This window comes from Actinomadura rupiterrae (assembly GCF_024172125.1).
Taxonomy (GTDB): Bacteria; Actinomycetota; Actinomycetes; order Streptosporangiales; family Streptosporangiaceae; genus Spirillospora; species Spirillospora rupiterrae.
Genome location: NZ_JAMZEA010000003.1, coordinates 746,294 through 936,584 on the forward strand (window position 1 = coordinate 746,294; position 190,291 = coordinate 936,584).

Consider the following 190,291-nt stretch of genomic DNA (forward strand, 5'->3'; position numbering starts at 1 on the left):
TCGAGACCGAGATCGCCGAACCGGACAAGGAGGGCGGCGCCCTCCGTTACCGGGGCGTCGACATCGAGGAGCTCGTCGGTCGCGTCTCCTTCGGCGACGCCTGGGGCCTGCTGGTCGACGACTCCTTCGACCCGGGCCTCACCCCGGCGCCGCCGCTCGCGCTGCCGGTCGTCTCCGGCGACGTCCGGGTGGACGCCCAGGCCGGGCTGCCGGCGCTGGCCCCCCGCTACGGCCTCAAGCCGCTGCTGGACATCTCCGACGAGCAGGCCCGCGCCGACCTCGCGCTGGTCTCGGCGAACGCGCTGTCGTTCGTCGCCCAGTCCGCGCGCGGCATCGGGGTCCCGGTCGTCCCGCAGTCCCGGGTGGACGAGGCGCGGACGATCACCGAGCGGTTCATGATCCAGTGGCGCGGTGAGCCGGACCCCCGGCACGTGCAGGCCATCGACGCCTACTGGGTCTCCGCCGCCGAGCACGGCCTGAACGCCTCCACCTTCACCGCCCGCGTGATCGCCTCCACCGGCGCGGACGTGGCCGCGTCCATCTCGGGTGCGATCGGCGCGATGTCCGGTCCGCTGCACGGCGGCGCCCCGGCCCGCGTGCTGCCGATGATCGAGAAGGTCGAGCAGGTCGGCGACGCCCGCCGGGTCGTGACCGACATCCTCGACTCGGGCGAGCGGCTGATGGGCTTCGGCCACCGCGTCTACCGCGCCGAGGACCCGCGCGCCCGCGTGCTCCGCCGCACCGCGCGCGAGCTGAGCGCGCCGCGCTTCGAGGCGGCCAAGTCGCTGGAGGACGCCGCCCTGGCCGTCCTGCGCGAGCGCCGTCCGGACCGCGCGATCGAGACCAACGTCGAGTTCTGGGCCGCGGTCATCCTGGACTTCGCCGAGGTCCCGACCGCGATGATGCCCGCGATGTTCACCTGCGGTCGCACCGCGGGCTGGGCCGCGCACATCCTGGAGCAGAAGCGCACCGGCCGCCTGGTCCGCCCGTCGGCCCGCTACACCGGCCCCGGCACGCGCTCGATCAACGACGTCGCCGGCTCCGCCGACGCCCTGAAGCGCTACGCGGCCTGACCCCCGCGACGCCCCGGCGTCCGACGCATGAGGCCCCTGGATCTCCAGGGGCCTTGTTCGTTTCCGCCGCCTGCCTCTCCCCGCTCGTTTCTGCCGTTCGTTCCGGTTGTGGGCTTCTGCCTTTCGTTTCTGCTGCTCGTTCGGGCCTTGGTTTCGCCAACTGTTCGTGCGCGGCCGTCCCGGTGCCTACCCTCTGCGTCCATGGACGACGAACCCCTCGAAGGTGACATCGGCCCGTCCGCGCCCGTCCGGGAGGACGCGCCGGACCGCTCCGACGCGTCCGCGCCCGGGCCCGAGCCGGGCGGCCCGCCGCTTCCTCGCCCGGCTGACCCGGACGAGCGGCGCGCGGCGGTCGCGGCCGAGATACGGCGGCTGGAGGCCGAGCGCGAGCGCCGCCGGCGCCGGACGAACGCGCTCGCCGGACGCGCCGCGTTCTGGCTGCTCGCGCTGTTCCTGGCGTTCCTGGCCTACGACTCGGCGGTGACGGCGCACGAGGCGCGGCAGCGCGGCGCCGACTGGATCTACCCGCCCGCCGTGAACGCGGTCCTGTGCATCCTCGGCGTCCTGCTGCTGCTCGGCTTCGCGCTCTGGCGCCGCCGCGCCCGGAGCCGGTGAGCAGGCCCGCAGGCAGGACGGCGTCTCGGCATGTGGTCCGGACGGCGATCATGAAAGGGCGGTCGGTACCCTTCGTGGGGTGACCGAGAGCGCGAATCCTTCCCTTGCCATTCCCGCCGACCTGAAGCCCGCCGACGGCCGGTTCGGATGCGGGCCGTCGAAGGTCCGTCCCGAGCAGCTGGCCGCCCTCGCCGCGTCCGGCGACACCTACCTGGGCACCTCGCACCGGCAGAAGCCGGTCAAGTCGCTGGTCGGCCGCGTGCGCGCCGGGCTGAGCGAGCTGTTCTCGCTGCCCGAGGGCTACGAGGTGCTGCTCAGCAACGGCGGCACCACCTGCTTCTGGGACGCCGCCGCGTTCGGCCTCGTCCGGAACAGGTCGCAGCACCTCGCGTTCGGCGAGTTCTCCAGCAAGTTCGCCAAGGTCACCAAGGGCGCGCCGTGGCTGGACGACCCGTCGGTGATCTCCGCCGACCCGGGCAGCCACCCGGAGGCCCGCGCGGAGGAGGGCATCGACGTCTACGCCCTCACCCACAACGAGACCTCGACCGGCGTCGCGATGCCGATCGCGCGCCCCGCGGGCACCTCGGCGGACGGGTCGCTCGTGCTCGTGGACGCCACGTCCGGCGCGGGCGGCCTGCCCGTGGACGTCAGCGAGACCGACGTCTACTACTTCGCGCCGCAGAAGTGCTTCGCGGCGGACGGCGGCCTGTGGATCGGCCTCGCCTCCCCGGCGGCGCTGGCCCGGATCGAGGAGATCGCCGCGTCCGACCGGTACATCCCGGAGTTCTTCAACCTGAAGACGGTCGTGGACAACTCGGCCAAGGACCAGACCTACAACACGCCCGCCGTCGCCACCCTGCTGCTCCTCGCCGAGCAGATCGAGTGGATGAACGGCAACGGCGGCCTGGCCTGGACCACCGCGCGCACCGCCGACTCGTCCCAGCGGCTCTACACCTGGGCCGAGAAGACGTCCTACACCACGCCGTTCGTCACCGACCCGGCCCAGCGCTCCCAGGTCGTCGGCACGATCGACTTCACCGACGACGTGGACGCCGCGGCCGTGGCGAAGGTGCTGCGCGCCAACGGCATCGTCGACACCGAGCCCTACCGGAAGCTGGGCAAGAACCAGCTCCGCATCGGCATGTTCCCGGCGATCGACCCGTCCGACGTCGAGGCCCTCACCCAGTGCATCGACTACGTGGTCGAGAACCTCTAGGCAACTGAGCCAGAAGGGCGGGACGCTCCGGCATCCCGCCCTTTCAGCTTGTTCAAACGGAGCGTGCTCGGGTGGGGCTTGATCACGCGGAGCGTGCTTGCGCGCGTGGTCAGGCGACGGTGGCGGGTGTTCCGGCCGGGTCGTCCACGCCGAGCGGGGCGACGCGGTGGCGGAGGGACGAGCGGTCCCGGGCGGCGTCGGCGGGGGTGAAGCCCGTCCAGACGCGGTCGTCCAGGTCGAAGGCGCGGGCGGTGGGCGTGAACCCGGCGCCGGTGAGGATCTCGGGACGGGCGCCCGGCGCAGGCGGCCCCAGCCGCAGGTAGGTGCCCTCGCGGAGCATGACGACGGTCGCGAAGCGGACGCTGGTGTGCCGCTCGGCCAGCCGGAACCACTTGGGATTGGACGCCCAGTAGAAGTTCTGCTCGTCGTCCACCGCGACCGTGAGCGGGCTGACGGCGGCGCGGGCCAGGTGCACGACGTCCGGACGGGCGCGCTCGACCCAGGCGAGGGCGGCGCGTCCGACCAGGGCGGTGAGCGCTGCGGTGACGTCCGGCACGGACGCGCGGCCCGCGAGCACCTGGAAGATCGGCTCGGAGTCGGTGCCCCCGACGGGCGGGGGCGGTCCGTACCGGGCGCGCAGCGCGCCCGCCTCGATGTCGCCGTTGTGCGTGGCGACGATCCCGGCGGCGCGGGCGGCGAGCGGGCCCGCCGCGGCGGCTCCGCCGACCACCAGCGGGCTGGCGTTGTCGAGCGAGTGGGGCGTGCCCTGGGTGGCCCACCTCGTGTGGCCGAGCACGATCGGCGCGGCGTCCAGCTCGGGCAGCAGGTCGGGGCGCCAGACGGCGGAGAACGCGCCGCGCCCCTTCACCACCCGGCAGCCGTCATGGAGCAGGTCGCTGCTGCGCTCGTCGGCGACGCCCTCCAGCGGGGCCGCGTCCCGTCCGGCGGGACGGCCCGTCAGCAGGGCCAGCCCGGCCGAGTCGGTACCGCGTTCCTCGGCGAGGGTTCCCAGGGCGACGACGACGTCCGACGCGCGTTCCGGATGGACCGCGGCGGGCGAGCGCAGCAGCCCGAACAATCCGCACATGCTGGATGAGACGTATCTCATGAGGGACGGGTTCGAGGGCTCTCCGGGGCCGAATAAGCTCGGAACGTGAACCGCGCGCCCCGATGGCTGCTCCCTACCGTGCTGACCGCGCTCGTGCTCGCCGTGGTCATCGGCTCCGTGCTGCGTTGAGCCGGGTCGCCGCGTCGGCCCTGGCGCTCGCCGTCGCCTCCGCCGCGCTCTGGCCGCTTCCGGCCTCCGCCGGGCCCTCCTCCGCTCCGTCCGCCACGCCGTCCCCCACGCCGTCGCCGTCGGCGGGAACAGGCGGGGCGCGGGTCGCGTTCACGATCAACGATGAGCGGATCACCGAGTCGAGCGGGCTTGCGGCCAGCACCGCGCACCCCGGCGTCGTCTACACGCACAACGACTCGGGCGGCACGCCGCAGATCTTCGCGGTCGGGCCGGACGGCCGCGTGCAGGCCGTGCTGACCCTCGCGGGCGCGAGGAACCGCGACTGGGAGGCCATCGCGATGGGCCGCGACGACCGCGGCCGTCCGGCGATCTTCGTCGCGGACATCGGCGACAACCTCGGCGGCGCCTGGCCGTACGTGACCGTCTACCGGATCACCGAGCCGTCCGTGCTGCGCAGCGAGACCGTCGAGCCGGCCGCGTTCCGGTTCAAGTACGAGGACGGCCCGCGCAACGCCGAGGCCCTCATGATCGACCCGCGCACGAACCGGCTGTACGTCGCGAGCAAGCTGTTCTCCGGGGCGCTCTACGAGGCGCCCGGGAAGCTCTCCACCAGCGGGTTCAACAAGCTGCGCAAGATCGGCGACGCCCCGCCCATCGCGACCGACGGCGCGTTCGCGCCCGATGGCGACAGCTTCGTGATCCGCACCTACTTCGGCGCGCGGATCTACCGGATGGGCCCGGACGGCAAGCCCGGCGACTCCCACTCGATCCCGCTCCCGCAGCAGAAGCAGGGCGAGTCCGTCACCTACACGACGGACGGCTCGGCACTGCTCGTCGGCTCCGAAGGCGACGCCCAGCCGGTCTACCGGATCCCGCTGACCGGCGCCGACGCGGTCGCCGGGGCGACCCCGCCGCCCGATCCGAGCGGTCTGGCCACGCCGCCGCCCGGGAAGGACGATCATGACCGGGGCCGGCTGAAGCACACCGGGGGCCGCCGGGTCGCGCTCGTCCTGACGCTCGGGGTCGCCGCGCTCGTCGGTTACGGACTGGTCCGGCGGCGGCGCTGAACCGCCGCGAACCCCCTACTGACCGTCAGAACGGCCACCGGTTCAGAAAAGGAGGCGACGTGCCCGCCGGTTCCCGCGAGAGGATGCGGACTGTGGAACATGAGCTGGTCGGCCTGCACGGGTTCGGCGGCCGGTTTCGCCCGGTCGCGCCGGGGCCGTTCGTCCTGCTGGCGGTCGCCGCGGCGCTCGCGCCGGTGCGTCCCGGCTGGCTGTGGGCGGCGCTGATCCTCGCCGCCGCCACCGGGCCGTGGCTGGTCGGCGCGGTCGCGGCGCTGGTGCCGTGGGCGGCGCGGCGGCGCGGCCCGGCCTACTGGCGGCTGTCCGAACGCGGCCTCGAAAAGATCGGCCCGGACGGCTCGACCCTCGCCAGCTACGAGCGCGACCGCATCGAGGGCCTCGGCATCACCACCGGGGACGGCGTCCTGGTCGTCCAGCACAAGTTCGGCACCGCCTCGATCGGCCCGCTGCCGTCGCTCGGCCTGGAGCCCCTCGCGCTGTTCGTCACCGCGCGGCGGGTCGGCATCCCGGTGCGGCTGGTGCACGGCGAGGTCTCCGACCTGCTCGACCCCGCGCTGGACGACGCGGGCCGCCCGCCCGGCATGGACGACGACGCCGAGCTGGTCATCCCGCTCGGCCCGACCCGCGACCTGGCGGCCGAGCGCCGCCTGCTCGACCAGGAGGCGGCGCTGCTCGCCGCCGCGCACGAGGAGGCCGCCCCGGAACCGGCGGCCCCCGGCCCCGAGCGGGCCGTGCTGGCGTCCGCCGAGCCGGACCCGTCCCGGCGCCGCGTCCTGCTGCTCGGCGGGCTCTCGGGCGCGCTCGGCGTGGTCATGGTGCTGCGCCTGGCCGTGGACGGCCCGCCCGGCTTCGGCGTCCGCGTCGCGGCGGCGTGCTGGGTGCTGGCGTCGCTGGCCGCCGTCCTGGTGACCCGCCGCCGGTCCCTCGCGTCCGCCCGGACGGTCTGGACGATCGACCGCGACCTCATCCAGGTCTCCCGCCGCCCGCGCCGCTCCCGGGCCGCGTCCGGGGGCTGGGCGGCGCGCGGGGTCGTCCCGTCCCGCGGGGCCCTGACCGTCCCGGCGGCGGAGACCGCCGCGCTGGTCATCGGGCCCGGCCTGCGCGCCGACCCGCTGACCGGACGGCCCCGGCGCAGCGAGCTGTCGGTCCTGGCGTTCGACCACCGGCTGCGGCTGCTCGCCCGATTGCCCGCGCACGGCCTGGACGCCTTCCAGCTCGCGCACGCCCTCGCCGACCGCGGCTACCGCGTGGTCACCCCGGGCGCGCGGGCCCCCCGCACCCCCGAGTACGGCCTGGAGGGCCTGCCGGAGATCTTCGCGCGCGTCCCCGGCGGCCGGCTGGTCGTCGAGGACGGCGGCCTCGGCTGGGCCGACGCCGCGGGCGAGGTCGTCCTGCGCATGCCCGAGGACCGGCTCGGCGGCATCGAGCTGCTCACCATCGCCGGACACGCCTGGGTCCGGCTCTACGACTCCGACGGCGACGAGTTCTTCGCCGCGCCGCTGTCCGCGCTGCGCATCTCCCGCACCGACCTGCGCGAGGCCGCCCGCCGCGAGGGCCTGCCGGTGAACGACGCCGAGTACGACGCCTACCTGAGCGCGGCCTTCCACTCGGCGGTCTCCACGCTGACGCTCCCCGCGTCCGAGACCCCGGCGCTGGCCTCGGGCGCCGAGCCCGTCCCGCTCGAACTGACCGCGCCGCCCGCGCCGTCCCCGGCCCACGCGCCCGGCATCCTCCTCGACGCGACCCGCCGGTCCCGCTTCGGCACCTACGGCATGAGCCTGATCCTCGCCGAGATCGTCGCCGTCGTCGGCGCCGCCTGGCTCGGCCCGGACCTCGGCGGCTTCGTCACCACCGCGAGCTGGTCGGTGCCCGCCGGCCTGCTGGTCGGCCTCGGCGGCTACTGGCTGCACGACCGGGACCGCCCGCGCCTGCGCGTCTCCCCCGCCGGCCTCGCCGTCGTCACCCGCCGCGGCCGCGTCCGCTGGGAGCTGGCCCGCGACCGCGTCGCCGGCATCGGCATCGACGACGCCGCCGACCGCCTCCCCCGCCTCGTCGTCTGGAGCCCCACCGGCCGCGTCCTCCGCCAGGTCACCTTCCCCCCCGACCTCGCCGAACTCCGCCGAGCCTGCGAACGCTACGGCCTCCCCTGGGGCCCTCCCGACGCCGACCACCCCACCCCCCCACCCCCGGAGCTCTAACCCCCACACGAACAAGCCCCCCACAGCGGTCCGTGGGGCTTATTTGGGGGTTCGGAGGGGCCAGGAGGCGATGGGGTCGTAGAGGACCTTGGTGCGGCCGCCGGCGGGGAGGTGGCTGCGGACGAGGTGGACCCGGTCGGCCGTCCAGGGGGCGCCGGCGAAGGCGGACATGGGCTCCAGCAGCGGACGGACGTCCACGGGGTGGCGGCTGCGGGCGAGGGTGAGGTGGGGGCGGAAGGTGCGGTGGTTGTCCGGCGGGGTTCCGACGCGGCGTCCGGCGGCGGTGGTGGACGCGGCGAGGCGGGCGAGGCCGCGGCGGTCGCCGTAGAGGCCCGTCCAGAGGACGCGGGCGTGCGCGCCGCCGCCCGGGAAGGCGCCGCCGCCCGCCAGGGACAGGTTCAGGCGGTCGTGGCGGGCCGTGGCGCGTTCCAGGCGGGGCAGGAGGCGTTCGAGCGTCCGGTCGTCCACCTCGCCGAGGAAGGTGAGCGTGACGTGCAGCAGGTCGCGCTGCGTCCAGCGCAGGTCGGGGACGGTGTCCTGGAGCGGCGCGACGAAGCGCTCCAGCTCGTCCAGGACGTCCTGTGGCGGCAGCAGCGCGACGAACAGCCTCATGCGCGCATCCGGGCTCCCACGTCCGCCAGCCTCTCAGCCCGGACGGGTGCTTGTCACGCGCGGGACCGTTCCCACGTGCGGGATCAGCGTCCCGGGGCGGCGGCGAGGAGGCGGGCGAACAGCGGCCGGAGCTCCGCGCGCGGGACGGCCGCGACCGCGACGCCGAGCGTGGCGACGATGGCGACCGCGCCGCCCACGACGACGCTCGCCTGCGGCCCGAACGTCTCGGACATCCAACCGACCACGGGCGCGCCCAGCGGGTTCGTGCCGAGGAAGACCAGCATGTACAGGCCCATGACCCGCCCGCGCATCTCCGGCTCGACGCCCAGCTGCATGATCGCGTTCGCGGACGTGGTGAACGTCATCATCGCGATCCCCGCCGGCACCAGCGAGATCACGTAGGACCAGTACGTCGGCATCAGCCCGCCCGCGACGACCAGCGCCGCGAACACCAGCGCCGCGCCGATCAGCACCCGGAACCGGGGGTGCGCCGCCCGGCGCGCCGCCAGCAGCGCCCCGGTGAGCGCGCCGACCGCCATCATCGTGGACGCCAGCCCGAACGTGGACGCGCCGGAGTGGAACACCTGCCGCGAGATCAGCGCGACCGTGATCTGGAAGTTCATCGCGAACATCGAGACGAACCCGATGAGGACGAGCACCAGCATCAGGTCCCGCCGCCCCCGCACGTACCGCAGGCCCTCCCGGAGCTGGCCCTTCGCCCTGGCGACGGGCTCGACCGTCCGCAGCTCGCCGGGCCGCATGAGGTACAGCCCCAGCAGGACGGCCCCGAACGAGGCCGCGTTGACGAAGAACACCGGCCCGGTCCCGATCGCCGCGATCAGCAGCCCGGCGACCGCCGGACCGACCAGCCGGGCGCCGTTGAAGGTGGCGCTGTTCAGCGCGATCGCGTTGGGCAGGTCGTCCTTGCCGACCATCTCCACCACGAACGACTGCCGGGTCGGATTGTCGACCACGGTCGCGAGTCCGAGCAGGAACGCCAGCACGTACACGTGCCAGACCTGGGCCGTCCCGGTGACGGCGAGGACGCCGAGCACCAGCGCCAGCAGCCCCATCGCCGTCTGCGTGAGCATCAGCACGCGCCGCTTCGGGTACCGGTCGGCGATCACGCCGCCCCACAGCCCGAACAGCAGCAGCGGCAGGAACTGCAGCCCGGTCGTGATGCCGAGCGCGCTGCCGCCGTTCCCGTGCGCCAGGCCCAGCACCAGCCAGTCCTGCGCCACCCGCTGCATCCACGTCCCGGTGTTCGACACCACCTGCCCACCGGTGAACAGCCGGTAGTTCCTGTTCCTCAGCGACCGGAACATCCCGCCGCGAGCCTCGCGCTCCCCGGCGAACTCCGCAGCCCGCTCGGTCACCTCCGCCGTCCCGGTCCCGAGGGCCACCGCCACGCAGACACACCTCCGCCACTCGCAAAGTCCTTCTCTTTGCTAACGATATGCCCGCGTCCGACATTCCGCCATCCGAAACTTTCGCCCTAAGCTGCACCCCCATGCCCGGCCCCCACCGCTGGCCCGCCCACGAGCACCGCGCCGGCGGTGATCCCTGTCGGGCTCGATCATCTGCGGTTCGGCGCTGCGGCGATGCTGGTCGGGGCGTTCGGGGGGCGGCCGCTTTGCGAGGCTCCGGCCTGGTCGTCCTCGGATGCCATACGGAGGTTCAAGCGCGCGTGCGCGCATCCGGTGTTCGAGCACGAGATGGAGCCCGTCGCCGGGAACCTCGCCACGTTGATCGCCGACTCGGAGCGCAACCCCTGGATCTGGGACGACGTGCTCGGCGGGGTCAGGGTCGTCCCGGGGGTCGAGCCGCTCGACGCGCTTCACGACCTGCTCCAGCAGATGAGCGGGGCTTCCCCGGGGCCTTGGGACCTGTCGCTGGCTCAGCTGCCGATGAACGGCTGGGAGGTGCGGTTCCGGTTTCCGGAGCTGGGCGAATACGTGGCCGGGCCGGACGCGTTCCTCGCGGCGCGGGAGCCATACTGGCTGATGCTGCCGCCGGTGATCGGGGAGATCGGTGAGTTGCTGGCGCTGCTTCCCCGGGACGAGGACGTCGATCGCGCGATGGGACACCTCGGGGCGTCCGGCACCGGGTGGCGGGGACGGCTTGAGCGGCTGTCGGACGACCTGCACGTGCTGATCCGGCAGCGACGACGGGTGGTGGTCAGGTGGAGCGGCTGAGCTTGTCGAGGACGGGGGCGGCCTGGTGGAGGATCTCGCGCTCCTCCTCGGTGAGGTCGGCCAGGCGGCGGGCCAGCCACTGCTCCTTGCGGCGGCGCTCCTCGGCGAGCAGGGCCTTGCCCTCCTCGGTGGGGGCCAGGACGGCCTGGCGGCCGTCGGTGGGGTGCGGGGTGCGGGCCAGGAGGCCCTGGTCTTCGAGGAAGGCGATGACGCGGGTCATCGACGGCGGCTGGACCTTCTCGTGGTCGGCCAGCTCGCGCGGGGTCATGGAGCCGTGCCGGGCGAGGGCGGCGAGCGCGGCGAACTGGGTGAGGGTCAGCGGCGGGCGGGCGTCGTCCGGACGCGCCGGACGCAGGGTGCGCAGGCGGCGGGAGAGGCGCGCGACGGAGATGCGCAGCTCCTCGGCCAGGCTGTCGGTGCTGGTGTCCAACGGTCGGTTGCCCTCTCCCTGCGGTGCGCTGCCTCCATCGTCCCACGTCGGCGGCGGAATCGAACCGGGGGCGGGGGCCGAACCGGCCCGTCCGGCGCTTAGGCTGAGCGCATGAGCCGTCCGCGCCGCCCCGATCCGCCGCCGCTGGCGACCAACGACGTGCACCTCGCGATCGCCGGGACGGTCGCCTGGGCGATCGCGCTGGTCGTGCTGCTGCTCGTCGGGCTGCCGTCCGGGGAGCGCTGGTGGCTGTGGGTGTGCGTCGTCGGCATGGGCTGCGGCCTGTTCGGCGTCTGGTACATCCCGCGGTTGCAGGCGGCGCGCGAGCGGCTGGTCGCCGAGCGCGCGGCCCAACGCGCTGACGGTTCCGCGCGAGGTCGTTGAGGCGGGGGCCTAGGGCCTGTTTCGAAGTGGCCTCGGCCACGCGCGCGAACGCGTGACCAGCGCGGTGCCGCGACGCCGGAGGCGAGCGGCACCGCGCTGATCGCGAAGCGATGCCGCGTTCGCCCAGGCACGGTCACGGAGCGAGCCGCCAGCCGAGCGCAGTGGGCCGGGACTTTGAAACACAGCCTAGGGCTCCAGGTCGGCTTCGGCCAGCAGGGCGGGGACGTCCTCGGGCGCGCGCAGCACGGCCTCGGCCAGGTGCCGGTCGGGCCAGGCGCCGGTCGTCCAGGCCAGGGCGCGCGCCAGGCCGGAGGGCCCGACCGCGTGGATCTCGCCGTCGCCCACCCACCAGGGCACGTCCACGCCGTCCACGCTCAGGTCCTCGTGGGCGAGGTAGGTGCCGGGCGCGTCCGGCAGGACGGTCCTGATCACGTCCGGGACGGGCGCCGGCATGCCCGGCTCGGACGGTTCGCCCGTCACTTCCTCGCTCGCGCGCGGCAGGTCCAGCAGCTCGGCCAGCGCCCCGGCGCTGCCGGACGCGGCGATCACGAGCGGCTGGCCGGTCAGCAGCGGCAGCAGGTCGGGACGGTCCAGGACGAGCGCGTCGGCCGCGTCCACGACCTCGACGCGTCCGTCCACGATCGCGCGGACGGCCTCGGGCGGCTCGACGGCCTGCCCGGACGCGGCCAGCGCCGTCCACAGGACGCCGAGGTGCTCGCGGGAGATCTCGCGGGCGGGGTCGGCCATCCGGTCGAGCAGCTCGGCCGCGCCGCCCGGCTCGTCGAGCAGGTCGTCCAGGGTCGTGCGGACGCCGAGGGCGAGCAGCAGGCCCTCGTCCAGGCCCTCGGGAGCCGCGTCGTAGAGGCCGTGCAGGAGGTCGTCGCCGCCGGGGAGGCGGAACCGTCCGGGGAGACGGCCGTCCAGAACGGGGTGCCGCCGGAGCCACCACGCGGTGTAGGACGGCGCGGACACCCTTCGCCCGCCGTCTACGCTGACCAGGGCGGGTTCGACGACGGCGGCGCGCAGCGGCGGCCGGGACAACAGACCCAGCGCGGCGTGCCAGTCCTGCACGAGCTCCAGGTCGCGGACGGCGGTGAACTCGGGGACCAGCGGCGGGAGGTCCTGGTCGCCGACGCGGGCCAGGACGTCCTCGGCCCAGCCGTCCTCGCCGTCCAGGTGGAGGGTGTCGGCGGCGTCGGCGAGGCCGATCACGTTGACGTCCTCGGCGCGGACGGTCGCGAACCCGTCCAGGACCCCGGCCGCGGCGAGCACCTCGGAACCGAAACGGTCGACCAGTTCGGCGGATACGGTCGCGAAGGGCGCATCCTCCGCCATGATCGCGTGCAGCGGGCTGTCCGGCAGCAGCAGCTCCCCGGCCGCGGACGGCTCGCCGTCGTCGGCGGGCAGCGCCAGGTTCTCCAGCCACGGCTCGTCGCCCGGGTCGAGCCGCGCCTCCCGGACGAGCGTCAGCACCGCCTCGGCGAGGGCGTCCGCGTCCTCGGCGTCGAACGACTCCTCGACCGCCGCCCGGACGGCCGGGTCGGCGAGCACCTGCCGCGGCCCCGCCTCGATCGCGCCGAGCCTGGTCAGCAGCGGGTGCACCGCCTCCGGGTGGACGATCCGGAGCCCGAGCGGTTCGAGCGCCGCGACGTCCCCGGACGTGATCAGCGTCCCGCGCGGGCCGCGCGAGAGGCGCCCGTCGGCGAGCGGGACGGGCAGCGCGCCGAGGCCGTCGGCCGACGCCCCCGACAGGCTCTCGTAGAGCGACTTCCACCAGGTCGGAGGGCGTTCGAAGGAGACCAGCGCGTCCACGACGTCCGCGATCTCCATGCGGCGGACGCCGAGCGCGTCCAGCGGCTGGCTCCGCACCGGCCAGCCCGGCGGCAGCAGGCCGGGCATGGCCTCGGCCATCAGGTCGAGGAACGGCGGCGGCGCGTCCAGCGCCACGGCGTCCGGGCCGCGCATCGGGCCGGGCAGAAGCGGGGTTCCGGGCAGCCTGGCCAGGATCGCCCGGCGCAGCTTCGCGTCCAGCTCCCCGGCCCCGACCGGGCTCGGGACGAGATCGAGCACGGCGGGCTCACCGGCCGACCCGCGCATCAGCTCGACATAGGCGTCGGCGGCGCGCTCGACCAGGAAGTCGGTGAGCGGACCGGGCGCGACATGCCGCCGGTCCGGCGCCAGCGGGAACGACGCGATCAGCAGCGGCGCGAGGTCGATCCGCTCGTCCGAGGGCGTCGGCGCATGCAGGACGGCCGGAACCCCGACCTTCTCCGCACTAAGAACCCGCCCACCCCCGCCGCCCCCTAGACGGCCGTCCAGCCCAGCGTCCAGACCACCGGAAGCCTCGATGGGAAGCGCCCAGCGGACTTGCCAGCCGGTACGCAGGCGCTCCTCGGTCGGCCGGTCCGCGAGCAGCTCGGCGGGAATCTCCCCGTGCGCCTCGACCGTCCGCCACTCCCCGAGCCGCACCTCGCGGACGTCGCCGTCCACGTCGACCTCGACGGACTCCAACGCAGGCAACGCGAGCAGCAGCGCAGGCCCGACCTCGCCCAACTGCACCCGAACCCGCTCGACCGCCCCCGCATCCCGCAGGGGCAACCGAACAACCGTCGCAAACCCCTCCAACCCCCCGCCCCCACCAGCAGACGCGGCCCCTCCAGCGGACGCGGCCACCTCGCCAGGCGTCGGCCCTCCGGTGGACGCAGCCCCTTCGCCCCGCGCGGGTCCTTCGCCGCGCGCGGGTCCTTCGCCGCGCGCGGGTCCTTCGCCGCGCGCGGGTCCTTCGCCCCACGCGGGTCCTTCGCCCCACGCGGGTCCTTCGCCCCGCGCGAGTTCTGCGCCGCGCGTCGGCCCTTCGCCGCGCGTGAGTCCTTCGGCGGACGTCGGCCCTTCGGCGGGGGTGGGTTCTTCGGCGGGGGCGGGCTCGGGGAAGGGGAGGCGGAGGAGGGGGAGGTGGCCTGATCTTGCGGTGAGTTCGTCGGCGAGTTCCGGGATGTCGGCGACCAGGGCTCGGGCGCGGGCCAGCGACCATGACACACCGCCCGAAGCGGACGTGATGGACGGCTCGTCGGTGACCGAAACCACGGCGGCGAACCCGACGCCGAATCGCCCAACCGATCCGGCCTCGTCCCGCTTTGCGGAGGCGCGCAGCGTGGACAGGGCCTCCACGCCGTCGGGTGTCAGCGGCGCGCCGGTGTTCGCGGCGGTCAGCACGTCCCCGCGCAGCGCGAGCCGCAGCCGCCCGGGGACGCCCGCGCGCGAGGCCGCGTCGGCCGCGTTCTGCGCCAGCTCGACCACGACCCGGTCGCGGTACCCGCCGAGCGCGAAATCCTCTTCGGTGTTGGCGTCGGCGCGGAACCGCGCCGACGACTCCGCCCAAGCCCTCAGAACACGCGCGCGCAGCGCGTCCGTGCCGAACGCGTCGTCCACAGCCGCGTCACCCAATGCCGTTCGCTCGAAGTCCGGCCGGTCAGCCCTCGTCGCCGTTCTCAGCTGCTCCAGCGTCCGGCGCGTCGCCGGTCTCGGCGCGCTTCCGCGCACGTGTCCGGCCGGACGTCCCGGTGCCGCCTTCGGCCGCGGCCCGCGTCTTCCGCGTACGCCCGCCGGACCCGCCGGATTCCGCGGTGGCGCGGGCCTTCCGCGTCCGCGCGGGAGCCGCCTCGCCCGACTCGCCCTCGGCCGCACCGGCGTCGGACGCGCTGCGCTTCGCTGCGGAGGTTCGCCGGCGGGTCGCTCCGGCCTCGGGCTCGTCACCGTCCGCCGCAGCGGCCTTCGTCGCGGACGCGCGCCGGCGCGTCGTCCCGCCCTCGGGCGCGCCGTCCTCGGCCGGTGTGCTCTTTGCGGTGGATGCGCGTCGGGTGCGGGTGCGGGTCGCCTTGGCCTTTGTGCCGGTGCTCTCGGCCGCTTCCGCCTGGGCCTCGCCGCCGGTGGCGCCGTCTTCGACCGCGCCGTCCTTCGGCGTGTCGCCAGGAGCCTCGTCCTGGGACGATTCGGGCTTCGCGGCGGCTCGCTTGGACGTCGCGCGCGGCTTGCGGGCGGCGGTCTTGCGCGCGGGCACCTTCGCCTCGTCCGAAGCGGCCTCATCTGCGGTGGCCTTGGCGGTCTTGCGGGTGCGGCCCTTGGTCGTCTTCGCGGCAGGCGCTTCCGGCTCGTCCGACACTGTCTCGGACGGAGCCTCGGTCTTCGTTGTCGCGCGGCCCTTGCGGACGGCGGTCTTGGTCGCCTCGACCGCCGGCGCCTCGCCCTCGGCCTCAGCGACCTCGCCCTCGGACGGGGTGTCGGTGACGACCTCGAAGTCCAGCTCGTCCAGGACGGGCGGGCCGTGCTCGGAGGCGGCCGGGAGTGTCACGGCGTCGGAGTGCGCGCCGCAGCCGTGGTCGGCCGACACCACGCGGCCGTCGTCCGGGGCGTACTCGTTGGCGCAGACGCCGAACAGCTGGCGCAGGCCGCCCGCCAGCGTCACGTAGAAGCCGCAGGTGGCGCAGTGCGCGGGCGCGGACGTGGCGATCGGGGCGCGCGGCCCAGCGACGCCCTCGTACCAGCGTTCCGCGGCCTCGTCGCGGCCCTCGGCGGACAGCACGCGCGGGCGCCCGAGCCCCAGCTCCCACTGGACCTCCCGCACCTCGGGGTCGGCGGTCTCGGTGTAGCCGGGCGCGAGCCGCGCGTCGTCCGGCGCGGTGGGCATGAGGTCGCCGGGGCCGATGTCGCCGGGACGCAGCCGCTCCAGCCACGGCACCCAGGCCGGGGCGAGCAGCGCGTCGTCGCCGGGCAGCAGCACGCACTCGTCGACGGTCACGTTCCTGGCGCGGGAGGCGCGGGCGACGGTGACGGCCCAGCGCCAGCCGCGGTACCCCGGGTCCAGGCAGGCGAAGTAGTGGGTGACGACGCGCTCGGCCTCGGCGACCAGGCCGAGGTGCTCGCCGACCCCCAGGGGCGCGGCGGTCTGCGCGGCGGCGTCGCGGGCGAGCTCGACCGCCTCGGCGCATGCCTCGTCGACGGCGGGCGGGCGGCTGCGCCGCGTCCCGCCCGCGGCGGCGCCGGCGGTTGCGGCGCCGGACCGGGACCCGGTGGAACGCGCGGTGCTGGACTGACGGGTTGGGCTCACCCCTCAATTCTCGCCCATGGATGGACGTGGCCGGGCACGCGCCCGCCCCGGGGACGGCTGATCGGCGCTTCGAGGGGAACATACCCTCGTTACAGGCCCTCCGCCGTCCGCACGACACCGAGGAGCACGCCGGGACCAGATGTCCGAATCCGCAGGTCATCCCGCTGGGGACCGCCCGCACGGCGGCCCGGGCGCCGCGCGCGCCGGCGCGGGTCACACCTCGGCCACGAACGCGGCGGACTCCGGCGAAACCCGCGTTTTCGGCCGAATGCGCCGCGGCGGGCGGGCCTTCCGCGGCGGTTTCCGGCGGATCGGACGGATCACCCGGCGCGCCACGCACGCCCAGGGCGCCGGGCGCAGCGGCCTCGGCGCGCTGATCGAGGCGGCGGCGGTGAACTCGGCCGGGGACGCCATGGTCGCGGTCGCGCTCGCCGGAACGCTGTTCTTCAACCTGGACGTGAACCAGGCGCGCGGCCAGGTGGCGCTTTACCTGCTGGTGACGATGGCGCCGTTCGCGCTGGTCGCGCCGCTGATCGGCCCCGCGCTGGACCGGATGCGGCACGTCCGACGGTACGCGCTGGCCGGGACGATGGCGGGGCGCGGGGTGCTGTGCTGGGCGATGGCCGGGGCCGTCCTGCACGGCGACCAGGTGACCTTCCTGCCCGCCGCGTTCGGCGTGCTGGTGCTGTCGAAGGCGTTCGGGGTGCTGAAATCGGCGGTCACGCCGCGCGTCCTGCCCGAGGGGATCACCCTGGTCACGGCTAACGCGCGGGTGTCGTTCGCGGGCCTGCTGGCGGCGGCGGTCGCGGCCCCGGTCGGCGCGGGGCTGTCGCTACTGATCGGCGCGGACTGGCTGCTGCGGCTCGCGCCGGTCGTGTTCGGGCTCGGCGTCGTCCTGGTGCTGCGCCTGCCCGCCCACGTGGACGACCCGGACTCGGGCAAACCGCCGGTCGAGGGGCCCCTGGCGGGTGTGGAACGGGCGAAGACCGTCCGCGGACGCTGGCGGACGCTGCACAAGGTCGGCCCGGTCGTCGCGGAGGCGATGCAGGCGAACGCCGTGCTCCGCGCGTTCTCCGGCTTCCTGATCATCTACCTGGCGTTCGTGCTGCGGCAGGAGAAGTTCGAGCCGGTGCCGCACAACGTGGCGCTCGGGCTGCTCGCGGCGTGCGCGGGCGCGGGCGGCCTCGCCGGGACGGCCCTCGGCGCGTGGATGAAGGCGCGCGCCCCGCAGTTCATCGTGTACGCGACGCTCGGCTTCGTCACGGCCGTCGCGGCGGTCAGCGCCGCGCTGTTCGGGCTCTGGGCGGCGCTCGCGGTGGCGTTCGCGGGCGCGGTCGGGCAGACGCTCGGCAAGCTGTCCCTGGACGCGGTGGTGCAGCGGGAGATCGGCGAGGAGGTCCGCTCGTCCACGTTCGCGGTGTCGGAGACCCTGCACCAGCTCGTCTGGGTCGCGGGCGGGCTGCTCGGCCTGGCCATGTCCATGGTCGCGGACGGCCGGGTCGCGCTGATGCTGGTCGCCGCGGTGATGGCGGTCGCGCTCACGCTGCTGCTCGTCCGCCATTCGGGCGTCCGCCACCGCGGGACGCGCCGCTCCGGCACGCGCCGCGCGGGCAGGCGCCGCCGACCGCGGACCGGCTAGCGGAAAACGGCCGGATGCGGCCGCAACCCGTCCCGAAACCGGAACGGCCGCCCGGACGGGCCAGGCAGCCGCCAAACCCGGAAAACGGCCCCATCCAGCCGTCCGGAGCCGGAAAACGGCCGCCCAGGCGCGCTGGGCGGCCGCCGGAGGGGGTCGGGTCAGGGGGCGGCCAGGTCGTCCGCGACGGCGCGCAGCACGGTCGCGATCTTCTTGGCCTCCGCCGGGGACGGGTGCTTGCCGCGCCGGTAGGTGTTGGAGATGACGTCCAGCAGCTTGATGAGGTCCTCGGTGATGACGACCATCTCGTCCGGCTTCTTGCGCTTCTGCCGCTGCAGGGTCTTCTCCACCGAGGGCAGGGTGTCCAGCGTGCGCAACTGGTGGGCCTGCTGGCCGCGCCTGCCCTCGACCACGCCGAACTCGACGCGCTGGCCGGGCTTCAGTGCCTGGACTCCGTCGGGAAGCGCCGAGGAGTGCACGAAGACCTCACCGCCGTCGTCGCGGGTGAGAAAGCCGAATCCCTTGTCGGCGTCGTACCACTTGACCTTGCCAGTGGGCACGGGAACCTCGTCTAGCTCGTTCTGGGTTGGCCCTCAAGATTAGTGCCTCGCCGACTGCCGGAGAACACGCGTGCGACCCCGGAAACCCCTGCGCGGCAACGGACTGAAGCTACCGGCGCACATCCGGGACCGCATCTGAATAACCTTCGGGACGCCCTTCCGGATGACCGTTCGGGTAACGGCCCGCGTAACGGCGGGTCAGCCAATCCGGGAAAGCGCGCAGGTCGGGCAGGACGATGTCCGCGCCGTAGTCGGTAAGGGCCGCCGCGTCGAATCCGCCGGTCGCCACTCCGATCGAGGTGATCTCGGCGGCGCGGGCCGCGTCCACGTCACCGGGATGGTCGCCGACGTAGGCCACGGCGCGGTGTTCGCGCAGCGCGACGCCCTTGTCCATGCCGAACAGGCCGCCGACCACCGCGTCCACCGGGAAGTCCAGGTGCCGGACGGTCCGCTCGGTGTCGGCCTGGTTCTTGCCGGACACCACGACGACGCGTCCGCCCAGCTGCCGCACCGCGTCGAGCGCCTCGCGCGCGCCGTCCATCGCGACCGTGGCGGGGATCGCGATCTCCGGGTACACCGCGCGGTACCGGGCGACCATCTCCGGGACCCGCTCCGGCGGGTACCAGTAGCCGATCTCCTCCTCCAGCGGCGGCCCGATCCGGCGGACGACCGCGGCGGTGTCGATCGGCACGCCCGTCTCCTCGGACAGCGCGCGGTAGACGGCCGCGATGGCCGTCCTCGTGTCGGCGAGGGTCAGGTCGAGGTCGAAACCGATGGCGAAGGGCTCTAGGTAAGGCACGCCCCACAGGGTAAAGGGGTAGGTATGACGGTTCCGCCGGTGGCGGCCGCCCGCCGCCCGCCCCCACGGCCCTCGCACGCGCCCGCACGGCCCTTGCGCGCGCCCGCACGGCCCTCGTGCGCGCACGCGCAAGAACTCCCCCTGGACACGCGTACCCGCGCTCTCCCGGTAGTGGCGATGCGACGGGATCCGAGTAGGAGAGCGCGGGAGCTGTGTACGCGTCCGGTGCCGGACCGGTGCGGTGTTGTGGCGGTGCCTGCTGGACTTATCCCCGCCGCCCGGGGCGGCAACCCCGCCACCTGGGAAAACGCCGGTCCCGAATGCCCCATGCGCGTCCCAAGGAGGATGTGATGACACAGGAGCGCGACTCCGCGGCCCGCACCGATCCCGGCGGGACGGCCCGGACCCGGCGGATCGGCCCGCCCGGCGGCGGTGTCGCGGCGGCCCGGCGCCGCGCGGTCGGCTGGCTGGTGACGCTGATCTCGATCGTGACGACGGTCGTGGTGGTGATCCTGGCCGTCCACATCGTCTTCGTGGCGTTCGACGCCAACACCGGCAACGCGCTCGTGCACCGGATCGGCTCGTGGGCCGGCCACCTGGCCTGGCAGTTCAAGGACGTCTTCCAGCCGAAGAACCACAAGGCCGAGATCGCGGTGAACTACGGCCTCGCCGCCCTGGTGTACCTGGTGGTCGGCCGCATCCTGGTCGCCCTCGTCCGCCGCGTCCGCTAGCCGGGGAAGCCCGGTGGCCGCGGCAAACCCGCAGCCGCGGCAATCCGGGCGTCCGTAATCAAGCAGATCAGAAGAAGACAGGTCAGAACGGGTCGAGCGGGGCGGACTCGACGAGCTCGGGCGCGCCGCCGGCCGGGTCGAGCACGCGGACGGCCTCGAACGGCCACGACGCGTCCAGCCAGTGCCGGACGAAGTCGGCCAGCTCCTTGTCCAAGCCGGGGTGGTCGTTCCCCGAGCGGACCCAGAACGACAGGACTGCCTGCGCGCCGTCCGCCGCGTCCGGCTCGGCGGGGAACACGTGGATGCGGCCGAGCTGGCGCTCCTCGTCCGGTGTGGTCACCACGTAGGTGAACTGGCGGCGCAGCTGCCCTTCCTTCTGCATCCACGCGACGTCCACCAGCGCCTGCTCGACGGTCAGGTCGGGCCGCGGCCAGCCCCAGTCGGCGGCGAAGCGGTCCCGCAGCTCGGGCAGGCTGTCCATCACCGCGCCGTAGTCGCGCACCGCGTCGTGCACGGTGATCGGACGGATCCGGAAGCCCTGCCCGGCGACCAGGGTGGGCACCTCGAAGTCCTCGGGCAGGAAGGCCGTCCCGCAACCCGTCCCAGGCGGCAGCGCCATGCGTCGACCCTTTCCACGCTCCGGCCCCTCCCGGCGACGGGGGCGCGAAGCCAACGACTCTAGCCCCAGGCGGCGCGGCCGAGCCCGCCTAACCGGATTTCGGGCGAGCCCGCGGCGGGGTGAGGGCACGCCCGGTCCGGGATGATGCCTTAGCCTTTGAGCGGAGGGGTGCACATCAACATGACGACTTCTACGCGCGAGCGGATCGTGGCCGAGTCGCTCCGGCTGTTCGCGGACCGGGGCTACGCCGCGACATCGGTCGCCGAGATCGAGGCGGCGGCGGGCCTGTCGCCCGGCGCCGGCGGGCTGTACCGGCACTTCCGGTCCAAGGAGGAGGTGCTCGCCTCGGCCATCCGCGAGCACATCGAGCGGACCCGGCAGCAGGTCAGCGACGTGCTCGAAGAGGCGACGCAGTACGAGGACCGCCCGCTGGAGGTCCGGCTGCGGATGACCTGCCAGGCCGGGCTGGCCAAGATGCGCGAGGAGCAGGACCTCATCCGGGTGCTGTTCCGCGACCTCGACCAGTTCCCGAACCTGGTCGCGGAGATGCGCGAGGGCATCGTGAACCCGCTCTACGACGGCATCGCGACCTGGCTCTCGCAGCAGCCCGAGTTCGCCGGCTCCGACGAGGACTGGGCGGCGATCGCCTCGATCCTCGGCGGCGCGGTGGTGAACTACTGGCTCGCCAACGAGTCGATGTACGAGCCGCCGACCCGGATCGACGAGAAGCGGTTCGTCGCCAGCTGGGCCCGGCTGGGCCTCGGCCTGGTCAACCTGGACCGCGCGCCCGCCTCGTCCTGACGCCGCGTCCGGCCATGGTGGACAGCTTCGCGGACTGGTTGCGCGGACGCGACGACGCCGAGCTGCGCGCGCTCCTGGCGGCGCGGCCGGAGCTCGTCGCGCCCGTGCCCGCCGACCTGACCGCGCTGGCCGCCCGGGCCGCGACACCCGCCGCGGTGTCCCGCGCGCTGGACCGACTGGACGCGTTCGCGCTGGCCGTCCTCGCCGGGGTGCTGGTGCTGCCCGACCCGGTCCGCGTCGCCGACCTGGCCACCGCGCTGCCCGCGCCGCGCAAGGCGGTGTCGGCGGCGCTCACCGCGCTGCGCCGCGAGGCGCTCGTCTGGGGCACCCGGACGCACCGCGCCGCGCCCGGCGTCCGGCAGGCGCTCCCGCAGCCCGCCGGCCTCGGCCCGCCCGCCGCCGAGGCGTTCGCCTCCTACCCCGCCGAACGGCTCGCCGCGCTGGTCGCCGACCTCGACGGCGAGGAGCCGCGCGGGTTCACCGACGCGTCCCGGCTGATCGCGCGGATCGCCGAGCGGCTCGCCGACCCGTCCGACCTGATCGCGGACGCCGGGGACGACGCCCGCGCCGCGCTCGACCGCCTCGCCTGGGGCCCGCCGGTCGGACGCGTCGCCGACGCCCGCCGTCCCGTCCGTGTCGGCACCGCCGAGACGCCCGTCGAACGGCTCCTCGCGCGCGGCCTGCTCGCCGCCGAGGACGACCGGACCGTGACCGTCCCGCGCGAGGTCGCCCTCCACCTGCGCGGCGGCCGCCTATTCCGGGACCTCGCCGCCGAACCGCCGTCGCTCGGCGCCGACGCGCGCGCACGAGACGAGGACACCGTCGTGCGCGGCGCGGCGGGCGAGGCGTTCACGCTCGTCCGCGAGATCGAGGAGCTGCTGGAACGCTGGGGCCTGGAGCCGCCGCCGGTGCTGCGCAGCGGCGGGCTCGCCGTCCGCGACCTGCGCGCCGCCGCGGCGCTCCTGGACGTCCCCGAATGGCGCGCCGCGCTGCTCGCCGAGGTCGCGCAGGCCGCGGGCCTGCTGACACGCTCCGGCGACCTGGACGGCGAGTGGCTCCCGACCCCCGCCTACGACCTGTGGCTCCGCCGCGACATCGCCGGCCGCTGGTCCGAGCTCGCGCACGGCTGGCTGCGCACCGACCGCGTCCCCGGCCTCGTCGGCGAGCGCGACGACCGCGACCGGCTGGTCAACGCGCTGAGCGAGTACGCCCGGCACGGCAGCGCCCCCGCGACGCGGCTCGCGGTGCTGTCCGTCCTCGCGGACGCGCCGGACGGCGCGCCCGTCACCGCCGACGCCGTCCGCGAGCGCCTCGACTGGCTCCAGCCGCGCCGCGGCGGTCCGCTGCGCGACCGGCTCGTGGACTTCACGCTCCGCGAGGCCGCCGTTCTCGGCCTGACCGGTTTCGGGGTCCTCGCCCCCTTCGCCCGCGACCTGCTGGACGGCGCCGACCCCGAACCCGGCCTCGCCAAGCACCTCCCCGAACCCGTCGACAAGGTGCTGATCCAGGCCGACCTGACCGCCGTCGCGCCCGGCCCGCTCGTCACCGACCTCGCCCGCGAGCTGGCGCTCACCGCCGACGTCGAGTCCACGGGCGGCGCGACCGTCTACCGCTTCACCGCCGAGTCCGTCCGCCGCGCCCTGGACGCCGGACGATCCGCAGCCGACCTGCTCGACCTGCTCGCCCGGCACTCCGCCACACCCGTCCCGCAACCGCTCACCTACCTCGTCGAGGACGTCGCGCGGCGGCACGGCCAGCTCCGCGTCGGCTCCCTCGTCTCCTACGTCCGCGCCGACAACCCCGCCACGCTGGACGAGATCGTCGCCGACCGGCGCGCCGAGGCGCTGCGGCTGCACCGGCTCGCGCCGACCGTGCTGGCGTCCGGGCTCGGCCGCGCCGAACTGCTGTCCGGGCTGCGCGGGCTCGGCCTCGCCCCGGTCGCCGAGTCGCCCGGCGGCGGCGTGATCGTCACCCGGCCGGACGCGCGGCGCGCCGAACCGCCGCCGTCCACCGAGATCGTCCGGCTGCGTCCGGCCGACGCCGCCGAGGACTCGGTGATCACCGCGACCGTCCGGGCGCTGCGCGCGGGCGAGGAGGCGTCCCGGCTCGGCGCGGCCCGGCAGGCGGCCGCCCGCCCCGGCGCCCCGGACGGCGAGCCGCCGCGCTCCCCGGCCGTCGCGACCGTCGAGCTGCTGCGCGGCGCCGTCGACCGGGGTGCCCGCGTCTGGATCGGCTACCTCGACCAGCAGGGCCAGGCGTCCAGCCGCATCGTCGAGCCGATCCGCGTCGAGGGCGGCTTCCTGACCGGCTTCGACGCCACCCGCGCCGCCGTCCACCGCTTCGCCCTGCACCGCATCACCGGCGTCACCGAACTCGACCCCGAATAATTCGGTTGCCGGCCCCCGCCATTCCCGGGCAAGGTATTCCTCGTACGGCGACGACGGCCCGAGAGGAGGGCTCCGGAAATGCAGAGACCGAAGCCAGAGCCCTCGGGCTGCAGAATCGCCGTCCCCAGACGCGCGCCCGGTGCGTAGGCAGCGGTTACTTCCGCTGATAACGGGGTGACGCGGGTTCGAATCCCGCCCGTTCGACTCGGCGAACGGTAGCTCAGTGGCCTAGAGCGCCTATGTACCGCAGCCGCCCTTGATCTCGGGCGCGCCCCCTGTCCCCTCCCGATGCGCAGGTCGAAGCTACTTCGGCACGTATTCGGCCCGAACCGGCCGTTACGTAAGGCTCCGGCCGTCCTTGGCCTCGGGAGGGGCTTTTACTTTCCGCCTCCCAGGAGGTTCCACCATGTCCAAGTTCAACCGAGGCCGTATCACCGGCGCACTGAGCCCCGTGAAGAGCCGTTTCCAGCCGACCGGCCGTACCCATGAGGGCTCCCCCGGTTACGCGCGGGACGCCAAGAGCGAGCTTTTCCTTTTCGCGGTTTCCAACATGGTGGGCGAGCAGACCTTCTACGAGAAGGCGGACGACCGCGACGCGCGCTTCCGCGACCTGGTCCGCAAGGTCGCCGTGGACGACGTGGACTGGCTGACCCGCATGGTCGGCTGGCTGCGCGACTCCGCCGGCATGCGCTCGGCGAGCGTCGTGGCCGCCGCCGAAGGCGTCGCCGCCCGTCTCGCGGCGGACGCGTCCGGCGGGAACCGGGCGCTCGTCCGGGCGGCGCTGCGCCGCGCGGACGAGCCGGGCGAGCTGCTGGCGTACTGGCAGTCCCGCTTCGGGCGGGCGCTGCCGCAGCCGGTGAAGCGCGGCCTCGCCGACGGCGCCCGCGCCCTGTACACCGAGCGGTCCCTGATCAAGTACGACACCGGGACCGTCCGGTTCGCGGACGTGCTGGAGCTCACGCACCCGCGCGCGTCCGACGACCGGCAGGGCGACCTGTTCCGGCACGCGATCGACCGGCGGCACGGGCGCGGCGACGAGATCCCGGCGTCGCTGGCGATGCTGCGCGCGCGGGCTTCGCTCCTCGCTCTGCCGCACGGCGAGCGCCGCAAGCTCCTCGCCCGCGAGGACGCCACGGAGGTCCTGGCCGCCGCCGGGATGACCTGGGAGTCCCTCGCGGGGTGGCTGGGCGGCCCGCTCACCGCCGCGTTCTGGGAGCGGATCGTCCCGTCGATGGGCTACTTCGCGCTGCTCCGCAACCTGCGGAGCCTCGACAAGGCACGCGTCTCGGACGAGGTCGCCGCGCGGGTCGCGGCCCGCCTGGCGGACCCGGCGAACGTGGCGCGCTCGCGCGTCCTGCCGATGCGCTTCCTGTCCGCGCACCGCGCGGCGGGGTCGCTGCGGTGGGCGTGGCCGCTGGAGCAGGCGCTGAACGCGTCGCTGGCGAACGTCCCGTCCCTGCCCGGCCGGACGCTGATCCTCGTCGACCGCTCGGGCTCGATGTTCGGCCGGCTGTCCGAGCGCTCGGACCTGACCTCGGCGGACGCCGCCGCCGTCTTCGGGACCGCGCTCGCGCTCCGGGCGGAGCGGGCGGACCTGGTGCAGTTCGGCACGTCCCACGAGGCGGTCCGGTTCCAGCCGGGCGACTCCGTCCTGAAGATCGTCCAGGCGTTCAGGAACTGCGGCGGCACGGACACGGCGGCGGCCGTCCGGGCGCACTACCGGAACCACGACCGGGTCGTCATCGTCACCGACGAGCAGGCGTGGGGCACCGTCTGGGGCCGCGAGCCGACCCGGGCGGTGCCGGACCGGGTCCCGGTCTACACCTGGAACCTGGTCGGCTACCGGTACGGGCACGGGCCGTCCGGCGGGGCGAACCGGCACACGTTCGCGGGCCTGTCGGACGCGGCGTTCGCGATGATCCCGCTCATCGAGTCCGGCCGCACCGCCGACTGGCCGTTCTGACCAGACCGCGTGCCGGTCTCGCCGCCGCCCGGGCGGTCTGAGCGCGGCTCGGGCGGTCTGACCGGATCGCGTGACGGCCGGTGTTACGGCTCACCAGCCGTTCTGACCGGAGCAGGCCATGGGCCTCCGGCGGGGAACCGTCGGAGGCCCGTGGCGGTCAGAGTGGAACCCGAGGGCTGTTGTTCCAGGAAAGGGTGGCGATGGGCGGATATCCCGGCTGGAACTACGAGCCCGGTCCGTACGGTGGCTACGGGCCCGGCGGGTACGGGCCCTACGAGGAGCCCGCCAGCCAGGGCGCGGCGATCACCGGGCTGGTGCTGAACTCCGTCCTGGCGGTGCTCTGCTGCGGCGTCCTGGCGATCCCCGGGATCATCACCGGCGCCTTCGCGGTGTCGAACTGGCAGACCAACCCGCGGCTGTCCCGGACGCTCAACGCGTGGACGTGGGTGATCTTCGGGCTGAACGTCGCGATCATGCTCGTCCTCTTCCTGATCCTGCTGAGCCGGGCGGACTCGACGTCCTGAACCGCGTCCTGCGGGCGCTCCGGCCGGGGTCCGGCGGCGACCTGGGAAGAGAGAGCGCCCGGCGAGCGTTGGGAACTCGGGGTAGCGTGCGGGGGTCGCCGCCGTCCCGACCCTTCCACCGAGCTTGGGGGCACCGTTCCGTGACCGATGGGCCGTTGATCGTCCAGTCCGACAAGACGCTGCTGCTGGAGGTCGACCACGAGCTGGCCGACGCCTGCCGGCAGGAGATCGCGCCGTTCGCGGAGCTGGAGCGGGCGCCGGAGCACGTGCACACCTACCGCGTGACGCCGCTCGCCCTCTGGAACGCGCGCGCCGCCGGGCACGACGCCGAGCAGGTCGTGGACGCGCTGATCAAGTTCTCCCGCTACCCCGTCCCGCACGCGCTGCTGGTGGACGTCGCCGACACCATGGCCCGCTACGGCCGGCTCCGCCTGGAGAAGGACCCGGTGCACGGGCTGGTGCTGTCCTCGTCCGACCGCGCGGTGCTGGAGGAGGTGCTGCGCGCCAGGAAGGTCAAGGGCATGATCGGCGACCGGGTCGGGGACGACGCGGTGGCCGTCCACCCGAGCGAGCGCGGCGCGCTGAAGCAGGCCCTGCTCAAGCTCGGCTGGCCCGCCGAGGACCTGGCCGGCTACGTGGACGGCGAGGCGCACCCGATCAAGCTGTCCGAGGACGGCTGGGAGCTGCGCCCCTACCAGCGCGAGGCCGCCGACGCGTTCTGGCACGGCGGCTCGGGCGTCGTCGTCCTGCCCTGCGGCTCCGGCAAGACCACCGTCGGCGCGGCCGCCATGGCGAAGGCCGAGGCGACCACGCTGATCCTGGTCACCAACACCGTCTCCGCGCACCAGTGGAAGCAGGAGCTGCTGCGCCGCACCAGCCTCACCGAGGACGAGATCGGCGAGTACACCGGCGCGAAGAAGGAGGTCCGCCCGGTCACGATCGCGACGTACCAGATCATGACGACGCGGCGGAAGGGCGTGTACCCGCACCTGGAGCTGTTCGACGCGCGCGACTGGGGCCTGGTCGTCTACGACGAGGTGCACCTGCTGCCCGCGCCGATCTTCCGGATGACCGCCGACCTCCAGGCCCGGCGGCGGCTCGGCCTCACCGCCACGCTCGTCCGCGAGGACAACCGCGAGGGCGACGTGTTCTCCCTCATCGGCCCCAAGCGCTACGACGCGCCCTGGAAGGACATGGAGACGCAGGGCTGGATCGCGCCCGCCGACTGCGTCGAGGTCCGCGTCACCCTCACCGACTCCGAGCGGCTCGCCTACGCCACCGCCGAGCCGGACGAGCGGTACCGCTTCTGCGCCACCACCGACACCAAGACCCGCCTGGTCGAGGCCCTGGTCAAGCGGCACGCCGGCGAGCAGCTGCTGGTCATCGGCCAGTACATCGACCAGCTGGACGAGCTGGGCGAGCTGCTCGGCGCGCCGGTCATCAAGGGCGAGACGCGGGTGAAGGAGCGCGAGCGGCTGTTCGACGCGTTCCGGTCCGGCGAGCAGAACGTCCTGGTCGTGTCGAAGGTCGCGAACTTCTCCATCGACCTGCCCGAGGCGACCGTCGCCGTCCAGGTGTCCGGCGCCTACGGGTCGCGGCAGGAGGAGGCGCAGCGGCTCGGACGGCTGCTGCGGCCCAAGGCGTCCGGTGCCGGGGCCCGCTTCTACGCGGTCGTCGCCCGCGACACCCTCGACCAGGACTACGCGGCCCACCGGCAGCGGTTCCTCGCCGAGCAGGGCTACGCGTACCGGATCGTCGACGCGGACGCGGTTTTGTCAGGCGACGAGATCTGAGCCCTCGCCCGCCCCGTCCGTTTCCTCACATCACGATGAATCCTCCCGAACCTCTCGACACGGTTCGCCTTGATCGCAATCATTGGCGCGCCTTCGTCACCGTTCGGGAGGAGCGTCCATGCCGTCCCCCCTCACCCACGAACGCCGACCGATCCGCGGACGCGGCGTAGCGCACGCGGCGATCACAGCAGGTCTCGCAGCGACGGTCCTGGTCTCCGCAGAAGGACCCGCATCGGCTCTCGGCACCGCATCGCCCAATGGCGAGGCGCCGTCGCGTGGCGGAACGTCGGGCACCGATGCGTCATCACCTGCGAAGGTGGATGCGGACGCTGCAGGCACGCCCGTCGCGGCCGTGAACGAGGCGACCCGGTCGATCGAGTTCTACCCTGCGCCAACGCCGGGCCACCCGTGGAAGCCGACCAGCCGCTGGCGTCCGGTGTCGTCCTGGGCGGGCGGGGTGGACGTCAAGCTCCGCCCGGGCGGCCCGTACGGCGGACGCGTCCTCGCGATCGCCGACGGCGGCTCCGGGTACGTCGGGATCTACTCCTACCCCGGACGAGTGCGGAAGTGGTCGGCGTACGTCGGAAAGGCCCGCACGACCAACGTCCATGGCGTCGAGTTCCTACCGGACGGCAACGTCGCCATCGCCAACGCGGCCGGCCCCGACGGCGGCCGGATCAAGATCCTCGCCCGGAAGGGCGCGAAAGTGCTCGCTTGGCGGACGTTCCCTGGCGCGCACGAGGTGCTGTACGACCCGTCCCTGCATGCGTTGTGGGCGATCGGGAACGATCGTCTGACCAAGTTCCCCTACCGAGCCGGACGGCTGGGCACCGCGGTGAACTACAAGCTTCCGCGCTCGTCGGCCTACCCGCCGTCGAAGAACATCCCGTCCTACGGGCACGACGTCCAGCCTGTGTACGGCCACCGTGACCGCCTCTGGATCCTGACGAGCGGCGGCGTCACCCAGTTCTCCAAGACGGCCACGAAACCGTGCAAGGTCGTCGCTACGGCGGTGAAGTGGCCGCTGCCGGGCCTGGACGGGGTAGGCCGCCGCTACTGCAACGACTTCCCGGGTGCTGCCGGCATCAACGCGGGCAACCCTCGGCCGGACCGCACCGGCAGCTACCGCCGACTCCCGAAGTCCATCGGAAACGACCCGTCCACCGGACGCGTCCTGCTCACCTACCCGAATCCCGCGCCGGGCGCCCATGCCTGGACGACGCCGTACGCCACGCTCTACGGAGCGCCCGGTTGGCAGCCCACGCCCTTCAGCCCTAACCGGACGAAGACGGCGTACTACCGCGTCCGCTGGCTGGTATCCGCCTATCAATAGGACGGCCTGGCGCAGCACTTTCGTGCACAAAGAAGTGAGGCCCCGCCATTTCTGGTGGGGCCTCACCCAATATATGTCCGGCGGCGTCCTACTCTCCCACACAGTCTCCCATGCAGTACCATCGGCGCTGAGGGGCTTAACTACCGGGTTCGGGATGGGACCGGGTGTTTCCCCCTCGCCATAACCACCGAACGATCAACGCACACACCCCAAAAAGGTGCGGCAAGTCTCGTCCGAGCCAGGCTCGGTATTCACTTGATTGCGGAACCCAGGTTGTTTTCTGGGAACCACACAGGGACGCGAATCATCTCATTCAACGCAGCGATTGGTTTGAACGCTTAGTGTGTTCAAGCCACTCGGCCTATTAGTACCGGTCGACTCCACACGTTACCGCGCTTCCATCCCCGGCCTATCAACCCAATCGTCTCTTGGGGGCCTTACACACCCGAAGGTGTGGGAGAACTCATCTCGAGGAAGGCTTCCCGCTTAGATGCTTTCAGCGGTTATCCCGACCGAACGTAGCCAACCAGCCATGCCCCTGGCGGGACAACTGGCACACCAGAGGTTCGTCCGTCCCGGTCCTCTCGTACTAGGGACAGACCCTCATCAATTCTCCGACGCGCACAGCGGATAGGGACCGAACTGTCTCGCGACGTTCTAAACCCAGCTCGCGTGCCGCTTTAATGGGCGAACAGCCCAACCCTTGGGACCTACTCCAGCCCCAGGATGCGACGAGCCGACATCGAGGTGCCAAACCATCCCGTCGATATGGACTCTTGGGGAAGATCAGCCTGTTATCCCCGGGGTACCTTTTAGCCGTTGAGCGACACCGCTTCCACACGCCGGTGCCGGATCACTAGGCCCTGCTTTCGCACCTGCTCGACCTGTCGGTCTCACAGTCAAGCTCCCTTGTGCCCTTGCACTCACCACCTGATGACCAACCAGGCTGAGGGAACCTTTGGGCGCCTCCGTTACTCTTTAGGAGGCAACCGCCCCAGTTAAACTACCCACCAGGCACTGTCCCCCACCCGGATCCACGGGTGCGGGTTAGACGTCTAAGGCGACCAGAGTGGTATTTCACCAACGACTCCACGAACACTGGCGTGCCCGCTTCACAGTCTCCCACCTATCCTACACAAGACACATCAAACGCCAATGCCAAGCTATAGTGAAGGTCCCGGGGTCTTTCCGTCCTGCTGCGCGAAACGAGCATCTTTACTCGTACTGCAATTTCGCCGGGCCTGTGGTTGAGACAGCGGGGAAGTCGTTACGCCATTCGTGCAGGTCGGAACTTACCCGACAAGGAATTTCGCTACCTTAGGATGGTTATAGTTACCACCGCCGTTTACCGGCGCTTAGATTCTCAGCCTCGACAGGACGAACCCGTCTAACCGGTCCTCTTAACGTTCCGGCACCGGGCAGGCGTCAGTCCGTATACAGCGTCTTACGACTTCGCACGGACCTGTGTTTTTAGTAAACAGTCGCTTCCCCCTGGCCTCTGCGACCACCCCCAGCTCACGGTGCAAGACCGGTCACCAGACGTGGTCCCCCTTCTCCCAAAGTTACGGGGGCAATTTGCCGAGTTCCTTAACCACAGTTCACCCGATCGCCTTGGTATTCTCTACCTGACCACCTGAGTCGGTTTAGGGTACGGGCCGCCGGCACACTCACTAGAGGCTTTTCTCGGCAGCATGGGATCACTCACTTCACCAAAAACGGCTCGGCATCACCTCTCACCCTTGATGGACCGCGGATTTGCCTACGGTCCGGGCTACGGGCTTACCCCGGGACAACCATCGCCCGGGCTGAGCTACCCTCCTGCGTCACCCCATCGCTCACCTACTACCGTCTCGGGTCCCACGCTCCCCACACGAACAAGCCCGAAGGCTCGTAAGGTGGTTCGGGTGGTTAGCATCAACGGGCTCGGCGTTGGCGCGTACCAGCGGGTACGGGAATATCAACCCGTTGTCCATCGACTACGCCTGTCGGCCTCGCCTTAGGTCCCGACTTACCCTGGGCGGATTAGCCTGCCCCAGGAACCCTTGGTCATCCGGCGCACACGTTTCTCACGTGTGATTCGCTACTCATGCCTGCATTCTCACTCCCACACCCTCCACCGCACGATCACTCGACGGCTTCACCGGACGCAGGACGCTCCCCTACCCACCCCAACTTGCGTTGGAGTGCCACGGCTTCGGCGGTGTGCTTGAGCCCCGCTACATTGTCGGCGCGGAATCACTTGACCAGTGAGCTATTACGCACTCTTTCAAGGATGGCTGCTTCTAAGCCAACCTCCTGGTTGTCACGGCAACTCCACATCCTTTACCACTTAGCACACGCTTAGGGGCCTTAGCCGATGATCTGGGCTGTTTCCCTCTCGACTACGAAGCTTATCCCCCGCAGTCTCACTGCCACGCTCTCACTTACCGGCATTCGGAGTTTGGCTGACGTCAGTAACCTTGTCGGGCCCATCGGCCATCCAGTAGCTCTACCTCCGGCAAGAAACACGCAACGCTGCACCTAAATGCATTTCGGGGAGAACCAGCTATCACGGAGTTTGATTGGCCTTTCACCCCTAACCACAGGTCATCCCCCAGGTTTTCAACCCTGGTGGGTTCGGGCCTCCACACCGTCTTACCGGCGCTTCACCCTGCCCATGGCTAGATCACCCCGCTTCGGGTCTACAGCATGCGACTCAAACGCCCTCTTCAGACTCGCTTTCGCTACGGCTACCCACCACTGGTTAACCTCGCCACACACCATAACTCGCAGGCTCATTCTTCAAAAGGCACGCCATCACGAAACAAAAAGACAAGTCTCCCTGTAGGACGCTCTGACGGCTTGTAGGCACACGGTTTCAGGTACTATTTCACGACCCCTCACCGGGGCACTTTTCACCTTTCCCTCACGGTACTGGTCCGCTATCGGTCATCAGGAAGTATTCAGCCTTACCACGTGGTCGTGGCAGATTCACACGAGATTTCACGGGCCTCGTGCTACTCGGGAACACACCCAGAAGCCACTGGAATTTCGTCTACCGGACTCTCACCGTCTACGGTCGGCCATCCCAAGCCGTTCAACTATCCCAGCAGTTTGTAACTCCTTACCAGGCTGGCAGGCCTGATCGGATGGTCCCACAACCCCGCACACGCAACCCCTGCCAGGTATCACACGCGCACGGTTTAGGCTCCTCCGCTTTCGCTCACCACTACTCACGGAATCACTATTGTTTTCTCTTCCTGCGGGTACTGAGATGTTTCACTTCCCCGCGTTCCCACCAACCGGCCTATACATTCAACCGGCGGCGACACCCCATGACGAGTGCCAGGTTCCCCCATTCGGAAATCCCCGGATCAAAGTCTGGTTGCCGACTCCCCGAGGCATATCGCAGGCTCCCACGTCCTTCATCGGCTCCTGATGCCAAGGCATCCACCGTATGCCCTTAAAAACTTGAACACACAAAACGATCAAACAAATCGCAACAGAGAACAAAACCCAACCCCGAAAGATCGAGTCTCGTTCAGAGATGCTCGCGTCCACTGTGTAGTTCTCAAAAAACAACCGGGCCTACTAGCGCGGCCGAACGGATCCCGTTCGGCCGTCATCTAGTCCCGCAGTCCAGAGGTTCGGACCAACGTCCGTTTCCTCAGGACCCAACAGCGTGTCCAACCAGGTGGAACCCTCTCCACTGCGCTCCACGCGACCAGGTCGCAGTACTAGCAGTGAAGACAACCCCACCGGGTTGAGTAGCCAGTGCTCCACATCTATGAGCAGCCATCCAGCGGACGTGCGCCGCTGATGATGGCCACCGACCATGACCCCAGGTTGCCCTGAGCGTCCTGGCCAGTTGGTGCTCCTTAGAAAGGAGGTGATCCAGCCGCACCTTCCGGTACGGCTACCTTGTTACGACTTCGTCCCAATCGCCGGCCCCACCTTCGACCGCTCCCCCCACAAGTGGTTGGGCCACGGGCTTCGGGTGTTGCCGACTTTCGTGACGTGACGGGCGGTGTGTACAAGGCCCGGGAACGTATTCACCGCAGCGTTGCTGATCTGCGATTACTAGCGACTCCGACTTCATGGGGTCGAGTTGCAGACCCCAATCCGAACTGAGACCGGCTTTACGGGATTCGCTCCACCTCACGGTATCGCTGCCCTCTGTACCGGCCATTGTAGCATGTTTGCAGCCCAAGACATAAGGGGCATGATGACTTGACGTCATCCCCACCTTCCTCCGAGTTGACCCCGGCGGTCTCCCATGAGTCCCCACCACCCCCGAAGGAGCGTGCTGGCAACATGGAACGAGGGTTGCGCTCGTTGCGGGACTTAACCCAACATCTCACGACACGAGCTGACGACAGCCATGCACCACCTGTCACCCACCCACTAAAGGAACCCCCATCTCTGGGGGGACATGGGCGATGTCAAGCCTTGGTAAGGTTCTTCGCGTTGCGTCGAATTAAGCAACATGCTCCGCCGCTTGTGCGGGCCCCCGTCAATTCCTTTGAGTTTTAGCCTTGCGGCCGTACTCCCCAGGCGGGGCGCTTAATGCGTTAGCTACGGCGCGGAATCCGTGGAAGAACCCCACACCTAGCGCCCAACGTTTACGGCGTGGACTACCAGGGTATCTAATCCTGTTCGCTCCCCACGCTTTCGCTCCTCAGCGTCAGTACAGGCCCAGAGCACCGCCTTCGCCACCGGTGTTCCTCCCGATATCTGCGCATTTCACCGCTACACCGGGAATTCCATGCTCCCCTACCTGCCTCTAGCCTGCCCGTATCGAATGCAGACCCACGGTTAAGCCGTGGGCTTTCACACCCGACGCGACAAGCCGCCTACGAGCTCTTTACGCCCAATAATTCCGGACAACGCTTGCGCCCTACGTATTACCGCGGCTGCTGGCACGTAGTTAGCCGGCGCTTCTTCTGCACCTACCGTCACTTCCGCTTCGTCGGTGCTGAAAGGGGTTTACAACCCGAAGGCCGTCATCCCCCACGCGGCGTCGCTGCGTCAGGCTTCCGCCCATTGCGCAATATTCCCCACTGCTGCCTCCCGTAGGAGTCTGGGCCGTGTCTCAGTCCCAGTGTGACCGGTCGCCCTCTCAGGCCGGTTACCCGTCGTCGCCTTGGTAGGCCATCACCCCACCAACAAGCTGATAGGCCGCGAGCCCATCCCCAACCGAAAAACTTTCCACCACCACAAGATGCCTTGAGTGGTCACATCCGGTATTAGACCCAGTTTCCCAGGCTTATCCCAGAGTCAGGGGCAGGTTGCTCACGTGTTACTCACCCGTTCGCCGCTCGAGTACCCCCGAAGGGGCCTTTCCGCTCGACTTGCATGTGTTAAGCACGCCGCCAGCGTTCGTCCTGAGCCAGGATCAAACTCTCCATCAAGGTCCAACGACCACCCAGGGGGCGAACCCCAGGCAGCCAAACCTCATGAAGGATCCGAAGATCCCAGCAAAGCAATCCCGAAAGATCGCTTGCCTCAAAGAAATCCCCGACCCCAGCCGAAACTAGGGCCACGGGGCGATCAGGCACATGGCCTGATCGATAAAGGCACTGGCTTTTAACACGCTGTTGAGTTCTCAAGAAACGGACACCCACGCGCTCCCCCGCAGATCCCTCTGCGGCTTCGCTCCGTGGCGACTCGCTTACTTTATCAGTTCCGTCCGGCTTGTCAATTTCCGGGCGATTCCGATTCCGCGCTTCCCGTCCGCTTTCGCGGCCGTTCGGCGCGGCCCTGCTATTTCACCAGATCCGCTCCGATTCGCAAAATCGGCGCTTTTCCGGTGCACCATCGTCCGGCGGGCACGACGAAGCCGCTTCCGCTTGTTCGTTGGATGGTTTCCCCTTGGGCCGGCCGCCGTTCAGCGTCCCGCAACCCCTTGGGGCGAAGTGAACAGTATGCCCAGCGGGCGTCCACGTCAAACCGACCGGCGAAAATTCTTCCGGCGTGTTGCCGGGAGGCTCGCCCGCCGGGCGTACCGACGTCTTCTAGCTGGGCTTTTAGTGTCAGATGGGCGGACAACTCGGTCCGCCGGGGTGTTCAACGGCGCTCTGACCGGCGCTATTCCGCGACGTCCGATTCGTCCCAGAAGTGTGTCGCCCGCCACGCGGTTCGGGGCGGGCGGGGACGGTCAGGGCTTCGCGAGGTAGCCGCCGACGAACATGACCGCCTCGGCGAACACCCAGAACCCGACGGCGATGGTCAGGTTCCGGTCGAGCATGTCGGGCCGGCGCCGGACGCCCGGCAGGAGCCAGGACATCACGCTGATACCGGCGCCGACGAAGGCGGCCGGGGCGGACAGCCAGACGTACCGGAGCACCGCGTCGCCGCATTCGGCGTCGTGCGTGGGCGCCTGGCCGCAGAACGCGTCGTCGCTCCAGCCGCCGAACGCGGAGAACCCCCAGAGCGCCGCCAGGACGCAGTTGGCGACCGTCGGTATGGCCGGTGATATCCACTGGCCGTTCGACCGTCCTGGCATGACCTGCACAAGCGGAACGTACCGCGCGTTCGCCCCCATAGGGAACCCCGCTGTCACTGCCGTCCGGAACGGTCCGACGCCCTGCCGCCAGGGGGTTCCGGGCCGGTGGCGGCGACGCCGGAACCGGGTCAGACGAGTTCTTTGGACTCGTAGGCCATCATGTCCAGCACGATCGCCGTGACGACGACCAGGACGCGGAGGGTCTCCGAGACCTCCTCGGTGAACTCGACCGCGTAGCGGTCGGCGGTGGTGAACAGTTCGGCGCGCAATCCGGCCCACTTCTTGTCGATGCGGGCGAACCGGCGCCGGTCGTTGTCGGTGACGGGGAAGCTGCGCAGCCGGAGGTCGCCGACGGCCTGCGCCAGCTCGTTCTCGTCCGCGTCGAGCAGGACGTAGTGGCGGCGGGTCGAGTTGGCGCGGACGGTCCCGATGGCGTCGCCGCGCATCAGGTCCTCGCCCTCGTCCTCGCCGGGGACGGCGTGGTGGACGTGGGTGTGCCACGCGTCCACCTTGTCGATGACGTAGCGGGCGGCACCGTCGCCGTCGCGCAGGACGAGCGTGGCGTGGGCGCTGCGGACGGTCTGCGGGAGGGCCGCGCGGACCGCCTCTCGGCGGCTGCGGACCTGCTGGTCGGCGACGGAGGCGAGCAGGCCGCCCCGGTCGTCCACGACGTCGTAGCGCGTCTGGGTCTGGACGACCTTGCGCGGCTGCTCGACCCGCATGCTGGGGAGGTTGAAGAGATCGGTCACCCGGCGATCCTGTCAAGCCGGGCGCGGTCCCCGAAAGGGCACGCGGCGTCCACCCGCGGATGGGACCCGCCGGTAGGGCGACGTCCTCCCAGGTCAGCCCCGAATGCGACACCAAGGCCAGTAACAGCTACCCCGCGGACCGGACCGCCGGGTGGAGATCGTCCACGTAAGGAGACCGGCACGAACGCCAAAAGGGGCGGTCCCGGGATGGGACCGCCCCTTTCAGGTCTGGCAGAGCGAACTCACCGATCCTGGGATCAGAAGTCCATGCCGCCGTCGCCGCCCGGCATCGCCGGGGCCGGGGTCTTCTCCGGCTTCTCGGCGATGACGGCCTCGGTGGTCAGGAACAGCGCCGCGATGGACGCCGCGTTCTGCAGAGCGGAACGCGTCACCTTGGCCGGGTCGAGGATGCCGGCGTCGAACATGTTGACGTACTCGCCGGTCGCGGCGTTGAGGCCCTCACCCGGGGTCAGGTTGCGGACCTTCTCCACCACGACGCCGCCCTCGAGGCCGGCGTTGACGGCGATCTGCTTGAGCGGCTCCTCCAGCGCGCGGCGGACGATCGCCGCACCCGTGGCCTCGTCGCCCGGCAGCTCCAGCTTGTCGAACGCCTTGGTGCCGGCCTGCAGCAGCGCGACGCCACCACCGGGGACGATGCCCTCCTCGACGGCCGCCTTCGCGTTGCGAACGGCGTCCTCGATGCGGTGCTTGCGCTCCTTCAGCTCGACCTCGGTCGCCGCGCCGGCCTTGATGACGGCGACGCCGCCGGCCAGCTTGGCGAGGCGCTCCTGGAGCTTCTCGCGGTCGTAGTCGGAGTCGGTGCGGTCGATCTCGGTGCGGATCTCGTTGACCCGGCCCGCGATCTCGTTGGCGTCACCGGCGCCGTCCACGATCGTGGTCTCGTCCTTGGCCACCACGACCTTGCGGGCGCGGCCCAGCATGTCGAGGGTGGTGTTCTCCAGCTTGAGGCCCACGTCCTCGGAGATCACCTGGCCGCCGGTCAGGATGGCGATGTCGCCGAGCATCGCCTTGCGGCGGTCGCCGAAGCCCGGCGCCTTGACGGCGACGGACTTGAAGATGCCGCGGATCTTGTTGACGACCAGGGTCGCCAGCGCCTCGCCGTCGACGTCCTCGGCGATGATCAGCAGCGGCTTGCCGGACTGCATGACGCCCTCAAGGACGGGCAGCAGGTCCTTGTTCGCCGACGCCTTGCCCTGGACGATCAGGATGTACGGGTCGTCGAGGACCGCTTCCATCCGCTCGGGGTCGGTCACGAAGTACGGCGAGATGTAGCCCTTGTCGAAGCGCATGCCCTCGGTGAGCTCCAGCTCGAGCCCGAAGGTGTTGCTCTCCTCGACGGTGATGACGCCTTCCTTGCCGACCTTGTCCATCGCCTCGGCGATCATCTCGCCGATCTGGGCGTCGCCCGCGGAGATGGAGGCCGTGGAGGCGATCTGCTCCTTGGTCTCGACGTCCTTGGCCAGCTTGGACAGCTCCTCGCTGACCCGCTCCACGGCCGCCTCGATGCCCCGCTTCAGGGACATCGGGTTGGCGCCCGCGGCGACGTTGCGCAGACCCTCGCGCACCAGCGCCTGGGCCAGGACGGTGGCGGTGGTGGTGCCGTCACCCGCGACGTCGTCGGTCTTCTTGGCTACTTCCTTGACGAGCTCGGCGCCGATCTTCTCCCAAGGGTCCTCGAGCTCGATCTCCTTGGCGATCGACACACCGTCGTTGGTGATCGTGGGGGCGCCCCACTTCTTCTCCAGCACGACGTTGCGGCCCTTGGGACCAAGGGTCACCTTCACGGCATCAGCGAGCTGGTTCATGCCGCGCTCGAGGCCGCGCCGGGCCTCCTCGTCGAACGCGATCATCTTTGCAGCCATAGGCTCCAAGTCCTCCCGGAACAGGGTGGCCATATGAGGATCGAGCCGATGCCCGCGACGGACGACCCCCGCCGACGACTGCCATTCCGCCGCCGCCAAGAGGCCTCATCGCCCCGATCCCCGACTGTGGAGCTGTCACTCTCCACAGCAGAGTGCCAACGTTTGTTTAGCACTCTACCCCCCCGAGTGCAAGCGCCCGCCCCCGTCCCGAGGTTCGCCGCCCCCGACCTCGGGACGCGCACTCCCACCAGCAGAAGCACCGTTCCCGCTGGTCCGCGACGAGCGCGACCGTGCCCCACAGAGGCGGAAGGCTTCTCCTGTTGTTCCTGGACCTGGACGGCGAAACTCGAACCGGAGCAACAAGGTCACGCGCGGGACGAGGAGCGGAGGGCTGAGCCATGGAGGGCGCCGACCTCGCGGCAGGACTTGAGCGGGAGCAGCATGTGCGCGTGCGGAGAGGCCTGACCAACGCGGAACAGTTGCGGAACGGACTGCCCCCGGTTCGTGCGCAGTGAGGTCGTCCGTTCGCTGGCCGGGTTGGGGTTGGGGCTTTGAGCTGGATATATGATCACTTGATCATTTGTTGCAGGAAGGGCTGTCGTGTCGCTTGGGCTTGCTGAGCTGCTGGTGCTGCTTGTTGTTCTTGGGGGTGGGGTGGTGGGGGTGCTTGTGCTTCTGCTTGTGCTCGTCAAGGTGGGTAGGCGGCTCTGACCCGGGGTTAGGAGGGGCGTAGGAGTTCTGAACGCGGGGGCGGGGCGTTCGGTTTCGGGGTTTGGGTCGGTTAGGGGTTGGTTAGCGGGGGTTTTAAGGATCTTGATGGGGGTTTGCCGGTCACTAACCGGTGGTGTGTGAGGGTCTTCGGGCCATAGGCGGGATCGGGATCGCCTCTGTGGGAGCGAGGGCCATGAGCGACTACGCGCGGTTCGCCGCCGCGGACATGGAGGAGGCCCGGGGGCGGGCCGAGCGGCGCATGGAGAAGGTGATGGCCGTCCAGGCGCGGCTGCGGGACGTCGTGGGGCGCGCGCGGAGCGAGGACGGCACCATCGTGGCGGAGTGCACCGGCGGGCGGGGGCTCACGGGGCTGGCCATCGACCCGCGGGCGATGAAGCTCGGGTCGCACGAGCTGGCGGAGACGGTGGTCCGGCTCGTCCAGGAGGCGACGGACGACCTGCGGCGGCAGACCGCCGAGATGATGCGCGAGGAGCTGGGCGACCTGGCCGACCCGCGCGCGCTGAAGGACGAGGTCCACGCGGCGCAGCGGGACTTCGAGCAGAAGATGGACCACGTGAAGGAGCAGCTGGCCCTGGCCCAGGCCCGGATGCGCAGCGCCTGACCACGGACGGGAACCCCCCAATGAGCCGAATCTCGGACATCCTCAACACCTCGACACCCCCGCCCGGCACGCCGCGCGCGCCGCTGTCCCCCATGGGCGATCCGGCGGACGGCGGCAAGCCGGGCGAGACCGGCGGCGCGGACGGCGAGGTCAAGCACAACCCGGAGGACATCAAGCGCCTCGGCAAGCAGGTCGAGGACGAGGTCGCCAAGCTGGTCAAGGAGGCCGCGGCGGCGATCAAGGAGGCCGAGATCGGCCCCGAGGACTTCAGCGACCAGGGCTTCCCGATGGGCATCGCCTACCCGGGCGCGCACGAGTACGGCGTGACCGACGGCGAGAGCAAGGAGAAGCACCTGAGCAAGGTCGCCCAGAAGCTCGACAAGACCGCCGAGCACTGGGAGAAGACCGAGGAGAAGAGCACCGTCAGGGTGACGACGGTCTGAGAGGCGTCCGATGACCGAGAACTACGGCCGGATCGCCATCGAGGCGTCCGAGGTCGCGTGCATCGCGTGCACGCCGTTCATCCCCGAGGGCCCGGTGATCGCGGGGCTGATGAGCAAGGGCGCGGGCTGCGACGGCAAGCTCATCGACGGCGCCGGGAAGTGGAACGAGGCCTCCGACAAGTACAAGGAGGCCAAGGAGAAGCTCGAAGGGCTGGTGCGCGGGGTGTCCGCGGAGTCCTGGTCGGGCAAGGACCGGGACGCCTTCGAGAAGGAGATGACCCAGTTCGGGCAGCAGCTCGACACCAACGTGATCGCGTGCGAGACGGCCGCGGTGACGCTGGGCGTGCTGGCCGGCGCGATGGAGATCTACGCGGCGTTCTGCGTCGGGATGGCGGTGGCGGTGGTCGCAGACGCGGCGATCGTCGCGGCGGCGGACGCCACGATCATCGGCGCGCCCGAGGGCGAGGCGGAGGGCGCGTCGTTCGGCGCGGCCTGCGTCGGGGTCATGGAGACCGCGAACACGGTGCTGATGGGCGCGATGACCGGCGGCGCGGCGATCTTCGGGGTCGGGATGTTCGTGGACGCGGGGTTCCAGTCGTCCGAGGGCGACCAGGACGTGCTGGGCGACCTCGTCCAGGCGGAGATCACGGCCGCGCCCGAGACGGTCGAGGGGATCCTGGAGGGGCGGTCGCACGCGAAGGAGTCGGGCGAGGAGCCGGAGGGCATGGGGCTGCCGAAGGTCGCCTACCAGTCCACCGAGCTTCCGGGCAGTCCGGCGGGCTGGGTCAACAAGACCGGAATCCCGCAGGACATCACCAAGCCGCTGGGCGAGGCGGCCGGCGACGGCATCCGTCCGGACGACAACGTTCCGGAGAACGGCTACGCCTGAGACGCACCGGAGGGAGGCCGTCGTGAGCGACCTGTTCACCGCGCCCGTGCTCGTGTACGACTTGCCCGACCAGGGGCGTTCGGTCGCGATGGGGCTGAACATCCTGGACCAGGAGGGCGCGCTCGTCGCGACGGTGACCGAGCAGATCACCGAGGAGCAGCGCGGCCACCGGCGGCACTGGGGGTCGGGCGAGCGGTCCCGGCGCACGATGCTGGTCGCCGCGCCGAACGGCGTCCCGTACTTCTGGTTCGACCGCCTGCACGTGGACGGCGCGACCACGACCGGCGGACGCACCCTCGTCGTCGCGCCGGACGGAACGCCGATCGGCCATCTCGATCGGCACACCAAGGGATTCGACCTTTTCGACGCGTCCGAACGGCAGATCGGGCACTACGACTACGCGCGCATCTTCGACTGGCAGGGAACCGAGGTCGCGGTAAGCCTCAAGGACCGCACCGGGGGCTATTTCCAGCAGCTCGCCCAGGGCATGGCGCGGGGCGACCGGCACGTCCTGACGATGCATTACCAATTGCCCGAGCCGCTCCGGACGCTGGTGCTCTGCTGCCCGATCGCCTTCGACGTCTCGATGTCGTCCTCGAACCGGCCCTATGGGCACGGCGGCTACTTCGACAACTTCTTCAGCTGACACCCGCCGTTTTCTTCAGCTGCCCCCCACCGTTCGCCTTGAGCTGCGCCTTCGTCGGGTAGACAGGACGGAGGACGCGTTTCGGGGAGGGGTGCGGGTTGGCGGACGCCGAGGACATCGCGAGTCCTGTGCAGCAGCTTCTCGACGAGGTTCACCAGCGCATCGGGGAAATCGACGACGGACGCGTCGCGACCTATATCCCGGCGCTAGGGAAAGCCGATCCGAAGCTGTTCGGACTGGCCTTGGCGACGCGGGACGGGCACGTTTACGAGGCGGGCGACACGCGCGTCCCGTTCACCATCCAGTCGGTTTCCAAGCCGTTCATCTACGCGCTCGCGCTGCACGACCGCGGGCTGAACGCGGTGCTGCGGAAGGTCGGCGTCGAACCGACCGGCGAGGGGTTCGACGCGATCAAGCTGGAGGCGGGGACGGGCCGTCCGCTGAACCCGATGGTGAACGCGGGCGCGATCGTCACGGCGTCCATGGTGGACGGGGACGACTGGGGGCAGCGGTTCCAGCGCATCCTGGACGGCCTGTCCGGGTTCGCCGGGCGCGACCTCAGCATCGACCACGAGGTGCTCGCGTCGGAGGAGCGGACCGGCGACCACAACCGCGCGATCGGGTACCTGCTGCGCAACGCCGGGACGCTCGACGGCGACGTGGACAAGGCGCTGTCGGTGTACTTCATGGCCTGCTCGACGCTGGTCACCGCACGTGACCTGGCGGTCATGGCGATGACGCTGTCGTCCGGCGGGGTGAACCCGCTGACCGGCCGCCGCGTCGTCGGGACGGACACGACCGAGCACGTCATGGCCGTGATGGCGACGTCCGGCACCTACGACTTCGCGGGCGAGTGGCTGCTGCGCTCCGGGCTGCCCGCCAAGAGCGGCGTCGCGGGCGGGCTGGTCGCGGTACTGCCGTCGCAGCTCGGCATCGGCGTCTACAGCCCGCCGCTGGACACGCGCGGGACGAGCGTCCGGGCGATCGCGGCATGCCAGGAGCTTTCGTCCCGTTTCGGACTGCACCTGATGCGTCCGGTGACCGGGTCGACGTCCGCGATCCACCGGTACCTGCGCGGGGACGCGGTGTCGTCGCAGCGCAGCCGCCGGTACGCCGAGCGGGAGATCCTCCGGACGCGCGGGCGGGCCATCGCGCTGTGCGAGCTGCAGGGCGACCTCGGGTTCGCGTCCACGGACGTCGCGGTGCGCGCGATCACCGGCGACCACGACGGCGTCCGGTGGCTGATCCTCGACCTGCACCGGGTCGCGCGCACCGAGCCCGTCGCCGTGAACCTGCTGGACACGCTCGTCCGCGAGCTGGGCGAGCACGGCGTCACCACGGTCGTCGCCGCCGAGGGCGCGCGGTCGCCGCTGGCGTCCGCCGAGGCCGCGTTCGCCTCCCTGGACGAAGCGCTCGAATGGTGCGAGGACGCGCTCGTCGCCGGGACCGCACCGGCCGAGGACACCGGCGCCGCCGAGGCCGTGCCGGTGCCCGAGCAGGACGTCCTGCGCGACCTGCCCCCCGGCGTGCTGGACGAGCTGACCCCGCTGCTGGAGGAGCGCCGCCTCGCCGCCGGCGAGATCCTCTTCGCCCCGCGGGGCGAACCGGACGAGTCGCTGTACTTCGTCGTCTCCGGCGGGCTGGTCGCGCAGGTCATGGAGGGCGACCCGCCCGAACCGGTGCAGGTCGCGTCCATGGGCCCGGGCACGGCGGTCACCGAGCTGACGCTGCGCCGCGACGACCCGCGGGCCTACCGCGTCGTCGCGGACGAGCCGACGGTCTGCCGGGTGCTGTCCGACGGCACGCTGAAGCGCCTGGAACGGGATCGTCCGCAGGTCGTGGAGGCGCTGCACTGGGCGATGGCGCGCAGCCTCGCGGCCCGGCTGCGCCGCGCGGACCGGCTGCTCGCCGCGCACGTCGCGTCGGGCCCGCGGTCCGGGACGCCGCCCCGGACCGGGTGAGGGAGCTTCGGGGGGCCGGCCGGCGCTCAGATGGCGCGGACGGCGTCGGCCTGCGGCCCGCGGTCGCTCTGGGTGATCTCGAACTCGACCCGCTGCCCCTGCTCAAGGCTGCGGTAGCCGTCCATCTGGATGGCCGAGTAGTGGACGAACACGTCCCGGCCGCCGTCCACCGCGATGAAGCCGTAGCCCTTGTCCGCGTTGAACCACTTGACTGTGCCCTGCGCCATACCAACCTGCCGGATCGTCCGCGGCCCCTGCCGCGGTGCGCTACGGGCCCCGCCCCTGCTACCGCGGGCCCCGCCGACCACCTCCCGTGTCTCCACGTCCCGTGCGAGAACGGGCCGCGGCGGGGTCGACCCGGCGTGATCGGGACCGACCTTATAGGCGGCCTGATCCGGCCGTCAGCCCTTACGAGCGAAGACCGGACGGCCGGTAATGGTCACCGTCGCGCGCGTGCACGAGCGGCAGCACCTCCGCCTCCAGCCGCCTCGGGACGCGCTGCCCGTACCGCGCCTCCAGCCGTTCCCGCGCCCGGACGTAGCGGGTCACCGCCTCCTCCAGCGACCGCGGGACGACCTGCACGCCGAGCGGGCGCAGCAGGTGCCCGCTCATGGTCAGCAGCTCGCCGCGCACCCGGTCGTCCATCCCGCGCTGCCGCTTGCTCACCAGCCACAGGATCCAGTCCCAGAAGTGAGCATCCACTGCCCCGAGCGTGTCCGGCCCGATCCGCCACGGCCGCGCCGGGCGGCGCGGGACGTCCCGGAACAGCAGGTCCACCTTCACCGGCCCGGCGAACACCAGCAGGTAGCTCGCGCACTCGCCCAAGGGATCCCACTGCGCCGCCACCGGGTCGAACGGCGCCACGAGCCCCGGCAGGTCCGCGGCCACCTCCCCGAAATCCTCCACGGCGACCGCGAAATCCCAATCCGAACTCCGCGCGGCCGTGCCCCGCGCCCGCGACCCGACCAGTTCCACCCCCCGCACGGCCGGATGGGCACGCAGCAGTCCGGCGACATCCTCCGCTATCCCCATAACCATCCCTTTACCCTCATGAGCAGCACAAAAGCCCCCTCTCACAAAGAAAGGGGGCTTTTGACAATCTTTTTGTCAACGAGTCAGCATCAAGCCCCGCCGACCGTCCTTACACAGCCCGATCCGAAGCTCACCAACCTGCTCAGACGCCGCGCGGGACGCGGGCCAACCTGCACTGAGCCCAGCCGGTACACCACGCCCGGCACGCAGGGCGCTCTGCGCCCGGAGTGCCGGGCTGCTCAGGCGCCGCCGGCGACGGCGGGGATGATGGAGATCTGGGTGCCTGCAGGAGTGGGGGTTTCGAGGCCCTCGGCGAAGCGGACGTCCTCGTCGCCGACGTAGACGTTCACGAAGCGGCGGATCTTGCCGGCGTCGTCGAGGATGCGGGCGGAGATGCCGGTGTAGGACGACTCCAGGTCGGCGACGACGGCGCGCAGGGTGCCGCCTTCGGCCTTCACCTCGGACTCGCCGCCGGTGTAGGTCCGCAGGATGGTCGGGATGCGGACGGAGACGGTGCTCATGGGGGCTCCTCTCAGGCGATTCCGGCGGCGCGGAACGCGTCCAGGCTGGGGGCGATGTTCGCGGTGGGCGCGACGACCGGGGCGACGGCGTCCAGCGTCTTCAGGCCGTCCCCGGAGTTGATGATCACGGTCTCGGCGGACGGGTCGAGCGCGCCGGACTCGGTGAGCTTCTTCAGCACGCCGACGGTGACGCCGCCGGCGGTCTCGCCGAAGATGCCCTCGGTGGCGGCGAGCAGCCGGATGCCCTCGACGACCTGCTCGTCGGTGACGTCCTCGACCGCGCCGCCGGTGCGGCGGGCGATGTCGAGCACGTAGGTCCCGTCCGCCGGGTTGCCGATGGCGAGGGACTTGGCGATGGTGTCCGGCTTGACCGGCCGGAACACCTCCCAGCCCTGCTTGAACGCGTTGGCTACCGGGTCGCAACCAGCGGCCTGCGCGCCGAACACCTTGTAGGGCTTGTCCTCGACCAGGCCGAGCTTGATGAACTCTTGGAACGCCTTGTCGATCTTGGTGAGCTGGGATCCGGACGCGACCGGGACCACGATCTGGTCCGGCAGCCGCCAGCCGAGCTGCTCGGCGATCTCGTAGCCGAGGGTCTTGGACCCCTCGGCGTAGTACGGCCGGACGTTGACGTTCACGAACGCCCAGTCGTCCTGCTCGCCCGCGATCTCGGAGGCGAGCCGGTTGACGTCGTCGTAGTTGCCGTCCACGGTCACGAACGTGCCGCCGTACACGGCCGTCGTGATGATCTTCTGGGACTCCAGGTCGGACGGCACGAACACCGCGCTGCGGATGCCGGCCCGGGCGGCGGCGGCCGCCACGGCGTTCGCCAGGTTCCCGGTGGACGGGCAGGCCAGCACCTTGAAGCCCAGCTCGCGGGCGGCGGCGAGCGCGACCGCGACCACGCGGTCCTTGAACGAGTGGGTCGGGTTGCCGCTGTCGTCCTTGACCCACAGCTTCGACAGTCCGAGCGTCTCGGCGAGATGGTCCGCGCGCACCAGCCGGGTCAGCCCGGGCTCGGTGTTGGGCGTCTCCTCGACGTGGGACGGGACGGGCAGGAGGCCCTTGTACCGCCAGATGTTGCGCGGTCCCGCCTCGATCGACTCGCGGGTGACGTCGCCGAAGTCGTAGGAGATCTCCAGCGGCCCGAAACACTCCTCGCACGCGTAGTGCGGGCCGAGTTCGCGGGTGGTGCCGCATTCGCGGCAGGTGAGCGCGGTGGCAGGTCCGAGATTCGTCGCAGACGTGAGCGCCATGAAGCGAGGCCCTTCTCCCCATCTTCCCTGCGCCGCCTTGGTCGCAGGCCGGAGTTGGCACCACTTCCCGGTCGGCCTCGCGGGTCGCGAGCGCGCACTGACCGGGTGGTTGCCGGGGCTTCGTAGGGCCGGTCCCTCCACCCCTCTGGATGAGCGTTATGAAGTTATAGACGCGGGTTCTTTCGAACTCCGTGAGGCGAGATTACATGACTTGCCCGGTTCTCGGACAGCGCCGTCTCGCCCGCTGAGACGTTACCCGACCGTGTCCTTCGTCACGCAACGGTCTTGACTCACCTCGATGGCATTGGCTTCTGACGCCTCCGGAGAGGGTCTCGTAGCGCGTTCGGGGATTGCGCCGAGGTCTCGCGACAGGTGAGTGACCGGGAATCACGCGGGTCCCTTTGATGTGCGGGCGTCGCGGCTGAGACGCTGCTCCCATGAGTCAGATCGTGGTGGCGTCCAACCGTGGTCCGGTGTCGTTCACCCGGAGGGAGGGCGGCGGGCTGGCCGCGCGGCGCGGGGGCGGCGGGCTGGTGTCGGGGCTCGCGGGGGTGGCCGCCAGCACGGACGTGCTGTGGGTGTGCGCGGCGCTCGGCGACGCCGACCGGGAGGCCGCGCGGGAGGCCCCGGACGGACGGCTCGACCGGGCCGGGCACGACACCGGCGGCGCGGCCGTCCGGATGCTGGACATCCCCGCCGCGACGTTCCAGCGCGCCTACAACTCGGTCGCGAACTCGACGCTCTGGTTCGTCCACCACCTGCTGTACGAGACGCCGCGCGCGCCGCACTTCGACGCGCGGTTCAGGCGGGACTGGCAGTCCTACGAGGCGTACAACGCGGCGTTCGCGGACGCGCTGGCCCAGTCGTCCGAGCCGGACGCGAAGGCCGTCGTGCAGGACTACCACCTGTCGCTCGCGCCCCGGATGCTGCGCGACCGGCGCCCTGACCTGCGGATCGCGCACTTCTCGCACACGCCGTGGGCGCCGCCGGAGTACTTCCGGATGCTGCCGGACGACATCGCCGAAGCCGTCCTCGGCGGCATCCTCGGCGCGGACCACGCGGGTTTCCTCACCCAGCGCTGGGCGGACGCGTTCCTCGCCTGCTGCGCCCAGCTCCTCCCCGGCGCCCGCGTGGACGGCCAGTCCGTCACGTTCGCAGGCCGGACGACCCGGATCGGCGTCCACGGCCTCGGCGTGGACGGCGAGTCCCTGCGCGCACGAGCCGCCGAGCCGGACGTCGCCGAACGGCGCGAATCGCTCCGCGCGCAGGTCGGCAACCGGAAGCTGATCGTCCGCGTGGACCGGACGGAGCTGTCGAAGAACATCGTCCGCGGCCTGGCCGCCTACCGCGAGCTGCTGGCGACGCATCCGGAATGGCACGGCCAGGTCGTCCACCTGGCGTTCGCCTACCCGTCGCGGACGGATCTGGCCGAGTACCGCGCGTACACCGAGGCGGTGCACGAGACCGCGCGGGCGATCTCCGAGGAGTTCGCCACGCCGTCCTGGGACCCGCTGATCGTGCAGGTCAACGACGACTACCCGCGGTCGCTCGCCGCCTACTCGCTGGCGGACGTCCTGCTGGTGAACCCCATCCGGGACGGTATGAACCTGGTCGCGAAGGAGGGCCCGGTCCTGTCGGCGGACGGCTGCGCGCTCGTCCTGTCCCGGGAGGCCGGCGCGGCGGCCGAACTCGCCGCCGACGCCCTGATGGTCAACCCCTTCGACGTGTCACAGACCGCCGAGGCCCTGCACCGCGCTCTGCTGATGCCACCCGGCGAGCGCCTCGAACGCACCCGGAGGCTCGGCGACGCCGCGACCGCCCTGCCCCCGGCCCGCTGGTTCTCCGACCAGCTGGCGGCCCTCGACTGACGCCGCGCCGCCCCGAAGTCAGGCTAGGACGGGAGTGAGCTGGTAGGCGACCGGGTTCGGTTCGTGGCGCCGCCGCCAGCGTTCGCGGACGTCAGCCTTGCGATGGGCCAGGCGCCGGTGCGCGGCCGTAGCGGTGAACCTGGCCATGAGCGCGGGGTTCGGCCTCGGTAGCCCGCTGGGCTCGTAGCCGTGGTCGGTGAGCCGGTCGCCGAAGGCGGCTTCGGCGAGCCCGATCTCCCAGGGTTCGAGGCGGTCGTGCCAGGAGCCGATCCGTCCGGACGACACGGCCGAGCGGGTGCGGTCGTGCCAGTTCTTCTGCGGCGGGACGGTCAGCGCCGCGATGTGCCGCGGCTCGGTCATCGCCGGGTCGAACTCCTCGCCGAGGAACCCGCACAGCCGGGACAGCTCCCCCGCCGGGTCGGCGACGAGGCGCTCGTACCGGAGCTCGCAGTACGCGCCAGGCCCGAGCCGCGCGGCGGCGCGGCGGCCGATGTCGACCGCCTCGCGCCAGGACGCGATCGCGTGGTGCAGGTCGAGCTTGTACCAGGGCATCTCGCGCAGCGACGCCACGCAGTCCCGGCCGTCCCGGACGAGATGGACGAACTGGGCGTCCGGGAACATCCGCAGCAGCGCCGGGATGTGCTGGTAGTAGCCGGGCCGCTTGTCGCCCCAGCGCGTCCGGCCGAAGCGGCGCGCGTAGGCCCGGAAGACGATGCCCAGCGCCGAGCCGAGCGTCGGCGGGCCGTCGGTGATCTCGTCGGCGACCTCCGCCGCGTCCAGTCCGAGATCGGCGAACCGGGTCGAGCGGCGGGTGGTGATCCACTCCGCGAGCCGGCGCCTGTTCTCCCTGTCCGCGAGGTCACCGAATTCGCACCTTCCGGTGTAGGCGGAGAGGACGAACCGGGTCTCGGCGGGGATCGCGATGCGCGGATGCGAGTGCAGCATCAGCTGGAGCAGCGTCGTGCCCGACCGCGGGCAGCCGAACACGAAGACCGGCCGGTCGGCCGGGGCTGTTCCAGTGGCCATGCAGGGCATGCTGACGCCCCCGGACTCGCCGCGCTCGTCGGCGTCCCGGCCGCTTGGCCCACCCCTTGCCGACCCTTGGCCCCGCTCCGACCGCGACACGCGCGGGCGCGGGGGTCAGGTGTAGGACTCGCCCAGGGTCTGCCGGACCTGCTTGCGGGCCTCGTGGATGCGCGACTTGACCGTGCCGAGCGGCAGCTTCAGCTGCTCGGCGATCTCGGCGTACTCCAGCTGGGAGACGTCGCGCAGCACCAGGGCCTGGATCAGGTCCGGCTTGCGGGCCTCCAGGTCCTCCATGGCGTCCAGGATGTCGACCCGGGAACCGGCGATCACGCTGGTCCGGCGCGGGTCGGGGCGCTGCTGGGGCAGCTCGCCCGCCTGCTCCATGGACCGCCGCTTGAGCGAGCGGTAGGTCGAGCGCGACGAGTTCGCCACCACCACGTGCAGCCACGTGGAGAAGCGCGATCGTCCCTCGAACCGGTGAATGTTGCGCGCGACCTGCAACAACGCGTCCTGGCAAGCCTCCTCGGCGTCCTGCCGGTTGGGCAGGAACCGGGACGCGTGTCGCAGCACGTCCGGCTCGATCTTGCGGAGCAACTCCTCCAGCGCGCCCTGGTCTCCCTGGGCGGCCTTCAGCGCCAACTCCTCGGTTCTCTCATCGAATGCCATCGCCGTGCCTCGACCTCGCTCGCACACACACCCCGTTTGTTGGGCATGATACGGGAGTGTCCTTCCCCTCTACCGTCGGCCGTTACCGAATCGACCGCGTCCTCGGGTCCGGGGCGTTCGCCTCAGTGTGGCTCGGGCATGACGACGCGCTCGACTCGCTGGTCGCGATCAAAGTCCTGAACGGCAGCCTGCTGGACGACCTCGATGTGCGCAACCGGTTCCTGGAGGAAGCGCGGATCCTGCGCCGCGCCGACTCCGAGCGCCTGGTGCGGGTGCACGACATCGGGGAGCTCCCGGACGGCCGTCCCTACTTCGTGATGTCGTACGCCGACCGGGGGACGCTCGCCGACCGGATGAAGGCCCGGCCGCTTCCGGTCGCCGAGGCGCTCGCGCTCGCCGAGGACACCGCCTACGGCGTCGAGGTGATCAACACCCTCGGGGTGATCCACCGCGACCTGAAGCCGTCGAACGTGCTGTTCCAGTCCACGGCGGACGGCGGCGAGAAGCTGCTGATCGCCGACCTCGGGCTCGCGAAGGCGCTGGCGCACGCGTCCGGCGCGTTCACCCTGCCGGTCGGCACGCCCGGCTACATGTCGCCGGAGCAGGCCCGCTTCGGCGGCGGCCTGGACGTCCGCGCGGACGTGTACGGCCTCGGCGCGCTGACCTTCCACATGCTGACCGGCAAGCCGCCGTCGCAGGCGCCGATCCCGGTGCCGCCGCCGAGCGAGCTGCGCGAGGGCCTGCCGCCCGGGACGGACGAGGTCGTGCTGCGCGCGCTGGAGGCCGAGCGCGAGAAGCGCTGGCCGACGGCCGAGGCGTTCGGCGAGGCGCTGGCCGAGCTGCGCGCGAAGGTCGTCCCCGAGACGCCGGCCGACTCCGCGGGCGGGACGCCGGTCCCGGCCCGGGTCCGTCCGCCGGCCGAGCCGCCGGCGACGATCGCGGAGCCGGGGCCGATCGCCGGCGGGGGCGGCGCGCCGAACCGTCCGGCGGAGGCGCCGTCCACGGTGGTGGACGTCCCGTCGCCGCACCAGTCCGGCAATTCGCCCGAACCCGGCCCCCCGCGGCGAGCGTCATACCCCGGTGACCAGGACGAGGTACCGGAGGCGACCGTGCGCGATCCCCGACAGCAGCCCTACGGGGACCGTCCGCCCGGCTCGGAGACCCTTCCGCCGGACGCCGGGCCCGACGACTCCCGCACGACCGAGATGCCGCTGCCGCCGCGCCCGTCCGGTCCGGCCGGGCCTGGTTACACGCAGGGTCCGGACGGCGGCGAGGCGACCCTGATGGACCAGCCCGGCGGACGCTACGGCGACCGGCCGCCGCCTCCGCAGCCCGGTGGCGATGCCAAGACGTCGGTGTTCCCGGCGGGCGGCCAGCCCTACGACCCGAGTCCCGGGCAGGGGCCGGGTCAGCCGTTCACCCCGGGGCCCGGGCCGTCGCAGAGCCCGCCCCCGCACGGCTACCCGCCGCCTCCCTACCAGCCTCAGCAGGCGCCTCCCGGGCCGCCCGGATCGTCCGGGTCGTCCGGTAAGGGGTCGCCGTTCGGACGGCGCAAGAAGGACACCGGCGGCTCCGGCGGCGTCCCCGGCGGACCGCCCGGGCCCGGCGGGGGCGGCGGCGGAGGTGGCAACGGCGGCGGAGGCGGCCGGCGCGGCTACCTGACCCCGCTGCTGATCACGGCCGCGGTGCTGACCGTCGCGCTGATCGCGGGCCTCGCGCTCGGCTCGATCTTCTCCAAGGACGGCAAGGGCAAGAACGGCAAGGGGAAGGACGGCCAGAAGACGTCCGTCCCGGCCGACTTCGCCCAGGTCGCGGACGACTCGGGCAAGATCAAGGCGGCCGTGCCCAAGGCGTGGCCGAAGGCCGGGGACAAGACCTGGCTGCCGAGCGGCGTCGGCTTCGTGGGTGATGCCACGGCCCGTCCCGTCCTGCGCGCGGTTCCGGACATGGCGAAGTGGCGGCTCGGATCCGGGCCGGGGCTGTTCGTCGGCCTGACGACCGCGATGCCGAAGTCGGAGACCCTGCCGGCCGGCGTCTCGACCCACTCGGCCTGCACCAAGGGCAACCCGGAAAGCTACACCTCGCCCGACAAGCAGCTCAGCGGCACGATCCTGCGCTTCACCGCGTGCAAGACCGGCACGCCGCTGGTCACCGAGGTCGCGCTGCACTCGGCGGACGGCAAGTTCGGCGCCTGGGTGCGCATCCGGCAGAGCGACAACGCCGACATCGTGAAGGCGATCCTGGACAACCTGAAGCTCCAGGCCCCTTGATCGAACGCCTCCGGGCGCTCTGACCTGAAGCCTCCGGGCCGCAGCCGCGGCCCGGAGGCTTTCGCGTTTCACGCCGTGCGGACGCGTTCGGGACGCGGGCCGTACCCGACCAGCCGCGCGGCCGGTCCAGCAGCGCAGCCGGTCCAGCGGGGCAGCCGGTCCAGCAGCGCAGCCGGTCCAGCGGGGCAGCCTGTCCACGCGGGCGAGCAGGAAGCCGAGGACGGTCCCGGTGGGTCCGCCGCCCGTCACGCAGGCCGTCGTGGCGGTGCGTCCGGTCATGGGCGCCACCCCCTTCCTCGATATTCAGCACCTGATGAGTTTCTGTCGAGGGAATGCGGGCTTGCCAGCGAGCGTTCACCGATATATCGTTAATGCATCGCGATCGAACAACGACAAGGAGATGATGACGATGCGCGAGTACACCAGGAGCCACGAGCACGGCCGGCGCGGACCCGGTCCGCACTTCCGCGGGGGGCCCGAGGCGCGGATGCGCCGGGACGACCCGTTCGGCTGGGGCGGTTTCGGCCCCGGCGGACCGGGTTTCGGTCCGGGCGGACCCGGCGGACGGGGACGCGGGCGAGGCCGGGGCGGCGGGCGCCGCACCCGCCGCGGCAACGTCAGGGCGGCGCTGCTCGCCCTGCTCGCCGAGCGGCCGATGCACGGCTACGAGATGATCCAGGAGCTCGACGAGCGCACCGGCGGCGTCTGGCGGCCGAGCCCCGGCTCGGTCTACCCGACCCTGCAGATGCTGGAGGACGAGGACCGGGTCAGCAGCGAGGAGCAGGGCGGCAAGCGCCTGTTCTCGCTCACCGACTCCGGTCGCGAGGAGGCGTCCGCCCAGGCCACCGCCCCGTGGGACGAGGTCACCGAGGCGGCCGGGGAGAGCGTCCTGCACTCGCGGGAGGCCATCCGCCAGCTGATGGGCGCGCTCCACCAGGTCATGGCGGTCGGCAGCCCGTCCCAGCAGTCCCGGGCGCTGGACGTCGTCAACGACGCCCGCCGCCGGCTGTACGGCATCCTCGCCGACGACCCGGGCGCCGAGGAGTAGGCCGGCGCGTGACCGGACCGGCCGTCCCGGCCCGGCGTCCTGCGCAGGGCCCCCGCCCGGCACGACCGAAACGAAGGGCCGTCGCGACCGAATCGCGGCGGCCCTTCGCCGTGCCTGGAGGCGTTCTAGTGCGGGAGGGGGGCTTCCTTGGCGGTCTGGTCGGCCATGTACATCTGCTTCCAGATGAACAGGCGCAGATCGCCGGTCTTCAGCTCCTTCTCGACCGGGACGTCGACCGTCGCGCGGACGAGGTAGGCCGAACCGGGCGGCATGTACTTGTCGTCGCCGTCGCCCTTGATGAGCTGGCCGCCGCGCAGGGACCGCACGACGTCGCTGTGCGTCGGGGGCGTGCACATGTCCTCGGGCGTCCCGGCCTGGGGCATGCAGCGCCCGCGCGCCGCGCTCTGGACCAGGGTGCGCTTGACGAACACGTCCCCGGGGAAGTCGAGCAGCACCTTCTTGGCCGTCGGGTTCGACAGGACGTACTCGACATACGCGAAGCCGTATCCGGACGGCGCGGTCGTCTGCTGCGTGGACGCACCCTCGCCCACCCCTGAATCCACGGCGGCGAGCTGGTACTGGTAGCCGTCCGTCGTGCCGACCGTCACCGGGGTTCCGGTCTTCGGCATCGCGGTCGACTGCGTTGACGAGGCGGGCGGGTTCCCGTCGATGGCGGCCGTCCCCGGGTCGCCCTTCTCGCTGTCCGAACCGGGGATCAGGACGAACGCGCCGGCAGCCGCCGCTGCGACCACCAGCACCCCCGCGCACACGAGGAGGCCCTTACGGCGACCGGAGCGTCCGCGCTCTTCTCGCCGGATCCGGTTGCGCTCGCTCCGGGACGACGCGATCCGCACCTCGACGCCACTGGTCTCCCTGACGCCGATCTCGTCCGAACTGCGCGGCCCGTAGGACGCCTCATGCGCGTACGCGTTGGGCGGCTGCGAAGCGGACGGGTGCTGCGCGTACGCCTGCTGGGCGGGAGGCTCCTGCGCATACGGCTGCTGGGCGGGAGGCTCCTGCGCGTATCCCTGCTGAGTAGGAGGCTGCTGTACGTACGCCTGCTGCGCGGGAGGTTGCTGCGCGTAAGGCTGCTGTGGTTGCGGCGATTGCTGCGGGTGCGGCTGCTGCGGGTGCGGCTGCTGCGCGTAGGGCGGCTGGGCGGACGGCTGCTGCGGGTAGCCCTGGTGAGCCGGGGACGCCGAGGTGCCCAGGGGGTCGCGGGACGTGGCGCGAGGCCCGCCGGACCGGCCCGGCAATCCGGATTCTGTGTCCACGTCAGCACTCCCCGCCTGTGTCTCGTCCGGCCTAGACCCCGCGTCCACCGGGCGCAGCGAAATTACCCTATTTTTGCCTGATTGTTTGCCAGACTCGCACCCGCCCCACCCGCATCGGCGGTACGCGGCGTCCCGTCCCGACGAAAGCGCAGGCCAGAGGCCGCTCGGGTGGCGAGGCGCGGTGACGGGTTCCGGACGTCCGGAACCGGCCGGACAGGTCGGCGACAGCGACCGCCCGGGACCGACCGGACGGGTCAGGAGGACGGCGGCAGGAGGGTTTCGAGGAAGGCGACGACGCCGTCCGGGCCGTCCACGACCAGGTCGGCACGCTCGGCCAGGGCCGTGACCTCGGTGGATCCGCTGCACAGCTTGAGCCCCGGGACGCCGTCAGCGCGCAAGGCATCGACGGTGTCGTAGGCAGTGAGGTCGCCCAGGTCGTCGCCCGCGAACATCAGCATGGACGGACGGCCCGTCTCCTCGACGAACGTGTTCAGCGCGACGCCCTTGTCCATGCCGGGCGGACGGAGCTCCAGGACGAACCGTCCCGGCTCCACGACCAGGCCGTGCCGCTCGGCCAGCGCGTCCATGATGCCGCGGAGGCGGTCGAGCGCGACCTGCGGTTCCGCGCAGCGCCGGGTGTGGACGGCGAGGGCGCGGCCCTTGTCCTCCACGAACGTCTCGGGCGGCGCGCCCGCCGACTCCAGCACGCGCGGCAGCTTGGCGCGCACCGCAGCGACGCCCGGCGGCGGCTCGGGCGAGGTCAGCGCGCCGGACTCCCAGCGCTCCGCGCCGTACTGCCCGAGCACGACCAGGCCGTCGATGCCCTCGAAGCCGCCGTACTCGACCGCGGTCTTCGCCGGCCGGCCGGTCACCACGACCAGCGCCCGGACGCGCGGGGCCAGCGCGGCGAGGACGGCGGCGGCGCGGGGATGCGCCCGGGCCGCCGCCGGATCGTCCACGATCGGCGCGAGCGTGCCGTCGAAATCGAAGCCGAGGACCGCCCCGCCGGGGTTCGCGCGCAGGGCGGCGAGGGCGTCCTCGCCCTCGGGGGTGATGCGGGAGGAAGGCTGCACGTGACCAGTGTCGGCCACGTCAGGGGCGGATGCCGAGCCGCCGCGCGGCGCGCTGCCGCTGCCGCTGGGTGCGCATCCGGCGCAGGCGCTTGACCAGCATCGGGTCGTGCACCAGCGCTTCGGGTCGGTCGATCAGGATGTTGAGGAGCTGGTAGTACCGCGTCGCCGACATGTCGAACGTCTCGCGGATGGCCTGCTCCTTGGCTCCGGCGTACTTCCACCACTGGCGCTCGAAGGCGAGGATCTGGCGGTCGCGCTCGGACAGGAGGTCGGCCGGGAAGGCTGCTTCGTCGTCTTCCCGGCCCTCGTTCATCGGGGGCAGGGGTGAGCCATCGTTCATGCTGCCGTCCTGTTGGGAACCGTCGCCGGGAGCGTCCGCCGCCGACGTGGCGTCCCCTTTGGTGGTCACTGATCCCGGGTCGTCCGGGTTCGGCCGAGGCCACTCTACGCGTCCCGGCGGACATTCTCCGGCGGTTCGCGCGGAACGGCCACCCACCCCGCCGCAGGCCCGGGCGAGGGCGCGCGGGGGCCTGTCTCGGCAAAGGCTCAGCTCGCACTCGGGATACTCCCAGCCGGCCCGCGTTAATATGTGCATTGTGCATCCGTGCCGCCGGGCCGTACGGCGGGCCACCACGCGAACGGAGGACGAGCATGGCGACCGAGAAGCCCTCCGGTCCGGGTCCCGAGCCGGACCCGCCGCTCTCCGAGATCGCGCTGGCGCTGTTCCACCTGCGCCGCGTCTGGGCCCGCCCGGACCTGATGCGCAAGATCCGGGCGCAGACCTCGTCCGGGCCGGGCGGGCGCCCGATCCAGCTGTCCAACCTGATGGTCGTGCACGCCGTCGCCGCCCTCGCGGCCTGCACGGACGGCCCGGAGGTCACGGTCGGCGCGGTCGCCGAGCGGCTGGAGATCGACCCGTCCACCGCGAGCCGGCTGGTCGGGCACGCGATCGACGCGGGCCTGGTGTCGCGCCGCCCGTCCCCGGTGGACGCGCGCCGCGCCAACCTCGGGCTGACCGACGCCGGCGACCGCGTCCGGCAGGTCGCCGACCGGTTCCGCCGTGCCTACTTCGACGAGCTGATGAGCGGCTGGACCGGCCACGAGAAGGCCGAGTTCGCCCGGCTGCTCACCCGCTTCGCCGACGCCGCCGCGAAGTCCCCCGCGATGATGGACCCCGAGGGCGTCGAACGCATCTTCCGCGAAGCCGGCGCCGACTGACCCCGCGCCCCCTCATCCCCGCTCGGCGCGGAGGGCGGGCGCGGGCTGCGCGGTCATTCGCGCTCGGCGCGGAGGGCGGACATGCGGGAGTGGAACTCGTCCTCGTCAACCTCGCCGCGGGCGAAGCGCTCGGCGAGCAGGTCTTCGGGGCGCTGCTTGCCCGTGTCCGCGCCCGGTCGCGGTCCGGCCGGGTGCGGGAAGCGCCGGCCGCGGCGGCGGCGCTTGGCGATCTGGAAACCGACGAACCCGATCGCGGACAGCCACAGCAGCCCGAAGGTGATCGGGAAGATCGCCCACCAGCCGGGGCCTCCGTGGTCGTGCCAGCCGGGCTGCGCGGCGGTGATCATCAGCGTGTGCATCGGACTCCTCCTCCGGTTCGGATGGTCCGATGCTCCGTGGAGGGTCCGCGGCGTGTCGTCGTACGAGCGGCGGCTTCGGCCCTACGCCCGGCGGGGTAGGCGCCTCACCACCAGGGCGGACGGTAGTCGTCGTCGTCCGCGACCACCGGACGGCGGCGGCGCGGGCTGTGCCCGGCGGCGTCGTCCGGCGCGGAGGGCATCGGGCCGTGGCCGTTGGCGTCCGCGAGGCCCGGCGGCGGCGCGTCCGGCACGGCTCCGGTCTGGAGGTCCTCCAGCGGCGGCATCGGCGGCGGGGCGGGCTGCTCGGCCTCGGCTAGGACGCCGCGCCGGAAGCGTTCCCACTCCTCGTCGCTGAGGCCCGGCTCGTCCTCCACGGGCCGCGCCTCCTGCTCGCTCAGCGGCCCCGCTCCCTGCACCGACCCCGGCCCCTGCAACGGATCGGCCAGCGGATCGAACGCGGAAGGCACCTCGCCCTCGTCCGGGTAAGCAGGCCCGGAGGACGATGCGGACTCGGCGAAACGCTCAGATGTCGGCGGGGCGGGCTCGGCGAAACGCCCAGGCTCCTGCGAAAGCGGCGTGAACTCGGAAGGCCGCTCAGGTTCGTGCTCGGTGAAACGCTCGGGCTCTGGTGTGGACGGCACGGGGCGCGGAGGCGGCGGCGGTGTCCAGTCGGACGGCTCGCCGGAGAAGGTCGGGGCGGCCAGCGGTTCCGCCGCGGGAGTCGCTGGAGGTGCGGGGCGCGGCGGGGCGGGCTGGAAGGAGACCACGGGCGGGGACTCGACCGGCGGTGCCGACCGGCGCGGTGCGGGGACCGGGGCAGGAGGCGGGACGAGCCCGTCGTCCTCGTCCGGACGGCGGCGCTGCCGCCAGCCCAGGAAGAGGCCGATCAGCACCAGCGCCCCGCCGCCGCCGAGGATCGCCAGGTAAATGCGGTCGGAATCGCTGTTCGAGGTGCTCGCGGTAGGCGCGTCCTTGCGGACGGCCGGAGCGGACGGTTTCGGCGGTTCCTTGCTGATCCGCGCGGCCGCCGCCATCGCGCGCGCCGCGTCCAGCGAACCGGGGCAGCTCCCGGACGGGCTGGTCCCCTTCCCCGTCGAGCCTTCGACGAGCGCCTGCCGCACCTGGTCCGGGCTCATGGACGGGTAGCGCGACCGCAGCAGCGCGACGATCCCGGCGACGATCGCCGAGGACGGGCTGGTCCCCGTCCCGACCACGTAGCCGTCGTCGGCGTCCGCGCTGACGATGTCGACGCCCGGCGCGCAGACCGCGACGTACGGGTGCCGGTTGCTGTCCTTCCACTCGTGCATGTCGTGGTCGAGCGCGCCGACCGCGATCACGCCCGGGTAGGCGGCCGGGAAGTTCTTGCGGTTCGCGCCCGCGCCGTCGTTCCCGGCGGACGCGATGAGCACGACGCCCTTGCTCTGCGCGTACCGGATGGCGTCCTCTTCGGACGAGTCGCCGTCATAGTACTGCTTGCCGCCGCCGAGCGACATGTTGATGACGGTCGCGCCGTGGTCGACCGCGTACCGGATGCCCTGCGCGATTGCGTCCCGGGCGTGGTTGACCTGCGCGTCGTCCTTGCGCATGGGATCGTCGTTCTCCCACGTCACGCGCAGCGACATCACGTGGCTGGCGGGCGCGACGCCCATCACGCCCTGCGAGCCGCCGGGTCCGTGCCCGTGCCCGGCGATGATGCTGGCCATCGACGTCCCGTGCAGGCCCCAGTACTTGCTGCCCGGACGGCGCGTCCCGCCGGTGAGGTCGGGGCCGGTGATGACGCGCCCGGTCAGGTCAGGGTGGTGCTTGTCCACGCCGGTGTCGAGGACGGCCACGACGACGCCCGCGCCGCGCGACTGCTTCCACGCCTTCGGCACGTGCAGCGCCGACAGGTGCCACTCGCGCGACCGGATCATGTCCACCGGGCCGTCCGGCGCCTGCGGGAAGGGCAGCGGCGCGGCGGCCTGGCGCGCGCCGGTCCTCGACGTGCCGGCCGCGGTGCCGCGCGCGGTCTGGGACGTCGCGGCGCTCGATCTCGCCGCGAGCGGGTCCAGCCCGGACGACGGCGCGAACGCGATCGGGACGCCGACGGCGGACGCGAGGGTCAGCGCGGTCAGCGCCGCGGCGGTGCGGACGGGCGGGCGCGCCGCCGCACGCCGGCGGTGCTTCCGGCCGGTGGCGCGGCGGCCGTCAGAGGGCAGCGGCACCGCACCTCCTCCCGGCCGTCGGCCGCGTTCCACGAGTTCCGATCCGCCCGGGCGGCGGACGGCCGACCGGTCGGGGGCCCTCATTCTGCCATGACGCTCCGAGGCGGCCCCGGCACTCCCGCACTTCGGGACGCGCGCCGGACCACCGGTCGCGGAACCACCGCGAACCCCGCTGGTAACGGCGCTCCGGCCCGCGGCCCCGGAGGACGTCCGCGACGGGCGGGCGGGGTCAGGAGCAGGTACCGAAGGGGTGGTTGCAGTGGTAGGCGCGGCCGCCGAGGTCGGCGCGGGCCTTGTCGACGAGCTCGCCGGGGCCGGTGAGCAGCCAGTTCGGGCCCTGGAGGATCGCGAAGGAGCCGTTCTCGCCGAGCGCGCTCTGGCCGACGCCGCTGCGCCAGCTGCGCAGCGCGGTGTCCATCGTGAGGCCGAGCTCGGGCGCGAGGACGGTCGCGGCGACGTAGCGTCCCTGGTAGCGGCATTCGACGCGGGTGGCGTCCACGCTGCACCCGGTCGCGCCGTCCTCGCGCAGGGCGCGTCCGATCTCGGCCGTGTCCTGGTAGGAGCGGGCGGACGGGGCGGACTTCGCCGTGGCCGAGCCGCCGTCGCCGCCGCAGCCCGCGAGCAGCGCCGCGACGCCCGCCGTGGCGAGGGCGGTGGCGAGCACCGTCCCTCCGGTCGAGCAGGCGAGGGCGAGCGTGGACTTCGGCTTCATGCCCACCAGCCTGCCGTACCGGCGGGTAACCCCAGGCCGTCCGGGGGTGTTAGTCCTCTCACGAAAGTGATCACTGCCCGAGCGGCCCGCGCGGCGGGCGGACGGCGGTCGTCCGGGTGGGCGGGGTGCGGCGAGAGCGCGCACCCCGCCCGTCCGGACGGGTCAGACCGAGCCGGCGCCGGTCAGCGAGCGGAACGAGAGCTCGTCGTACCGGCGCGTGTCGGCCTCCTCCCGCCCCAGGAAGGTGCCGATGACGGCGCAGAGGAACCCGAAGGGGATGGACACGAGGCCGGGGTTCTCCAGGGGGAAGAAGTGGAAGTCCACGCCCTTGGGGAACAGCGACAGGCTCGCGCCGGTGAGCGGGTCCACCTTGCCGGACACGACCGGGGAGAAGAAGACCAGCACCAGGGAGCTGATCAGGCCGCCGTAGATCCCGGCGACGACCCCGGCCGTGTTGAACCGCTTCCAGAACAGCGACAGCGTGATCGCGGGCAGGTTCGCCGCGGCCGCCATCGCGAACGCCAGCGCGACCAGGAAGGCCACGTTCATGTTCTTGGCGATCACGGCGAGGACGATCGCGAGCACCCCGATCAGGCACGCCGCGAACCGGGCGACCGCGACCTCCTGCGACTCGCGCGGGCGGCCGAACATCAGCACGTGGCCGAAGTAGTCGTGCGCGAGCGAGGTCGAGGACGCCAGCACCAGCCCCGACACCACGGCGAGGATCGTCGCGAACGCGACCGCGCCGATGAACGCCAGCATCAGGTCGCCGCCGACCGGGCCGCCGATGTGGTCGCCGACGGCCTTGGCCAGCTGCGGCGCGGCGGTGTTGCCGGCCGGGTCCTGGGCGATGATCGCCTTGCGCCCGACCAGCGCCGCGGCGCCGAACCCGAGCGCGAGCGTCATCAGGTAGAACGCGCCGACCAGCCCGATCGCCCAGTTCACCGAGGTGCGCGCGGCGCGCCCGTCCGGGACGGTGAAGAACCGGGTGACGATGTGCGGCAGGCCCGCGGTGCCGAGCACCAGGGCGAGCGCCAGGCTGATGAAGTCGAGCTTGTTCATCAGCGTCTGGAACCCGTCCCCCGGGACGTCCTTGCCGTACTTCAGGCCGGGCTGCAGGAACGCCGTCCCCTTGCCGGACGACTCGGCCGCCGACCCGAGCAGCCCGGACAGGTTGAACCCGAACCGGGCCAGCACCAGCACGGTCAGCACGATCGCGCCGCCGATCAGCAGCACGGCCTTGATGATCTGCACCCAGGTGGTGGCCTTCATCCCGCCGAACATCACATAGAAGATCATCAGCGCGCCGACCGCGACGATCGTCCAGGTCTTGGCGGCCTCGGCCGACATGCCCATGAACGTCTCGCCGGGGTGGATGCCGAGCAGCAGCGCCACCAGCGCGCCCGCGCCGACCATCTGCGCCAGCAGGTAGAACACCGACACGGTCACCGTGGACACCGCGGCGGCCGTGCGGACCTTGGGCTGCCTGCGCACCCGGTAGCTCAGCACGTCCGCCATGGTGAAGCGGCCCGCGTTGCGCATCAGCTCGACCAGCAGCAGCGTCAGCAGCCACGCCACCAGGAACCCGATCGAGTACAGGAACCCGTCGTAGCCGGACAGCGCGATGATCCCGGCGATGCCCAGGAAGGACGCCGCGGACATGTAGTCGCCCGCGAGCGCGATCCCGTTCTGCGGGCCGGAGAACGCGTGCCCGCCCGCGTAGTAGTCGACCGCGTTCTTGGTGTTGAGCCGCGCCCACACTGTGATCCCGAGCGTGACCACGATGAAGAACACGAACAACCCGAACGTGACGGCCCGGCCGTTGTCGCTGGCCGTGCCCGGAGCATGGACGTGCGCCGGCACCGCTGCCGATGCCGACGCTGCCCCCGCGAGGATTTGACTGATCATCCCAACCACCCCGGATCCGGTCGTACCGCCTTGCCGGACCAGGCGTCCGAGCCCTCCGGCGCCGCCCCCGGCTCCGGATGCCCTCGCGCCGGGTCCGCCTCGTCGTTCCGCGCCTGCTCCGGCACGTGCGGAGCCACGACCGGTAAGGGCTGCGTCGCCTCGGCCACCGGCACTGCACGCCCCTCCTCGGAGGGCGGCTGCGCGGGTGGTCGCGATTCGGCGCGTGACGCGATCACCGGTTGCGCTTCGGTCGGCGGGGGTGCGGGGGCGAGGGGCGTGGCTTCCGCGACCTCGCCGTGGTGCCGTTCCGCGGCCTCACCGGGGAGCCGGGCGTCCGCGGCCTCACCGGGGTGCGGGACGTCTGCGGCCTCGCCGGGATGCCGAGCTTCCGCGGCCTCGCCGGGGTGCAGGGCGGCGCGTTGCCGGCCTGCTCGGATCGCGGCCGGGGCGTCCGCCTCGTCCCGCAGGACGGACGCGACCGGGTCGAGCGACGCGCTCGCATAGCGCGCGTAGCACCAGGCCAGCGCGAACGTGGAAACGAACTGCAGGACGCCGAGGACCAGGGCGACGTTGATGTTGCCGACGATCGCGCGCGCCATGAAACCGCGCGCGAACGCCGAGAGCGCGACATAGAGGAAGTACCAGCCGAGGAAGGAGCCCGCGATCGCCAGGGCCAGCCGGGCGAACCTCCTTCTCAGCAGGCGGAACCTCTCGTCACGCGCCATGACCGCGTAGCGCACGACCGGTTGTCCTCGTCCCCGGCCGTTCCCCCTGCGCTCCGGTGGTCTCGAGTCCCAGACCATCTGGCCCTCCCTGACTCACCATGACTCTATGTAGTGACGTGACTTCACTATGAGATCAAACAATCATGGTGCGCACGGGCCACTTCCCGAGAATGCTTGGAAGAAGTGCCGAGCGGCGGTCACGTTGCGACCCCGCACGTCATCCCTTTCCACTATTTCCCCAGAGGTCCCAAGTGGCGTCACATTCCGGTGCCGCTTCCGGAAGCCGCCCGTCCCCCCTGGGCAACGGCCCGATGAGTGCATCCGACGGCCCGTCTGACGGAATTGCGCCCCGTTCAAGGACCGCGTCCGGTCACCGCCGCCAAAGCGGGACCCGCGGCAATTCTGATGCAATGATGCGGCGCTCCGGATAAGCATTCACACGCCGATCCGGGGACCGCGCCCGGCGGACGAGCCGCGGCCGCCGGCGGGGACCGCGCGGATAGGGTGAGGCGACCAGGACAGGGCCGGGCGAACCGGCCGCGCCGCAAGCACCGGAGAAGGCAGGTCATCGTGCCAGGAGCCGTCCCGCACCGGGTCTACGCCCCCGAGCTCGTCAGCCCGAGGCGGACGATCGGGCGCCGCTCCTTCGACTTCGACCGGCAGGTCGCGGTGATGGCGATCATCAACCGGACCCCGGACTCCTTCCACGACCAGGGCAGCACGTTCGCGCTGGACAAGGCCGTCGCGGCGGTGGAGAAGGCGCTGGACGAGGGCGCGGACTGGCTGGACATCGGCGGCGTCCCGTTCGCGCCCGGCCCGGAGGTCTCGCCGCAGGAGGAGATCGACCGGGTGCTCCCGGTGATCGAGGCGGCGCGCGCCCGCACCGACGCGGTGATCTCCGTCGAGACCTACCACCCGGAGGTCGCGCGCGCGGCGTTCGCGGGCGGCGCGGACGTGCTGAACAACGTCACCGGCCTGCACGACCCGCGGCTCGCGGACGTGGTCGCCGAGACGGGCGCCAGCCTGATCATCACGCACAGCCTGGCCGAGCCGCGCACCCGCTACCCGCGCCCGGTCTACGCCGACATCGCCGCCGACGTCGCCGAGTTCCTGCGCGACCGGGTGAAGCTCGCGCTGGACCGCGGGGTCGCGCCGGACCGGATCATCATCGACCCCGGCCACGACCTGAACAAGAACACCCTGCACTCGCTGGAGCTGACCCGGCGGCTGCCGGAGATCGCCGACCTCGGCTACCCGCTGCTCGCCGCGATCTCCAACAAGGACTTCATCGGCGAGACCCTGGACCGGCCGCAGCGCGAGCGGGTCGAGGGGACGATCGCCGTCACCGTCGCGTCGATCATGCTCGGCGCCCGGATCGTCCGGGTGCACGAGGTCCGGCAGGCGGTGGACGCCGTCCGCATGACCGAGGCCGTCCTCGGCTGGCGCGCGCCCGCCTACACCAAGCACAACGTCGGCTGACGGCGGCTATTCGATGGCGTATCGGGTGAAGAGGTAGTCGCTGTCGGGGATGGCGTGCATGAGGCGCATCCGGTGCGGTGTGTCCAGGACCGGGCCGTTCATGATCCGGGACGCGTCGCCGGACGTGACCATGGGACTGAGCGTCAGGCACAGCTCGTGCAGCCATCCGGCCGCCGCGACCTGCGCGAGCAGCCTCGGACCGCCCTCGCACAGCATCCGCTGGTAGCCGCGCTCGGCCAGGGCGTCCAGTGCGGGGCCGATGTCGGCGAACGTCTCGCCCGCGAGCATCACGTCCGCGCGTCCGGACGCCTTGTCGAGCAGCTCCTCGGGGGCGGACGAGCAGGTGACCACGATCGTCCGGCCGCCCTCGAAGACCCCGCCCTCGAAGTCGAGGTCGAGACTGCGCGAGACGACGGCGAGCGGCGGCGCGTCGTCCGGCCAGGAGTCGTACTCCCGCACGGTCGCCGCCCCCATGATCACGATGTCGGCGAGCCCGCGCAGCCCCTCCATGAGCCGGTGGTCCAGGGGGTAGCCGATCGCGGCCGTGTCGCCCTTGTACTGGATCCCGCCGTCCAGCGTCGCGATCATGTTCGCCCGCAGCCAGGGCGTCCGGTCGGGATAGGCGTACCGCTTCAGCAGCTCGTCAATGTCCACACCCCGATTCTGGACGAGTTCCCCGCCTGCAAACGTCCCGCCCCGCGCCGAGAGCGCATCCCCCCATCGGCACTACTTCCAGTGCTACAGGTGAGCGGAGCCGCATTGGCGGGCGCCCGTGACGAGGCTCGCGCACACGGTCGCCGATGCGGCATCGGGGGCCGCCAGCATCGGAGTGCTGGTGGCCCCTCCCGATGACCGCACCTTGGCCTTCGCGCTGTGGCCGCCTACCGCCACCTCGATCCGGTCGTAGAGGCGTCCCTGCTCCAGGTCCCCCCACGCGGCACGGCAGGACGGGCTGTACCGCAGATGCACAAGGGCATGGTCGACGTGGACGGTCGCGGCGGTGACCGCATCGCGAACGCAGCCGCGCGCGGTGGGCGACTGCTGCTCGCACGCCGCGTCCCTGCAGTTCACGCCTGCTGTGGACACCGGAAGGGGGCTGGTCGGGGCCGCTGACCCGCCGGCCGAGCCGGTCGTGCTCGCGGCGGTCGGAGGGGACGAGGTGTCCGGCTTGGACGGGGACGTCCCCAACCACAGGCCCACACCGACCCCGATCACCACCGCCCCGGCGCCCACGACCAGCACCCGTCGCACCCGCCGCCAAGCAGCCCGAGGCGCCTCCTCCGCGTCCGTCCCCCCACGCGAACCGCCCGCCGCACCACCAAGTCCCCCACCAAACGCATCCCACCCCGACGCACGCGCCCCAGCCGATTGGCCACCATCCCCATGCGCCCCAGGAGCATGCGGCCCCGACGCACCACCACCGGACGCGTAAGGGCCCGACGCATGCGAGCCGGAGGCGTCGCTGCCCATGGCCTGGGCGCCCAGGCCATGGGCGCGGGGCGCGCGGGCGCCGGAGCCGTGGGCGCCGGACGCGTGGGGGCCCGACGCGTGGGGGCCCGACGCGTGGGGGCCCGACGCGTGGGGGCCCTGCGCGTGGGGGCCCTGCGCGTCACCGCTCGGAGTGTGGGCGCCCGGCGCCTGGCCGCCCGGGACGTGGGCGTCGGACGCGTGGGCCCCTGGCACGTGGGTGTCGGACGCGTGGGTGCCTGGGGCGTGGGCGTCGGACGCGTGGGTCCCGGGGGCGTGGGGGTTGGAGCCGTTGTGGCGGGGTGTGGCCTCGCGACTTGCGTGCTGGCTGTTCGCGTCGTTGCTCGTTGCGTTCTTGCGGGGGGTGTCGTTGCTGGGCGGGGGTGGTTGGCGGTGGCGGTGGGCGTGGTCGGCCAGGTCCCAGAGGGCCAGGAGGGCGTGGTGGTCGGCGTTCGCGAGGGCGGCCAGGGCGGCGACGACCTCGCGGGGCGGCAGGGCCTGGCCGTTGAGGTAGCGGCCCCAGGCGGACCGGCTGGCCGGGGTTCTGCGCGCGAGCACGTCCAGGTTCAGCCCGGCGGCGTCCTTGATGTCGCGGAGCCGGACGGTCAGCCGCCGGACCTCCGGCGGGAGGGACTCGGGAAGGGGCTGCCAGGCGTGCACGGGGGTTCCCTCATTCCGTCGCGGGTGTCGGGCCGTCCCCTTCTTCGATGCCCCGGACGGCCCGCGCGTTCCTCGCTCGGCGGCATGCGTGAACGGGACGCGAGGGGCGAACAGTGGCGGAAGGTGCTACCGAAAGAGCCAGGGCGGCACCCCGTTGGGGTGACGCCCTGGTCGTCCCGAGCCGGCGAGGGGACTTGAACCCCTAACCTTCTGTTTACAAGACAGATGCTCTGCCAATTGAGCCACGCCGGCGAGTACGTCCGCATCGTAGTCGAACGGACGGCAACGCGCGCCCTCTGATCGCACCCGGCCGGGTGCGATCAGAGGACGGCGTGGGTCAGTACCGCGTCCCCACGGGAGGCGGGACCTCGGCGAGTTCGTCCAGGTCGGCCTGCGTGAGGACGAGATCCGCGGCCGCGCAGTTCTCCTCCAGCCGCGACACCCGCTTGGTTCCCGGGATCGGGACGACATGGCCGCCCTGGGCCAGCGTCCAGGCGATCGCGACCTGTCCCGGCGTCGCTCCGTGCCGGTCGGCGACGGCGCGGACCCTGTCCACGATCGCCAGGTTCGCCTTGAGCGCCTCGTCCGCGAAGCGCGGCAGGCGGGCGCGGAAGTCGTCCTTGCCGAAGTCCGCCGCGGAGGTGTACTGGCCGGTCAGGAAGCCGCGCCCCAGCGGGGAGTACGGGACGAACCCGACGCCGTGCTCGGCCGTCCAGGCGACCACCTCGTCATCGCGCGTCCACAGCGACAGCTCGTTCTGGACGGCCGCAACCGGGTGGATGGCATGCGCCGTCGCGATCTGCTCGGGCCGGACGTCCGAGATTCCGAGCTTCCGCACCAGGCCCTGCGCGACGAGCTCGGCGAGCGCGCCCCAGGTCTCCTCCAGCGGGACCTGGTCGTCCACCCGGTGCAGGTAGTACAGGTCGATGCGGTCGGTGCCGAGGCGGCGCAGCGAGTCCCGGACGGCGGCGTGGACGTGCTCGGGACGGCCGTCCCGGTACATCGCCCGGTTGTCCTCGCCCGGCGGGATGCGCAGCCCGACCTTGGTGGCGAGGACGACCTCGTCCCGGCGGCCCTTCAGCGCGCGCCCGACCAGCTCCTCGTTGGTGAACGGGCCGTACACGTCGGAGGTGTCGATCAGCGTCGCGCCGAGGTCGACCGCCCGGTGGATCACCCGGACCGACTCCGCCTCGTCCCGCTCGCCCACGGTGTAGGCGTGCGTCATCCCCATGCACCCCAGGCCCACCGCACCGACCGACAGTCCGCCAATATCGCGCTTGTCCACAGATTCCTCCGGTTCCGTACGTTGTGCCAGAACCGACGTTACCCAGGACGAACGCCCGCCGTTAACCGCGCCGCCCCCGCCCCGGGCACGCCCACGATCCGGCCGCTCCCCCAGAACGCGCGTCCGCACCGCCGCTCAAGGCCGTCCCGGTCGCCGCCCTGAACAGGCCCAGCCGGAGCGGACGGCGAGACGTCCTGGGACGAGCGGCGCCCCACACTTTGGACGCACCATGGCTCAGGAGCGAGCGCGGCCCAAGAGGGAGCGCGCCCCCAGGGGCGCGCTGGTTCAGGGGGCGCGGTGTGGTTCAGGGGGCGCGGCGGTCAGGAGGCGCGGTGGGTCAGGAGGCTCGGTGGCGGGAGACCTCGTAGAGGGCGACGCCGGCGGCGACGCCTGCGTTCAGCGACTCGGCCTGGCCGGGCATCGGGATCGTGACGAGCAGGTCGCAGGTCTCGGCGACCAGGCGGCCGAGGCCCTTGCCCTCCGAGCCGACGACCAGCACGAACGGGCCGTCCGCCACCTCGATGTCGCCGATCGCGGAGCCGCCGGCGGCGTCCAGTCCGGCGACGAAGCAGCCCGCCTTCTGGTACGCCTTCAGCTGCCGGGCGAGGTTGGTGGTCTGCGCCACAGGGACGGTCGCGAGCGTCCCGGCGGAGGTCTTCCACGCGCCCGCCGTGACACCGGCCGCGCGCCGCTCCGGCACCACGACGCCGGACGCGCCGAACGCGGCGGCGCTGCGGACGATCGCGCCGAGGTTGCGCGGGTCGGTGATCCCGTCCAGCGCGACGATCAGCGGGCGGGTGCCGCGCAGCAGGTCGTCGGCGTGCGCGTACCGGTACGGCTTGACCTGCAGCGCGATGCCCTGGTGGACGGAGCCGTCGGTGAGCCGGTCCAGCTCGTTGCGGCCGGCCTCCAGCAGCGGGATGCCCCGGTCCGCAGCGATCTGGATCGCTTCGCGGATCCGCTCGTCCCGCGCGTCGGTCACGTACAGCGCCGAGCCCGGAACCTTGGCGCGCAGGGCCTCCAGCACCGGGTTGCGGCCGGTGACCAGCTCGGGCGTCTCGCCGTTCGCCCGGCGCGCCCCGGCCGGACGCCCCGACGGCGTCCCCCCGGACTTGGCGGCGTCCGCGGCGGCCTTGCGCGCGGCGCGCGCCCCGCCCGGTCCGAGCGTGTCGGTGCCGGTCCGGCGGGAGCTCTTGACGGCGCGGGCCTTCTGGCGCTTACCGTGCCAGTGCCGGTCCTCGGCCTTCGGGGTAGGGCCCTTGCCCTTGCGCTTCGGCATGATCGTTACGCCCTTCGCGACGTTAGCGGGTTGCGATGCACGCCCTCGTGGCGTCGGGCGGCTGGATTCTCGGGCGCGCCCCTCATACCAACGCGCGCCCTCAAACCTCTGATTTTAGGCGTCCCCTCGCCCTGCCCGAACCATTCCCTCGCGCCGGACGCCGTCCCGCGACCCGCGAAGGCCGTCGGTCAGCCGCCGTCCTGGTCTTCCAGGCGGTCGGCCAGCCGGGCGAGATGGGCCTCGATCGCGGCGAGGCGGGCCTCGATGCGGTCGAGGCGGTCGTCATCGGCCGCCGCGCGAGACCCCCGGACGTGGGACATCGGCGTGATGCGCGGCGTCCGGCCGCGCAGCGACCGCTCGATCTCGCGCTGGACGGCCTTCAGGTCGCCGGTGCCGTCCAGCAGCACCCGGGCACCGAGGCCGCCGCCCTCGCGGATCATGCCGAGCAGCAGGTGACCTGGGACGATGACCTCGGAGCCGAGCCGGTTCGCCTCCCGCAGCCCGAGCTCCAGGACCTTCTTGGCGCGCGGCGTGAACGGCACGTGGTCCCGCGGCTCCTCCTCGTCGGCCGGGACGAGCTTGGCGATCGCCTCGCGCAGCCCGTCCAGGTCGAGCCCGGCGCGGGCGAGCACCGACCCGACCGCCGGTTCGTCCACCCGGGCGAGGCCGAGCAGCAGGTGCTCGGTCCCGATCACCGAGTGCCGGAGCCGCCGGGCCTCGTCCTGCGAGAGGACGATCACCTGCCGCGCTTCGTCGGAGAACCGTTCGAACACGGGACCACCTCGCAGGGATGCGACGGGACTGCGTCAATTGTGCCCCGGTTCGTCCACTTTCCCGGTAGGGCCGGACGTCCCAAACGCCCGATGGCCGGTTCCGGATCGCGGCCACGGCAACGGAACGCGCGGGCCAGCACACCTAACGCCGCCCCGCGCGCTCCGCGGACAATTCAGCCACGCCGTCCCGCACCGAGGCGACACGCTCGGCCGCATCAAGTCGACGGGCTCGGCCGGGTCGAGCCGACCCACACGGCCGGGTCGAGCCGACCCACACGGCCGCGCCGAGCCGACCCACACGGCCGCGCCGAGCCGACCCGCACGGCCATGTTGAGACGGCGCGCTCGGACCGGGCGGGTCAGTCGCGTTTGAGATCCCAGCGGGGGCCGTGGGGGGTGTCCTCGACGACGATGCCGGCGTCCGCGAGCTGGTCGCGGATGGCGTCGGACGCGGCGTAGTCCTTGCGCTTGCGCGCCTCCTGCCGCTGCTCCAGAGCCACCTTGACCAGGGCCTCCACCACCGGGGTCAGGTCGTCCCCGGCCGTGGCGTCCCACTCGTCCGACAGCGGGTCGAGGCCGAGCACGCCGGTCATCGCCCGGACAGACGCCAAGTGCCGGTGGGCGGCGTCCTTGTCCTCGGCGGCGAGCGCGTTGTTGCCCTCGCGGACGGTCTCGTGCACGACGGCGAGCGCCTGCGGGACGCCCAGGTCGTCGTCCATGGCCTGGACGAACGCGGGCGGCAGCGGGCCGGGCTCGGCGTCCCCGACGATCTCGGCGGCGCGCTTCACGAAGCCCTCGATGCGCTGGTAGGCCGCCACCGCCTCGGCGAGCGAGGCGTCGGTGTAGTCCATCAGCGACCGGTAGTGCGCGAACGCGAGGTAGTAGCGCACCTCGACCGGGCGGGCGCGTTCGAGCAGGTCGGGCAGCAGCACCACGTTGCCGATCGACTTGCTCATCTTCTCGCCGTCCACGGTGAGCAGCCCGTTGTGCATCCAGTAGCGGGCGAACCCGTCCCCCGCCGCCTTGGACTGAGCGATCTCGTTCTCGTGGTGCGGGAAGATCAGGTCGACGCCGCCGCCGTGGATGTCGAACGCCGTGCCGAGGTACATCGTCGCCATCGCCGAGCACTCCAGGTGCCAGCCCGGACGGCCCTCGCCCCACGGCGTCTCCCACGCGGGCTCGCCCGGCTTGGCGCCCTTCCAGAGCGCGAAGTCGCGCGGGTCGCGCTTGGCGTCCTCGTTCGGGGTGTCCCCGGCCGAGCGCATGTTCTCCAGCTTCTGGTTCGACAGCTCGCCGTACCGGTCGGCCCAGGAGTTCACGTCGAAGTACACGTCGCCCTCGGACGCGTACGCGTGCCCGTTCTCGATCAGCCGCCGCATCAGCTTGATCATCTCCGGGACGTGCCCGGTCGCGCGCGGCTCGACCGTGGGCGGCAGGCAGCCGAGCTGCTCGTAGCCGCGCCCGAAGATCCGCTGGTTGCCCTCGGCGACGGCGAACCACGGCGTCCCGGTGGCCGCCGCCACGTTGATGATCTTGTCGTCGATGTCGGTGACGTTCCGGACGAAGGTCACCTCGTACCCCGACGTCCGCAGCCACCGCAGCAGCACGTCGTAGATCACGCCCGACCGGAGGTGTCCGATGTGCGGGGCGGCCTGCGGTGTCGCACCACACACGTACATCCCCACGCGGCCCTCGCGAAGCGGCTCGAACGTGCGGACGATACGGGTGCTGGTGTCGTAAAGGCGCAGGCTCACGCCCCCAGGTTATTGGATCGCCCCCCGCTCAGGTGACCCCAAACACCCTTTCCCTAGCGGCCGGACGCCCCAACGGCCGCGGGCTCCAAAGGTCAGCGGGTGAAGACGTACGTCGGGGTCACCCGGACGATGACGCGATCCGCCGGGACGGGCTCCTCCCACGAGCCGCCCGTGTACTTCTTGGACAGCTCCTCGATGAGGGCGGCGTCCGGGTCGTCCACGATGGTGACCGTGCCGCGGACCTCGGCGTAGTCGTACGGGTTCGCGATGTCGTACGTGGTCAGGTTGACGCGCGGGTCGCGGACGAGGTTGGTGTACTTGCGGCGGCCCTTGGTCGTGGAGAACACGATCTGGTCGCCGTCCACCTTGGCCCACACCGGGCTCCCCTGCGGCGAGCCGTCCGGGTTGAGCGTCGCCACGGTCACGAAGTTCCTGCCGTCGAACAGCTCGCGGGCCTTGTCGTTGAGCGCCTTCTCGGCCATGCCGCCCCCTTCGGAAGATCACCTGCTCCCCGCATCCTCGCACGCCCCAGGAGCCCCACCCCCGCGCGGGGCCGTCCCTTCCCGCGAGCCCGCTAGCGGACGGGCCGGTCGCGCGTGGCGGGCTTCCAGGCGCAGAGCTGCACGAACGCGACCGCATTGGGCGTGTGGGCGGCCAGCGCGGTCAGCTCCCGGCCGTCGACCGTGCTCACCCGGACGATCCCGTTCCCCATGCCCACCTCGCGCACGGCGGACCACGGGACCCACTGGCCGTCCTTGCAGACGCCTTCCTGGGCCACCTCGAACGCCCCGAACCGGACCGTCCCGCCGCTCCGCACGACCGCCGCCAGGCGCGGGACGACCCGGGCCGTGACCTCGGCGACGATCACCTCACCCAGGCTGCGGACATCCGGCAGGCGATCGTCCAGCGGCAGATCGCGTCCGCCCTGGGCGGTGACGGTGAACTGCCACCGCGTCCGCTCGCGCTTCCCACCGCGGACGCCCGCGACGGTCACGGCGGACAGATCGTCCCAGTGGTACGCGGCCGTCCGGCCCGTCCCGGCGTAGACCAGACCGCCGTCGAACAGGTACACGACGGGCCTGCGCTCCCGCAGCCCGCCCCGCAACAAGATCCACACCGCCAGCACCAGGTACCCAACCGCAACGGCGGCCGCGAGCACCCCGATCCAGATCCGCCCCGCCACCAGATAGGACGCCGCGGCAGGCGCGAGCACAAGGACGGCGAGGATCAGCAGCACCAGCCAGCCGACCGCCCGCCGGCGTCCGACCCGACCGTCGAACACCCGGACCGGCACGCCCAGCCCGTGCGCCGCCGCGCGCTCCAGCACCGGATGAGGAAGTGGCACAAACTACCGCTTACCCCAACCCACCCGAAGAAATTCCCCACCCCCCGCCATACCACCCTCACCCCACCCGCCGGCCAGAAGCCACCGCCCGCGCGCGCCAAGCCGGGCGGAGTTGGTCGGCGTGGGGACGACCGGTGTGGGCCCGGCTTGGCGCGTGGTGGTGTGGGAGCGGGCTGGCGGGTCAGGTGGCGGTGCGGGCCCAGGTCCAGGCGTATTCGGGGTCCTCGCAGCGGCGTGCGGCGGGCCCCAGGTCCAGGGGACGGAAGGTGTCGATCATGACGGCGAGCTCGGTCGCGCGGTCGTGGCCCTGCTTGACCGCGTCGATCACCGCCTCCACGGCGCCCGGCTGCGGGCCGTGCGTGAAACCGGCCGGGTGCAGCGAGATCGAGCCGATGCCGATGCCGGAGCCCTTCCGGGCCGTGTAGTCCCCGCCGACGTAGAACATCATCTCATCGGAGTCCACGTTGTGGTGGTTGTACGGGATCGGCACGGCCTCCTCATGGAAGTCGAGCGGGCGCGGGCAGAAGGAGCAGATCACGAAGTTCGGCCCCTCGAACGTCTGGTGGACGGGTGGCGGCGCGTGCGTCCGCTTCACGATGGGCTCGAAGTCGTGGATGTTGAACACGTACGGGTACAGGTAGCCGTCCCAGCCGACCACGTCGAACGGGTGGTGCAGGTACGTCAGCCTGGACAGTCCCCCGCGCGTGCGCACGATGACCGGCACCTCGCCGCCGTCCGCCTGCAAGGGCTCGGTGGGCGCGCGCAGATCGCGCTCGCTGTACGGCGCGTGCTCAAGGAACTGGCCGAACTGCGAGAGGTACCGCTTGGGCGGACGCACATGACCGCTGGCCTCGATGACGAGCGCGCGCAGCGTCTCGCCGTCCTGCGGGACCCACCGGTGGATCGTCCCGGTCGGGATCACCACGTAGTCGCCCTCGCCGACCTCCAGCGCGCCATAGGTGGACTCGAACGTCGCCCGTCCCGTCTGGACGTAGACGACCTCCGCGCCGACCGAGTTGCGGTACAGCTCGCTCGGACCGCCGGAGGACGCCACGAACGACATCCGGACGTCCTGGTTGCCGAACAGGACCTGGCGGCCGAGCACCATGTCCCCGCCGACCGGGAGGTCCTGGGTGCGGTAGCCGCGCGGTTGCAGCGGATGGTTCGGGGCCAGGCCCTCCGACACCGCCGCGTCGTCCAGGCCCTCGCTCTTGATGATCGCGGTGGGCGCGTACCGGTGGTACAGCAGGCTCGAATCGGAGGAGAACCCCTCCTCGCCCATCAACTCCTCGGCGTAGAGACCGCCGTCCGGACGGCGGAACTGCACGTGACGCTTGCGTGGGACCTCGCCCACGACCCGGTAGTACGGCATCGCTGCCTCCAGTAGGGGACGCCATCGTCATCAACACCGTACGTCCCGACACGTTTCGGACGCAGCATCCGGGATCCCGGCGCCGCGCGTCCGTCCTGGTTACTGTGGGTGCCGCCGATCCCCCTCCCGAACGACGAGCCGCGATGTCGCCCGAAGCGCCCCCGTCCCGCCTGCCGCGCCGCCTCCTCATGGCCTGCGCCGCACTCCTGGTGACCCTGCTGACCGCAGCCGCCTGCGCCCTGACCTGGAACATCCTGCGCGACCTGGCCGAGGCCGGCGGGATCGACCCGAAATGGTCGTCCGTTTACCCGGGGGCGGCCGACGCCCTGCTCATCCTGACCCTCCTGTCCCTCCTGGCGGCCCGCCACGCCCGCTGGTGGACCCGCGCCCTCCGCTGGACGCTCCTGCTCCTCCTCCTGGCAGGCCTCTCCTGGGCCGCGTTCCAACACGCCGTCTGGGGCTACAAGTCCCTGCCCGCCAAGCCCCTACGCGGAACCGTCGCCATAGCCCCGCACGCCATGCTCCTCATAGGCGTCTGGCTATGGCTGACCACCCTCCGCCTACTCCGAACCCCCACCCGCCGACCCCCCACACCGGAACCGGAGCAACCTCCCGCGCCGCCCACCTCAGAAGAATCCCCTCTCCACCTCTTCTTCCCGGACGAAGAACCCCCCGCGCCCGCCCCAGCCGAGTTGGAGGCGCCCAAGCCGAGCTTCCTCGACCTGAGCAACAACGACCTCGAACCGGACGAACCCGCCCCACACGAGCTGGCCCCCGCCCCGTCCACAACCAGCCCGAACGGCCACCACCCGAACACCATCCACCTCACCCCACCCCCGCCCGAACCAGTCACGCCCGGACCGAGCACACCCGAGGACAGCACGCCCGAACCGAGCACAGCCGAGCCGAGCACGCCCGAACTCAGCCCGGCCGAGCCGAGCACGCCCAAGCTGAGCCCGGCCGAGCCAGGCACGCGCGAGCCGAGCACGCTCAAGCTCAGCTCGGCCGAACCCGGCACGCGCGAGCCGAGCACGCTCAAGCTCAGCTCGGCCGAACCCGGCACGCGCGAGCCGAGCATGCCCAAGGTCAGCCCAGCCGAGCCGAGCACGCTCAAGCTCAGCCCGGCCGAGCCGGGCACGGCCGAGTTGAACGCACACGACCTGCCCCCGAACGAACTCGACGAGGACGAAGCGGCCCAGCACGCCACTCTCGCCGTCGAGCCAACGGCCGAAGCCCCATCACCCCCTCACCCAAGCGCGGACGACCACGCCTCCACGCAGCCAGAAGGCACCACGGGCGCTCCCTCCACGCCAGAAGCAACCGCGACCACGCCAGCCTGGTCAGAAGGCACAGCGACCACTCCAACCTGGGCAGAGGGCACCGCGACCACTCCAGCCACGTCCGACGGCGCGTCCCCCTCCCCGACCAAAGCGTCGGCAGCCCTCCCGGACCTGGCCGAAGAAGACGGCACCGACCCACCCGTCGTGGACCGCGCCGAGGACCCGGACGCCGGCGATGACGACCGCAGCCCCAGCCGAGGCCGCCACGCCCTCCGCCTTCCCCGGTCCAACAACGCGCCCAAGCCGTCCCCGCCAGGAGACACACTCCTTCCCTCCCCGGTCCCGGCCGATACGGACACCGACGAGCCCTCCACCTGGGACTTGAACCCTCCCTCCAGCACCCTCCGCAGCTCCCCCACACCCCCAGCGGACTAACGCCGGGCACCCCTGCTTGCGACGACCAGCAACTACTCAGGCAGCGAGCGAGACTGACCGACGCTCGCCCGCGACCGAGCAAGTTGCACTGGCCCGCACAGTTCAGGCAGCGTGCGGGCTGAACAGCGCTCCCCCGCGAGAGACCGAACACCTCGCGCCGACTCGGACAGCTCAGACGGCGGGTGACTGACCAGGGCTCCCCCAGCCGACCGAGCAAAGCACGCCGTCCCCACACAGTCCGTGCAGCGTGCAGGCCGAACAGCGCTCCCCCCGCCAGACCGAACACCTCCCGCCGACCCCGGGCAACGCAGACGGCGAACGAGACTGAACCGGCCACCCCCAGCCGGCCAAGCAAGATGCCCCGTCCCCACACAGCCCGTGCGGCGTGGTGGCCGAACAGCACCCCCGCGCCAGACCAAACACCTCCCGCCGACCCCGGACATCGCAGACGGCGAACGAGACTGAACCGGCCACCCCCAGCCGATCAAGCAAGATGCCCCGGCCCCGCGCAATCTCTGCGTGCAGGCCGAACAGCACTCCCCGAACAAGACCGAACACCTCCCGCCGACGCCGGACAACGCAGACGGCGAACGAGACTGAACCGGCCACCCCCAGCCGACCAAGCAAGATGCCCCGTCCCCGTACAGTCCGCGCGGCGTGCAGGCCGAACCGCACTCCCCGCGCCAGGCCAAACGCCTCCCCATGACCCCGGACAGCTCAGACGGCGAGCGGGGCTGACCAGGCCTTCTTCAGGACCGAGGAAGGTGCGCTGGCCCCGCACAGCCACGGGCGGAGTGCAGGATGAACAGCACTGCCCGCGCGAGACCGCACGGCCCGCTGCCCCAGACAGGCGGCGGGTGACTGACCATGCCTCAGCCGAACGAGCAGGGAGCGCCGGGCCCACACTGGCCGGGCCTGGGTGGCTGACTTGTGCTGCCCAGGGCTGAACGAATGCCTTGCGCTGACCTCGGCTGGCTCAGGCCACAGTGAGGCTGGCCAGGGCCGTCTGCGGTCGGCAGGAGGCGTTGCGCTCGGATCGAGCTGGCTGCGCGATGTTCGGGGCTGGCTAGTGCTGTCCGCGGCAGGCGGAACAGCTTGTGCTGGTCTCGGACGGCTCGGGGGGTTGGTCAGTGCTCCTTGGCGGCAGGGCGGGCGTGGGGCGCTGGGGTTGGGCTGGTTGGGCGGGGAGCGGGTGGTCAGGGCTGGCTTGGGCGGGTGGGGTTGGGGTGGGCCGGAACTGGTCGGGTGGGGGCGGGGGTGCGCGGGTACGTTTTCGGTCATGGGTCAACTGTTCGCTGGGTTCGTGGACGACGCGGCGCTGTTTCCGCCTGCGCGGGAGTCGTTGGAGACGGCACTGCCCGCCTATCGGGCGGCGGTCGGGGATGCCATGATCGGGCGGTTCCTGTGTCCGGCCTCGCGGGTGGCCGAGTTGCGGACGCAGTTGCAGGCCGAGGACCTCCTGGATCTCGTGGTGATCGCGGACACGGGTGTGGACGGGCTGCCGAAGGTGCTGGAGGACGTGGCGTCCGAGCCTCGCGTGCGGTTGCGCGGGATCGAGATCGCCTTGCCGGAGGACGCGGACCAGGCGCGCGCGGCGACGGTGACGATCGCGTCGCTGCCCACAGAGGTGCCGGCCTTCCTTGAGGTGCGGCGGGCGGCCGGGTGGCACATGGTGATCGACGGGATCGCCGCCGCTCGTGAGGCCGGGGCCCAGGTCGGGGCCAAGCTCCGCACGGGCGGGCTGAGCGCCGACGCCTTCCCGTCGCCCGAGGAGGTCTCGGACTTCGTCGCCGTCTGCGGCGAGCGGCACGTCCCGTTCAAGTGCACGGCGGGACTCCACCACGCCGTCCGGCACACTGATCAGGAGACCGGCTTCGTCCATCACGGGTTCCTGAACATCCTGCTGGCCAGCGCGCACGGTGGCGCCGTCGAGGATCTGGTGATGATCGACCCGGTCGCGGTCGCCGACCGCGTACGCGCCCTGACCGAGGACGAGCGCCAGATCGCCCGTCGCCTGTTCACCGCCTTCGGCTCCTGCGACATCGACTCTCCTCGCTCGGATCTCGCCACACTCGGCCTGCTCTGAGGAGACGTCGCGGCGATTCGGCCGAAGAGCGGTCTGTTCGTGCCCTGCGCGTGTTGTCCGTCCTGGCTGGTGGCTGGGGAGCTGTGGTTTTCGGCGCGGCTGGTGGGGTGAACGGCCTGGGGCCTTTGGCGTGGCGGGTGGGCCTTCGGCGGAGGCGATCGCGAGGTCGGGGGCGCGGCTGAGCGTGGCTGGATTGAGGTACGGGTCGGGGGGCTTGGCGGCTGTCGGGGGCCTGTCGGTTCGAGGGAGTTGGGGTGCGGGAGGGGGTTGGTTGGGCGGGGCCGGCGGGGAAGGATGGGGCGCATGACGTGGGTTGAGGTCGACGAGGACAGCGGCTTTGGCATCGAGAACCTGCCGTACGGGGTGTTCCGGCGGGACGGGACGGCGGCGCGGGTCGGGATCGCGATCGGGGACAGCGTGCTCGACCTGGCCGGACTGGCCGGGGCAGGGCTGGTCGAAGATCGCGGATGGTTCGACTCCGCGGCGCTGAACAGGTTCATGGCGGCAGGACGGGCGGCCTGGCGGGCCAACCGGGCGAGGGTCCGGGACCTGCTGACCGATCCCGGGCATCGAGAGGCCGTCTCGCCGCATCTGGTGCCGGTCACGGACGTCGAGCTGCTGCGGCCGTTCGAGGTCGCCGACTACGTGGACTTCTACTCCTCCGAGCACCACGCGACGAACGTCGGACGGATCTTCCGGCCGCAAGGCGAGCCGCTGCTCCCGAACTGGAAGCACCTGCCCGTCGGCTATCACGGACGGGCCGGGACGGTCTACGCGTCCGGGACGCCGATCGTCCGGCCGTGCGGGCAGCGCAAGGCGGCCCCGTCGGACGCCGGGCCGTCGTACGGGCCCTGCCTGAAGCTCGACATCGAGGCGGAGGTCGGGTTCGTCGCGGGGGTGCCGTCGACGCCGGGACGGCCCGTGACGCCGCGCGCGTTCCGCGATCACGTGTTCGGGTTCGTGCTGGTCAACGACTGGAGCGCGCGGGACATTCAGGCGTGGGAGGCGCAGCCGCTCGGGCCGTTCCTCAGCAAGTCGTTCGCGACGTCGATCTCGCCGTGGGTGGTGCCGGTCGAGGCGCTGGAGGCGGCGCGGGTCGCCCCGCCCGCGCAGGATCCGGCGCCGCTGCACTACCTGCGCACCGACGAGCCGTGGGGGCTCGACCTGCGGCTGGAGATCCTGATCAACGGACGGCCCGTCTCCCACCCGCGGTTCGACGGGATGTACTGGACGCCGCCGCAGCAGCTCGCGCACGCGACGGTGAACGGCGCGTCGCTGCGCACCGGCGACCTGTTCGCGTCGGGGACCGTCTCGGGACCCACCCGCGAGGAGCGCGGCTGCCTGCTGGAACTCACCTGGAACGGCTCCGAGCCGCTTGAGCTGCCGGACGGCACGAAGCGCACGTTCCTTGAGGACGGCGACACCGTGGCCATCCGCGCGACCGCGCCGGGCGCGAACGGCACCGTGATCGATCTGGGCGAGGTATCCGGGACCATCCGTCCCGCCCACTGCTGAACGTCTCATGCCGTCGAGTCTGCGGGGCGCGGACAGGCCCACGCGAAGTTACCCGCCAGTTGTGGATAACCCCGCCCCGCACGCTCGTTTCGCCTGGTCGGAGCACCTACGCGGTCGCTCCGACGGCCTAGCCGCCGACGCGGCCAGCACGCTCACCTGTTGCTGTCGCCGGACGTTCTGCCCGGTGGCCCAACCCGCGCCCGCACCTACGCCTGCGGGGTTCTCTGGAGCTATGGGTTGAGCGGGCTCACCTGCTGGGCCGACCGGGCGGTCTGCTCGATCGCCACGCCTGCGCCCCGAGTTGTGCGGGCTCACCTGCTGGGCCGACCGGGCGGTCTGATCACCACGCCTGCGCCCTGAATTGTGCGGGTTCGCCTGCTGGGCCCGCCCGTCGATCTGCCGAGCCGTCCTGCGCCCGCCGGCGGCTGCGGGGTTATTTCGGGAAGACCAGGGCGTTGGCGAGGGCGGCCAGGCCTTCGCCTCGGCCGGTCAGGCCCAGGCCGTCCGTCGTGGTGGCCGAGACGCTGACGGCGGCGCCGTTCAGGGCCTCCGAAAGGGTCTTGGCGGCCTCGTCGCGGCGCTTGCCGATCTTGGGGCGGTTGCCGATGACCTGGACGGCGACGTTGCCGATCAGCCAGCCCGCCTCGTCCACCAGGCGGGCGGTCTCGCGCACCAGCGTGACGCCGGACGCACCGGACCAGCGGGGGTCGGACGTCCCGAACACCTTGCCGAGGTCGCCCAGCGAGCAGGCGGACAGGAGCGCGTCGCAGATCGCGTGCGCGGCCACGTCACCGTCAGAGTGTCCGGCAAGGCCGGGGCCCTCGCCGGGCCATTCAAGCCCCGCCACCCAGAGGGGGCGGTCATGGGAAGCGAACGGGTGGACGTCGGTTCCGACGCCCACCCGTGGAAGCTGATGGTTCACCTGATCAGCTGGCCAGCACCTCGTCGAGGAGGGCCTCCGCCTTGTCCTCGTTGGTCTTCTCCGCCAGCGCGAGCTCGCTGACCAGGATCTGGCGCGCCTTGGCGAGCATGCGCTTCTCGCCCGCCGAGAGACCGCGCTCCTTGTCCCGGCGCCACAGGTCGCGGACGACCTCGGCGACCTTGTTCACGTCGCCGGACGCGAGCTTCTCAAGGTTGGCCTTGTAGCGGCGCGACCAGTTGGTGGGCTCTTCGGTGTAGGGTGCGCGCAGCACCTCGAACACCTTCTCCAGACCCTCCTGGCCGACGACGTCGCGAACACCCACGTCCTCGACGTTCTCGACCGGAACCTGAACTGTCAGGTCGCCCTTGTCGACCTTCAGGACCAGGTAGGTCCTTTCCTCACCTTTGATGGTGCGAGTCTCGATGGCCTCGATCCGAGCAGCCCCATGGTGGGGGTAGACGACGGTGTCGCCGACCTGGAAAGTCATGTGACAAGTACCCCTTCCGCTAGAACCAGGGTAGCACGGACCTCGGGGTGACCGCACCGACCTTCGCGACAAATCCGCAGGTCAACCCCCTAATTGGGACCTTGACAAAGCATCTTGATGGTGCATCGAGGCGGGCTTTACCCGCCCTGTCGAGACCTTCGCGGCGTCCCGGTCGCGGGCCGCATCGCCCCTTGTCACCGCACGTCCGAGCATGATCACGAAAGTGTCTCGGCCGAAGTCAGGGGCCCCTTTCCGGCCCCCTTCGCGATGTTCTGCCGCTCCCCCCTGTCAGGCGGCGGACCGCGGCCCATACTGGGAGGTGAACATGGCGGGCGGTGCGGGTACAAAGCATCCAAAAATGAGCGAAAGGGGCGCAGGGGGCGGAAGCGTTCCAGCGGGACACGGGGAAACAGGAGAGGTGCGGCGTGAGGCCAGACGGCGACTCCGACCACGACGACTACGGGCTGCCCCGGGTCGACGTCGTGGTCCCCGACGACGCCCGCGACCTGGAGCGCGACGTCATCGCCTACCGGCGCGAGCTGCGGCAGCTCCGCCGGCGCGTCCGGGCGCAGCGCCTCATCGGACCGTTCGCCCGGTTCGGCGTGGCCATCCCGATCATCACGGGGGCGCTGCTGATCGCGCTGATCAGCGGCGTGCTGATGACCGCGCTCGGCACCCGTCCCGAGCCCGGGCCCACGCGCGCCGCGCTCGCCCCGCACCCCACCGGCTCCCCCGGGCAGAAAGGCGGATACCTCCCGGACGTCACCGTCGTCGAGCCGCCGTCCACCAGCCCGAAACCCCTTCGCGACCAGCGGCCCGGCGTGATCGCGATCGCCTCGCCGCGGTGCGGCTGCTCGGCGGTGGTCGCCGACCTGGCCAAGCGCACCCAGGAACTCCGCTTCAAGATGTACCTCGCCGCCGACCGCCGGGGCTCCACCGCATCCACCGGGGACACGATCAAGTCCCTGCGCGCCCTCGCCGGGAGCGCCCACGATGGCGACCCCATCGTCCTGGACGACACGACCGGAGCCCTGGCCAAGAGCTACGCCAACACTCCGGAGGGACGTCCCGCCACCGGCCTGACCGCAGTCTTCGTCGGCAGCGACGGCGTCGTCTCGGACGTCCGGACGTCCGCGCACCCGGGGCAGGAGCTGACCGACCTGATCAAGGCCGTCGACGCCAAGCCCAACTGACCCTCGCCCAGCCGGCCGCTCGGCCCAGCCGAGCTGAGGCTGGTCCTAGCTGGGCTGAGCCTGCTCCTAACGGACCTGAACCTCGTCCCGGCCGAGCTGAACTCGGGCCGAGGCGGGGTGGACGTGGTCCAAGGGGAGCTGAACCCCGCGTCCGCCGCACGGAAAGATCCGTGGTGGACCCACCCCGAGTCTGAATATCACGCGCCACCTCGCTAGGCTGCCTTCGGCGTTCGGCACGCCGAACCCCCAACCGCCTGCAACCCCTTTCGCGAGGAGATCGTCGCCGTGATCCGTAACAGCCGTCGAGTGGTCGCGCTCGCCTTCGCGGGCGCCGTCGCCATCGCGCCGGTGCTCACCGGCTGCGGCGCCGGCGAGGAGCCTCAGACCGCGGCGCCGACCCAGCTGACCGAGGGCGTCAACGCCTGGGTGCCCAAGACCGACGCGGCCAAGCCGCAGGTCAGCATCCGCAACATGTTCCTGCTCGGCCCCGAGCCGGACAAGGCGCTGCCCGCCGGGTCCTCCGTGCCGCTGTACGCGACGCTGATCAACGAGGTGCCCGGACGCGCCGACCGCCTCGTCTCGGTCAGCGCGCCCGACTTCGGCCAGGCCAAGATCGCCTCGGACGGCGTGGCGCTGCCCGCGGCGAAGGAGCGCGGCGAGGGCAGCGCGGTGTCGCTGCTCGGGACGGCCCCGTCGGGCCACCCCGTCGCGCCGGGCCAGGAGACGCCGTCGGGCGCTCCGTCCGGCAAGCCGACCGCCACCAAGCCCGCCAAGCCGGGCACCAAGCCGTCCACCGGCGCCGTGACGCCGCCCGTCGCGGGCGCGCCGACCTCGGGCGCTCCGACAGCCCACGCCTCCGGGACGCCCGGCACCGGCGCGCCGACCACCCCGGTCACGGGTGAGGCCCCGTCCGCCACCGGCGCCCCCGCCCCCGCACCGGGCGGCAAGACCCCGCTGGTCGTGCTGACCCAGGCGAGCAAGCAGCTGCTCGGCGGCGAGTCCATCCAGGTCACGCTGCAGTTCGAGAAGGCGGGCACCATCACGCTCGCCATCCCGGTCATCCCGCAGCAGAACGAGTTCACCACCTACGCGCCGGTCTCCCAGAGCACGCCGCTCAGCCCGGTCCCGTCGACCGGCACGACCGGCAGCGGCGAGCCGACGAGCCCGGCCACCCCGTCCGGGACCCCGTCGGGCACTCCGTCCGGCAGCGCCAAGCCGACCAAGTCCGGCGAGCCCGAGGGCACCCAGACCCCCGCCGCCTGACCCCAGCACCACCCGAAAGGCCCGCGCGACCGCCGCGCGGGCCTTCCCCTTTGCACCAACTCCCCGCCCGCGCATACAAGCCGACCTGGATCGGGCCCCGCGCAGGCACAAGCCGATGTCGCTCGGTGCCCGGTCCGCAACTCTCCCCCGCGCGCATACGAGCCCCACATGAACGAACCGCACCCGCATGCCCGTGCACGGGGCCCAACGTATAGAGCCGCGCAAGGACGAGCCGCCCAACCCGCACCGACCTTCCCGCCGCACGCACCAGCCGGCGTCTCGCAGGGCCTCGTCCACAGCTCCCCGCGCGCGCATAGGAGCCCCACATGAACGGCCGCGCCCGCATGGCCGCGCGCCGCAGTACATAGCCCGCGCGCGACCCAACGTGTAGAGCCGCGCCCGGATCAGCCGCGCAAGGACGAGCCGCCCCGGCCGGGGCCGACCTTCCCGTGCGCCCGCTCCAGACAGGACGGGCGCATCGGGCTTCGTAGGGCGTCGCGCGGACGCGAACTCATGTGGACAGGCGGCGATCGCAAGGCGGCGCGGGGCTTCGTGTTGGGTGGTCGTGGGGTTAGGTGCAGTTCAGGGTTGCGGAGGCGAAGAAGACGTGGCCGAAGGTGGGGTCGTTGAAGACCTCGTCCACGTGAGGATCGCCGGCCAGGACGCAGTTCCCGTGGCCTTCGTCCCTGGCCGAGTCTTTGGCGTCGTCAATCGCGGCCTGGACGGCGATGTCGCGGGTCGGGCCTCGGCCGGCGCCGCAGTACTGGACGGTGGACGCCAGGGCGGGGCCCGCGGCGGCCAGGAGGGCGGCGGTGGCTCCGGCCGCGAAGAGCGCGCCTCGGGTCGTCCGGGACGAGAGCGTCATCCTGATCTCCCTGCTCGCAGATCGCCCCGGCGAACGGGCCGGGGCCTGGGTTCCCCCTCGCAGAGATCACGGATCTTGCGGGACGTCCGTTCACGGGTGCCAGGTCCGCATCCGGCCAGGCGTCCACCGACACGTTCGGCTTCGGCGGTACGGGCGTCCCGCCGAAGCCGACCGGGGCGTCCGCCAGGCGTTCGCCGGACGCGCACGTGTTCGGCATCCCGAGTTCGGACGCCCCGGTCGGCGCCGGCCTGGAAGCCCACTAGGTCTTCGCGGATTCGGCCAACCCCGCAGCCCGCAGGCACTCCGTGCCTTCCGACGGAGGTGGTTCGGCGCCCTGACGGGGCAGACGCCCGGCGCCTTGACGGCGCAGGCGTTCCGCGCCTTGGCGGTGCACACGTTCCGCGCCTTGGCGGTGCACACGTTCCGCGCCCTGAAGGTACACGCGCTGCGCGCCCTCGCAGCGCAGGTGCTCGGCGCCCTCGTGGCGCAGGCGTTCCGCATGGGTGTTCAGGGGAGGTGGTCCGGGGTGGGGGGAGCGGAAAGCGGCCGCGGGCTGGTGCCGGCGGCCGGGTTCCGGGTCAGGGGGTTACGGCTCGAACTTGTAGCTCTCACCGATCAAGCCGACCTGCGGTGGAACACTCAATGTCCGGGTTGACCTGCGGCTGACCCCTCAGTGATTCTCGCCTTCTCGCGCCTCCTCGTGTGCTCATGTGCCCTCGATGTGCCCGGCGGCATGCCCTCGGCATCACGAGCCGGTCCCGGTAGGTTCAGCGGCTGGAAGAGCCGTCGCCGTACTCCATCCGGCTCTCGGTGAAGTCGCCGGACTTGTGCTTTCGCAGCCAGGAACACCGCTCGGAGTAGGCGTCGACTGCTTCTGCAAGGCCGTAGCCGCGCTGGTCGCGAAGAGCCGCGATCGCCTGGATGTTGCGCCCGTTGAGGATGTGCTCGTCGATCTCCGCCCAAGGATCGGACATCCCACCTCCTTGCGTCCTCTGCCCAACCATCTTGCCAACCTGGTCTCTCGGCAACCACGTAGCTCCATATCGGTGGATGCATCGCCCCTGCCCGTTCGCTGCCCTGGCCTCACCCCAGCCTCGGCCTTGACCGTCTGGTGCTCGTCGGCGCTCCGGCAGCTCGTCGTCACAGGTACAGCGACCGGTCCAGAGTGCTCATTCGCGCGAACGGCGAGAACCCCTGACAGACCGATTCGCGCGAATGAGTGCTCTGGTGCGCGGGGGTCCAGGGGGCGGCGCAGCCCCCTGGTTCGAGCACGCTCCACCATCAGTCGAAACGACTCCGCTGGCCGATCAGGGACGCTTGGCAACCTTCACAAGGATGAAGAGCAAGCCGAGGACAGCAACCAGCCCGCCCCCAAGAATGATGAGCAGGATCAGTACCTCAGCGAAGCCAAGTCCCACGGCGTGCCCCTTCTGTGTCGCAGACAGTCGAGGGAGCATATAGGCAGTTCAGGCAGCGTGAGCGAGCGGGCTGCCGTCCAATGCCGTAGGCACCCGAAGGGCGGGCTTGCCCGTTGGCCGGCGGCCTGCGACCTGTGCTCGTGGGGCGGCGGTGCGCCCTGGCGGACGACCGTTGGCCGGAGGACGGGGCCGGGCCGTCGCCGATGCGCGGCCGGTCGCGCGGGGCCGGTGACCGGCGCCCACGCCGCACGCTCCGGCCGTGCTGGCGGCGGGCCGCGCCAACGGCGCGAGCGCCGCCGCCCTTGATCTCAAACGGCCAAATTCGGCAGTGATGGCCGACACCCGGCAGGCTAGAGCGGCCTAGCTAGTCCTTCTTGCGCGCCGCCTGCCTGCTGATGCCGCACGCCCTTCCGATCTCCGCGAAGCTTGCGCCGTCACTGCGCGCCTTGAGGCGGGAGAGCTTCTCAAGATCGTTCAGAGCAGAGGTCATGACCGCGAGCACCTTTAGGATCTCTAGATGACTCAGCCTGCGTTGCTCGGTCGTGGCGTAAGGGTCAAGAGGATCAACAATCTCGACTCCCCGCCGAGCGGCCTCCTCTTGGGCATACTTCAGAGCTAGATCGTACATACCGGCCCAAAGTGTCGCATAAAGGTCCACGCCGACAACCTTAGTTGTCGCGACCACTCCACCCGGGTCAGACGGGCAACATCGCTTCCACCTGCGGAAATATTAGATCGACTTGCAGGTTTGGGGCGCATCTGTCACACTCCCCCAAGTAGGGAGAGGTGTGCTCTCCTTGCGGGCTCTCATCCTCGATGAGGGCCTTTTTTATTGACGACGCAACACTCGGTTTTGCAAGCGTCGTCACAACCCGCCCCATCCCTGAGGCGGGTTTTTTCATGCCCAGAACTGGGAGACCACGGGTGCACATCCTTGGCGACCTGGCGGCTTCGAGCTGGCAGGCGGCGGTCCTTTGGGCGGTGGTGCGACTCGTTCGCATCGTCCTGGACTACCGCCTTCAGCGAGACAGGATCGGACTTGCGCGCGAGCTGCTTCAGCGCACTCCGAACCGGCTGCTGGTCGACGTGATCCGCTCGCTCAAGAGCGCGTCGCCTAACAAGCGCCGCTAGGATCACAAAAAGTTGATGACATCCCGAACATTCAACTACTGTCCTTGTGCAGGTTTAAAACTGCAGGAGCGCAACATGCCTGACGACAACATCGAGACGTCCGAACAAATGAGGCTCCTAAAGGATCTCCTGACAGGAGATGAGGATCTCCCGCTGGGGCAATGCCTTGGCTTGCCCAATCTGCCCCCCGGAGACTATTGGGTAGATATCGCAGGAGCATGCGTACTGTGCGACGTCCAACCAGGAACAATTACTGGCTGGCTCGTCAAAGGGGGACCCGCCAGGCGCCCTTTCCCTAACCCATTCCGACTCATGTATAGGTTGTACTGGAAAAGAAGCGAGATTGATTTGTGGCTCTCGGATTAGGCAGTTCAGAAAATGTTCTGCTATCTGAGCGCCCCGACTGGCCCCCCAGTGCGCAATAGCCCTGCCGGGAAACCGTAAACTGGTCGCATGATCCGCGCTGTGGTGTTTGATGTCGGTGAAGTCCTGGTGAACGAGACGACTGAGTATGGGACGTGGGCTGACTGGTTGGGGGTGCCGCGTCATACGTTCTCGGCGGTGTTCGGGGCTGTGATCGCCTCTGGGTTGGACTATCGGGAGACGTTTCAGGTGTTCGCGCCGGGGTTCGATCTGCCCGAGGAGCGGCAGAAGCGGGCGGATGCTGGGAAGCCGGAGACGTTCGGGGAGTCGGATCTCTACCCGGATGTGCGGCCATCGCTGTCGAAGCTGCGGGATGACGGGCTGTGGGTCGGGATCGCTGGGAACCAGACCGTTCGGGCCGGGGGGATCTTGCGGTCGTTGGATCTGCCAGCGGACATGATCGCCACGTCTGATGACTGGGGGGTGTCCAAGCCGGACACGGGGTTCTTCCGGTGTCTGGTGGATGCTGCGCCGGTTGAGGCGGGCGAGATCTTGTATGTGGGTGACCGGTTGGACAACGACATCCGGCCTGCGGCTGCGATGGGGATCAAGACGGCGCTGATCCGGCGGGGGCCCTGGGGGATCATTCAGCAGGACGACCCGGAAGCCGACAGCGTTCCGACGATGCGGATTGATTCGCTGGCTGAGCTTCCGGGCCGGGTGGCTGAGTTCAACGCTGCAACGAGCTGACGGTCGTTTGCCAGTCGTACAGGCGGTCGTCCAGGTGGCGGACGGCGTCGCTGTCGGCCCAGGGCTGGAGGGCGCGGCGGACCTGGTTCACGCGGTCCATGCCGGTGGCGTACCAGGTGGCCGAGAGCTGGTCGAGGGCCTGTTCGGCGTAGGCGGCTGCACCCTCGGGATTGCCTAGCGCGATCTCGACGGCGGCCAGGTCGCCGAGGATGACCGAGCGTTGTTTGGCGTTGGTGTCGGCCATGGACTCCAAGACGGCTTGAAGGGTCGCCTTGGCCTGGGCGGGCTGGCCGGCTTTGAGTTGGGTGTCGCCCTTGAAGGACTGCAAGCTGTGCGGCGAGAACCAGTTGAACCACTCGGGGGCCGGCGTCTCGCCGCCTTCGGCCAGCATGAGTTCGGCATGGTTGATCAACCGGAGTGCCTCGCGCGGGTGTCCGCATCGGGTCTCGCACTCGGCCTCGACTGCATCCAGCCATGCCCAGAACTCCGCGGGAGCTGGAGTACGGCGGGCATAGGTGCGGGCCGCGCGCATGCGCTCGGCTGAGTCCTCGCGGCGGCCGTCCCAACCGGGGATGAACGCGGCGTGCGCGAGGATCGCCGCACCTAGGAGCGAGTCGTTGGCTTCTCCGGCGGCCTGGAGGGCTCGGACGTAGGTTGCGTCCGCCTCGTCGGGCTGGCGGAGGTCGAAGAACTCAATCCGGCCGACCAGTAGCAGGGCCTCGGCTAGCGCAGTTGCCAGGATTCGGCGGGGTACGCCGGTGGTCTCGGCGAGTAGGTGGGTTCCAAGCTTGGTGTGCTCCAGCACGGCGGGGTGGAGCTGGGTGGGCTGCACGCTGAAGTAGAGACGGCGGAGCGCTGCGTTGATCGCGGCGAAATCGGCTCCGACCGTTGGCGGTTGCAAGGCGGCGGAGGTGCTGGGTAGGGGCAACGCTGTGCCGAGGGCCTGGGGTGTTGGGCTGCTGGGGGATGTTGGGTTGGTTCGGTTCGCGGACGGGTCGGTGCTCTCCCATGGCGGGGTGAAGCCGAGTTGTTCGATCGGCAGTTGCAGCACGTGAGTCAGTAGGCGCTGGTGGTCGGCTCGGGGCCATGGCGGATTGACCGATTCCCAACGGCGGATCTGGCGTGCGCTCACCTGGATGTGGCCGAGGTCGAGAAGCGGCGCGGCTCTCGTCATGGCGTCCGCCAGTGCTTGCTGTGAGGCGTACCCGGCGTGCTGCCGAGCGGCCTTGAGACGGGTGTTACCGACTGGGCGCGGCACCTGAACTCACCTCCGACGCGTGTCCTCTACGCGTCTGACGGTACCGAAAAACGGTCCTTCAACGGACACTCGGGCTTATCTCTCCGCCTGAACGTCCTCAAAGAGTCCTCTATAGGACCCATAGAGGACCTTCATGAGGACGTTTCTCCGGAGCACTCTTTCAGCATGCGAGATGAGCGGGAAGACGGCTCCTGCGCGTACTGCCGGGGGCGCGGCTGGAAGTGGGTTTCGGCGCGGCGCTTCGTCCTCGTCCGGAGTGCGGGGGCTGGGAAGCGGCCGAGGCCGGAGCGGCGGCCGTGCTCCTGGTGCTCCCCCGAGGGCAAGTCGCGGGCGGCGTGATGAGCGAGCAGCCGTTGAGCGAGGCTGAGGCTTCGGCGTGGGCTCCGGCGGCGCGGGCGCTGGTGGTGGAGCTGCTCGCGCGTGGTCTGGTGGCGAAGGTACGGGGTCATGGCGCGGTGTGGGCGCGGAACCCGGCCGGGGAGCCTGCTCCTGACGACCTGGTGGGCGCGGCGATGTCCCCGGGGCTGAGCCAGGAAGTGTGGTGCCGTCCTCGCTGGCCCGAGCGCGACCTTTGGTGGTGGTGGGCCTGGGCGGGGCCGTCGCGTGAGGATCCGGCGGAGCTGGAGCCGTTGTGTCCGGTGGCCGAGTCGGTGCGGGCGGCGGAGGTTATCGCGCGGGTGTTGGCGGTGCCGTTCACCGATGCGTCGGTGTCGTGATGCGTGGCGACTCCCCCAGGCTCAATGGCCCTGGTGGGCTTGCTGACGGACGGGCCGCTGAAACCGCGGGGCATCTGTCGAGTTCGCGGGGTGGCGGTCGGGTGGAGCTGCCGGCCGGGCTGAACGCGGGGCCGGTCACGCGGGCCATCAAGGCGGAGTTCGGGTGTGTGGCGGCGGCTTGGTACGGCGAGTACACGTGTTCGTGGTGGGCGTTGGTGCATTCAAGTGAGGGCCTGCGCCTGGTGGAAGCAATCAGTCCTCGGGAGTTGCGTGATGCGGTGGTTCAGGTGGACGGATGGCCCTGGCCCAAGTCCGGACCGCGGACCGCTGATCCGCAGAGCACCTGAGCGCGGGAGCCTGTTCGACGCTCCCTCGATTGGCGACCAGGTCGCCGAGTTGGCGGACGGTGCCGGGTCCCTGCTTCCCGAGCTGGAGGACGCGGCCGGACCTGGCTCTGCGGTGCTGGTGTCGGCCGGGAGGTTGGCTGACGCGGCGGCCGAGTTGCGGGATGGCACGCTTGCCGGCGTGTCGGTCGCGGACACTGACGCTCTACTGGAAGTGCTGTTCGAGGCTCTTGATCGGCTCCTTGGGGTGGTGTGGAACGCAGGCCAAGGAACGCAGCGCGCGCATGCCTCGATGGTCGCGACGGGCTCCGTCTGGGACGACACCGGCGCCGCACGAGCGCGCGCGACGATGGATGCACTGGAAGACGCGACGGTGAACCTGTCGGCCTGTGCCGATGCACTGGCTGCGGCACACATGCTCCTCGGCCACGCCTCAACCGCGCTCAACCGGATCGACGGCAACGAGTAGTTGCGGTTCGCCCGGCTGGCGGGCTGGCCGGATCGCGCCATGGTCGGGGCGCAACTCCGGGTGTGACATGGGGAAACGACTCTGGGTACGCTTTGCCTACTCGTGTTATCGACAAGTAGGCAGGTCCAGATGTCGGACGACTGGCAGTACCTCCCGAAGTACCAGCAGATCATGCAAGTACTCCGGGGCCGCATCGCAGACGGCACCTACAGGGTCGGTGACAAGCTGCCGTCCGAGTCGCAACTGATCAAGGAGTTCGGGACGTCCCGTCCTACAGTGACGCGCGCCCTGAACGACATGCAGCTCCGCGGCGAGGTCGAACGCGTTCACGGGCGCGGCACCTTCGTGAAGGCCGTCGTCTCGACCGACCCGGACCCCAACCGTCCGGGCCTAGCCGTGCTGGACCGCCATGAGACGGCCGAGACGGTCAAGGTGGTCGAGGTCGGACGGCGTCCCGCTCCGCCGGAAATCGCGGAGCTGCTGGGGCTGTCGGCAGATGCTCCGGCGTTCCTACGCCGCTACGTCAGCATCTACGACCAGATTCCGAGTGAGCTGGTGTCCCTGTGGCTGCCGCTGGACATTGCGCGCGCGACAGGCCTGGAAGTGGCCGGCCCCCTGACCGTCCCGGCGCGTGAGCTGCTGTCCTCGGCGCATGATGAGCGCCTGGTCCGCATCGATGAACGCTTGTCGGCGCGACGTGCGACCGAGCAAGAGACCGAGATCCTGGAGCTGGACGCCCATGAGCCGGTGCTCGCCGTCCTGGGCGTCATCCGCGACGCGTCCGGGCGCGGTGTGCTGGCCGTTGACCTCGCCCTTCCCGGCACCCTGCACGAGCTGACGGACACCTTCTCAATCTGATGTGATGCACGTCACACGATAAGTCGAGTTAACAGCCTTCCAGATCGCTGCCCCTCGGCGTACTTTCGTAGTGAGCAACTCGATAAGACGAGTTGCTGACAAGTAGGTCGCTCGGTAGAGCGATGCAACGGAGGTGGCGTCATGGCGGTACTGGGACGGATCCCGGTGAACTTCGGAGAGGTGTTCCCGTACGGGGTGTTCGCGACGGGGGCGGCTGAGCCGCTGGAGAACTTCGAGACCAAGCGGCAGGAGACCGACAAGGAGAACGGTCTGCCGGTCTGGGTGGTGAACGTCTACGACGCCGACCCGGAGGCCAAGCACCAGGCTTCGGCGATCAAGGTGAAGATCTCCGCCGAGGTCTGCCCGGTCGTGCCCGAGCCGGTGATGGGGCCGTTCCGCCCGTGCGAGTTCGAGGGGCTGACGGTGACGCCGTGGCTGGACGACTCGGGCAAGCGACCGAAGATCGCCTACTCGTGGCGGGCGCGCGGTGTGCGGGCTCCGGCCGGTGCTCCCGGTGGCGTGAAGACCCGTCCGGCTGCGGCGACCAAGGACGCGGCCTGATGGGGGCGGGCAAGGGGCGCATGTCGGCGCTGACGCTGCCGGTCGATGCCGGGGCGACCTGCGAGTTCCGGGGTTTCCGGGCGCGGACGCCGCTGTTCTCCATCGTCGCGGCGCGGACGCTGGTGACGCTCACGCTCCCGGAGCGGCTGCGGGCCGAGGACGTGGAGTTCGCCCGGTCGCTGGCCGAGCAGGCACAGCGGTACGCGGTCGAGGTGGAGCGGGCCTACCGGTCCGGCAACGGGGCCTCGGGTGCCCGGAAGGGGCGGGCGGCCTGATGGGTGAGTACTCCTACACCACGATCGCGATCGAGCCGGGCGAGTCCCCCCGGATCGGGGTGGTCCTGCGCGGCGGTGAGTCGGTGTCGGTGCTGGCCTGTCTCCAGGGCGATGCGGCGCAGGTGGCGGTGACGCAGGAGGGCGTGAGCGTCGCCTTCACCCCCGCTGACTGGGAGCTGGTCACGGCGGCGGACGTGCACACCGCGCGGGAGTTGGCCGAGGCATTCGCCGCCTACGCGGCCAAGCTCGAACAGCTCCACGCCGAGCACACCGCCGACTCCGGGTCTGACGACTCCTCCGGCGCGGACACCTCGGAGTGTGCGGCGTGATGGCGCTGGCGCTGCTGGGGCTGGTGCTGATGGCCGTGGGCGTCATGGGCGCGCTGGCGCTGCTGGGTGAGTGGCTGGAGTCGCGGCGGGCGGTGCGCTGGTGCCACACCATGGGCCGTCACTGCGGTCGGGCCTCCTGTGAGCCGTGCGCGCTGGCTGCCGAGTCGGCCGAGGCCGCCGCGAAGGTCGGGGCCTGTCCGGTGCTGATCGTCCCGGGCTGGTTCCCCGGGCCGCCGTTGATCCCGGGCGCGTTCACCCGGGTCACCTGAACTAGCGAGTTCGCGCGAGGTGAGGGCGGGGCGGCGTGAAGCTGCAACCTTCCCGCCGCCCCTTCCCCTCTCGCTCGCTTCCTCTACCTGCGCAAAGTCCACGAATCCCGAAGGGGTGACCTCATCATGGCATGGGAGTTCCGCAAGCTCGGTCCGGGCGAGAACGTCGCCGTCGAAGCGTCCACCGACCCGTTCGCGGGCCCCAAGTGGGCGCCGCCGGTCTGGCACATGCCAGAGGGCCTGGTGCTGCTGGTCAACCTCGTCCGCTTCCTCGTCCGGCTGACCGTGTTCACCGTCCGCAACGCCCTCCCGCTCTCGGCTCTGACCGGGCTCGGATGGCTCGCCTACCGGTACGGCTGGGTCCTGCCGGTCGTCTTGGTACTGCTCGCCGGTGCCGCTCTGGCCGGGTGGGCGGCCTGGGACCGTCCCTCGTTCCTCCACTGGGTCGGCTACCCGGCTCGTGCCAAGTGGCGGCACTTTCGGATCTACCGGCGCGACTGGCAACCGGTGATCGTCGGGTCCGGGCTGTCCCGCGTCCACAAAGGGCGCGAGTACCTTCCGTCGATCAAGCGTGTGCAGTGTGGTCCGTCCGCTGACCGGGTGCTGGTCCAGATGCTCAAAGGGCAGGCTCCGGACGCCTGGGAGCGGGTCACGGCCAACCTCGCGCATGGCTTCGGCTCGTCCCTGGTCCGTGTCCGTCACGGCGGCCGTCCGGGGCGGGTCTGGCTGGAGTTCGTCCGCAAAGACGTTCTCGCCACCCCGATTCCCGCGCTGCCGATCCCCGCCGCTGCGGCCGTCGATCTCGGCGGGCTGGAGATCGGGCGGTGTGAGGACGGCTCCCCGTGGCGGCTGCGCGTCCAGGGGACACACGTCCTGGTCGCGGGCGCGACCGGTTCAGGCAAGGGCTCGGTGATCTGGTCAGTGGTGCGGGCGCTGCTGCCGCTGATGGTCGCCGGACTGGTCGAAGTGTGGGCCATCGATCCCAAGCGCATGGAACTGAGCTTTGGACGGCAGCTCTTCGAGCGGTACGGCCGGTACTCCGACGATCCCAAGGGCGGGATGGTCGAGCTGCTGGAGGCGGCGGCCGAGGACATGAACGCCCGCGCGGCCGAGTTCGGTGGGGCTGTGCGGTCGTTCACCCCGAGCGGCCGGCACCCGTTCCGGCTGATCATCGTGGATGAGCTGGCGTTCCTGACGGCCTACTGCCCAGAGCGGGAGCTTCGCAAGCGCGCCGAATCCGCACTGGCCATCCTCGCCTCCCAGGGCCGATCGGTCGGCTACGGGCTGCTCGGTGCACAACAGGACGCCCGCAAAGAGGTCAACAACCTGCGGAACCTGTTCCCCGACCGGATGGCGCTCCGGCTGGACGAGTCCGACCAGGTGGACATGATCCTTGGGGACGGCGCGCGCGACCGTGGCGCATACGCCGACGAGATCTCCTCGGTCCCCGAGATCGGCGCGGGCGTCGGGTTCGTCCGGCTGGAGACCGTGCCCGATCCCGTCCGCGTCCGGGCCGCGTACGTCTCCGACGACGACATCCGCGCCATGGTCGCCTACGCCCTGGCCCACGACGAACGAGACGACTTCGACGACCAGGACGGCGGCACCTTTGGCCCCGGAGCGGCGGCATGAGCGCGCCTCGTCACTGGCTTGACCCGGTGCGCTGCCCTGCCTGCGCTCGCCTGAACCCCTCCTGGCTGGCCTACCGGCCCGACCGGGACGGCGACCGGGTGACCTGCGAGTCCTGCAACGCGGTGGTCCTGGTGCTGCTCGCCGATGGCCGCCTGGTGGAGCTGCGGCCCCTCAACCCGGCCAACACCACGGGAGGTGACGCATGACCTTCACCCAACCCACCCTCGACGCCCCGGACAGCCCCGTCGAACAGGCTGAGCAGACCGGGCGAGTGAAGGTGTACCCGCCGCTCGCGCGCGACTTGGTCAAGGCCGTCGCTCTGGAACACGGCGTGTGCATCCGCCCCGTGCCCATGCGGCGGGTCGATCTCCGCTCGGGAGTGTCGGAAGTCGTCTACGTGCCGTGCGGACACACCCTCGCCTCGGTCTGCCCCTCGTGCGCCGAACGCAAGCGCAAGCTCCGAGCCGTCCAGTGCTCCCAAGGCTGGCACCTGGACACCGAACCGGAAATCCGGCGCGAAGACCCGGCCGAACACCAGCGCAACCTGATGGAGCTGCGCGCCAAAGCCCAGGCCGAACGCGACCGGGCCAAAGCCGAAGGACGCGCGCACGGGGAACCGGTCGAGTTCTGGGATGGCCTGCTCGCCGAACTCGACGTCGAGATCGAACGTGCTGGGGTGCGCGGCACGCTCAAGACCGGTGACCAGCCCACGCGGCGGACGCGAAGCACGCGGCGGCGACAGGACGCCCCCGACCTTCCCCGCCGTCCCGTGGACGCGCGGACCGTGGGCAAGACCTTCACCGCACCCGGCGGGAAGACGTTCCGGCCGTCCATCTTCCTCACGCTCACCCTCGACTCCTACGGGCGCGTGCACTCCGATGGGACGCCGGTCGATCCGGACGGCTACGACTACCGGCGGGCCGCACGCGATGCGATCCACTTCGGGAAGCTGATCGACCGGTTCGTTCAAAACCTCCGCCGGTTCGTCGGCTACGACGTCCAGTACTTCGCCGCCGTCGAACCCCAACGCCGCCTCGCCCCCCACCTCCATATGGCGATCCGCGGGACGATTTCACGTCGCGAACTGCGTCAGGTGGTGGCGGCGACCTATCACCAGGTGTGGTGGCCTTCGACGGACCGGATCGTCTACCCCAACGACCGGCTTCCGGTTTGGGACGAGTCGGCCGGAGACGACGGACAGGGCGGTTACCTCGATCCGAACACGGGTGCGGCGCTGCCGTCCTGGGATGAGGCCCTGGACGCGATCGGCGAAGATTACGACGCCGAGCCCCTGCACGTGGTCCGGTTCGGCCGTCAGGTGGACGCCCAGGGTGTGTTGGCCGACACCCCCGACGCGCGGCGCTGCGTCGGCTACCTGACCAAGTACCTGGTCAAAAGCGTCGCCGACTGCCACGAACCCGAAACCGACCGCCAGAAGCGGCATGTCGAACGGCTCGCCGACGCGCTTCGGTATGAGCCGTGCTCGCCGACCTGCGCGAACTGGCTGCGCTACGGCGTCCAGCCCAAGAACCCGCGAAGCGGCATGGTCCCGGGGTTCTGCAAGGGCAAAGCCCACAAGCGCGAACACCTCGGCTACGGGGGCCGGCGGGTCCTGGTCTCCCGCAAGTGGTCCGGCAAGACCCTCGCCGACCACAAAGCCGACCGCAAAGCATGGGTGCTTGCGCGCCTGGCCGAGGCAGGGATTCCGGCGACCAACACCGACACCGGTTCCGGCTACGCCTGGGAACGCGCGGGCCCTGGAGATGCCGACGTCCGATCCCTCGAACACCGCCTACTGCTGCTGATCAACGAACGCGTCAAGCGACGCGAGCAGCTCGCACAAGCCACCCCAGAGCTTTCGGCAACCAGGGAGGCAGCGTGAACAAGTCCGAACTCCTCGCCCTGGTGGAGCTTCCCCACGATCGGACGTGGACGCCGCAAGAGGTCTCGCGCTTTCTCGGAGTCCCGGTGGCAACTCTCCACCAGTGGCGCTATCTCGGCACGGGTCCCAAGGCTGCCAAGGTCGGGCGGCACCTGCGGTACCTCCCGGCCGATGTCCTTACCTGGTTCCGCGCACAGCAGGAGGCGGCGTAATGGCGGTCTACGACAGATGGCACACCAAGAAGCCTCGCAAGGACAAAGACGGCGTCCCTGTGGAGCCGTGCCCTGAGCACAAGCTCTACCCGAGCAAGGACCACGGGGACGGCGACCGTTGGCAAGTCCGCTGGCGTGATGAGACCGGGAAGCAATGCAAGGCCAACCGGCCCAAGCGGCAGGGCAAGAATCCCGACACGAGCGCTGAGGCTTATGACGCCAAGATCAAGGGTGAGCTTGCCTCTGACACGTATGTAGATCCTGAGCGGGCCAAGAAGCCGCTAGAGGAATTTGTCCGGGACTGGCGAAGCGGCCTCACGGGCGACCCGAACACGCTCTGGAACCTCGACAAGCGGCTTGCGCACATCATCGATGTCCCGCCGCGTCCTGGGCAAAGGAAGAGCCGACGCCCGCCCGGCGGGCCCAGTGTGATCGGCAAGCGTCCGCTGTCGGTCTTGGCCAAGACTCCCAGCCTCATTCAGAAGTGGATCAAGTCCCTTGAGGACAAGGGCCTCTCGCCTGCGTACATCAAACGGATCTTTGACACGCTCTCAACGATCTTCATCGCGGCCATGGAAGACGGGTTGGTGAGCCGGAACCCGACCAAATCGAGTGCCGTCCGGCCTCCGCGCGTGCCCAAAAAGAAGATCGTTCCGTGGACGCTCGACCAGGCGGACAGCGCGGCCGAAGCGTTGGGCGAAGACGGCACAATCGTCTACCTCGGTTCCGGGGCCGCGCTCAGGCAAGGCGAGATCTTCGGCCTCGCCGTCGACGACATCGATTTCGGCAACCGCGTCATTCACGTCGTCCGGCAAGTCCGGCTCGTGAAGGGGCAGCTCGTGTTCTCCCTGCCCAAGGGTGACAAGGAGCGGGACGTTCCGCTGGCGGATTCGCTGGCAAGGCGACTGAAGTCCCGGATCGAAGAGCGTCCCCCGGTTGAGGTGACCTTGCCATGGAAGACGCCCGCCGGGAAGCCGCACACGGCCCGCCTGCTGTTCGTCCGGTCCAACGGGCTGCCCCACTACGGCGGCGAGTTCAACTACACCTGGCGGGACGCACTGCGGGCGGCGGGCATCGAGGTATGCCGTGAGAACGGCATGCACATATTGAGGCACACGGCGGCCTCGGCCTGGCTCGTCGCTGGCGTGGACATCCGGACCGTGGCTGAGTACCTGGGTCATGCTGACCCGGGGTTCACGCTCCGCACTTATGCTCACCTGCTCCCGGATGCTGCTGACCGTGCGCGGGCGGCGATGGATCGGTTCTTCGGCGCAGGTACCGACGACGACCAGACCGAGAAGGAGGCATGACCGGATGTGTGCCCTGCATGTGCCCTCAGAGCCGACGCAGAGAGGGAACATGCAGGTCACAGGGGGTCTGCTAGGGCTCGAACTTGTAGCCGAGGCCTCGGACGGTGACGATGTGGCGGGGGGTGGACGGGGCGTCCTCGATCTTGGCGCGGAGGCGCTTGATGTGGACGTCCAGGGTCTTGGTGTCGCCGACGTAGTCGGCGCCCCAGACGCGGTCGATGAGTTGCATGCGGGTCAGGACGCGGCCGGCGTTGCGGAGCAGGACCTCCAGGAGCTCGAACTCCTTGAGGGGCAGCTGCACCGAGCCGCTGTTGACGCTGACCACGTGCCGCTCGACGTCCATCCGGACCGGGCCCGCCTCCAGGACGGCCGGGGCGAGCTCCTCGCCGGCGTCGCCCTGGCGGCGCAGGACGGCGCGCATGCGGGCGATCAGCTCGCGGGTGGAGAACGGCTTGGTGACGTAGTCGTCCGCGCCCAGTTCCAGGCCGACGACCTTGTCGACCTCGCTGTCCTTGGCGGTGAGCATGATGACCGGGACGTTGGACTTGGCGCGCAGTTCGCGGCACACCTCGGTGCCGGGCAGGCCCGGCAGCATCAGGTCGAGCAGGACGAGGTCGGCGCCATTGCGCTCGAAGATGTCCAGCGCGTCCGGGCCGGTGGCCGCGACCGCGACCTCGAAGCCCTCCTTGCGCAAGGTGTACGACAGCGCGTCGCTGAAGGACTCCTCGTCTTCCACGACGAGCACTCGGGTCACGGTGTTGCCTCCCGGGCGGTTCTCGGCCGGTGCGCTGTCATCGCGTCCGGTCCTCGGGGGTCGGGTGGGATGGGGTGAGGCCGTTGACGGCCGACAGGGCGGACGGGCGCGGTGCGTCCGGTCCGCCGCCGCTCGCGTCGCCGGGTTCGCCGGGGACGTCACGGGGGGTCTCGGTGTCGCCGCCGGACGGCGCGGAGCCGGCGCCGGCGGACGTGGCGGCGGGCGGCGTCGCGGCGGGGTTCAGCAGCGGCAGCCGGAGCGTGAAGGTGGAGCCGGAGCCCTCCTTGCTCCACACGGTGATCTCGCCGCCGTGCTTGCTGGTGACGTGCTTGACGATCGCCAGCCCGAGGCCGGTGCCGCCGGTCTGCCGGGACCGCGCCGGGTCCACCCGGTAGAACCGCTCGAAGATCCGTTCCAGGTCGCCCTCGGGGATGCCGATGCCCTGGTCGGTGACGGTGATCTCGACGTGCTGGTCGTCGGCCTGCCGGGTCGCGATCACCACGCGGGTGTGCTCGGGACTGTAGGCGACGGCGTTGTCGATCAGGTTGCGCAGCGCGGTGACCAGGAGCTCCTCGTCGCCGCGGACCCGGAACCCGTGCCGGCCGCCCGCGATCAGCTCGATGTCCTTGGAGCCGGCCCGGATCTGCGAGCGGTCCAGGGACTCGTCGATCACCTCGTCGAGCTCGACCGGGTGCAGGTCGTCCAGCGGCTCCTCGCCCTGGATGCGGGACAGGGTCATCAGGTCCTGGACGAGGTTGGTCAGCCGGACCGACTCGTGCTGCATCCGCCCGGCGAACCGGCGGACGGCCTCGGGGTCGTCGGCGGCGCCCTCGACGGTCTCGGCGAGCAGCGACAGCGCGCCGACCGGGGTCTTCAGCTCGTGGCTCACGTTGGCGACGAAGTCGCGGCGGATGGCCTCGACGCGGCGCATCTCGGTGAGGTCCTCGGCGAGGACGAGCACCAGGCCGTGCGAGCCGAGCGGCGCGACCCGGACCGCGAACCAGCGGCCCTCGGCGCGCGAGCGCGACCGGGACGGCCCGACCTGGATCTCGGTCTCCCGGATCTCGCCGTCGCGCCGGACCAGCCGGGCCATCGCGAGCAGCTCGTCCACGACCAGCCGGTCGTCGCTGACCAGACCGAAGGCGCGGGCGGCGGAGCTGGCGCGCAGCACCCGGTCCTCGGCGTCGACGACGACGGCCGACGACCTCAGAACGCTCAGCACCGACGCTATGCCCGGCGGCAGTCCCCCCTGGGGCTGCGCCGGGCGCACGGTCCGCTGGGCACGCTCGCTCACCCGTACCGCCAATCCCGTCGCGAGTCCGATCGCGAGCCCGGCGAGCCCGGTCAGACCTGCGACAACCTCGACCTCCACATGTTGGATCGTAAGTGGCGAACGAGGCCGCCCCACACCACGGGGGTACCGCAGGGAGAGGCGTTAGCCCAATGTTCACCTCTTTATCCGTATCGGTTCACAGCGGTGGGGCAGGCTGTGGCGTGGGCGAGTACGCCCCGCCCTCCGGGACCGCTCCGGGGGCGGGGGACCGTGCGCGACGGCCCGTCCGGGCAACGCGTTCCGGTCGTCCGCAACCCCGTCCCGAGCGGGCGGCCACCGCCGTCCAGCAGTACCGAGCCGGCCCCGGGCCGGCCTCCCCGAAAACCGAGGTTCTTCCCTTGCGCGACGCTTACCACGAGGAACTCGACTCCCTCGCCGACAAGCTGGTCGAGATGACCCGGCTGGTCCGGTCGGCGATGTCCCGCGCGGTGACCGCGCTGCTGGACGCCGACCTGCGGCTGTCCGAGGAGGTCATCACCGCCGACGAGCAGGTCAACAAGATCGACTCCGAGATCGAGGAGACGGTCTTCGACCTGATGGCCCGGCAGCAGCCGGTGGCCGGCGACCTGCGCACCCTGGTCACCACGCTGCGGATGAGCAGCGACCTGGAGCGCATGGGCGACCTCGCCGTGCACATCGCCAAGACCGCCCGCCGCCGGCACCCCGAGGGCGCCGTCCCGCCGGAGCTGCAGTCCACCGTCCTGGAGATGGGCCAGATCGCCGAGCGCATGATCGCCAAGGCCGGGTCGGTGATCGCGTCCCGGGACGTCGAGATGGGCCTGGAGCTGGACGCCGACGACGACCAGATGGACCGGCTGCACCGCCGCCTGTTCGACATCCTGCTCTCCCCCAAGTGGAAGCACGGCGTCGAGCCCGCGGTCGACATCACCCTGGCCGGACGGTACTTCGAGCGCTTCGCCGACCACGCCGTCCACGTCGCGGAGAACGTCGTCTACCTCGTCACGGGCCAGCGCCCCCAGGAGATCGTCGACGCCGGCTGACCCGTCCCCACCTGCCACCTGACCGGCCCACAAAAGGAGCCCGCCGCGTCCTCCCAGAGGGACGCGGCGGGCTTCGCCTTGTCAGCGGGGTTTGCCTTCTCGGCGGGCTTCGCCTTCCGGCAGGGTTCGCCCTTAGCGGGGTTCGCCTTCTCGGAGGGCTTCGCCCTTAGCGGGGTTCGCCTTCCGGCGGGCTTCGCCTTCCGGGGGGTCGCCTTCCAGGGGGTTACTTCTTCTTCTTGGCGCCCTGGTTCTTGACGGCCTCGATGGCGGCCTTGGCGGCGGCCGGGTCGAGGTACTCGCCGCCGCGCTTCAGCGGGGCGAAGTCGTCGTCCAGCTCGTAGACCAGGGGGATGCCGGTGGGGATGTTCAGGCCGACGATGTCCTCGTCGGAGACGCCGTCCAGGTGCTTGACCATGGCGCGCAGGGAGTTGCCGTGCGCGGTGACCAGGACGGTCCGGCCGTCCGCGAGGTCCGGGACGATCGCGTCGTACCAGTAGGGCAGCAGCCGGTCCACGACGTCGGCGAGGCACTCGGTGCGCGGGATCAGCTCGGACGGCAGGGACGCGTAGCGCAGGTCGTTGACCTGGGACAGCGGGTCGTCGTCCTTGATCGGCGGCGGCGGGGTGTCGTAGGAGCGGCGCCAGATCATGAACTGCTCTTCGCCGTACTCCTCGCGCGTCTGGGCCTTGTTCTTGCCCTGCAGCGCGCCGTAGTGCCGCTCGTTCAGCCGCCACGACCGGCGGACGGGGATCCAGAGCAGGTCCGCGACGTCCAGCGCGATGTTCGCGGTGCGGATGGCCCGCTTCAGCAGCGAGGTGTGCACCACGTCGGGGGTGATGTCGGCGTCGAGCAGCAGGTCGCCGCCGCGCGTCGCCTCGCTCTCGCCCTTGGCGGAGAGATCCACGTCCACCCAGCCGGTGAACAGGTTCTCCGCGTTCCACACGCTCTCGCCGTGCCGCAGCAAAACCAGGGTCGCCATGGCTCTAGAGCCTAGCGGGCGCCGGTGCGCGATCGAACCGGCCCCGGCCGTCCCGGACGCCCCTGACCAGCGGAACGGCCGCCGGATGATCAGTGACGGACGCCGGCGCCGCCGGATTGGTGAGGTCCGAAACGGCGGGCGGGCGCGTGGGGCTCAGCGGTTGGCCGGGTCGGCGAAGGAGGCGAAGGCGCGCAGGTTGGCCAGGGACTCGCCGCGCTTGACGCGCCAGTCCCATTCCTTCTGGATCGAGGTCTTGAAGCCGCGTTCCAGGGCCTTGTCGAAGTTCTCGTCCGAGTAGGTGAGGACGCAGCCGAGGAGCCGGTCGACCTCGTCCGGGGTGACGGACTGGAGCGGCACGCGGCCAACGATGTAGACGTCTCCCACCTCGTCCAGCGCGAACGACATGCCGTACATGCGGCCGTTGCGTTCCAGCAGGAACCGGTAGAAGTCGGCGTGGTTCTCGTCCGGCTGGCGGCAGAAGAACGCCTCGACGTGCAGGCTGTGGTCGCCGACGATCAGCCAGGTCATGGTGGCGAGCTTGTGCTGGCCGGGCAGCTTGACGAAGAACGCGCCGTCGCGCGGGACGCTGTACTCCAGCTCGGCGGCCTGCAACGTCTCCTCGATCACCTTGACCGGGCCGTCCGCCGGACCGTCGAACGAAGCGTTCGCCGAGCCGCTGGCCGGACCGTCCGCCGAAGCGTTCGTCGAACCGCCGACCGGCTCGTCCGCCGAGCCGGTGGGACGGGCGTTCGCTGCGTCGTGGCTCACCGGGCCATCTCCTTCACCATCGCCTCGCGGGTCGTCGCACCGGTATACACCTCCAGGAGGCGGTCCACCGTCGCGTCCCAGCCGAAGTCCTGGGCGTGGCGGACGGCGCCACGGGCGAGCCGGAGGTGGGTGCCGGGCTCGGCGTGCAGGCGGCGCAGGACGGACGCGTAGTCGGCGGGGTCGTGCCCCTCGACCAGGATGCCGGATTCGCCGTCCTTGACGGCGGTCTGGAGCCCCCCGACGGACGCGGCGACGACGGGCGTGCCGCAGGCCTGGGACTCGACGGCGACCAGCCCGAACGACTCGTTGTGGGACGGGACGACCGTGACGTCCGCCGCGCGGTACCAGTCGGCGAGCTCGCGCTGCGGGCACGGCGGCTCGAACCGGACGACGTCGGTGATGCCCAGCTCGGCGGCGAGCCGCTGGAGTCCCTCGGGGCGGCAGCGCGCGGCCCCGGACGGTCCGCCGACGACGGCGACGACGAGCCGGGAGCGCAGCGCGGGCTCCTGGTGGAGCATGAGCGCGACGGCGCGGAGCAGCACGTCGGGGGCCTTGAGCGGCTGGATCCGGCCGACGAACAGCAGCACGAAGGCGTCCCGGGGCAGGCCGAGGCGGCGGCGCGCGGGGCCGGTCCGGTGCGGCAGCAGCCCGGTGCCGCGCGCGATGATCGGCGACTCGGGGCGGAACAGGCCGAGGTCCACGCCGGGGCTGACGGTCGCGATCCGGGACGGGTCGGCGCCGTAGAGCCCGGTCAGCTCGCGGGTCTCCTTGGCGGTGTTGGCGACGAGGTGGTCGGCGGTGTCGACGATCTGCTGCTCGCCGTCCACGCGCAGGGCGGGCTCGGGCGTGTCGCCGTCCGCGAGCGCCGCGTTCTTCACCTTGGCCATCGTGTGCATGGAGTGCACGAGCGGGACGCCCCAGCGCCGCTTGGCGGCCCATCCGGCCTGACCGGAAAGCCAGTAGTGGGTGTGGATCAGGTCGTAGTGCCCGGGCTCGTGAGCGGCCTCGGCGCGCAGCACCCCGGACGTGAAGGTGCACAGGTGGCGAGGCAGCTCGCCCTTGTCCAGCTCCTCGAACGGCCCGGCGACGACGTTCCGGACGAGGACGCCGGGCGCCAGCTCGCTGACCGGCGGCAGGGCCCGCGAGGTCGCGCGGGTGAAGATGTCCACCTCGACGCCGCGCTCGGCCAGCCGCTTCGCGGTCTCGACGACGTAGACGTTCATGCCGCCCGCGTCGCCCGTGCCGGGCTGGTCCAGGGGCGAAGTATGCAGGCTGATCGTCGCAACTCGGTTGATACGACCCGACACCGGACACCACCTCCGGTAGTGCAACCTATCCACCGGTTCGACTGTTCCCGTACGGAGGCCGCCACCCTGCGGAGCGTCCGGGCCGGGCGGTCTGGAAAGCTGTGCGGCATGCGTAAGACGGCGGTAGTGACCGGAGCAAGCAGCGGGATCGGGGCGGCCACGGCGCGGCGGCTGGCCGCCGAGGGCTTCCACGTCGTGGCGGCGGCGCGCCGCCGGGACCGGCTGGACGCCCTGGTGAAGACCATCTCCGAAGAGGTCCCGGGCGCGGGCAAGGTGGTCCCGGTCACCCTGGACGTGACCTCGCAGGACTCGGTGGACGCGCTGGCCGCCGCGCTCGACTCCTGCCACGTCCTGGTGAACAACGCGGGCGGCGCCGTCGGCCTGGAATCGGTCGCCGACGCGGACCCGGCCGACTGGCAGACCATGTACGACACCAACGTCCTCGGCCTGCTGCGGGTGACCAAGGCGCTGCTCCCGAAGCTGATCGAGTCCGGAGCCGGCCACGTGGTGAACATCACCTCGCTCGCCGCGCACGCCGTCTACGAGGGCGGCGCCGGATACAACGCCGCCAAGCACGCCGCCTTCGCGGTGAACGAGGTCATGCGCCTCGAACTCGTCGCCGAGCCCGTCCGCGTCACCGAGATCGCGCCGGGCCTCGTCAAGACGGAGGAATTCAGCCTGGTCCGCTTCCGCGGCGACAACACGCGCGCCGAAAAGCCCTACGAGGGCGTCCCCGAACCCCTCGTGGCCGAGGACATCGCCGACTGCATCGCCTGGGCCGTCACCCGCCCCGCCCACGTCAACATCGACCGCATCGACGTCCAGCCCCGAGTCCAGGCGGCCCCCCACAAACTCCACCGCGAGCCCTGACCCCACCTAGCCCCACGCGGGGCCGTGCCTGGGTAAGGCGATGAGGGCCGTGCCTGGCTGAGGCGATGAGGGCTGTGGCTGGGTTAGGCGATGAGGGCTACTGAGCCTTTGGCTTCGTCTTGGAAGGCGGCTTCGTCGCCTTCCAAGACGGCGAGGACGCCTTCGCCGATGGTGAGGACCTGGGTTTGGACCTCGTCGCGGAAGGAGGCGGCGTCGTCGCCGGAGAGGCCGGCGGGGACGACGATGGGCGGGTCCAGGGAGGCTTTGCGGGCGCCGGTGCGGGCGTCCAGAACGACGAGGCTGGGCTTGGCCTTGCCGTCCTCCGGGGTGAGGGTCACGTAGACCTGGCCGCCGGCGAGGAGCGGACCGCCGTCGAGGCGGAAGCCGGTGGGGACGGGGTTCTGCCAGAGGCGGCGTCCGGTGGACGCGTCCCAGACGCCGAGGGCGTCGCGGCCGCTGTCCTCGGGCTGGCCGGCGCCGACGACCAGGCCGCCGGACGCGTCCCAGAGCTCGACGGGCGTGGTCAGCTGGCGGACGGGGCGGCCGTCGGCGGCGGCGACGAGCGTGCCACCCTGGCGCCCGGTGAGCAGGACGGTCGTGTCGTCCACGGCGACCGGGTGGGCGGCGACCTCGGCGACGCCGGACGGGCCGGTCCAGGCGCGTCCGCCGTTGTCGAGGCGGTAGGCGGCGACGGTACAGCGGTCGTTCCGGGACGCGATGACGACGGTCGTTCCGGTGAAGACCGGGTTCTGGTCGAGGGCGAAGGGGCAGCCGTCGGCGGGGCGACCCGTCCAGCGGGCGGCGCCCGAGTCGGCGGCGAAGGCGTCCACGCGGTCGGAGGCGACGAGCAGGACCAGGCCGTGCTGCGGCGCGATGAGCTGGGCGTGCTGCCGGCCCTCCTTGACGAGGGGCTGGTCGAGGTGGTGCCGCCAGCGCGGCTTGCCGCTGCGCGAGTCGATCCGGGTGAGCTGGCCGTCGTTCCAGAGCGCGAAGACGTCGCCGTCGGTGGCGGCGATGTCGATCACGGCGCGTCCGGGCCTCGTGTAGGTCCAGTAGGCGCGGTGGTCGCGCAGGCTCACGGCGGTGATGCCTCGGGACGTGCCCCGGACACTCTGCTTCCCTTCCGGGAAGGAAAGTGTGGCCTTGCCCGGCAGCAGCGCCAGGCCGCCCGCGAGCTCGACCGTGCGGCTCGCGGTGGCGACCGTCCTGGACGGGACGGGCGCGCCCGACCCCAGCGCGGCGGGGAACGAGCCGTGCGGTCCGTCGACCCGGTAGTCGTGCGGCTCGCGGGTGAGGTACCAGCCGCCGGCGAGGACCAGCACCACGAGCGCGACGACGGCGCCGATGACCAGGGCGGACCGGCGTCCGAGCGCCGCGCGGACGCCTGTGGATGTCATAAGGACAGGGAAATTATCGGCTCGGAGCGACCGCCGTCCAGGGCAGCGTCAGCTCGCCATGTCGCCATCGTGTCCTTCCTCCCAGAGGGGGCCTAGTACAAACCGGATAGGACGCCGCAAGGTGCTCGACAGCGGCGGTCCAGCGGGCGCGCGCGCCGAAGACCGACTGCGGCGCGGCGACGGCCCACGCGCGGTCGAAGTCGGCGAGCAGCGCGTGCACGGCCTCGCCCTCGACGTTGCGGTGGATCAGCGTCTTGGGCAGCCGCGGCGCGAGGTCGGAGGGCCTGTCCAGGGACGGCAGGTGGGCCGCGAACGTGATCGTCCGGGGGCCGGTGCGGTCGAGCGCGACCCAGACGGCGCGGCGGCCGATCTCGTCGCAGGTGCCCTCGATCAGCACGCCGGACGGGTCGAGCCGCGCGGTCAGGTCGTCCCAGGCCTGCCAGGCCGCGTCCTCGTCGTACTGCCGCAGCACGTTGAAGGCGCGGACGAGCGTCGGCGGACGGTCGACGGGCAGCTCGAAGCCGCCACGCACGAACGACAGCCCGGGATACCGCGCCCGGACGGCCTGGCCGGCGGCGACGCGATCGGGCTCGATCTCGATACCGACGACTTCGAGGTCCGGGACGACGGCGCGCAGGCGGGTATGGAACTCGATCGTGGTGATCGGGGACGCGCCGTACCCGAGATCGACGGCGAGGGGACGCGGGACCGACCGCAGCAGGCGGCCCTGGGTCGCGGCCGTCCACCGGTCCGCGCGGCGGAGCCGGTTCGGGTTGGTCGTCCCTCGGGTCACCTCCCCTCGGGGTCTGGTCGTGCGCGCCACGCCGTCGATTCTCGCCGCCGCTCAGACCGAACGAGATTCTGATCCTCGTAAGCAATCGGTTACGGTGATCTCCCGCCGTAGGCGCCGCCCGCGCCGTAGGAGCCGTCCGCGCCGTCCGCGTCCGAGGGAGGCCTTCATGCCCCACCCCACGTCGAACCCGCAGGCCGAACCACCGCAGCTGGACCTCGCGTCGCTGCTGGAGGCGATAGCGAAGGCGCTGCCAGAACGAGAGTGCCTGGTCTGGCACGACACCCGAGAGGACAACCGGCACAACGTCCGGGATGGCGTTCGGCGTGACGGGGGTGGGCGGCGGGCGCGGAGTTGGGGGGAGATGGTCGGGCGCAGCCGGCGTCTGGCGCACGTGCTGCACGCGCGGGGCATGGGGTGGCGCGACCGGCCGGCCGAGCCGTGGGAGTCGCCTCACGATCATCTCGCTCTCCTTCTGCACAACGGGCCCGAGTACCTGGAGGGCCTGGTCGGCGCGCACATGGCCCGCGTCGCGCCGTTCAACGTCAACTACCGCTACACCGGGGACGAGCTGGCGCAGCTCTTCGGGGACGCCCGCCCGAGCGCCGTGATCTACCACGCCCGCTACGTCCCGCGAATCATTGAAGCCCTGGAGCGCACCGGCCTCCAACCCCTGCTGCTGTCTGTGGATGACGGATCCGAAACCCCGCAACCGCCGGACGCGCGCGCGTACGAGGAAGCGCTAGCGGCGGCCTCGGACGAGCCACTCGACGTGGTCCCCTCCCCCAGCGACCTGCACATCCTCTATACGGGCGGGACGACAGGGCTCCCCAAGGGCGTCCTGTGGCGGATCGGCGACCTCATGCTCGGACCGCTCGGGCTGCGCCGCCGCGACCACACCGCGATCACCGACCTGGACGAGGCGGTCGCGCGGGCCGTCCGGTCGGACGCGCGGGTGCTGGTCGGGCCGCCGCTGATGCACGGAGCCGGGACGTGGTCGGCGCTCGGCGGCTGGTGCGGGGGCGCGTGCGTGGTCCTGCCCGCCCGCGTGGACGGCCTGGACGCCGCCGACCTGCTCGCCGTCGCCGAGCGCGAGAAGATCACGCGGATCCCGCTCGTCGGGGACGCGTTCGCCCGTCCGATCGCGGCCGAGTTGGAGCGCCGCCGGTACGACCTGAGCTCGGTGCGCTCGCTGCTGAATTCGGCCGCCGCAATCAGCCCCGGCGTGAAGAAGCGCCTGGTCGAGCTGCTTCCGCATGCGCGAATCACGGACGTGCTCGGGTCGTCCGAAACCGGGTTGCAGGTGGCCCGGCAGGGCGCCGAGGACCGGCCGTTCGCCGCCACGCCGGGCGCTGTCGTGCTGAGCGCCGACCGGTCCCGGGCGCTGTCGCCCGGCGAGGACGAGCTGGGCTGGCTGGCCAAGGGCGGCTCGATCCCGCTCGGATACCTGAACGATCCGGACAAGACCGCCGCGACGTTCGTCACCCTCGACGGGACGCGCGTCGTGGTCGCCGGGGACCGCGCCCGCCTGCTGCCGGACGGGACCGTCCAGGTGCACGGACGGGAGGCCACCACGATCAACACCGGCGGCGAGAAGGTGTTCGCCGAGGAGGTCGAGACCGTCCTGCGCGGCCTCCCCGGCGTGGCGGACGCGCTGGTCATCGGCCGTCCGAGCGAGCGCTGGGGCACCGAGATCGTCGCCGTCCTCCGCCCCGCAAAGCCGAACACCGGCGTTTCGGATAGCCGGGACGCCGACGCCTCCGATGCCCGGGGCGGCGACGTTGCCGGTCGCCAGGGCGGCGGCGTTTCGGATGGCCTTGACGGCGGTGTTTCGGATGGTGAGTTGCGGGACGGGTGTGCCGAGCATCTGGCGCGCTACAAAATCCCGAAAGCGTTCGTCCGGACGTCCGGATCGTTGCGGCTGCCGAACGGGAAGGCCGACTACGCGGCGGCCAGAAGGCTCGTGGACGGCTCCGGACCGTCCTGAGCCCGCCCGTCCGCCGCCCTCGCCCGTCCGGCCGAATCTTGTTCGGTCGGGGTCTTCCGCCGGGGGCAGGCGAGCGGGGATGCTGGCGGGATGCCGGATCTCAACGCGCTGCTCGCGGACATGGCGGCCGAGGGCGCATCCCTCGACGCCCTCGTCGCGCCCCTCGACGCCGCTTCGTGGGCCCTGCCCACGCCCGCCGAGGGCTGGACGATCGCCCACCAGATCGCCCACCTGACCTGGACGGAGGAGCGGGCGCTGGTCGCCGCGACCGACCCCGACGCGTTCTGGGCGAACCTGCCCCGGATCGAGGACGTGGACCTGAAGGCCGCCGAGGGCGCGCGGATGGACCCCGCCGAGCTCCTCGACCGCTGGCGCAAGGGTCTGGCGGAGCTGGGCGCGGCGCTCGCCGCCCTGCCGCCCGGAACCAAGCTGCCCTGGTTCGGCCCGCCGATGGCCGCCGGATCCATGGCCACCGCGCGGATCATGGAGACCTGGGCGCACGGCGAGGACGTGGCGGACGCCCTCGGCGTGACCCGCGCCCCGACCGCGCGGCTGCGGAACGTCGCGCACATCGCCGTCCGGGCCCGCGACTTCGCCTTCCACAACCGCGGCCTGACCCCGCCCGGCGAGGAGTTCCGCGTCGAGATCACCCCGCCGGACGGCGGCGAGCCGTGGACCTGGGGACCGGCGGACGCCGCGCAACGCGTGTCCGCCCCCGCGCTCGACTTCTGCCTGCTCGCCACCCGCCGCCGCAACCGCGCGGACGTCTCGGTGTCCGCACAGGGCCCGGACGCCGAACGCTGGCTGGACATCGTCCAGTCTTTCGCGGGCCCGCCCGGCGCCGACCGCCCGCCACGCACCTGACACCTGCCGAGCCCGGTGCGACGCGCGGGTGTCGCGGGACGGGCTGGGTAGGGGTTGGAGGGCGGTGACCAGTGGATCCGCGCGAGGTGATCTTCGGCACCTCGGGGTGGGATTCGGCTGAGCGGGAGATAGGACTGAGGCATGACCATATTGATCGCTTTCGACGGTTCCGATGACGCGCGCACTGCCATCGAGTTCGCCGCCCGCACCCTCCGCCCCGCGCCCGTCGTCGTCCTGACCGTGTGGGAGCCCCTGCTCAGCCAGATCAACTGGGCCCCGCTGGCCGCCGCCGGCGCGCTCACCGTGGACACCAAGACCGACGAGTGGCCCGAGGAGGAGCAGGCACGGCAGCTCGCCCTCGCGGGCGCCGAGCTCGCCCGGAAGGCCGGTTTCGAGACGGTCGAGGCCCGCTCGGCGCGCACCACCGGCCCGATCTGGGCGGGCATCGTGGACGTGGCGGACGAGCTGGACGCCGACGTCATCGTCACCGGCTCGCGCGGCCTCGCCGGCGCCCGCTCGGTGATCCTCGGCAGCGTGTCCACCCGCGTGCTGCACCACACGCACCGCGCCACCCTCGTCGTCCCGCACGCGAAGCAGGACTGACCGTCCCCCCGAGTCGCGGGCGCCCACCCGGCCGCCCGCCGACTCCCGGGGACGCACGGGGGCGGGTGTCGGCCTTGGCGGAAGCGGGTCGAGGTGGCGTTGGGGGGATTGTTTTGTGGTGGTCGGGGGACGGTGGGCTAGCCGCTCAGTGAGGCGAGGGCCTGGTCGAAGGCGGTGTAGGCGTCTTCGGTGAACAGGACGAAGCGAACGTCCTCGACCTTGGTCGGGGTGGACGCGACGGTCGACAGGGCGATGCGGGCGGCGTCGTCGACGGGCCAGCCGTAGATGCCGGCGGAGACGGCCGGGAAGGCGATCGAGGCGGCCTCCAGCTCGTCCGCCGCGCGGAGCGACTCGCGGTAGCAGGACGCCAGGAGCGCCGAGCGGTCGTCGGTGGCCGAGTAGACGGGCCCGACGGTGTGGATCACCCAGCGCGCGGGGAGGCGTCCGGCGGGTGTGGCAACGGCCTGGCCTGTGGGGAGCCCGCCGCCGTAGTGCGAGGCCCGCAGCTTGCGGCAGGCTTCGAGGATCTCCGGGCCGCCCTTGCGGTGGATGGCGCCGTCCACGCCGCCGCCGCCGAGCAGCGAGGAGTTGGCCGCGTTCACCACGGCGTCCACATCCTGGACGGTGATGTCGCCGCGGACCAGAGTGATCTTCATCGCTTCCCTTTCGCCCCTACCCGACATCCCGGACATCGCTCCGAGCGCCCCCGAAACCCGGACGTCCTCCGGCTCCCAGCGGGAACCCTGCTCCGGGTGCCGGAACGTTAAACCCGGTGCCGGGACGCGAAAACGGGGGCCGGGAGGGGCCAAACGGTCCGCACACCCGGACGACTTCGGGTTTCATGGAATACCGGAAAGTACCGACAATTCGGCGGCCGATCGGCGGCCGGACCGCTGGGCCCGTGGTGGCAGCCAGGCCACGAACGAGCGAACCGCCGGAGAAAACGTCGTCACGGGCGGCACTATCCTGCCGCTACAGCGACCACAATGGTGTGAAAGTCGTGGAGGTGCCCCCCTTGAAGATTTTCGTCGCGGGCGCGACCGGCGTGGTCGGGCGGCGGCTGGTGCCGCTGCTCGCGCGGGCCGGTCACGAGGTCGTCGGAACGACCCGCAGCCCGGAGCGCGCGCAGACCCTCGCCGACCAGCACGCCACCCCGGTCGTCGTGGACGTGCTCGACGCCGGAGCGCTGACCGAGGCGCTCGCCGAGCACGCCCCGGACGTGGTGATCCACCAGCTGACCGACCTGTCCGCCGAGGACTTCGCGGCCAACTCGCGGCTGCGGATCGACGGCACGCGCAACCTGGTGGACGCGGCCCGCGCGGCCGGCGTGCAGAAGATGATCGCCCAGTCGATCTCCTGGATCTACCAGCCCGGCACGACCCCCGCCACCGAGGACGACCCGCTCGACCCCTCGCTGCCCCCGTACGGCGGGATCGCCGCGCTGGAGGAGGCCGTGGGCGAGATGCCGGAAGGCGTTGTGCTCCGTTATGGAGCGTTTTACGGCCCTGGCACCTGGTACGCCCCGGATGGCGCGATCGCCGAGCGGGTGCACGCGGGCGCGCTGTCGCTCACCCCGTCCTGGACCTGCTTCGTGCACGTGGACGACGCCGCCTCGGCCGCCGTCGCGGCGCTCGACTGGCCCGCCGGACCGGTCAACATCGTGGACGACGAGCCCGCCACGGCCGCGGAGTGGCTGCCCGTCTACAGCGCGGCGCTCGGCGCGCCGACACCGCCTACCGCGCGGCACGCCGCCCCGCTGGGTCGTCCGGTGTCCAACGCGCGGGCGCGCGAGCTCGGCTGGAAGCCGCGCCTCGAATCCTGGCGCGAGGGCTTCTCCGACCTGGGCTGAGCCCGCTCCCCCTCCGGGAGCGAGCCCGGCCCAGGCCCGGCGGACGCCGCCCTGCGCGCGCCCTCGTCCGCGGGCCGTCCGTCGCGTTCGGCTCGCCCTTCTCGGCGCCTCGCGTCCCGTCCGCGGAGTCGGGGCGGATGCGCCCCCGGCGCCGTCCGATCCGTCACGTCCGTCCGGCTTCGGGAGATTTCCTGGGGGCCGGACGGATCAATCATTGAAACTTCAAGTACGATGGTGGGCATGACGGACACCCGGTGGCTCGACGATGAGGAGCAGCGGACCTGGCGCGCCTTCGTCGCGTTCTCCCGGCTGCTGTCGGAGGCGATGGAGCGGCAGCTGCACCGCGACGAGGGCCTGCCCTTCAGCTACTACCTGATCCTGGCGATGCTGTCGGAGGCGCCGGGCCGCTCGCTGACCATGACCGAGCTGGCCTCGGTCGTCCGCGCGTCCCCGAGCCGGATGTCGCACGCGGTCAACAAGCTCCAGGCGAACGGCTGGGTGATCCGCAGCCGGCATCCGGAGGACCGGCGCGCGATCATCGCGTCCCTGACGGACGAGGGCATGGCGGTCGTCGAGAAGGCCGCGCCCGGGCACGTCGGCGAGGTCCGCCGCCTGGTGTTCGACCGGCTCACGCCGGAGCAGCGCGAGTCGTTCGACGACATCCTGTCCACGCTGCTCGTCGGGCTCGACCCGGATGCCCCGATCTGCCCGGACACTCCCGTCTGCCCCACCGATCCGGAACCTCCGTCCGCCCTCTGCCCGGACGACGACATCGACGAGTGCCAGTCCCCCGCGGACGACTGCCAGGCGCCACCGGACGACTCAGACTGCGACGCCGCCTAACCCAACGCCCCGGCCTGCCCCTGCTGGACGCGAGGCCGCCAGGCCCGGCTGCGGTTCGTCCCTCAGTCCCGACGCGCCAGCCCACACCGTGCCGGACGCGATGCCGCTTGGCGGTCGGTCTCGGCATGCTCCGCGTTGCGCCTCCCTGGCTCCGCGGGGTTGTGGAAGGTGGGGGAAACCGAACCTTGGGATAGGTGCGGGCACGATCGACGGACGGGCGGGGTGTCCGGGAACCTGGGCGTATGTGGTGGAACCCCAACGGGCGGCGCTTCTGGGCGCCTGCGCTCTACCTGGTCGCGGGCGGCGCGCTGAGCGCGGTCGGGGTGTACTACGCGCTCTACGCGGGGCTCGCCGCGCTCGTCCTGGCTATCACCAGGGTCGGTGCGCCCGCGTCCGCCGCCGTGCTGCACGGGGCCGTCCGAATGGCGGAGGCGCGGCGCGTGCTGGCGGCCCGGCTGCTCCATGAGGACGTGCCGTGGCCGTCCCGCGGCAAGGCCCGTGACCTGCGCGGATGGGTGCGCGACCAGCACGGGTCGCTCGGTTACCGCGCGTTCGGGTACCTCGCCGCGAGCGTGCCGTCCGGCCTGCTCGGGCTGCTGTCGGTGCTGGTCACGTGGGCCTACGGGACGATCCTGCTCATCTACCCGCTGCTCTGGCGGCTGCGGATGAACGAGATCACCGAAACGGACGCGAACGGACACGTCCGGCACGGGATGAAGCTCGCCGGGATCTGGTTCGACACCTGGCCGCGCGCGATCACCCTCTCCGCGCTGGGCGCCCTGCTGCTGATCAGCGCCCCCGCGGTGACGGCGGCCGCCGCCCGGCTGGACGTGCGCGTGCTGCGGTTCGTCTTCCGTCCCGGGCAGGCCGAGCGGCGGATCCGCGCGCTGGAGGAGAGCCGCTCGTACGCGGTGCGGGACGCGGTCGAGACCGTCCGGCGGATCGAGCGGGACCTGCACGACGGCGCGCAGGTCAGGCTGGTCGCGGTCACGATCCGGCTGGCGATGCTCAAGGAGACGCTCCCGCCGGACGCGCCGCCGGAGGTCCGCGAGCAGGTGGACGCGGCGCACGAGGAGGCCCGCGCGGCGATCGCCGAGCTGCGCGAGCTGGTGCGCGGCATCCACCCGCCCGTCCTGGACAAGGGCCTGGACGCGGCGCTCGCGACCCTCGGCGCGCGCAGCCCGGTCCGCGCGGAACTCGCCACCGACCTGCCCGAACGTCCGCCCGCCGAGATCGAGTCCATGGCCTACTTCTGCGCCGCCGAGCTGCTCGCGAACGCCGCCAAGCACGCGGACGCGTCGCTCCTCAAGATCGACGCCACGCTCGGCGAGGGGCGGCTGGTGCTGCGCGTGACCGACGACGGGCGCGGCGGGGCCGAGGTCCGCGAGGGCGGCGGGCTGGCGGGACTGGCCGACCGGGTCGCTACCGTGGACGGCGAGATGACCGTGTACAGCCCGCCCGGAGGCCCGACCGCCGTGACCGTCACGCTCCCCCTCCGCACGTCGTGACGGCCTTGCGCGTGGTGATCGCCGAGGACGCGGCGATCCTGCGGGACGGGCTCGTCCAGTTGCTGCGGATGCGCGGGCACGCCGTCCTCGCGGCCGTCGCCGATGCGGACGCGCTGGTCGCAACGGTCGCCGAGCACGAACCGGACGTCGCCGTCGTGGACGTCCGGATGCCGCCCACGCACACCGACGAGGGCCTGCGGGCCGCGCTCGCGCTGCGCCGCGACCACCCGTCCGTCGGGATCCTGCTGTTCTCGCAGTACGTCGAGACCCGGTACGCGGCCGAGCTGCTCGCCGGATCGCCCGCCGGGGTCGGCTACCTGCTCAAGGAGCGCGTCGCCGACCTCGCCGAGTTCGAGTCGGCGCTGCGGCGCGTCGCGTCCGGCGGGACGGCGCTCGATCCGGAGGTCGTCGCGCAGCTGCTCGGCGGCGGCCGCCTGCCCGGCCTGACCCCGCGCGAGCGCGAGGTGCTGGGCCAGATGGCCGAAGGACGAACGAACTCGGCCATAGCGGACGCCCTGACGGTGTCCGAGCGGGCCGTGGAGAAGCACGTGGCGAACATCTTCGCCAAGCTCGGCCTGCCGCCCGCGCCGGGCGACCACCGCCGCGTCCTGGCCGTCCTCCGCTACCTGGACGGCGCCTGAACCGCTTCCTCAGCCGACCCGAACGGCGACCTGGCCGTCCTGAAACCGCATGGCCGGTGCCTGAACGGCGACCTCGGCGGACGAACTGTCAGTGCCGTCCCGCATGATGGCGGGCATGGACGAGAAGGAGACCGAGCGGCGCAAGGCCCGGCTCACGGAGATATGCGAGGGTTTCCCGGAGGCGGCGTCCGAGCCGTCCGGGCACGGCCCGCACGTCGTCTACCGCGTGCGGAAGAAGACGTTCGCCTGGTATGTGGACAACCACCACGGCGACGACCGCATCTCCCTGTGGGTGAAGGTCACGCTGGACGAGCAGCAGGCGCTCGTCGGCTCCGATCCCGAGCGCTTCTACAGCGCGCCGTACATGGGCCAGCATGGCTGGGTCGGCGCCCGCCTCGACCTCCCCGACGTCGACTGGGACGAGATCACCGAGCTGCTCACCGAGAGCTACCGCCTCATCGCCCCGAAACGCCTCGTCGAGCAGCTCACGACCTGACCGCTCAGCGCGTGAACACGATCTCCCGGTCGGACGCCTTCGGGTAGGCGGCGGCGAGCAGGCGCAGGCCCTCGGCGGTCAGCTCCTCGCGGGCGGCGGCCGGGATCGGCTCGAACTCCTCGATCCGCAGCGTCGCCGCGCCCCACTTTACCTCGGCCTTCCACATGCCCTGGACGAAGCCGTCCACGAGGACGGCGGCGCGGATGATCCCGTTCACGGTGAAGAGCCGCTTGCGGTGCTCCTCGCTGACGATCCGGGCACGGTCGGCGTGCGACAGCGTGAGGTTGTCAAAATCCGGGATGAACCGGACGGGCGCTGGCGTGCCGGCGTCCGGACGCGGCGCGTCGGGCAGGTCGTAGAGGACGCGTCCGTTCTCGTCCTCGAAGGTGAACAGTTCGGGCCTGAGCCGCGCGAAGACCTCGTCCAGCCCGGTCAGGCCGGACCAGTGCTGCGCGTCCCGGACGGTCGCGGGCCCGAACGCCGCCAGGTACCGGCGGACGACCGCATCGACGTCCGGTTCGCCGAACTGCTTGCCGAGCCACACGTCCAGCGTGGTGTGCCGGGCCAGTCCGGAAGATCCCCAGACGCCGCGCGGAGGCACCTGGACCAGCGGCAACATGCAGCGCGCGGCCCAGTTCAAGCGCTCGGCGTCGTGCTCGGGGAACCGTTCGGCCAGCGCCGTCCGGACCTCCTTGTCAGAGAGCGGACCGGCGCCCAGCAGCTCCCGGACGGCCTCGCGCACCGCGTCGAGATCGACGTCCTTCAGGTCGCGCCCGCTCGGCCCCCGGAGGTACTTGTCCAGGACGACCTGGGTCAGCGGCCGCAGGGCCAGCGCGTCACGCGCGCTGACCAGGTGCAACGTGCCGCGCATGAGCACCATGCGGACGATCTCGCGCTCGTGCAGCAGCCGGCCGGGCTCGTCGAAGTCGAACTCCTCCAGCCTCGTCCACAGCCCGAGATACGGCGGATTCGGGGCTTGTGCCTGCATCCCGACAAGGTGTTCGACGGTCTCCAGCACACCCATCCGATGGCGGCGCAGCAGCAGCTGCCGCGCGAGCAGCGCCCGGTTCAGGTCACGTCGTCCCAGCTTCTCGGGCATGTCAGACCGGGTAGTCGTAGCGAAGGAAGCCGTTGTGCTTGGCGACCTTGTCGTACAGGAGGCGCGCCGTCGCGTTGTGCTCCTGCGTCGTCCAGTACAGGCGCGACACGTCCCGCTTGCGGGCCTCGTCCGCGACGGCCTCGATCAGCCCGCGCGCGACGCCCTTGCCGCGGACGCTCTCGTCCACGAAGAGGTCCTGGAGGTAGCAGGCGTCGTTCTCCCAGACGGTCGCGTGGAAGAGGTAGTGCGTGATGCCGACCAGCCGCCCGTCCAGCCGCGCCCCGAGCCCGAACACCGCCCCGGCCGCCATGATCCGCTCCCACGCGAGGTCGTACCCCGCGCCGGACACCTCGGTCCGGTAGAACTCCTTGTACCCGCGCGCGAGCACGTCCCACGCCGCACGCTCATCCGGACGAAGCGGCCCAATCTCGATCACCCCCGCATAGTCCCACGCCCCACCGACACCCGCCCTACCGCCCGACCACCGCCACCATCCCCCGCCACGCGTCCGCACCCAGCGCGATCACGGGCCCTTCTGGATCCTGGGAGTCCCTCAGCAGGACCCCGCCGCTCAAGTCGCCGGGTGCCACAACGGAGTGCCCGTTACCGGAACCGCTTCTCCGCCAAGCGGCGACTTCGACGCAGGTCGTCTGCCCCTCGTTGCTACCGCTGTGGCTGCTCGTGCGCCATGGGCCCACCGAGATTCCAGAGGGCTTCCTCGATCCGGACACGGGATTCATCCTTACTCAGGCTCGCCTCCAGGAGGTTCTCGAAGACCACGCTATAGCGTCCCACCTGAGCTTCGTCATCGATGTAGACGGTCCGCAGGAGACTCTCGATCACCACCAACTCGAAATCGGCGTCCTCCGCATCGAAGATCGTGAACGGCCCGTCCACCCCCGGGTTCCGGGTGCCCTCCAGGGCCAGGATTCGTATGTCGATGTTCTCCCTGACCACCAAGTCCAGCAAATGGCGCAACTGCTGATCGAGCACCTGCCAGCCACCGAGTGGCTGCCGGATGTGCATTTCAGGTACAACCGCAACGAAATCAACGGGATCATCATCACGCAGCAGGCACTCCTTGCGCGCCGACCGCAGGTCAACGGCACGTTCCACTTCCGGCTGCTCACCGAAGGGTTGCCGAACGACGCTTCGGATGTACTCCGGCGCCTGAAGCAGTCCCGGCAGTACGGAGGTCTGGAAGGTGCGGATCCTGCGTGAATCCTGTTCGACGCGGATCGTCTCCCCGGCTCCCGGGCGGCCGAGAAGCGCGGAGTGACGCTTGATCCAGTCCTTGGAGCGTCCGGCCTGGGCAAGAGTGATCAGGCTGTCGCGGAGGCTGTCGTCCTGGACGCCGTAGACACGGAGCATGTGGTCGACCGCCCAGGGGCGAATGGTGACCTTGGCGGACTCCAGGCGATGCAGCGAGGACTTGGACATGTGCAGCAATGCCGTCGCCTCGTCCAGCGTCATGCCGCGCTCCTCGCGGAGGCGCCTGAGTTGGGACGCGAGCCGCCGCATCCGAAGTGTCGGAGGCTTTGCCATATACGTATGGTGACGGCTCCGCCACAGAGGTGGCAGGGGTTCTCTCGAAAGCGGGAAATCCCGGACTCGGGCGTTCTCTATTCTGCGCACCACGCAGGGTTTATGGATCACGGGTTGCCCACGCGCTGGTCGAGAACCGGACGCGCCCGGCCGCGTTGGGCGGGCGGGCGCGTTTTGGGGTTAGGCGGATTCGACGGGGTAGCCGGCGGTGGTCCAGTCTTCGATGCCTTCGCGGTACTTGCGGACGTTGGTGTAGCCGAGGGCGGCGAGGCGGTCGGCGACCTGGCCGCTGTTGGCGCAGGCGGGGTTGGAGCAGTAGGTGACGATCGCGGCGTCGCGGTCGGGGAGGCGGTCGGACGCGCCGGCGTCGACCTCGCCGGGGGCGAGCGGCACGGCGCCGGGGAGGTGCTGCTTGGCCCAGTACTCGCCGCCGAGGGCGTCCACGAGGGTGACGGAGCCGGCGTCGACGGCGCGCTTGAGCTCGTCGCGGGTGATGAGAGCGGTCATGGAGGCATCCTCTCGGAAATCGGACTATAGTCCGGTTCGTGCCTCGAAACAGTAACGGACCACGGTCCGCTTTTGCAACGCCGCTGGAGTTGCTGCGCACTCCGCCGCCGAAGGAGCGCGCGGACGCGGCGCGCAACCGGGTCGCCGTGCTGGAGGCGGCCGCGCGGCTGTTCGCCGAGCACGGCCCGGACGCGGTGTCGATGGACCAGGTCGCGGCGGAAGCCGGGGTCGGCAAAGGGACGCTGTTCCGCCGCTTCGGCGACAAGGCGGGCCTGGCCGTCGCCCTGCTGGACGCGCGCGAACGGGAACTCCAGGAGGCCGTCCTGAACGGGCCGGCGCCGCTCGGGCCGGGGGCGTCCAGCAGCGAGCGGGTCGAGGCGTTCGTCCTCGCGTATTTCGACTACCTGCTGAAACACCTGGCGCTGGTGCGGATGTCGGAGACCGCTTCGCCCGGCGCGCGGTACCGGATCGGCGCGTACCGGTTCTGGCATCTGCACCTGGCGCTGCTGCTGGACGGGGACCCCGATCCCGAGGCCGCCGCCCATGGCGTCCTGGCGATGCTCAGCGCCGAACACGTCTCGGCGCTGCTGCCCGAACTGGGCGAGGAGCGGTTGCGCGCGGCGGTCGTCCGGTCGGCGGTCACTGCTTCCGGCGGCGCAGGTAGTACGCGACCGTGACCACCGCCAGGAGCGGGCCCCAGGCAAGCAGCGGCGCGTAGGAGACGTAGAGCAGGTCGAGCTGCCAGTCGTGCGCGAACGTCTTGTCAAAATTCTCGTTCTTGTGTCCGCCGACGAAGAAGAACGCGCAGATGGACATGATCGCGAGGGACCCGAGCGCCGCCGGGACCACCGCCGCGAGGGTCGGGACGCGGCGTCCGCCGAGCAGCGGGACGCGGCGCGGGACCCGCTCGCCCCACGTGCTGACCAGGCCCACGGTCAGGAACGCCAGGCCCTCGCTGACCGCGCAGAGGATGATCATGTAGGCCCACTGCGGGATGGCGGACGGCGTGTCGCCGCGTCCGCCGCCGGGGATGTCCGGATGCTCGGCGACCGGCAGGCCGAAGACGCCGAACGCCAGCCGCCACAGGCAGGACGGCAGGACGACCCAGGTCGTGGCGTGGGCGGCGATCACGATCCAGCGCGGCACGCCCTCGACCGGACGCCCGTGGAGGCGGGCGTACGCGGCGGCGAACCGGTTCTGGCGGCGCAGGGGAACGGCTTCGGACACGGCTCTCTCCAAGATCGGGATTTGTGCCGTGCCCAGCCTCGGCCGCCGCCGGCTTCCCGCGACTCCCCCGCGATCGCGATCCGCCTCCCCCGCAGGTCGCGAAACGGACGACCCGAGCGAGGGAGAACGCAGAGCGCCGCCGAAAGCCCCCGATCGTCCGGCAGGACGGCCGTGCCCCGGGCCCTCGGCGGCGCGCGCCGATCCCGGAGCCGCACCTATCACGGCTCCGGGATCGGTGGTCAGCGCGGACGCACGGTCAGCGGCGGAATCCGCGGACGGCGGCCATCAGCCGGACGGTCTGGCCGCGGCGTCCGTAGGCGATGATCGCGACCGGGACGAGGTAGGCCAGCGGGACCAGCGCCATGGCGGGCGTGTCCGCGACGAACTCGGTGATCGTCGCGCCGACCAGCAGCGTCGAGAGCGCCGCGCCGGAAAGTCCGGAAAGAATCGGGATCATCAGCGCGACCGCGCCGAGCAGCTCCAGCGTGCCGATCACGATCAGCCCCGGCTCGCCGAGACCGATCTTGTGGAAGCCCTGCACGGCCTGGTCGGTCAGCGCCACCTTGCTCGCTCCGGCGATGACGAACGCGGCGGCCATCAGGGCCTGGAGCGTCCACAGGGCGATGCCGGCCTTGCGTCCGGTGCGGTGCGCCTCGGTGGCGGTGGCGGTGGGGGTCGTCGAGGCGGTCATCGTCGCCATGGTCCTGGTCCTCTCGGTGGTGGGGGCTGCACCGTGGGCGGATTTTCCCGCCCGTTCCTTACACCTATGGAGACCAGGGCCCCGCCGAGAACTCATCGCCGAACGGGACAGAAATTTCTCGCCGCTTCCGCCGGAGGGTGAGCGCCTTGACGTCCGGCACATTATGAACGTACGTTCATGAACTCACGTTCATTTTGGAGGACGGCATGACCGCACAGATCGTGAACACCGCCCAGTCCGAGGCGTGGAACGGCGGCGAGGGCGCGCACTGGGCCGCGCACCACGACCGGTACGACCTGGTCAACAGCGGCTTCAACGAGTACCTGCTCCAGTTCGTCCACCGGGGCGACCGCGTCCTCGACGTCGGCTGCGGCAACGGGCAGCTCACCCGCCTGGCCGCCCGGACGGCCCAGGGCGGCCGCGCGACCGGCGTGGACCTGTCCGGCCCGATGCTCGGACGGGCCCGCGAACGGGCACAGTCCGAAGGGGTCGCGAACGTCCGGTTCGAGCAGGGGGACGCGCAGGTCTTCCCGTTCACGCCGGCGTCCTACGACGTCGCGCTCAGCCGCTTCGGGATCATGTTCTTCGCCGACCCGGTCGCCGCGTTCGCCAACATCGGGCGCGCGCTGCGCACCGGCGGGCGGCTCGCGTTCGTCGCCATGGACCCGGTCGCCGGCGGCGACATCGGCATCCTGCTCGGCGCGATCGCCGGCGCGCTCGGCATGCCCGACCCCGCGACCGGCGCGGACGGCACCGGCCCGACCTCGCTCGCCGACCCCGCGCACACCGAGCGCATCCTGACCGAGGCCGGATTTTCCGACATCCGCATCCGCCGGGTCGAGGCCCCGCGCATATGGGGCCGGAACGCGGCGGACGCCACGGAGTTCTTCTGCGGCTGGGGCCCGATGGTGCACGCGTTCGCGCAGGCCGACCCCGATGCGGTCGGCGCCGCACGCGAGGCCGTCTACGACCAGATGGCCCGGTTCCAGGGCCCGGAGGACGTCCGGACCGACGGCAGCGCCTGGCTGGTGAGCGCCCGTTACGATTGGCGGTGATGTCCCCGAGAACAGCCGCGGCGGTGCGGGACGGCGGCCGCAGCCTGCGCGAACACCTGGTGGCGGCGGCCGCGCGCCTGATCGCCGAGCGCGGCACGGCCGACCTCACCGTCCGCGCGATCGCCCGCTCCGCCGGAGTCGCCGACGGCGTCCTCTACAACCACTTCGCCGACAAGGACGAGCTGCTGGCGGAGGCGTGGGAGGCGCACGTCCAGGCGATCGAGGACGGCCTGCCGCCGCTCCCCCGCCCGGGCGAGGGCACCCTCGCGGACGGCGTGCGCGCGCAGCTCACCCACGGCCTGGCCCTGCACCGCGCCGTAATGCCGGGCTTGTCCGGCCTGCTCGGCCGCCCCGAACTGCTCGCGCGCCTCACCGCCCCGCGCCCGTCCGGCACGGACTGGCGCGACCGCCTGCGCGCCTGGCTCCTCGCCGAACAGGACCTCGGCCGCATCCCCCCGAACGCGCCGGTCGACGCGTCCGCCGCCCTGATCGTCGGCGTCTGCCACGAGTCCGTCCTGACAACCCTCCTCCAAGCCACCCAAACCACCGCCCCACCCTCCCCCGACCACCTGAACGCCCTAACCCAAGCCATCCTCCACGGCCTCACCTAGCCGCACGCGGACGAACTCCTCTGCTGAACACCCGGCACGCACGCCCTGCCTGAACGGCCAAGGTGGTACGCCCGCACCCGAACGCGCGACACATACACCTCGCCTGAGCAGCCAACAGCAGGACGCCGCACCCCGAACGCGCCGCACGCCTCAGCTGGACAACCAAGACAGAACGCGCAACTCAACGCACGGCACGCACGCCTCGCCTAAGCAGCCAAGAGCGGGAGGCCGCGCCCCGAGCGCGCCGCACGCACGCCTCGCCTGAACAGCCACAGAGCGCCGCAACTCAGCGCGCAGCATGCACACCTTGCCGGAACGGCCAAGGCTGGGCGCCGCGACTGAACTCGCGAATCGCAGCGCCTGAGCGGCCAAGAGCCGGGACGCCTCGCCTGAACGCGCGGCATGCACGCCTCGGCTGAACAGCCAGGACAGAACGCCGCAACTCAGCACAGCACGCACACCTCGCCGGAACGGCCGAGGCGCGGCGCTGCGACTGAACTCGCGGATCGCACGCCTGAGCGACCAAGAGCCGGGACGCCTCGCCTGCACGCGTGGCATGCACGCCTCGGCTGAACAGCCAGAACAGAACGCCGCAACCCAGCACGGCACGCACGCCTTGCCGAAACGGCCGAGGCGCGGCGCTGCGACTGAACTCGCGGATCGCAGGCGCGGCCGATTAGGCGAGGCGGGGTGCCTTGGTTGGAGGCGCGGGGCGGACGCTTCGGCTGGGCGGCGATGGGCGAGGGTTGGTGGTTAGTGGAGGTAGTTCATACCCATGGCGGATTTGACTTCGGTCAGGGTGGTTTCGGCGATCTCGTTGGCGCGGGCGTTGCCGGCGGCGAGGACGGCCTTGAGCTGTGCCGGGTCGGCGATGAAGGCGGCTCGGGCCGCGCGGATCGGGCGGAGGAACTCGTTCACCGACTCGGTGACGACGCGCTTGAGCTCGGCCGCGCCGCCGCCGCCGATATCGGCGGCGACCTCCTCCGGCTTGCGGCCCTGGGCGAGCGCGGCGAGCAGCACAAGGTTCGAGACCTCGGGACGCGTCTCGGGCGCGTAGGCGATGTGCCGGTCGGCGTCGGTCTTGGCCCGCTTCACCAGGCGGGCGACCTCGTCCGGCGGCGTGGACAGCGAGATCGCGTTGCCGCGCGACTTGCTCATCTTCTGGCCGTCGGTGCCGAGCAGCAGCGGCGCGTCCGAGAGGAGCATCTCGGGCAGCGGGAAGACCGGGCCGTAGCGCTCGTTGAAGCGGCGCGCGACGGTCCGGGTGACCTCCAGGTGCGGGGCCTGGTCGCGGCCGACCGGCACCAGGTCGGCTTTGCAGAACAGGATGTCGGCGGCCTGGTGGACGGGGTAGGTGAACATCAGCCCGCTCACCGCCTCCTGCCGGGAGTGCTGGATCTCGTCCTTGACGGTCGGGTTGCGGCTCAGCTCCGACACCGACATCAGGGACAGGAACGGCAGCAGCAGCTGGTTCAGCGAGGGGACGGCCGTGTGCGTGAAGATCGTGGCGGTGGCGGGGTCGATCCCGGCGGCGAGGTAGTCGGCGACCAGGCCGAGGACGTGGTCCTCCAGGCGTTCGGCCACGTCCCGGTCGGTGAGCACCTGGTAGTCGGCGACCAGGACGAACACGTCCACTCCGGCGCGCTGGAGCCGGACGCGGTTGGCGAGGGTGCCGAAATAGTGGCCCAGGTGGAGGGCTCCGGTGGGGCGGTCGCCGGTGAGCACGCGGTGCTGGGCGGCGTCGCCGGCGACGAGTTCGTCGAGCTCGGGGGCGGTGAGCGTCATCGGTCTCTTCCTTCGAGGTCGGAGGGCGACCCCGGGAAAGAGAGAAGGCCGCCCGATCTTCGGACGGCCTGCGCGTATGCCTGGTCAGCCGTCCGTGGACGGCCACCAGCTGAGACATACGCAGCGCTGCATGGGCTCAGGGTACCCGTCCGGCACGGCACTATCAATGTCGGAAGCAGATGATCTGCTACGGAACTAGACTGGGGGCATGACCTCTCTCGCGCCCACCTCCCGCGTCGGCCACGACATCTCCTTCCTGTTCGACCACAACGCCCACGTGCTGAAGACCCGCATGTCCGCCGCGCTGGGCGAGATCGGCCTGACACCGCGCATGCACTGCGTCCTCGTCCACGCCCTGGAGGAGGAGCGGACGCAGAACCAGCTCGCCGAGATCGGCGACATGGACAAGACCACGATGGTCGTCACGGTGGACGCGCTGGAGAAGGCGGGCCTGGCTGAGCGCCGCCCGTCCTCGCAGGACCGCCGCGCCCGGGTCATCGCGGTCACCCCGAAGGGCGCCGAGGTCGCCGCACAGAGCCAGGAGATCGTCGATTCCGTCCACGCCGAGGTCCTGGACGCGCTGCCCGAGAAGGAGCGCCAGATCTTCCTGCACTGCCTCAACCTCCTGTCCACCGGCCTCCTCGCCGAGCCGGTCGCAGCCACGTCCACCCGCCGCACCCGCGAACGAACCCTCTGAGCCGCGACGCCCCGCGCGGTGCACTCGCGAGCGCACGCTCAAGCGGCACGTCCACGCGGCGCACCTGCCAGCGCACACTCGGACCGGCCCCGTCCACTGGCCGCCCACGCGAGCGCACGCTCTGAGCAGCCACGCCCACGCGGCGCACCTGCGGGCACACGCTCCAAGCGACCACGCCCCCCGCCGCACCCCCAGCACACGCTCTGCCGCGACGTCCACGCAGCGCGCACGCGAGCGCACGCTCCGAGGGGCGACGCCCACGCATCACACCCGCAAGCGCAGGCTTTGAGCGACTTCGTCGACCCGCCACACCCGCCCGCGCACCCTCTGAGCAGCCACGCCCACGCGGCGCACCTGCGAGCGCGCCCTCCAAGCGACCACATCCACCCGCCGCACCCCCAGCACACGCTCTGCCGCGACGTCCACGCAGCGCGCACGCGAGCGCACGCTCCGAGGGGCGACGCCCACGCATCACACCCGCAAGCGCAGGCTTTGAGCGGCCACATCCACCCGCCGCACCCGCGAGCGCACGCTCTGCCGCAACGTCCACGCAGCACGTCCGCGGGCGCACGCTTCTGAGCGGCACGTCCACCCGCCACACTCGCTTGCGCACGTCCGAAGCGGCCGCGTCCGCACCTCGCACCCGCCAGCGCACGCTCCGAGCAGCCACGCCCACGCGCGCGCACGCTCCGAGCTGCGACGTCCACTCGCCGCACCCCCAGCGCACGCTCAGCTGCGACGTCCACGCGGCACGTCCGCGGGCGCACGCTCTGAGCGGGCACGGCCACGCCGCGCGCGAGAGAGCACGCTCTGAGCGGGCACGGCCACGCGGCGCGTAAGAGAGCACGCTCTGAGCGGCCACGTCCACCCGCCGCGCCCCCAGCGCACGCTCTGCTGCGACGTCCACGCGGCGCGTCCGCGGGTGCACGCTTCTGAGCGGCACGTCCACCCGCCGCACTCGCTTGCGCGTGCTCGAAGCGGGCACGTGCACGCGGGCGCGCGTTTTGAGGGGGCACGTCCACGCGGCGCGCGTGGGCGCATGTTCTGAGGGGCGGCGGCCATGCGTCGGCGCCTGCGCGCGCTTTTAGTGGCGCGTGGTCTCCGGGATTGTATAGATCCGAAATATATCGTCTGCTACGAAACTATCTGCTAGTGTCTCTTCTGTCGCGCCCGGACGGGTGCGGTCCGGCTCGGTGGAGGAGAAGGCTGTGGAGAGCGTTCGGTCACGGGCGATGGCGCTGGCGGTGCTGTGCGCCGGCACCTTGATGATCATCTTGGACGGGTCGATCGTGACGGTCGCGCTGCCGGCGATGCAGCGCGACCTGGGGTTCAGCGACGCGGGGCTCACCTGGGTCGTCAACGGGTACGTCGTCGCGTTCGGCGGCACGCTGCTGCTGGCGGGACGGCTCGGTGACCTGCTCGGGCGCCGGTCGGTGTTCGTCGCCGGGATCGCGGTGTTCACGATCGCGTCCATCCTGTGCGGTATCGCGCCGAGCCCGGGAGTCCTGGTCGCCGCGCGCTTCGCGCAGGGCCTCGGCGGCGCGCTCAGCTCGGCGGTCGGCCTCGGCATGATCACCACGCTGTTCGCCGAGGCCGGCGAGCGGACCCGGGCGCTGTCGGCGTTCGCGTTCACCGGCGCGGTCGGCGCGTCCCTCGGGCAGGTGCTCGGCGGGGTGCTCACGGATGCGCTGAGCTGGCACTGGATCTTCCTGATCAACCTGCCGCTCGGGGTGGCGGCCGTGCTCGCCGCGCTGCGCTACCTGCCGTCCGAGCAGGGCCTGGGGTTCAAGGCCGGCGCGGACGTGCTGGGAGGCGCGCTGGTCACCGCCGGGAGCATGCTGGGGGTCTACACGATCGTCCAGACCGAGCAGAACGGGTGGGGAACGCGGACGCTCGCGCTGGGGGTTGGCGCGCTGGTGCTGCTCGGGGGCTTCGTCCTGCGGCAGGCCACCGCGTCAGTGCCGCTGATGCCGCTGCGCGTGCTGCGCGACCAGAACGTGTGGGGCGCGAACCTCATCCAGCTGGTCGTCCTGGCGGCACTGTTCAGCTTCCAGGTCATGGTGACGCTCTACATGCAGAACGTGCTGCGCTACAACGCGTCCGAGACCGGACTGGCGATGCTGCCCGCGGCGGCCTCGATCGCGGTCGTATCGCTCTTCGCGGCGGCCCGGCTGATCAACCAGTTCGGCGCGAAGGCCGTGCTGGTCACCGGGCTCGTCCTGCTGCTGGCGGCGCGGCTGCTGCTTACCCGCGTCCCGGTGGACGGCCACTTCGCGGTGGACCTGCTGCCGCTGATGATCCTCTCGGGCGGATTCGGGCTGGTGATGCCGTCGCTGACCGGGCTCGGCATGTCCGGCGCGAAGCCCGCGGACGCCGGGGTCGTGTCGGGCGTGTTCAACACGACCCAGCAGATCGGCGCGGCCCTCGGCGTCGCGGCCCTGTCCGCCGTCGCCACCGCGAACACCGCCGGGACGTCCCGCGAGGCGCTGACGCACGGCTACCACGTCGCCTTCTGGGCAGGAGCCGGACTGCTGACCCTCGGGATCGTCCTCTCCCTGACCGTCCTACGCCGCTCCATCCCCAGTTCGGCCGAAGCCCCTAGCCCGGCCCCGGCCACCGAGAACCAGCTCGCGAACGCCCACTAGCCGCCAGGCGCGCCCGGACTCGGATGTACGAATTGCCACCGAAAAGGTGGCACCAGAGTTCGAGCTCGCGGATTTACTGAGCCTTTTCCATCACGGGGCGAGGGCGGCCTCGCGGTTTTGTAGGACGCTGATGGCCTTGGCGAGGTGGCCGGCGCGGTAGGGGCAGCAGCGGAGCTTGGTGAGGATCTTCCATGACTTGAGCTGGGCGTTTCCGCGTTCACCTGGTCCGCGGAGCTTGGCGTGGGCCCGGTTGGCTTGTTTCTGGGAGGCGGGCTTGTTCCTGCCCTTGTAAGGAACGATGATCGCGGGACCGGCGCCGACGTAGCCCTTGTCGGCCAGGACCGGCAGCCCGCACGCTGCCAGGGCGCGGATGATTCCCCAGTTCCGGGCCGCTTTCAGGTCGTGGATCGAGCCGGGTACCGCACCCGACACCCACACGATCTGCCCGTACGGGCCGGCAATTACCTGCAGGTTCACGCCGTGCTTGTGATGCTTGCCCGAGTAGAAGAGCCGGTCGGCGCGGAGGCGGTCGGTCGCGATGAGAGTGCCGTCCAGGATCAGATGTCCCAGCCCGTCTTTCTTCGCCCTGGCGAGTGTGGTGCCGAGCTTGGGTGAGCGGGCCGACAGCCAAGCCACGACCTCGTTCACATACCTCCACGCGGTCGTCGTCCCGACCCCGAAACCTGCCGCGAGCTGCGCGAACGTATCGCCCTTCTTCAAGTATGCGAGCGTCATCAGCGCCTGCTGCCCCGCGTTCAAAGCCCGGCCCTTGCTCTTCAGCTTCGTCCGCTCCCGCCGGACGAGACCGGTCAGGTAGTTCAGAGTCGAACGCGACAACGGCAGCGAAGCACGATAGAAAAGCACGTGAAACCTCTGGTTGTGGGGGGCGGAGGTCAGAGACCCCTCTCCTACCAGGGGTTTCTTCACGTCCACGGCCAGCCACGCCGCCCGCGATCATGCTGTGATCAGCAGCCTTGAAGAGGCTGCTGGAAAAGGTTCACTGAAGCCGCAAAGTTGATTTCCGACGATCGCTTGGCCGAGAAAGGAAAAGATGATGACTGCTTATGGACCCGGAGACGGACCCGCTCCCGCCGTCCTCACCGACGACGCCCTTTCCGAACTTATCGGGGCGAGCACGTTCGCAGCCCTGGCCACCACCAAGAAGGCGGGCAGGCGGGGGGGCGGTCAGGGGGTTAGGTAGTGGAAGGTGGGTGGGGGGTGCATGAGGAAGTTTTGGTGGGAGATGTTCCAGGCGTAGGCGCCTGACATGCTGAAAGCGACGATGTCCCCGATGCCGATTTCGGTGACGGGGACTTCGCGTGCGAAGACGTCCTTTGGGGTGCAGAGTTGGCCGACCAGGGTCACTTCGATATCGCGCACGGGGCGGGCCGAATTCGGGACGATGGTGAACGGCTGGTCGTGCTGTTTGGTCACCGGGGTTCGGAGGTGCATGGTGCCGCCTTTGAGGATAGCGTACCAGCGGCCGTGGGACGGCTTCAGGTCCAGCACTTCGGTGACGTACCAGCCGCAGTAGACGGTGACGGCTCGGCCGGGCTCGATGCGCAATGTTTCACCAGGAAGTGCGAGTCTTGCGATTTCGCGGCCGTAGGTCTCCCAGTCGAAAGTCCGGGTGGGCGAAGAGTAGTCGACGGCCATTCCGCCGCCGAGGTTGAATTCCGGGTTCTCGATTCCGGCCTTCTCCGCCCACGGACGGGCCCAGTCCAGGATCTCGCGGGACTGGGCCAGGAGGTCCGGGACGTCCAGGCCGGAGGACAGGTGGGCGTGGACGCCGCGCAACCGCAGCCACGGAGCGGACGCGAGGATGTCGTGGCACTCCTCGATCAGGTCCGGGTCCATGCCGAACGGGCCGGACATCGCGAGCGCGACGCCCGCCCGGTCGGCGGCGGCGGCGGCGAGGTTCACCCGCACAAGGACGTCCGTTTCGCGGCGTTTGGCGGCGAGGCGGGCCAGCTCGCGCGGTGACTCGACGTGGACGCGGTCGGCGCGCAGGTCGAGTTCGGAGTCGGTCTTGCCGGGGCCGCCGAAGGCCAGCCGGGCGAAGGGCACGGCGTCCAGGACGTGCCGCAACTCGCCCCCGGACGCGACCTCGAAGCCGTCCACGAAGGGCGCGAGCGTCCGGAGGATCGGGGCGTCCGGGTTGGCCTTCGCGGCGTAGTAGACCTCGATCGGCACCGCGTCGCGGATCCGGCGGGCGTGCGCGGCCAGCGCGTCCAGGTCGTAGACGAAGGCGGGCAGCGGCGGGGCGTCCGCGATCCAGGATCTCAGCCGGTCGGTGAGCATTCCGCCATTGTCGCCGGGCTGGAAGGATGATCACGGAGGTGTCTTGAATGTCCGAATACCCCGTTCGTGAGCTGACGGTCGCCGTGGCGCAGCCCAGCACCGCGTCCTACGACGTGGAGGCGAACGCGCTCGCGCACGCCAAGTCCGTTCTCGCCGCCGATGCCCGTGTTGTGGTGTTTCCCGAGCTCTCGCTGACCGGGTACCACCTGGACGCCGAGCCCGTGGCCCCCGACGACGCGCGGCTCGCGCCGATCATCGCCGCCTGCGCCGAGACCGGGTCGATCGCGCTGGTCGGCGCGCCCGTCCCCGGCCCATACATCGGGACGCTGGCGATCGACGGCGAGGGCGCGCGCGTCGCCTACGCCAAGCAGCACCTGCACGGCGAGGAGAACGACCGGTTCCTGCCCGGCCCGAAGCCCGTGGTGCTGGACGTGGACGGCTGGCGGCTCGGGCTCGCGATCTGCCGCGACACCGGCCAGCCCGTGCACGCCGCGGACACGGCCGCGCTCGGCATCGACGGGTACGTCGCCGGCGTCGTGCACGGCGAGCACGAGCGGCACGTCCACGGCGAGCGCGCCCGCCGGGTCGCGGCCGACCACGGCGTCTGGGCTGTCACCTCGGCCTTCGCGGGCCCGACCGGGCACGGCTTCGACCGGACATCCGGACGGTCCGGAATCTGGTCGGCGAGCGGCGAGCTGCTCGCCGAGACCGGCCCGGCACCGGACGAGGTGGCCTCCTGCACGTTCGTCCGCAACGACTGAAGGAGCGCGGTATGCAGCAGGTACGGCTCGGGTCGTCCGGGCTGCGGGTCTCCCGGATCTGCCTGGGGATGATGAGCTACGGCGACCCGTCCAACCGCTCGTGGGTCCTGGAGCAGGACCAGGCCGAGCCGATCGTCCGGCGGGCGGTGGAGCGCGGCGTCACGTTCTTCGACACCGCCGACGCGTACTCGAACGGACGGTCCGAGGAGGTCACCGGCGCGCTGCTGGCCAAGCTCTTCGGCCGGCGCGAGGACTACGCGCTCGCCACCAAGGTCTACTTCCCGACCGGCGACGGACCCAACGACCGGGGCCTCGGACGCAAGCACGTCATGGCGTCCATCGACGGCTCGCTCCGGCGGCTCGGCACCGACTACGTGGACCTCTACCAGATCCATCGCTGGGACGACGAGACGCCGATCGAGGAGACGATGGACGCGCTGCACGATGTCGTGAAGGCCGGAAAGGCCCGCTATATCGGCGCGTCCAGCATGTTCGCCTGGCAGTTCGCGAAGGCGCAGCACTGCGCGCCGACCCGGTTCATCTCGATGCAGAACCACTACAAATAGTACTTCACTTCATGCGGGAACGCACGGGAGTTGGCCTCGACTACGCAGGGTGAGCGCCACCGCATAGGCGCTGGGCCCAGCTCAGGCCGTCACCCCAACCCCCGCGAATCATCTTCGTGTGATCTACATCACTCTGAACGTCTCTCGTTGTATGCCGTTGTGTGCCACTGGTTGCCGCTGTTCGCCGTTGTTGACCGACCGCGCGGGCGGCTTGCCACCGAGGGGGATTCAGTCCCGAAGGGTTTCGGGTACCTCTTGATATGGAGCCGCATGCATGCGACTTCGAGGATGGCGAGTGAAAGGCGGGGGTCGGCTCCCCGCCGCCCGAGGCTGAAATGGTCCTCACACACAAAGAGATAGCCGCTACAAAAATGATCTCCGGGGTGGGCTCCCGGCCGGGTGGGTGCCAGGTGGGACGCGTCCCGCTAATAACCTCAGATGGCCCTTACAAGACTCCAAAGGATGTCACTCGCCGCGCAGGGTCAGCCGGGCACGGATACGTGCCTGATCACTGACTCTCGGTTCTCGTTGCCCCGCGCGCGCTCCTTCTTCCTGAGGAGAGGAGTACCGGGTTGGAGCCGAGCCCGGAGGCCAGGCGATGGGGCAAGCGCCAGGCCGAACAGTCGCCGCGTTGGTCCGATGCCAAGTGGAATCGCGTGGCCGACATCTTTGGAGTCACCCTGTCGGCCCCAGACGCCGACTCATCCAGCGACGAGCACCAGGCCGCCGAGATCATGCGGGATGCGGCATGAGTTCCGCGCCGATGCCCGCGCTACCGCCCGAGGTTGCCGCCGCCGTCCAGCGCGCCGAGTTGCCGGACTTCGCCCGCTGGCACGAGATGATCAAGTCTGCCGGGGGTTGCGAGCAGCCGATCAGGCTTCGCGGGGAACGCCTGACCGTGGACGGCGAGACCGGTGAGTTGATCGAGTCGTACTCGACCGACGACGAGCCGACCGGCTACCTGATCACCGCGTGCGGGAACCGCCGCGCCTCGCGCTGCGCTGCGTGCGCGGAGGTATACCGCGACGACACCTACCACCTGATCATTTCTGGCCTCACCGGCGGGAAGGGCGTAGACGAGCAGGTCAGCGGGCACCCGCGTGTGTTCCTGACGTTGACCGCCCCATCCTTTGGTGCCGTGCACGCCCATCGGGAACGAGGGGGGAAGGTACAGCCGTGCCGTCCGCGCCGCGATGACCCGCTCTGCCAGCACGGACGCGCCGAGGGATGCAGGCGTCGCCACGCCGCCGATGACGCGATGCTTGGGCAGCCGATCTGCGAGGACTGCTACGACTACCAACGCGCAGTGTTGTGGAACGCCCATGCGCCCGAACTGTGGCGACGCCTCACGCTCGCCGTTCCTCGCTGGCTGACCGCCGAGTTGGGGATCACCCACAAGGCGCTCCGAGCGCAGGCACGGATCTCGTATGCGCGGGTGATCGAGTACCAGCGCCGAGGGCTGATCCATTTCCATGCCGTGGTGCGTCTCGACGGACCGGACGGCCCGGAGCAGCCACCGCCCGCGTGGGCCAGCTCCTCCCTGTTGGAACGTGCGTTGCGGGCCGCCGTCTCAGAGGTGTCGGTACCGATCCCAGCGCCGGACGGGCAAAGCCAGCCGGAGGAGGTGCGGTGGGGCAGGCAAGTGGACGTGCAGGCGATCCAGGTCGCCGCCCAGTTGGACGGGATCGCAGACAAGCACGTCGCCCGGTACATCGCCAAGTACGCGACTAAGGGAGCCGAGGATTCGGGCACGGTGGACCGGCCGATTCGCTTCCCCAGCCAGATCCGCACGTTGAAGGTGTCCGAGCACGCCCGCCGCATGATCTGGGCATGCTTTGCGTTGGCCGACCAGCCCGAGTACGGGGATCTGCGGTTGCGGAACTGGGCCCACATGCTCGGCTACGGCGGGCATTTCTCTTCCAAGTCCCGCCGCTATTCGGTCACCCTCACCCAGCTCCGCGAGGCCCGCGCCGAGTTCGCCGCGCAGGCAGCACGCCAGGCCGAAGGCTTGCCCGAGCCGGACCCGAACCGGAACGTGGTGAGCACAGGCCGATGGAAGTACGCCGGATCTGGGCTGTTGCACGGCGAGCACTTCTGGGCCGAGCAGGCCCGCGACCGCATCCAGAAGGCGCGACGCGTCCGGCAGAGCATCACCGAGCGTGACCAGCAGCGGAAGGCGAGCTAGCCCGGACCACCCGACGTCGAGAAGTTTCATTACAGGGTCAAGGGCGGGCCGCTCACGCGGCCCGCCTTCGGTTTGGTTGAGCGGGATCGAACAAGGGGGATTCGCATCCCCCTTGACCCCGGCGTGCCGGAGGACTCATTCGCGCGATTCTGTCTGGCACGGGGTGACGGCAGTTCGCGCGAACAAGCCCTCCGGAACGGTCTCCGGTAGACAACGACTGAGAAGGGGCTTCGCCTTGCTGAGGGAGCCCGAGACGGCAGCGCAGAGGCGGGGGCCGGGTTGCGTGGCTGGGCCCGCCCACAGCACGCCCTGAGCCCGCTTGGCGGCCGCACGCGCTTTGCGCGTGCGGCCTGGGGGCCGTTCGCAGCGCGACGGCCGCAGCGGGCTCCGGGAAGGCTGTGGACGGCCCGCCCGCACCGCACCGCCCGTGGCTGGGCCAGGCCCCCGCAACGGGGAACTCCATCCACCGTGACCGCAGACATGCCAAGGGCTGGGATCGGGAAATTCTCCGAACCCAGCCCAATGCATCAGGTCGCACGGCACCACGTACCTACAGCGAGAAACGAGCTTCCTCTCCGGCCGGGGGCGTGGCCGTGCCGTCCATGGTCTCGAATCGGTCGAGGTCGGTTTGGGCGTGGCTGAGGAGCATGTGCGCGCCGCCGAGGACGTCACGGCAGGAGGACAGGTTCACCATGGCCTGATCAAGCGCATGCAGCCTCTCCCATGCTTGCCCGCCGTTCGCTTCGTCCCACACCGCCCCCTCGGCAACGGTTGCGCGATGGGTGTCGGTCAGACCGCGCCCCACGTCCCCGAGCATCACGAGAAGCTGATCAAAGATGTCGAACAGCCAGGTCAGCAACTCGCCGGTCTCCTCCACCGGCAGCGTGCCCGACGCCGACACCGCTTGGCGGAGCAGGTCCGCCGCATCATGGGTGGCCTCGGCCATCACCAGGACCGCCGCCCCCGGCTTCGCCTCCTCGGACCCGCCGGCCGACTCGTCAGACCGAACCCCGGACACCCCTTCGCGTTCGGGTTCATCGTGCATGTTCGGCCCGTGATCCCGTGTTCGGCCAGGGCCAGCCGTCCGCCTGAACCACCGCATCGCGCAACTCCCGAGGGCTGATCGCTTCCACCAGGCGCGACCCACCACCCACGCGGACCATCGCCCACCACGAACACGTGGCCCGGCCGTACCACGCCATCTCGACCCGGCACCCGAACTCGGACTCAATCGCCCGCGTCACCGGCCCGGCATCCAGGCCCGCCGGAAGCTCCACCCGACCAGCATCGACACCGCCGGACAACCCGCCGCCCATCACGACACCCCAGCGTTAGCGAACGGCACCGCCAACACCCGCGCGATAGCCTCAGCCGCCCGCACCGCATCCCCCGCCGGACACAACCGCTCCAGCTCCACAGGCGGAGCCCCGCACGAGTCGTCCCCCACCGGACGCGGCGACGTCCAGGCCCACCACCACCACAATTGGTGGTCAGGCCAGTCCGGACGGCACCACACTTCCTGACTCAACCCAGGAGAGACGGCCGCACCCACCGGGTCATCAGGGGCAGGCTCACCGGCCGGGTTGCGCGCCCAAACCGCGCCATGACCCCGCACCCTCGCCACCAGGCCCCGCGCGGCCAACTCCACCACCAGCGCACGCGCCGCAGGAGCCCACACCGACGCCTCAGCCTCACTCAACGGCTGCTCACCCACCGCCTACCCCCTTCCCAGGGTTGGAAGCGGGACCGGTGAACCGGGGACATGACCCGAGAAGCGACACCACCCCGTGGAAAGGAGGCACCGCAGCCACCCACACCAGAACACCGGCCCCGCAGCTCATCACGCCGCCCGCACGGCCCTCACCGACGAGCACCAGGAGCACGGCCGCCGCATACGTTCTGGGCCCGTACGTGAGTTCCGAACCAGGACGAGCCGACGAGGGGAAACCCACTTCCATCCGCGTCCACCACAGGACAGGCACTGACCCGCATTGCCTGGTTCGCCCAACTCATGGCCTCCGTGCTCGCATGGGGCTCACCCGGAACCGAGGAGCCAGGCCGCCCCATCTCTCAACGGGGCTTGTCGGCCTGTTTCGAGACTCGCGTCAGAGCCGCCATTGCGGACCATGTGAAGCCCCATGTGAAATGTGAGTAGCCCGAGGGAGCCGGGCTGACCCGCGCTACGCTCAGCGAAGGCACGGCCGGAAGGACGCCCCATGGCTGACCGCAATGACGCTCTTGCCGCACTTGTCGCCGAGGCAGGTTGCACCGAGGCATGGCTAGCGGGCCGTGTCAACGCTCTGGCCGCAGTCGGAGGCGTAGCCCTCACGTACGACTACAGCGCCGTTTACCGCTGGATCGAGAAGGGGCAGAAGCCGCGCAAGGGCGTAGCCCGTTTCGTCGCCGCCGCCTTGAGTGAACGGCTTGGCCGCCGCATCAGCCCCGCCGATTTCGGCATGGGGGATGAGGCTTCGTTGGCCGAGCGCGGACTGACCTACTCCGCTAGCCCACTCGCTACGGTGGAGACGGTTCTTGAGCTCGGGAGAGCAGACGTGAAACGACGCACCTTGATCACCAAGTCCCCCTACCTAGTCGCCGCACTCGCCATCCCCAGTCGAGATTGGCTGTTGGCCACGCTCGACGAACAGCAGGACTCACGCGGCCCCCGCAAGGTGGGCATGCAACAGGTCGAGGGCATCCGGGAGATGTTCCGCCACTTCCAGGAGATGGACGTCATGCGCGGCGGCGGACACGCGCGCATCGCACTCGTCCAGTACATGGACGACTTCGTGATGCCCCTGCTTCGCCAGCCCCACCCGGAAGAAGTCGGCAAGGCCCTCTACGAGGCGGCAAGCGAACAGTGCTACCTCGTGGGCTGGATGGCCTACGACGATGGACAGCACGGACTAGCCGAGCGCTACCTCATCCAGTCCCTTCGCCTTGCCCAGGCGTCCGGGAACGCGCCCCTTGGGGCGCATGTGCTCGCGGGCATGTCCGATCAGGCCAACCTTCTCGGGCACCCCAAGGAAGCGATCTCGCTTGCCAAGGCCGGTCAGCACGCGATCACCGCAGACGACTCGCCCGCCTGTCTCACTGACCTCTACGTGCTGGAAGCCCGTGCTCAGGCAGTAGTCGGCAACGACGACCAGGCAGCCCGAGCAGTCGGCAAGGCTGAAACGCTCTTCGAGCGGATCAAGCACGAGAACGAACCTGAGTGGGCCCGCTTCATCGACCGCGCCTATGTCTTCGGCGAGGCCGCCCACACGTACCGTGACCTAGGGTTCCGCAACCCCAAGTACGCCAAGCGTGGCGAGGAGTTCGCGACCGAATCGCTCAACGAGGCCACGCGACAGCGACGGGCGAGGCGAGGTTCCCTCAGTTACGCCGCCCGCGCCCTCACCCACCTACAGCGCAGCAACGCCGCCCAGGCAGGCCACGAAGCCCTACAGGTTCTCAACCTCGCAGGCCAGATCACTTCCAGCCGCACCCACGAGACGATTCGAGACCTCAGCCACCGGTTCAAGGGATACGAATCCGAGCCCGAGGTTGCCGAGTTCATCGGCCGCGCCCGCACGGAGTTCAACATCGCGGCCTGAGCACCACCCTGAGAAGCCCTCGCGTAAGTCATACGCGAGGGCTTCTTCCTGCCGTCCGAGACCGAGGCGCGCGGACTGCCCGGCAGGCCACTTCACGCGTTCGCGTTACTCGGTGCGCCAGACTGGATCGAGTAGGTCAGGGTCGAACCGCTTGTTGCCCTTGCCAGCGGGATAGACGATCACCGTGTAGAGAGCCGTCCGGATGTAGGCCCGCTTCACCGAAATCGGGAAGCCCCCCTCAGCTTCGGGCAGGTACCAACGCCGCCGCACATCCGCCGCGCCAGTGCTCGCGCGAGCTGCCCGCTTGACCTTGTTCGCCTCATGCTTGTTCTTTTCCGCCCGTAGCCGCTCCAGCTCTTGCTCCAGCTCAGGAAGCAGTTCGAAGAACTTGTTGTTGGTGACCTTCTTCGCCTTCCAGTTGCGTGTCAGTGCGTCCAACTGCTCCTGAACCTCGCGGTACTCGGCTTCCTTCTGCCACTCGCCGACGTCCGAGGCTGCGGTGAAGGAGGCTTCCTCCAGCTTGGCGAGTACCGCTTCCGAGACGAACTCGTCCACGAGGTCACCGCGACGGGACACGCCCGAGCATCCGCCTTCGGCCGAGCTACGGCAGACGTAGGTGTGGTGACCGGCATCGCTCTTGACGTTCACACGGAGCGGTGTGTTGCAGGGCGTGCCGTCCGCCTTCACCCGACCACAGCGCAGGATGCCGGACAGCAGGTAGGCCGGGTCTCGATAGTCCGCCGGGTGTGCTCGGCCGATCTTCATGTCTCGGCCCACGAAGTGTCCCTTGCGCATCTCGAATTTCTCTCGGATGGCGAGCCACTGTTCGGGGCTGATGATCGGCTCCCACTGGCCCACGACCGGAGCACCATCCGGGCTCCGTACCAGTTCGCCGGAGATCTCGCGCCATCCGCAGATGCGAGGGCTTGTCAGCGCCACCTTGAGTGACCGCGAACTCCAGTCGTTGCCCCGTGCCGTCTTGACGCCTGTCGCCTGCCACTCCGTGACGATCGAGTGCAGGGATCTGCCCCGCAAGAAGTCCTTCGCGGCTTGGGCCAGGAGCGCCGATTCCCGAGGGTCAAGAGTCAGCCTGTCGTCCTGCCAGCCGAACGGGCGAGGCCCGCCGACCGGCTTCCCTGCCTCAGCACGAGCCCGATGCGACCGCCTCATCCGGCGTTGCATCTTGCGCACCTCCATCTTGGAGATGACCGCTCCGAACAGCCCCATGCCCTCTACGTCTTCGCTGTAGAGATCCTTCGGGCCGCGCTGGTCAGCGAAGACCCGGTTGTCCTGGTGAGTGAACGCCTCCACGAAGCGTTCGTAGTCGCCAGGCCGCCGCGCTAGGCGATCTTCCGCGAGGATCACCACGCCGTCTACTCGGGTGCCGTCCAGCAGCCGACCGAGCCGCAGCGCCTTCAACATCTCCTCGAAGTCGTCCCGGACGACACCGACCTTTGCCGCCGACCTGTCGTTGTCCGTGAACTCGTGGACCACCGTCCAGCCCAGGCGGGCCGCAGTCTCCCGGTTGACCTTGTGCTGATCTTTGACACCGTGGGCGTCCCGCTTCAGGTCGGCCGAGATGCGCGCGTACGAGACCACGAGGGTAGGAGCATCAGGCGAGGACATGACACCTCCGGTAGGTAACCCGCCTCAAGTTAACTACTAGAACCTCGTCTACCGCGAGGAGGAGCGGGAGATGATCCCGCTCTGCCGGGACCAGGGCGTCGGCGTCCTGCCGTACAGCCCGCTGGCGCGTGGGCTGCTGGCCCGCGAGTCCGGGACGGCGCGGCTCGACGGCGACCCGCTGCTCGACCGGTTCTACGACGAGTCGGACATGGACGTCGTCCGGGTCGTCCGGGAGGTCGCGGCGGAGCGGGACGTCTCCCCCGCTCAGGTCGCACTCGCATGGCTACTCGGTAAGGAAGGTGTCACCGCGCCGATCGTCGGCGCGACCAAGATCAGGCATCTGGACGACGCCGTCGCCGCGACCGAGCTGGAGCTGACCGAGGCGGAGGTCGCGCGCCTGGAGGAGCCTTACAGGCCGCACCCGGTCATCGGTCATTCATGAGGCCGAGGCGGTGCGCGACGGCGGCCGCCTCGGTCCTGGACGAGACCCGCATCTTGGCGAGGATGTTCGAGACGTGCACCCCGGCCGTCCGGCCCGAGATGAACAGGTGCTCGCCGATCTGGCGGTTGCTGCGTCCGAGGGCCACCAGCCGCAGCACCTCGGCCTCGCGCGGTGTCAGGGACAGCGGGGTCTCGGTGGCGAAGGGGGCCGCGCCCAGGGACGTGGTCAGCGCGGTCGCCTCGCCGATCGCGCCCGCGCGCATGAGCGCGTACGCCAACCGGTAGGGATGGTTCAGCGCGCGCCACGCTTCGACCGCGTCCGACCACTCCCCCTCGCCCAGCTCAGCCTGGACGGTCGTCCGGAACGCCGCCTGCAGGGGACCGATCACGGGCAGCCCGGCGGCGAGGTCCCTGATCAGCGGGCGGTGCGTCGTGGTCCGGCGGGCGGCGGTCGCCAGGAGCGGCCAGACCTGCCGGGAGTGCGCCAGGAGATCGGGGGCGGACAGGACGTCCGCGAGCAGCGCGTCCGGGTCGGATGCCACGGCGCATTCGAGTTCCAGCAGGCGCAGCTGGAACATGCGGCCGCGGTAGGTGGCGGCCAGGTTCCGGCGGGCCTCCTCGGCGGCGGAGGCGGCCGCGTCCGCCTTGCCCTCGGCCAGGTCGATCATGCCGAGCGTGGTGAGGGCCAGCGCGCGGAACAGCGGCGGCGGCTCCTGCGCGAGGCACGCCGCGAGGACGGCCCGTGCCTCGGACCAGCGGCCGAGCGCGACCAGCGCCTCAGCGGACATCCCGGTCATCCCGGCGCCCTGGTCGCGCGCGAGGCCGTGCTCGCGGGCGGCCTCGATCCCGGTCCGGGCGCGCTCCCAGGCCTCCTCGTCCCGGCCCATGGCATGCAGGGCGTCCGCCTCGCACATGATCGCGATGCAGAGCGTCGTGCCGTCGTGCATGGCCCGCGCGAGCCGCTCGGCCTCGCCCGTCCGGGCCATCGTCTCGTCCAGGTCGCCCGCCAGCCCCGCGAGAGCGGCCAGCGTCAACTCCGCCCACGCCCGCACCCGCCCGTCCCCGCCCACGCGAACGCGCCCGTCTCCGCCCACGCGAACGCGCCCGTCCCCGCCCACGCGAACGCGCCCGTCCCCGCCCATGCGAACGCGCTCGTCACCTCCACGAACGCGCTCGTCACCTCCACGAACGCGCTGGTCGTCCGCCCGGACGCGCTCGACGCCGTCGGGGTGGACGGGCGCGTCGCCGCCAGGCCCGGCGCGCTCGTGCGCGGTGGGGTTCAGGGTGAGGACGTGGTGGGCGAGGGATCGAGCTTCGGGGTATTCGGACATCAGGAAGAGGCGGTTCGCCAGGGTGGACATCAGGCGGGCGCGTTCCGGGCCGTCCGGAAGCAGGGCGACGCCTTCGCGCAGGTCGGCCAGGCCGTCGTCGCCGAGGCGGTGGGCGAGGGCGCTGCGCAGGTCCAGGAGGAGCGCCCGGCGGCGGGGTGACTCGATCAGGGCCAGGCCCTCGGTCGCGAGTTCGACGCCGCGTTCGGCCTCGCCCGCGTAGAGGCAGGCGGTGACGGCGAGGGAGAGGGCGAGCGAGCGGTCCGCGTCCGGCGGCAGCAGGGACAGGAAGCGTTCGAGCATCCGCAGCTGCTCGGGGTAGGCATGCTGGTCGGCGGCGGCCTGGGCGGCGCGCCAGCAGGCGGCCAGGGCCTCGTCGCGCTCCCCGGCGGCATGCCAGTGCGCGGCGAGCAGCGGCAGGGCGCGGTCGCGCCTGGTCAGCGACGGATCGGCCTGGAGGACGCGCCCGAACCGCAGGTGCAGCCGGGTGCGCTCGCTCGGCAGCAGGTCCTCGTACACCGCCTGCCGGACGAGGTCGTGCGCGAACGCGTGGCAGCCGGCGGACGGGCGGACCAGGACGCGCTGCTCGATCGCGACGCGCAGCGCGGCTTCCAGGTCGGTTTCGGGCAGTCCGGTGACGGCGGCGAGGAGGTCGAACCCGGCCGGTCCCTCGGCCGCCGAGAGGGTCCGGACGACGTCGCGCGAGGCGTCCGGCAGGGCGCGGAAGCCGGTCAGCAGCAGGTCGCGCAGGGGTGTCGGCGTGCTGGACGGCCCGGCGTCCGCGAGCGCCTCGGCGAACAGCGGGTTCCCCTCGCTGCGCCGGACGATCTCGGCGGCGAGCCGTCCGGGCGGGGCGCCGCCGAGCCGGGACGCGACGAGTTCGCGCAGGTCGGCGGCGTCCAGCGGGGCGGGTTCGAGGGTCCGGACGGAGGGCGAGCGGGTGAGGGCGGTCAGCGCCCTCCGGAGCGGATGGCCGTCCGGCACCGGCCGGTACGTGCCGACGATCAGCAGGTTCGCGCCGGTCAGGTTGCGGACGAGGAAGGTCAGCAGGTCGCGGCTGGACGGGTCGGCCCAGTGCAGGTCCTCCAGGACGACGACCAGCGGACGGTCCGCCGCCGCGGCCGCCACCAGCGCCAGGACGTCCTCGAACAGCGCCGTCCGCCCCAGGGACGGGTCGGACACCGGTTCCGGACGCCCGAAAACGGGCAGCCAGCGCGCGAGCCCGCGCCGTCCGCCGCCCGGGACGAGCCGGGAAGCGCGTTCAGGGCCGAGTTCGGCGACCAGCCGCCGCGCGACCGTGACGTGCGGCGCGTAGGGCAGGCCGTCCAGTTCCAGGCAGTCGCCGGAGACCGTGCGGGCACCGGCCGCGTGCCGGGCCGCGAACTCCGCGACCAGCCGCGACTTGCCCAGGCCCGCGTCCCCGGCGACCAGCACGGCCGTGACGCCGGGATCGGCGAACGCCTCCGCGAGCGCCGCCAGCTCGGCCGCCCGTCCGACGAAGACCACCGGCCACCTCCCGATCTAAAGAGCCCTGAACCCGCCGTACGTATTCCGGCAGATGCCGCGGACCTCTTCAGAACGCCACCTTCGAGACAGAAGGCGATCTTAGGAGGATCCGATGAGACTCACCCTGCCGGTGATCCTGTCGGCGACGTTCATGGCCTCGTTCGACTACATGGTCGTGAACGTGGCCGCGCCGTCGCTGCAACGCGACCTGCACGCCGGAGCCGCCGCGCTGGAGCTGGTGATCGGCGGCTACGCGTTCACCTACGCGGCCGGGCTGGTGACGGGCGGGCGGCTCGGCGACCTGTTCGGCCACCGCCGGATGTTCGCGCTCGGCATGGCCGCGTTCACGCTGGCGTCGCTGCTGTGCGGGCTCTCACCAGACGCCGGGACGCTGGTCGCGGCGCGGCTGCTGCAGGGCGTCACGGCCGCCGCGATGGTGCCGCAGGTGCTCGCGCTGATCACGGCGTCGTTCGCGGCGGACGAGCGCGCGCGGGCGATGTCCTGGTTCGGCGTCGTCACCGGCCTCGGCGCGGTCTGCGGCCAGGTGCTCGGCGGCGTCCTGCTCCAGGCCGACCTGCTCGGCCTCGGCTGGCGGACGATCTTCCTCGTGAACGTCCCGGTCGGCGTCCCCGCCGCCCTCCTCGCCACCCGCGTCCTCCCGACCCCCTCTGCCCAACCCGCGCCGCAACCGAACGCACCCGGCCGGCCAAAGCCCGACCCGTCCGAGCCCTCCCAGGCCGCGCCCGCGCGGGCGGCGGCGCGGTTGGACGTGACTGGGGTGGTCGGGGTTTCGGGTGGGGTGGCGTTGGCGTTGGTGCCGCTGGTGTTGGGGCGGGAGGAAGGGTGGCCGGCGTGGGCGTGGGTGTCGCTCGCGGCGAGCGTTCCGGTGCTGGCCGCGACGCTGCTGTGGGAGCGGCGGACGGCGCAGCCCGTCGTCGACCTCACGCTGTTCCGCGCGCGCTCGTTCAGCGTCGGGTCGGCGCTGAACATCGCGTTCATGATGTCGTTCGGCAGCCTGATGCTGGTGAACACGCTGCTGCTCCAGTACGGGTTCGGGCTGAGCCCGGTCCGCGCGGGGCTGGCGTTCGGGCCGCTGGCGCTCGCGACGATGGCGGCGTCCCTCGGCGGGCGGCGGCTGGTGGCGCGGTACGGCCGCCGGGCGCTCACCGCGGGATGCGCGATCACCGCGCTCGGCGTCGCCGGGATCGAGGTCGTCCTGCACGCGGGCGGCGGCGTCGCGGAGTTGCTCGCGCCGCTGGCGCTGCTCGGGCTGGGCAGCGGGCTGACGCTGCCGGGCGTGATCGGCGCGGCGCTGTCGGGGGTGCGTCCGGACCAGGCGGGGGCCGCGTCCGGGCTGCTGAGCACGTTCCAGCAGTTCTCCGGGGCGGCCGGGGTCGCGGCGCTCGGCGCGCTGTTCTTCAGCCTGGCCGGACGGCACGGGCTCGTCGGGGCGGCGCAGTACACGCTGCTCGCCAACCTGGCGCTCACCCTCGCCACGATCCCGCTGACGCTGCTGCTCCCCCGTCCGGACGCCCCGAGGAAGACGGCGAAAAGCCGGTCCGGAACGAGTGTTCTGGACCGGCGTATCTGAGGGGCTCTAGAGCGGCAGCGCCCAGAGCAGCGCCGGGACGGCGACCAGCACCGGGATGGCGAGGGTGGCCGCGAAGCGGATGCGGCGGGGCTGCGGCTCGGGCCGCAGCAGCCGGTTCACCCGGGCGAGGACCGGGATGTCGTCGGCCGCCGCCACGCCGAGCGTGCCGGACGGCGCCGGACCCGGACGGGCCGCCGCGAACCGCAGCAGCGCCGTCGCCAGCTCCTTCGCGGGGCGGTGGCGGCGCGCGCGGTCGTCGGCGGCCATCTCGATCAGCAGCTCGACCGCGTCCAGACATCGTCCGACCAGGCGGATCTGCGGGAAGACCTGGCGGAGCGAGTAGAACGGCAGCAGCACCAGGTCGTGCCGCTCGCGCGCGTGCGCGCGCTCGTGCGCGAGGACGGCGGCCAGCTCCTTGTCGTCGAGCAGCGCCAGCGTCCCGGCGGACACCACGACCTTGGACGAGCGGACGCCCGGAACGCAGTAGGCCGCCGCACCCGGGTGGTCGAGGACCAGCGCGTCGGGGGCGGCGGAGTCGCCGCGGGCGACCAGCGCGAGCAGCGCGCGGTGCCGGCGGCGGGCGCGCACCACGCGGAAGACCGCGGTGGCGAGCATGGTGAGCAGCACGAAGGTCAGCGCGACGGCCGCCAGCAGCGCGGCCATGTGCACGGCGTCGAGCCGGGCGGCGTTGTCGGAGACCATGCTCGGCAGGCCGCTCGCGATGCCGCGCTGGTAGGGCAGCAGGGCGACACCGAGCAGGGTGCCGATCGTGGCGACGCCCCAGCCGAGGCCGAGCGCCTGCCACAGCCCGATCGCGATCCGGGGGGTGCGCCACGTCCAGCGGGCCCTGGACAGCCCGTGCGCGCCGAAGACCGTCGCGAGCGCGACCAGCGCGAGCAGGGCCGAGCCGGTCATGCCGGTGGCTCCAGGGTGACCTCGGCGAGCGCCTGGCGGATGACGTCGATCTCGTCCTGCGAGACCGACCGCACGAAATGCGCCAGCGCGGCGTCGCGGTCCCCGGTCTCGTCCAGCGCGCCCAGCATCAGCTCGGTCACATATCCCTCCCTGCTCGCAACTGGACGGTACCGCCACGCGCGACCGTCCCGCTCACGATCAAGGAATCCCTTCTTGGCCAGCCGGTCCAGCACCGTCATCACGGTGGTGTGCGCGAGGTCGCGCTCACCGGCCAGCGCGCGGCTCACGTCGCGCGCCGTCGCGGGGGCGAGGGACGCCTCCTCGCGCGCCCAGCAGACCTCCATGACGGTGCGTTCAAGCTCTCCGAGACCCTTCACGGCGTCCACTGTAAGCGACGGGTGAGCGAGATCACCACGCGGGGTAGTACTACCGACTTAAGTACTACAGCTCGTAGTACTACATTCAGTCGTATGAGCAGCCTCCAGCTCTTGACCGAGGCGTCCCACGCGACCCTCCTCCCGCACGCGGGCCTCCTGCCGCACGCGGCGCTCGCGCACACCGCGGACTCCCACGGAGCCGCCTCACCGGCCGACTACATGGCCGCACGCCAGCAGATGGCGTTCACCCTGGGCTTCCACATCGTGCTCGCGTCCATCGGGATCGGCCTGCCCGCGATGACGCTGATCGCCGAGTGGCGCTCCCTGCGCACCGCCGACCCCGTCCGGCGGGCGGTGTACGCCGAGCTGGCACGCCGCTGGATGAAGGCGGCGGGCGTGCTGTTCGCCGTCGGCGCGGTGTCCGGGACCGTCCTGTCCTTCGAGATGGGGACGCTCTGGCCGAGGTTCATGGAGCAGTACGGCCAGGTCTTCGGCGCGGCGTTCGCGCTGGAGGGCATCGCCTTCTTCATCGAGGCGATCTTCATGGGCGTCTACCTGTACGGCTGGGACCGGCTGTCCCCGCGCGCGCACTTCCTCACCGGGATCCCGATCGTCGTCGCGGGCCTGCTGTCCGCGTCGTTCGTGCTGACCGTCAACTCCTGGATGAACCAGCCGCGCGGGTTCAGGCTGGTCAACGGCAAGGTGACGGATGTCGACCCGCTCGCGGCGATGTTCAACCCGGCCACGCCCGTCCAGGCGCTGCACCTGATCCTCGCCTCGCTGATGGTCTGCGGGTTCCTCGCCGCGTCGGTGTACGCGGTGGCGCTGCTCCGCGACCGCCGCGCCGGACGCGTCGACCGCTACCACCGGATCGGCTTCGCCATCCCGTTCACGCTCGCGGCGGTCTGCGCGCCGCTCCAGGTGCTCGTCGGCGACATCGCCGTCCGGTTCGTGTACTCGCACCAGCCGGCCAAGTTCGCGGCGATGGAAGGTGTCGACCACACGCAGGCGGGCGCGCCTCTGAAGTTCGCGTTCCTTCAGTTCCCGGACGTCCTGTCGCTGCTGCTGAAGTTCGACCCGCACGCGACGATCCGCGGCATGGACACCGTCCCCGTGGAGAACCGGCCGCCCGCCGAGGTGGTCAAGACGTCCTACGAGATCATGATCGCGATCGGGACGGCGCTGCTCGCGCTGGCCGCCTGGTGGGGCTTCACCTGGTGGCGGAAGCGGCGCGGCGCGGCCGACCTGCGCTGGCAGGGCTGGTTCCTGCGGGTCGCGACGTTCGCGGGCGCGGGCGCGGTGATCGCCATGGAGGCGGGCTGGACGACCACCGAGGTCGGACGGCAGCCCTGGATCGTCTACGGCGTCATGCGCACCGAGGAGGCGATCAACCCCAACCCCGGCCTCCGGTACGGCCTGTACGCCGTGCTCGCCGTCTACACCGTCCTGGCGGTCGCGACGATCAGCGTGCTGCGCCGGATGCGCCGCCGCCCCGTCGCCGTCCCCGCCGACCAGCCGGACCTCGTGGGGAGCGCGCGATGACACACGCGGACATCGCCTTCGGGCTGATCCTGGCCGGGCTGTCGGCCTACCTGCTGTTCGGCGGCGCGGACTTCGGCGCCGGGCTGTGGCACCTGGCGTCCCGGCGCCGGCGCGGCGACCAGGAGGTCATCGAGCACGCCATGGGCCCGGTCTGGGAGGCCAACCACGTCTGGCTGATCTTCGTCCTGGTGATGACCTGGACGGCGTTCCCGCCGGTCTTCGCGGACGTGATGGCCCGGCACTGGGTCCCGCTGTCGCTGGCCGTCCTCGGCATCGTCGCGCGCGGCTCCACGTTCGTGTTCGCCAAGGCCGCGCCCGACCAGCCCTGGCACGCGCCGATCTTCGGCGTCTCGTCGATCCTCACGCCGTACTGCCTCGGCGCGGTCGCGACGACCGTGGCCACCGGCAAGTCGAGCTGGCTGAGCCTCGCCGGGGTCTACGGCGGCGTGCTGACCACGGCGCTCTGCGCCTACCTCGCGGCCGTCTACCTGATCTGGGACGCGCGCCGGATCGGCGACCCGGACATCCTGCTGCACTTCCGCGGCTACGCCCTGCTGTCCGGCGTCGCGGTCGGGCTGTTCGCGCTGCCGGGCGCGGCGGCGCTGGGCGTCCGGTCGCCGCTGATCCTCGTCTCGGCCGCGGCGGGGCTGGTCTCGCTCGTCCTGGTCGTCCGGCGGCGGTACCTGGCCGTGCGGGCGACCGGCGCGCTCGCGGTGGTGAGCGTGCTGTGGGGCGCGGCGTCCATGGCCGACCTCGACCTGGACGGCTCGGTCGCCCAGAACGCCGTGCTGGACGTGGTGTTCGCGGCCCTCGGGGTGGGTGCGCTGATCATCGTCCCGTCGATGACCTGGCTGTACGTCCTCTTCCAGCGCGGACCGGCCGCCAAGACCTGAGCCCGGGTCAGCCGCAGGAGCGCACCGGCTCAGACGAAGGAGCGGCCGGTGCGCATGCGGCGGCGGAAGTCCCAGAGGTAGAGGTTGAAGGGGAACTCGCGGAGCGGCTTCGGCATCGTCCGGTTCGCGAGGGCGATCGCGCGGACGGCCGCGTCGAACGCCTTCTGCTCCCGGTTCGTCCAGCTGAGGCCCAGCTCCTCGCGGAACTCCGGGGGCAGGAACCCGACCGTGAGCAGCCGGTTCCCCGGGCCGACGACGCGCTGGACGGGCTTGGGCAGGAAGTTCGCCTTCGCGAGCCCGCGCAGGTAGGCGCGGGTCTCCGGGGTGCTGCTGATCTGCCGGAGGCCGTCCTGCCAGTACTCCTCGAAGGCCGCGCGGTCGGCGGGCCACATCTCCTCGGGCACCTGGAGGGTCGTCGCGAACCGGCGGCCGTGGTGGTAGAACTCCGCGAGCACGTCGGCGGACGGCTCGCCGTAGAAGCGCCGGTAGACGTCCTCGGTGCCCCAATAGATGCAGGCGGCGACCCACAGTTGCAGCTCGCGGTCGAACGCGTTGTAGCGGACGGGCGCTCCCGGCTCGCTGCGCACCTGCCGGTGCTGCTTGTTGACCTGCTCGCGCATCCAGGCGCGCTCCTCGGCGGTGCCGAGCATGGCGACGACCAGGTAGGTCAGCGTGGTGCGGGTGCGCTTCACCGGGTGCTTGTCGACGCGTCCGGAGTCGACCTTGCTCTCGACCACGCCGACGCCGACCGGCAGCCGGCAGAGCTGCATGATCACGTTCGCGCCGCCCGCCACCAGGGACGGTCCGCTGAGCAGCTCGCGGTAGACCGGCGGGATCGGCTCTTCGGCGGTGTCGGCGGCCGCGTCCCGGTCCGGATCGGGTCCGGCGGGGAGCGGCAGGGCGGCGGCACTGGTCACGGGGGCCTCGCTTCGCACGGGCTGGGCGGTCCCGGTCCAGGGTGCCTTAAGTAAGGACTTACTTGCAAGGTGGCCGGGCTCACACGGCCCGCCCCGCTCCCCCGGCGCGCGCTCCGGCCCGTCCCTACCAGGGGCCATACGGCCCCATGTTGGAGCCGCGGCCGCCGCCGCGCCCCTTGAACGGCTTCACCGCGGGCCGGACGTCCGCCAGGTACACGGCGGCGGCGATGAACGCGGCCACCGGCAGGATGCCGAACAGCACCGCGACCGGGGACGAGCCCTGGAGCGGCAGCACGGCCGCCGCGAGCCCCACCACGGCCGCGACGATGAGGATGATCATCCAGAGCTTCTTGCTCTGCTTGCTCGCCGCGGCGTAGGCGTTCGGCGGCACGGTCAGCGAGTCGATCAGCGCCCACGCCTCCATCACGAACGCGATGAGCAGCAGGATCCAGAAAAAGTAGTCGAGCACACCGAAGCCGGTCACCGACGATCGACGCTCCGTTCCGTCCCGGGCGGCGCCCCCGCGGGCCCCGCGTGTTCGGCGAGTGGACCTCCCACCCTATGCGGCCTGTCCAGCCGGTACCTGGAACGACGAAGGGACCCGGCCGGGTGTTCCCCGGCCGGGCCCCTTCCGCATGCCTGCGTCTCCCGCGCCGCGGTCGCCGTCAGGTCCGTTATGGGACCGGATTCGGAACCGTCGCGAGTACCGCCGCCTGGATCGTCGTCAGGACTCGGACTTGCGGGCGCTCGCGGTGGAGCGGGCCTGCTCGCCCGCGGCCTTCTTCGTCCGGGTGGCCTTGGCCTTGGACGAGCCCTTGCCCTGGTCGCCCGCGGCGACCTCGGCGACGGCCTCGGCGCCCTGGGCGACCTCGGCGGCGGCGCCGTGCACGACCTTCTTGCCGCGCTCGGCCAGCTCGTCCACGAACTCGAAGGCGCGGGTGCCGAAGTGCGTCACGTACGCGACGGCGGCGCCGGGCAGGTCCTTGACCTCGACCTTGTCCTGGATGCGGCCCACGTTCTCGCGCGCCTCGCCGCGGTAGCGGTCGACGTTCTTGCGGACCTCGACCCGGTACTTCGTCACGGCCTCGCGCACCTGGCCCTGGTAGCGGCCCAGGTTCTCGCGCAGCTCACCGCTGTACCTGTCGAGGTTCTCGCGGACCTCGTCCTGGTACTTGGCCGCCGTCTGGCGGGCCTTCCCGACCTGCTCGGGGGCCTCGCGGAGCTTCTCGACCGCGAGGTCGCCCGCGCCGGCGACGGTGTAGACGACCTTGTTCTCGCGGAGGTTGTCGGCAAGCGTCATCGGACCTCATTCCCTTCCTGTGCTGCGGGTGCCTGCTCGTCGTCCCGCCCGTCCGCACCGAACGCGGCGGGGCCGGGGACGACTCCGGCTGCTTCGTTCTCCTTCCGGAACGAGTCGTAGATGTCGAGCAACACCTGCTTCTGGCGCTCCGTGAGGATCAGGTCGGCCCGGACCGCGGCCTGCACGTCGCTCTCCGCCTCGCGGGCTTCGAGAATGCCCGCCTGGACGTACAGCGCCTCGGCGGAGATGCGCAGACCCTTCGCGATCTGCTGCAGGATCTCCGCGCTCGGCTTGCGCAGGCCGCGTTCGATCTGGCTCAGGTACGGGTTGGAGATGCCCGAGACGTCCGCGAGCTGGCGGAGCGAGATCTTCGCCCGCGTCCGCTGCTCCCGGATGTACTCCCCGATGGAGCCGACCTTCGAACTTGCCATGCCTCCACCCTCCGTCAACGTGCTTGCAATTGCAAGCGGGCTGCTAGCACTTTCCCGGTGAGGTCGCTCACAGCCATCATGACCAGCGCCGATGTCGTTCATGCGTGCGCCGTCCCGCCGTTCGCGCTCCTCGTTCACTCGCGCGGCCCCGGCCAGGCGGCGAGCGCCATCTCGACGGCAGGGCGCAGGTCGTCGGCGGTCGCGCCGTCCCCGGCGCGCTGCGAGAGGCCCTGCAGGAGCATGGCGAACAGCTGCGCCACGGCGTCCGCGTCGGTGCCCTCGGGCAGCTCGCCGCGCCCGATCGCCCGGCGCACCTGCTCGGCGAAGTCCGCCACGTTCGCGTTGCGGATGCCGCACAGGTACGTCTCGACCTCGGCGTCCTTCGGCGCGACGTTCGTCGCGGCCCGGATCACCAGGCAGCCCGCCGGATGGGACGGGTCGGTGTAGATCTCCGCGGCCTCCCGCAATGCGCGCGCGAAGGCGCGGTACGCGGTCGGCTCCTCGGCGACCGCGCGGGTCACGAAGGCCGCCGCCTCAGTCCCCTGGTAGCTCTCCACGACCTCCCTGAACAGGGCCTTCTTGTCCCCGAAGGCGGCGTAGAGGCTCGCCGGGCGGATGCCCATGGCCTCGGTCAGGTCGCCGATGGACGTGGCCTCGTAGCCGCGCTGCCAGAACAGCCTGGTGGCGGTGTCGAGCGCGGCGTCGCGGTCGAAGGCGCGGGGACGGCCCCGGCGGGTCTCGGTCATGGCACCAATTCTAGAGCGTCCGCTCAAGAAACTGTGCTACGGTCCTTTCTTGAGCGAACACTCAATAATTTGGAAGGACGTCGCAGACCATGGGCACGAGCACCGCGAGCCGCACGCTGGACGGGAAGTACGCGCTGGTCACCGGGGGCAGCCGGGGCATCGGGCGGGCCATCGCCAAGCGCCTGGCGGCGGACGGCGCGACCGTCGTGCTGACCTACGCGCAGAACGAGCCGGCGGCCGGCGAGGTCGTCCGGGAGATCGAGAAGGACGGCGGGCGCGCGGTCGCGATCCGCTCCGCGCTGGGCCGGCACGGGGACGCGGCCGAGCTCTGGGCCGCCTACGACGAGGCGACCGGCGGGGCGCAGGTCGACGTCATCGTGAACAACGCGGGCATCGGCCGCAGCGCCGACCTGGAGAACCTCACCGAGGACGGTTTCGACGAGGTGTTCGCGGTGAACGTCCGGGCGCCGTTCTTCATCGTCCAGCAGGGCCTGTCGCGGCTGAACGACGGCGGCCGGGTCGTCAACATCTCCAGCGGGCTCGCCCGGCTCGCGATGCCGGAGATCATGGCCTACGGGGCGACGAAGGGCGCGCTGGACAACTTCACCCTGAACCTGGCCCAGCTGCTCGGCCCGCGCGGGATCACGGTGAACTCGGTCAGGCCGGGCATCATCGACACCGACGTCAACGCGTTCTGGCTGCGCGGCGAGGAGAACAAGGCCGCGTGGGACGCGTCCGCCGAGCTGTCGGCGCTCGGCCGCGTCGGGCAGTCCGAGGACGTCGCGGACGTGGTGGCGTTCCTGGCGTCCGACGACTCCCGCTGGGTGACCGGCAGCGTGATCGACGCCACCGGCGGCTCCAAGCTCTGACCTCGAACGGCCCCGGCGGCGCCAAGCCGGGAAGCGGAACGGCCCCGGCTCAGCGCCGGGGCCGTCAGGGCCGCCGGGGGCGGCAGGGCCGTCAGGGCCGCCGGGGGCGGCGGGTCAGGAGACCGCGCTGGACGGGGCCGTCCAGGTGTTGCAGACGGACAGGTCCTGGTTCTTGATGCCCCGGACGACCCAGCCCGCGTAGTGCTTGCCGGAGCCGTGGTCGCGCTTGTCGACGGGCTGGTTCTCGTCGCCGCGGCCCTGGACGTCCAGGACGAGCGCGGTGTACTGGTCCTGCGTCAGCGGCAGGGACGACTTGTTCGCGCCGAGGAACTCGCCCGCGAAGCACTGGGCCTGGAGCTCGATGCGGCGGCTCGCCTCGGCGCGGCCGAGCGGGTCGCTCTGGTCCATGAGGTGGTCGCCGTAGAGCAGGATGCCCGCCCGGTCCTGCACGTGGTGGCCGTACTCGTGCGCGATGACCCGCGCGAACACCGCGAAGTGCGCGACCGACTCGTCCCCGGACGTCTCGATCACGTGCTTCAGCCCGACGTACATGGTGTTGTTCGCCGGGCAGTAGAACGCCGACGAGCCGGGCGCCGGGTAGTTGCCGCAGGGGCTGGTGCCCGGGGTGAGCCAGAACACCCGGTTCGGCGGCGCGAACGACTCGTCGATCTTGCCGAACTGGGCCTTCCAGGTCGCGTCGAGGCAGTCGCTCAGCTGGTTCATGAAGCGCCGCATCGAGTCGGACCCGGTGTCCAGCGCGGGCAGGTGGCAGCTCACCGAGGCGAGCGAACCGGACGTGTACAGCTTGTTGTTCGTCGCGGTCGCGCGGGTCGCGGTCTGCGGCGCGCCGCTGCCGCTGCCCTGGCCACTGGCGGTCACGCCGCCGCCCGTCGACACGCTGGTGTGGTGGGACGACACGGCCGACAGCACCACGATCAGTATCACACCGAGCGCGGCGAACCCGCCGATGACGCCCGCGACCGTCCCGCCCGCGCTGCGCCGCGGCGGACGGCGCGGCGGCATGTACCGGTACGCGACCGGACCGCCCTGCGGGTAGGGCTGCGGACGGTACTGCGGAGGCGGGCCCTGCGGCCTCTGCGGCGGGCCGTATCCCGGCTGCGGGCCGTAGGCGGGACGTGGCTGAGCCCCGTACGGCGGCGGGGGCGGCGCGCCGTGCGGCGGCCCCCCGTAGGGCGGCCCCTGCGGGGGCGGACCGTACGGCGGTTGCCCCGGCCGTCCGGCCGGAGGGGGGTAATGACCAGCCATAGGGGAGAACTATACGGGCGGGCCCGCTACCATTTGCCGCCATGTTGGGTCGCCTGCGGCCATTGGTCGCCTCCCTGCCACTCGCCGCCGTTCTGTCCGCCGCGCTCGCGCTTCCAGCGCAGGCCGCCGCAGGGCGTTCCGCGACGGCCGAGCACGCCTCCGGCGGGACGGCCGCGGCCGCTTCCGGCCCCGCGGCGGCCCTGCGGCTGTCGGACCGCGTCGTCAAGGACGAGGCGGCGATCACGATCGGCAAGGGCGGCACCGCGCACGTCCGCGAGACGATCGTCTACGACTTCACCAGCGCCGGCTTCGACCGGGTCTTCACCACCCGGACGCACTCCAGCGTCACCGAGGACCGGGTCTGGAAGATCGGGAACCTGAAGGCGTCCAGCCCGGACGGCGGGCCGGCGAAGGCCGCGGTCTCCTCGTCCGGGACGACCACGACCGTGAAGCTGACCGGCGGCGCCGCGTCCGGGCAGCACACCGTCCTGCTGGAGTACGACGTGCGCGGCGCGGTCGCGCAGCTCAAGCAGGCCGAGGAGTTCCACTGGACGGCCGTCGGCGGCTGGAAGGTCCCGGTCGGGCAGGCGCGCGCCACGGTGGACGCGCCCGCCATGGTGCAGAACGTCAACTGCTTCGCGGGCGCGCTCGACAGCACGGTCGGCTGCACGCAGTACTACACGAACCACACGCACACGCAGGGCCTGTTCAGCCAGAGCCAGATGCTCCCGGACGACAACCTCACCGTCGTCGTCGGGCTCCCGGCCGGGGCGACCGGCGGGAAGGCGCTGTTCGAGCGGCGGCACACCGCCGCGACCGCGTTCTCGGTGAACGGCGTCACCGCGTCCGCGCTGGGCGCCCTGCTGGTGCTGCTCGTCGGCGGCATCGTCCTGCTCTACATGCTGCGCGGGCGGGACGCCCGAGTCGTCGGCAAGAAGGCCGCCGAGGGCGACCAGGCGCACGTCACCGGCGAGCACTTCGAGCCGCCGAACGGCGTCCGCCCCGGCCAGGTCGGCACGCTGATCGACGAGCAGGCGGACGTGATCGACGTCACCGCCACCATCGTCGACCTCGCCGTCCGCGGCCACCTGCTGATCGAGGAGGACGACCTCGCCGCCACCGGCCGGCTCGACTGGACGCTGCGCCGCCTCCAGCGCCCCGGCGGCGACGCCGACCTGCTGCGCTACGAGAGGATCCTGCTCGGCGCACTGTTCGACGGCCGCGAGGCGGTCAAGCTGTCCGCGCTCGGCGGCACCTTCGCGACGCAGCTCGCCCGCGTCCGCGCGGCGATGTACGACGACGTGGTGGAGCAGGGCTGGTTCGCCCGCCGCCCCGACACCGTCCGGTCCCGCTGGACGATCGCGGGCATGGCCCTCACCGGCCTCGGCATCATCGCCACGGTCGTCCTCGCCGTCACGACCGACCTGGCGCTCGTCGGCCTCGCCGTGATCGTCGCGGGCGCGGCGCTCGCGTACGGCGGCCAGTACATGCCCGCCAAGACCGCGCGTGGCTCCACCGTCCTGGCGCACACCATCGGCTTCCGCGCCTTCCTGGAGCGCGGCGTCCTGCCCGAGGCCGACATGCCGTCCCAGCAGCGGATCGCGCTGTTCTCGCGGTTCCTGCCCTACGCCGTCGTCTTCGACGTCGTGGACCGCTGGGCCCGGACGGTCGAGGACGCCGGAGTGCGGGCCGAAGGCGCCGACAACCTCTACTGGTACGAGGGCCCGGCCGAATGGGACCTCTCCCGCTTCGCCGAGTCCATGCGCACCTTCACGCTCGCGACGTCCGGCTCGATCTCCCAGTCCCGCGGGATGTAGCCGCTCCTTTCCCCTCGCAGGGCCCGCGTCCCCGGGGACGCGGGCCTTGGCGTTTTGCGGGTTCTTGGGCGAAATGGTTGAAGCCTGCGCTCGGGGTAGGGGCCCTGGTGGAGGAGGTGTCACCTGTGCTCGCCATCGCTTTCACCGGCGTCGCCGCCGGCCACCACGTCGGGAACAACTACTGGCTGATCCTCGGCCCGGTCATCATCGGGCTGTCGCTCCTGGTCTGGATCGGCCTGACCCGCTACGCCTCGGGCAAGCGCGTCCGCTCGCAGCGCCTCCGGGGCGGCAGCTCCGACCGGGGGCCGGTCAAGGGCGGCATCATCGAGGGCAGCCCGGCCCAGCGCACCCGCCGCGACCCCGCCGTCCCCGAGGACTACAAGGACCGCGCCCAGCACTGAGTCCAGCGCACGCTTCAGCACCGGCCCGGGTCGCGCCGACCCGGGCCTTCGTGCGCGTTCCCCCCGCCGGTAAGATGTCTGACATCTGACCTGCGGAGGTGGCATGGCCCTCAACCCCGTCCCCAGCGGCTCCACCGTGGACGCCGTGCTGGACCAGCTCCAAGCGGAGATCACCGGCGGCGGCTGGAAGGTCGGCGAGCGGCTGCCCGGCGAGCTGCACCTCGCGGACGAGCTGGGCGTGAGCCGTCCGGCCGTCCGGGAGGCGATCCGCGCGCTCTCGCACATCGGCGTGCTGGAGGTGCGCCGCGGTGACGGGACGTACGTGCGGAGCCGCGTCGATCCCCGTCCCATGCTCACCGGCGTGGCGCGCTCGCGGCTGATCGACGTCTTCGAGGTGCAGCTCGCCTACGACGTCCAGGCCGCCCGGCTGGCCGCCCGCCGCCGCACCGACGCCGACCTCGCCCGCCTGGAACGGCTGCTCGCCGCGCGCGGGGCCGCCGCGGACGAGCGCGAGTTCGGCGAGGCCGACGCGCGCTTCCACCTCGGCGTCGTCGAGGCCGCCAAGAACCCCCTGCTGGTCGAGGCGTACCGGTACTTCGCCGGCCGCCTCGGCGAGGCGATGACCGCGCTCCGCGCCGACGACACCTCCCTGGAGGCCACCCAGGAGGCCCACGGCGCCGTCCTGGCCGCCGTGGCCGCCCGCGACCCCGACGCGGCCGAGCGCGCCGCCCGGACGATCATCGAGCCCACCCTGACCGCGCTGGACGCCCTCGGCGCCCCCGACTCCGGCCCGAAGCCCCCGGAGCCCCCGGAGACCCCGGAGCCCCCGGAGACCCCGGAGACCCACGAGACCGGCATGGAGACCCCCGATGACCTTGCGTGAAGGCTCCGATCCCCCGTCCGCGACGCGAACAGAAGAGATCAGCGAGACACCGAGGGCGACCCCCGCGCCCGAGACCGGGAGCCGCTGGACGGTCGGGGTCGTCGGCGGGCTGGTGCTGATCGTCCTGGTCGCGGTCAACCTGCGGCCCGCGCTGACGGCCGTCGGGCCGCTGGTCGGGGAGATCCGGGGCGACCTGCACCTCTCCGGGACGGCCGCGGGGGCGCTCACGACGCTGCCGCTGATGTTCCTCGGCTCGTACGGGCTGCTGGCGGCGTTCCTGCGGCGCCCGCTCCGTCCCGAGACGCTGCTGGTCGTGGCGATGGTCGCGCTGACCGCGGCGATCGGGCTGCGGATGATCCCGTTCACGGGCGCGCTGTTCGCCGGGTCGCTGGTCGCCGGGATGGCGATCAGCATCGGCAACATCGCGGTGCCCGGGATCATCAAGCGGGACCATCCGCGCTCGATCACCGCCGTGACCGCGCTCTACACGGTCGCGCTCAGCGGCGGCGCGGCGCTCGGGTCCGGGCTGTCGGTGCCGCTGGAGCACGCGACCGGCGGGAGCTGGCGGGTGCCGCTGTCGCTGCTGGTCGTGCCGTCCGTGCTGGCCGCCGTCGCCTGGCTGCCGCGGATGCTGCGCGTCCGCCGGGAGGCGGCCGGGACGGCTCCGGCGGCGGCGCACCGCGACGTGGCGCGGAAGGTGTGGCGGTCGCCGCTGGCCTGGCAGATCACGCTGTTCTTCGGGCTCCAGTCGTCGCTGGCGTACGTCCTGTTCGCCTGGATGCCGACGCTGCTGGCCGACCGGGGGCTGTCGGAGAGCAGCGCGGGCTTCGTGACCGCCGCGTCCAGCCTGATCCAGATCGTCGGGAACATGTGCCTGCCGCTGCTCACCGCGCGGCTGCGCGACCAGCGGCCGATCGCGGTCCTGGTCGGGGTGCTGACGGCGGCCGGGTTCGCCGGGCTGACCTGGGCGCCGCTGGGCGGGATGTGGCTGTTCGTCGCCGTCCTCGGGCTCGGCCAGGGCGCGTCGTTCGCGCTGGCCCTGTCGATGATCGGGCTGCGCTCCCCGGACGCGGCGACCGCAGCCCAGCTGTCCGGGATGGTGCAGGGCGTCGGCTACCTGATCTCCGCGCTCGGGCCGCTGCTGATCGGCGCGCTGCACGACGCGACCTCGGGCTGGACGGTCCCGGTGGCGCTGGTGGTCGCGATCGCGCTGCTGGAGATCGTCCCGGGTCTGGGCGCGGGCCGGGGACGCGTCCTCGACTGACCCCCGGCACGCAGGCGATTCTGGAACGTTCCAGAACGGCGCGAGAGCCAGGGTGGCCCCGGGAAGGGCCACCCTGGCTTCCGCGTGGGCTCAGAACAGGTTCGGGGTGGCGCGGATCTCGCCGACGACCGCCTCGCCGCCGTACAGCCGGACGGTCGCCAGCTCGTCCAGCACGGACGGGTCGGCGGGCTCGACGCCCAGCGCGCGCAGCAGCGCCACGGTGACCGGCGTCCGGGCCCGCATGGACCCGTCGTCGACCTTGATCGCTCCGGCGCGCCCGTCCGCGAAGGCGAAGGCGTCCACACCCTCCGCGCCGCACTTGACCAGCAAGCCCGGGACGGCCTCCATCAGGCGGCGCTCCTCGCGCCGGGTCCCGGACGTCCAGGCGGGGTGGGCGCGCATCGCGTCGGCGACCTTGCGCTCCGGCGTGCCCGGGTCGGCCGTCACCAGCGCCCGGAACGCCCGCGCGACACCGGTCGCCGACAGCGCGAACAGCGGCGCGCCGCAGCCGTCCACGCCGACCGCCGCGACCTTCTCCCCCGCCAGGCGCTCGACCGCCTCGCGCGAGGCGACCTGGAGCGGGTGCGACGGGTCGAGGTAGTCGTCGGTGGACCATCCGGCGGCGACGCAGGTGGCGAGCATCGCGGCGTGCTTGCCGGAGCAGTTCATCCGCAGCCGGGACCGGCCCGCGCCGCGCCGGGCCACGTCCAGCGCGACCGCCTCGTCCAGGGGCCACTGCGCCGGGCACTGCAGCGCCTCGGCCGTCAGTCCGACGGCGGCGAGGATCTGCTCGGCGCCCTCGACGTGGAAGTCCTCGCCGGAGTGGCTGCCCGCCGCGATCGCCAGCAGCTCGCCGTCGAGCGGCAGCCCCGAGCGGACCATCGCGACCGCCTGCATCGGCTTGTTGGCCGACCGCGGGAAGATCGGCTCGTCCGGGACGCCGGCGCGCACCGCGGTCGTCCCGTCGGCCGCCAGCCCCACCGCGCTGCCGCGGTGCCGCGACTCCACGAAGCCGGAGCGCTCCACTTCGACCAGGACAGGCGTGGACACCATCGTCACAACAACCCCCACAATTAAGACAGTTCACCCCCACTCATACCCGAACACCCCCACCACCCGGACCAGGTGGTGGGGGTGTTCGGCTCTCGTGGATCAGGCGATGCCGAGGAAGGTGCGCGCCTCCGCCGCGGTCATCGGGGGGCGCTGGGCGTGCCGGGCCAGCTCGGCGGCGCGCTCGACCAGCTCCGCGTTCGCCGTCACGGGCCGCCCCTTGGCGAAGGTGAGCGTGTCCTCCATGCCGACGCGCAGGTGCCCGCCGGCGGAGAGCGCCGCGAACATGACCGGCAGGGACGTGCGGCCGACGCCCGTCGCCGACCAGGACGCGCCCTCGGGCAGCGCCTCGACCGCGGCGACCAGCGTCCGCGCGTCGCCGGGCATCCCGCCGGGGACGCCCATGACCAGGTCGCAGTGGACGTGCCCGCCGAACGGCGCGCCGTACTTGTCCAGCAGGCGGTGCAGGGACGCGATGTGCCCGAGGTCGAACAGCTCGAACTCCGGGACCACCCCCTGCGCCTGCGTCCGCTGGTACAGCTCCGCCATGAACGGCCAGGGGTTCATGAACACGTCGTCGCCGAAGTTGACCGTCCCGCAGGTCAGCGAGCACCCGTCCGGCTCGGCGTCCAGGACGCGCAGCCGGTTCTCGTACGGGTCGGTCACCGCGCCGCCCGTGGACAGCTGGACGATCAGGCCGGTGCTCTCCCGGAGCGCCTGGACCGTGTCGCGCAGCCGCGCGAGGTCCAGCGTCGGCCGCGCGTCGTCGTCGCGGATGTGCACGTGGATGACGGCGGCTCCGGCCGCCTCGCATTCCTTGGCCGTCTGTACCAGCTCGTCCAGGGTGACGGGAAGTGCCGGGACGTCGGCCTTCGCCGACTCCGCCCCGGTCGGGGCCACCGTGATGAGCGTCATTGCTCCCATGCAGGCAGAATGGCGTGTCATGCGTGCGGTAGTCCAGAGGGTGAGCAGGGCGAGCGTGACCGTCGGGGGACGCGTCGCCGGGGAGATCGACGGGCCGGGCCTCCTGGTCCTGGTCGGCGTGACCCACGACGACACGCCGGAGAAGGCCGCGAAACTCGCCGCCAAGCTGTGGGGGCTGCGGATCCTGGAGGACGAGAAGTCCTGTTCCGACCTGGGCGCGCCGCTTCTGGTGGTGAGCCAGTTCACGCTCTACGGTGACGCCCGCAAGGGCCGCCGCCCGACGTGGACCGCCGCCGCGCCCGGCCCGATGGCCGAACCGCTGGTGGAGGCCGTGGTCACCGAGCTGCGCGCCTTGGGCGCCAAGGTCGAGACGGGCGTCTTCGGCGCCGACATGAAGGTCGAGCTGGTCAACGACGGCCCGATCACGGTGATCCTGGAGTACTGACGCGTGCTCTGGGGGCGTCAGGCGCCGAAGCCGTAGATCATGCCGGCGAGGGCGATGACCGTGCCGGCGCCCGCGAGGCTCAGGCAGACCTGGTCGGCCTGGGCGAGGCGGGAGCGGGCGGCGCGGGAGTGGACGAGCACCCGGTCGTCCCGTCCGGGCGCGTTCCTCGGGGCGGTGTCGCGGGCCGGGCGGCGCACGCCGAGCAGCCGCATGATCCCCTCGTTCTTGTACGCCTGGTGATCCCGGCCGCACGCGAACGGGCGGCCCCGCACCGGCTCGCGGCACGGGTAGCCCTGCTCGGTCATCACCCGGCACACGGTCGGGATCAGCAGGAACTCGTACAGGCACCACGCGGCCAGGACGAGGAGCGCGAGCCGCCACGAGCCGGCCAGCCAGGCCAGCAGCGCCAGCACCGCGAACCCCGTCCACCACACGGCGGGGTGCTCCCGCTTGGGACGCCGCCGCCGCGGCCCGCGCCCGCCCACCCAGAGGTCGCCGTCCTCGGGCGCACGGCTCGGGGGGTACTCGTCTCCCGGAGTTCCGGCCACGGGCGGACCACCTCCTTGGGGAGGCGGTGGCCCCTCGGACGGCCACCGCTCCCGTGAGGACGATTCTGCCCCTCTGGCCAGGTTTCTACGCGCCTTTCGGCATGCCCGGCACGCGCGCGACGGCGCGGTCCCGGTGCGGTGGGGCGCGGGGTGGCGCGGCGCGGCGGCTAGGCGCGGTCGGCGGCGGTGCGGCGCAGCTCGATCTTGGCGTTGGCGCCGGTGTCCGGCGGGACGACGACCTCCTGCGCCGCGGCCACGCCGCCGGCGGTGAGCTCGACGTCGACGGGGGTGTTGCGCTTCACCAGGGCCAGCGCGATGGGGCCGAGCTCGTGGTGGCGCGCGGACGTCCCGACGAAGCCGATCTGGCGGCCGCCGGGGATCTCGACCGGGTCGCCGGCGGCCGGGAGGCGGTCGGCGTGGCCGTCCAGGTGCAGGAAGACCAGGCGGCGCGGCGGGCGCCCCAGGTTCTCGACCCGCGCGACGGTCTCCTGCCCGCGGTAGCAGCCCTTGTTCAGGTGGACGGCCGTCCCGATCACGCCGATCTCGTGCGGGATCGTCCGGTGGTCGGTGTCCAGGCCGAAGCGGGCGACGTGCGCGGCGATCCGCAGCGCCTCGTAGGCCCACAGGCCCGCCGGGGGCAGGTCGCCCTCGCCCAGCTCGGCGCGCGGGACGATCCGGGTGGTCAGGCCCGCGACGTCCGGGAAAGAGACGCCCTCGGACGCGGCGTCGCCGGACGGGCCGGTGATCACGGCGTACCGGTCCGAGACGTCCTCCACCTCAACGCGCAGGAAGAAGCGCATCCGGTTGAGGAACTCGGCGAGCGCGGGCGCGGTGCCCGGCTCGACGTGGATCCACACGGCCTCGCCGTCGTCCACCAGGTGCAGGTGGTGCTCGATGTGGCCGTTGACCGTCAGCAGCAGCGCCTGGGTCGCGACACCGGGCTCCAGCGCGTCCAGGTGCTGGCTGAGCAGGCTGTGCAGCCAGGACAGCCGGTCCGGCCCGGAGACCTTCAGGACGCCGCGGTTGCTGCGGTCGACGAACGCCTTACCCGCTTCGAGCAGCCGTTGTTCGCGGACCGGGTCCCCGTAGTGCGCGGCGATCTCCTGGTCGGGCGCGTCGGCGGCGACGGCCCCGTGCAGCTTCAACAGCGGGCTCTCCATGCCGCCCAGACTATTCGCCCGGACGGCCCGCCTAATGGCCCGCCCTAATGGCCGGGCTTCGCCGGGCCGAGGGCGCGGCAGTCCTTGCAGCGCCCGTAGACCGTGAGGTGCTGGACGTCGGTCTCGAAGCCGTGGTCGCGGTCGAGTCCGGCGGCCAGGCCCGCGGCGGCGTCCAGGGAGACGTCGTTCACCCGCCCGCAGTCGCGGCAGACCAGGTGGATGTGCTGCGCCTCGGCGGCGAGGTGGTAGTTCGGCGGGCCGTGGCCGAGGTGGGCGTGCTTGACCAGGCCCAGCTCCTCCAGCAGCTCCAGCGTCCGGTAGACGGTCGAGATGTTGACTCCGCGCGCGGTCCGCTGGACCTCCGTGCAGATCTCCTCGGGCGTGCCGTGCTCCAGCTTGGTGACGGCCTCCAGCACGAGCTGCCGCTGCGGCGTGACCCGGTAGCCCTTCGCCCGCAGCTCCTCCTGCCACGTGTCGGCCATGCCCGCATCCTATGCCGCCGGGCCCGCGGGGCAGTGCGGGAAACCGTCCGGAAAAAGTGTTTGCCCCCGCGCGGGACGTTCGCATAGCTTGGCGGCACGCGCGAAAGGAGGTGGTCCAAGAAATGGTTGATTCTGGGACTCGCGAGGTGACTGTCCGCTAGTCGCCGTCCTGCCGCGGCGCCGCCGTCTCGTACGGAGGCCGCCGGTCATCGGACGGTGACCGGCGATTACCAGGCAGTTACCCGGCCCCCGGACCGACGTATCAGTCCTGTACGTCGTCCCGCCACCCGGCGGGAAGGTTCGGGGGTCGCTTTATGTCTTCCGCCAGTGCCTTTCCCGGTCAGTCGGCCTTCTTGAGCTGCGCCGACAGGTGCGCCTGGAGGGGCTGGCCCATCGCCGCCATCTCGTAGACCCAGCCGAGGTCGCGCGCGCCGTTCTTCTCCGGCATCAGCCCGTACAGCCGCTTGCCCGCCTTGACCTCCTTGGCGGTCTCGGTGCGGGCGACCACGTCGGTCGCCAGCTCGACCTGGTGGAAGGCGATGGTGCCGAGGTAGATCTCGACGATGCCGGTGGGGTGCGCCAGCGTCACCTCCAGCCGGTTGCCCGGCTGCGGCCGCCAGTACCCGGTCTCGGTGGACAGCGGGCGCCCGACCGTGCCGTCCGCCTCGATCAGCCAGCTCCGGCTGGAGTAGATCAGGAACGGCTTGCCGTTGTGGCCGAAGGTGATCTCCTGGCCGAAGTTGAACGCCTCGATCGTCGGGTAGTCGCCGACCCCGGCGCCCTTCCAGGTGCCCAGGAGGAACTCCAGCGGTTTGAGGTCGTCGTGCAGCTCAGGCTCCATGCCCGCAAATCTATCGCCCGCCCGCGCCCGCGCGCCCGCCATGCCGCCGGGTCAGCGCAGCCGGAACAGCCGGACGACCAGGAGGGTCGCGGCGACCGCCATGCCTGCGCAGGCGAGGACGAGCACGCCCGCGTTCACCAGTCCGCCCATGGCGCACCACCCTAGCCCGGCGCGGGGGCGGGGCCGCGGCGCCGCGCCCGGCTACAGTGCCCGGTATGGCGCGTTCTTTGGTGATCAAGGCGACGGCGGGCGCGGACGGCCCGGAGCGGGTGAACCAGGCGTTCACGGTCGCGGCGGCGGCCGTCGCGAGCGGGCTGGAGGTCTCGCTGTGGCTGACCGGCGAGTCGGCCTGGTACGCGTTGCCCGGCCGCGCGAAGGAGCTGGAGCTGCCCCTCGCCACCCCGCTGGACGAGCTGCTCCAGGTGATCATGTCGGCCGGCCGCGTGACGCTCTGCACCCAGTGCGCCGGACGCCGCGACATCGGCCCCGACGACGTGATCCCCGGCATCCGCATCGCCGGCGCCCCCACCTTCGTAGAAGAGATCACCGCCGACGGCGTCCAAGCCCTCGTCTACTGACGCGCGGCTTGATCAGGCTGCGCCTGATCAAGCCGGGCGGACTGAGCACGCGCGCGGACTGAGCGAGCGCGCGGGCTGGCGCGCGCGCGGGGTGATCAAGCGCGTGGGGCGGTCTGGAGCGCGGGTCGGCGGGTGCGGGGATCAAGCGCGGAGACCTGAGAGGTCTCGGCGGGTGGTGGTGTTGCGGTCGGTGAGGCGGTCGCCGAAGGAGAGGCGGGGCCAGGCGCCGGAGAGCTCCTGCCTACTGCGCTCGCTCCACTCGCGGGCGAGCGGCGCGCGGGTCTTGTAGAAGTTGAGCGCGTACCCGCCGGAATGGACGCGCAGCAGCGTGAAGCCGCCCGGGTACTCCTTGACCGCCGCGACCTCCTGCTGGACGACCCGGGGCGCGAGCGGGAACACCGAGCGCCGGTTCCGGTGGGTGTGCCCGGCGTGGTGGAGCAGGACGCCGGGTGTCCGGTTGTAAGCGGCGAGGATCTGCAGCGACTGCCCGGCGTCGAGCGAGTGCGTCCCGGTGACGGCGAGCGGGTCGTTCTCGGTGAACAGCGGGTGGTGGCCGAAGACCAGCGTCGGACGGTCCGGATCGCGGGCCAGCTCGTCCTGGAACCAGGCGAGCTGCTCGCGGCCCAGTCCGCCCGAGTCGCCGCCGTTGCCGGGCTTGTCGTAGGTGTCGAGGCCGATGATCCGCAGGCCGTTCAGCTCGTGCGAGAAGTACGTCGGACGGCCCTGGAAGAACGCGTCGCCGAAGCAGTCGTTCCCCTGCCAGCGTCCCGGCGTGCAGGTGGGCTGCCCGTCGTGCGCCCGGTCGTGGTTGCCGCGCGTGACCAGGTAGTCCGTCCCGTAGGCGCCGAACCGGTCGAGCAGGCCCTTGGCGCGGGCGAGGTCGCCGGGCGCGGCCTCGGCGCTGACGTCCCCGGCGGCGAGCAGGTGCGTCGCGCCGCGCGCCTTCGCGTCGTCCACCAGCGCGGTCGCCATGATCTCCGGGTAGGGCGGGTGGCCCGGGACCTGCGAGATGCCCTTGATCCACGGCAGTCCGCCGACCAGGCCCGCGACGGTCTCGCCGAGGTGCAGGTCGTTGCAGAGCGCGACCGCGAACAGGAACCGTCCCGGCGGCGGCTGCGGCGTGGTGAACGCGAAGACCCCGTCGCCGCGCGGCGTCCCGGCCGCGTGCCCGCCGTTCAGCGGCGTCTCGGACGCGGCGCGCCCCTGCGACAGCGCCTTGTAGTAATAGGTGCGCCCGGGTTCGAGTCCGTGCAGCTCGACGTGGTGGTACGCCGTGCCGGACGGCCCGTGCGCGACGCGGTTCAGCCGCGCCGGATGCGTCCCGTACCGGACCTCGGCGTCGGCGGCCGCCGGCCGCATCCGCCCGAGCCCGTCGTCGGTGCCCGGCGCGCCCGTGTACCAGGTGAGGACGGCGCCGGTCTCGGTCAGCGTGACCAGCTCCAGGTTCACCGCCCGGACGCTCGAAGGCGACGCGGCACTCGCGGCGGACGGCACCAGCGTGAACCCGGCGGCGACCGCGCTCAGCCGCAGCACGTCGCGGCGGCTCGCCGCGCAGCAGATCATGGACGCACTGTGGCAGCGGCCCGTGAACCCCGCCAGACCCAAACGGAACCGGCCGCCCCCGCGCGAGGGGACGGCCGGAGAACGCCGGGTTCGGGCCGACCGCCCGTCGCTCGCAGCGACGGCCGGCAGGTGCCTACTCGGTAGGCGCGCCCAGGACGGCCGCGAGGCGCTCCTCGCGGAGCCGGCCCGCCCAGGAGTCGTCGACCGGCTGGAGCTCCTGGCCCACCGCCCAGCGGAGCAGCAGGTCGGCGAGCGCCGGGTTCCGGACGAGCGCCGGGCCGTGCATGTACGTGCCGAGGACGTGGCCGCTGTAGGCGCCCTCGAAGCCCTGCCCGTCGCCGTTGCCGATGCCCGAGACGACCTTGCCGAACGGGCGGGCGTTCGGGCCGATGCTGGTCGCGCCCTGGTGGTTCTCGAAGCCGGTCACGCGCGGGACGCGCAGCTCGGACGCGACGTCCGACACGACCTCGCCGACCGCGCGCTGCTGCCCGCGGCCCGAGCGGATGTCGAGGATGCCGAGGCCCGGTAGCGGCTGGCCCTCGTCCCCGCCGAACTCGTGCCCGATGATCTGGAAGCCCGCGCAGACCGCGAACACCACCGCGCCGTTCTCGACGGCCCGGTGCAGCCCGCCGTCGGCGCGCAGCCGCTGCGCGGCGAGGATCTGCGGCCGGTCCTCGCCGCCGCCGAGCAGGTAGATGTGCCCGTCGGCGGGCACCGGCTCGTCCGAGCGCAGGTTCACGGTCTCGGTCGGGATGCCGCGCAGCGCGGCCCGCCGCTCCAGGACGATCGTGTTGCCCTGGTCGCCGTAGGTGGACAGCAGGTCCGGATAGATCCAGACGATCTTCAAGCGGTCAGACGACACGGCCGTACCTCGTTCGGATGCTCTGGAAGGCGGTGTAGTTGGCGATCACGTCGAGGTGCCCCGGCTGGACGGCGAGGATCGCCTGCTCCACGTCGTCCACCACGGTGAACGGCACCTCGGCGGCCTCCAGCCGGGCGGCCAGGTCGATCCGGCGCTCGCCGGTGACCCAGACCGGGCGGCCGCGCAGCAGCCGGAAGTCGACGTCCCACAGCCAGGAGGTGTCCCGGCCGTCCGGGCCCTGCGCGTTGATCGACAGGATCAGCGGCGACGGCGCCGGCTTCAGCACGTCGAACGCCTCCAGCCAGCCCGCCGGGTTCTTGGCGAGCAGCAGCCGCAGCGTCCGGCCCTGCGCCTCCACCGAGGTGTACCGGCCCGCGACCGACTTCACCGTCGCCAGCAGCGGCAGCGCCTGCTCCGGCGGGAGGCCGAACTGCGCGACGACGGCGAGCGCGACCGCCGCGTTCGACCGGTTCGCTCGTCCCGGCAGCTGGATCGCGTCCAGCGGGAACGCGCGGCCCTGCGGGTCGTAGACCGCGCCGTTGTGCAGCACCCAGTCCGGACGCGGCCGGCGGAAGTGGCACTGGCGGCAGGCCCAGTCGGAGTTCTCCTCGCCCTCCTGGCGGTCCAGCGGGCCGCCGCACTCGGGGCAGCACCAGGAGTCCTCGCGCCAGTGCTGGCCCGCCGCGACCCAGGTCACCGACTTGGCGGTGGCCGCGCCCCAGGTCACCAGCGGGTCGTCGCAGTTCGCCACGACGTGGGTGTTCGGCGCCTCGGACAGCGACTTGCGCCACTTGCCCGCCAGCAGCCAGATCTCGGCGGCGCGGTCCATCTGGTCGCGGGACAGGTTCATCAGCGCGACGACGTTCGCGCCGGTCTCCCGCAGCACCATCGGGACGTACTTCTCGTCGCACTCCAGCACGCCGTAGCGGGCGTCCGGGGCGGACGCGAGCGCGGACACGTGCCCGGTGGGCATGTTCGCGCCGAACGCGTTGGTGGCGACCTCCCCGAGCGGCGTCATCGCCGAGGTGATCAGCCGGGTCGTCGTCGTCTTGCCGTTGGTGGCCGAGACGAGGACGAGCTTGCGGTCCCGGGACAGCCGGGTGAGCAGCTCGGGGTCGAGCTTGAGACCGACCTTCCCGCCGATCACCGACCCGTCCCCCTTGCCCGCCATCCGGGACATCTTCGCGGCCGTACGACCGAGCGCGACGGCCAGCTGCGAACGCAGCGGAAGATCGCTCATGGACTCCGTCTTCTCTGTATGCGTGTCTCTGGGGCGCCTCAGCGACCTTCCCGAGGGTAGTCGGTACCGGGCCGGACTCGGCGTGGGTACGATCACGCGCCGCCGCGTCGCGTCCCGCCGTCCGATCCCGGCGCGCGACGCGGAGGACGGGGAATGCGACGAGCATCACACGTGGTTCGGGTAAACCTCGGCGGTCCGCCTTGACCGTGAACGACATGTCGTGATTCGGTGCCAGCCCCGGTGACGTTGCGACGGCGGCCGAACGGAAGGCCCCGCGGATTCCCGTCACCGCGTACGCGGCGGGTGGTACGCAGTACCTTTTGTCGGAACCCCGCGGCCGGAGTGGGGAGGTCCGCCCCGAGGAGGGCGTGGGCCGCGAGGCGTGCGAAGCGGCGACAAGCGAGGTCTGAGCGATGCAGTGTCCGACGTGCGGGTCTACCACGGCCGGGACGCTCGACAGGTGCACGAACTGCGGAACGCCCACGGGTGCGGCGGCCGCGCAGAACCCCGGCGGTGCGCAGAACGCCGGCTTCCCGAACCCCGGCGTGCAGGACCACGGCATGGCGTCCGCCCAGAACGGCTTCGGCCAGAACGGCTTCGGCCAGAACGACGGCTTCGGCCAGAACGGCCTGGCGCAGGGCGGCCCGTCCCAGAACGGCGGCGGCGAGGAGTTCGGCGACCGGACGATGGTCGTCCCGGGTCCGGGCGCGTCGCCGTCCGGGTTCGGTGGCGGGCAGGGCGGCATGCCGCTGTCCGCGCCTACCTCCCTTGACTCTTCGCCGTCCTCCGGGAACGGGCTGTCCGGGTCCTCCGGGAACGGGCAGGGCGGGGGTGACGTGCCTCCGCCGCCGGTCCCGGCGTGGGCCGCGTCCCAGCCCGCCTCGGTCGACCCCGAGTCCACCGCCGCGTGGGTGTTCGACCCGGCCGAGTCCGGCGAGCACCAGCAGGCCGGGCCCGCCGACCCGCACCCGGCCGAGATGAAGACGATCATCGCGCCGTCGTCCGCGATCTCCGCCGCCCAGCAGAACTGGCAGGACGGCGCGGCCGAGAACCCGGCCGAGTCGATCGTCCCGGAGTCCTGGTACGCCAAGCCGCGCCGTCCGGAGGGCCCGGCCGAGGACTCCGGCCCGCAGCAGTGGCAGCCGCAGCAGACCATGGCCGACCAGGGCTGGCAGCAGTCGCCGCCGCCTCCGGTCCAGGGCGGTTTCGGCCAGCCCGGCAACGAGCAGCCGACCACCATGCTCGACGCGGGCGCCGGCCAGGGCGGCGGCTTCGGCCAGCCGCAGGGCTTCGGCCAGGACGCCGGTTTCGGACAGCAGCAGGCGTTCGGTCAGGACGCGGGCTTCGGCCAGCAGCAGGGCTTCGGGCAGGACGCCGGGTTCGGCCAGCAGCAAGGCTTCGGCCAGGACGCGGGTTTCGGGCAGGACGCGGGTTTCGGACAACAGCAGCAGGGCTTCGGTCAAGGCGGCGGGTTCGACCAGGGCGGCGGGTTCGGGCAGCAAGGCTTCCAAGGCGGTCCGCCGTCCAAGACAGGCAAGAAGCCGAGCAAGCCGCTGCTGATCGGCGTCGGCGCGCTGGTCGCGGCGGCGGTGATCGCCGTCGTGGTCGTGCTGTGGCCGAGCGGCGGCAAGGGCGGCTCGTCGCCCAACTCGTCCAAGTCGCCGGTCGCGCAGAAGAGCAAGCTCCCCGCGGACGACGCCGCGCGCGAGCAGGCGGGCGCGGTGAACGCCGTGCTCAACGCCAGCGCCGACACCAAGCGGACGCTGGTCAAGGGCCTCGGCCAGTCCCGCAAGTGCCAGGACCTCGCGGGCGCGACCGACTCGTTCAAGCAGGTCGCGCAGCGCCGCGAGAACCAGCTCAAGCGCACCGCCGCCCTCAAGGTCGACAAGCTGTCGAACGGCGAGAAGCTGCGCGCGTCCCTGCACGACTCGCTCCAGGCCTCGCTGGACGTGGACCAGGCCCTGCTCACCTGGGCCACCCAGTCGCAGAAGGGCTGCAAGGGCAAGCCGAAGCCGGACGCCGCGCACGCGCCCGGGCGCGCCGACGCCGAGCGCCGCGCCACCTCGTCCAAGAAGTCCTTCGTCGAACTGTGGAACCCCGTCGCCCGCAAGACCGGCCAGCCCGCCCGCCACTGGACCGGCGTCTGACCCGTGTTTCAAAGTCACGGCCCACTGCGCTCGCCTAGCGGCGTGCTTGCGCAGTCACGACCCACTGCGCTCGCCTAGCGGCGTGCTTACGCAGTCACGACCCACTGCGCTCGCCTAGCGGCTCGCTCCGTGACCGTGCCTCGGCGAACGCGGCATCGCTTCGCGATCAACCCGGCTCCGCTCGCCTTCGGCTTCGCTCCGCCGGGTTGGTCACGCGTTCGCGCGCGTGGCCGAGACCACTTCGAAACAGGCCCTAGCCCGCAACCGGGCTTCTGCCTTGCGCGTCCGGCCTCGTCTGCGGACGAGGCCGGACGCGCGTCTCGTGCACGTCCGCGCGCATCCGACCACGCGGCGCATCTGAGCCGCAGCCGCGCGCGTCCGGCGCGTTTGCTGCGGGTGGGGTGGCCGACGGTGGTCAGGGGTGGTCACAAGGCGGTCGCGGCGCGGGCGGTGGGCGCCCGATGCGCGGCGCGCCACGGTACGGTGTTCGCGACGGACCCGACGGTGAGGGGCTTGCATGCGGTGCCCTGCCTGCGACAGCGACACGACCCCGGCGCTGCCTTACTGCACCCGGTGCGCCGCGCCGCTCAACAGCGGCGCGACACCGTCCGCCGACGACGCCACGCGGCGCGAGGACGGCTGGCCGCCGTCGCCTCCGTGGCCCTCCGAGCCGGAGGCCCCAGGCGGCGCGCCCGAGGCTCACGGTGCAGGCGGGTCGGCGGCCCCCGGTGCGAGTGGCCCGGCGGCTCCTGGTGCGAGTGGTTCGGGAGCTCCTGGTGCGAGTGGGCCGGAGCATGTGCCCGTGCCCTATCCCGCGGAGCCCTATCCGGCCGAGCCGTATCCGTCCGCGCCTGCGGGCTACGACCCGGCGTATCCGGCGGGGCATGCCGCATCGCCGCCGCCGGATTTCGGGCATCCGCCTACTGAGCTCGACGCCGGATACTCGTCCCCGCCGACCGCTTATGACGCGGGGACGCCGTCCGCCGATCCGGGCGCGGCGTACGGGCCGCCGCCGGAGCCGTGGGGCGGCGCCGAGCAGCAGGGCTGGCAGGCCGCGCCTCCCCCGCCGCCCGCCGGGCCGCCCGGCGAGCACACCATCACGCTGTCGCCCGAGCCGTGGGCGGCCGAGCCGCAGGTGTGGAGCCCGCCTCCGCCGCAGAAGAAGAAGCCGCCGTACCTGCTGATCGCGACCGGGCTGGTCGTCCTCGCGGCGGTCGCGCTCGGCATCGTGTTCTGGCCGACCGGGTCCAGCAAGGCGAACCGGGCGGGCGACAACACCCCGACGACGCCGCAGCAGACGCAGTCCGCGACGACGCAGAGCCAGCCGTCCGACACGCCGTCCACCCAGCCGTCGTCGCCGTCGCCGAGCGGCGACCTGCAGGCGCAGGCGGGCAAGGTGAACGCGCTGCTGGACCAGATGGCCTCGACGCGCAGCGAGCTGCAGTCCGTCCTGACGGGCGGCTGCGAGACGTCCGGGCTGGAGCAGATCCGCGGCGAGCGCCAGACGCAGCTGTCCACCGCGCAGGGTTTGGAGGTCAGCGCGCTCGACAACGGGCAGCAGCTCAAGGACGCGCTGGTCCGCGCGCTGGAGGCGTCCGTGGCGTCCAACCAGAAGTACATCTCGCTGTCGCCGGGCTGCCCGTCCGATGACGACGTGGCAGACGTGAACCAGCAGGCTACGGATGCCAAGCGCGAGTTCATCGGCTACTGGAACCAGGTCGCGGGGAAGGCGAACCTCTCCCCGCGCACCGAAGCCGGCATCTAGCCCACCCGGCTTAAGCGGCCGCCCGCCGAACCGGACGTCTAGTTGCCGAGGCCGAGCTGCCCGGCGAGTGCGTGGACGGCTTCGGTCAGCGCGGTCACGCCGGTGACGCGGCGGGTCAGGCGGGCGAGGGCGCCGGACATGCGGTCCTCGTCCGGGTCGTCCGACTCCGACTCCTCGCGGACGTCGGCCAGGTCGCGGCGGGCGCGCGCGGCGTCCGGGAGGTCGGCCTCGTGCTCGTCCAGCAGGTCCTCGACCAGGTCGAGCGCCTCGGCGGTCGCGTCGTCCGCGCCGGACGGGCGGCCGCCCTGGATCTGGGTGGAATTGTCGCCGGTCGAGATCTGCCCGGTGACCCGGGCCTTCCCGCTGATGTGGACGCCGCGGTCGTCACGCATGGCCTATCCCTCCGCTTATGGGTTGACGCCCTGGGCCTGCCGGACGCGCGAGCCGCGTCCGCTGACCGAGATCTGCCCGCTGACCTGGCCGCCGGTCATGATGACGCCCTGGTTGAGGATGGTCGCCATCTGGCCGCGGTAGGCCGACACGTCCACGCCGCACTCCTGGAGGTAGTCCAGCAGCGCCGCGTTGACCCGCTCCTCGATCAGCCGGGTGTACTTGTCCACGTCGGTGAGCTGCAGGAAGTCGTGGAAGCCCGTGTCGGCGACCAGCTCGCGGACGCTGAGCCGCGCGCCGTAGTCGCGCGCGATCCGGGTGGTCGGGTCGCCGGCGGTGTTCGCCTGCCAGGCGCCGCGCGCCATCCACCAGAGCATCGCGGCGGCGCGCGGGACGGGCAGCAGCAGCGACGCGAACGCGCCGAGCCAGCCGATCCGGACCGCCTTCCAGGCCAGGTGCGGGCCGCTCCAGTCCGGCAGCAGGTCCACGACCTGGTACTCCGGCCGGACGGGCGGGAGCACGGTCGCGACGAACTGCGCGTAGAGCATCCGGCCCTCGACGGCGAGGTACACGAAGGTGCTGAGGTTGATGTCGCGGTCGGCGCCGGGCGCGAGGGCGCGCCCGCGGCGGCTCATGACGGGCTGGCAGCGGGCGCCGACGGTGATCCGCTGGTAGCAGCGGACGGTGGCCTGCGGGTGGTGCACGATCGCGTCCACCGCGTCCTTGTCCGCGACCGTGAACGGCACCCGCGCGGCCGCGTCGATCAGTGGGTGGCCCTTGAGCAGCGTCGGGTCGGTCTCGGAGACCGGGCGCGGGCGCTGCTCGCAGAAGCCGGGCGCGACGACGTGCCAGCCGATGTTCAGTCCGGAGACGCGCTCGCGCTCGGGCAGCGGCGCGCTCGGCCCCCCGCCCGCGAGAGCGCCCGGCCCTGCGCCCATGAAAGCGACGATGCCATCGCCCGCGGTCGGCATCGCCTGTGCCGCGGTCGCGCCGGGAGGCGAGGGCCACGGTTCGCGCATCGCGAGGACGCTGCGCTTGATCCGGTCGTGCATCACGGTCGGGTCGGGCCGGACGGACGCGTGCTGCGACAGCGGATCGGGCCGCTCCTCGTCGTCCAGGAGCGTCCCGCCGGGCCGGTCGAGTTCGAGGACGACCGACCAGGAGTGCGACAGCTTGGACGCGATCTCCCCCGCGCCGAGGAACGGGTTGTCGCCGGAGTAGAGCGTGATGTTGCCGAACTGCGCGGCGCCGATCCGTTCGAGCAGCGCGCGCACCCGCTCGCTGCCGACGTTCGGGCCCGGGCCGGTCGCGCCCGGCCCGAGGTGGCGCGCGAGGGTCGCGAGCACCGCGATGAGGTGCCCGAAGTAGACGCCGAAGAAGTACAGCGTCACCAGGATCATCATCGGGCCGGTGGATTCCAGCGCCAGCGAGAACACCCGCTGCATGACGCCGTTCTGCCCGCCGTTCTGCGTCCCGATCACGTGCCCGAGGGCGGACAGCAGGACGACGAAGAGCCAGAACAGCACCATCGCGCCGACGAACAGCCCGATCAGCGCCCATGCGACGAAGAACCGCAGCCGCCAGCTCAGCGCGCCCCACGGGACGCGGGTCGCGATCGCCGGGGCGAGCAGCACCGCCGCGTACAGCGGGACGAGCACGGGCGATACCACCAGCAGCGCCACCCATCCCGCGATCAGCAGCAGGTCGCGGAAGAGCCGCAGGCGCCGGGCGCGCAGCGCGTGCCGGATCACCGGTTCGAGGTCGTAGCCGAACGACGGCACGACGGCGCGGTGCGGGTCGTGCAGGTGCTCGTCGATGACGGCCGCGCACACCGCCCGGTTCAGGTACACGGCGGCGCACAGGTAGCGCGTGGTGTTCTGGAGCGTCCGCGCGCCGCCGCCGGGCTCGCGGCGGACGTGCTTGAACGCCGGTGCTTCGCCTTCGACCGCGGTGACCATCCGACCTCCCTGCGGGGCGCAGAGCAGAAAAGTAACCGGCCGGGCCGTGCGCCGGGAGGCTTGCTGCGAAATCGTGACGAAGCAGCCACACCTGGCCACGTGATCGTCGGGCCGGGACGGCGCCGGGGCGCAGCCGGAGCCTTCGCGCGGCAGCGTCAGCCGGTGAGGAAGGGCAGCCCGGCGGACGGGTCCTCGAACGGGACGACGAAGCGGTCCGGCCAGCTCAGGACGGGTTCCAGCCACGGTTCGACCTGCATCGCGGCGGCGATGTGCCCGATCTGCTCGTGCTCCTCCATGCCGATCGCGACGAGCGCGAGGTCGGCGTAGAAGGCGGCGTGGTCGTCTTCGCCGGCGAGCGCGAGCAACGCCAGCGGACGGTTGGACGCCAGCTCCATCGACAGCGGATGGCGGCGCAGGCCGCGCAGCCGGTGGCCGAGGCGGGCGTCCGGGACGTCCCGGAGGCCGGGCAGGCGGTAGTCGAGCGGCGGCGCGAGCGCGTGCTTGTCGGGGGCGCCCGCGCCGTACGGGAACAGCCGGTCCAGCTCGTGCAGCCAGCGCAGCTGCGGGATGACCCATTGCGCGCCGGGCCGCGCCCCCACCTGGTCGCTCGCGCCGGACAGCAGCGCCGTCGCGACCGTGGCGACGGCCGCGGTCAGGTCGGCGGGCGGGAACGCCGTGCGGAGGGCACGGGCGCGGCGGGTCACGGCGCGGTCCACGACGGTCGCGAGCGTGCATTCGCGCAGCCTCGGCGCCAGGCGCGACCAGGCGCGGCCCAGCTCGGCCGGGACGGCGGGCAGCGGGCGGTCCACGACGTGCGCGAGGACGAGCGTCTCGCCCCACAGCCGCAGCCACGTCCACTCCGCGTGCCCGGCGAGCAGGTCGGCCTCGCGCAGCTCGTACAGGGTGCAGGCGCGTCCGGCGCGGCACTCGCAGCCGCACGCGGCCGAGCGCCGCCCGTCCACCGGCGGCGGCGGGCCGGGACGCGCCTCCTCGCGGCCCTCGCCGAGCGGGACGCGCACCCGCAGCGGGCGGTCCATGCCGTCCGCGAAGACCGCCGCGACGCCCGGGCGCAGCGACACCACCTCGCGGGACTGGTCGGCGTCCAGGTTCATCGCCGCGCCGACCACGTGCCGGTCGTCGAACGCGGGCAGCCGGTGCACGACCTTCAGCGCGGTGTTCTTGATGACGTCCGGGACGAGCTTGGTCGGGATCTGCTCGGCGACCACGATCCCCTCGCCGTACGCGCGGATCTCCGCGAGCAGCCCGGCGAACAGCTCGACCGCGTGCGACGACGTCCGCTCCGGGCCGCGGTTGCGCAGCAGCCGGTGCGCCTCCTCGATCACGATCACGTGCCGCAGGCCCTGCGCCGGGCCGTGCTCGCGGGCGCGCATCCGCAGGTGCTCGACGACCCGGATGATCAGCGTGCCCATGAGGAACGCCTTGTCCTCGTCGTTCGCGACGTCCTCGATGGCGAGGACGATGTTGTCGCGCAGCAGGCCGCCGATGTCGGCCGGGTGGCCGCCCTCGAAGAACCGCCCGGCCGAGCCGATCCGCAGCGAGCGCAGCCGGACGTCCACAAAGCCCTGCACGTCGGCCATCAGCTCGCGGCCGTACCCGACGTCCTGGATCACCTGGAGCGCCGCGTTCTGCAGCTGCTCCAGCGTCGGGACGGTCGGCTCGATCAGCGATCCGGGCACGCCGCCGCCGGTCACCACGTCCCAGCCGCACGCCTCGTACACGCGCTGGAGCGCCTGCGCCATGATCTGCGGGAACGGCTCCTCGGCGTCGAACGCGGCCTGGAACAGCGCGCGGACCATGTCGATGTGCGCCTGCACCGGGTAGCCGGGCTCGGGCGCGAGCGGGTTCACCGACAGCGGCACCGCGCCCGGGTCGGACGGGTTGACCACGGTGACCTTCGCGCCGAGGTCGGCGATCCGGCCCGCCATCGCCGCGTACTCGGACTTGGCGGGCTCGATCGCCAGCCACGGGATGCCCGCGCGGGTCAGCTGCTCCAGCAGGTGCCGGACGGTCTGGGACTTGCCGCCGCCGGTCGCGCCGGTGACGAACACGTGCCGGTTGACGGTCGAGCGCGGCACCGCGAACCGCCCGACGACGCGGTCCTGGCCGTCCAGGATGTCGCCGAGGCTGATCGCGTCCTTTTCGGTCCCGTCCTCGCCGGTTTCGGACGTCACGTCGAAGTAGCCCGCGTCGAGCACGCGCAGGCCGGGGACCTCGCGGCGCGGCAGCCCGGCGAGGGCGGCGAGCGCGCCCGCCGTGGCGGTGAACCCGAACCGCTGCTCGGCGTCCGGCATGAGCGCGGCGCCGACGCGCTCGGGCGCCGCGTCCGGGGCGAGCATCTCGGCGAAACCGCCGCTGCCGTGGCCCGAACGCAGCCGGTAGGGATGGTGGCCAATCTCCAGCGACCCGACCAGGACGGGCGCGATCTGCGCCAGCTCCGCCTCGGACGCCGCGCCCGCGAGCACCCGGATCCGCCACAGTCCGGCCTCGCGGAACGCGTCCAGCTCGGCGACGCGGCGGTCGGCGCGGGCCACGGCGAGCCGCGCCTGCTCGTCCTCGCCGCGCCGCAGCATCCGCAGCTCGTGGTGCAGCTCGCGCATCTCGGCGTCGAGCTGGCGGTCGTCGCACGGATCGGCGACGACGAACCAGCCGAAGGGCCGCTCCATCAGCGTGACCAGCGTCGACTCGAACAATCCGGCGCCGGTTCCGGCGCTTGCCGCCGGCTGGCCGGGCGGGGCGAGGCGTCCGGGGCAGCGCGTCCAGACCATGCGCTCGGCCCGCTCCATCCACTCCTCGCCGACCTGGACGCCGCGCGCGCCGCTCGGGAACAGCAACCCGCTCCCCGGTCCGACCGGGCCCGCGTTCGTGACCAGTTCGAGCGGCGCTCCCCCGCCACGCGACAGCCACCCGACGACGAACGGCCGTCCGAGCCGCGCCGCCGACAGCGCCGCCGGGAGGACGCTCACGAAGTCCCCTTCAGCGGACGCGCCACGCTCGGGCGCCGGAATCGCCTGAATCCGGTACCAAGGCCCTGGCAAGGCCGCCTTCGGCGACGACGGCTCCTGGTAGCGGGCCTGCTGGCGCGGCGGCTCGTGGGGCGCCTGGCGCTGCTGCGGCTGCGGCGGTTGGCGCGGCGGGCCTGGGTATTGGACGTTCGTCCACTCGTCCGGCGAGGGCCCGGACGAGAAGCTCGGCGGCGGCGTACCCGGGGGGAAGGTCACCCGTGCATGCTTACTCCCCGTTCGGCGCGACCGCCACCGCGTCGGGACTGCTGTGATGCAGGGGACGGGTGGCGCGCCGCCCGCGCTTCTCGGCGACCGCCGTGACGCCGAGGGCGACGGCGGTGACCGCGGCGAGCAGCGTCCAAACCGGCGAGAAACCGTGCGCAAGGTCCCTGAACAGGCCGATCGCGGGCGGGACCACGACGATGAACACCTGGTTGGCGGCCATCGCGAGGCCGAGCGCGAACCCCGTCCGGTCCGGCGGCGCGGACTCGGCGACATACGCGACCCACGGCCCGTACCACCCGAAACCGAAGAAACCGAGCCAGCCGAAAATCAGGCAGGCGGCGACCGGATCCCGCCCGAGCGGCGTCGTCAGCACGGCCGTCCCGGCGACCACGGCCGCCATGCAGACCATGACGGTGACATACCGTCCCGCCCTCGTCCGGTCGCTGGCGGCGGCGAGCCCGACGCGTCCGGCCGCACCGGCGAACTGCGCGCCGACCAGCGCGAGCGCCGCCGCCCCGGCGCTGAACGACGCACGCTCGTGCAGGTGCAGGACGATCAGCAGGTCCAGCGACACCTGCACCGAGATCAGCGCCGTCCCGGACAGGACGATCTTCAGCATGACCGGCTCGCGCATCATCGCGACCCGATCCCTGAGCTTGATCGCCTGCCTCGGCGCGGCGTTGCCCTCGGGCGGCTGCCGGTAGAGCCCCATGAACACCGCCGCTCCGACCAGCGCGACAATGCCGCCCGTCACGAGAGTCGCGCTCAGCCCGTACCGCGCGCCGATCCAAGGCAGCGACGCCGCCGCGATCGCCCCGCCGAGCGGCAACCCCGCCTGCCGGATCCCCATCGCGAACCCTCGCTGGGACGGCTCGAACCACGCCGCGACCGACTTGCTCCCGCCCGGCTGAGCCGTGCTGTACCCGGCCCCCACCACCAGCAGCACGACCAGCAACGGCACGTACCCCTGAACCCCGCTGCCGGCCAGCAGCGCGCCGCCGATCAGCAGCCCGCCGATCCCGACCACCCACCGCTCGTTATGCCGGTCGAGCAGCTCCCCGGCAACGAGCAACCCGATCAGCGGGACGATCTGCGCCGCCGACAGCAGCAACCCGAGCTGCGCGGTCGTCAGATCCAGATCGTCCTTGAGCTGGACGCCCATCGCCTCGACGCCCGCCGTGAAGAAGCACGACGCCGCCTGCGTGAACGTCGCGATCCCGAGAACGGCCCACCGGTACCCCGCCCGCGCACCAACCCGTTGTGACATGCACCTCAGGCTGATGTAATGACCTTGTGCACCTCAACCCTTACGGCGCCGACGCGGTGAACCTGGCCGCCGACCTCGCCAACCGGCGGCCGTCATCCGCCGAGGAACTGGCCGACCGGTGCCGCACCGCCGGGCTCGTCGTAGAGGCCCCGGTCACGTCGTCCGACCTGCCTCCGGTGCTTGCCGCCCTGGACGCCTGGGAGAAGGCCGTCGATGCGTCCGACGAGCGCGAGCGCGCCGCCCTCGTCAACCGCTGCCTCGCCGACGCCGCCGCCTACCCGCGCCTGACCGACCACGCGCACTCCGGCTGGCACCTGCACTACCGCGACGACACCCAGCCGCTCGGCCGCGTCCTGCCCGCCCTGATCTTCGTCGGCACCGCCCTGCACCTGTCCGGGCGCGGCATGCACCGCCTCCGCCGCTGCGCGGTCTCCGACTGCTCGGCGATCTTCGCCGACACGTCCCGGACGGGCCGCCAGCGCTACTGCTCGCATCCCTGCGCCAACCGGGACGCCGTCCGCCGCCACCGCGCGAAGGCCGCGCGCTAGTCGTCGTCGGCGGCGTGCCGTCCGGTGGAGCGGAGGGGCGGGACGATGCGCCACTGGCCGCTGGCCTGAGCGTGCCGTCCTCGCGATTGGCGCGGGACGCGTCCGGACGAGCCGAGTTCGGCGAGGGCCTCGCGCGCGTCGTCCAGGTCGGCCTGGATGACCGGAGCGGCGAGCGGCGGGTCGTCGGCCGGGTCGTCCGGCAGGGTTCGTTCGTCGGCCTCGGGGAGGGACTGCTGCTCGCGCAGGTACTCCTCGAACTCCATGGTGTGCGCGGTCGGCAGCGTGATGATGCCGGGGTTGGCGTCCACCAGGAGTGTTCGCCGGCCTGTTCCGCCGGCGTGGGTGAAGACCATCGCCGTTGGGGGAAGCTCCTGGAGTTGTCCCGGCTCGACGACGAGTTCGCGATGGCTCTGCTTGCCTTCGGGTGTGCCGAGCAGGCTTTGGCCCCAGGTCGTGGCGGTGCTGATCTGCTCGACCAGGACGGAGTCGTCGGCGGCGGGCTCGGGCAGCGGCGTCCAGACCGGATCGTTGAGGTCGTCGCCTCGCCTCCGCGCGAACGCGACCGTGCTGGCATAGCCGTCCGCCGTATCGAGGAGGTTCTCCCCTACGACGTCGGTGATCTCGGCGACGAGAAGCGGCTGACCGGCGCCGATGTGCTCGGCGGCGACGCGCGCGTCCTCGGTGTTGCCGAGGCGCATGAACCCGACCGCGGCATGGCCTCGACGTCCGAGACGTTCCCGCACGTGAGGGGCTATGGAGCGATACATCAGGACAAGCCCCGTGCCCGTGGCCTCGCAGGCGTCAATGAGCCGGTCGAGCACGTCCCCGCGCAGCTTCTCGGCGCCGCAGAGGAACAGCGTGTGGTCCCAGCGTCCGGACGGCGGCGCTTCGCGCACCCGGTGCGTCAGCGCGGTCGCGACGTACGTCCCGAGGATCCGGTTGGTGAGGACGCCGGCGCGCCGGTCCATCGAGATCACGTGCAACCGGGACGGCGGCAGGTGGACGGGCTCGGTCGCGAGTCGCTCCAGCTTCCTGAGCTGCGCTTCCAGCGCCCACGCCCGCCGGACGACGATCCGGTCCGTCGCGTCCCGTCCGAACATGGACGCGACCCTCGCCAGCTCGTCATCGGTCAGCAGCCCGCGCCGCAGGTCATCCCTCGGATCGCCGACCTGCGCGAGCACCCGGAGCGCGGCCGTGATGCGCGGAATGGTCGCTCCCGGCCCGAGCACTTCGAGAATCCGCTCAAGAATCGAGTTGTCGAACGAGAGATCCTGCGTCCCGCCTTCTTCTTCCCCCGCACTCACGACCAGCGAGAGAACATCGGCAAGCGCCTCGGGCCCCAGACCACGCGTCGCATCCAGCCGCGGCAAATCACCCGGCAGGACCCAAACCAGCGGATCGTCCCCGCGCTGCGCCGCAACCCGGAGCAGATCCCGAGCGACCGCGCCTTCCGAAAGATCGATAACGGTCACCCGCGCGCCGACCGCGAGCCGCGCCGCGCCCATCGTCGTCACGGCGGCCGTCCACCCCGCCAGCGTCCCGCCGACGACATCGACGCGGTCAACCCCATAAGGAACCGCAACGGGATACCACTCGCGCTGCGCCTCGTAGGCGGACCGCTTCCGCTCCCAGTCCTTCCGGGCGTCCTCGTGCGCGCGCACGACTTCAAGCCGCTCACGCTCCCTGGCTGCCCGCTCCCGCTCAACCCGCTCAGCTTCGGCCTCGGCCCGCGCCCGCGCGTGCTGCTGGCTACGCCACAACGGCGTCCCGGTAATCCCGAGAACGACCGCGCACGCGACGAGCCCCGTTCCGGCGAACGCCCAGGGCAGCATCCCGAAGATCGCGCACAGCATGATCAGCGCCGCGAACGCCCCGCCGCCGGCCGCCGCGATCTGCAGCGGCCGTCCGGCCAGATGCTCGGCGCTCAGCTCCCGCGAGGCGGCGTAGGCGGCCCGCCCGCCCTCCTGACGCGCCGGCTCCGGCTCGCTCGGCGGCGGTCCCGGGTCCTGGTGGACCTGCGCGTACCGCCACCCGACGTACAGCCGGTCGGCCTGGACCATCCGCGCCCTCGCGGAACCGCTCGGCAGTTCGGTCACGTCGGCAGACCCCTGGTTACGGACGGTGCGGGCACATCAGGGCGGCGGCCTCGGCTGAGGATCCTCCCCGCCCAGAGTAAAGACCTACCCTGCCCCGCGCGCGCCGTTCAACCGAACACGAACCCTGATGACCGACTTGAACCTCCAATTCGGTCACCGGGTTCACCTGCACCAAAGATCACCCATACTCCCCAGCGACTTGGCCACATCCGGCCACCTAACCCCCGTAATCAGCGACCCGGGTCACCCGAGGGAAGCGCGAGCGACTGCCCCAGCGCGACCGGCACACCGAACGCCGGCGAGCCGTCCTTAGCCCACCCGAACCGCTGCGTCCGGACCGTCCGCGGGACGAACGCGTCGCCGCTGAAATCCTTGGCGTGATACACGATCCAGTCCTGCCGCCCGTCCGGCGACCGGAAGAACGACGCCGACCCCGGCCCGAACACCCGCGCCGCGTCCCGCCGCTGGAACACGGGCGCCTTCACCTGCCTCCAGTTGCGCGTGACCAGCGGATTCGTCTTCGCGGCAACGCTCTCGACCATCAGCCGGTAGTCGGGCGTCCGAGCGTTGCAGGCCGAATAGACCATCCACGTACGCCCGTTCCGGTACAGGAATCCGGGCGCCTCACGGATCTTCGGACACCGCCCGTCCGTCCCACCCGAAGCCGGAATCCGCACCGCCTTACCGACCTTGGTCAGCCGGCTCAACGGCGCCAGGAACAACCCGTTCGCCGTATCCGGAACCGCCCCGACGAACGCCAGATACGTCCGCCCGTTGTGAAACATCAGCACGGGATCGATCTCGTTCCCCCGATGCCCGCCCGGCCGCAACAAAGCCAGATGCCGGTAAGGCCCATCTGGCGCCCCCGCCACAGCAATGTGCAACCGATGCGGCGCCCCCGCCCGGTCTGTCGCCGTGTAGAGCAAGTACCACTTACCGCCCACCCGGTACACGCGCGGCCGCCAGATCTCCTTGTTGTCGGGCGCCGGCGGCGTGAACACCGTCCGCTTCCGCGCCGAGGCGAGCTTGCCGAGGCTGGCGGCCTTCCACATGTTCACGTGCCCGAGATCGCCATCGTCGGTGAGCGTCAGGTAGTACGACCGCCCGGCCGTGAACACCGTCGGATCCCCACCCCGCCCGATCGGATTCCGAAACGTCCGCGCCGAGGACGACGCGGGAATCCGCATCGGCCGCATGGCATTCCGGCGCAGCTCAGCCATAAACCGCTACCCCACCACCCACGACCAGAGCATCGACAACGGACGTCACGAACGAGTCAGGAAAGTTAGCGAAGTTCACTCCCTCTAGAGGTACAATGAAGGTCGTCGGGGCACACCCCGTCGAGGACGTCCGAATAACCCGAAGTCCGCCACCATGGGCAGGAACGTCCCCCTGGCGGCAGCCAGCATCCGGTCAGCGGGTTGATCGACGGGACCTTACCGTCGAACACCAGCCGCGCTCGTACCACACCGTGTAGGCAAAGGCAACAAGTTGCATCGGCGGCACCGCAGCGCCAGTCGGCTGGCCAGGCAACGAACGGTTCGCCGCCGCCCCGAACGCCGTGCCAAACGGGACCAGCCGAAGCGCAGGGACACCAAGAGCCAGGAACCGCACACCTGACACAAGCTGGCTGAAACTTTCTCTACAAGTATCAAGAGCACGCCTCCGGCGCGCCGTGGGCTACGCCCGCCCAGGACGGGCACGCCTCCTGCCTCCGGCCCGGCAGCCCGTCCGGCTCCAAGGAATCGACGTGCATCTGGCAGCTGGGCTATCTGGATTCACGCGGGCACACCGACGCCCGAGGATGGCGCGAATCGCGGGCTTCGCTCCCACACGTCGGTTTGACGGCAACACTGACGGCAACGCAGGCGAACAAGAGAGCACTTTCAGCACTCTGGGTGACTGTCAGAGGGACTGGCTGCCACTGCTGCCTTCCTCTGTTGCCAGCCATATTTGAGCACGCAAATCCTCGTCAGCGGGCAGCACGCCCCGCTCTGAAAGACCACGAACGTATTCCCGCAAACGAATAGAACCACGAGCGTCACTAATGGCAAGAATCCCAGCAGTTGATTGCCAAAGAGTACCCCTAACTATGGCTCGTCCATCGAGAGATGCCGCTGCAAACTCGATGTAGCCGGGGCGAAACCCGAAGATGCCATAGGACGCCCCAATTCCTGCGATATCGGAATCCTCTCGCACACAAACAAGAGCCCAATGAGGCTCCGGCAAGCCAGAGTTGCTGGAGATAACGGAAAGCAGGAACCGTCCGTTGCCATCCAAGAGGCCAACCTCTGTCACCACCCGACTCCACGTGGAGTTCAGTTGGCCAACAAGGTCGAGAGAGTCGAGATCGTAAATCACATCACACCTACCGCCCTCTCCAGGCTGGCAGGTGGTGGCTGCCCAAGCAGCTTGGATCGGAATCGAAGCACCCTCATATCGAAGCTCAAGCAACTGGAAACCAGCCGCCCGAAGGCCCTCCGCGAGCGCTTGCTCGCTGAGGGCATCAGGGTCATCCGCCATAAGGAACTCCACCTATAGGACCTGTCAGCATGTCGGGGGCTTGTAGATATTGATCTTTCCGTAGTTGTGCCCGGAGATCCAGCCAATATCGCCATACTTGTTCACCATGATTCGGTAGCTGTTACCGCCTCCGGGTACATCGTAAATCTGCGAACCTCCCCACTTACGTGCGATAGCTCCCGGCGTACCTTTGCGGATCTCAAAGATATCGGGCGTTCCATCAGGGTTCAGGCGCGGTGTGTAGGTGCTATTCTCGATCGCTTCCCTGATCCTGTCCGGCAGGTCCGAGTCAGCGTTGTGGACGAGGACCGGGGTGTTGCCAGCGAGCACGTAGAAGGTGTGGTCGATCGCAATAGTGAGATCGTAAACGCGCGGGTGGATGTCCTGCATATCCACAGACCGAACAATTGCGCCGACACCGTTCGCCATGCGGAGTATATCACCGCGCTGGAGACTTTCTGCCCTAGTCCATTGATGGGCCTGCGACTTCCAGAACAAGTGATGCTCAGTGGCCAGAATAATCCCCGATCGATCCTTTATTCCCTCCTTTCCGCCTACCTCGATCTTCACCAGACGCTCATAACGAGTTCCACTAAAAGCAGCGAGAACCGTTTGCGGGCGCGTCTTTCCGGTCTTGGGATCCGTGGCGACGATTTTGTCACCGACTCGAATTTGATCAATTTTCTTACGGGACCCATCAGCCATGAGTACTCGAGTACCCGCAACAAAGCTGTTACCACCGCAGCCGCGGAGCATGGCTTTGAGGATTCCGCGCTTCAACATACTGCCCCCGACACGCACCCCCAACCTTTGGGCAAGAGCCTTGACTGCACGACTTTCGCCACCAAGTCCACCGGCAATTAGATCGGGACCGATTGCCATAAGCCATGCCTGCCTGAATCGGAACATCCATGGGCTGTTGCTGCACGATTTGATCATCTGACAGGCGTCAACAGCGGCTGCCAAGTCTCGTTCTGGCTGCGCTGAGGGCATCGCGTCGGTGAGTCGGCCATCGAAGCGGCGCTGGTAGACATCCCAGTACTGCTGTTTGAACACCTCCGGCTTTACAACTGGGGGAATCGGAATGAGACCCGCCCATCCGACCGTGTTGTTTGGGGGGCTGGGCTGGGTTCCGGTGAGATAGTTCCCGTTGTTGTCGTAAACGTCGTGCCCGGCCTCGTTGTTGGGCCTGGGACGTCGGTCCACTCCATCACCGTTATTGCAGTCGTAGTCGCCGTTTACCCGTCGACAAACCAGACCGCTGCCATCTGATTGGGTGATCGGACTGTTGTCCGCGTAGGCGTAGTTGTTCCAGGACTGCGGGTCCTTGCCGTCGAACACGGGGTCCGGGGAGATGAAGCGGCCTGTGGCCGGGTCGTACTCTCGCGCGCCTAGGTGGGTGAGGCCGGTGTTGTCCTTCGTACCGCCGACGAAGCCCCTGTCCATGGTGGTCGGCCACGGGAAGGCGGGCGTGCCGCGTTCTTCGCCGAAGGGGGTGTATCGACGGCGGCTGACCTTCGAGAGGTTGTTGGCGTCGATGGTCAGTTCGGCGGTGTTGTGCTGGTCGTTGATCAGGAAGGTGACGCCTGCGGAGGTACGCATCGCAACGGTCTGGCCGGCGTGACCGTAGTAGCGGGTCGCGGTGGTGGTGCCGTTGGCCAGGTGGACTTCCATTCCGGCCGTGTACAGAGTGGTGCCGGTGGAGTCGCGGCGGATCAGGCGGTTACCCTCGGCGTCGTAGACGAAGGTGTTCTTACCGGTCGCGGTGTCGTCACTCTGACTGATCTCGCCAGTGCTGTCCCAGGTGTACTTGAGGGTGCTAGCGCCCTCGGTACGTTGCGTGGTGTTGCCGGCAGCGTCGTAGGTGTAGCCGTAAGTCTTGGTTTGGCCGCCGTTGGTGCCGTCGACCTGCTGCGTGTAGCCGGCGAGTTGGTGTCCGGTGAAGGAGTTGTCCACGCCTGTGTCGCCGGCATAGCGGTAGTCGCGGTTCCATCGCCAGAGGCCGCCATTAGGCCCGCCTGCCCACGTCTCTTCCTTGGTCCGGTTGCCGTCCTCTGTGTAGGAGAAGCGCTTGCGGTAAGCGTCGGGGCCAGTGATTTCGGCCGTGGACGGGTCGGCCGCGCAGGACGTGGTGTTCTGTGTCCAGGCGTTGGTCAGACGCTGCTGGTAGTCGTACTGGAAACACTGCGACTCGGTAGTGACGCCACCGGTGCTGGTCGCTCCGGTTACATCGGTTACGCGGCTGATGGTGCCAACCGGGTTGTAGGCGTAGGTGGCGTCTCGGTCGTAGCCGTCGACTCCTTCACGGCTCGCCACCGAGCGCGTCAGCCGTCCAGTGGCTGCATCGTAGTCGAAAGCGACGTCGACCTGCTTGCCGCCAGCGGCCAAGAGGTAACCGCTGAGCTGGCTGATGTTGTTGTAGCTGGTGCCAGTGACGTAGCTGGACAGCCCGGTCAGTTTCACGGGTCGCTGGAAGTCGTCGTAAGTGGTGGTGACGACTTCGGCGGGAAGGTCGCCCGCCGCGGGGAGCCCGGCGGACTGGACGGTGCCGTCTGGGTTGTAGGCAGTGGTGAACGAGTAGGTGCCGTCAATGCCCTTGCCCTCGGCGCCGTCCGGAATGATCAGGCTGGTCTGCTTCGGACGACTGGCAGCGTCGTAGCTGTCGATGCGGGACTTGTACTCGTAGGTCTTGCCGTCGGCCCCCTTGGCCATACGGGAGGCGAAGGTCAGGAGTCCGGGCCGGACCGTGTCGTAACCCCACAGAGCCACTAGGTCGCCCTTGTTTCCGTCACTGTCGGCCGCATAGACGCGCAGCTTGCGACCTAGGACGTCGTAATCGGTGAAGGTCTTGCCGGCGCTGCCCCGAGCGTCCGCGGCGGAGATCACATGGTCGAAGTCGTCGTAGGTGAAGGTGCTGGTGCCCTTGTCCGGGTCGCTGGACGAGGTCAGGCGGCCACGCTGGTCGTAGTGGTTCTCCCAGGTCTTGCCGGCAGGGCCGACGATCTTCGTCACCCTGTCGGCGGCGTCGTAGGAGTAGTGGGTTGTGATGAATCCGCCCGAAGCCGAGCTCTGCTGGCGGGTCTCGATGTTGCGTCCGCGGGCGTCCGCGTAGGCGGTGGTGGGAGTACCTCCGTCGGGGGGCGTCGTGGTGACCCAGTCCCCGTTGGAATCACTGCCATATGCGTAGCTGGTGGCGAACACTTCTGTGCCGTCACCGGCCCCGGGGAGCAAAGCTTCTCGGGTCTTGCGGCCTACTCCGTCGTAGCTGTAACGGGTTTGGCTGTGCACCAAGCCCTGCATATCGGGGCCGAATAGCGCCGGCGCAGGGCCGGACTGGTCGTTGTAGAACGCGTTGTAGACCCAACTAACCTGGCCGCGCCCGTCGTACATGGTGTCGGTGATGATCCGACCACCGTTCTGTCCGGGCGCTTGGACTTGGCGAGTGCGCAGGAGGCCGTCGAGGATCTGGTACGTCCAGGGACCCATCGCTCCGGCGTTGGTGGCCTTTCGCGCGCCGGTGACCACGGGCAGGCCCTCTGCGACCTGATAGGTGAATTCCATGCTGGGCTTCTGGCCAGCCGCACGGCTCCGGTCGGGCAACCACACCTGAGTGGTCTGTCCTAGCGCGTTGTAAAAGACCTCGGTCTTGCCACCCGATTCGTCATTGTTGACTATGGGCTTCGCCCAAGCAGGGTCCATGGTGACCGACGACGTCAACTGGAGGCTGCTGCCGTCATCCTTCTTCACCGGGGGCTTGGTAACGGTGACCTTGTTGGTCAGTCCCGGGCTGCCCGTGGGACCGGTCTGCGTGTAGACGGTCGTGGTCGCGTTGCCGTCAGCGCCTTCGACCTTGGTGGCACGGCCGAAGTCGTCGAAGCCCGTGACTGCCGACACTTTCTGGTACGTCGGCTCCGAACCGTCGGCGGCTGCATGAGAGACCAGGCGTTCGGAATAGGTCAGCCGCCCGCGGCTCACCGACTTGAAATCGCTCTTGGGGGCGGTGGCCGAACCGTCGTAGTACGTGCGAGCAGCCGACAATACGTCCTTCGTACGGTCTACATCTGTTCGGTCGCAGGACCCGCTCAGCACTTCCTTCTCGGCGACCAGGTTCCGCACCCAGGCCGTGATGTTGTCGGCATAGGTGTAGCGAACGCAGCGATCATCATTCGTGCCCGGGCCTCCCAGGTCGGACACCCAGTTCTGGCGGCCGGTGCCCGGGTCGTAGTCGGTCCGGGTTTCGGACTTGCGCCAAGCACCCGGTCCGGTCGGAGTAAACGTGCGGGCGTACTCGGTGCCCACAAAGTTGGCGGTGGTCGTTCCCCAGGGCCGGGTTCGGGACGCGGTCTCGAACTTGCGCGGGATGTTCTGCTTCCAGTCGACAACGCTGCCGCCTGGCTTGCTCAGCCGAACAGTACGGAGTTCCTGACCGGTGAAGGCGTCATCGTCCCGGACGGTGCCGCCGTTGCCGTCATCTACGAGGACACCGCGGGTCATCTTGGGGTCGCTGGCCGAGACGCGATCGCCGTCCATGCCACGCAGGTAGTAGTGATCCGTCTGGGATGCCAGATCGTTCACCAGGTCCGAGCCGGTCAGGACGCTGACCTTGGAGTACCCGCGCCACTGGCTCCAGGACTTGTACTTCTGCTTGATCAGCCCGTCATCGTCGTCGAAATGCCAGGCCGCCCCTCCGTCCTCGTCGTAGACGTACTTCGTCACCATGTCCGGGGTCCGGCCCGTCCGGTCCCGGACGATCACGTTGTTGATGACGTACTTGTTGAACCAGTCGAGCTTGGGATCGATTGAGCCCGCGTAAGACCAGTAGACCGGGAAGCAACGCTTGGTGTTGCTCTCCGGACTCGGAAGTGTGGTCGGAGTGCATTGGGCCGTGCTGTAGTCGACTGAAATCTCGCTGCCGTACTCGTCCGCGACATAGTCAAGCCGGTACTTCATCAGGCCGCCGGTGTCCCCAGCGCGGACGCGGTTGTTTCGCTCCTCGTAATCGAGTGTGGTCTTCGGGAGTGGGATGGGCGTCGTGGCGGCCAAGCCGGTGTGCTGGATGGAAATCGGGAGCAACGCGCGGTCGTAGTCGGCTGTACCCCACTTGTAGGTCAGCGCCCACGAGTCGACACCACGCCAGGTCCCGTCAGCCTTGAGGATCTGCGTGGTCACGGTGTCCAGGCGCTTACGCGTCCAGAACGTCGGGGATGAGATTCCGTGGAAGTCCTTGCACTCAGTGTCCTTCTTGCAGTTGAGGTCCCACGGAACATCAGGCCAAAGGTTCTGGTTGTCCGCGATCTTGTCCGGGTCGCAGTTGACATCGCTGTCCAGACAACGTTCCTTGCTACCGAACACCACGCGAGCCGGAGCGGCGGCAGTCAGGTTGTCGGAGCGCAGGCCGTACTCGATGCGGTTGAGTACCCCACCGCGGATGTAGGGCGTCTCGTCCTCGGCCTTGAGGTTTCGGCCGTAGTAGTTGGTCTCGGTGTCGTAGTAATACGTGATCGCGTTGCCGTTTGGATCGACGACGTAGTCCAGGTTCCATCGCCACGCCTGCTGGCACCAGGAGTCGGCGAACGTGGCGCCGTGGCAGGGCTCGTCCTTGTCGTCGCCGAACACCGGGACGGTCCAGGTCGCGTTGGTTGCGGGCTTCTTACCATCGGCCCCCTTGTTGGAGCCGAAGTAGTAGGAGGTGCCGTCGGTAGTGGTGACCTTCCAGTACTCATTGTCGTTGTCACCGTTGTCGACGTTCGCGTCGGTCAACCGCTCGATGCGGGTGCCGTCATCGTTCTTCAGGTGCCATTTGCCGTTGCCGTCGGGGATGAGTTCGCCGCCATGGCCATTCCAGGTGATGGAGGCGTTGTCGTAGCCCCAGCACTGATCGCCGGGGTAGTTGCCGTTGTCATCCTTGGGCGCCTCGTCGTCCTCGCAGGACTTGTAGCGGCGCTCGATGTAGCCGGACCAGAGGTCGAACCCTTCACCGACCCACCCGGACTGCGCACCACTTCCAGACGTGCGTCCGTCAACTGCTCCCGAGGAGTAGTTCAGGCCCACCGTAGGCTGCCGTCCTCCGGGAACCGGAGGCACCTTCATCGGATAGGACCAGGTGAACTCACCGGTGTTCGTCGCGACATTCCACGTCGCAGACGGCGACAGTGACGTCACCTTGTAGTCGCCGTTCTCCCCTCCCCCGCCGGCCTCGGTGGCCAGCACCGTGGCACCCGACACCGTCACAGCGGTCGTGCGCTTCGAGATCAATGCACCCGAAAGAGCACGCCCTCGGACCGTGGCACTGGCTTTAGGTGACGCAGACGCAGAAGGATGCGCAGACGGAGCATTCGTGGAAGGGGTGGTCGGCGAGGTGCCGGGGGCAGTCACCGGAGGACTGTCGCCGGCCCCGGGACTCGCTTGGACTTCGGTGACGAGCGTGTGGTGCTGGGTATCGTTGTCGGTGACCAGTGGGATGGCCTTACGGCAGCCCGGCCGCTCAGGCGTGGTCAGTACACAAGCCGGGTACTGCACCAGACGAAGACGTGAGGCGTAGTTCCCGCCGAAGGCAGTAGCGAAGTCCGAGTAATCAAGACCAACGGTCAGTTCACCTGGAGCGTTCTGGTCGACACGGCTGACGGCGAACATCACACCGTCCACACCCGCGCGTTTGCTGAGCCTACGGTCAAGTACCTGGACCTTGACCTGCTTCGCAGCCTCTTGCCCCTGGGCCTGAGTACGCAGCCCCAGTCGCCGTTGCCGACCCGCGTGTGGAGCGGTTACCCAGACCGGAAGCTTCCCAACACGATTCCAGGAGCCGGCAGCCGCGACTTTGCCTTCGGCGTTGCCTGCGGCAGGCCAGGTCGGTTGGCCAAGCGGCTGTTCTGTCAACTTCTTGTCGGTCGCCTTGCGGGGTCGGACCGAGAGGTTGTGCCCCTTGACGGCTTTGGCGTCAGAGAACCTGTGTCGTCCTGGTCCTGCTGTTTGAGCGGAAACCGGGGAGGCCAAGCCTGCGACCAAGGCAGCCGTGACACCCACGGCAACACTCATGTGCGCCCGACCCCGCCGGGTCAACGCCATGCGAGCGCTACGTGCTTTCACAACTACCTCCATGCTCCGTCCAGAGTTTTCTGGGCGGACTTGTCACAGCTTCTACCAGCAGAAACAAGGGAGAGCGATCGCTCTCAGACCACGGCTCGCATTGACGAC

At 71.2% G+C, this 190,291-nt stretch carries 164 protein-coding genes, 1 tRNA gene, 3 rRNA genes, 1 pseudogene and 1 riboswitch (1 of these 170 only partly in view); of the genes and pseudogenes, 77 read left to right on the forward strand and 92 right to left on the reverse strand.

Features of this window, described 5'->3' with window-relative positions:
* From FHU30_RS12155 to serC, 3 genes are all read left to right on the forward strand, one after another.
* On the forward strand, positions 1-1,073 hold the 3' portion of the coding sequence (locus FHU30_RS12155) for a citrate synthase 2 (protein WP_253874987.1). 40 nt of this gene lie to the left of the window's left edge; only the last 1,073 of its 1,113 coding nucleotides appear in the window; its start codon lies beyond the left edge, outside the window; the stop codon is at positions 1,071-1,073.
* Between the two features lie 201 nt (positions 1,074-1,274).
* A complete protein-coding gene (locus FHU30_RS12160; RefSeq protein ID WP_253874988.1) occupies positions 1,275-1,688 on the forward strand; it encodes a hypothetical protein in 414 nt (137 codons plus the stop codon).
* A 79-nt stretch (positions 1,689-1,767) separates the two neighbouring features.
* On the forward strand, positions 1,768-2,904 hold the full coding sequence (gene serC / locus FHU30_RS12165; protein ID WP_253874989.1) for a phosphoserine transaminase: 1,137 nt from the start codon (positions 1,768-1,770) through the stop codon (positions 2,902-2,904).
* Between the two features lie 109 nt (positions 2,905-3,013).
* On the opposite strand, the gene FHU30_RS12170 is transcribed toward serC, so the two are convergent.
* Complete coding sequence (locus tag FHU30_RS12170) at positions 3,014-4,012, reverse strand: class II glutamine amidotransferase (RefSeq protein WP_253874991.1); 999 nt, start codon at positions 4,010-4,012, stop codon at positions 3,014-3,016.
* A 125-nt stretch (positions 4,013-4,137) separates the two neighbouring features.
* Between FHU30_RS12170 and FHU30_RS12175 the strand changes: the two genes are divergently transcribed.
* Together FHU30_RS12175 and FHU30_RS12180 are read left to right on the forward strand one after the other, a co-directional pair.
* The gene (locus tag FHU30_RS12175; protein WP_253874993.1) at positions 4,138-5,208 is read left to right on the forward strand and encodes an SdiA-regulated/phytase-like domain-containing protein; all 1,071 of its coding nucleotides are present in this window, start codon (positions 4,138-4,140) and stop codon (positions 5,206-5,208) included.
* A gap of 83 nt (positions 5,209-5,291) precedes the next feature.
* Entirely contained in the window at positions 5,292-7,424 is a 2,133-nt protein-coding gene (locus FHU30_RS12180) for a hypothetical protein (RefSeq protein WP_253875324.1), read from the forward strand.
* Positions 7,425-7,463: 39 nt separating this feature from the next.
* Here FHU30_RS12180 and thpR read toward each other — a convergent pair whose 3' ends face one another.
* Positions 7,464-8,036, reverse strand: coding sequence for an RNA 2',3'-cyclic phosphodiesterase (gene thpR / locus FHU30_RS12185; protein ID WP_253874995.1), 573 nt, complete (start codon positions 8,034-8,036; stop codon positions 7,464-7,466).
* 83 nt (positions 8,037-8,119) lie between these two features.
* Positions 8,120-9,361 (reverse strand): MFS transporter, encoded by a 1,242-nt coding sequence (locus FHU30_RS12190; RefSeq protein WP_253875325.1) that lies wholly within the window; start codon positions 9,359-9,361, stop codon positions 8,120-8,122.
* A gap of 231 nt (positions 9,362-9,592) precedes the next feature.
* On the opposite strand from FHU30_RS12190, the gene FHU30_RS12195 reads away from it, so the two are divergent.
* The gene (locus FHU30_RS12195) at positions 9,593-10,231 is read left to right on the forward strand and encodes a hypothetical protein (RefSeq protein ID WP_253874997.1); all 639 of its coding nucleotides are present in this window, start codon (positions 9,593-9,595) and stop codon (positions 10,229-10,231) included.
* Here FHU30_RS12195 and FHU30_RS12200 read toward each other — a convergent pair.
* The gene (locus FHU30_RS12200; RefSeq protein ID WP_253874999.1) at positions 10,215-10,661 is read right to left on the reverse strand and encodes a MarR family transcriptional regulator; all 447 of its coding nucleotides are present in this window, start codon (positions 10,659-10,661) and stop codon (positions 10,215-10,217) included. The genes FHU30_RS12195 and FHU30_RS12200 overlap by 17 nt on opposite strands.
* A 111-nt stretch (positions 10,662-10,772) precedes the next feature.
* Between FHU30_RS12200 and FHU30_RS12205 the strand changes: the two genes are divergently transcribed.
* On the forward strand, positions 10,773-11,045 hold the full coding sequence (locus FHU30_RS12205) for a DUF2530 domain-containing protein (RefSeq protein WP_253875001.1): 273 nt from the start codon (positions 10,773-10,775) through the stop codon (positions 11,043-11,045).
* Between the two features lie 186 nt (positions 11,046-11,231).
* On the opposite strand, the gene FHU30_RS12210 is transcribed toward FHU30_RS12205, so the two are convergent.
* The gene (locus FHU30_RS12210; protein ID WP_253875002.1) at positions 11,232-14,474 is read right to left on the reverse strand and encodes a sacsin N-terminal ATP-binding-like domain-containing protein; all 3,243 of its coding nucleotides are present in this window, start codon (positions 14,472-14,474) and stop codon (positions 11,232-11,234) included.
* A 40-nt stretch (positions 14,475-14,514) separates the two neighbouring features.
* On the reverse strand, positions 14,515-16,149 hold the full coding sequence (locus tag FHU30_RS47625) for a DUF3027 domain-containing protein (RefSeq protein WP_372503866.1): 1,635 nt from the start codon (positions 16,147-16,149) through the stop codon (positions 14,515-14,517).
* Positions 16,150-16,288: 139 nt separating this feature from the next.
* Here FHU30_RS47625 and FHU30_RS12220 point away from each other — a divergent pair, with 139 nt between their 5' ends.
* A complete protein-coding gene (locus FHU30_RS12220; protein WP_253875004.1) occupies positions 16,289-17,788 on the forward strand; it encodes an MFS transporter in 1,500 nt (499 codons plus the stop codon).
* A gap of 158 nt (positions 17,789-17,946) precedes the next feature.
* On the opposite strand, the gene FHU30_RS46000 is transcribed toward FHU30_RS12220, so the two are convergent.
* Both FHU30_RS46000 and FHU30_RS12230 read right to left on the reverse strand, forming a co-directional pair.
* Entirely contained in the window at positions 17,947-18,345 is a 399-nt protein-coding gene (locus tag FHU30_RS46000) for a cold-shock protein (protein WP_308211276.1), read from the reverse strand.
* Between the two features lie 109 nt (positions 18,346-18,454).
* Positions 18,455-19,144 (reverse strand): HAD family hydrolase, encoded by a 690-nt coding sequence (locus FHU30_RS12230; protein ID WP_253875006.1) that lies wholly within the window; start codon positions 19,142-19,144, stop codon positions 18,455-18,457.
* 350 nt (positions 19,145-19,494) lie between these two features.
* On the opposite strand from FHU30_RS12230, the gene FHU30_RS12235 reads away from it, so the two are divergent.
* A complete protein-coding gene (locus tag FHU30_RS12235) occupies positions 19,495-19,875 on the forward strand; it encodes a hypothetical protein (protein WP_253875008.1) in 381 nt (126 codons plus the stop codon).
* Positions 19,876-19,957: 82 nt separating this feature from the next.
* Here the strand turns inward: FHU30_RS12235 and FHU30_RS12240 are convergent, their stop codons facing one another.
* Positions 19,958-20,494, reverse strand: coding sequence for a GNAT family N-acetyltransferase (locus FHU30_RS12240; RefSeq protein ID WP_253875010.1), 537 nt, complete (start codon positions 20,492-20,494; stop codon positions 19,958-19,960).
* A 180-nt stretch (positions 20,495-20,674) separates the two neighbouring features.
* Between FHU30_RS12240 and FHU30_RS12245 the strand changes: the two genes are divergently transcribed.
* From FHU30_RS12245 to FHU30_RS12270, 6 genes are all read left to right on the forward strand, one after another.
* Positions 20,675-21,295 carry a TetR/AcrR family transcriptional regulator gene (locus FHU30_RS12245; RefSeq protein ID WP_253875012.1) on the forward strand — a complete coding sequence of 207 codons (621 nt, stop codon included), beginning with the start codon at positions 20,675-20,677 and terminating at the stop codon, positions 21,293-21,295.
* A gap of 14 nt (positions 21,296-21,309) precedes the next feature.
* On the forward strand, positions 21,310-23,682 hold the full coding sequence (locus FHU30_RS12250; protein WP_253875013.1) for a helicase-associated domain-containing protein: 2,373 nt from the start codon (positions 21,310-21,312) through the stop codon (positions 23,680-23,682).
* Positions 23,683-24,088: 406 nt separating this feature from the next.
* Positions 24,089-25,645, forward strand: a complete 1,557-nt coding sequence (locus tag FHU30_RS12255; protein WP_253875015.1) for a TROVE domain-containing protein — start codon at positions 24,089-24,091, stop codon at positions 25,643-25,645.
* A gap of 200 nt (positions 25,646-25,845) precedes the next feature.
* Positions 25,846-26,169 (forward strand): hypothetical protein, encoded by a 324-nt coding sequence (locus FHU30_RS12260; RefSeq protein ID WP_253875017.1) that lies wholly within the window; start codon positions 25,846-25,848, stop codon positions 26,167-26,169.
* A gap of 140 nt (positions 26,170-26,309) precedes the next feature.
* The gene (locus FHU30_RS12265) at positions 26,310-27,962 is read left to right on the forward strand and encodes a DNA repair helicase XPB (RefSeq protein ID WP_253875019.1); all 1,653 of its coding nucleotides are present in this window, start codon (positions 26,310-26,312) and stop codon (positions 27,960-27,962) included.
* Positions 27,963-28,278: 316 nt separating this feature from the next.
* Positions 28,279-29,295, forward strand: a complete 1,017-nt coding sequence (locus FHU30_RS12270; protein ID WP_253875021.1) for a DUF6528 family protein — start codon at positions 28,279-28,281, stop codon at positions 29,293-29,295.
* Between the two features lie 75 nt (positions 29,296-29,370).
* Here the strand turns inward: FHU30_RS12270 and rrf are convergent.
* The 6 genes from rrf to groL form a co-directional block, all read right to left on the reverse strand.
* A 5S ribosomal RNA gene (gene rrf / locus FHU30_RS12275) occupies positions 29,371-29,487 on the reverse strand.
* 151 nt (positions 29,488-29,638) lie between these two features.
* A 23S ribosomal RNA gene (locus FHU30_RS12280) occupies positions 29,639-32,751 on the reverse strand.
* 405 nt (positions 32,752-33,156) lie between these two features.
* Positions 33,157-34,685: ribosomal RNA gene (locus FHU30_RS12285) — 16S ribosomal RNA — on the reverse strand.
* Together the 16S, 23S and 5S rRNA genes form the textbook arrangement of a ribosomal RNA operon.
* A 746-nt stretch (positions 34,686-35,431) precedes the next feature.
* The gene (locus FHU30_RS12290; protein WP_253875023.1) at positions 35,432-35,788 is read right to left on the reverse strand and encodes a hypothetical protein; all 357 of its coding nucleotides are present in this window, start codon (positions 35,786-35,788) and stop codon (positions 35,432-35,434) included.
* 119 nt (positions 35,789-35,907) lie between these two features.
* Positions 35,908-36,528: a phospholipid scramblase-related protein gene (locus FHU30_RS47015; RefSeq protein WP_253875025.1), complete on the reverse strand. Its 621-nt coding sequence runs from the start codon at positions 36,526-36,528 to the stop codon at positions 35,908-35,910.
* A gap of 257 nt (positions 36,529-36,785) precedes the next feature.
* The gene (gene groL, locus FHU30_RS12300) at positions 36,786-38,411 is read right to left on the reverse strand and encodes a chaperonin GroEL (protein ID WP_253875027.1); all 1,626 of its coding nucleotides are present in this window, start codon (positions 38,409-38,411) and stop codon (positions 36,786-36,788) included.
* A 904-nt stretch (positions 38,412-39,315) separates the two neighbouring features.
* Here groL and FHU30_RS12305 point away from each other — a divergent pair.
* The 5 genes from FHU30_RS12305 (at position 39,316) to glsA (ending at position 43,683) form a co-directional block, all read left to right on the forward strand.
* Complete coding sequence (locus tag FHU30_RS12305; protein WP_253875029.1) at positions 39,316-39,744, forward strand: YbaB/EbfC family nucleoid-associated protein; 429 nt, start codon at positions 39,316-39,318, stop codon at positions 39,742-39,744.
* A 20-nt stretch (positions 39,745-39,764) separates the two neighbouring features.
* Positions 39,765-40,187, forward strand: coding sequence for a hypothetical protein (locus FHU30_RS12310; RefSeq protein WP_253875031.1), 423 nt, complete (start codon positions 39,765-39,767; stop codon positions 40,185-40,187).
* A gap of 10 nt (positions 40,188-40,197) precedes the next feature.
* On the forward strand, positions 40,198-41,076 hold the full coding sequence (locus FHU30_RS12315) for a PPE domain-containing protein (RefSeq protein ID WP_253875033.1): 879 nt from the start codon (positions 40,198-40,200) through the stop codon (positions 41,074-41,076).
* 22 nt (positions 41,077-41,098) lie between these two features.
* Positions 41,099-41,722, forward strand: a complete 624-nt coding sequence (locus FHU30_RS12320) for a hypothetical protein (protein WP_253875035.1) — start codon at positions 41,099-41,101, stop codon at positions 41,720-41,722.
* A 98-nt stretch (positions 41,723-41,820) separates the two neighbouring features.
* The gene (gene glsA / locus FHU30_RS12325; RefSeq protein WP_253875037.1) at positions 41,821-43,683 is read left to right on the forward strand and encodes a glutaminase A; all 1,863 of its coding nucleotides are present in this window, start codon (positions 41,821-41,823) and stop codon (positions 43,681-43,683) included.
* A gap of 26 nt (positions 43,684-43,709) precedes the next feature.
* On the opposite strand, the gene FHU30_RS12330 is transcribed toward glsA, so the two are convergent.
* The 4 genes from FHU30_RS12330 to thrC all read right to left on the reverse strand — a co-directional run bounded on the left by FHU30_RS12330 (position 43,710) and on the right by thrC (position 46,492).
* A complete protein-coding gene (locus tag FHU30_RS12330) occupies positions 43,710-43,910 on the reverse strand; it encodes a cold-shock protein (protein ID WP_151561745.1) in 201 nt (66 codons plus the stop codon).
* A gap of 181 nt (positions 43,911-44,091) precedes the next feature.
* The gene (locus tag FHU30_RS12335; RefSeq protein ID WP_253875039.1) at positions 44,092-44,715 is read right to left on the reverse strand and encodes a nucleotidyltransferase domain-containing protein; all 624 of its coding nucleotides are present in this window, start codon (positions 44,713-44,715) and stop codon (positions 44,092-44,094) included.
* Between the two features lie 239 nt (positions 44,716-44,954).
* Complete coding sequence (locus FHU30_RS12340) at positions 44,955-45,236, reverse strand: MoaD/ThiS family protein (protein ID WP_253875041.1); 282 nt, start codon at positions 45,234-45,236, stop codon at positions 44,955-44,957.
* 11 nt (positions 45,237-45,247) lie between these two features.
* Positions 45,248-46,492, reverse strand: a complete 1,245-nt coding sequence (gene thrC, locus FHU30_RS12345) for a threonine synthase (protein ID WP_253875043.1) — start codon at positions 46,490-46,492, stop codon at positions 45,248-45,250.
* Between the two features lie 15 nt (positions 46,493-46,507).
* A riboswitch (SAM riboswitch) is annotated at positions 46,508-46,648 on the reverse strand.
* Between the two features lie 281 nt (positions 46,649-46,929).
* Between thrC and FHU30_RS12350 the strand changes: the two genes are divergently transcribed.
* On the forward strand, positions 46,930-48,360 hold the full coding sequence (locus FHU30_RS12350) for an alpha,alpha-trehalose-phosphate synthase (UDP-forming) (protein ID WP_253875045.1): 1,431 nt from the start codon (positions 46,930-46,932) through the stop codon (positions 48,358-48,360).
* Positions 48,361-48,378: 18 nt separating this feature from the next.
* Here the strand turns inward: FHU30_RS12350 and FHU30_RS12355 are convergent, their stop codons facing one another.
* Both FHU30_RS12355 and FHU30_RS12360 read right to left on the reverse strand, forming a co-directional pair.
* Positions 48,379-49,386, reverse strand: coding sequence for a sulfotransferase family protein (locus FHU30_RS12355; RefSeq protein WP_253875047.1), 1,008 nt, complete (start codon positions 49,384-49,386; stop codon positions 48,379-48,381).
* Between the two features lie 114 nt (positions 49,387-49,500).
* Positions 49,501-50,052: an RNA polymerase sigma factor gene (locus tag FHU30_RS12360; protein ID WP_253875049.1), complete on the reverse strand. Its 552-nt coding sequence runs from the start codon at positions 50,050-50,052 to the stop codon at positions 49,501-49,503.
* Positions 50,053-50,108: 56 nt separating this feature from the next.
* Here FHU30_RS12360 and FHU30_RS12365 point away from each other — a divergent pair, with 56 nt between their 5' ends.
* Positions 50,109-52,322: a protein kinase domain-containing protein gene (locus FHU30_RS12365; protein ID WP_253875051.1), complete on the forward strand. Its 2,214-nt coding sequence runs from the start codon at positions 50,109-50,111 to the stop codon at positions 52,320-52,322.
* 409 nt (positions 52,323-52,731) lie between these two features.
* On the forward strand, positions 52,732-53,370 hold the full coding sequence (locus FHU30_RS12370; RefSeq protein WP_253875053.1) for a PadR family transcriptional regulator: 639 nt from the start codon (positions 52,732-52,734) through the stop codon (positions 53,368-53,370).
* Positions 53,371-53,495: 125 nt separating this feature from the next.
* Here the strand turns inward: FHU30_RS12370 and FHU30_RS12375 are convergent, their stop codons facing one another.
* The 3 genes from FHU30_RS12375 to FHU30_RS12385 form a co-directional block, all read right to left on the reverse strand.
* Positions 53,496-54,644 (reverse strand): hypothetical protein, encoded by a 1,149-nt coding sequence (locus FHU30_RS12375; RefSeq protein WP_253875055.1) that lies wholly within the window; start codon positions 54,642-54,644, stop codon positions 53,496-53,498.
* Positions 54,645-54,898: 254 nt separating this feature from the next.
* Complete coding sequence (gene otsB, locus FHU30_RS12380) at positions 54,899-55,717, reverse strand: trehalose-phosphatase (RefSeq protein WP_253875057.1); 819 nt, start codon at positions 55,715-55,717, stop codon at positions 54,899-54,901.
* A gap of 19 nt (positions 55,718-55,736) precedes the next feature.
* Entirely contained in the window at positions 55,737-56,030 is a 294-nt protein-coding gene (locus FHU30_RS12385; protein WP_253875326.1) for a DUF3263 domain-containing protein, read from the reverse strand.
* A 338-nt stretch (positions 56,031-56,368) separates the two neighbouring features.
* Between FHU30_RS12385 and FHU30_RS12390 the strand changes: the two genes are divergently transcribed.
* Complete coding sequence (locus FHU30_RS12390; RefSeq protein ID WP_253875059.1) at positions 56,369-56,935, forward strand: MarR family winged helix-turn-helix transcriptional regulator; 567 nt, start codon at positions 56,369-56,371, stop codon at positions 56,933-56,935.
* A gap of 53 nt (positions 56,936-56,988) precedes the next feature.
* On the opposite strand, the gene FHU30_RS12395 is transcribed toward FHU30_RS12390, so the two are convergent.
* The 5 genes from FHU30_RS12395 to FHU30_RS12415 form a co-directional block, all read right to left on the reverse strand.
* Positions 56,989-57,294 (reverse strand): SHOCT domain-containing protein, encoded by a 306-nt coding sequence (locus tag FHU30_RS12395; RefSeq protein WP_253875061.1) that lies wholly within the window; start codon positions 57,292-57,294, stop codon positions 56,989-56,991.
* Positions 57,295-57,398: 104 nt separating this feature from the next.
* Entirely contained in the window at positions 57,399-59,498 is a 2,100-nt protein-coding gene (locus FHU30_RS12400; RefSeq protein ID WP_253875063.1) for a S8 family peptidase, read from the reverse strand.
* Positions 59,499-59,727: 229 nt separating this feature from the next.
* Complete coding sequence (locus tag FHU30_RS12405; RefSeq protein ID WP_253875065.1) at positions 59,728-60,210, reverse strand: hypothetical protein; 483 nt, start codon at positions 60,208-60,210, stop codon at positions 59,728-59,730.
* A gap of 162 nt (positions 60,211-60,372) precedes the next feature.
* Positions 60,373-62,118, reverse strand: a complete 1,746-nt coding sequence (locus FHU30_RS12410) for a monocarboxylic acid transporter (RefSeq protein WP_253875067.1) — start codon at positions 62,116-62,118, stop codon at positions 60,373-60,375.
* Positions 62,115-62,858 (reverse strand): DUF485 domain-containing protein, encoded by a 744-nt coding sequence (locus tag FHU30_RS12415; protein WP_253875069.1) that lies wholly within the window; start codon positions 62,856-62,858, stop codon positions 62,115-62,117. Before FHU30_RS12415 ends, FHU30_RS12410 begins: the two co-directional genes overlap by 4 nt.
* A gap of 555 nt (positions 62,859-63,413) precedes the next feature.
* Between FHU30_RS12415 and folP the strand changes: the two genes are divergently transcribed.
* On the forward strand, positions 63,414-64,322 hold the full coding sequence (gene folP / locus FHU30_RS12420) for a dihydropteroate synthase (protein ID WP_253875071.1): 909 nt from the start codon (positions 63,414-63,416) through the stop codon (positions 64,320-64,322).
* Between the two features lie 6 nt (positions 64,323-64,328).
* Here the strand turns inward: folP and FHU30_RS12425 are convergent, their stop codons facing one another.
* From FHU30_RS12425 to FHU30_RS47630, 11 genes are all read right to left on the reverse strand, one after another.
* Complete coding sequence (locus FHU30_RS12425) at positions 64,329-64,976, reverse strand: dihydrofolate reductase family protein (RefSeq protein WP_253875073.1); 648 nt, start codon at positions 64,974-64,976, stop codon at positions 64,329-64,331.
* An 84-nt stretch (positions 64,977-65,060) separates the two neighbouring features.
* The gene (locus FHU30_RS12430) at positions 65,061-66,449 is read right to left on the reverse strand and encodes a helix-turn-helix domain-containing protein (protein ID WP_253875076.1); all 1,389 of its coding nucleotides are present in this window, start codon (positions 66,447-66,449) and stop codon (positions 65,061-65,063) included.
* A 179-nt stretch (positions 66,450-66,628) separates the two neighbouring features.
* Positions 66,629-66,701: transfer RNA gene (locus FHU30_RS12435), tRNA-Thr, on the reverse strand.
* 85 nt (positions 66,702-66,786) lie between these two features.
* Entirely contained in the window at positions 66,787-67,734 is a 948-nt protein-coding gene (locus FHU30_RS12440) for an aldo/keto reductase (protein WP_308211277.1), read from the reverse strand.
* Positions 67,735-68,071: 337 nt separating this feature from the next.
* Positions 68,072-69,013 (reverse strand): 23S rRNA (guanosine(2251)-2'-O)-methyltransferase RlmB, encoded by a 942-nt coding sequence (rlmB, locus tag FHU30_RS12445; protein WP_253875080.1) that lies wholly within the window; start codon positions 69,011-69,013, stop codon positions 68,072-68,074.
* Between the two features lie 188 nt (positions 69,014-69,201).
* The gene (locus tag FHU30_RS12450; RefSeq protein WP_253875082.1) at positions 69,202-69,786 is read right to left on the reverse strand and encodes a Clp protease N-terminal domain-containing protein; all 585 of its coding nucleotides are present in this window, start codon (positions 69,784-69,786) and stop codon (positions 69,202-69,204) included.
* A 358-nt stretch (positions 69,787-70,144) separates the two neighbouring features.
* On the reverse strand, positions 70,145-71,539 hold the full coding sequence (gene cysS / locus FHU30_RS12455) for a cysteine--tRNA ligase (RefSeq protein WP_253875084.1): 1,395 nt from the start codon (positions 71,537-71,539) through the stop codon (positions 70,145-70,147).
* A gap of 92 nt (positions 71,540-71,631) precedes the next feature.
* A complete protein-coding gene (locus FHU30_RS12460) occupies positions 71,632-72,021 on the reverse strand; it encodes a PPOX class F420-dependent oxidoreductase (protein ID WP_253875087.1) in 390 nt (129 codons plus the stop codon).
* Positions 72,022-72,113: 92 nt separating this feature from the next.
* Positions 72,114-72,884, reverse strand: a complete 771-nt coding sequence (locus tag FHU30_RS12465) for a DUF6585 family protein (protein ID WP_253875089.1) — start codon at positions 72,882-72,884, stop codon at positions 72,114-72,116.
* 181 nt (positions 72,885-73,065) lie between these two features.
* Positions 73,066-74,256 (reverse strand): homogentisate 1,2-dioxygenase, encoded by a 1,191-nt coding sequence (locus FHU30_RS12470; RefSeq protein WP_253875090.1) that lies wholly within the window; start codon positions 74,254-74,256, stop codon positions 73,066-73,068.
* A 626-nt stretch (positions 74,257-74,882) separates the two neighbouring features.
* A complete protein-coding gene (locus tag FHU30_RS47630) occupies positions 74,883-75,458 on the reverse strand; it encodes a pentapeptide repeat-containing protein (RefSeq protein WP_372503867.1) in 576 nt (191 codons plus the stop codon).
* Positions 75,459-77,250: 1,792 nt separating this feature from the next.
* Here FHU30_RS47630 and FHU30_RS12480 point away from each other — a divergent pair.
* Both FHU30_RS12480 and fahA read left to right on the forward strand, forming a co-directional pair.
* Positions 77,251-78,057: a hypothetical protein gene (locus FHU30_RS12480; protein WP_253875094.1), complete on the forward strand. Its 807-nt coding sequence runs from the start codon at positions 77,251-77,253 to the stop codon at positions 78,055-78,057.
* Positions 78,058-78,360: 303 nt separating this feature from the next.
* Entirely contained in the window at positions 78,361-79,572 is a 1,212-nt protein-coding gene (gene fahA / locus FHU30_RS12485; protein ID WP_253875096.1) for a fumarylacetoacetase, read from the forward strand.
* Between the two features lie 433 nt (positions 79,573-80,005).
* On the opposite strand, the gene ispF is transcribed toward fahA, so the two are convergent.
* Positions 80,006-80,473 carry a 2-C-methyl-D-erythritol 2,4-cyclodiphosphate synthase gene (gene ispF, locus FHU30_RS12490; RefSeq protein WP_253875098.1) on the reverse strand — a complete coding sequence of 156 codons (468 nt, stop codon included), beginning with the start codon at positions 80,471-80,473 and terminating at the stop codon, positions 80,006-80,008.
* 25 nt (positions 80,474-80,498) lie between these two features.
* Complete coding sequence (locus FHU30_RS12495) at positions 80,499-80,981, reverse strand: CarD family transcriptional regulator (protein ID WP_026414839.1); 483 nt, start codon at positions 80,979-80,981, stop codon at positions 80,499-80,501.
* A gap of 425 nt (positions 80,982-81,406) precedes the next feature.
* Between FHU30_RS12495 and FHU30_RS12500 the strand changes: the two genes are divergently transcribed.
* Entirely contained in the window at positions 81,407-82,174 is a 768-nt protein-coding gene (locus FHU30_RS12500) for a hypothetical protein (RefSeq protein WP_253875100.1), read from the forward strand.
* Between the two features lie 285 nt (positions 82,175-82,459).
* Positions 82,460-83,437, forward strand: a complete 978-nt coding sequence (locus FHU30_RS12505) for a hypothetical protein (RefSeq protein ID WP_253875101.1) — start codon at positions 82,460-82,462, stop codon at positions 83,435-83,437.
* A 571-nt stretch (positions 83,438-84,008) separates the two neighbouring features.
* Here FHU30_RS12505 and FHU30_RS12510 read toward each other — a convergent pair.
* From FHU30_RS12510 to FHU30_RS12520, 3 genes are all read right to left on the reverse strand, one after another.
* Complete coding sequence (locus FHU30_RS12510) at positions 84,009-84,302, reverse strand: hypothetical protein (protein ID WP_253875102.1); 294 nt, start codon at positions 84,300-84,302, stop codon at positions 84,009-84,011.
* Between the two features lie 767 nt (positions 84,303-85,069).
* On the reverse strand, positions 85,070-85,276 hold the full coding sequence (locus FHU30_RS12515) for a hypothetical protein (RefSeq protein ID WP_253875103.1): 207 nt from the start codon (positions 85,274-85,276) through the stop codon (positions 85,070-85,072).
* Positions 85,277-86,084: 808 nt separating this feature from the next.
* Positions 86,085-86,378, reverse strand: coding sequence for a hypothetical protein (locus tag FHU30_RS12520; RefSeq protein ID WP_253875104.1), 294 nt, complete (start codon positions 86,376-86,378; stop codon positions 86,085-86,087).
* 266 nt (positions 86,379-86,644) lie between these two features.
* On the opposite strand from FHU30_RS12520, the gene FHU30_RS12525 reads away from it, so the two are divergent.
* On the forward strand, positions 86,645-86,851 hold the full coding sequence (locus tag FHU30_RS12525; RefSeq protein WP_253875105.1) for a hypothetical protein: 207 nt from the start codon (positions 86,645-86,647) through the stop codon (positions 86,849-86,851).
* Positions 86,852-87,304: 453 nt separating this feature from the next.
* Positions 87,305-87,964 carry an HAD family hydrolase gene (locus FHU30_RS12530; RefSeq protein WP_253875106.1) on the forward strand — a complete coding sequence of 220 codons (660 nt, stop codon included), beginning with the start codon at positions 87,305-87,307 and terminating at the stop codon, positions 87,962-87,964.
* Here FHU30_RS12530 and FHU30_RS12535 read toward each other — a convergent pair.
* A complete protein-coding gene (locus FHU30_RS12535) occupies positions 87,945-89,222 on the reverse strand; it encodes an NsdA family TPR-like regulatory protein (RefSeq protein ID WP_504928359.1) in 1,278 nt (425 codons plus the stop codon). The genes FHU30_RS12530 and FHU30_RS12535 overlap by 20 nt on opposite strands.
* A 338-nt stretch (positions 89,223-89,560) precedes the next feature.
* Between FHU30_RS12535 and FHU30_RS12540 the strand changes: the two genes are divergently transcribed.
* The 12 genes from FHU30_RS12540 to FHU30_RS12595 all read left to right on the forward strand — a co-directional run bounded on the left by FHU30_RS12540 (position 89,561) and on the right by FHU30_RS12595 (position 98,079).
* Entirely contained in the window at positions 89,561-89,938 is a 378-nt protein-coding gene (locus tag FHU30_RS12540) for a hypothetical protein (RefSeq protein ID WP_253875110.1), read from the forward strand.
* Positions 89,939-90,334: 396 nt separating this feature from the next.
* Positions 90,335-90,751, forward strand: a complete 417-nt coding sequence (locus tag FHU30_RS12545) for a hypothetical protein (RefSeq protein WP_253875112.1) — start codon at positions 90,335-90,337, stop codon at positions 90,749-90,751.
* 129 nt (positions 90,752-90,880) lie between these two features.
* Complete coding sequence (locus FHU30_RS12550) at positions 90,881-91,609, forward strand: GntR family transcriptional regulator (protein ID WP_253875114.1); 729 nt, start codon at positions 90,881-90,883, stop codon at positions 91,607-91,609.
* 141 nt (positions 91,610-91,750) lie between these two features.
* Positions 91,751-92,170 carry a plasmid replication, integration and excision activator gene (locus FHU30_RS12555; protein ID WP_253875116.1) on the forward strand — a complete coding sequence of 140 codons (420 nt, stop codon included), beginning with the start codon at positions 91,751-91,753 and terminating at the stop codon, positions 92,168-92,170.
* Positions 92,170-92,445, forward strand: a complete 276-nt coding sequence (locus tag FHU30_RS12560) for a hypothetical protein (RefSeq protein WP_253875118.1) — start codon at positions 92,170-92,172, stop codon at positions 92,443-92,445. Before FHU30_RS12555 ends, FHU30_RS12560 begins: the two co-directional genes overlap by 1 nt.
* On the forward strand, positions 92,445-92,774 hold the full coding sequence (locus FHU30_RS12565) for a hypothetical protein (protein WP_253875120.1): 330 nt from the start codon (positions 92,445-92,447) through the stop codon (positions 92,772-92,774). The genes FHU30_RS12560 and FHU30_RS12565 overlap by 1 nt, the downstream gene beginning before the upstream one ends.
* Positions 92,774-93,043, forward strand: a complete 270-nt coding sequence (locus tag FHU30_RS12570) for a hypothetical protein (protein ID WP_253875121.1) — start codon at positions 92,774-92,776, stop codon at positions 93,041-93,043. The genes FHU30_RS12565 and FHU30_RS12570 overlap by 1 nt, the downstream gene beginning before the upstream one ends.
* 126 nt (positions 93,044-93,169) lie before the next feature.
* A complete protein-coding gene (locus tag FHU30_RS12575; RefSeq protein ID WP_253875122.1) occupies positions 93,170-94,675 on the forward strand; it encodes an FtsK/SpoIIIE domain-containing protein in 1,506 nt (501 codons plus the stop codon).
* Positions 94,672-94,881 (forward strand): hypothetical protein, encoded by a 210-nt coding sequence (locus FHU30_RS12580; protein WP_253875124.1) that lies wholly within the window; start codon positions 94,672-94,674, stop codon positions 94,879-94,881. The genes FHU30_RS12575 and FHU30_RS12580 overlap by 4 nt, the downstream gene beginning before the upstream one ends.
* The gene (locus tag FHU30_RS12585; RefSeq protein WP_253875126.1) at positions 94,878-96,557 is read left to right on the forward strand and encodes a replication initiator; all 1,680 of its coding nucleotides are present in this window, start codon (positions 94,878-94,880) and stop codon (positions 96,555-96,557) included. The genes FHU30_RS12580 and FHU30_RS12585 overlap by 4 nt, the downstream gene beginning before the upstream one ends.
* Entirely contained in the window at positions 96,554-96,769 is a 216-nt protein-coding gene (locus FHU30_RS12590; protein ID WP_253875128.1) for a helix-turn-helix transcriptional regulator, read from the forward strand. The genes FHU30_RS12585 and FHU30_RS12590 overlap by 4 nt, the downstream gene beginning before the upstream one ends.
* Positions 96,769-98,079, forward strand: coding sequence for a tyrosine-type recombinase/integrase (locus FHU30_RS12595; protein ID WP_253875130.1), 1,311 nt, complete (start codon positions 96,769-96,771; stop codon positions 98,077-98,079). The genes FHU30_RS12590 and FHU30_RS12595 overlap by 1 nt, the downstream gene beginning before the upstream one ends.
* A gap of 70 nt (positions 98,080-98,149) precedes the next feature.
* Here FHU30_RS12595 and FHU30_RS12600 read toward each other — a convergent pair whose 3' ends face one another.
* On the reverse strand, positions 98,150-98,833 hold the full coding sequence (locus tag FHU30_RS12600; protein ID WP_026414836.1) for a response regulator: 684 nt from the start codon (positions 98,831-98,833) through the stop codon (positions 98,150-98,152).
* A gap of 37 nt (positions 98,834-98,870) precedes the next feature.
* A complete protein-coding gene (locus FHU30_RS12605; RefSeq protein WP_253875132.1) occupies positions 98,871-100,205 on the reverse strand; it encodes a sensor histidine kinase in 1,335 nt (444 codons plus the stop codon).
* A 299-nt stretch (positions 100,206-100,504) separates the two neighbouring features.
* Between FHU30_RS12605 and phoU the strand changes: the two genes are divergently transcribed.
* Positions 100,505-101,167 (forward strand): phosphate signaling complex protein PhoU, encoded by a 663-nt coding sequence (gene phoU / locus FHU30_RS12610; RefSeq protein WP_253875134.1) that lies wholly within the window; start codon positions 100,505-100,507, stop codon positions 101,165-101,167.
* Between the two features lie 223 nt (positions 101,168-101,390).
* Here phoU and FHU30_RS12615 read toward each other — a convergent pair whose 3' ends face one another.
* From FHU30_RS12615 to mshA, 3 genes are all read right to left on the reverse strand, one after another.
* On the reverse strand, positions 101,391-102,146 hold the full coding sequence (locus tag FHU30_RS12615) for a phosphoglyceromutase (RefSeq protein WP_253875136.1): 756 nt from the start codon (positions 102,144-102,146) through the stop codon (positions 101,391-101,393).
* A gap of 153 nt (positions 102,147-102,299) precedes the next feature.
* A complete protein-coding gene (locus tag FHU30_RS12620; protein ID WP_253875327.1) occupies positions 102,300-102,773 on the reverse strand; it encodes a type III secretion system chaperone family protein in 474 nt (157 codons plus the stop codon).
* A gap of 137 nt (positions 102,774-102,910) precedes the next feature.
* Positions 102,911-104,221 (reverse strand): D-inositol-3-phosphate glycosyltransferase, encoded by a 1,311-nt coding sequence (mshA, locus tag FHU30_RS12625; protein ID WP_253875138.1) that lies wholly within the window; start codon positions 104,219-104,221, stop codon positions 102,911-102,913.
* Positions 104,222-104,329: 108 nt separating this feature from the next.
* Between mshA and FHU30_RS12630 the strand changes: the two genes are divergently transcribed.
* On the forward strand, positions 104,330-105,091 hold the full coding sequence (locus tag FHU30_RS12630) for an SDR family NAD(P)-dependent oxidoreductase (protein ID WP_253875140.1): 762 nt from the start codon (positions 104,330-104,332) through the stop codon (positions 105,089-105,091).
* An 83-nt stretch (positions 105,092-105,174) separates the two neighbouring features.
* Here the strand turns inward: FHU30_RS12630 and FHU30_RS12635 are convergent, their stop codons facing one another.
* Positions 105,175-106,488, reverse strand: coding sequence for an outer membrane protein assembly factor BamB family protein (locus FHU30_RS12635; protein WP_253875142.1), 1,314 nt, complete (start codon positions 106,486-106,488; stop codon positions 105,175-105,177).
* Between the two features lie 13 nt (positions 106,489-106,501).
* Complete coding sequence (locus FHU30_RS12640; protein ID WP_253875144.1) at positions 106,502-107,281, reverse strand: class I SAM-dependent methyltransferase; 780 nt, start codon at positions 107,279-107,281, stop codon at positions 106,502-106,504.
* Between the two features lie 166 nt (positions 107,282-107,447).
* Between FHU30_RS12640 and FHU30_RS12645 the strand changes: the two genes are divergently transcribed.
* The 3 genes from FHU30_RS12645 (at position 107,448) to FHU30_RS12655 (ending at position 110,732) form a co-directional block, all read left to right on the forward strand.
* Positions 107,448-109,265 carry an AMP-binding protein gene (locus FHU30_RS12645; RefSeq protein ID WP_253875146.1) on the forward strand — a complete coding sequence of 606 codons (1,818 nt, stop codon included), beginning with the start codon at positions 107,448-107,450 and terminating at the stop codon, positions 109,263-109,265.
* A 90-nt stretch (positions 109,266-109,355) separates the two neighbouring features.
* A complete protein-coding gene (locus FHU30_RS12650) occupies positions 109,356-110,129 on the forward strand; it encodes a TIGR03084 family metal-binding protein (RefSeq protein WP_253875148.1) in 774 nt (257 codons plus the stop codon).
* A 141-nt stretch (positions 110,130-110,270) separates the two neighbouring features.
* Entirely contained in the window at positions 110,271-110,732 is a 462-nt protein-coding gene (locus tag FHU30_RS12655) for a universal stress protein (protein WP_253875150.1), read from the forward strand.
* A 137-nt stretch (positions 110,733-110,869) separates the two neighbouring features.
* Here FHU30_RS12655 and FHU30_RS12660 read toward each other — a convergent pair whose 3' ends face one another.
* Positions 110,870-111,388, reverse strand: a complete 519-nt coding sequence (locus tag FHU30_RS12660) for an O-acetyl-ADP-ribose deacetylase (protein WP_253875152.1) — start codon at positions 111,386-111,388, stop codon at positions 110,870-110,872.
* A 350-nt stretch (positions 111,389-111,738) separates the two neighbouring features.
* Between FHU30_RS12660 and FHU30_RS12665 the strand changes: the two genes are divergently transcribed.
* From FHU30_RS12665 to FHU30_RS12685, 5 genes are all read left to right on the forward strand, one after another.
* Positions 111,739-112,581 (forward strand): NAD-dependent epimerase/dehydratase family protein, encoded by an 843-nt coding sequence (locus FHU30_RS12665; protein ID WP_253875154.1) that lies wholly within the window; start codon positions 111,739-111,741, stop codon positions 112,579-112,581.
* 240 nt (positions 112,582-112,821) lie between these two features.
* Positions 112,822-113,424 carry a MarR family winged helix-turn-helix transcriptional regulator gene (locus FHU30_RS12670; protein ID WP_253875156.1) on the forward strand — a complete coding sequence of 201 codons (603 nt, stop codon included), beginning with the start codon at positions 112,822-112,824 and terminating at the stop codon, positions 113,422-113,424.
* A gap of 242 nt (positions 113,425-113,666) precedes the next feature.
* Positions 113,667-114,932 carry a sensor histidine kinase gene (locus tag FHU30_RS12675; protein WP_253875158.1) on the forward strand — a complete coding sequence of 422 codons (1,266 nt, stop codon included), beginning with the start codon at positions 113,667-113,669 and terminating at the stop codon, positions 114,930-114,932.
* Between the two features lie 5 nt (positions 114,933-114,937).
* The gene (locus FHU30_RS12680; protein ID WP_253875328.1) at positions 114,938-115,573 is read left to right on the forward strand and encodes a response regulator transcription factor; all 636 of its coding nucleotides are present in this window, start codon (positions 114,938-114,940) and stop codon (positions 115,571-115,573) included.
* A 115-nt stretch (positions 115,574-115,688) separates the two neighbouring features.
* Positions 115,689-116,069: an MmcQ/YjbR family DNA-binding protein gene (locus FHU30_RS12685; protein WP_253875160.1), complete on the forward strand. Its 381-nt coding sequence runs from the start codon at positions 115,689-115,691 to the stop codon at positions 116,067-116,069.
* Between the two features lie 4 nt (positions 116,070-116,073).
* Here FHU30_RS12685 and FHU30_RS12690 read toward each other — a convergent pair whose 3' ends face one another.
* The 5 genes from FHU30_RS12690 to FHU30_RS12710 all read right to left on the reverse strand — a co-directional run bounded on the left by FHU30_RS12690 (position 116,074) and on the right by FHU30_RS12710 (position 119,220).
* Complete coding sequence (locus tag FHU30_RS12690; RefSeq protein ID WP_253875162.1) at positions 116,074-117,168, reverse strand: winged helix DNA-binding domain-containing protein; 1,095 nt, start codon at positions 117,166-117,168, stop codon at positions 116,074-116,076.
* A 1-nt stretch (position 117,169) separates the two neighbouring features.
* Positions 117,170-117,604 carry a GNAT family N-acetyltransferase gene (locus FHU30_RS12695; protein ID WP_253875164.1) on the reverse strand — a complete coding sequence of 145 codons (435 nt, stop codon included), beginning with the start codon at positions 117,602-117,604 and terminating at the stop codon, positions 117,170-117,172.
* A gap of 34 nt (positions 117,605-117,638) precedes the next feature.
* Positions 117,639-117,908, reverse strand: coding sequence for a DUF397 domain-containing protein (locus FHU30_RS12700; protein WP_253875166.1), 270 nt, complete (start codon positions 117,906-117,908; stop codon positions 117,639-117,641).
* Complete coding sequence (locus tag FHU30_RS12705) at positions 117,832-118,713, reverse strand: helix-turn-helix domain-containing protein (protein WP_308211280.1); 882 nt, start codon at positions 118,711-118,713, stop codon at positions 117,832-117,834. Before FHU30_RS12705 ends, FHU30_RS12700 begins: the two co-directional genes overlap by 77 nt.
* A 180-nt stretch (positions 118,714-118,893) precedes the next feature.
* Positions 118,894-119,220 carry a rhodanese-like domain-containing protein gene (locus tag FHU30_RS12710; protein WP_253875170.1) on the reverse strand — a complete coding sequence of 109 codons (327 nt, stop codon included), beginning with the start codon at positions 119,218-119,220 and terminating at the stop codon, positions 118,894-118,896.
* Positions 119,221-119,258: 38 nt separating this feature from the next.
* Between FHU30_RS12710 and FHU30_RS12715 the strand changes: the two genes are divergently transcribed.
* A complete protein-coding gene (locus tag FHU30_RS12715; RefSeq protein ID WP_253875172.1) occupies positions 119,259-119,897 on the forward strand; it encodes a TetR/AcrR family transcriptional regulator in 639 nt (212 codons plus the stop codon).
* Here FHU30_RS12715 and FHU30_RS12720 read toward each other — a convergent pair.
* Positions 119,860-120,447, reverse strand: a complete 588-nt coding sequence (locus FHU30_RS12720; RefSeq protein WP_253875174.1) for a hypothetical protein — start codon at positions 120,445-120,447, stop codon at positions 119,860-119,862. The two genes, FHU30_RS12715 and FHU30_RS12720, sit on opposite strands and share 38 nt — an antisense overlap.
* A gap of 256 nt (positions 120,448-120,703) precedes the next feature.
* Positions 120,704-121,138 carry a DoxX family protein gene (locus tag FHU30_RS12725; protein ID WP_253875176.1) on the reverse strand — a complete coding sequence of 145 codons (435 nt, stop codon included), beginning with the start codon at positions 121,136-121,138 and terminating at the stop codon, positions 120,704-120,706.
* A 215-nt stretch (positions 121,139-121,353) separates the two neighbouring features.
* Between FHU30_RS12725 and FHU30_RS12730 the strand changes: the two genes are divergently transcribed.
* Both FHU30_RS12730 and FHU30_RS12735 read left to right on the forward strand, forming a co-directional pair.
* The gene (locus FHU30_RS12730; RefSeq protein WP_253875178.1) at positions 121,354-122,202 is read left to right on the forward strand and encodes a class I SAM-dependent methyltransferase; all 849 of its coding nucleotides are present in this window, start codon (positions 121,354-121,356) and stop codon (positions 122,200-122,202) included.
* Positions 122,202-122,813 (forward strand): TetR/AcrR family transcriptional regulator, encoded by a 612-nt coding sequence (locus FHU30_RS12735; protein WP_253875180.1) that lies wholly within the window; start codon positions 122,202-122,204, stop codon positions 122,811-122,813. The genes FHU30_RS12730 and FHU30_RS12735 overlap by 1 nt, the downstream gene beginning before the upstream one ends.
* A gap of 753 nt (positions 122,814-123,566) precedes the next feature.
* Here the strand turns inward: FHU30_RS12735 and trpS are convergent.
* Positions 123,567-124,598 (reverse strand): tryptophan--tRNA ligase, encoded by a 1,032-nt coding sequence (trpS, locus tag FHU30_RS12740; protein WP_253875182.1) that lies wholly within the window; start codon positions 124,596-124,598, stop codon positions 123,567-123,569.
* A 208-nt stretch (positions 124,599-124,806) separates the two neighbouring features.
* Here trpS and FHU30_RS12745 point away from each other — a divergent pair, with 208 nt between their 5' ends.
* Both FHU30_RS12745 and FHU30_RS12750 read left to right on the forward strand, forming a co-directional pair.
* The gene (locus FHU30_RS12745; protein WP_253875184.1) at positions 124,807-125,295 is read left to right on the forward strand and encodes a MarR family winged helix-turn-helix transcriptional regulator; all 489 of its coding nucleotides are present in this window, start codon (positions 124,807-124,809) and stop codon (positions 125,293-125,295) included.
* A 1,208-nt stretch (positions 125,296-126,503) separates the two neighbouring features.
* Positions 126,504-127,940: an MFS transporter gene (locus FHU30_RS12750; protein WP_253875186.1), complete on the forward strand. Its 1,437-nt coding sequence runs from the start codon at positions 126,504-126,506 to the stop codon at positions 127,938-127,940.
* A gap of 90 nt (positions 127,941-128,030) precedes the next feature.
* Here the strand turns inward: FHU30_RS12750 and FHU30_RS12755 are convergent, their stop codons facing one another.
* Both FHU30_RS12755 and FHU30_RS12760 read right to left on the reverse strand, forming a co-directional pair.
* On the reverse strand, positions 128,031-128,804 hold the full coding sequence (locus tag FHU30_RS12755) for a transposase family protein (protein ID WP_253874200.1): 774 nt from the start codon (positions 128,802-128,804) through the stop codon (positions 128,031-128,033).
* A gap of 321 nt (positions 128,805-129,125) precedes the next feature.
* Positions 129,126-130,241, reverse strand: a complete 1,116-nt coding sequence (locus tag FHU30_RS12760) for an alanine racemase (RefSeq protein WP_253875188.1) — start codon at positions 130,239-130,241, stop codon at positions 129,126-129,128.
* 47 nt (positions 130,242-130,288) lie between these two features.
* On the opposite strand from FHU30_RS12760, the gene FHU30_RS12765 reads away from it, so the two are divergent.
* The 4 genes from FHU30_RS12765 to FHU30_RS12780 all read left to right on the forward strand — a co-directional run bounded on the left by FHU30_RS12765 (position 130,289) and on the right by FHU30_RS12780 (position 133,753).
* Positions 130,289-131,002, forward strand: coding sequence for a carbon-nitrogen hydrolase family protein (locus FHU30_RS12765; protein WP_253875190.1), 714 nt, complete (start codon positions 130,289-130,291; stop codon positions 131,000-131,002).
* A gap of 11 nt (positions 131,003-131,013) precedes the next feature.
* Positions 131,014-131,568 carry an aldo/keto reductase gene (locus tag FHU30_RS12770; RefSeq protein ID WP_308211281.1) on the forward strand — a complete coding sequence of 185 codons (555 nt, stop codon included), beginning with the start codon at positions 131,014-131,016 and terminating at the stop codon, positions 131,566-131,568.
* Between the two features lie 572 nt (positions 131,569-132,140).
* Positions 132,141-132,320 (forward strand): hypothetical protein, encoded by a 180-nt coding sequence (locus FHU30_RS12775; RefSeq protein ID WP_253875192.1) that lies wholly within the window; start codon positions 132,141-132,143, stop codon positions 132,318-132,320.
* Positions 132,317-133,753 carry a replication initiator gene (locus FHU30_RS12780; protein ID WP_253875194.1) on the forward strand — a complete coding sequence of 479 codons (1,437 nt, stop codon included), beginning with the start codon at positions 132,317-132,319 and terminating at the stop codon, positions 133,751-133,753. The genes FHU30_RS12775 and FHU30_RS12780 overlap by 4 nt, the downstream gene beginning before the upstream one ends.
* Before the next feature lie 550 nt (positions 133,754-134,303).
* Here the strand turns inward: FHU30_RS12780 and FHU30_RS12785 are convergent.
* On the reverse strand, positions 134,304-134,798 hold the full coding sequence (locus FHU30_RS12785) for a hypothetical protein (RefSeq protein WP_253875196.1): 495 nt from the start codon (positions 134,796-134,798) through the stop codon (positions 134,304-134,306).
* A gap of 1,171 nt (positions 134,799-135,969) precedes the next feature.
* Between FHU30_RS12785 and FHU30_RS12790 the strand changes: the two genes are divergently transcribed.
* Positions 135,970-137,349 carry an NsdA family TPR-like regulatory protein gene (locus FHU30_RS12790; RefSeq protein WP_253875197.1) on the forward strand — a complete coding sequence of 460 codons (1,380 nt, stop codon included), beginning with the start codon at positions 135,970-135,972 and terminating at the stop codon, positions 137,347-137,349.
* Between the two features lie 105 nt (positions 137,350-137,454).
* Here the strand turns inward: FHU30_RS12790 and FHU30_RS12795 are convergent, their stop codons facing one another.
* Positions 137,455-138,948, reverse strand: a complete 1,494-nt coding sequence (locus tag FHU30_RS12795) for a recombinase family protein (protein WP_253875198.1) — start codon at positions 138,946-138,948, stop codon at positions 137,455-137,457.
* An 85-nt stretch (positions 138,949-139,033) separates the two neighbouring features.
* Here FHU30_RS12795 and FHU30_RS12800 point away from each other — a divergent pair.
* Positions 139,034-139,417: pseudogene (locus tag FHU30_RS12800) on the forward strand (aldo/keto reductase); the annotation flags it as partial.
* Here the strand turns inward: FHU30_RS12800 and FHU30_RS47020 are convergent.
* Positions 139,401-142,250 carry a helix-turn-helix transcriptional regulator gene (locus FHU30_RS47020; RefSeq protein WP_253875200.1) on the reverse strand — a complete coding sequence of 950 codons (2,850 nt, stop codon included), beginning with the start codon at positions 142,248-142,250 and terminating at the stop codon, positions 139,401-139,403. The pseudogene FHU30_RS12800 and the gene FHU30_RS47020 sit on opposite strands and share 17 nt — an antisense overlap.
* Positions 142,251-142,362: 112 nt before the next feature.
* On the opposite strand from FHU30_RS47020, the gene FHU30_RS12810 reads away from it, so the two are divergent.
* Positions 142,363-143,841, forward strand: coding sequence for an MFS transporter (locus FHU30_RS12810; RefSeq protein WP_253875201.1), 1,479 nt, complete (start codon positions 142,363-142,365; stop codon positions 143,839-143,841).
* Between the two features lie 6 nt (positions 143,842-143,847).
* Here the strand turns inward: FHU30_RS12810 and FHU30_RS12815 are convergent, their stop codons facing one another.
* Together FHU30_RS12815 and FHU30_RS12820 are read right to left on the reverse strand one after the other, a co-directional pair.
* A complete protein-coding gene (locus FHU30_RS12815; protein WP_253875202.1) occupies positions 143,848-144,756 on the reverse strand; it encodes a M56 family metallopeptidase in 909 nt (302 codons plus the stop codon).
* Complete coding sequence (locus FHU30_RS12820; protein ID WP_308211282.1) at positions 144,753-145,133, reverse strand: BlaI/MecI/CopY family transcriptional regulator; 381 nt, start codon at positions 145,131-145,133, stop codon at positions 144,753-144,755. The genes FHU30_RS12815 and FHU30_RS12820 overlap by 4 nt, the downstream gene beginning before the upstream one ends.
* 93 nt (positions 145,134-145,226) lie before the next feature.
* Between FHU30_RS12820 and FHU30_RS12825 the strand changes: the two genes are divergently transcribed.
* Positions 145,227-146,675: a cytochrome ubiquinol oxidase subunit I gene (locus tag FHU30_RS12825; protein WP_253875203.1), complete on the forward strand. Its 1,449-nt coding sequence runs from the start codon at positions 145,227-145,229 to the stop codon at positions 146,673-146,675.
* Complete coding sequence (locus FHU30_RS12830) at positions 146,672-147,568, forward strand: cytochrome d ubiquinol oxidase subunit II (protein WP_253875205.1); 897 nt, start codon at positions 146,672-146,674, stop codon at positions 147,566-147,568. The genes FHU30_RS12825 and FHU30_RS12830 overlap by 4 nt, the downstream gene beginning before the upstream one ends.
* Positions 147,569-147,597: 29 nt before the next feature.
* On the opposite strand, the gene FHU30_RS12835 is transcribed toward FHU30_RS12830, so the two are convergent.
* The 5 genes from FHU30_RS12835 to FHU30_RS12855 form a co-directional block, all read right to left on the reverse strand.
* A complete protein-coding gene (locus FHU30_RS12835) occupies positions 147,598-148,485 on the reverse strand; it encodes an oxygenase MpaB family protein (protein ID WP_253875208.1) in 888 nt (295 codons plus the stop codon).
* A 124-nt stretch (positions 148,486-148,609) separates the two neighbouring features.
* On the reverse strand, positions 148,610-148,969 hold the full coding sequence (locus FHU30_RS12840; protein WP_253875210.1) for a DUF2516 family protein: 360 nt from the start codon (positions 148,967-148,969) through the stop codon (positions 148,610-148,612).
* A gap of 240 nt (positions 148,970-149,209) precedes the next feature.
* Entirely contained in the window at positions 149,210-149,785 is a 576-nt protein-coding gene (locus tag FHU30_RS12845; protein WP_253875211.1) for a hypothetical protein, read from the reverse strand.
* Positions 149,782-150,216 (reverse strand): helix-turn-helix domain-containing protein, encoded by a 435-nt coding sequence (locus FHU30_RS12850; protein ID WP_253875213.1) that lies wholly within the window; start codon positions 150,214-150,216, stop codon positions 149,782-149,784. Before FHU30_RS12850 ends, FHU30_RS12845 begins: the two co-directional genes overlap by 4 nt.
* Positions 150,217-150,350: 134 nt before the next feature.
* Entirely contained in the window at positions 150,351-150,962 is a 612-nt protein-coding gene (locus FHU30_RS12855) for a TetR/AcrR family transcriptional regulator (RefSeq protein ID WP_253875216.1), read from the reverse strand.
* An 89-nt stretch (positions 150,963-151,051) separates the two neighbouring features.
* On the opposite strand from FHU30_RS12855, the gene FHU30_RS12860 reads away from it, so the two are divergent.
* Positions 151,052-151,831, forward strand: a complete 780-nt coding sequence (locus FHU30_RS12860; protein ID WP_253875218.1) for an SDR family oxidoreductase — start codon at positions 151,052-151,054, stop codon at positions 151,829-151,831.
* Positions 151,832-151,945: 114 nt separating this feature from the next.
* On the opposite strand, the gene FHU30_RS12865 is transcribed toward FHU30_RS12860, so the two are convergent.
* Entirely contained in the window at positions 151,946-153,097 is a 1,152-nt protein-coding gene (locus FHU30_RS12865; RefSeq protein ID WP_253875220.1) for a neutral zinc metallopeptidase, read from the reverse strand.
* A 41-nt stretch (positions 153,098-153,138) separates the two neighbouring features.
* Between FHU30_RS12865 and FHU30_RS12870 the strand changes: the two genes are divergently transcribed.
* The 4 genes from FHU30_RS12870 to FHU30_RS12885 all read left to right on the forward strand — a co-directional run bounded on the left by FHU30_RS12870 (position 153,139) and on the right by FHU30_RS12885 (position 157,462).
* Positions 153,139-154,914, forward strand: a complete 1,776-nt coding sequence (locus FHU30_RS12870; RefSeq protein ID WP_253875222.1) for a DUF2207 domain-containing protein — start codon at positions 153,139-153,141, stop codon at positions 154,912-154,914.
* 125 nt (positions 154,915-155,039) lie between these two features.
* Complete coding sequence (locus FHU30_RS12875; protein ID WP_253875224.1) at positions 155,040-155,315, forward strand: hypothetical protein; 276 nt, start codon at positions 155,040-155,042, stop codon at positions 155,313-155,315.
* Between the two features lie 103 nt (positions 155,316-155,418).
* Entirely contained in the window at positions 155,419-156,198 is a 780-nt protein-coding gene (locus FHU30_RS12880) for a FadR/GntR family transcriptional regulator (protein WP_253875226.1), read from the forward strand.
* On the forward strand, positions 156,185-157,462 hold the full coding sequence (locus tag FHU30_RS12885; protein ID WP_253875228.1) for a CynX/NimT family MFS transporter: 1,278 nt from the start codon (positions 156,185-156,187) through the stop codon (positions 157,460-157,462). Before FHU30_RS12880 ends, FHU30_RS12885 begins: the two co-directional genes overlap by 14 nt.
* 90 nt (positions 157,463-157,552) lie before the next feature.
* On the opposite strand, the gene FHU30_RS12890 is transcribed toward FHU30_RS12885, so the two are convergent.
* The gene (locus FHU30_RS12890; protein ID WP_253875230.1) at positions 157,553-158,515 is read right to left on the reverse strand and encodes an asparaginase; all 963 of its coding nucleotides are present in this window, start codon (positions 158,513-158,515) and stop codon (positions 157,553-157,555) included.
* A 99-nt stretch (positions 158,516-158,614) separates the two neighbouring features.
* The gene (locus FHU30_RS12895; RefSeq protein ID WP_253875232.1) at positions 158,615-159,436 is read right to left on the reverse strand and encodes a beta-keto acid cleavage family enzyme; all 822 of its coding nucleotides are present in this window, start codon (positions 159,434-159,436) and stop codon (positions 158,615-158,617) included.
* A 19-nt stretch (positions 159,437-159,455) separates the two neighbouring features.
* On the opposite strand from FHU30_RS12895, the gene dtd reads away from it, so the two are divergent.
* Positions 159,456-159,881 (forward strand): D-aminoacyl-tRNA deacylase, encoded by a 426-nt coding sequence (gene dtd / locus FHU30_RS12900; RefSeq protein ID WP_253875234.1) that lies wholly within the window; start codon positions 159,456-159,458, stop codon positions 159,879-159,881.
* 17 nt (positions 159,882-159,898) lie between these two features.
* Here dtd and FHU30_RS12905 read toward each other — a convergent pair whose 3' ends face one another.
* From FHU30_RS12905 to FHU30_RS12920, 4 genes are all read right to left on the reverse strand, one after another.
* Positions 159,899-160,429: a hypothetical protein gene (locus FHU30_RS12905; protein WP_253875236.1), complete on the reverse strand. Its 531-nt coding sequence runs from the start codon at positions 160,427-160,429 to the stop codon at positions 159,899-159,901.
* 167 nt (positions 160,430-160,596) lie between these two features.
* Positions 160,597-161,589, reverse strand: a complete 993-nt coding sequence (gene ygfZ / locus FHU30_RS12910; protein ID WP_253875238.1) for a CAF17-like 4Fe-4S cluster assembly/insertion protein YgfZ — start codon at positions 161,587-161,589, stop codon at positions 160,597-160,599.
* Between the two features lie 44 nt (positions 161,590-161,633).
* Positions 161,634-162,071, reverse strand: a complete 438-nt coding sequence (locus FHU30_RS12915) for a Fur family transcriptional regulator (protein WP_253875240.1) — start codon at positions 162,069-162,071, stop codon at positions 161,634-161,636.
* A gap of 340 nt (positions 162,072-162,411) precedes the next feature.
* Positions 162,412-162,912, reverse strand: coding sequence for a heme-binding beta-barrel domain-containing protein (locus tag FHU30_RS12920; protein WP_253875242.1), 501 nt, complete (start codon positions 162,910-162,912; stop codon positions 162,412-162,414).
* A gap of 215 nt (positions 162,913-163,127) precedes the next feature.
* On the opposite strand from FHU30_RS12920, the gene FHU30_RS12925 reads away from it, so the two are divergent.
* Entirely contained in the window at positions 163,128-163,490 is a 363-nt protein-coding gene (locus FHU30_RS12925) for a DsrE family protein (protein WP_253875244.1), read from the forward strand.
* A 141-nt stretch (positions 163,491-163,631) separates the two neighbouring features.
* Here the strand turns inward: FHU30_RS12925 and FHU30_RS12930 are convergent, their stop codons facing one another.
* The 3 genes from FHU30_RS12930 to FHU30_RS12940 all read right to left on the reverse strand — a co-directional run bounded on the left by FHU30_RS12930 (position 163,632) and on the right by FHU30_RS12940 (position 167,155).
* Positions 163,632-165,053 carry a purple acid phosphatase family protein gene (locus FHU30_RS12930; RefSeq protein WP_253875246.1) on the reverse strand — a complete coding sequence of 474 codons (1,422 nt, stop codon included), beginning with the start codon at positions 165,051-165,053 and terminating at the stop codon, positions 163,632-163,634.
* A gap of 133 nt (positions 165,054-165,186) precedes the next feature.
* A complete protein-coding gene (locus FHU30_RS12935) occupies positions 165,187-165,915 on the reverse strand; it encodes a type 1 glutamine amidotransferase (RefSeq protein WP_253875248.1) in 729 nt (242 codons plus the stop codon).
* Positions 165,905-167,155, reverse strand: a complete 1,251-nt coding sequence (locus FHU30_RS12940; RefSeq protein WP_253875250.1) for a MurT ligase domain-containing protein — start codon at positions 167,153-167,155, stop codon at positions 165,905-165,907. Before FHU30_RS12940 ends, FHU30_RS12935 begins: the two co-directional genes overlap by 11 nt.
* A 413-nt stretch (positions 167,156-167,568) precedes the next feature.
* Here FHU30_RS12940 and FHU30_RS12945 point away from each other — a divergent pair, with 413 nt between their 5' ends.
* The gene (locus FHU30_RS12945; RefSeq protein ID WP_253875253.1) at positions 167,569-169,302 is read left to right on the forward strand and encodes a hypothetical protein; all 1,734 of its coding nucleotides are present in this window, start codon (positions 167,569-167,571) and stop codon (positions 169,300-169,302) included.
* An 802-nt stretch (positions 169,303-170,104) separates the two neighbouring features.
* Complete coding sequence (locus FHU30_RS12950; RefSeq protein WP_253875255.1) at positions 170,105-171,067, forward strand: hypothetical protein; 963 nt, start codon at positions 170,105-170,107, stop codon at positions 171,065-171,067.
* A 38-nt stretch (positions 171,068-171,105) separates the two neighbouring features.
* Here the strand turns inward: FHU30_RS12950 and FHU30_RS12955 are convergent, their stop codons facing one another.
* The 4 genes from FHU30_RS12955 to FHU30_RS12970 all read right to left on the reverse strand — a co-directional run bounded on the left by FHU30_RS12955 (position 171,106) and on the right by FHU30_RS12970 (position 177,930).
* Positions 171,106-171,459, reverse strand: a complete 354-nt coding sequence (locus FHU30_RS12955) for a DUF5955 family protein (protein ID WP_253875257.1) — start codon at positions 171,457-171,459, stop codon at positions 171,106-171,108.
* A 15-nt stretch (positions 171,460-171,474) separates the two neighbouring features.
* Entirely contained in the window at positions 171,475-173,415 is a 1,941-nt protein-coding gene (locus FHU30_RS12960) for an AbeC-like domain-containing protein (protein ID WP_253875259.1), read from the reverse strand.
* A 155-nt stretch (positions 173,416-173,570) separates the two neighbouring features.
* On the reverse strand, positions 173,571-176,654 hold the full coding sequence (locus tag FHU30_RS12965; protein WP_253875261.1) for a helicase HerA-like domain-containing protein: 3,084 nt from the start codon (positions 176,652-176,654) through the stop codon (positions 173,571-173,573).
* A 10-nt stretch (positions 176,655-176,664) separates the two neighbouring features.
* Positions 176,665-177,930, reverse strand: coding sequence for an MFS transporter (locus tag FHU30_RS12970; protein ID WP_253875263.1), 1,266 nt, complete (start codon positions 177,928-177,930; stop codon positions 176,665-176,667).
* Between the two features lie 26 nt (positions 177,931-177,956).
* Between FHU30_RS12970 and FHU30_RS12975 the strand changes: the two genes are divergently transcribed.
* The gene (locus tag FHU30_RS12975; protein WP_253875265.1) at positions 177,957-178,478 is read left to right on the forward strand and encodes a CGNR zinc finger domain-containing protein; all 522 of its coding nucleotides are present in this window, start codon (positions 177,957-177,959) and stop codon (positions 178,476-178,478) included.
* Here the strand turns inward: FHU30_RS12975 and FHU30_RS12980 are convergent.
* The 4 genes from FHU30_RS12980 to FHU30_RS12995 all read right to left on the reverse strand — a co-directional run bounded on the left by FHU30_RS12980 (position 178,475) and on the right by FHU30_RS12995 (position 189,730).
* The gene (locus FHU30_RS12980) at positions 178,475-180,574 is read right to left on the reverse strand and encodes a hypothetical protein (RefSeq protein ID WP_253875267.1); all 2,100 of its coding nucleotides are present in this window, start codon (positions 180,572-180,574) and stop codon (positions 178,475-178,477) included. The genes FHU30_RS12975 and FHU30_RS12980 overlap by 4 nt on opposite strands.
* 230 nt (positions 180,575-180,804) lie before the next feature.
* Entirely contained in the window at positions 180,805-181,794 is a 990-nt protein-coding gene (locus FHU30_RS12985) for a family 43 glycosylhydrolase (protein ID WP_253875269.1), read from the reverse strand.
* A gap of 685 nt (positions 181,795-182,479) precedes the next feature.
* Positions 182,480-183,097, reverse strand: coding sequence for a hypothetical protein (locus tag FHU30_RS12990; RefSeq protein WP_253875272.1), 618 nt, complete (start codon positions 183,095-183,097; stop codon positions 182,480-182,482).
* A gap of 24 nt (positions 183,098-183,121) precedes the next feature.
* Positions 183,122-189,730, reverse strand: coding sequence for a polymorphic toxin-type HINT domain-containing protein (locus FHU30_RS12995; RefSeq protein WP_253875274.1), 6,609 nt, complete (start codon positions 189,728-189,730; stop codon positions 183,122-183,124).
* Positions 189,731-190,291: the final 561 nt, after the last annotated feature.

Bases quoted from the DNA above. Each gene is read 5' to 3' on its own strand.
- FHU30_RS12160 (WP_253874988.1), top strand. From the start codon at position 1,275: ATGGACGACGAACCCCTCGAAGGTGACATCGGCCCGTCCGCGCCCGTC.
- FHU30_RS12170 (WP_253874991.1), bottom strand. From the start codon at position 4,012: ATGAGATACGTCTCATCCAGCATGTGCGGATTGTTCGGGCTGCTGCGC.
- FHU30_RS12180 (WP_253875324.1), top strand. From the start codon at position 5,292: ATGCGGACTGTGGAACATGAGCTGGTCGGCCTGCACGGGTTCGGCGGC.
- thpR (WP_253874995.1), bottom strand. From the start codon at position 8,036: ATGAGGCTGTTCGTCGCGCTGCTGCCGCCACAGGACGTCCTGGACGAG.
- FHU30_RS12190 (WP_253875325.1), bottom strand. From the start codon at position 9,361: ATGTTCCGGTCGCTGAGGAACAGGAACTACCGGCTGTTCACCGGTGGG.
- FHU30_RS12205 (WP_253875001.1), top strand. From the start codon at position 10,773: ATGAGCCGTCCGCGCCGCCCCGATCCGCCGCCGCTGGCGACCAACGAC.
- FHU30_RS12220 (WP_253875004.1), top strand. From the start codon at position 16,289: ATGTCCGAATCCGCAGGTCATCCCGCTGGGGACCGCCCGCACGGCGGC.
- FHU30_RS12235 (WP_253875008.1), top strand. From the start codon at position 19,495: ATGACACAGGAGCGCGACTCCGCGGCCCGCACCGATCCCGGCGGGACG.
- FHU30_RS12240 (WP_253875010.1), bottom strand. From the start codon at position 20,494: ATGGCGCTGCCGCCTGGGACGGGTTGCGGGACGGCCTTCCTGCCCGAG.
- FHU30_RS12245 (WP_253875012.1), top strand. From the start codon at position 20,675: ATGACGACTTCTACGCGCGAGCGGATCGTGGCCGAGTCGCTCCGGCTG.
- FHU30_RS12250 (WP_253875013.1), top strand. From the start codon at position 21,310: ATGGTGGACAGCTTCGCGGACTGGTTGCGCGGACGCGACGACGCCGAG.
- FHU30_RS12255 (WP_253875015.1), top strand. From the start codon at position 24,089: ATGTCCAAGTTCAACCGAGGCCGTATCACCGGCGCACTGAGCCCCGTG.
- FHU30_RS12260 (WP_253875017.1), top strand. From the start codon at position 25,846: ATGGGCGGATATCCCGGCTGGAACTACGAGCCCGGTCCGTACGGTGGC.
- groL (WP_253875027.1), bottom strand. From the start codon at position 38,411: ATGGCTGCAAAGATGATCGCGTTCGACGAGGAGGCCCGGCGCGGCCTC.
- FHU30_RS12305 (WP_253875029.1), top strand. From the start codon at position 39,316: ATGAGCGACTACGCGCGGTTCGCCGCCGCGGACATGGAGGAGGCCCGG.
- FHU30_RS12310 (WP_253875031.1), top strand. From the start codon at position 39,765: ATGAGCCGAATCTCGGACATCCTCAACACCTCGACACCCCCGCCCGGC.
- FHU30_RS12315 (WP_253875033.1), top strand. From the start codon at position 40,198: ATGACCGAGAACTACGGCCGGATCGCCATCGAGGCGTCCGAGGTCGCG.
- FHU30_RS12330 (WP_151561745.1), bottom strand. From the start codon at position 43,910: ATGGCGCAGGGCACAGTCAAGTGGTTCAACGCGGACAAGGGCTACGGC.
- FHU30_RS12335 (WP_253875039.1), bottom strand. From the start codon at position 44,715: ATGGGGATAGCGGAGGATGTCGCCGGACTGCTGCGTGCCCATCCGGCC.
- FHU30_RS12340 (WP_253875041.1), bottom strand. From the start codon at position 45,236: ATGAGCACCGTCTCCGTCCGCATCCCGACCATCCTGCGGACCTACACC.
- thrC (WP_253875043.1), bottom strand. From the start codon at position 46,492: ATGGCGCTCACGTCTGCGACGAATCTCGGACCTGCCACCGCGCTCACC.
- FHU30_RS12350 (WP_253875045.1), top strand. From the start codon at position 46,930: ATGAGTCAGATCGTGGTGGCGTCCAACCGTGGTCCGGTGTCGTTCACC.
- FHU30_RS12355 (WP_253875047.1), bottom strand. From the start codon at position 49,386: ATGGCCACTGGAACAGCCCCGGCCGACCGGCCGGTCTTCGTGTTCGGC.
- FHU30_RS12360 (WP_253875049.1), bottom strand. From the start codon at position 50,052: ATGGCATTCGATGAGAGAACCGAGGAGTTGGCGCTGAAGGCCGCCCAG.
- FHU30_RS12370 (WP_253875053.1), top strand. From the start codon at position 52,732: ATGCGCGAGTACACCAGGAGCCACGAGCACGGCCGGCGCGGACCCGGT.
- FHU30_RS12385 (WP_253875326.1), bottom strand. From the start codon at position 56,030: ATGAACGAGGGCCGGGAAGACGACGAAGCAGCCTTCCCGGCCGACCTC.
- FHU30_RS12390 (WP_253875059.1), top strand. From the start codon at position 56,369: ATGGCGACCGAGAAGCCCTCCGGTCCGGGTCCCGAGCCGGACCCGCCG.
- FHU30_RS12395 (WP_253875061.1), bottom strand. From the start codon at position 57,294: ATGCACACGCTGATGATCACCGCCGCGCAGCCCGGCTGGCACGACCAC.
- FHU30_RS12405 (WP_253875065.1), bottom strand. From the start codon at position 60,210: ATGAAGCCGAAGTCCACGCTCGCCCTCGCCTGCTCGACCGGAGGGACG.
- FHU30_RS12410 (WP_253875067.1), bottom strand. From the start codon at position 62,118: ATGATCAGTCAAATCCTCGCGGGGGCAGCGTCGGCATCGGCAGCGGTG.
- rlmB (WP_253875080.1), bottom strand. From the start codon at position 69,013: ATGCCGAAGCGCAAGGGCAAGGGCCCTACCCCGAAGGCCGAGGACCGG.
- FHU30_RS12460 (WP_253875087.1), bottom strand. From the start codon at position 72,021: ATGGCCGAGAAGGCGCTCAACGACAAGGCCCGCGAGCTGTTCGACGGC.
- FHU30_RS12470 (WP_253875090.1), bottom strand. From the start codon at position 74,256: ATGCCGTACTACCGGGTCGTGGGCGAGGTCCCACGCAAGCGTCACGTG.
- FHU30_RS12480 (WP_253875094.1), top strand. From the start codon at position 77,251: ATGGGTCAACTGTTCGCTGGGTTCGTGGACGACGCGGCGCTGTTTCCG.
- fahA (WP_253875096.1), top strand. From the start codon at position 78,361: ATGACGTGGGTTGAGGTCGACGAGGACAGCGGCTTTGGCATCGAGAAC.
- FHU30_RS12495 (WP_026414839.1), bottom strand. From the start codon at position 80,981: ATGACTTTCCAGGTCGGCGACACCGTCGTCTACCCCCACCATGGGGCT.
- FHU30_RS12510 (WP_253875102.1), bottom strand. From the start codon at position 84,302: ATGACGCTCTCGTCCCGGACGACCCGAGGCGCGCTCTTCGCGGCCGGA.
- FHU30_RS12515 (WP_253875103.1), bottom strand. From the start codon at position 85,276: ATGTCCGATCCTTGGGCGGAGATCGACGAGCACATCCTCAACGGGCGC.
- FHU30_RS12530 (WP_253875106.1), top strand. From the start codon at position 87,305: ATGATCCGCGCTGTGGTGTTTGATGTCGGTGAAGTCCTGGTGAACGAG.
- FHU30_RS12540 (WP_253875110.1), top strand. From the start codon at position 89,561: ATGAGCGAGCAGCCGTTGAGCGAGGCTGAGGCTTCGGCGTGGGCTCCG.
- FHU30_RS12550 (WP_253875114.1), top strand. From the start codon at position 90,881: ATGTCGGACGACTGGCAGTACCTCCCGAAGTACCAGCAGATCATGCAA.
- FHU30_RS12555 (WP_253875116.1), top strand. From the start codon at position 91,751: ATGGCGGTACTGGGACGGATCCCGGTGAACTTCGGAGAGGTGTTCCCG.
- FHU30_RS12560 (WP_253875118.1), top strand. From the start codon at position 92,170: ATGGGGGCGGGCAAGGGGCGCATGTCGGCGCTGACGCTGCCGGTCGAT.
- FHU30_RS12565 (WP_253875120.1), top strand. From the start codon at position 92,445: ATGGGTGAGTACTCCTACACCACGATCGCGATCGAGCCGGGCGAGTCC.
- FHU30_RS12570 (WP_253875121.1), top strand. From the start codon at position 92,774: ATGGCGCTGGCGCTGCTGGGGCTGGTGCTGATGGCCGTGGGCGTCATG.
- FHU30_RS12575 (WP_253875122.1), top strand. From the start codon at position 93,170: ATGGCATGGGAGTTCCGCAAGCTCGGTCCGGGCGAGAACGTCGCCGTC.
- FHU30_RS12580 (WP_253875124.1), top strand. From the start codon at position 94,672: ATGAGCGCGCCTCGTCACTGGCTTGACCCGGTGCGCTGCCCTGCCTGC.
- FHU30_RS12585 (WP_253875126.1), top strand. From the start codon at position 94,878: ATGACCTTCACCCAACCCACCCTCGACGCCCCGGACAGCCCCGTCGAA.
- FHU30_RS12595 (WP_253875130.1), top strand. From the start codon at position 96,769: ATGGCGGTCTACGACAGATGGCACACCAAGAAGCCTCGCAAGGACAAA.
- FHU30_RS12615 (WP_253875136.1), bottom strand. From the start codon at position 102,146: ATGGCGACCCTGGTTTTGCTGCGGCACGGCGAGAGCGTGTGGAACGCG.
- FHU30_RS12630 (WP_253875140.1), top strand. From the start codon at position 104,330: ATGCGTAAGACGGCGGTAGTGACCGGAGCAAGCAGCGGGATCGGGGCG.
- FHU30_RS12635 (WP_253875142.1), bottom strand. From the start codon at position 106,488: ATGACATCCACAGGCGTCCGCGCGGCGCTCGGACGCCGGTCCGCCCTG.
- FHU30_RS12645 (WP_253875146.1), top strand. From the start codon at position 107,448: ATGCCCCACCCCACGTCGAACCCGCAGGCCGAACCACCGCAGCTGGAC.
- FHU30_RS12650 (WP_253875148.1), top strand. From the start codon at position 109,356: ATGCCGGATCTCAACGCGCTGCTCGCGGACATGGCGGCCGAGGGCGCA.
- FHU30_RS12655 (WP_253875150.1), top strand. From the start codon at position 110,271: ATGACCATATTGATCGCTTTCGACGGTTCCGATGACGCGCGCACTGCC.
- FHU30_RS12660 (WP_253875152.1), bottom strand. From the start codon at position 111,388: ATGAAGATCACTCTGGTCCGCGGCGACATCACCGTCCAGGATGTGGAC.
- FHU30_RS12670 (WP_253875156.1), top strand. From the start codon at position 112,822: ATGACGGACACCCGGTGGCTCGACGATGAGGAGCAGCGGACCTGGCGC.
- FHU30_RS12675 (WP_253875158.1), top strand. From the start codon at position 113,667: ATGTGGTGGAACCCCAACGGGCGGCGCTTCTGGGCGCCTGCGCTCTAC.
- FHU30_RS12685 (WP_253875160.1), top strand. From the start codon at position 115,689: ATGGACGAGAAGGAGACCGAGCGGCGCAAGGCCCGGCTCACGGAGATA.
- FHU30_RS12690 (WP_253875162.1), bottom strand. From the start codon at position 117,168: ATGCCCGAGAAGCTGGGACGACGTGACCTGAACCGGGCGCTGCTCGCG.
- FHU30_RS12700 (WP_253875166.1), bottom strand. From the start codon at position 117,908: ATGAATCCCGTGTCCGGATCGAGGAAGCCCTCTGGAATCTCGGTGGGC.
- FHU30_RS12705 (WP_308211280.1), bottom strand. From the start codon at position 118,713: ATGGCAAAGCCTCCGACACTTCGGATGCGGCGGCTCGCGTCCCAACTC.
- FHU30_RS12710 (WP_253875170.1), bottom strand. From the start codon at position 119,220: ATGACCGCTCTCATCACCCGCGACGAGCTCAAGCGCGCCGTCGACGCC.
- FHU30_RS12725 (WP_253875176.1), bottom strand. From the start codon at position 121,138: ATGACCGCCTCGACGACCCCCACCGCCACCGCCACCGAGGCGCACCGC.
- FHU30_RS12730 (WP_253875178.1), top strand. From the start codon at position 121,354: ATGACCGCACAGATCGTGAACACCGCCCAGTCCGAGGCGTGGAACGGC.
- FHU30_RS12735 (WP_253875180.1), top strand. From the start codon at position 122,202: ATGTCCCCGAGAACAGCCGCGGCGGTGCGGGACGGCGGCCGCAGCCTG.
- trpS (WP_253875182.1), bottom strand. From the start codon at position 124,598: ATGACGCTCACCGCCCCCGAGCTCGACGAACTCGTCGCCGGCGACGCC.
- FHU30_RS12745 (WP_253875184.1), top strand. From the start codon at position 124,807: ATGACCTCTCTCGCGCCCACCTCCCGCGTCGGCCACGACATCTCCTTC.
- FHU30_RS12760 (WP_253875188.1), bottom strand. From the start codon at position 130,241: ATGCTCACCGACCGGCTGAGATCCTGGATCGCGGACGCCCCGCCGCTG.
- FHU30_RS12765 (WP_253875190.1), top strand. From the start codon at position 130,289: ATGTCCGAATACCCCGTTCGTGAGCTGACGGTCGCCGTGGCGCAGCCC.
- FHU30_RS12770 (WP_308211281.1), top strand. From the start codon at position 131,014: ATGCAGCAGGTACGGCTCGGGTCGTCCGGGCTGCGGGTCTCCCGGATC.
- FHU30_RS12780 (WP_253875194.1), top strand. From the start codon at position 132,317: ATGAGTTCCGCGCCGATGCCCGCGCTACCGCCCGAGGTTGCCGCCGCC.
- FHU30_RS12785 (WP_253875196.1), bottom strand. From the start codon at position 134,798: ATGCACGATGAACCCGAACGCGAAGGGGTGTCCGGGGTTCGGTCTGAC.
- FHU30_RS12790 (WP_253875197.1), top strand. From the start codon at position 135,970: ATGGCTGACCGCAATGACGCTCTTGCCGCACTTGTCGCCGAGGCAGGT.
- FHU30_RS12810 (WP_253875201.1), top strand. From the start codon at position 142,363: ATGAGACTCACCCTGCCGGTGATCCTGTCGGCGACGTTCATGGCCTCG.
- FHU30_RS12815 (WP_253875202.1), bottom strand. From the start codon at position 144,756: ATGACCGGCTCGGCCCTGCTCGCGCTGGTCGCGCTCGCGACGGTCTTC.
- FHU30_RS12825 (WP_253875203.1), top strand. From the start codon at position 145,227: ATGAGCAGCCTCCAGCTCTTGACCGAGGCGTCCCACGCGACCCTCCTC.
- FHU30_RS12830 (WP_253875205.1), top strand. From the start codon at position 146,672: ATGACACACGCGGACATCGCCTTCGGGCTGATCCTGGCCGGGCTGTCG.
- FHU30_RS12845 (WP_253875211.1), bottom strand. From the start codon at position 149,785: ATGACGCTTGCCGACAACCTCCGCGAGAACAAGGTCGTCTACACCGTC.
- FHU30_RS12850 (WP_253875213.1), bottom strand. From the start codon at position 150,216: ATGGCAAGTTCGAAGGTCGGCTCCATCGGGGAGTACATCCGGGAGCAG.
- FHU30_RS12855 (WP_253875216.1), bottom strand. From the start codon at position 150,962: ATGACCGAGACCCGCCGGGGCCGTCCCCGCGCCTTCGACCGCGACGCC.
- FHU30_RS12860 (WP_253875218.1), top strand. From the start codon at position 151,052: ATGGGCACGAGCACCGCGAGCCGCACGCTGGACGGGAAGTACGCGCTG.
- FHU30_RS12865 (WP_253875220.1), bottom strand. From the start codon at position 153,097: ATGGCTGGTCATTACCCCCCTCCGGCCGGACGGCCGGGGCAACCGCCG.
- FHU30_RS12870 (WP_253875222.1), top strand. From the start codon at position 153,139: ATGTTGGGTCGCCTGCGGCCATTGGTCGCCTCCCTGCCACTCGCCGCC.
- FHU30_RS12880 (WP_253875226.1), top strand. From the start codon at position 155,419: ATGGCCCTCAACCCCGTCCCCAGCGGCTCCACCGTGGACGCCGTGCTG.
- FHU30_RS12885 (WP_253875228.1), top strand. From the start codon at position 156,185: ATGACCTTGCGTGAAGGCTCCGATCCCCCGTCCGCGACGCGAACAGAA.
- FHU30_RS12890 (WP_253875230.1), bottom strand. From the start codon at position 158,515: ATGGTGTCCACGCCTGTCCTGGTCGAAGTGGAGCGCTCCGGCTTCGTG.
- FHU30_RS12895 (WP_253875232.1), bottom strand. From the start codon at position 159,436: ATGGGAGCAATGACGCTCATCACGGTGGCCCCGACCGGGGCGGAGTCG.
- dtd (WP_253875234.1), top strand. From the start codon at position 159,456: ATGCGTGCGGTAGTCCAGAGGGTGAGCAGGGCGAGCGTGACCGTCGGG.
- ygfZ (WP_253875238.1), bottom strand. From the start codon at position 161,589: ATGGAGAGCCCGCTGTTGAAGCTGCACGGGGCCGTCGCCGCCGACGCG.
- FHU30_RS12915 (WP_253875240.1), bottom strand. From the start codon at position 162,071: ATGGCCGACACGTGGCAGGAGGAGCTGCGGGCGAAGGGCTACCGGGTC.
- FHU30_RS12920 (WP_253875242.1), bottom strand. From the start codon at position 162,912: ATGGAGCCTGAGCTGCACGACGACCTCAAACCGCTGGAGTTCCTCCTG.
- FHU30_RS12925 (WP_253875244.1), top strand. From the start codon at position 163,128: ATGGCGCGTTCTTTGGTGATCAAGGCGACGGCGGGCGCGGACGGCCCG.
- FHU30_RS12930 (WP_253875246.1), bottom strand. From the start codon at position 165,053: ATGATCTGCTGCGCGGCGAGCCGCCGCGACGTGCTGCGGCTGAGCGCG.
- FHU30_RS12940 (WP_253875250.1), bottom strand. From the start codon at position 167,155: ATGAGCGATCTTCCGCTGCGTTCGCAGCTGGCCGTCGCGCTCGGTCGT.
- FHU30_RS12945 (WP_253875253.1), top strand. From the start codon at position 167,569: ATGCAGTGTCCGACGTGCGGGTCTACCACGGCCGGGACGCTCGACAGG.
- FHU30_RS12955 (WP_253875257.1), bottom strand. From the start codon at position 171,459: ATGCGTGACGACCGCGGCGTCCACATCAGCGGGAAGGCCCGGGTCACC.
- FHU30_RS12960 (WP_253875259.1), bottom strand. From the start codon at position 173,415: ATGGTCACCGCGGTCGAAGGCGAAGCACCGGCGTTCAAGCACGTCCGC.
- FHU30_RS12970 (WP_253875263.1), bottom strand. From the start codon at position 177,930: ATGTCACAACGGGTTGGTGCGCGGGCGGGGTACCGGTGGGCCGTTCTC.
- FHU30_RS12985 (WP_253875269.1), bottom strand. From the start codon at position 181,794: ATGGCTGAGCTGCGCCGGAATGCCATGCGGCCGATGCGGATTCCCGCG.
- FHU30_RS12990 (WP_253875272.1), bottom strand. From the start codon at position 183,097: ATGGCGGATGACCCTGATGCCCTCAGCGAGCAAGCGCTCGCGGAGGGC.
- FHU30_RS12995 (WP_253875274.1), bottom strand. From the start codon at position 189,730: ATGTTCGCCGTCAGCCGTGTCGACCAGAACGCTCCAGGTGAACTGACC.